The sequence below is a fragment of the Paenibacillus harenae DSM 16969 genome (assembly GCF_000422465.1).
Classification (GTDB): Bacteria; Bacillota; Bacilli; order Paenibacillales; family Paenibacillaceae; genus Pristimantibacillus; species Pristimantibacillus harenae.
In genome coordinates, this window is the sequence record NZ_KE383844.1 from 1 (window position 1) to 230686 (window position 230686).

Sequence of the window (230686 nt, forward strand, 5' to 3'; positions counted from 1 at the left end):
ATGCGACCGACTCGCGTATCCGGTATTAGCATTCGTTTCCGAATGTTATCCCGGTCTTACAGGCAGGTTACCTACGTGTTACTCACCCGTCCGCCGCTAAGTTACTCCCGAAGGAATAACTCCGCTCGACTTGCATGTATTAGGCACGCCGCCAGCGTTCGTCCTGAGCCAGGATCAAACTCTCCAAATTGGTTAGTTGTCCGCGAAACCTCTCTCTAGCCAAAGGTCAGATTGAAGTTTCTCGTTGACTCATTACTTTTTTATCGCTTTTCCATTAATCCGTGAGGATTAACGGGGCAGTTTCACTCGTTGTTCAGTTTTCAAAGAACAATCTTTTCTTTCTCGCCGTCCGCCTGTTTCTCTCGGCCGGACTTATAATGTATCATGTATCCGCCTATGAAGTCAACCATTTCGCAAAACTTTTTTAGAGTTTATCCATTATTCGCACTGCGGCTGTTAAGCCGCACTACATTCATATAATAGAAGAAAGCTGGTTCACGTCCTGTTTATCTATCATGGCGTGCAGAGTTGTCTAAGCTTGCGGACAGCAGGATATGCCAAGATTTGTCTATTTACAAATAGACTTTTCATAATAAATCAGCTATATTTTACTGGGATATCGGAGGAACTAGTGAACTAGGCATTACTTCCCACAGATAGAGGAGGAAGATGCATTGCAGAAAGGCATTAAGACGAAATTGATGATCATTATGGGCGTTTTCAGTATATTATTAACGTTCATTATTTCGCTGGCGAATCAGCATCGATTGAAAGAGCATTTAATAGCGGGCTATAAGCGGGAATCCTCCCTGGTGGAGGATGTTATCGTAACGGCCGTATCGGACGCCGATAAAGCGTTTCAAATGTCGGATGATAAATTGGAAGAACAGATGCGCGTCTACTCGGACCGTCTGCTGGAACTCTACCGCGTGAATCCGGACGTCGCTACGTGGGATTATGAAGCGCTTAAGAACGAATTCGGCGGGATGGACGTGTACATTATCGACGATTCCCAAACGATCGTGCATAGCAGCTTCGCTCCGGATATCGGGCTCGATTTCAGAAAGGATAACGAAACCATGAAGCGGTTTGCCGATTTGCTGGCCGAAAGGCTTAAGGGCAATTCGTTCATAGCGGACGGTTTGGACCAGGAGACGAACACGGGAAAGCTCCGGAAGTACAGCTACGTTCCGACGCCCGATCATAAATATTTGATCGAGCTCGGATTATATCAGGAAAGCAATCCGGTCTTCCAAAGCTTCAATTTCCTGGATATTGGTCGCAAGCTGGCTGACAAATACAGTTATATCCATGAAATTACCGTCTTTACGACCTCGGGCAAAGCAATCGGCAAAAGCGGTGAAGACGGCAAATCGGCAGTCGTATCTCCCGAAAACCGGCCTTTCTTAGACGAAGCCTTCCGTGAAAAAAAGGTTCAGCAGGTAGAAAGGATCGTGAACGGCAAATCGGTCGTTTACCGCTATGTCCCTTATATCATGCAATTCAACCAGGACGCGGTCCGCTATACGGATCACCGTATTATTGAAATCAAATATAATGAACAGGAGCTCCTGGACAAGCTGAAGCAAAATAATCACGTTTTCCTGCTTCAACTGCTCGCAACCTTAGCAATCGTGCTTATTATTTCCTATATCATTACCCGGTTAGTCGCCAAACCGCTGTATTTGGCTTCCCACGACTGGCTTACCGGGCTATTCAATCGTGCCGCATTCGTGCATTCGCTTGCGGTAAGTATGGAGAAAAACAATAAACGGGGTCATACAATGGGCTTGCTGCACATTGACCTCGATAACTTCAAGCAGATCAACGACGCGCTCGGCCATGACGCAGGCGATGCCTTCCTCGTCGAGGTTAGCAAACGAATACGCTTGGCCGTCTACCATCCCGGCGCCTTTATCGCCCGACTTGGCGGCGACGAGTTCGTCGTTATTCTTAACCAAATCGATGATGAGTATGCCGCAACGGAGGTTGCTCGTACCATTATCGAGATGCTTCGGTCTCCGATTGAGATTAAGGGAGTAGACGTCGTGCAGGAATACCAGACGACCGCATCGATTGGTATCGCTCTCGCACCCGCTCACGCGCAGGACTCCGCAGAGCTGTACAACTGCGCCGACAAGGCACTTTATTATGCCAAACGAACCAATAAAAATACGTATTGCACGTACAGCGACGCCGCAAAGTTCGATTCAGCCGGTTAAATAAAGCTTGCACGCAAAAAGCGTCAGCCGCTCTTGCTTAATGAGCGGCTGATGTTTTTTTATTCAACTCCGTATAATACGGGAATGAAGCCGTAATGTGTCTGTCCCCCGAAGACGGCATAAGAAGCACACGGAGCAAACCAGTCTCCTCGTGCTTTGCTTATTTCTCCGCAACTACCGCGAAATAAACGGGAAGCCCGCCGAATACCGTCCATTGCGGCTCCGTATATACCCTTACCTCCCTAAAGCCCGCGGCTAGAAGGCTCGATGTTAACCCGCTTTTCGTTAAAAATCGGGATTGCGACGGGTAAGAAGGATTAATCCTACTCCCTCTGCGGCTAAACCCTAAAACCTTTTGCAGCACATATCCGGCGCTTTTCTTCATGAAAATCCCTTTTCGTTTAAACAGGTAATGCCACGGATATCCCGAACCATGAACTAGCAGAAATACTTTTCCTCGCGGGCTGAGCACGCGGTTCATTTCCTCCAGCGCGCGGTCTGCGTCCAAGTATTGCAAAGCCGCCCTGCAGACGACAAAATCCACGGCATCGTTGCCGAGCGGCAATTGATGGGCATCCGCCGCCTTGACCACAACCCCGCCGCCACCGTCTTGCAACGTACGAAGCAGCGCTTCCAGCAGCTCAAGCTGCTTTACATTCCGATCCAAAGCGTAAACAAGCTCCGGCTCATTCCGGAGCAGCGACCAGACCGTCGCCCCTCCCCCGCAGCATAAGTCCAGTATTTGACGGCGATTCTCCGCTTCCTTTATAAGCAGCCGGTCAAACCGGTCTGGAGCATAGATCTGCCGGTAATATTCGTAGCAAGCATAGCCAAATTCTTTGTCGAGCAGCTTGTCCTTTTCAGATATAATCCCTTTTGATTGAAGAAGCTTCTTCTCTTCTTCATCCGGCCCTTCGAGATCAGCCATATTCACGCCATAATCTTCTCCGAATAAATAAGCGACACACGCCAACAATCTTCTATGAAGAACGATTTCAACTTTTTCACGCACTCAATGGCATCCCCTTAAGTGAGGATAAGAATGATGGATGGAAACGCAGGTGTAATCGGACAATAAGTGTTTGATTTTAGCGGACGATTTCCTTAAACCGTAGTACCTTCTAAATCCGTTAAGCCAGCTTGTATTAAAAATTCGCGGCTGACCGCCGTCCAGATCGGAAGGATGAATATAAAACACAAATGAGCCGTTATTTTTCAAAATCCTCCTTGCTCCCGCCTGAAACACAGGGTAGGGATACAGACGGAAATAACCCCCGCCGCCCCAAGGAACTGCAATTCCGCCCATACGGCATACGGGCAAAGGAATCTCCCAGAGACGCTCCGTTATTTTGAAGGAAGACTGCCCTGCTTGCGTCGCTTCTCTGAATTTCGAATAGAGAGCATTAGAGCTGCTCGGCATCAAGCTGGAATCATAGACGAATCCTTCCTCCGCCAAGAGATCAAGCCCCCAGTCCACCATGGAAAAACACGGCGCGCGGTAGCCATACACTTTTTCCCCTATTATATGTTCCAAAATCGCTTTCGACGTCCTGATGTCATGTTGAAATTGTTTTGGAGACTGGTCGCTGACCAGACGGTGGGCGTACCCATGCGAGGCGATCTCGTGCCCTCTTCGATGTATTTCTTTAATCAAATCCGGCTTTCTCTCCGCGATCCAGCCCAGCACAAAGAAAGTGCCGGTCGCCTCATTCCCGTCAAGCAGCTCCAGGATTTGCCGGATAGGCTGCTCCAGCCTTAACTCCTTGCCTTCCCAGTCTGAGAGAGGGAGCTGCGGGCTGCAAAACCAATCCTCCACATCAACCGTAAATACCATCTTCAACATGTCACCCCCTGCAGTTGTTATCCATCTTAAGCCCTCCATTTGTAAATGATGTATTTAGTATAAAGCAGCTTTTGGATGGAAAGGAAGGAAAAATTCGGATTTTACTTGCTTGAATGATTTTCAGGCTTATTGGTTAAATTATCATTCGTGATTTATTCCGAAGGAAGGATGGTGAGTTTCCATTTATTTCTCGCCAAGGCTGTATCATTCGTTTGTCCGTCCGAAATGGTTTACAAAAAAATACATTCACGATCATGTACATTCCCATTTCACATTTGACGGCCAAACCGTGTTGGATTTCGGTGCCGGTACCGGTGCGAATTGCTCCATGTTCCATCCGTTAAATTATGTAGGGATTGACCCTGATGCCAAACGGATTGAGTTTGCAAGGCGGCTATATCCCGACCATGCATTTAAGGTTTTGGAAAGTGAGACATTCCCGTTTGAAGACGCGTCGTTCGATTACATCCTTATTATCGCAGTGCTGCATCATGTATCTTCGAACGAAATATCAAGATACATCAAGGAAATTCAAAGGATTCTCAAGCCTGATGGAACGATAATCATTATGGAACCATGTTTATGCAAGAATAAACCGTTGTCAAACGGTTTTATGAAATGGTACGACAACGGAGAATATATTCGACATGAAGAAGAATATATTCAATTGTTTACAGATCATAATTTGGAATGTCAGGTCATCAAACGTTTTCGAAAATGCTTTTTATATAACGAGTTATTTTTTTCAGTAAATTCAAAATCACGATTGCAGCCCGTCACGAATAACTGAACGGCCGGTTGTTCACAAAAAACAGCACTCTCCTGTTGGAAAGCGCTGTTTTTTATTAGTAAATGATGCGGAACCCGGCAAACCCCGTTCATCCCATCTTCTTCACGGGAAACTCTTGCTCCAGGCCCTTCTGCCGGGTCTCATCCAGATAAAGCGTAAACTTGGAATCGCCGCTATAGGAAATATGCAGCCATTCGATTGCGCGAGTCATCGCGATATAAAACAGCGATACCTCGTGCTCCTCCGCCTCTTCCAGCGAAAACGGCATATTCTCGGCGTTGACGATAAAGACCGCCTGGAAGTCGAGCCCCTTCACGCTGTCGATTGCCGCTATATTCACCCCATCGCCGGATGGGACCGGCTCCTGATTCTCATCGGCATCTCCGGTCAGCCAATGATGCGGAAGCCCTTGCCCCTTCAGCTCCCTGCGAATCATATCGATATAGGAGGAGTAATAATTGTCCTTCACCCGATACAAAATGACCATCTCGGGATAAGGAACCTGATGCTCCCTATGCAAATAGCGAATTTGCTCAGCGGCAGCACGCACCTCTTCCCTGAAGCTTCCGCACCGTCTTATCGAAGGCTCCGTCCCGTTTCTGCGCGCACTCTGAGGCGGAATAATCTCCACCCCTTTAGATGAGCCGTGCCGCAACCCGTTCCCGAGGACCGAATACCGCTGATAAAAGTCCCACGCAAACTGCGCAATCTGCGACGTATTCCGGTAATTGACGGAAAGAACGCGCGACCGGCCGCGGAAATCCAGCCCCGTGTCTTTGAGCAGGCTTGACTTTCGCCTAACGGCCGACTGCGTCCGGTCCTCTACGAGAAGCAGGTTCTGCGTAGCCGGGTTAAGCAAGCTGCTAAGCAGCTTTAACCACTCCGGCTGAAAATCCTGTCCCTCATCGATAAGGATGGCCTCATACATCGGAAGAATCGCTTCCTTCTTCTGCACCTTGCCGATGAGCGCTGTCACATCGGTATCTTTGGCTCGCAGCGCTTTGGTCAACCACTCGTGAAAGTTATAGACTTCTATATTCGATTGACTCTGCTTGCCGTTCCTTTGCTCCGCCAGCCGGATCCAGTCCAGCAGATCCTCCGGCTCGTCCATCTTCCGGTCAATCATCTGCCGAAGGCTTTGGGACAGGGCAATACTGTTGCAGAGAACAAGAATCTTCCAATCGGGATAATAGTTCGCGAGCATCTTGGCGCGGTTTGCAAGCACGATCGTTTTGCCGCTGCCCGCCCCGCCCCGGATCAACCGGTGGCGGTCACCCAGCAGTCTCGCCATATTTTCCTGATGCAGGTCCATCGTCTTCGGATGATGCATCGACAGCACGTACTGCTCGCGCTCGTTCGCGGGCTGCCGGAATTCCGCGCTGATCCGCGCCTCGGGCATGAAGGATTGCCGGATCGCCCCGATATCTTCCTTCGACAAAATGATCCGGGACCGGCTCCAATCCATAAACATGCCGTGAATCTTCTCAATCAGCGCATCGGCCGAAAACTCGCCGTCATCGGGATCGATCTCATCCCGGCAAAGCACGAACGACTGCGGGATGACCTCATCCAGCTTATACTCAATAAACTCTTTACGCCTCATGCGCGTAAAAACCGTTCCGAACCCGTGCTGAAACTTCAGCCGCCCTTTTAATTTGCCATCCGCAAAGACGAGGCTATCAACCTTCTTAAGCTCACTAGCGACATGCCTTGCCATTTCCTTCGCCTGCCGATAGGGATTCTGAACGGTTTCCAGCTGACCGCCGGCCGTAAATACCTGCCATTCCTCGCGGTTCGCTTCCACGAGCGACGACTTCGTATATTCCTTCACCTCGAGAACGACCAGCCCCAGATCCGGCCCTATAACGACAATCTCAGGCCAGCTTCCTTCGATTTCCGGCTCGAAATAGACCACATAATCGCTCGGAAGATGATCCTTCAGCGAACGGTACAATAGCCGAACACCTGCGGTCGCGCTCGTTCGCAAAACTTTCGGGACCATGTAAGCCATCCGATCTCACCCCGCGTTCCATTATTCTATCATTATATCACGCCTGAATGAGGGATATCGATCACTTACACGCAATTAATCGAACGTATCTGGAAAGCGAGGCCTAACCCTACCATAGGCAAGGGCTCCCTTGATATATGTAAGTTCCTATAGCCGCAAGTCATCCGGTTTCATTCAGATCCGGCGGATTACCTGCTTTTACCCGGCTCCGGCTTGGCATTGTCTCCTTTATCAGTACCTGCCGCCGCTCCGTCCGGTTTTTTGGTGCCTTTGCTCGTATAAGGCTTGGGAGCGTTTTTCGCTCTATTGGCGCTGGCCTGCCATCTGTTCCACCCTTTTTTGTCCGTGCCTCTGCCCGTTCCGCCCTTGCCTTTTGCTTTGCTCATATCCTCGCTCCTTTATAATCCGTATCTTAAGAGTAGTCGTTAGAGTTAAGATACACAAGTTAACAGATTTCTTTGCAAACACGGTCTCCCTGCCGATAACTTATTGTATATACTTTTTATTAGATGAAACACAAGAAGGAGGTGGATCCAATGAGCCCATTCGCTAAAACGCCCAAACCGCCCTATTATGCCGTTATCTTCACAAGCAAGCGTACCGAAGGGGATAAGGGGTACGAAAAATTAGCCGAGGAGATGGCGATGCTGGCAGCCAATCAGCCAGGCTTCCTAGGAGCCGAAAGCGTCCGGAATGCCGAAGGCTTCGGGGTCACCGTTTCTTACTGGGATTCTTTAGACGCCATAAGGAATTGGAAAGCAAACGACGCCCACTTGATCGCACAGGAAAAAGGAAAAACCGTCTATTACGACAATTACGTCACAAGAATTTGTAAAGTAGAGAGAGAGTACTCGCTTCGGGAGTTATAAACTATCCCCCTCCTTTTTAATAGGTAATGCCTATAAGTTTATAGTTTTCGTATTGAAATTATAGGCGGTATGAACTATATTAAATAGTAATTATGTAGCATTTCATCACATCAGAAGAAGGAACCTAACATGAAACTAACAATTAGTAGAAAGCTGTTCGCAGGATTTATGTCCGTACTACTCGTATTGATTGCCATGGTTGCGATGAGTTATACCCAAATTGCCAAAGTTGAACGCTCTTTTACCGGGCTGATCGAAGACGAAGCTAATCATCTGATATTGATCCAGCAATTAAACGTAAGCGTGAAGAAGGAACAAGCGGGACTCCGCGGTTATCTGCTCCTCGGCGATAAAGCCGCCTTGCAAAGCTTCACAGATGCCCACTCTGAATTCCAGAAGCTTAGCCTTAGCCTGGAAGAACTCATGTTAGACCCCGAAGCAAAAGCATTGCATCAGGAACTGGACCAGCTCGAGAGCGAGTATTATCACGTCTCCAACAAGTCCATAAAACTATATGTGCAAAATAAAACGACGGAAGCCGCCGAATTAATCGCCACGGACGGCCAGGAGATTATCGGCAAATTCGATGATAAGGCCGAGCAGTTCACCGCTTTGCAGCAAGGCATCCTGGATAAAGGCAAGAAGGAAACGGCACTTGGCGTTCAATCGGTTAAAATGTTGATTCTAGGGCTGGGTATTGCCGCCGTTCTGATCAGCATCGTCATCTCGTGGTTCATAGGAAGGCTCATTTCCCGTCCGGTCGTCGCCATCGCGAAGGCTGCCGAACAAATCGCATCGGGAGACCTGACCTCCAAGGAGGTTAACGTTACAAATAAAGACGAAATCGGAGATCTAGCGGCCTCGTTTAACCGGATGTCGCAAAATCTCCGGCAGCTGATTGACCATGTCGGCTCTAATGCCGTACAGGTGGCGGCTTCCGCAGAGCAGTTGACGGCAACCAGCGCGCAGGCCTCGCTTGCATCCGAGCAGATTACGACCACGATGCAGGAAGTAGCGGCGGGCGCAACCAATCAAAATCTGCAGCTGGAAGAAGCCTCCAGGACGATGAATGAAATGTCCGCGGGCATTCAGCAGATTGCCGTCCATGCCAACGGCGTATCGGCAACTTCGATTGCAGCCTATGAGACGGCCGGCGAGGGCGGACGCGCCATTCACACGGCTTCCGAACAAATGAAATCCATCCATGATACCGTCGCGGAGCTTGCCGGCGTCATCCAAGGATTGGATAGACGCTCTGCCGAAATCGGCAGCATTCTGAACGTGATTGCCGGGATTGCGTCGCAGACGAATATTTTGTCCTTGAATGCCGCCATTGAGGCGGTGCGGGCAGGCGAGCACGGCCGCGGATTCGCCGTCGTAGCCGGCGAGGTTCGTAAGCTGGCGGAGCAATCGACGGTGTCAGCCCGTCAAATCTCGCTTCTGATCGAAGACATTCAGGAGGAAACGAAGCGTGCCGTTCAATCCATGGTCGCGACTACTCATGAGGTAGCTTCAGGCATGTCTGCCGTTCGCACGGCCGGGGAATCGTTTGCGCACATTCAAGGCTCGGTGAACACGGTTAACGATCAAATCCAAGAGGTGTCTTCCTCCATTCAGCAAATGGCTTCCGGCGCCGAACAAATCGTTCATGCCATGCAATTCATAACCGGCGTATCGGAGACGACCGTCTCAGGCGCGCAGGAGGTATCCGCCTCAACCGAGGAGCAACTCGCTTCCATGGAGGAGGTATCGGCATCCGCGAGATCGTTATCTCAATTGGCGGAACAGCTTCAGACGCAGATTGAAAAGTTTAAAGTGTAGGCACGGTACCCGTCTAATGTACAATGTACACACAGGAACGTGTCGTATCGATCAAAGATAGAAATCAGCGAATCGCAAAAAACCTGGCCTACCGGATGTACCGGAGGTCAGGTTTTTTCTGTTTATTTCGCGAATATATGATTGCCGATCGTTACGGTAACTTCTCTGCTGCGCACCCACTTGTTATCCGTTTTGTCCGGATTATAGAAGACAACGGCGCCTTGACTCGGATCTTCCCCGTTCAAGGCTGCTTGAGCGGCTTTTTTCGTCTCGTCGCTTGGCGTCACACTGAAAATTCGCTTATCGAGCACCGGCGAGTATTGATGATAGGATACGCCGTTGTACTCCGTTACTTGAAAAATCGTCGCTTTTATCGTATTAGGCCAATCCGGGCTGTTGACCCGGTTAAGGATGGATGCGGCAACGGCCGTTTTGCCTGTATAGCTTTCACCGCCCGCTTCCGCTTCAGTGATCCGGTACAGCCATTTCAAATCCTCTTGCGAAGCCGATACGAGACGCGCCTGATCCTTTGCAACACTATGTATCCCGCTCCGGCCGGTTGTGCTGACCGATGTTCTCTTCAACCTTGCGTCATAATGAACGTCCATCCCCAGCTTTCTAGCCGCGTAGGCAAGCGGAACATAGATCCTGCCTCCGTTATTGACGGTCGTCGTCGTCAAATCATCCCGCTTCCATTGGCCTGACGGATGCAAATAATCCGTAAAGCGTTGACCGGACGGGAATCCGATCGTCGTGCCGCCGCCGCTGATCACTGCCGAGCGGTATTTCCCGCTCCAGCCCACGTTTGCCTTCATCGACCTGAAGAACGCGGCCGGCACCATCTGATAATTATTTTGCATAATCACGGATGTCTTAACCGGCGAACCGTCTACATAAATCACGGTACCGGATGCGCCGGCTGCAGATAGCCCGCCGGGCATCAGCAATACTCCCGCCGCACAGGCTGCAAGCAATCTCCTGAATAATTTTCCCATTAATGCTGTCGCCTCCTTACCGTCCTACTCTACTACAAATAGATTAGTAGATTCTATGGTAAAAACAGGAGTCGAAGACGGGATAAACCTGCTGCGCTCAAGCAGATGCGCTTAGAATTTAAAGAAAGACCCGGGACTGGTCTCCTTGAACGATGAATTCGGTGGGAGACATGCCGCTGTGTTTTTTGAAAATCCGAAAAAAATAAGACGTGTCATAGTAGCCCAGATATTGAGCGATGCCTGAAACCGTCATATCGGAGTTGAGCAGCAGGTTGCAAGCCTCCAGAACACGAAGCTGGTGCATATAACGAATCGGCGAATGGCCGTATACTTCCTTGAACAAAGCCGTCGTGTAATTCGGAGACCGATGGATAAGCTTCGCCAGCTGCTCGATTTCGACCGGTTCGCGGTAATGCTCCAGAAGATACGTCTTGACGATCTGCGCATATTTTTGCTTCATCGGCGCAAGCTCCGGCTTCTCCATTTCGCGGGCCAGCATGCCGATCAGCTCTTGCATGATGCCTAAGCAGATGAAGGAACGGAAGCGTTTGCTCCCTCTCATCTCTTCATACAGCCGTTCGCAGCGGTGAGAAGCGTATTGGAAATTGGCGATCTTGGCCTTGATGAATTGCCCCTCGTCCAGGAACGGAATTCCCGTCCTTAGACCGCTATCCAAGGTAAACAAAATCGTATGCTTCTGATGCGTGCCGTTCCTGTCATTTTCGCCGCTTCTTCTTGTTGACTTCGGTATGAACAGAAAATCTCCTTTCTCTGCCACGACCTCTTCCCCATTGATTTCATATTTGACCTTCCCCTCACGGACCAGCACAAGCACGTTGTGACCGATCGTTTCCAGATGCGTCCGCCAGTTGGGAATGGAATGATCGAAATGTACACTCATGATTTGAATCACGCCCAGCACCTCTTCATTCGAATGTAGATAGAATCCTATCATATCGCCCTTTTCTCGTAAATGACTTCTCCCGCATCTCCCGCAAGAAAAAAATATGACAATTGAAATGTACATTGAAAACATGAAATGTACGTGGACGCACAAGAAAATCATCACCTATAATTCAGCTAAAGCCATACGCAAGAAAGGGATGAATAAAAATGAGAGTATTATTGCTGGATTTGGATTCTACAAGACCGGATCATCTGGGGTGCTACGGCTATCATCGGAACACTTCACCGAACATTGACAAAATCGCCTCGGAAGGCGTTCGGTTCGAAAATTATTACACCTCCGACGCGCCTTGCTTCCCGTCGCGCACCGCTCTAATGACCGGCCGGTTCGGCATTCATAACGGCGTCGTCGGCCATGGCGGGACGGCGGCCGACGTGCGGCACGAAGGGGCCGAGCGGGAGTTCCGCGACAGGCTCGCATCGGAGAGCTTCCCCGCGCTCTTCCGGAAAGCCGGCCTGAAGACTTCGCTTATCAGCCCGTTCGGCGAGCGGCATTCCGCCTGGACCTTCTATGCCGGATTCAATGAAATCCACAATACGGGCAAGGGCGGCATGGAGTCCGCCGAGGAGGTCACGCCCGTCGTTCTGGACTGGATCGAGCGCAACGCCGAGCAGGATAACTGGATGCTGTACGTGAACTATTGGGATCCCCATACCCCGTACCGGGCACCCGAAGACTTCGGCAATCCGTTCCGGGAGAACCCGCTTCCCGGCTGGATTACGGAGGACGTGCTGGAAGGCCATAAGCGCAAAGTAGGCCCGCATAGCGCGAGCGAAATCAATATGTACGACAGCGGCACATCGGCGAATTTCCCGCGCCATCCCGGCGAGATTACATCCATGGACGAGCTGCGGACCATGATCGACGGCTATGACTGCGGCATCCGGCATATGGACGACAATATCGGAACCCTGTTCAAGCTGCTGGAGAGCAAGGGCGTCATGGACGATCTGGTCGTCATTATTACGGCGGACCATGGCGAGAATATGGGCGAGCTCGGCATCTACGGCGAACACGGCACGGCCGACCAAGGCACCTGCCGCATCCCGATGATCATCCGTTGGCCGGGCATGCAGGGCGGCACCACCGATCGAGGGCTTCATTATCATCTGGATCTGCTGCCGACGATGGCGGAGCTGATGAACCAGCCGAAGGCGCCAAGCTGGGACGGCAGCAGCTACGCGAGCGTCCTGAGAACCGGCCAGAGCGACGGCAGAGATTATCTGGTCGTATCGCAGTGCGCCCACGTGTGCCAGCGCAGCGTGCGCTTCGGGGACTGGCTGTACGTCCGAACCTATCATGACGGCTATCATCTTTTTGACAAGGAAATGCTGTTCAATCTATCGGAGGACATCCATGAGCAGCATAATCTGGCTAAGGATCGGCCGGATCTGTGCAGGGAAGCCGTCTATCTATTGAACGAGTGGCACGACGGCATGATGGCTACGATGCCGCATGACGTCGATCCGTTGTGGACGGTAATTAAGGAAGGCGGCCCTTATCATGCGAAAGGCCATCTGCCGAAGTACATCGAGCGGTTAAAGGCGACGGGACGAGGCGATGCGGTGCCGGAACTGATCAGGAGACATCCCCGGGAATTGGCATAACGGTTAGTATGTGCTTTGGATGTAATAAATAATTTGGATGCAATAAGCGATTTGTGCTACTAATAATCGATTCCCCCTCTAAGAATCGTGCCGGATGTGTTTTATGCTTATTCAGGAAGGGACATCCATAATGTATCGGAGGGGTTTCGATGATTACCAAAGGACAGCCGTTTTCAATCGAGCAATACCGGGAGGAAGGCTACAGCGGTCCCGTTCAAGGACTGAGCCTGCAAGAAGCGGATATGTACAACGATCATTTCTTTGAAGTGCTGGGGCAGTCCAAATATTCGCCCGGTCCTGCGAACGTTAATTTATCCGCTTGTCATCAGCGCCATCGCTGGGCCTATGAGCTGGCGACGCATCCCGGCATCGTGGACGCGATGAAGCAAATATTAGGCGAGGATATCGTGTTATGGGCGATGCACTTCTGGTACAAGGAGCCGGGCAACGGGAAATACATCCCCTGGCATCAGGATATTAATTACTGGCCGATGGAGCCGGCGATCAACGCGACCGCATGGGTGAGCCTCGGCTACTCGCTCCGGGAGAACGGATGTCTCCGCGTCATTCCCGGCACTCATAAGCAGCTGGTGGAGCACACGATTAACGTCGACAGCCAAAGCGCATTCGGCCAAGGCATTGCAGCCGATCGGATTGACGAATCGAAGGCGGTCGATCTGGAGATGACCCCGGGACAGATCGCTTTCTTCAACGAAGCGACGTTCCATGGTTCGGAAATCAATCATTCCGCCATTCCGAGAGTCGCCTTCTCCGTCCGGTATACGACCCCGGAAGTGAAGTTCAAGACGGAAGAATGGACCGGCGATGTCAGCCGGATCAAGACCTACCTGGTGAGCGGTCAGGACCGCTGCCGGTATAACGATGCCATCATTGGCGAAATTCCGCAGCGTTAATCGCTTGTACAAATCGAAAGGCCCATATTACACTGAATGTGTAATAGGGCCTTTTCACTTTTCCCGGAGAAAGGAATATTCCCTCTAATGAACCATCCGGTACAGCTGTTCATCGACTCGTTAAACATTGAATTCCATCACCTCAAGAACTATGAATTAGACGGTAATTGGCGGATTACAGGGACGAAGCTGCAGCAATCCGTATTCTGGTACGTGACGGAGGGCCGGGTCCATGTTACCTTGGACGGAACCGGCTATGCGGCCTCGGCGGGAGAGCTCCTTCATCTGCCCGCCGGCTGCCTGTTAACCGCGCGTCCCGCCGCGGCCGGGATCAAGCTGCTTAGCTTAAACTTCGCCGCGGCGGTCTCGTTTCTGCCGAACCGGCCTTGGCATGAACTGCTGCGGTTTCCGGTTTATTGGGGGCCAGCGGATCCTGCATGGGCCGGCTTGCTCCGCGAGATGAATGCGACGGCAGGGCAAACCGGCATGGCGCGTTCCATGCTTCTCCAAGCAGGTATCATTCGAATGGTCGGGCTGATGATAGACCGGTATATGGCGAGTGGTTACGCAGATTCCGAAGCCGCGATGTCCGCGGATATTCGTATCCATAACGTTATTGCTTATATGATGCAGAACCCGTCGCGGATGCCATCCGTGTCCGGCTTGGCCGAGCTTGTTCAATTAAGCGAATCCCATCTTCGCAAGCTGTTCATGCTGCATATCGGCATGCCGCCGCAGCCGTTCATCCACCGGATGAAAGTCGAACAGGCGAAGCGAATGCTGGCCCAAGGTAGCGAACGGATATCCGGCATCGCCGCCTTGCTGGGGTTTCAGGATCCGAACTATTTTGCCAGACTGTTCAAGCAGCATACCGCCCTATCCCCCAAGCAATTTAGAGACAAACACCGCAACTGGATGACCGGCGCGACCGAGAGCTGACGAAGCCATCACATACCTGTCCGGCCATGAATGTCATACATCGCCCCACTTATCGAATAACCGGTCCACCCGCGAGCTGATTTCTTGCTCGGTAACGGTCAGCAGGCATCCGTGACGAAATACGTGGCGCCCGCCGACCACGACGTGAGCGATCGCGCCGGGCTGCATGGCATAGACCATATTCGCGAACAATTCGCGTTTCGGCGCCAGAGACAAATCCTGAATGTCCAACGCGGCGAAGTCCGCCGCTTTGCCGGCTTCGATCGATCCGATCGGCAGTCTTAACACTTCGGCGCCGCTCGCGGTCCCCATCCGAAAAACATCCTTCGCGGTGAGGCAGGTGCCATCCAACCGGGTCACCTTCTGCAGCAAAGCGCACATCCGCATTTCTTCGAACACGCTGATCCGGTTGTTGCTGCAGCCCCCGTCCGTCCCCAATGAAACCTTTACGCCGGCTCTCATCAGGTCCGGAATCCGGGTGACGCCGTCCGCCAGGAACATATTGCTGGAGGGACAGTATGCCAGCGAGCCGCCGCGCCGGCCGATCAGTCCGACCTCCGAATCCTCTAACCACACCAAATGGATGGCGATCATTCGTTCATCCAGCACGCCTAACGAATCCAAATAATGAATCGGCCTGAGTCCGTAGTCCCTTAACGTCTCCTCGACCTCGAACATCTCTTCCGCCACATGAATATGGAAAGGAGTGTCCAGCTCCATCGCAAGCCGATGGCCGGCCTTAATCATTTCCGGTGAAGCCGCGTGAGGGCTGTGAGGCGCCGGATGGACCGCAACCATCGAATCTCCCTGGTATTTGACGGCAAGAGAACGGGTTCGTTCCACGGCCTCCGCCACCGTTTCCCTATAGGCTGCGGGGGCCCCGCTCCAATCGTACATCGTCCGGGCAAACACAAGCCGGATGCCTACGTCCTTCGCAGCCTGAATAACCGCTTCGTCATAGGCCGTGCCGCCGTTATGCACATAAAAGAAGTCGCTGACGGTCGTAACGCCATACCTGATCATTTCCCCGAAGGCCAGCAGCGCTCCCGCATAGATCGCTTCTTCATCGAGCAGCGGCGTGTACCGGTACAGCGACTGCTCTCTCCATTCCAGAAAAGGTTTATCGGCGGCGATGCCGCGCAGCAAGCTTTGAAAGGAATGGTTATGCGCGTTGACCGTGCCCGGCACGATCGCTTTCCCTTCCCAGTCGAGGCGCTCGGCGTCGGGAAACGCAGCGGATACCCGATCCGCGGGCCCCACATCTACGATGACGCCGTTCTCCTCCACGAGCGCATAATCTTTCTGAAACGCTCCATTGGCATAGACATAATCCGCTGTATATCGCTTCCGCCTGCTCACGGCTAACCCTCCTCAAGCATCTAGTTTCTCATCCAGATCCAAAATGGCATGAAGCAGAACGTTGCCCGCCTTCTCCATATCATCGATTCGGCTCTCCTCTTCCGGACAATGGCTTCTTCCATCCAGGCTGGGGACGAAGAGCATGCCCGTCCGGGTGAGCGACGCCATATGCGCCGCGTCATGTCCGGCCATGCTGCCAAGCGCGGCATACGGATAACCCAGCTTCTCCGCTTGCAATGCGCAAGTCTCAATAATGAGCCGATCCATGGCGACCGGATGCTGGTCCAGCAGCAGGCGGCGCTCGATTCGCACGCCTCTTCTGGAGCAAATAAGCGCCGCATGCACTTCCCATTTATCGACGGCTTCCTGTATGTCGTCTCTTGTTCTCCCGCGGATCTCCATGTGAAACCGTACCTTGCCCGGAATGATATTGGCCGCATTCGGGTCATTCGCGATCCTGCCGACCGTCCCTACGGTTTCGTCGGATTGATGCGCAAGACATACCCGCTCCAGCGCGAGCATCGCTTCGGCCGCTCCCGTTAACGCATCTTTCCGGTCCTGCATAAGCGTCGTCCCCGCGTGATTCGGGACGCCGACAACCGTCACTTCCTCCCGGTAAATGCCCGTAACCGCCGTGACGATACCGACCGGAATGCCGCGCCGCAGCAGCCTCTTGCCCTGCTCGATATGAACCTCGAGAAACGCGGCGAACTCTTCCGGCTTCCGGCGTACCTGCTCGAAGCGCTCCGGATTGCCACCCGCTTCGCGCAGCGCATCGATTAGAAGCGTTCCGTTATCATCCCGTACGCCTTCCAAGTCCCTCTTGGTCAGCTTGCCTGCTATGGACCGGCTGCCAAATGTCGATAGACCGAACGGATTCGGTTCTTCCGCGCTGAAGGAAACAAGCTCGAGCGGATGCCGGGTCCGAATGCCCTGCTCCTTCAGCACAAGCATAATCTCGAGCGCTAATAAAACGCCGAGCGCGCCGTCGTACTTCCCCCCGTTCGGCACCGTATCGACGTGGGAACCGAACGCAATCGCCGGAAGCCCGCCGCTCTTTCCGCGCCGGGCAGCCCAAATATTAGCCGCTTCGTCAACGCGAACGTCCAGTCCGAGGGCGGCCGCCTTCTCTTTCACCCAGTTCCTCGCGGTTAACTCCGCGGGCGTAAACGTCGTCCGGTCCAAGCCTCCCTCCCCGTTCACGCCGATTCGGCCGAGCTCGAGGATGGCTTGCTCTAATCTGGCCGCATGAATCGTGAGCCGCTTCATGCATAATTCCTCTTTCCCTGCACAATGACGGGAACGCCCCTCTTGATGACGGTCTCCGTCAAATTAACGGCATAATGGTACTGCATGTACTCGATATTCGGGGCATCGAAAATAACCAGATCGGCCTGTTTCCCTTCCTCGATGCTGCCGATTCGGTCCGCGCGTCCAATGGCATGCGCCGCATTAATCGTGCAGGCGGTCAGCGCTTCGGCAGGTGTCATCCGCATCGTCAAGCATGCCAGGTTCATCATGAAAGGAAGCGACTCCGTCGGGCTGGAGCCCGGATTTCGGTCGGTTGACAGGGCTACCGGCACGCCCGCTTCGATCATTTTCCGGGCATCGGCCGGTTTCGTCATGAGGAAGAAGGCCGTGCCTGGAAGCAGCACCGCAATGACACCCTTCTCCGCCATTGCCCGAATGCCGGCGTCCGACGCCCGCAGCAAATGCTCGGCCGATATAGCTCCGATCTCGGCAGCCAGCTCCGCCCCCCCGTAAGGGACGATTTCATCGGCATGAATCTTCGGCTTCAGCCCCCATTTCAGGCCGGCTTCCAGAATCGCCCTCGATTGTTCCGGGGTGAACACGCCCTCCTCGCAGAAGACGTCGCAATACTCGGCCAATCCTTCCTTGGCGACGGCCGGTATCATTTCCTCCGTCACGATCCGTACGAAAGCATCCGGATCCGACTTGTACTCGGGAGGAACAGCATGGGCACCCATGAAGGTCGAGACGAGATCGACGGGATGCTCGCCATGAAGGAAACGCGCCGCCCTCAGCTGCTTCAATTCATCCGCAAGCCGCAGCCCGTAGCCGCTCTTCGCCTCGATCGTCGTCACGCCGTGGGCAAGGAAACGGTCAAGCCGCTTCCGGGTCTCCCCGATTAAATGCGCTTCCGATGCGGCGCGGGTTTTATTCATGGAATGCAGAATCCCGCCGCCGGCTCGCAGGATTTCCATATAGGCGGCGCCGCGTAGCCGGAGCGTCAGCTCATGCTCCCGCGACCCGGCGAACACCGCATGCGTATGCGGGTCGATCAGCCCCGGGGTGACGGTCTTTCCTTCCGCCGAAATGACGGTGACGTCTTCCCCTCCATGGCGCGAGACATATTCAGCCGCCTCACGGTCGGTTCCGGCGAAAGCAATAAGTTCGCCATCCACGACGACGCCGCCGTTCTCGATGATGTTTACCCGTTCCATCTCTATCCCAACCTTTGGCGCCTGACTGCCCCCGCTTACGGTGGCGACTTGCGCCGCGTTCTTGATATACAGCATACGGTTACTCCTCTCCGGTCTCCTGGCTGATCTGGCTGCCTTGGCTGTCCTGGTTATCCTGACTGTCCTGGCTGTACTGGTTATCCTGGCTGTCTTGGCTGTCCTGCCCGCCCGCCATCGGCATCCGAATCCCCATCTTCTTGGCGGTATCGATCGCCAGCTCATAACCCGCATCCGCATGGCGCGCGACGCCCATGCCCGGGTCGGTCGTCAAGACGCGCTCCAATCGAGCCTCCGCCTCCTTCGTGCCGTCCGCGACGACGACCATGCCGGCATGGATGGAATAACCCATGCCTACGCCTCCGCCGTGATGCAGCGACACCCAGCTGGCGCCAGCCGCCGTGTTGAGGAGCGCGTTAAGGATCGGCCAATCGGCGACCGCGTCGCTGCCGTCAAGCATCGCCTCCGTCTCGCGGTTCGGCGACGCGACGGACCCCGCGTCAAGATGGTCGCGCCCGATCACGATCGGAGCCGACAGCTCCCCGGAAGCGACCATATCGTTAATGATGCGGCCGAACAACGCCCTCTCTCCATAGCCAAGCCAGCAGATCCGGGACGGCAGGCCTTGGAAGGCGATTCTCGCCTGCGCCATCCGGATCCATTTGCATAAATGCTCATTTTGGGCGAATGTCTTCAAGATCACTTCATCGGTCTTGTAAATGTCTTCGGGATCGCCGGACAACGCCGTCCAGCGGAACGGTCCTCTCCCTTCGCAAAACTGCGGGCGGATGTAAGCCGGGACGAAACCCGGAAAAGCGAAGGCGTCCTCTACGCCTTCGTCATAAGCGACCTGACGAATGTTATTGCCATAGTCGAAGGCGATCGCGCCGAGCCGCTTCATCTCGAGCATCGCGTTCACATGCGCGGCCATGCTCGCTTTGGCCTTCCTGACATAAGCCGCCGGATCTTCCGCGCGCTGCTTGCCGCCCTCCTCCAGCGATAATCCCGCAGGCAAATAACCGTTCAGCGGATCGTGAGCCGAGGTTTGATCCGTAATGATATCCGGGATGAAGCCGCGGCGGAGCATCTCCGGCAATACCTCGGCCGCATTGCCGACCAGGCCGATAGATAACGCCCTCCCCTCCTTCATCGCTTCGACCGCAAGCGCGATCGCGTCATCGAGGCTCTCCAGCATGCAATCGCAATAACGCGAATGAATGCGCTTCTCGATGCGGGTCTTGTCGACGTCGATTCCGATCAATACGCCTTCGTTCATAGTGACGGCCAGCGGCTGCGCCCCTCCCATTCCGCCGAGGCCGGCCGTTACGGTAATCGTTCCTTTCAGCGTGCCGCCGAAATGCTGCCTCGCGCATTCCGCGAACGTCTCGTAGGTGCCCTGAACGATGCCTTGGCTCCCGATATAGATCCAGCTGCCCGCCGTCATCTGCCCATACATCATAAGGCCCTTCCGATCCAGCTCGTGGAAGGTATCCCAGTTCGCCCATGCCGGAACCAGGTTCGAGTTGGCAAGCAGCACGCGCGGCGCATCCCGGTGGGTCCGGAAGACCGCGACAGGCTTGCCCGATTGGACCAGCATCGTCTCATTGTCCTCGAGCTGCTTCAGCGCAGCGACGATGGCGTCGAAGCTCTCCCAATTTCGCGCGGCCTTGCCGATCCCGCCGTACACGACCAGCTTGTTCGGATATTCGGCCACCTCCGGATCCAGATTGTTCATCAGCATGCGAAGCGCCGCTTCCTGGACCCAGCCCTTCGTATTCAACTTGGTTCCGCGCGGCGCGCGAACGACTCGTTCCTTCATAGCGTTCACCCTCCAATCCCATTATTCGATCGGAACGACCGTCGCGATGGCTTCCCGCACATTCGTTCTTCTCATCCATTCCGCTACGACGCGAATATCGCCTGATAATACGCGGTCTTCGTCCATGATGCTCACATGCTCGCGGCACCGGTCGTACACCCATTTCGTTCCCTTCCCCAACTGCTCCGGACCGCGATAATCGGCAGCCTGCGCGGCGCACAGAAGCTCGATGGCCAGCACCGAGTAGGAGCCCGACACGATCTGATTCGCTTTGCGGGCCGCGATCGTTCCCATGCTGACGTGATCCTCCTGATTCCCCGACGACGGGATCGAGTCTACGCTCGCCGGATGAGCAAGCGACTTGTTCTCGGATACGACCGCGGCGGCCGTATATTGGGCGATCATAAAGCCGGACTGGACGCCTCCGTCCTTCGCCAGGAAAGGAGGAAGCTTCTCATTCAGAGACGGATTGACGAGTCTCTCGGTCCGGCGCTCCGAGATGCTTGCGAGCTCAGCCGCGCTGACGGCAAGATGATCCATCGCCAAAGCGACAGGCTGGCCGTGGAAATTGCCCCCGGAAATAACGCGGTCCTCGGCAGCGAAAATAAGCGGATTATCCGTCGCGGCGTTCATTTCGATTTCCAGCTTCTCTTGGATATATCGCAGCGCGTCCCTGCTTGCGCCATGAACCTGCGGCGCGCAGCGGATCGAATACGCGTCCTGCACGCGCAGCTCTCCTTGGCCGGTCATCAGCCGGCTGCCCTCTGTCAATCGCCGGATATTCGCGGCGGATTGACCCTGCCCGGGATGCGGACGAAGCGCGTGGGTGAGCGGCTCGAATGCGTCGCGAATGCCGCGGAGCGCCTCCGCCGTCAACGCGGCCGCGCAATCCGCCCATCCGGCTAAGTTGAGGGCATCATAGCATGCAAGCGCCCCTATGCCCGTCATCACCTGCGTTCCGTTAATCAACGCGAGACCTTCTTTCGCTTCAAGCGCGATAGGTTGCAAGCCGGCTCTGGCCATCGCCTCGCTGCCTGGCAATCGGTCGCCGAGATAGCAGGCTTCTCCTTCGCCGATCAGCACGAGCGCCAGATGCGACAAAGGCGCCAAGTCCCCGCTTGCGCCAAGCGAGCCTTGCTCCGGGATAACCGGCGTCACTCCCGCATTCAGCATATCGGCCAGCAGCTGGACGACACCCGGACGGATGCCGGAGTATCCCAGCGATAAGGCATTGATGCGCAGCAGCATGGTCGCTCTTACCGCTTCCTCCGGCAGCGGCGGTCCAATCCCGCAGGCATGGCTGCGGATCAGATTCAGCTGCATGCGTTTCGTATCCTCCGCCGAGATGTAGGTATCGCTGAATTTGCCGAAGCCGGTCGTCAGCCCGTACACCACCCGTTTCTCGCGAAGCAGCTTCTCGACGTACGCCCGGCTAAGCGCCATCTGATCGAGGCTGCCCCGGCTGATCTGTACCCGCTCCCTTTGGCGGGCCACCCGGATCACCTGCTTAAGCGTCATTGTTCCGCCGTTAACGAGCACTGCCTTTTCGTCTATGGGCATCCTGCTTTCACCTGCCTTTCAAGCCTTTAAGCGGAAGCGGCTAGGAAGCTTACAGAATTTTAAAAAGCCAATACCCTGGTTGAGGTATCGGCTTCTAATTACTGGACACGATATGGCTGCCTTGGTTTCTGCATTGGCGTATTCCTATCATTGCTAAAATATATGAGACGAATGCTGCCTTAAAACCTGAAAATAAGAAAAACTTTATGTCATAAGCCGCCGGCACGGTGTTCCGTTGCTTCGCCGAATGCGGTCCGTCATGCTTCCGCGTACTTCTTCAACATTTTTTCCAGCATTTCTTTTAATTCGCGCCTCAGATGGGCCGGCTCCACGACTTCCGCTTCGTCGCCAAAGCTCAATAGAATGGAAAGGAGCTTCTTCTCCCTTACGTCATTGTCAAGCTTCAGCTTGACGGTCAAGGAACCATCCGGATTAAAGCTTTTTTCGGCATCGTAAAAATAATCCAATGCCCTTGCTAATGATTCTTTGGAAAAATGAAGGATGACATCAACATGATCGGTCCACCTGTAATTCTCATACGACATCCGCTGCGGCGTTGATTGATGAACCCGCTGATACTGCTCCGGCAAGGCGAGCAAATGCGCCATTCTCGATATTTTAAATTCCCGATAATCATTTCTCTCTCTGCAATAACCGTATAAATACCAAGCATTATATTGGAAGTGCAAGCTGACCGGTTCCACTCGCCTGGTTACCCTTTCGTTCCTGCCGTTGACGTACTCGAATTGGATCACATGACGATCCATGATAGCGGATCTAAGTGCCCGAAGCGATTCGTTATAAACCTGCACGCTCCCTATATCCATAGACAGGTTTGGCGGATGATCGTCTTTCTGAATCGTTTGTAATTTGCGGACGGTCTCCATGGCTCTCTCGTCATCGAAGACGGTCGACATGCTGTGAAGAACGGTGATGAGCGAGCCTGCGTCATACGAACCGAGCAAGCTTTTATCCATTTTATAGGTATCGATGATCCCGTAGCCGCCGTTCACTCCCTGATACGATACGACGGGAATCCCGGCCGCGCAAATCACATCAATATCCCGATAGATCGTTCTCTGGGATACCCCGTATTTTTCCGCAAGCTCGGAAGCGGATATCACCTCGTTATTCAGCAGCATGTAGATCATGGATATCAGGCGATCCAGCTTCATTCCTTCCAAGCCCCCCTTCAAATAGATCCTTCTATTCTATCATATTTAAAAAAGGCATAAACCGTCGTCAAACACCGACAACCTGCTGTCATACTTTCCTCCGTATCCTATCGGTATAAGATATGAAATGATGATTAGGAGGCTATTCGATATGAACCATAAGATCGTGATCTGTTCGGGTAAAATGTGCGTCAAACAAAACGGCGAAAATACGCTTGAGGCCCTTGCCGCATCCATGCGCAATGAAGTTGAGCAGTTAGGCTTGGGAGAACGCGTAGCGGTTGAGTTCGGCAAATGCATGAGGGCCTGCAGAAAAGGCTGCGTCGTTACAGCCCAACCGGAGATGGATAAATACTTCAAGGTGACCCCCGAGACCGGGCGGGAGATTGTGAATGCCCTATCTCAATCATCGGCTGTAAGCGCATGTTAAAACGGTCCCCGGGCATGCAAAAAAGCCCGTCTATTCGACCGGCATTTTCATTCGGATCTCCTTTCACGGATAAAGAAAGAGAAATAGACCGCCCAAAGGGAAGGCTTGGTCTATTTCAGGGCCATTGGAATCGTTAAAATGGCTGAATCCGCTTGGCTGTCGCTTTCGTCTGTTAGCAAATACTCAATTCATTGCCCGTTTTCCCCCGATATTCATGCGAATGCGGAGTTAAGCCGTTAACCGTCGTGCAGCCTTCGAAACAATGGTAATGTCCGCCCCCGGGGCGCGGTATGGCCGGTCCGGTCGTTCCTTGCAGAAGATGCTTATGCCCGCTGTCTACGGACGTAAACGAGCAGTATCGATGGACATGCTGGACACCCGAAGGCGCCGGCTCCGTCTTGCCTGCGTAACGGTGATCGTGACCGACGTCGAAGGACGTGATTCCCCTAAGATCGTGGATATGAAGCGGTCTTCCGCTCCAGCTTGTCAGATAGAGGATGTGGGAGTGCTCGTCGCTTGAGCCGTCGCCGTGAACGACAAAGCCTGTTACCGGAATTTCCATCGTGTAATGCCTCCTTTCCGTCTATGATTCTATTAATATATGACCGATTCTATCAATCGCTTTAGGGCGATCGCGGAAATCGCCGAAGCGGCCGATTGGACAACGAACGGGAAACATTAGCTCCTGCTTTGAATTCCTCCTACCATCCTTCATCAAACCTTATCATAAGGCTGCATTTGTCTATGCTAGAATGATCTTGCATACCGAGATGTGCAAAAATTACCAGATAGGAGATGAGTTTAATGAAAGCTAGCTATGCCCTGCTTCGTCTGTTCTTAGCTTCCGCTTTAAGCTTCAGCGTTCTATTCTCCGGTTTCAATCACGCACCGCAAGCTCATGCGGAGGGCCCGGCTGACCCGGCGCCTCAAATCCTGCACGTCGGCACGGCAAACGGAAAGAAAGTGCTCTTCGATAATACGCATGGCCAAACGGCCGGCGCGGCGGATTGGGTCATTGACGGGGCGTTCTCCGATTTCGGGAATGCTTTGGCCAATCAGGGTTATGATGTCAAAGAATTACGCAAAACAACGCCGATCGTCCTTAGCGACCTGTCCGGCTATGACGTCTTCGTTATCGGGGAAGCGAACGTTCCTTACAAAACGTCGGAGCAAACGGCGATGGTCCAGTATGTGCAAAACGGCGGCAGTATTTTCTTTATAGCGGATCATTATAATGCGGACCGGAACAAAAACCGCTGGGATTCCTCCGAGATATTTAACGGCTACCGCCGCGGAGCCTGGGCGAATCCCGCGCAAGGGATGTCCGCGGAAGAAAGCAATTCCGCAGCGATGAGCGGCGTGGCCAGCTCCGATTGGCTGGGTACAAATTTTGGCGTCCGCTTCCGGTACAACGCTATCGGCAACGTAACCGCTAATCAAATCGTTGCTCCGTCGCAAGCCTTCAATATAACGTCCGGCGTATCTACGGTAGCCATGCATGCCGGTTCGACGCTAGCCATTATCGATCCGAATAAGGCCAAAGGGATTGTATACCTGCCTCCTACTACGGCAAAATGGGGCAACGCAGTCGATCAAGGCGTGTATGCCGGAGGCGGCACAGCCGAAGGTCCTTACGCTGCCATAGCCAAGGTGGGCGCCGGCAAAGCTGCTTTCATCGGCGATTCTTCTCCGGTAGAGGACGCGACGCCTAAGTACAAACGGGAAGAAACAGGCGGCACCAAAACAACCTACGCGGGCTTTCAAGAACAAAACGACGCTACGCTTCTCGTCAATATCGTAAACTGGCTTTCAGCGAAAGAAAGCTATACGAGCCTGAATCAAGTCAGCGGCTTGACGCTTGACCAGCCTACGCCGTTATTGGCGATGGAAAATCCGCAGACATCAACCGAACCGCAGAGCGAGCCATGGGCCGCTCCGGCGGCAGGCTACAAATGGTATGATTCTTCAACGTTCAAATCGGGTTCGTACGGCTACGGCACAACTGGCGGAGATCCTGGAGGAGGAGGCGTTTCGGGAATCTTCTTCTCGGAATATATCGAAGGCAGCAGCAACAACAAAGCGGTTGAAATATACAACGGCACGGGTGCCGGCATTAGCTTGGCCGGATATTCCGTTAGCTCGTCGAATACCGGAACGGCGATTAACTTAAGCGGAACATTGGCGCATGGCGATGTTTATGTCGTCGCGAATTCAAGTGCGGACGCAGGTATTTTGTCGCAGGCAGACTTGCTGACCGGTAACCTAAGCTTTAACGGCGACGATTCCGTCACGCTGAGCAACAACGGAACGGTTCTCGACGTTATCGGTACCGCGGGCAACTCATTTGGTACGGATAAGACGCTTGTACGAAAAGGAACGGTCAGCGCCGGCTTAACCGCTTACGATGCCGCACAATGGACGGCTTATGCGAGCAATACCTTTTCTTACCTCGGCAGCCATACGGGCACGGCGCCTGCTGCCGCCATGATTCTGAATGAAGCCTTCGAGAATGGCAGCAAAGGTTCTTACACGGCGGGCAACGTCACTCTAGCGACAGGCTCATGGAACATGGATAACGCATTGATCGGCAACCTGAGTACGGATAAGAAGAACGGGCTGCAGGCTGCCCGCATCCGGTCGGCGGGTTCCATCACCATGAACTTCAATGTGGCGGGTGCGAAAACCGTGAAGATCAGTCATGCAAACTTCTCTACGGATACCGGCGCAGCGTGGAAACTGCAGAAATCAATAAACGGCGGCTCGAGCTGGACCGATGTGACGGGAACCGTCACAAGCTCTTCTTCCCTAGCCGTCCAAAGCATCACCGTAAACGAGACTGCCGGCGTTCGCTTCCGCATACTCGTATCCGGCACAGCCGGCAGCCGGATCAATATCGACGATGTTCAAATATTCAACTAAGGCTGCAATAGTAAAGTTCAGGCATGTTTATGCCTGAGCTTTACTTTTTATAAGCCCGGTATTCCTCCTATACAGCCAGAATCCGGCCAGCGCGGTTAGCGCAATAGGAATTAAGCCCGAAGTCGGCATTACCAAATATTCATTCGCTTCGGGTACGGCCAGGTAATTTTCCAAAAATAAAGTGTCCAGAAAGGAGTTTCCTACCGTGTGCATGATCAAAGCGGGCCATACGCTTCTCGTCATCACCCATATTTCCCCGAATACGACGGACAAAGCAACAACCCCGATTAACATTCGCGGAACAAACGTGATCATGCTTTCGCTCGTATGCATAATGGCCGCCGTATAAGGGATATGCCACGCGCCCCAAATCAATCCGACGCCAATATGAACGAAGATCCTGCGGGATCCGGTCGAGAACAGTTTCGGAGCCAGGTAGCCTCTCCAAGCAAATTCTTCAAACATATTTTTTATAATGCCAGGCAGGAGAGCCATCCCAAACGCGGCGAGAAAAGACGAAGACAAATTCGCTGCATCCAGCCACTTCAGGTTATGACCGATCAAGGCAATTGCCGCAGCCAATATAGGGAAGAACAACAAGCTCGCCGCGTAGGGGAAGAAATTCCGCTTTATATTCGGCTTGATCCCGAAATCCTTCCAGCCGTCTCCCCTGAACGAACGGAGAATGATCACCGTAAGAAGCGGCGACGCAATCCAGATCAGCATGCCAAGACTGCCGTTGTCATCCGTTCCGGCTTTCAAATCGACAAGACGGCCTATCCATCCGCAGCTTAATGCAATAAGTGAAAAAATAGCGATATGCCTCAGCGTTTTCTTATCGTTCGTTCTTTCGTTCATGAGCACCATCCTGTCCCGCTTCTTTTTTGACTTGCATGAAATAGTTCTCGTACCACTCATTCAAAAAAACATAATAATCCAAGCCAAATTGCAAGGTGGCCATTCGGCTTGCTATTTTGCCGGCATCCATCGATTCCTGAATCTTCTCCAACTGTTCGAGCGACATTCGTTTCATCATCGTCATTGTTGCGATCACGGACTTAATCTCTTGCAGGTACTGCCCGATCAATTCAATCTTCCGCTCCGGTTCCACATAATGAAAGAAAAACATCTTCACCAGAGCCGGATCTCTCGGTTTCTCCAATTCGATCGCTTGAGAAGCCCATTGAAAGAACGCCTCCTTCCCTTCCTCCGTTATTTGATAGACCTTCTTTGCTCTTTCCCCCTGATAGGTTTCGGAAAAGGTGACATGCCTGTTGTTCATCAGCTTCTTCAGAGCGGGCTGAATACTGCCTTGGCTCGCATTATAAAAATACCCCGTGCTTTTCTCCATCGTTTTCTGCAGCTCGTACGAGGATTTATCCCCGTCCATGAGCAGCCCTAAAATGATTTTATCCTGCATAGCTCCTCCATTTGTTTCTTGTAGATATGTCTTGTAGATATATAATGCGTCATTTATCTATAGATGTCAATAGTTGGATATGGGTTAGATTTGATTTGATCCCTTAAGTACAGTTAAAGCTGCAGAAACAAGCAGAAACGCCTGTCGGCGTCCTTGTCAGAGGACGAAAACCGTTTTGTGGAGAATTCTAAGCGCATATAAGTAAATCTTAAAAAATCTTAGAATTGAACAAAGTCGCCTCTCGGCAGCCCTGGATTGTTGAGATAAAGCGAAGAAAGTCAGCCTAGTTTAAAATTTTGAAACAAAATGATATTATTTAAGCTGAAATGTGGAATTAATTTCAAACTTTGAGCCTAAACAACGGAAGACGGTGATACGATTTACGAATTGCTGGTATAGTTTCAATATTCGAAACTAAACGGCTGCGAAATCGATTGTCATCGAAATTTATTTCAGTTTTTGACACTAACTTTAGGTTCTTGCTACTCATGCGCTTATCCCCGACTATAAACCCAGCTTCAGCTTATTTACATTCGATGCAACTCCATAAATTCCTAAAGACTCAAAAAACAGGACCGGTCCCTCAACGGGCCCGGTCCTGTTCTTTACCTGTTTGATTATTTGAAATACAACGCCAAATGCTCCGCCGCCTTCACGACTCCCTGGCGCTCCGCTTCGATGGACCCCCAATAGCGGTGATCCTCCAGCTCAATGCTGACGGCTCCGCGGTAGCCCATACGTTCCAACCGGACGGCCACCTGATCCCATTTCACCTGACCGTGGCCGGGAATCGTGTACCTCCACGACCCTTCGGAGAAGCCGTATTTCGCGCCGAACGTTGCGGACAGAACGCCGCACTCGTACAGCTCGTCATGCAGGATCTCCGTGTCCTTGCCATGGCAGTGATTAATCCGTTCGCCAAACTCCGTTAACGCCCGTAAATAATCGATGCCGAGCCGCACCAGATGGGACGGATCGTAATTCAAGCCGAAATGCTTGGACGGAATCGCTTCGAACATCGCGCGCCACATTTCCGGCGTACACCCGATCGTCGGGTAGTGAGGCTCCGGTCCCGGCCAGCCTTCGATGGCGATATAGATGCCCTCACGCTCCGCATGCCTGACCAGCTCCGGGAACGTATCCTTCCAGATGGCGAAGGTTTCTCGGCGGGGGACGCTGTGGTCTTCCGGCACGAGACACATGAACAACACCTTGCCGCCCAGCGAAGCAGTCTCCGTCATATGTTTCTTGGCCGCCTCCAGCGCAGCCGCCCGGCGCGAATCGTCCTTGCTCAGCAGCTGCCCCGTCTGTACGGCATCGACGGAACCGATCCCGATTCCGGCTGTTTCGCAGATCCGTTTCACTTCCGGCGTAAGCTTCGGCACGTCCAGTACGTCCAGCTTCACGCCGGCCGCCCATTGCGCTGCCTTCTCTATACCTTCGGATCCGATCTTCGGCGGAATCCGCATACCTAATTTGAAATTCATATGGATGATATCCTCCTAAAGGTTTACGTAGTAAACCAACTTCGAAAGCATAGGCTTAAGTTTACGAAGTAAACTTGCATCGTAAGCATGAGCTTAGGTTTACGTAGTAAACCAACTTCGAAAGCATAGGCTTAAGTTTACGAAGTTTGCTAACTTTTAATAAGGCTTATAGCCTGCGGCCTGATAGATCATCTCCGTGAGACCAACTACTTTTTTTGCGAAAATGCCTGGAACGAGTACTTCATGGCGACCCATAATCGCGTCGATGAAGCTCTTGTCCTGATTCGTCGTCTGCTTCGGCAGCTCCGGAATAATCGGCTCCTGCTTCAAACGACGCAGCGTAATTTTGCCGTTATCGTAAAAAATACCGCCGTCCTCGCCGCAAAAAATAAACGTTTCATGCCAGCACGGCGCGTATCCGATTACGTTTAACCCGGCTACGGCGCCTTCGGCAAAGCGGATCGACGTGAAGGAGTCGATCTCTACGGGCGCCCCCTGCTGATGAAGCTGCGGCTTCACCTCGACCGGCGTGAGGCCCGTCGTCCACAGCAGCACGTCCACGATATGGCTGCCGGAATCCATGAGCATTCCCCCGCCCGACAGGCTTGGGTTCTGCCTCCAGGAGCCGACCGTGCCCTGCTTCCATTCCTGATAGAGCGTAGCGTTAACCGAGGTCAGCTTGCCGATGACTCCATCGGCTATAGCCTGGCGAATATAGAGAAATTCCGGCTGGAAATGCCGCTGGTACGACACCTGCAGCAGCTTGCCCGCTTTTTCGGCGGAAGCAATCAATATGTCCGCTTCTTCGGAGGAGCAGGTCATCGGCTTCTCGATTAGAACATGGCACCCGCTTTCCAGAACGTCCATCGCTTGCTGAAAATGAAGCGTGTGCGGGGAGCAGATAACGACCGCATCCAGACCGCCTTGCTCCAGCATGGCTTTGTAATCGTCAAATTGCTTTACGCCCTGCAGCTCAAACTTCGAAACAAAATTGTCCCGGACGGCGGGATTCGTATCCGAGATCGCAACGATCTCGGCCTCATCCAATTCCAACAATTGCCTTGCGTGCCACTGGGAGATGCCCCCGGTTCCTATGAACCCTATTCGAACTTTACTCAATATTCTTACCTCCTTTAAACTACATCCCTATTACTTATTTAATAGTGAAAACAGATATTCCTAATTTTACCTCTATCGGGCCCGACTGTATTTGTAGAAATAAGACCTGTTTTTGTATTATCCGGACATGCGTTATACCGTAAGTTAAGCGGTTCCATTTCTCCCGCAGCGCAATAAGAGCCAGTCTATTCGACTGACCCTAACTTTGGTATACTATTCCTGCACAATGGAACGGCTATATGGGCGGTCGGCTAATCCTCCGGGAAAGGAGGATGATGCCATGTCGGTATTCGAAGCACTTACGCTTATGATTGCGTTCGCGACTCTCGTCTTACTGATTAAGAAAGAAAAATAGACCGCCCCCAGGAAAGGTCCGGTCTATTCGTTGGACTTGCTTATCCGATAGCCACCGCCCTTAGAGCGGCTGTTGTGCGGGAGCCGTGTTACAGCACGGCTCCTTCATTTATCCTAATCATAACATGGCGATTTTATTCGCGCAATTGCGGATTGCGCCCGGCCTAGGGATCGGGAATTTATCTGCTTGTTTTACGCCCCTGTTGTCCCCACTCGGACCTCGGCTTTCGCGCAGGGTTTGGCTTGGATGAGGCAGCTTTGGCAGATTGAGCGGATTTGGCGGGTTTAGCCGTTTTAGCAGCCTTGGCAGCTTCTGCCGATGATCGTCCGGCCTCTGTCGGCATACCCGCAATGAGCATCGGATAAGGGTGGTCTTCAACCACGGGAATCTTCTTTCCGATCAGCTTCTCAATCACCTTCAGGTACGGAAGCTCCTCCTCTTCGCAGAAGGAGATCGCGGTCCCGCTAAGCCCCGCCCTGCCTGTCCGGCCAATCCGATGCACGTACGTTTCCGGAATATTGGGCAGGTTGAAGTTGATCACATGGGAAAGCTCATCGATATCAATCCCTCTTGCCGCGATATCCGTCGCTACCAGCACGCGCGTTACGCCGCTCTTGAAATTGCTGAGTGCGCGCTGGCGGGTATTCTGGGACTTGTTGCCATGAATGGCCTCGGCGGATATATCCGCTTTCGTTAATTCCTTCACGACACGGTCGGCCCCATGCTTGGTTCGGGTGAACACCAATACCGAAGCAATGGATTTGTCCTGCAAAATAAGATTTAATTGCTTCTGCTTGTTCTCCTTCGCGATCTTATAAATCGATTGCTTGATTCTGTCTACGGATGCAGCCGCCGGCACGATATTGACTTTCACCGGATTAACCAGTAACGATTTCACCAAATTGGCGATTTCCGGCGGCATCGTTGCCGAGAAGAACAGCGTTTGTCTTTTCTTCGGCATTTTCGCGATGATCCGCTTCACATCATGAATAAAGCCCATATCCAGCATTCTGTCGGCTTCATCCAGCACGAGAATTTGGATATGCTGCAAATCGATTTGTTTCTGATTCACCAGATCGTTGAGCCGGCCCGGCGTTGCAATCACAATATCCGTGCCTTGATGGAGCGCCCGCTCCTGCGCCTTCTGCGAAACGCCGCCAATAATGACCGAACAGCGCAACCGCGTAAATTGGCTATAGGCCACCATGTTCTCATAAATTTGAATAGCCAGCTCTCTTGTTGGCGTTAATATCAAGGAGCGAACTCGGCGCCCTGAAGGAGAACTGCTCTGATGTTTACTTAACAGCTGGACAATCGGCACCGAAAATGCCGCTGTCTTCCCCGTTCCCGTCTGGGCGCATCCAAGCAAATCCCGGCCTTCTAAGATGGCTGGAATCGACTGCTCCTGGATCGGCGTCGGTGTCGTATAGTTTTCTTTCGTTAAAGCTTTTAAAATTTCAGGCATTAGGTTCAATGTATGGAATGTCATTTTTTCTCCTTTATCTAAACAGCACTTTATATCATAACAAGTAATAATAACACAATATCCCGATGAAACGGAGCTTTATTTGAAAATAGGGCTGTTTTACTTCTCTGTCCGCTAAAATGTATACTAATGTCATAACGGATTAGGAGGTACTGCCCTGTGAGCTATGAGACCTATTTTCAGAACAAAAGAGAACGGCATCTGGAAGAGCTGAATGAGTTTCTTACGATACCGAGCATCTCGGCTTTGTCCGAACATAAGCAGGATATGATCAAGGCTGCGGAATGGGTAGCTGCCAAATTGGAGACGGCCGGTCTGGAGAAAATCGAGATCATCCCCACCGATGGACATCCGATCGTCTATGCCGAGCATATCCATGCTCCAGGCAAACCGACGGTGCTTATCTACGGCCATTATGACGTGCAGCCCGTTGATCCGCTGCACCTCTGGAAGACGCCTCCGTTCGAGCCGGCCATCCGCGACGGCAAGCTGTACGCGCGCGGCGCAACGGATGATAAAGGGCAGCTTTTCCTGCATGTGAAGGCGATTGAAGCGTTATTGGCAGAAGAAAACAAGCTGCCGGTCAACGTGAAGTTTTGCATAGAAGGAGAAGAGGAGATTTCAAGCCCTCATCTGCCGGCCTTCATGAAGGCCCATGCGGACAAGCTGGCGACGGATGTTGTCCTGATCTCGGACACCTCGCTTCTTGCCAAAGGAAAACCGGCGATTTCCACGGGCTTGCGCGGATTATGTTCTCTGGAAGTAACGGTAACGACCGCCAATACGGACCTTCATTCGGGCAGTTTCGGCGGCGGCGTTCCGAACGCGCTGCACGCGCTGGCGGCCCTGCTCGCATCCCTGCATGATGACCAAGGACGAGTCGCGATTGACGGCTTCTACGAAGGCGTGCCCGAGCTGTCCGCGGACATGCGCGAAGAATTCCTGAAGCAAAATCATAACGATGAACAATTAAGAGCCGCTCTCGGTCTCGAAGCTTTGTACGGAGAAGAAGGCTACTCCTTTGTCGAGCGGACCGGCGCAAGGCCGACGCTTGAGCTGAACGGCGTGTGGGGCGGATTTCAAGGCGAAGGCACGAAGACCGTCATTCCGAAGGAAGCGCATGCCAAAATCACCTGCCGCCTCGTCGGCGACCAGGACCCGGCTAAGACTTTGGATCGGATCTCGGCTCATCTGGAGTCCCATGTCATGCCTGGGGCAAAGCTTGCCATTAAGCGCGGCGAACAAGCCCGTGCGTTCAACATGGACCCGTCTCATCCCATGCTTCAGAAGGCGGCGGATGCCTATGAGCAGGTATACGGCACTCGCGCTCTATTCACGAAGGACGGCGGATCGATTCCGATTGTCGAGACGTTCTCCCGTATCTTGAAGGCTCCCGTCGTCATGATGGGCTTCGGCCTGCCGGACGAAAACCTGCATGCGCCGAACGAGCATTTCAATCTGGAAAACTTCGACAAAGGCTTGCTTACGATCGTTACATACTTGAAGCAGCTTTAAACACCGGCCCCAAAAATACAGCGGCAGCCCAGGACTTGATCAGTCCTTAAGCTGCCGCTGTTTGCGTTGCCTTCCTGTGTGAAGGGAAGCGGATACAGCGATAATAGCTTTGTATCTTATTTAGCAGGAAAAGCTCCCGCTATTTTCTCGGATTGACGGCTGCTTCACCATATTAGCCGGAAAAACTCCCGTTATTTCGACGCATTCTGATTGATGTGCGATGAAGTGGCCGAATTAGAAGGAGATATTCCCGTTAGAATCCTTCCAAAACAGATTCCAGGTATTTTAACGGGAGGATTTCCCTCTGATGCGGATGCGGATACGTATACAAACCGGAATAAGGACGAATGCGATCGGGCCTCTGGTACTGAGGCACATGCGGTGTCCAGCCAATGGAACCGAGGCACATGCGGTGTCTAATTGAAGGTAAGGCATCATTCGCAAACCAAAAGGCAGGTGGGCTTCGCAACCGCGACGCTCACCTGCCTTTTTGAATGGATATGAATTATTTATTAAATAGGAAAAGACAGACTTTCCTGTCTCGATATTTTCCTATAAACTTGAAAAGCCAAAATAAATTAAATAGGAGAATAGCCATGAATCGACAAAAAAAAATTGTCATCATTGAGGATGAAAAAGATATTTCACGCATTCTAAGAGACTATTTAACTAAGAACAATTATGAAGCTGCCATTGCCGGAACCGGGCAGGACGGCTTGAAAATAATAGATCTGCTGCAGCCTGATTTCATCATTCTCGATATCATGCTTCCGGACATGGACGGGATCGATCTCTGCCGCGAAATTCGCGAACGGAGTAATGTGCCTATCCTGATCCTGAGCGCGCGGGGCAGCGATACGGATAAGGTGCTGGGGCTTGGCTTCGGTGCCGACGATTATATGACGAAGCCGTTCTCGCTAAGTGAATTACTAGCCCGCATCAACGCTCACTTCCGCAGATACGATAGCATGGCATCCGCTCCATCCCTGGACCCGGATACCTTACGCTTTGGAAGGCTGGCAATTGATAAAAAAGCTTATAAAGTCACAGTAGACGGCGAAGAGGTTTCTTTGTCCGCCAAGGAATTTGAGCTGCTCTATCATTTAGCTAGCCACAAAAACCAGGTATTCACGAAAGCACAGCTGCTGGATGCGATATGGGGATATGCCAACTACGGAGATGAAAATACAGTAACCGTTTATATCCGGCGGCTGCGAGAAAAGCTGGAAGCGGACCCGTCAAGTCCCGTTTATCTTAAAACCGTGTGGGGCGTTGGATATAAATTTAGCGTAAACTAAAGAATGCGATCGGAGATGACACATGTCTTTAAACAACTGGTCAACCAAATGGCTGACAGCCGTCCTGCTTCTTCTTGTTTTACTGACAGGCAGCAGCACGTATTTGCTCTTATACAGCTTATCCAACGATAATGAACCCTCCTCCAGCTATGTCATTAATCAAGTTCGGCTAATCGTCAACCCTCTTATGCTCTATCTGGAGCAAAATAGCGGTCGTATCGGAACGGATGAGGTACAAGCCGAGCTCAAGAGATTGACAAACGATAACGGGATTCATCTGGTATATGCGCAATTGGACGGAACAGTTCCCTTCCGTTCAACATCTTCTTTCCTGCCTAGGGAAATAAACGCCAACCGCTCGCTCCATTATGATCTTTATTCGGCCAAGCAAGAAGACGGGTTATTCAAAATCGCTTTTCCCGTCATAGACAAGGATTCACAAATGCAAGTAGGAAATGCTATATACCTCCTGCCCGAAAGCAAGGTCTTTCTGCCTAAATCCTATAATCGCCCGATCCTCTCCTTCCTTGTAATCGTTTTTTCCTCCCTTTTAGCAGTCATTTTGCTTATTTCCATGAGATATAAAATCAAACATCATTTTATATCGCCTATTCATCAGCTCAAGCATCATGCGGAAGCGATACTTAAAGGAAAATATGAGGAGAAGACCATGTATGCAGGCATGAATGAAATGGGCGATTTATTTGCGATGTTTGATCAGATGAGGATAGAAATCATGTATTTGAGTATCCAAAGAATGAAGCAGGAGAAGGCGCAAAAGGAGCTCATCACCAATATCTCGCATGAAATCAAAACGCCGATCACGACCGTCAAAGCCTACATCGACGCTATACTCGAGGGCGTCTGCTCCGATACGGAGGGAATATTGGAGTATGTCGAAATCATGCGGACCCATACCGACAAAATGGCCAGGCTGGTGGAGGATCTCATCCTTCATGCCCTGCAGGATCTGGGTCAAATTACCGTCGAGCCTCGTGAGCAGTATAGTCAGGAAGTACTCCAGAGGATCTTAAAGCCAATTGGCCATTATGTGCGCACGAACGGTTTGTCCTACATAGAACCAAAGGAAATTCCCAATGTGCTGATCCCGATCGATGCCGTTCGCATCGAGCAGGTCATCTCCAATTTGGTGTCCAATGCGCTGAAGCACTCCTCTCCCGGCGACTCCATCCGGATTGAAGCAGAACTTGATTCAGGAAAGCTGAGGATCACCATCGCAGACACAGGCAGAGGCATTCTGCCTCAGGATATGCCGTTTATATTCGATCGTTATTTTAGAGGCCACGCCGATGAAGGCAGCAAGGCATTCGTACAGGCAGGCACCGGACTCGGCCTTTCCATCTGCAAGACGATTATCGAAGCGCACGGCGGAACGATTTCCTTCGCCAGTAAGCAGGACCTGGGAACGACCTTTCACTTTACTCTGCCTTTATGTTAGTTCCGTCAGTAATAGTTTATTAATAACTTGATAAGCCTTTTTAAAGATCGGGGGGGTACACTTTTACTCATATAAAAATCGGGAGTGAAGAAGTATGGCCAAGAAAACGATTATCCGCGCCAAAAATCTTAGCAAAACCTACAACACCGGAAGCGAGCAATATCATGCGATTCGAAATCTTGATCTGGAAATCTACGAAGGGGATTTCACGGTCATCATGGGAAATTCGGGTTCGGGCAAATCCACCCTGCTTTATCTTCTCAGCGGACTGGATAACGTGACGGCCGGAGAGGTTTACTTTCGTGACCAGCGCATTGACAATTATAACGAGAACGAGCTTTCCGACTTTCGCACGAGAAAAATAGGCTACATCTATCAGAGCATCAACCTGGTTCCAGACCTGTCTATCTTGGATAACATCTCTTTGCCCGCCTATATTGCGGGTCAGAAGAAAAACAATGTGAAAGCAAAAGCGATCGGACTGATGAAGGCAATGGGAATCGAAGGGCAGAACACCCGCCTACCCTCGCAAACCTCCGGAGGCCAGCAGCAGCGTGCAGCGATTGCCAGAGCTTTGATCAACTCGCCGGACATCGTCTTCGCAGACGAACCGACAGGCAGCCTGAACTTTGAGCACGGCAACGCCGTCCTCGATATCCTGACCAAGATGAACCGCGATGGACAATCCGTCGTCATGGTTACTCATGATTTGAAAGCCGCGTGCAGAGCGGATCGGCTGATTTTTATTCGAGACGGCAAAATCGGCGGAATTCTCGAGTTTGACAAATACGATGGCCGCCACACGAAAGACAGAGAATCCATGATCTTTGCTTTTGTTTCAGGGAAGGAGTGATCCGCATGGCTGCCATATGGACACTTTGCTCGTCCTATCTCAAGAAAAGCAAAATACAAAACCTGTTCATCACTTTGCTCATCCTATTGTCTACCTTGCTGGTCGCAACAGCGACCATTATTATTGCCAACACAGGCAATTTGTTCTCCGATATGCACAACCGGACCAATGGATCGCACCAGATTCTGACGCTGGAGAAGGAGCTGCATGATCCGCAGTCTGTTCATCAATGGTGGGAGTCACAGCACGGGGTCGATGTATCAAAGCTGCTGCGCTATCGCACATTATCCGGAATTACCTATAAAAACAATGACATCCCTAATCTTTATCTGTATATGATGAATACGCCCGAACCGCCATTTGTGGTCGATGAACTTGTTTTTGCAAAGGGCGTCCAAAGCGCAACGCCTGCGAGCGGAACGGTATGGATTCCTACCTCCATGGCAAATTCCATAGGGATAGCGGTTGGAGATACGGTTGGCTTTAATACTGGCTCCGAGCACCTGCAGCTGCAGGTGTCCGCCATCGTTGTCGACGTCCCTTATGGCGCACCGTTCACAAATACGGCCCGTATCTGGATGAACAACCAGGACTATCAGGAAAAAATAACGCCGCTGCCCGGAAAAGATTATTACCTGATCGGACTCCGATTTGATGACTACAGCAGCAATCCGAGCTATTGGGAGCGCTTCGCAATAGAGCTTGGCAGCCCATTCCTTGAAACCAAAATGGAGTTTGAGGGCATGTCCTCCTTCTACCTGATTATTAACAAGATTATTGGCTTCATTATGATTTTCCTCGGACTGGTTATGATGCTGATCGCTCTGATTACCATTGGCTTCACCATTTCCGATGCCATTCTCGCCAATTATAAAACGATAGGCGTACTCAAATCATTGGGTCTGACCTCGCGCAGCATGATCGGCACCTATGTCATTCAATATACTTTTCTGTCCTTCATTGCCATAATTCCCGGCCTTGCTCTAAGCACCATTCTTTCCAAGATCATTATTAACCTTTCGGTCTCGTCTCTGAAGACGGAGAATGCGGAGCTTGCCATAAAGGGATTAAGCGCGGCTATGCTTGTCGGACTTCTGCTATTCGGATTAGTTATTCTGTTCGTCGTTTTTTATGCGAGAAGAGCCCGCTCCGTACAGCCCGTGCAAGCGATCCGTTACGGCATGTCCGAGATGGAAAGCAGCAAGATAACGAAAAGATTGAATGCTGCAGGCACAAGCAAAATCGGGTTTGGAAGCCTGCCCGTCATCGCCGTCATCGGCCTGAGAAACCTGATCAAAAACAGGAAAGGCTCAGCACTCATGCTGGTATTGACGATGATGGCTTCCTCCGTGCTCGTACTCGGGTTCGTCGTACTGAACAGTATTATCGGCATTCAGCAAACCGCTGCCAAGTGGGGCTACGATTCCGCCAACATAGCAGCTATGGTCATCAATAAAACAACCTTCTCCCGCGCTGATTTCGAGCGCACCCTGTCTGCCGATTCAAGAATAAAGGACAAGGGATGGCAGAGTAATCTGACCGGGATCGTGAGCACCGAGCCGCTGCCCGGCAATGATTCAGCAAGCAGACAGCCTTTAAGCATTTATTTAAGCGTCTTAGATGGGGACTATGAGCAGATGGGCTTCGAGACCGTGACCGGCTACAATCCGCGTTACAAGAACGAAATCGCCTTGGGCGTGAACGTGGCGAACACCTTGAATAAGGAACTGGGCGATATCGTCGACGTGTATATCGCTGGCAAGAAGCAATCCCTACTCGTCACGGGTATTTACCAGGCCATCGCCAATTCTTCTTATTCCGCACGGGTTACGATTGATGCCGTAAGAACCGTAAATCCGTCTTTTAACGACATGGATGTGTCCTTTATTAACGTGCAGGATATCTCGCAGGCCGATGCCGTTGTGAGCGATCTGAATGCAAGATTCAAGGATTCCGCTTCCGTCGTGACCCAGAAGACACTGCTGGATTCCGTCTTCAAGGAGGCCTCAAACATGCTCATCTACCCATTGAGCTTGATGGGACTGCTGTTTATCATCGTCACCTTCATTATTATTTACAGCACCTGCCGCATTAACATTCGAAAGGAGAGCAGAACCTATGGCATTTATAAGTCAATCGGGATGACCTCCAATCGAATCCGATTCTCCATTGCGCTTGGCATAGCGGCTTTATCGGCTCTGGGAGCGCTGCTTGGTATCCTCATCGGCGTATATTTGCTGCCTGTCCTCCTCGAGAGCGTTCTTGTCAGCTACGGCATTGTGAAATTGCCGGTCATCCTTAATTGGGGCGGAATTCTGGCTATTGCATCCGTAAGTGTCTTCTCTGCCGCTCTTGGTTCGTGGGCATCATCCAAAGTGATTCAGAAAGCTTCACCACGCATTCTGGTGGTCGAATAACGGCTGTTTCACCCATGCCTAAAATTTGCGTTCCTTCACTGAACAAAAGGCAGGCAAGCTTCGCAACCTAATGCGACGCTTGCCTGCCTTTTTCATTATTTTATCCCCGAGAAGGTGATGCCTTGAATAAACGATTTTTGAACCAGGAAGTAAAGAATGATGATCGGGAAGGTGATCAGGACGGAGGCGGCCATTAGCATCTGCCACTCCGCTCCATGCTGCGTCTTAAAGGCCTGAAGCCCCAGCATGATCGTATATTTGCTCTCATCCGACAAATAAATTAACGGCCCCTGGTAATCCGTCCAGCTTCCCATGAATTGAAACAAAGCAATCGTTAGCAGAGCAGGCCTGCATAACGGAAGCATAATTCCCCAGTAAATGCGCAGCTCCGACGCCCCGTCGATCCGCGCCGCATCCTCCAATTCCTTCGGAAGCCCCATAAAGAACTGCCGCAGCAGGAAGATATAGAACGGAGCGCCGAAGAATGCAGGCAGCCACAGCGGGATGGACGTTCCTACCCAACCGAAATTTTTGAATAAAATAAAGATCGGAATCATCGTTACCTGATAAGGCACCATCATGACGACCAAGGTCAACGCGAAGAGCGGCTTCGCCCCTTTCCAGGGGATGCGGGCGATCCCGTAGGCAACCAGCGGACAGGCGAACAGGACGCCGAGCGTCGCAAGTCCGGAGATGGTCAGCGTGTTCCCCAAGTACTGGAAGAACGGCACATAGTTGACCGAATCGGGATAGTTGCTCCATACGAACATGCCTGGAATCCATTTGGGCGGCCACAGGAACAGTTCGTTATCCGGCTTCAATGAAGTAGAGACCATCCATACAAACGGCATCAAGAAGAACAACCCGACGATAATAAGAAAGGCATGCGTGCCTGCGTGCTGGATTCGCTTAATAGATGGTTGAGATTTCATCGTTGCCGCCTCCTAATCTTTCCCTTGATAATAGACCCAGCGTTTCTGAGAAATAAAGATCAACGCAGTCAGTATCACTACGATCAAGAAAAGAATCCACGCCATGGCGGACGCATAGCCCATCTTCAAATAGCCGAATCCGTTCGTATAGAGATACATGACATAGAACATCATCGAGTTGGCCGGCGTCCCTTGACCGTTCGATAAGGTATAGGGGAGTACGAAGTTTTGCAAGGCGCCGATCGTTCCCATAATGAGGTTGAAGAAGATGACCGGCGTCAGCAGCGGCAGCGTAATATGCTTCAAACGCTGAATCAGGCTCGCACCGTCAACCTCTGCCGCATCGTAATAATCCTGCGGAATGTCCTGCAAGCCCGCAAGATAAATAACAATCGACTGCCCGACTCCCCATAGACTCATCAGAATGAGCGACGGCTTCGACCAATATTCGCTTCCCAGCCATGCCGGGCCCGGAATCCCGATCTGCTCCAGCCAATGATTGACCAGCCCGAACTGCGGATTGAGCAGCCATAGCCAAATAATCGTCGTCGCGATGGGCGGCACCAGGCTCGGAACAAAAAACAACGTTCGATAAAAGCCTTGCCCGCGGATTTTCACATTCAGAATGAGAGCAAGCCCAATCCCGAAGATCATGCTGATCGGAACGAAGAACACCGTATAAAAAAGCGTATTATAAATGCTTATCCAGAAGACATTGTCCTTGAACAAGGTCTGATAGTTCTCCAAACCAACCCATTCCCCGGGGTTAAGGATGCTGTAAGAGGTAAAGCTGTAATAAATCGACATGATGAGCGGATAGGCATGGAATAACAATAACCCCAGTATCCAAGGCGCTGTAAAAATAAGGCCGTACAGGACCATTTTTCGCTCGAATCTCGTTTTCTTGGCTTTGATCAATCGCCTCTCCTCCTCCTCCTCCTTTCCGCCGGCTATTTCTTGACCTTGGCCAATTCGGCGTCCACGTTCTTCTTGACTTCATCCAGCAGCTGCTGCGCCTCGCCTTTGCCGTTTATGGCCAGATCCTGCACCCGCATCGTTTCATTCCATAAGAACGAGCCTACCGGCGTAACCGGTCTTGTAAAAGCATTCGGCATCATATCCAGAAAGATTTTGAGATTCGGGTTATCCGCCAACTTCAGCTCATCGTTCACCGAAGGCAGCACGGTGATGTCGTTGCCTGCCGTCGGACGTTTGCTCCACATCAGCGTGCCTTCCTTGTGGGCGACGAACTTCACGAATTCCCATGCCTCCTTCTCATGCTTGGCGCCCTTCGGAATCACGTACGACCAGCCGCCGGCCCAGGTAATCGACGGATAGCCGTCCGCCGCCGGCATCGGCGCCACGCCCCATTCGAATTCCGGCTTGTATTTGCTCAGATCGTTCAATACCCAGTTGCCGTCGAAGACAAAGGCGACTTTCCCCGTCCAGAAGGCGTTCATTCCCGTCTGGCCGACCGCGGTCGAGAAGCTGGTCAGATTCTCAATATTGTATTTCTTCGCGTAGCCGGCCATCCAATCCAAGGCCTTCACGTTCTGAGGATTATTCGGCGTCAGCTCGCCGTCCTGCTCCCAAGCGCCGCCCCAGTTCCATGCTTGCGTATAGAGGAAGCCCTGATTCATCCAGGGGATAAATCCGATCTCGTCATATTTGCCGTTCTTGCCTTCGACGAACAAGGCTTCCGCCATTTCATCCAATTCGGCCATCGTCTTCGGTGGGGCATTGGGGTCAAGACCCGCTTTTTCCATTAGCGTTTTATTGTAATACATTGCCCGGTTATCGGTGTTCCAAGGCAAGGCATAGACCTTATCCTCATACACGACTTCTTTCCATACGCTCTCATAGTAATCATCCGGCGAAACCTCGCTGCTTTCTACATAGGGAGTCAAGTCGGTCAGAGAGTCTTTGGCAGCCCAGGAGCCAATCAGGAAGCGGTCGAACAGCGCCACATCCGGCGGATTTCCCCCGGCAATCGCGGTCAGCAGCTTGTCTGACGATTGCGTCTGTCCCGACGATTCCACGAATGTCATCTTCACTTTAATGTTCGGGTGTTTCTTCTCGAACTCATCGACGACGTACTGTTTGAATTCCTTCTGATAATCCCCGCCCCAAGGAAACCAGAAGTCAATGGTCACCTGTTCGCCGGGAGCGGCGGCGTCCGGCCCCTCGTTATCTTCGCCCCCGGTTGCAGCTCCATTGCTGCTGCAGCCCGCCAGCACGAGAATAATCGCCAAGGCAATTCCAAGTAGAGCAGACGTCCGTTTCTTTTCCTTCCAACCGGTCAGGCGCGTGTTTCTTTCCATCGTTTAGCCTCCCTATTTATTAAATAAGTACGTATGCCGTTTTCTTGTGGTGACTAAATTGTATCCGCTTTCACGACTGCGGCATAAGGCGTATACTTTTGTTTTTGGTGTGTTATTTTGGTTCATTCCGGAGAGGCTCTCTTCTTAACGATACGGAAAAATCAAGGTGACCTTCGTGCCGCCTGCCAAGCGACTTTCCAGCTCCAAGCCGTACGGTTCGCCGTACGCAAGCTTGATCTGGCTATTAATATTTTTGAGCGCAAAATGCTCCTCCTGCGTAAAATCATTATCCTCCAGCGCCTCTTTGATCTGCTTCAGCTTCTCCGGCGTAATCCCGACGCCATCGTCCAGGACCTCAAAGTAAAGAAGCTCGTCCTTCCGGACCCAGCGGATATCGAGGCGGCCCTTACCCCTCTTGTTCTCGATCCCATGGTATATCGCATTCTCAACCAGCGGCTGATAGACAAATTTCAATACCTGCTTGTCCAGCAAATCGTTATCCACCTCCACATTCACTTCGAACTTGTCCTGGTAGCGCACCTTCTGAACCGATAGATAACTCTCTACCAGCGATACCGCCTCTCTTACCGAAACCATATCCCTTCCATCGCTTAAGCTGATCCGCAAATAATTAGACAGCCCGAATATCATCGTACTGATGTCATCCACCTTGTAAATGCGGGAAATCCAATGAATCGAATCTAGCGTGTTATAAATAAAATGGGCGTTGATTTGGGAAGCCAGCATTTTCAATTGATTTTCCTTTTTCAGCAGCCGCTGGATGTAGAGCTCGTTAATCAGGCTTTTGATCCGGGATACCATGAGATTGAAGCTGTCGAACAAAATGCCGAATTCATCCTTGCGATGATGACCGATCTGCGATTCGAAGTCCCCTTCCTTCGCTTTGCGCATCGATTGAAGCAGAATCTGCACGGGCTGATGCATCAGCCGGGAGATGATCCAGGACAGGAGCACCGCTACGAGCGTAAATCCGAGAGCCAGATAGAAGGTATATAGCCGGATTTCATTGGAATCCTTCACCAGCTCCCGTGCCGGAGCCATTCCGATCAGCTTCCAGCCGCTCGTCGCCATTCGATCATGCACAACGACCATTTTCTCGCCGTCTATGACCTGGTTTATGATCCCGCTTCTCTCCTCCTCTGCCGGTTCCAGATGAAAGGGATGCTCTGCGCTTTCGCCGTCAGCGTCCGCTACGACGTTGTTCGCCCGGTCCACAATGATCGCCTTGCCGCGCGCTTTAAAATCAATTTCGGATAAAATTTGCCGAATTTCGTTTGGGTTGATCTCGATCAGCAGGATGCCGATAATTTCGCCATTGCCCCAAATATCCTTCAATGCCCGGCCGTAACAGAACACCGGCTGATCCTCATCCGTAACATGCTTCTCCGGCATAAACGAAGGACGGATGCCGAACCAGACCATACGGCCGTCCGCTTCTTTTATCTGCTTATACCAATCCTGCTCCCGCTGGCTGCTAAGGGCGGGGGACATCATGGTGAACGTGGGATTGCTCGTCAAAGAATAGGTGTAAGAGGCCGTATTTTCCCCAAAAACAAATACATTCGCCGTATCGTTCTTCAAATTGGCAAAGCTGGATAAAAACTTGTTAATTTGATCGGTATTCTGTATGCGCTCGTAATTGTCCCCAAATCCCCCCAGAATTCCTCTCTGCAGCTCCCTGTAGCTGAACACGAAGTAAGACCGGTTCTCGTATTCCTCAAAAATCATTTCCAGCCGCTTATTCGCCTGCTGAACCGTTTGAAGGGCGACACCGCCCACATTCAGCTGAATAATTTCCTGCGCTTTGTGGTAAGACAGATAACCCATGACCATAATGGATATCGTCATGCTGACAAAATAAATAATGAACATTTTAAAGCCGACGAACCGCCGCTTCGATGTTATATTCATTCCGGTTCCCCCCCTCCCAGGTTGATTGCCGCTCCGTCAGATACCAAGATCACGGTATTGACCAGGCGTCATGCCTTCGATTTCTTTAAACGTTTTGGAGAAATGGCGGAAATCCGCATATCCGACCTGCCCGGCGATTTCATAGATTCGAAGCGTGGAGGTCTTCAGCAGCTGCTTCGCCTTGTTCATGCGCAGGCGGATCAAATATTTACTGTACGTCTCCCCCGCCTCCTCATGAAACACTTTGCTGAAATAGGAGGGATTCAAGTACAGATGCTCGGCTGCATCGTTCATCGTGATGCCTTTCATATAATGCTGGTGGGAAAACTGCATTCCCAGCTCAACAATTCTCTTGCGCTGACCGGATCCTCGCGATTCGGAAGCGCAGTGCAGGAGAACATCCCGCAATTCGTCGCCAAGCCGCTCTAAAGGTAAGTTCCTGCTTACGATTCTTTCGTTAAACCTGTCGATTCCCGGCGCTGTCCGGTACGGATGCGCCGCTTCCCACTTCTTCCCTATGCTCTGAAGCAGCAGCCGTAACCCGCGGATCGTATGGAGCGGCGGCATTTGGTCGCGCACGGATTGCAGATGCAAGGTCAATTGGCCGACCAATTCTTGAATCGCCCCGTCGTCCCCCAGCTTCATGGCGTGATGCAGCCTGGTTTCCCACGAGCCGTCTGGTCCGATATAGGCTTGGGACTTGTTGGTCTGCCTAGGAAGCTGCGCCGAATCGTAGACCTTCCCGAAGCCGTCATAGAAGGCATACGCACAGGCGCTCAGCGCATCGTCGAAGCATGGGGCCAGTCTGGAGATGGTCCCCAGCCCGCTGACGCCGATGCTTATGGTGAGGCCTAAATACTGCTGCGCCGCCTCGATCAATGCTGCGATTCCATTGGAGAAGACCTCCTTGTTTCCTTTACGGGAGCTGTCTTGCGAGAACAACACAACCAAATCCGTATCGGCGTGATTGTCGAGCGGACAGGCTGCGGCTTGTCCGTAGGCCGTGACGATTTCCTCGGCAATATTGCCGAGGGCAAGGCGAAGCCGCGAACGATCCTTGTCGCTTGATGCCTTAAGCCCCCAATGATGGATTTTAACCGTAAGAACGGTTAGCTGATGCGGGTTTAACGGCAGCTTCAATGCCTGCCATTTGGCTTCAAGCTCGCTTAGCGAATCCACGTGGCTGCCGAGCAGCAGCGTCTCCAGGAAGTGCTGCCGGGCAAGCGGCAGGCTCTCGCGGATACGGCCCGACATCTCCGACAGATGATGCCGGCGCTCATTCTCTTGATCCAGGTCGCTCACGCATCTCCGCACGACCTCCAGGAGCGCCGTCTCTTCGATCGGCTTCAATACGTAATCGTAGGCGCCGTATTTCAGCGCTTTCTGCGCATATTCAAAATCGCTGTAGCCGCTGATAATAATGACATAGGCTTTCTTCCGCTGCTTTCTCAGCGCTTCCATCAAATCCAAACCGTCCATCCTTGGCATCTTGATATCCGTAATAATAATGTCCGGCGAACCGGTTCGAATCCGCGCCAGCGCTTCTTCCCCATCCTCCGCTTCCCCAATCAGCTCAATGCCTTCCGCCTGCCAATCAATCGTTGACGTAAGGCCCTGGCGAACCCATCTCTCGTCGTCCACGACAAGCAGCTTATACATGCCATCACTCCTTCTGTCTAATTGGAATATTCCGCCTCAACACTTAACTATATTTCGTTTCCGCACTTGGTTATCCTGTTCAATGAACAAACGAAAGCCGCCCTGAGCATGACACTCGGAGCGGCTTTCTATTAAAATCTTTCTTGCTATTCTATGAATTTGACCTCCATGATGAACAAGATTATCCGGACTTCTCGAGCTTTGACCGCCGCCTACACGGTTTTCGGTTTCGCCAAGAGAGTTTTCGGAATCATTAAGATTCATCCCTTCTGCGAAATTTGCTCAAGTATATGCAGTGGTCGAGTATATATTTCAATGACGCTTTTCCCTGCCCCTTCAATGCGGGATGCTTGAAGATCGATCTTCCGGGTTTGGCATTGGCCTCGAACATCCAGACCCCGCCATCCCGGTCGATGCCGATATCAAGACCGAGCTCGCCAAGCGCATGTGTATAATTGCGTTCGATGGCTTTCGCTAACTTGATGGCGACCGATTTGGCTTCTTTAAGCACGTCATCCGATTTATCGCCGAAAGTCCGGCTAAGCGCCCGCTCCGGCGTCATCAGCGATCCGCCGTTCTTGATATGCGTCGTAACGCTCCCTCTGCCGGCTTTTTTGGCGCCAATTCCGGCAACGACCCATTGATTTTGTCCGTTCTTATGCATATGAAAACGGAAGTCGATCGGGCAATTGTCGATTTCGGCCAGTCGGATTCCTTGTTGCACGACGTAACTGCTTAAATTTCCGCGATGGCGGGCTCGCAGCATCTTCATGAGGCTATTGAAATTGCTGAACCTGAGCAGAATGTTTCCGCCGCTGCGGCGATAGCGGATAAAGTAACCTTTACGAGGAGTGTAGGTGAGCCGATAAATCCCGTTGCCAAGGCTGCCGGCGCTCGGTTTATAATATAGAAATTGATGCTTCTCCAGAAGCTCTTTCATTTTCTCAGAAGTCGGGTTATTGATGGATTCGGGCAAATGCCGAAGAGCTTCCGGGTCATTGTCCAACATGGTGTAAACGTCCGACTTATTAAAGAAGCCCCAGTTAAAGAACGGGATTCTCTTCTTGATAAACCGCTCCCGCAGAGTCGTAATGGCAGAGCCGACTTCGGCCCGGCGGCTTGGAAGCCGGTTGTATACGACGTCCGGCAGCGGAACGACACGCCTCGTCCAGCCTCCGCCGCCATTAAGGAACCAACCGTGAATCGTTTCCTGCCGCCAGTTGATATCACGAGGCGTGAAGGCAAAGAAGTAGGCTTTCTTCCGACCGAGATGAAGAAGCTGCCTTACGAATTCAGTCCGTTCTCCGAAAGGAGACGAGATGCGTGTGCCGCCGTCGGTCAATACTCCGATTAAAGGTCCGAGCTTAATTTCCTTATCCTCGTCATTGGCTATATACACGTGTCCGGATTTGGGGATCCGGACAGAACGCCTAAGCCCTGCCGACATATAGACATGATGACCTTTGCGTTTGATGGTCCGCACCGTGGCGGGTACGATGTCTTTGCCGAGCTTGACGTTAACCGATTTACGTCCGCCCAGCTTGAGCAGCTTCGCAAGTGAGCTGGAAAACCATACGATACGTTCCGGCTGCTTTGTGAAATGGACGTTACAGATGGTCAAACTCATGAATTACCCTCCTAGACCGATTTCGGCGAATCGTCCCAATGTTTCTTCCAGCCGAGCGACGATCAGGAAGGATACTTCATTGATTTCCTGAAGCAGCTCGTTTCCAAGTTGATCACGAATAGGAGAGCCCCGTGTTCGCAATTCGAACGGTTCACCCTTGCGTCCCCTTAAATCCAGCATAGTTGTATGGAGTATACCTAACCCTGCTGCTGTAGAATGGTTGCTTCTGTTCTTTAGAATCCGGATATATAACAGGCATATTGGATCATCTTCCTCACCGAGGGACGGATTTTTCCTTCTTTGAGCGGCGTATTATCGTTCTTGGACGGTTTGGAATTAACCTCGAGCAGCCAAATACGGCCCGAAGTGTCAAGGGCTAAATCGATTCCAAGCTCCCCGAAATGTGCAGGGATTTGGGTGTCAACGCCACGGGCAATGTCCAGAGCCGCCCTCTGCAGGCGCGAGGAAGCATCCCCCCGGAATTTGGCGGGAAGATTGGATCTGGCGACGGATTCCCTGACCGTTGAAAGCGTTCCTCCTCTGGCGAGATTGGACACAAAATGACGTGGTCCCGCCGTTCGGCTTACGATCGAGGTAACTGCCCATTTCCCACTTGCATTTTTTTGCGTTAATGCGCGGAAATCTACTGGACGACCGCCGATTTCAATCAGGTTAAGGCCTTGCTGGATGAGATAACGCACTCGTTTCATTTTGCCGGAAATCGTAGAGAACAACTTCGCAAGGCTGCTGAAAGACTGTTTTTTGGTCCCATTGACGGTGGCGTAAGAAGCCTGCCAGTTTTCCGAGCCGATACGAGATACACGAATGATTCCTTTGCCCAAGCTGCCTCTTCCCGGCTTCAGAAATACGGCGCTGTATCTGGAGCACATGCTTTTTAGCATCGTATAGTTCTGGAGAGAGTGGGATTCGGGTAAATACTTTCGTAAGGAAGCGTCTTTCTTGAGGGCATTAAACACTTCGGATTTCTCAAGAAACTTCTCATTAAACACATGAGCGCCAAAGCGATGTTTGATTTCTCTCATGAACTGCTGTACGGCGGGGCGATTTTCAAGCGTCCGGGAAGTTAAGCGATTGTTCATTACATCGGGTGCGGGAATCATCAGTCTTTGCCATTCTTTGGCGTACACCCAACCTTCCACAGAAGACAGACTTGACCCGATCCCGTTTGGAGTGAAAAAATACACATAGGCTCCTTGGCTTCGGCAAGATTCGGTCAATTCACGGCAGAACATCGTAATGTTTCCGAACGGTTTATCTGATTGTTCTGGATTATCTCGGCTAATAAGTACGCCTATTAGCGGACCTAGCGATAGCGTTCTGGTCGTTGCTTTGTACTTCATGCGAAGTGAAGTTCCGGAAAAGATGCCCATTCTGCGAGCGAGTGTCTGGCTGATCCGCAGTCCTTCATAACGGGGCACAGGGACGACGGTGACGGAGTGGCGGAACGAACCAAATTTTAAGGCAAGTTGCTGCTGGGCAGGTATTTTCCACTGCTTTACCAGGGATTCCCCCAGCATAAGGACATCATCGGACAAATTGCCCGAACTGATGACCTGGACGTCAATTTTCATTTTCGGGGTGGACATGTTTCTTGCTCCTTCCACCTTTGCGTATGTCGTGGCGAGGCTCATAGGCTTCCTTCCCGGGGGCTAGCGAGAATACACCATCATATGAGGACATCTATCTGTCGGTGATGGCCTTTAATGGATTTGGGCTTTAGTGTAGAGCAGTATTTCTTCTCGAGACCAAAACTCTTGTCGGAGCTCAACCCAAATTCGTTACCATCGGACATCGTTTAAGCCGGGACTGCCGTTTTCTTGAGCAGATTATCGGCAAGCAAAAAGCCGCCCGACCTCTAGTCTCGCCTTCGGCAAGACTCGAAGCAGGAAGCGTTTAAATTACTATTATACCTTGGGTGCGACAGCTTCAATAAACTTACGGAACCGTTACCGGGCGTTTCGTCTGCTTCTAAACGCTAGGCTCTTCATCAAGTTCTCTCTACTTTTTAGCGTTTTTTATTAGATACATGGCGTACTGTATCGGTCTTTGAACCGTTTTTCTGTACAGCTGCATTTTTCCCATTTTCTTGAAAACATCACGACCCGGTTTCGGGTTTACTTCGATTAACCAAATTCGTCCTTTCACATCCACGCCGACATCCAAACCCAGCTCCATCATCCGGCCAAAGTGTTTTTCGACAGTGGTTACGACCGCGTGAGCCAGACGGTGACTCTCCTCTATAATAGCGTTTCCTTTCGTTTCACCGAACCGCTTGAAGAGAACGGATTCCGCGGTTACCGCCTTGCCCCCGCCGTGAAGGTTGGAAGTCGGACTATTTTTACCGCCGACCCGAATCCCCTGACCGGTGACTTCCCATATCCCATGTTCGTTCTTCTGAATAAGCAGTCTCATGTCTACCACCCGGTTAGGCAGCAGCTCCAAATCCAATCCATGTTGAATCATGAAGATACCGTTTCGTATTTTCTCTTTCTCCACCCAACGGCTAATATATTGATATAAGGAGTTAAATGTTTTGAAATGCTCATGCCTTTTCTGCTGCCTGTTGGTACGTCCGAGCAGTTCGTAGCCATCGGATTTGGTTGTAAGCTTCAGAACGCTCCGTCCGCCCGTGCCGTTGCCGGGTTTAATGTACAGCATAGAATAATCTTCAATCATTTTGGATAAATTCTGGCGGGAATAACTTCTGGTTTCCGGAATCCACTGCTTCAGCGATTCTTCCTTGGCAAAAAGCTGGGTCATGGTCCACTTATTCGTAATCTTGCTATTCGCGAATAAAAAGTTGTGGCGCTTCCGAAATCCGCGGGCTTCCGGCGCCGGCCTTCGGCATCGATCGATCACCGCTTCCGGCCGGGGATAGATCGCGCTCTTCCAACCGCTCCCGTCTGCCGAGGGAGTGAATCCTTTGACCGAATTTCTATTTATTACGTCACGGTGCGCAAAAATAAATACCGTTGCACCCAGTTTCTGACCTTCGCGGACAAGAGCTTTAAAGTATTGGTTTTCGTGAAACTTCATGCCAACCCGGTAAGCTAAAATTCCAATGATTGGTTTTTTCATTCACTTTTACTCCTTATCTCTTTTTGGTGGAGATTTAATCGGTAATGCATCTTATGATTAGAAACGATAAATGTGCTAATGGATCCATTGAAATCGTCTACAGCAAAATGCACGCATAAAAAAAAGCCGAACATCCCTTAGGGAAGTTCGGCTCCGTTTGAATATCTATCCATCTACTTAATGACACGAGCAGAAGCGACGTAATGATTTTTCCACCACGAAGAATTCAGATCGCTAATCGTCACATCGGACTTCGGATTCAAGGCATGAATGATCTTATTATTGCCCATGTAAATGGCAACGTGGCCAATTTCGTTCACACCGGATAATTTAGCCGTTTTGGATGTGGAAAGAAAAACAAGGTCGCCTTTTCTGAGTTGACTCTTTGAAATCGGCGTACCCATCTTGTACTGAATACGAGCACCCCAACGAAGGGAAATTCCTTGTTTCGCAAACAGATATTTCGTAAACGAAGAGCAATCGAACTCCAAGTTTCTCGGATCGTTCTCGCCATACTTGTATTCAACTTTCCCTATTAAACGCTTGGCATCCGCGATAATCCGATCCGCTTTTTTCTCCCAGCCCGCATTGCTAGTGTTATCGGCAGGAGTCGTGCCGGATGGTACGTTATCTACATATTTCGTTGAAATATATCCGGTTTGGCCATCGTACCTCACTTTAATGTAGTACTTATTCGTGTTTTCCAAAACCTCAAGTTTCGTTCCTTTAGGTACGTCTCCGTAAATATCGCCTTGTCCTGAATAAGGCAGTTCCTTTAAGTAAGGATATCCGGTAGTCACTACCGAACTGGCGGATGCTAGTCCAGAGAACAACATGACTCCAACGCAAGTGCAGACGGCGGATTTAAACATGGTTTTCATTTTCAAATCAGTTCCTCCTCAGATGATCATATTTCCGATTTTTGGTCGGATGGGCTCATCGCTTCGTCTGCTTTATACTAAAATACCTTCCAGCATAATAATAGTAGTAATATTTAACAACATAAAAAAAACCGCGTGGTTATGCGGTTTTTTTGGCATCCGATTCTATGAAAGGAATGAAGAATTGGAATCTCCTTCCTAGCAGCCCGTGATTTGCATTAAAATTTTCTAATGGGAATCTGGAAATTATTCGGCTTTCATTAAAAATATTTAACATAAGTTGCACCCGTGATGGATACCTTTTTTCATGAGCTTTGTTTTCAAAACACCATTTGTCGTGAAATATAAAATCATATTAATGAACTTCTCTAAGGAAAAATCACTATAGCCGGCCAAATCCGTTGTTTCATGCGTTTTATAAATGGACTCAATAATTTGTTCATCTTAGTTCCCTACTATATAAGTTGAACAAATGATTCACACCAGCAGTTATCACTGCGAGAGCAAAATCATTCTTACGATCGCTGTTGCAGCCAAATGGTTTGAATAGGCAAGTCCCTGTTAAGGTAACTGTTTGGTCTGCAAAAAGCGAGCACTTCGTTTCTCCGGTTTGAAACAGCTATAAACGGAAAAAGGCAGGTAAGGTTCGCAACCCTTTGCGAACGCTCCCCTGCCTTAGAGTATTCCGCAGCTCTGGCGGTGTCAGACCCTCTCGAGAGGGCGAAACGGTTCCGCCGGCAGAATGACGCGGACGGGGTCCCCGGTTCGGACTTCTCCCCCGGTTAACACGATACCCATGACGCCAGCCTTTCGGACGAGGTTTCCGTTTTCATCGCGATCCACAACCTCGCGCAATAGCCCTGACTGGAAATGATCGATTTGCGTGCAAGGATTGCGGAGTCCCGTCATTTCAACGACTGCCGTCTCACCGATATACAGCTTTGTTCCTGTCGGCAGCCCGAGCAAATCGATCCCGCGGGTTGTAATGTTCTCGCCTAACTGCCCGGGCTCGACGTGAAAACCTGCATCCCGCAGTTCGTCGAACAGCTCCGAGTGAATGAAGTGAACCTGGCGGAGATTCGGCTGATTCGGATTTTGTGCCACGCGGGAGCGATGCTTTACGGTCTTTCCCATATGCGCATCGCCTTCCACTCCCAGACCGGCGAGGAGCCTAATCGCCTCGAAAGTCTGTTTACTAAAGGTATGAGCTGCATTTCGGCTAACCGAAAGAACCTCTCCGATTTGGGACTCAAGGTTGTTGATCATTCAACTCATCCTCTCCGAATTGAAAACTCATTGCAATCAAATCATTTCATCAGTCAAGGCAGCTCCATCCACGATTCCAGAAGCGCATCAAGCCTGGATTGCCCTTCTTCCCGCTCACGCCACCTTGCTTCTAGCAAGGCAGCGTCGCCGATACGATCGAGGCGGTGCAGTTCTCCATCGGCACGAGCCAGCTCCGCTTCAAGTACGGCTATCTCATGCTCCAGCTGCTCCCGCCTCCGCTCGTTTTGGCGTGCCTGGCCGGTGCCGCTGCTTTGGGCCGCTTTCGCTTCCGGCTGACGCCGGTCGGACACCGGCGACGGATCTTCTCCGCGCTTCTCCTTAAAATGATCATAATTGCCGAGATACGCGGCAATCCTGCCTTCCTTCAGCTCCCATACGCGCTTCGCCAGGCGGTTAATAAAATACCGGTCATGGGAAATCGCCAGTATCGTTCCCGGAAAATCCTCCAGCGCCTCCTCCAGCGCTTCGCGTGAAGCCATATCGAGATGATTCGTCGGCTCATCCAGCAGAAGCAGATTCGGCTTGCGCCTCACGAGCAAGGCCAGCCGCAGACGCGACCATTCGCCGCCGGAGAGCATGTGCAGCGGCTTGAAAACGTCGGCGCCGTAGAACAAATATTTGGCTAGTAAGCTCCGCGCCTCGCCTTCCTCCAAGCCTCCCTCGGTGCGGAAATAATCCAGCACCGTCAGCTTATGATCGCTCACCGGCTCCTGCTGAGCCAAATAACCGATTTCCACGCGCGCGCCCCGCTCCAATTTACCTTCATCGGGCTCGATTACGCCCAGAAGCAGCTTGAAGAGCGTCGTTTTCCCCGATCCGTTATCCCCGAGCAGCACGACCTTCTCGCCATACAGCAGATTTCCCTCTGCTCCGTTTAAAATCGCGCGTCCCCCGTATTGCTTCTTCACGCCTTCGAAGGCGATGACCTTGCGGCCCGAACGATCAAGAGGCGACAGCTCGAATTCCGCCGTTCTCCGCTCCAGGACGGGACGTTTCACCGCCTCCATCCTCTCCAATGCTTTTCGAATCGAGGCTGCCCGTTTGAAAAACTTCTCGTTCCCTCCGATGCGCCCCCATTCCTCCAGCTGGCGAATCGTTTCTTTCATTTTTTTTATCGCCTTCTGCTGCTCCTGGTACTGGGCGAACTGCTGCAAAAGCCGCTCTTCCTTCTCCTTCATATATCCGCTGTAGTTGGTGTGATACGTATAAGCCTCACCGTCCTCCAGCTCGATCATTTTCACGGCTGCGGCATCGAGAAAATAACGGTCATGCGACACGATCACGCATGCGCCTTCATAACGCTGAAGAAACTGCTCCAGCCACTCTATGCCTTTGAGATCCAGGTGATTCGTCGGCTCATCCAGCAGCAGCAAAGCCGGACGGGCAACCAACTGGGACGCCAGCGCAATACGCGTCTTCTCTCCGCCGGACAAGCTGCCGAAATTCCGCTCATCGTGGCGCCGGTCAATTTGCAAGCCGCTCGCCACTTGGGCAATCGCCGTATCCATCTCATAGCCGCCGCCTCGTTCAAACCGTTCTTGCGCAAGGGCATACGTTCCCAGCAGCCGCTCCATCCGTTCAGGATCGGCGGCCGCTTCAGGGCTGGACATCCGCTGCTCGATGTCCGACATTTCCCGCTTGATGACCATCAGTTCCCGATAACCGTAGGCGAGCACCTCATGTACGGTAAGCTCCTCGAACTCTGCGGGAATTTGCGGCAAATAGCCGATTGTCAAATCCTTCTTGACGGTCAGCATCCCCTCGTCGATCTGCTCATGGCCTGAAATTAACCGGAGCAGCGTCGATTTTCCGCTGCCGTTGCGGCCGATCAGGCCAACCTTTTCACTCTCTTGCAGCTGAAGCGTAACCCCGTCCAAAACAAGGTTCGCCGCGTGGTATTTTTTGATCTGCTGCACGTTGACTATTATCATATTAAGAGCCTCCTGTTGGATGAAGACCCTACTTGATTGCACAAAAAGAGCCGCGGCAACAAGCCCGCGACCCTCAGGATGATAAAGCGATCCGTTGTGGTTAAGGTAGGCGTCTTCTCGCGAATGGTTCAAACGTATTCTCGTTATTGGACAGACTGATCCCGTTCGCGGAAAATGCATGAACAATGCCAGCCATAGCAATCGGCAGCCGGCTAATACGGTTGTTGACCATTTCGTGATTCACCTACCTCACCCCCCTTCACATTCGTATTTCTACATTAACATAAACCAGGGTATCCTGGCAATACGATAAGCGGCGTAGCGCAATAGACACCGGGTCTACGTTCTTTTGTATACTCTCTCCGGCCTTCCGACGGTGCCGTAGGAGATGTCAGCGACCAATTCGCCCTTGGCCACGAAATACTCCAGATACCGCCGGGCGGTCGTGCGGCTGAAGCCGGCCATCCTCCCAAGCTCCTCCGCAGTCAGCACTTCCGGTCCGCCAAGGATGAAGGCGAGGATTTTCTCGCTCGTGATCTTATCGATGCCTTTCGGGAGATAGGCATCCCTGTCCGCCCGATCGCCCGTTCCCCATAACAATTGATCGATTCCCTCTTGATCCACCTGCTTATTCGATCCGCCGAGCAGCGTCATTTGCTGATGGTACTTTTGATAAGATTTCAGCTTCTCCTGAAAGCGTTCGAATACGACCGGTTTGATCATAAAATCATATACGCCGCCGCGGATGGCTTCCCGCACCGTATCGAATTCCTTGGCCGCCGTAATGACGATGACATCCGTGAACGGGTTGTTTCTCTGAATATAATGCAGAAGATCAAGGCCGTTCATATCGGGAAAATATAAATCGAGCAGCACGAGATCCGGGGCCAGAATGTCCAAATGCTCGTGCGCTTGCTGCTCGTCCGTGGCAATGCCAACCACTTCGAATCCCTCCAGCTTCTCCACAAACCGGCGGTTAATCTGCGCAATTCGAAGATCGTCCTCCACAATGACCACCCGGATCATAGCTCTCTCCCCTTTTCTTTAGGAATCTTAACGGTAACAACCGTCCCTCCCGCCGAACGGGAATCGAAGCGGATCGTTCCCCTTAACTGCTGAACGGCCTGATTCACGATCGCAAGGCCGAACCCCCGATTGCCCTCCCCCTTCGTGGAGAAGCCAACCTCAAACAAGCGATCAACCGCTTCTTCCGCGATGCCGATTCCGGTGTCTTCGATTTCGATGCGCAAGTCATCGCCCGCATCAGACAAGAAAGCCTTTACCGTTCTAGGGCCATGGTCCGCGGCAAGCACGGCCTCCAGCGCATTATCCATTAAGTTGCCGATAATGGTTACGAGATGATTCCGGCTGATATCGCCCGGAATGTCTTTGAACGTGCTTTTCTTATCGATTTCCAAGCTTACCTTAAGCTCGTTCGCGCGGTTGAACTTCCCGATTAATATCCCCCCAAGCATCGGATCCGGAATCTCCCGCAGCAGGAAATGAATCAGGCTTTGATGCACGTCCGTTTCGTGCGTAATGAGATCCATCGCTTCCTGATACGATTCCAGCTGAATGAGCCCGTAGATCGTATACAGCTTATTGGAATATTCATGCGTCTGCGAACGCAGCGCTTCGGTATAGCGTTTCACTTGCGTAAGCTCCTCCGTTAACCGAAGCAGCTCGGATTTGTTGCGGAAGCTGGACACGGCCCCGACCACCTGGTGCTGATGATCGAATATCGGCAGACGATTGACCACAACCAAACTTTCGTTAATGACCAACTCCTGATCGAACTGGGCGTCTCCGGATTTGATCACCTCGAGCAGCCGGGATTCCGGTATGACGTCCCTTATATGCTTTCCGGTAATCTCTTCTCTCTCAATTGGATCGATTAGTCTGATAGCCGTTTGATTGGCGAGCGTAATGATTCCTTCCGTATTAATAGCGATAATCCCTTCGTGGATCGTTTCCAGAATAGCTCTTTTCTCCTGGTACAACAAGCCGATTTCCTTAGGCTCGAGGCCGTGAATGGACCGTTTCACCCCGTTCGCGATCGCGATCGCCCCGCCGCAGCCGATCATGAGCGCAATGCCCGCAAAAAAAATCATCGCGTTTCGGTAAGTCGCAGCCGATTCCTGAATGTCTTTCAATAAAATGCCTACCGACACAATGCCGATGATTTGATTATGTTCGTCGTAGATGGGCGTCTTCCCCCGCAGGGAAGGCCCCATGGAGCCGACCGCTTCCGATATGATCGATTCGCCGCCCAGTACGGGCCCGTTATCCCCGCCGACCATTTCTTTCCCGATTCGATCCGGCAAGGGATGGGCATAGCGGATGCCTTCCCGGTTGCCGATGACAATGAACTCGGCATCCGTCTCCAATCGGATCTTTTCTACGATCGGCTGAATGACGGCTGCCGGATTCTCCTCGTCGAAGGCATCCTTTATTACGTCCATCAGCGCTACCGTCTTCGCTATTTTAAGGGCGGAGGCGCCCACATTCTTCTGCAGCGTAGTGACCAGCATTCTCTCGAAACTAAACGTTAACGCGATAATGACAACGAATAAGAGCGTCCCGATCAACAAAATAAGCCTCGTCTGTAATCGCATTCAATTCCCTCCTTGCGGACGGCTGTCCGACTGTCGGCATTGCCTCTATTGTATGCTACATGTTTCCCCGAACATAGCCCCTTGAGCCGATTCCGCCGTAAATTTTATGAACAAAATGCGCAAAATGATTATTTTTCAACTTATGTCGTTATTCTGTTCAACCCCTATAAGCCATGTTAGTGTAAGGGATATATTTCGAGTAAGCGCTTTCAGTATGATTGTATACGCTTACTTGATTGATCCAAAGGGGGAATTATGGAATGAAACCTAAAATGAATCATTGGAAAACGATAGCAGCGGCAGCTTTGGTTTCGGTTAGTCTTACGGCATGCGGTACGGCAACGAACGGCGGGAGCTCGAAAGCGGCCGAATATCCAGAGAAGCCGTTCATCATTACGGCCCCGTCGGGAGCCGGCGGCGGTTGGGATAAGACGGCAAGATCCTTGGCCAAGGTGCTCGGAGAAACCAAGCTGGTCGATCAGACGATGACCGTCGAGAATAAACCCGGCGGCGGCGGCACCGTATTTATGGCGGAATACGTGACGAAGGACAAGGATGATCCTTACAAGCTGTTTGTCAGCTCGCCGCCTATTCTTATCAACAACCTCAAGAAAGAAGGAAACAGCCCGTATGGGTACAAGGACGTTACCCCTCTTGCCCAATTAACGAAGGATTACGGCGCAATCGCGGTTTCAGCCGATTCCAAATACAACGATCTTCAAGCCTTAATCGACGATATCAAGGCGGATGCTTCTAAAGTCACGCTTGCGGGCGGTTCCGCTCCCGGTTCCATGGATCATTTGATCAGCGTGCTGCCGGCCTTCAAGCTCGGCGTCGATCCCAAAGCGGTCAAATACTTGTCCTATGACGGCGGAGGCGAAGCCATTGCCGCTCTGCTCGGCAATAACGCGGATGCGATCGGAACCGACATCTCTTCCCTCGGCAGTTATTTGAAGGCAGGTAAAATCAAAATTCTCGCGGTAACTTCGAATGAACGTCTCGGCGGCGACTTCAAGGATGTGCCTACTTTAAAAGAGCAGGGCATCGATGCGGAATTTACGATCTGGCGCGGCGTATTGGGGCCGAAAGGCATGACTGCGGACCAAATCGCGTTTTGGGACAAAACGTTAAAGGCGCTGTCCGAGAACGAAGCGTGGACGAAAGAATTGCAAGCGAATGATTGGGCGAGCGAATACCGGAATTCCACCGATTTCGCAGCCTTCCTCGGCGAGCAGGAAGCCGTCGTGCAAGAGATGTTAACGGCGCTCGGCATGCAGAAGTAAACGTAAGACCCAGGGAGGGAGCACAAGTCTCTCTTCCTTTCTTTATTCTTTCATTGGAGGTGCATAGCATTGAACAACACATTCGACCGATACGCCAGCCTTGTCTTTTTGCTGCTTGGCATCGGATTCATGTGGCAGAGCACGACAATCAGTTCCTCGGCTTACGGCAGCACCGTAGGCCCCAATATTGCCCCTTTCGGTCTCGGGGCGCTGCTCATTATTTTAAGCCTGCGTTTGTTCTATGAAGCCTTGAAAGCGAGAGGCCAAAGCGGCAAGGCGGATAAGCTCGATTACAAAAGATTTCTCATCATCTTCGCCGCAGCGTTTCTCTATGCGTTCTTCCTGGAAACGATCGGTTATATCATCGGGACCTTCCTCTTCCTCCTCGTCGGCTTTCAAGTATTGGAGAGAGGAAAATGGCTGAAGTCGATCGTAATCTCCGCGTTGTTCGCGGCAGGCGTTTACGTCATCTTCGTCGTCCTGTTGGAAGGCTCGATGCCGGGCTTCCCGTCCTGGCTATCGTGATTAGAAGGAGGTACATGAATGGACACCTTGCAATTTCTCGCAGACGGTTTTGCAACCGCCTTCCAATGGCATAATCTGCTGTTCGCCTTCATCGGCGTGTTAATCGGCACCGCCGTAGGCGTGCTGCCCGGCATTGGCCCCATGAGCGGCGTCGCGCTGCTTATCCCGATAACGGCTTCCATGACCGGCGGATTGCCGCCGGAAGCGGCGGCCACAAGCTCCATTATTCTGCTGGCCGGCGTGTATTACGGAGCCATGTACGGCGGGTCCACGACATCCATCCTGCTCAATACGCCGGGAGAATCCTCTTCCGTCGTAACCACCTTGGACGGCTATCAGATGGCCAAGCAAGGAAGAGCCGGGGCTGCTTTATCGATATCCGCGATCGGCTCTTTTGCCGCAGGATTATTTGCCGTCATCGCGCTCATCGCATTAGCCGAGCCGTTATCGGAAGTCGCGATTAAATTCGGGCCCGCGGACTACTTTTCCTTGATGCTGCTTGGACTATGCGCCGTCAGCGGCTTGGCCGGAAAATCCATCACGAAGGCGCTTATTATGACGGTGCTCGGCTTGCTTCTGGCTACCATCGGCATGGATACGGTGTCGGGCGTCGCGCGGTTTACGTTCGGCGTCCCGCTGCTCTATTCCGGACTCGAGTTTTTGACCGTTGCGGTCGGCCTGTTTGCATTGGGCGAAGTATTCAAAACGATATTGGAGAAGGATTACTCCGCCGGCAAAACCGCGAAGATCGAACGCATCCTTCCGACCAAACAAGATTTAAAGGATAGCGCGGGGCCGATTGCCCGCGGCTCGGTCTTAGGCTTTTTCGTCGGCATTCTGCCCGGCGCAGGCGCTACACTGGCTTCCTTCTTCAGTTATATTTTGGAGAAAAAAATGAGCAAAAATCCCGAAACGTTCGGCAAAGGAAATATCGCCGGCGTAGCCGCGCCCGAATCCGCGAACAATGCGGCATCCGGCGGAGCCATGATCCCGCTGCTTACGCTCGGCATTCCGGGATCGGGCACAACGGCGATCTTAATGGGCGCTTTAATCATGTATAACATCCAGCCGGGTCCATTGTTATTCGAGGAGCATCCTCAGGTGGCCTGGGGGCTGATTGCCAGCATGCTGATCGGAAATCTCATGTTGCTTATTCTCAATATGCCGCTGGTGAAGGTGTTTGCCAAGATCATTCAAACGCCGCCGAAATACTTGATCCCGATCATTATCGCGATTTCGATCTTTGGCGTATACGCCGTTCAGGTGCAAATATTTGATTTAATGCTGCTGCTTGCCTGCGGGGTTATCGGGTTCCTGCTTGCGCGGAACGATTACCCGCTGGCTCCCCTCGTGCTTGGCTTGGTGCTGGGGCCGATGATCGAAAACAACATGCGCAGAGCGTTAACGACATCCAACGGCGATTTTATGATTTTCCTGCAAAAGCCGCTGTCGCTTGTATTCTTGATCATCGCCGCAATCTGGATTATTGTTCCTTTCCTGTTGAAGAAGAGAGGGAAAGAGGTTGTCGTCAACGAGGAAGGTTAAGGAAGGGCCCTAATTAACGATCAGACGGAGGCAGCCATGGATAATAATAAACTAGGCGGAAAAAGCGTTATTCTCAGACTTGAAATGAATACGAACGAAGTGCATTTCGGCCAGGTCGCATCCTCCATCTTCGAGGCCGGAGGCGATATCGTCGCTATCGACGTCATTCAGACGAGCCAGGACAAGACGGTGCGGGATATTACGATTACCGTGACCGATACGGTCGACATCGGCATTATTACGGAAGCGGTTAAGAGCCTGAACGGCGTCCGGCTGGTCAATATTTCGGACAGAACGTTCCTGCTGCATCTCGGCGGGAAAATCGAAACGAAGCTGAAAGCGCCGATTCAGAACCGCGACGATCTCTCGCGCGTCTATACGCCCGATGTCGCACGCGTGTGCATGGCCATTCACGAAGAGCCGAGAAAAGCATTTACGTTAACGATCAAGAGAAACACCGTTGCCGTCATATCGGACGGAAGCGCCGTCTTGGGGCTTGGCAATATAGGTCCATACGCGGCGATGCCCGTCATGGAAGGCAAATCGATGCTGTTCAAGCAGCTGGCGGACGTCGACTCCTTCCCGATCTGCTTGAACACGCAGGACACGGAGCTCATCATTGCCGCGATCAAAGCGATCGCCCCCGGCTTCGGCGGGATCAATCTGGAGGATATTTCTTCTCCAAGATGCTTTGAAATCGAGCAAAGGCTGCGCGAGGAATTGGATATTCCCGTATTCCACGATGACCAGCACGGCACGGCGGTCGTCTTGTATGCGGCTTTAATCAACGCTTTGAAAATCGTCAACAAACCGATTCATGAGATCAAAGTGGTTGTTTGCGGGATAGGAGCGGCGGGCGTTGCCTGCAGTAAAATTCTTTTGTCCGCGGGGGTGACCAACCTGATCGGCGTGGATCGGCATGGCGCGCTTGCTGCCGGAACCGCTTATGACAATGCCATGTGGCGGTGGTATGCGGAGCATACCAATCCGAACCGCGAGCAGGGATCTTTGCGTGACGTGATTCGAGGGGCCGATGTATTCATCGGACTATCCGCGGGGGGACTGCTGCGCCGGGAAGACGTCATGACCATGGCGGACAACCCGATCGTATTTGCAATGGCCAACCCCACGCCGGAGATCAGGCCCGAGGAAGCGGAGGATATCGTCGGCGTCATGGCTACCGGCCGTTCGGATTATCCGAACCAAATTAACAATGTCTTATGTTTTCCCGGCATATTCCGCGCCGCATTGGATTGCAGGGCTTCGACCATTAACGAGGAAATGAAGCTTGCGGCCGCAGAGGCCATTGCCTCCGCCATCTCCGATGAAGAGAGAAGCCGGCATTATATAATTCCGAGCGTATTCAACCAAACCGTCGTGAAAGCCATTCGCGATCTCGTCATCAAAGCCGCCATAAGGACGGGCGTTGCCCGCCGGATACCTCGGGAGTACAGATGACGCGAATCCACTAATAATGAACGGGGGGTTGTCCGATGAAAGCGGAAATTCGAAGCATCGTCGACATTAACCAAACGGCGGCCGATTTCAAATCAAGCATCGTCCTGCGCGTCAGCGACACGAAGTTCGTCGACGTCAAGAGCATCCTGGGCCTAAGTATTTCCCTCTACAAAAACCTTGCGTATAAGCTTGAAATTCACGGTCCCGACGAGGAGGAAGCCAAGTCCGCCATGATCGGGGTTTTCAACAAATATCATATTCATGTCGAGGTCAACCGTTAGTCGTCAGGAGGTGAGCGAATTCCAGCTCGCCTCTTTCTTTTTTCTTTATAGACTTCTTCTCCGCCGTTATACAGCAGCCGGGAAACGCAGAATAATAGCCAAGCTGTCCGAATAAATTCAAGTTAGATTGAATCCAAAGTCTGACATCTTTGTTTACTTAGGGGGAACCCAGCATGCATCAAGCAAAATTATATGCCGCAACCGCCGATCCTCGTACCGTTGCAACGTTCAAGGCGCTTGTCGAAGCGATCGTCCCGAATACGCCGGCGCTTGCCGTATTCGGAGCGGAGCAAGCTGCAGGAGCGGTAGAGCTGTACGTTTACGAGTATATGATTTGGGAATTGGATCACAGCCTGGCGCTTTTCCTGGGCACGCATTTGACCATTGTTCCGCTATCCGCTTCTACAGCCGGGTTGCTTAATTCAGGCGCCTTTCAATTCGTCGCCTCGGGCCAGGCGCAGCATGCGCCGAACCACGCGCTTTGGGGAAGCAGCCCGTACGCCGCGCTTTCGCCGGCCGACAGAATCCGGGTGCTCGCCATGCTGGAGGAGCTCCGGGTTGATCTCGGCTTGCTTCCCCCGCCCTATAAGGACGACGGCGGGTTGATTACCTTTATCGTCGATTATTTGAATCGCGGCACGATGTTCGGCTTTTACTCGGAGTGGCCGGCTTACGGGTCCACGCGGCTGGCGACCCCGACCGTACGGCGGCTTGAATATTTCCCGATCGGCTGGAGGCAGGCGGGATACCCTGGCGTTTCTTTAGGTTACCGCGCTCTTGGCGGTTATTTATTGACCATCGTGCGTGAAGGAGGAGAATCCACCATTGTATGATGCAGACGTAATCGTGATCGGGTCCGGCGGCGGCGGCGCCGTTGCGGCCAAGGAGCTTGGAGAAAAAGGGCTGAAAGTTTTGGTGCTTGAGGCAGGTCCCTTCTACGGGAACAAGAAGTGGCAGAACCCGAACAGCGAACGAGGCGGGGAGTGGAGCTCCAGCTACAACGATCTGGATGTAGGCATTTATAAGAAGATCTACAATTCGTATGAAAACAATATGAACGATGTCGTTTCAGGCGCCTTCCGCTTCGGGCCGGCCGATCGGAGGCGCGCGCCCTGGCACCGGGTTATGCGGCAGAAGGGCGATATTTGGCAGGTGTCCGGAGTAGGAGGCACGACGCAGCATTACTGGTCTCAGTCGCCGCGCGCTTTTCCGCAGGCGATCGATCATGTTTGGCCGATCAGTTACCGGGAGCTCGTTCCGTATTACGAGAAAGCCGAAGCCACATTGCCCGTTCAATTCTCACCGACGACTCCCAAAGAAGAGCTGTTTTACTACGGTGCCAAAAAAGCCGGCTGGTCGCTGATCCCGACGCTTGACGTCGTGACCCCGGGTTATCGCCCGAACCCCAACGCGATTCTTCGCACGAACGAGCATCTGATGGACCCTAATTATTCCATGGAACAATTGACCCATATGGAGGGCTGCACCCTGAGGGGGCATTGCGTCAACGGATGCACGAGCGGTCCCTCCATGGATAAAATCGCCAAACGGAGCACGCTTGTCAGTTATATTCCGCTTGCTCTCAAAACCGGAAACGTCTCGATCCGGCCTAATTCCTTCACGATCAAAATATTGACCGAGCAGGATCCGAAAGAAGGGCTTCGCGCAACCGGCGTGCAGTTTCGGGACACATGGACGGGAGAAATCGGCGAGCTAACGGCCAAGACGGTCGTGATGGCGGCCGGCTGCATCGAGTCGCCGCGTCTTTGGCTGAATTCCGGGCTTCCTTTCAACCCATGGGTGGGGAGAGGACTGACCAATCATTATTTCGATTGGGTTGGCGGCGTGTTTGACGAGAAGGATTTGATGAGCATACTGGGAACGCCGTCCGTCTATCCGTATGTCGGACATACGTCGGGGGCCAGAGTAGATATTCCGGGCATCGGGATCTTTCAGGTTTCCTGCCTGAGCCCCGGATTGATGTCATTCTTAACCTACGGCTTCAGTGAAGCGGGGTATGATGCCCTAAATCCGCCGGAACCGGGAGAGCCCTGGGATATCCGAGGCAGAGTCGTCGGTCCGGAGCTGAAAGAATTAATGCACAATTACAGCAGAACGATGACCATGCTCCTCCTCACCGATGATGAAGTGCGCTTCAGCAACAGAGTCGAGGTTGATCCGCTGCTGAAAGACGAGAACGGGCCGATTCCGATCGTTTACTATACCCCCAGCCCAAAAACACTGCAAAGGCGCGATCAATTGGCCAGATATGCGTGCGAGACCCTGCAGCAGGCCGGCGCCAAAAAAATCATCCGGTCCGATTTGCCGACCGGGTTCCTGCTCCATCTGGAAAGCACGATGCGCATGGGATTCGTGACGGATACGAACTGCGAGGCCTTTCAAGTCAAGCGGCTCTATATCGCCGATAACAGCGTGCACTTTGACGGGATCGGAGGACCTAATCCGACCCTCACAACCCAAGCGCTCGCAACGCGTACGGCTGATAAGCTGGCCAATAAGTATTTTGATCACTCCATCGAAACGGATAAATAAAGAACCGCCCCTGATAAAGCAATAATAAATAGAAAAGCGACAGCCTTTCCAACATTTTTCATCCCTTCGCCCTTCCCTCTGTTTACTCCCCGCCGGATATGCATTTAGCATGCTCGGCAGAAGGAAAACTATTCCTATCCATGATGAAACCGACCACTGCATGCAGGCCTCAAAGAGGCTTCCCTCCAGTGGTCTTTTTCCTTATTCCGAATAAATGGGAAAAATATAGGGGAAGTTAGGGAACGTACGCTTAACTAGAAATTCCCTCCGATCGGATCTGACAAGAACCAACCTAACAGGGAGAACCCATATGAAAAGAAATAAAGGCTTTCCGGAACAATTAAATCAGCAGCTGAAGGATTATGAACATACAATCGCAGAAGAGCTGTCCGATAAATTAGCCGACAATGAAACGGCCTTGCGGCAAGCCTTTGCCAACTGCAGCGATCTTGTCGTACGAAAACTTCATGCCTTCGGATCGATTCCCTGTATGGCGGTCTATCTCGATGTATTGGTCGACGATACGATGTGGGAATCCGGTTTCTTAGGACCCTTATTGAATCTTGAATTAAAGGACCCCGATAATCCTGCCCGGATGACCGAACAAATAAGAACCGAAATGGCTTCCGTCGCAAAGCCCGTTATGACACCGAGTCTGAAAGAAACCGTTCAGCTTATCGTCAGGGGGGAAGTCGTCTTATTCCTCGAATCCTCCAAGCAGGCGCTCTCTTTCAGCATCAAAGACCAATTGCAGCGTCCAATGGAGGAGCCCAGCACGGAGGCGGTGATCCGCGGCCCGCGGATCGGGTTTATCGAGAAGCTCCATATCAATATGGCCTTGGTCCGCCATCGGATCCGGACGCCGCTGCTGAAGATGGAGAAGATCACCGTAGGGGCGGTATCCCGTACGGAAATGACCGTTGTGTATCTGGAAAACAAAGCGCCGCAGAACGTAGTGGAGGAAGTAAAACAGCGTCTGGCAACCATCGACATGGACAGCATCTTGGAGTCCGGTTACATCGAAGAATTGATCAGCGACCACCCCTCCTCGCCGTTCCCGGTCATGCAGACGACCCAGAGACCCGATTCGGTATCGGCATCCCTCATTGAAGGAAAAGTGGCGCTCCTCGTTGACGGGTCTCCGATCGCGCTGATCATGCCCGTCACACTCTGGTACGGACTCCAGACGGTCGAGGACTACTATATGAATTTCATCTTCGCTACGCTGCTGCGATGGCTGCGGTTTTTGTTTGCCTTTTTGGCCTTGACCCTTCCATCCGCCTATGTAGCGATTACGACCTTTCACCAGGAAATGATTCCGACAAGCCTGGCTTTGAGCCTCGCGGCAGCGCGGGAAATCGTGCCGTTTCCGGCGATGGTGGAAACCTTGATTATGGAGATAACCTTCGAAGCTCTCCGGGAAGCGGGAGTCCGTCTGCCCCGTCCGGTAGGCCAGACGATCAGTATCGTAGGCGCGCTTGTCATCGGACAAGCCTCGGTTCAGGCAGGCATCATATCCGCTCCCATCATCATCATCGTATCCTTAACGGGAATCGCATCCTTTCTCATTCCCCATCCGGGCATGAGCCAGGCGATCAGCATTTTGCGTTTCCCGATGGTGCTTTGTGCCGGAACCTTCGGCCTTTACGGGGTTGGCGCAGCCATGATCGCCATCTTGATCCATCTGACCAACCTGAATTCCTTCGGCGTTCCTTATTTATCGCCGCTTGCGCCGCTGAGCCCGTCCGGGCTATTGGATGTATTTATCAGAGCCCCCTGGAAGGTCATGCATAAGAGGCAGAAGCACATTCAACAAAAACTGGAGTTGGAGAAGAAATGACCCTGAGCCGTATTTGGGTTGGCTGCTTGACGCTTATCGCCTGCCTTGGTTTTCTCACAGGCTGCTGGGACCGTACGGAGATGGATGATCTTGCGCTCGTCATGGCCAGCGGTCTCGATCTTTCGGAGGACGGCCGGGTTGAAATTACGCTGCAAATTGCGCTTCCAACCGGAATTCCGAGCGCTTTGCAGTCCGGAGGGAAAGCGGCAAAACCCGTCCTGGTTGTTTCAGCCAAAGGGAAGGACTCGATAGACGCTTTAGACCGGCTGCAGCAGCAATTGTCGCGGCGAATCAATCTGGGCCACCGGGGGATCATCGTGGTCGGTGAAAAATATGCCAGACGCGGCTTCGATCAGGTTCTGGATACTTTGCTGCGTTCACCGGAAAGCCGTTATAACAGCTATATAGTAACCGCATACGGAACGACGGCAAAAAAGATTTTAGAAGCACCGTACCTCATGGAAATCATACCGTCTATCGGCATCAACAAATTACAATATAGCGACTTCAGCCTTTCCGTCAAAACGGACAAATTTATAGACGCTCTCGCTTCATTCGGAAAATCGCCGGTTACCGGAGCCATAAAGATCATGAAGCAAGGCGCCGGTCAACAAACCTATATCATCGATAAAGCCGCGGTTTATAAAAGAAATAAACTGGTCGGATTTCTATCCGGCAAGGAATTGAAAGCATTTCGCTTAGTGGCAGGGAGAAGCCGCGATATGAAGCTCACCACGCAAATGGAGCCTCCAAAGAAGGAATATAAAGGAACCGTCACGATACGATTATTGAAGGCTACGCCGAAAATACGCACCGAAATAAAGAATGGAAATCCGGAAGTTTCGGTCTCTTTGAACGCTCTAGGCAGTATCTTATCCAACGATACGAGTATGGATATGAGCAAGGTCATCCCTCTCGTCGAGAAGAAATTCGCGGCGGATTTGCAAGAAGAAATCACGAAGACGATCTCGCATACACAGAAAAAATTCAAATCGGATATCTTCGGCTTCGGAAATCGAATCCATATCGAACACCCTTATGCCTGGAAGAAAATGAAGGAGGATTGGGATGAGCTTTATCCAAAAGCTTCCGTTCAGGTAAAGACTGTAATGGTGCTCGAACGGGTCGGCAGAACGCAAGCCCCCGCACACCAGCAGAAGAAATAAACGAACGAATAGAGAGGGTTCAAGATGAAAGTGACCGGCATGCAAGTATTCTGGATGATCTTCATTATGGATGTGGGAATGACGTTAATCATGACGCTCACGCCAAGCCTGCAGGCCGCGAAACAAGATGTATGGATTTCTATTCTTGTTGCCGGGTGTATCATCTTGTTTGCCACGCTTCTGGTGACGAACGCGGCGCTTCTCCATCCTGACCAGACTTTAATTCAGCTCAGTCAAACGGTTCTGGGGAAGTGGATCGGCAAGGTCGTCGTTGTCGTCTATCTTGTCCAATGGTATACGATCCTCCCGATCGTGCTCCGCCAATTTATCGATGTCGTCCATATCCTGATCCTTCCGGCGACGCCGAAAGCGGCGATCATGCTCATTATGCTCCTCTTGATCGGGTATGCAACCTATTCGGGAGGGATCGTATCCATCGCCCGCTGCAGCGAGGTTCTCGGGCCGATTATTATCTTAATGGTTATCCTTGTTGTGGTCGCAAGCATCAACCATGCGGATTTAAAGTATCTGCTGCCGGTATACGCGGACAGCGGGATGATGAATATCGTCAAGGGCGCGCTGCCCCCTGCTTCTTATCTCGGACATTCCGTCGAATACCTCATGCTTGCGTCGTTCTTGTATCAGCCCCGCAAAGGAGCGCCATACGCATTCTGGGGAGTCATTGCCGCCACTTTCTTTGTGTTGATCGCCATGCTGATGGCTACCGTCTCGATAGGGACCAATCTCGCCCCTAAAATGTGGTATCCCTTTTTCGAAATGTCCCGGAAAATATCCCTTTTCGGATTCATTGAAAATTTCGACCCGCTTACGATCGTGATCTGGGTAGCCAGCGTATTTATTAAATTGGCTATTTATTTATTCATTACCAGCTATGGAACGGCCCAATTTCTCAATATCAAAAATTGGAAGACTTTGATCTTTTTTATCGCTCCGGTTGTGATGGCGTTTGCGTATTTTCCGCAAAACGTATCGGAGGCGACTGCCAATTATTTGCTTAATTACTGGGTGCCGTATGCGCTTCCCATCAATATGATCGGTCTGCCTTTGCTCCTGCTTATCGTGGGAAAAATAAGAATGGCGAAGAATTAGGCAGCCGATCAACCGTATCGATAAGCGCTGGATGCTGCTTGAGCGTTTATCCCCAATTTTATGCACAATTTATCCACATTCGTCGCGTCACAGCAGAAAGTCTTCCTCCCGCAGGCTGTAGCCGCGGATCTGTCCCTTGGGCGCGTCATCAACGATATATTGAACGACGTAGATCTCTCCGTCGTCGAACTGCACCCATCCGGAGTAGCCGAGGTCGGCAGCCGGGCTCCGGTCGTAGTCAACCGGCATGATCCGCGTCCATTGCTCCTTGCGCGCCGATGCCTTGGCCGATGCTTGATCCGTCAGGGCGGCGAAGAAGTTTTGCGTCCAATAGCCGAGCCACCCTTTCCCCCCTTGCATGAAGCGGTAGGTGATCAAGACGTTCCCGCTCTGCAGCAGTCCGGCTACCGGGCGGTGACAGCCCGGCAGAGGCATCCGGTAGACGCCGCTCCACGTTTCGCCTTGGTCATGAGAGATCGCTTTGTAGCAATCCCAGCCTTCACCGGAATTTTCCCGCAGGAACGCGACAAGCGTGCCGTCCTCCAGCGGCAGAATGCTCCCTTCGCAGAGCTTCAGCCCTTCCTGCCGCGCGACAAGCACCGGCTCGGACCAGTCTTGGCCCTGATTATCCGAATACCGGAGCCACTGTCCGTTCACGTGGGCGGACAATAACCACCTGCCGGAAGGCAGCTCGCACAGCTTGTCGGGGACAATGCCCTCAAGCGGCGTTTCGATCGGCTCCGACCAATGGCTGCCTTCGGCATCGCCGATCCATAGATAATTGCGTCCGCCTCCTTCCTTCTCCTTCGTAATCTGATCGGCGACAATAACGAGCCTTCCGTCGCGAAGCCGCGTAATGCGCGCGCAATTCCAATAGGGGCGGCCATTCGTTATTTCCGTAAGCGGCCGTTTGTTGACCCAGCTTCTTCCGCGGTCTACACTCTCGATCATCATTATCCTCGTGGCCGAGCGATCCCCGTGATGCGTGCATTGCGAGAACACGCAGACCAGCTTGCCGCTTCGCGTAAGCGCCACGTCCGGCCATGCCTCGTACCAATCGTCGTCGCGGCTCACCGCATATTTTTGTATCATCGAATCTACTCCCTCCCGAAATTAACCTTTGATCGATCCCACCATCATGCCCCTCACGAAATACTTCTGAATGAACGGATAAACGAACATAATCGGCAGCGTGCTGATCACGATGACCGCAGACTTCAAGGTTGCTGCCGGAGGCGGGTCCCGGACCAGCTCGACCTGCGTCTCATCCTGCAGAAGGCCGCTTAGCAAAATATTGCGCATCACGACCTGGATCGGCATCTTGCTCTGATCGTTAATATAAATCGAAGCGCTGAACCAATCATTCCAATGATGCACCGCGTAGAACAGGCCGATCGTGGCGAAAGCGGGCATCGACAGCGGCACGACGATTTTCCATAAAATAAGCGGAGGGGACGCGCCGTCAATAATGGCGGACTCCTCCAGCTCCTCCGGCAGCGTCAGGAAGAAGTTGCGCATAATGAATAAGTTCCAGGCGCTGATGAGCCCGGGAAAAATCAGCACCCATAGCGTATCCTTCAGCCCCAGCTTGTCGATCAGCATATAGTTCGGAATGAGTCCGCCGTGGAAGATCATCGTCAGAAAAATGATCAGCACGAGCACGTTGCGGCCCGGCAGCGTTCTGCGCGCCAAGCCGTAAGCGAGCGTAGCGGTAAGCAGCAAATTAAGAAAGGTGCCGGCCGTCACCCGAAATAACGTCACCTTATAGGCGTTATAAATGATCATGCCGCGATTAAGCAGCATGTCGTAAGCGCTAAGATCGAGCTTCTCCGGGATGAGGACGAACGCTCCCCTTCTCATCGACTCCTCCGCGCTGATGAAGGAGGTGGCGATGACCGCCAGAAAAGGAATCAGAAACAGCAGCGATAATACGATCAGTAGAACGATATTGACGGCGTCGAAGGCGCGCTCCGACGCGGCAGGCTTTAATGCGCTCATCGAAGACCTCCTTACCAGATTCCGGTCTGGTTCATTTTTTTCGCGACGTAATTGGCTCCCAGAATGAGGATCATCGCCAGGATGTTCTTAAAGACGCCGACCGCCGTCGCAAACGAATAGTTCAGCTTGTTCAAGCCTTCCCGGTACACGTACGTGTCGATGATGTCCGCGACGGAATAGACCGAAGGGGAATAGAGCAGCAGCACCTTCTCGAACCCGGCATTGAGCAGGCCGCCGATGGACAGGATGAGCAGAATCGCGATGATCGGCGTAATGCCCGGCAGCGTAATATGCCACGCTTGGCGCAGCCGGCTCGCGCCGTCTATCCTCGCCGCTTCGTACAAGCCGGGATCGATCCCCGTCATTGCGGCCAAATACAAAATCGTGCCCCAGCCGATCGTCTGCCACACATGCGACAGAACGAGGATGCTCCGGAAGTACTTGGGATCGCCCAGGAAATGAATCGGCTCCCCGCCGAAAGCAACGACAATCGCATTAATCATGCCGCTATCGGTTGACAGCACCATCATGACAAGGCCCGCTACGACGACGGTGGAAATAAAATGCGGCAGGTACGAAATCGTCTGAACGATTCGCTTAAAGCCGGTATGCTTGACCTCGTTCAGCAGCAGAGCCAGCAGGAGCGAGGCGGGAAAGCCGAACAGCAGCTTGTAGCCGCTGATCAACAGCGTATTTCGCATGACGTTCCAGAAGTAGTACGAGTTCCAGAAGCGGACAAAATGCTTGAAGCCGACCCATTCGCTCGTGAAGATCGCGCGAACCCCCTCGAAGGGGGAAATATCCTTAAAGGCAATGATGACGCCAAACATCGGAATGTAATCGAAGATAATAAAGTACAGCATGCCGGGAATGATCAAGTAGTAATAGAACCGGTGCAGCTTGATGGCTGACCACAATCTCCGTCTGGCAGCGCCGGTGCCGGCTGCGGTTTCCGGTCTTGCCGTATGCACCGTATGCGTCGTCGGTGTCAAAAGCATTCCTCCTTCCACGAGCCGGAGAGCGGCCGCGCGCGAAGCCGATTCGCCGCAAGCTGCCGCCCGCCCGTCGATCCCTTATGCCCGCTACTGCTTCTTCTCGTTATATTGCTTCGTATATTCGGCGATCCACTGATCCAGCCCCGCCTTATACAATTGATCGATGTACGCGTCGAAGTCGCTGAGCGGCCTGGCTCCCGTTACGAATTTGACCAGCTCCTCGCTGCGCAGCCGGTCGATATCCCCAAGCGTCGGAATGTTCTCCTGCAGCTGCACCTTGTCGTACATAATGGTCGCATCGACGGGCATTTTCGCCGTATCCAGCTGCAGCAGCTCCTTGTTCAAATATTCGGCGTGCATTTCTTTGATCGGATCCTTGAAGGCGTACGCCGTCTCAGTCGCGGTGCCCAGCGACAGCAAATATTCTCCGGCGTAGGTGAGTTCCGGATTCGTCAGCTCGACCTCGTATTTGCTGTCCCCGATATAGCTCCAGTTCGTGCCGAATGCGGCCGTGAGCGAATTCGTCGGGATATCCTTGTATTGATCGTTAATAAACTGAATGACCGCTGCGGCGTTCTTGGATTTCTTCGTAATGACCTGTGCTGTCGTGGACCCCGGCGAAGCGGTCATCGGCTTGCCCTTCGGCCCTTGAATGCCGCGGATGATCTCATAATTGGCCTCTTCCGGCAAATTCGCTTTTATTTGCGGGAACAGCAGGGTAATGCGCGAATACCACATCGAGGAGCTGCCGACGCGGTTCGTCTTCAGCAGCTCAAGCGCATCGAACTTGGCGAAGGACTCCTTGTAGAGGTAACCCTTCTGATACCAGTCGGCCATCTTGGCTACAAAATCCTTAAAGCCAGGAGCCAGCTCGGCAGGCTTCAGCATTTGGTCGGAAGAGTCGAACCAGTTGCTGTTGCCGTGCTCGGTGTACCCGCCAAGAATGGCGTTTTTGATGCCGTTCAGGTCGGTCATCATCGGAATCGTATCGTCCTTGCCGTTGCCGTCCGGATCTCCTTCCTTAAATGCTTTCAAGACCGCTTCCAGTTCATCGAGCGTTTGCGGCATCTTCAAATCAAGCTTCTTCAGCCAATCGGTGCGGATCCAGATCGGATAGTGGGTAGCCGGCATCCCCCGCGGGATGCCCCAGATCGTCCCCTCCTTATCCGTCATATAATCCCAAGCCTCCTGGGGCCATGCCTTCTTGATGTCCTGCCCGTATTCGTCCAGCAGGTCATTCAGCGGAATGATGGCGCCCTTCGGCGCGTAATCGTCCCAATTGCCCATGAAGGTGTCGAGCTCGTCGCTGGAGCCAAGCAGCAGGTTCAGCTTCTCCTTGGCGGCGTCGCCGCCCTGGGGCGGGATGATGGCATTCGGCTCGATGTTCAGCTTCTCCATGTAATGCTGCTTCATCTTCTCGAGCTCAGCGGGCACGCTGCCCTCCGGCTTCGCGTTCAAGGCGCCCGTATTCTGATAAATATAGATCGGCGTCGGCCCCTTCTCTCCGCCTTCCTTATCCGCCGCGTTCCCTCCGCCTTCTCCGGAGCATGACGCCAGCAAGGCGGCGCTTAACGCAGCGGTCAGCAGCAGGCTGACAAATCTCTGTTTCATGGCAGTTCCTCCCTTTTTTTAATTGGGTTGCGCAAGGCTGACTGCCCTGCCTGAACCGAAGCATAGCCGAATTTGTAAGCGCTTTAAATCATAAAAATTCTACTTTCGTATGACTTCTTTTACTTGTCATAATCGTCATACTTTGGGGGGCTGCATCGCCTGACGACTTAGAGCCTGTAGCCTTGGGGGCGAAGCATGGCGCCATGCAGCTTTCTATATTCGCCGGGGGTGAGCCCCGTCCGTTCCTTGAACACTTTGATAAAATAATACGAATTGCTGTAGCCGACGAGCCGGCCGACCTCGCCGATCTTCGTGCCGCCGCCGAGCAGCAGCTCCTTGCTACGCTCAAGCCTGACCTCCTTCAAGTAATCGACGAACGTATCGCCCGTAATCTGCTTGAACAGCCGGCTAATATAAGCGGGATTGAGCTTAAGCTGCTCCGCTACCGAATGAAGCGACAGATCCTTGGCATAGTCTTGTTCGATCATCTCGACCGCTCTTGCAATATGCTGGTTGCCCTTGGCGCTCAGCTCGCGCTCGATATAGGCGGAGGAGGCGAGAATGACATGCTCGAACCAGCGGACAATGTCACTCATGGACGCCTGGCCCAGCAGCTCCCGGTAAGGATCTGCATCTTCCCCGAGCACGCTGCTCATATCCGCGCCGAGCTGGCCGAACGCGCCCATGATGCCCGTCAGCAGCTGGACGAAGGGAGGCTTGAGCTGGTTGTAATGCATGCGGCTCTTATGCGCTTCGATCTCCGCGACGAACTCCCCGAACGCGCGAAGCGCTTCCTCCCCTCTGGCCGTCTTCAGACAGGCGAGCAGCTGCTCCTCCTTCTGCTTCGGATAGCGGAAGCAGACAGCGCCGTCGAGCTGGATATCCTCGATCGAGATGACGTCGCCGCTGCCGTACAGGATGCGATATTTTAACGCTTCCACCGCCTCCTCGTACGATTGCGGGAGATCCAGGACCGATTCGTAAGCCCTGCCTACTCCGATTGTGAAGCGGCCGTGAAGCTCAAGGTTCGCTTCATGAAGCAGCTGCTGCCCCAGCAAGAATACTTGCTGACGGTCCATTCCGCCGCACGACAGGACGAGGGCCATGACGTCCTTCTCCGTCTCCACCAGAAAATGCTTCATGGCAAGCAGCGGGCTCTGGCTAATGCGATCCATGATGCGCAGCTTCCGAAGATCCTCGGACATGCTCACGCTCATACCCGGCTCCGGCTCCTGTCGGTCAGGCTCATCCAAGGCGATGGCCATGACGACCAAATTCGTCTGATCCAGATCCACCTTCAAATCCTGCTGCTTCGCGGAAATCTCGTCCCGGGTCATGCGGTGTCTCCTCAGTAAACCGGCCTTGAACTGCTCCCGCTGAATCGGCAGACTCTCGTCCAGCTTCTCCTTGAAGTAGTCCCGTTCATCGATCGCGGTCTGCATGAATCGGCCGATGCCGCCAAGCTCGTCCGTGCGATCCAGCTTGCTGCGGTCCGGGTTCCATCCTGCCATCGCTTTGAGACGCTTGATCGGTTTGTATAAACGCTTGGAAGACAAATAGGCGAGCATGAGCGATAGGAGGAACAGCAGCACGGCCGAAATAAAGATGGTTTGCTTAATGGAGTCCGTCCCTTGTGATAGCGCTTTCATATCCGAAGCGTTCAAGAAAGTCCAACCCAGCAAGGACGATTCCGCGTAGCAGATCAGCTTGGGGCTGCCGCCGATTTTTTCCAGGAAATAACCGGCTTTACCGGCGAACCCGGCATAGGACGGCAGAACCTGCCGAATGCTTTGGTGCAGATGCGCGGGATTTTTGTGAAATAAGACGTTCCCTTCCGGTGAAACCACGTAGATGTCATCCTGTTGATTCAGCCTGCTGAAAATTCTCGTATACATCATTTCGGCATCCAGATTAATAATGAAGGCACTGTTTCCTTTGCCGGTCTTGTAGAGGAGGGTTAGTACGTTTTTGTCCGGGGAGCGGTACTGGCTGGCCATTCTGGTGTCGGTAAAAGCGATGGTTTCCGCTGCTTGCAGCAGCTTATCGTACCAGCCCTTGTCATAAAATTCGTCCCAGCCGAACTGGCGGTTCGAGCCGTCGTTATCCAAGGTAATGACAGACCGGCTGCGGTCGTCATAGTAGTAGACGGAATCGACGAACGCATTGGACATGCGGAACGTATTGATCGTCTCGATGGAATTTTTCTTCGCTTCCAGGTACGAATACAGCGCCGGCAGATCCTCCTTCCGGAGCTCCCCCTGCAGGCCCTCGTAATAGCTGGCTCCAGGGAAACCCTCAAATTTCTGAAAGGACCGGTTCAGCGCAAGCTGATTGGAATTTTCCTTGATCCGGTTCAAGACGATTTCAATCGCATTGATCGTTTGGTTCAAATACTGCTGCTTGTTCGCCGCCGTTTCCTTCCGGTACGTCTCGGATACCTTAAAGTAAGTCACGATGTTGGAGACGAGACTCGGAACGATAGCGAGCAGCGCCATCGTCAAAATCAGCTTCACAAAAAAATTTCTCCGCATCATCCTGCCCCCTTTTCCATGCCATGGAATAACAAGAAGGCTGACCGGGATCAGCCTCATGCTTCTTTATGAAGTCGATGCATACAATTGGGTCACTTGCTCATCGATTAACGAATAGTCGTCCCATTCGGCTCATACCGATAGCGCTGAAGCGTGCCGCTTTGCGCGTAGTACGCCTCGATCGAAGCCCGTTCCTCCGCCGTGAACTGCTTAAGCGGTCTTCTTACGGTTGGCGTGGCAATCACGCCTTGCAAATACAGCACATGCTTCTCATAAGGGATTGCGTCATACTGGATCATATGGGCAATGACCTCGTTCGCCTCCGCTTGCCTTGCTTGCAGCAGCCGCATAGCCGGGCGTTCTTCTGAGGAGACGACTTCATAGATTTGCGCGAATAGGCCGGGCATCATATTGTAGGTGCTTCCAACGGCACCGTCGGCCCCGGCATAAGCGCCGCCAAGATACACCTCGTCGTGGCCGTTATAGATAAGGAAATGCTCGCCGCACTTGGCGCGGATTTGCTGCATTTCGAACAGATTGAGCGAAGTGAACTTGACGCCGATGCACTGCGGATGCCGGCTGAGTTGCTCATAGAAGTCCATCGACAAGCTGACGCCGGTTGCGCCGGGATAATGATAGACGATCATCGGCAGCGAGGTGGCCGCCATAATCGCTTCGTAATGCTCCCGGATCTCCTTCATCGATACCTTGTAATAGAACGGGACGACGGCGGATACGGCATCCACGTTCTGAGCCTCGGCATGCTTCGCCAACCGGATCGATTCCCTGGTGCTGATACAGCCGATATGGGCAATGATCGTTACGCGGCCCGCAGCTGCCCGGACAACCGACTCCAGAATTTGCTCACGTTCCTCGGCTGTCAGAATAAAGCCCTCGCCGGTGCTTCCGCCCACGTAGAAGCCGCTGATGCCTTGCTTGATCTGATGCTCGACCAGCCGGGTGAGCGACTCGAAATCAATATCGCCATTCTCGTACATCGGCGTCAGCAGAGCCGTAAATATGCCGCGGAATCGATTCTCGTGTTCCAACGTTTTGTTCATTATGCCAATCCCTCTCCTTCGGCCGTCCTATCGAACGGTAACTATAGAGGGATTATAGCGCGAAGCCGCGGGAAGCATTTCTCATAATTTTATAATACCTTTCATTTCTTTGGAAGCGCTTCACAAGTATAATAGAGCTACCACGACCGAGAGGAGGCGGATAAACGCGATGTATCCTCAATACTTGTTTGAATATCCGAACGTCGACTCGGATTTCCCTTTTTACATGAAAAAAAAGAGGTATACGTCCGTATCCTCTCATCGGCATGATTTTATCGAGTTCTCGTTGGTATTGGAAGGAAGAGGTAAGGAGTGGATCAACGGCTCGGAGCATGACCTGCTGCCTGGCACGTTAGTGCTGCTACTCCCTTATCAAATCCACGAATACCGCTCCATCGCGGATGACCAGTTAACCATGTATATTTGCAACTTCGATATGCAGCTGCTTACGTCGGGGCCAGAAGCCGCGTGGGGGCTTCACGAGCTGCTGCTTGGCCGGGATTCCGTACAGCCTGCCTACGTCCACTTGCCGGAGGAAGCGCTGGGCGAGGCGGTTCGGCTGTGGGACAATCTTTATGAGGAGTACCAATCAACGCTGGCCTGGAGGCCGATCGTGCTCCGCTCCTTGCTGCTGCAAGCCTTGTCGCAAATCATTAGGCACGGAAGCAAGACGCCGGATACAACTAAAAAAGAAAGGCAAGCGCCTTCCTCCAAAACGATATGGCCGGTCGTCCAGTACGTGTACGAGCATTTCCTGGAGCCCTTATCGCTGCAGGCGTTGTCCGAACGGTTCCACGTCCATCCGACGCAGCTCAGCTCCCAATTCGGGGAGCATTTCGGCCTGCATTTCGTCGATTTCCTTCACGAGCTCCGGATCCGGCATGCTTGCAGTCTGCTCATTTCCTCAAGCTTGCCGATTTCTCAAATAGCATTCGAATCCGGATTTTCTTCATACCCTACCTTTTCCCGGGTTTTTCTTCGGTTGAAAGGGATGACTCCCCGGCAGTATCGGGAGCGGCGGGAGGGGAAGGGATGACGAGCTGCATGCATGAAAAAGGATGACGGACGGCATAGCGTTGTGACCGCTCGCGTACCGACAGGCGATTTCGGTTTGCAGGATTCGCTCAGCGTGTACGACTTCATGCAGGCTGGTGAAAGTGAAATTAGGCTTGACGGGCTAGCGCTTTCTCGCCAATGAAGATCGTCTACACTCCCGCGGGCTGACCATGAAGCTATCGGACAACCCCGTTTCATTAAGAGTCCGCACGGCTTCGGGCACGCCCGGCAGCAACACCAGATCCGCGGCTCGATTCAAGTTATGGCTTTGATCACGCCATCGCGATCTGGGAAAAGGCTTTCAACTGAACCTTCGGAATCGTCTCCCTCAAGAGGAGTGGGGTAAATTCAATTTAATTTTGTTTACCTCTAGTATTCGAGAAGTTCTGTCCGTACGCGGCATCTTTTCTACCGAAACCCTCCATAGTCTAAACCTTATATTGATTTTGTTTGCCTGCATTTCGGAAAACTAGAACAGCCGTAGAACGTGTTACCATCCTTGCTTTTTCGGAGAACCATTGTTGCTCCGCAAGAACAGATGATCTGTTTAGCCGCTCCAGTTTGTGCCTTGGCAGATTGCATTTCGAAATTTGCTAAATTAGTCGTTGGCGATTTGTGTTTAACTGGCTTTGCGCCAGGCTGCCATTTGCCCCAAGCTTTAAGCTTTTGTTCAACGATAGCGCCGTGCCAATAATCAACTCTTAATTTTTCTGCTTCTTTTCTGGCTGAAGCCGTCAGATCGGATGTCGTAATGAGCAAGCTAAGAATACAGTCATGATTGCGCTTCGCTCCAACCAGCTCTCTCACAACTGAGACACCTACCGTATTATGATCGGCATAACATTTCGCTTGCACGGCCGTCTTCTCGCCACGTTGGTCAATGATGACCAGATCCACTCCACCGTCATTTCCACCAATACCTACCTCACGCACTTGATAACCGTTGTCGCGAAAATAGAGTGCTAGAAGCCGCTCAAATTCAGCACCGGACAAATCGGTGAGTGGACTTATCAGGATTTCATTGTCACTTCTGTCTTGATACCGCTGGTTACTGGAGGGTTGTGATTTCTTAGGTTTCGATCTTCTGTTACTTTTTGTTGATCTTGCTGACTTTTTATTTGGAATGACCAGTGCACTTATAACAGCAATGATTACAAACAACAATGCTAAACCGATAAACATTTGAGTTATACTGAATCTGTCGACTAGACTCTTAATTTCTTTATAGCGGCTTGAACAAAGGAATATGATATAGAACAATCCTATCCCTCCAGCAAGTCTAACAATGACTTCCGGTAGCCATTTCAAAAAGAAGTAGTACAACAACAAACCAACGAAACAATATACGAGCATGCACATCAACATAAAGATTATTGGTGCTACAAGTGATTCATTTACTAACAGAGTCAATTCAGTATTCATGATACGGCCCCTTCTGAGTCAAAAGTATTGGTTCTATATGCATATAGGTTTATTCGATGTTTGGAGTGAGCCTTCCTCCTTGATCTTGGGAATTCGACAATTTTTGATGTAAATGAAAGAATACATTGTTATGAGTAACAATGCCTTTAGATATGATGTATTAACAAAAGTACAGATGGGTTGTCGATTAAACAGAACAATAATAATGAGGGTACTTTTCTGGCATGTGCAAATTAGCTGACACCGGATGCCTTCAAAAAATCGATTTGCAAATCCATGGATTGGTCGAAAGTCGAAGTACGTTCACATCAATTTTATCCATTTCACAATCTCCTTTGTCTATTAAACCATCGATTGCAATATTTTATATACTTTGAATTTTAGACGGTTTAATAGACTGAAACAATCCTCATTTTGAAAGATTTTGTGCTGATGTTTATAAAGTCTAAAAAACGATCGTTAAATAAACCGCCGGCGAAATTCATATCAATACAAAATACGAAAAAACCCAACACCATGATGATTTGATGTTGGTTTTTTTCATAAAGTTCAGAATGTTATAATTAAGATTAACTAACTAATTACACATTAGTTGCCATCTATCTCGAAGTGAAAGCTTCGTCCCTATTTTGAATTTAATTCTTATTTTTAAAATCCCTAGTAGCTGTCATTTACCTCATGCCGCCCAATAAGGTCGCAGGCTGGAACATTGTTAACAACAGTTCACGGGGGCGCAGAGATCCAGCGTTAAAGTGGTTTGTCGGGGTAACATTATTAACGGGAGATAACGGTTTTTTACGTACTTACGTTACTCTTTTGTTACCCAATTTATTAAAATCCTACCTGCGTGTACCGTATTGTAAGGTTACGGTCATTATTTGAGCTCATCGCTGCCAGTGTGGTATGCGCGAAATCCTCCTGTGAACCGAAATGTCCGAAAGCCTGCTGTAGTGCGGGTTTTCGGACTTCGGTCTGTCTTTCCGTCTTCTCGGATTTCCGTCTATATTCTAGGGTTCGTGATCATGGATGTGATCACAATACACAATCTTGGCACTCTTACTTGGGTTCCATTACTGTGGTAACACTACTTCTTTTAGCAATTCCAATGCACTTTCTTCACTTGGATCGTTGGTACCAAGTTCACCGCGAAAGGCGCAGGCAAGGATAGATTTTTTCATCAGATCTATTTGATCGAGTAGCGGTTCCAGTTTATATTTTGCGGATTGCTCCTTTTCTATTAGGGTGTCAAGAATACGCACGATTTCTTGCTGTTCTATGATACTGGGACAAAACACTGGGAACGCTTTTAATTGTGTAGAATTAATTGAAGCCAGATTGGTTGTCTGCTTTGAGCAACTTAAAAAGTAGGTTTTTCCGTATCGACTGCTTGCTAAATAAGCCAAATAGAAAGAGCTTAAAACTGTTGGCTCAGGACGAACGGCAAAAACATGATTTTGATGCAAGCAAATATCTATTTCTGCTCTCCAAACAGTACCTCGTCCGAGCTTGTCATAATCACCACCCTCAGTAAATAGTACATCACCTTCTTTTAAACGATAGCGTTCAATCTTATCTTTTTCCACAGTAATTAGTTTAATTTCAGAAAGATCCAAATAGCCATCTTGGACATTCGCAACCCGTAGATAAGGCATGGTGGTTGTAACTGAATTGATTTGTTTTCCTTTTGCTAAGCCTGTTTGAATGTATGCTAGTTTGGATAACGACATAGTCTTCCAACTATCCATACTCAGACCATGACCTTCACGCCACTTCGCAGTGAGCTCCCCTGTAAAAGCTTTGTGTAGGATAGCAGCTTTACGTGTTTCAAAGCTATCTAAAGCATTCTGTGCCAGTTCCTTTGCCTGATCAAGCTTAGCAAACAGGCTTTCAATACGGTCAATAATTCGTTGTTGTTCAGTGATTGGCGGAAGAGGTAATGCAATGGCTTTGATCTTCTTAACAGATAGATGCTTTACAGTAACACTCGATGTAGCATCTTGTATTTCTTTCAACTGCCGAGGCAAATAGTAAAACATATACTTATCTAGTAATACTCTGTCGTTTGCCGATTTAATTTTACACACACGTTGGTTAAGTAAACTTACTTCACTCTTCCATAAAGCAATATTAAAATCTCCATCCATACCAATTAAAATATCACCAGTATTAACGTGATATAACTCAGAGCATTCCTGCGATGTATACGTCTCAGTAAATCCTCGAACAATGTCCCGAATACGAATTAATGGAAATCCATCCGAGGGTTTGTTGGAGAACAAGCCTGAGTTAAATGAAAAGCCACTTAATGTATCGATAAAATTCTCTAATTTCGTCCAAACCCAATTCGCAGGCACTTCATACGGTTGCTCATCCTCTGCCAAAATCGCCTGTTCTAATAATTCTTCTGCAGATAGATTCTGCTTCTTCCCCTTAGCCATTAGCGACTAACCTCCAATGACTTCAGTTCCTTTACAACGCTCATGATCAAGTCGACTGCTTCCTCAAGCTGCGCTACGACTTCTTCTCCACTCTCAATCGGGTCTGGGAGGTCATCATAGTCCAGAACACTATCATCACGAATAAGCCCAAGATCAAGGTTGTTGCTTTTCTCACGAATTTGCTCACGAGTGAATACATTCCAACGCTCATCCTGCACCTTGTGACGGTCATCCGCAATATATGCCTCTATAAATGCATTAAAATGTTCAGCCTTGAGCGGGTTCGTTTTTCCGAAAGAAGGCATATTGGTGCGCAAATCATAGAACCATACTTCTTTCGTATTGTCCTTATCGGACTTGCCGCGCGTAAAGAAGAGCACATTAGTCTTAACGCCCTGTGCATAGAAGATCCCCTTAGGCAGACGCAGAATCGTATGCAAGTTACACTTCTCCATCAAGTCGTTACGGATAGAAGCACCATCACCGTCTGCAAATAGCACGTTATCTGGAAGAACAACAGCTGCACGTGCTTCGTTGTTTGCTTTCAAGCTGCGGTAAATATGCTGCAAGAAGTTTAACTGTTTATTGGATGTCAGGTAAGTGAGATCGTCACGAGTCGCACGCTCGCCGCCTTTTTTCGTTCCGAATGGCGGATTCGTAAGTACAACATCAAAGTCTTTCATTGTCTTCCCTTGATTAGACAATGTATCGCCCAGCTTGATTGGTCCTTCAATATCATGCAACATCGCATTCATCAAGGCTAAACGATGGGTTTCATGCACAAGCTCAGAACCAGAGAATGCATGTTTTCGCTGGAATTCCTGTAATTCAGGCGATAGAGCAAACAGGTCATCGGTCTGATCCTTTACATAACGGTCTGCGGCGATCATGAAACCGAATGTACCACATGCTGGGTCATTGCACCGTTCCCCTGGTTGCGGATCAACAAGCTTATTCATCACGTCAATCAAGACGCGTGGGGTAAAGTACTGGCCAGCACCAGACTTCTTCTCGTTTGCATTTTTCTCAAGCAAGCCCTCATACAGGTTGCCTAATCCTTCTTCTTTGGCCGAATACCAATCGAGTGCGTCAATCGAAGTAATGAGCTTCTCCAAGTTCTTTGGCTCCTCGATATTCGAGGAAGCACCTGCATAAATCTCACGTACTCGACCCTTGGTATCCTCACCTAAGTGGTTGAGCAATTCCTTATAGAACTTCTTAAGCTCAATGCCTTTTGGCTTTAGTAAGTGATCCCATCGATACTTCTCTGGGATTTGTGCCTCCGTATCGGTTTCTTTCGCCATCTTCAAAAACAGGATATAAGTAAGCTCCGTTACATACTGATGATACGTAATGCCGTCATCTCGTAGAACATTACATAGGTTCCATAGTTTAGATACGATCTCTTGGTTGTTCACGCTGATTGTCCCCTGTCTTCAAATAAATACTGATTCAAGTCTGTAATAATGGTACCGAGTTGTTCGCGAAAAATCTTATTAATGCGATTATATCCGCCCTGATTCTTAAATGCACCCGTGTTAAATACATCACGGTCCAGAATCGGTTCGTGCAACAATACCATTTCAATTCTCTGAAGCCAATCCAGTTCCATCTTATTAAAGGAGTGCTTCTCCTTCAGCTTGGTAATCGCATGTTTCGTGCGTTCTGCTCGACTGACGAGTGCAGATCCAAGTGCTTCCTTGCGAATAAAGCTAATGATATCCGCTGTAATGTCCTCATTGGACAGCTGCTTCCATGCGGTATTCAGCTGTTGTTCTGTAAACCCTTCGCGATCTAGCTCCAATCGCAGGCTCTTCAAGCTTTCCCGCGTAAGATCGCTAGGCCTTGTACAAACCACTTGGAGCGCGGCGATTTTATTCATGTTGTTCGTAATAAATGCTTTGAACTCATCCAAGTAATCTTTCGGCTTTAAGCCTTTGCCATAGCCGCGTTCATGAGAGACAAGCTCATCCTCTTTATCCGAAATCACCACTGCTCTTGGCTTACCTCTGCCGCCTTCATTCATGATATCAAAGACTTTCCGATATTCAAGTACATAGGCTTTTGCTTCTTCTGCAGGCATGTGTTTGACTTTCTCGATGAACTGGTCTGGTGTGTCACCTTGCGCAATGTCTCGGAAGTGGACCATGGCATCTTTGGTCATGTTCCTCTTCTTACGCTGCAGCTTCGCCACAATAAGATCAATTTGATTTTGCAGCTGCTTCTCGGTCAGCAACGCTTCAAGTCCATCCAGTAAATCATCAAAAGATGTAGAAGGCTGAATCACTACTTGTTTCATCGTATTAACATCCTCAAGCGATTCATACACGCCAACTGGATCATAGATTTCAAAATGCGTCTTGCCGATCTCAGGGCAGAGACGTGTAGCCCGACCCATCATCTGTTCAAAGAGGATACGTGACTTGACCCGTCGCATAAAGACAAGAGTAGTAATTTTAGGCACATCAATACCTGTCGTTAAGAGATCAACCGTAACGACGATATTGGGATAGCGTTCATTCTTGAAGCGTTTGATCGCTTCCATGACTTTCTTAGGATTCCCACCGCCGATGCTGCCTGTGATCTTCATGGCCGCATCGTTGTCTACACCGTAAGGCTCGTAAATTTCTTTGAGCAGTTTTACGATGACATCGGCATGGCTATCATCAACGGCAAAGATCAGCGTCTTCGCGTCGCCCTCTGGATTGATGTCCTGAGCAACTTCAGTCAATATGGTACGATTGAAGTTCTCCGTGATGACCTGGCGGTTAAACTTCTCCACATCGAATTTTAACTCATCATCCAGCTCGCCACTATTTGTAATTTCTCCCGTTACAGGATCGTAAATCGGGACAACTTCACCTTTCTGATAGGTGATACCTTCTTTGCTTAGCTTGGTAACAATCGTATGCGGTGCATCATGATCGACAAGATAGCCTTCGACTACAGCACGACGATACGTGTAATTGAACACAGGTTGACCAAAAATCTGCGTCGTTTGAATGGCTGGCGTAGCCGTCAAGCCAATTTTGACCGCATTAAAGTAATCGATGACCGCGCTATACTTGCTCATGTATTCTTCCTGGTTTCGATATAGCAGCTCGTCGTCGCTCATGTCCTTGTCCAAGATATAGCCGCGGTGCGCTTCATCTACAATAATAAGGTCGTAGTCGGAAACAGCAGGAATGGTTTCACCCTCGTTGTAGAGTACACGCTTGACCAAGCTTTGTACGGTGGCGACATGCACCTTGGTCTCTCTGTCGATGTCTTTGTCGCTGAGCTCCTTGATGTTGTAGATGTTATCCAGCGTCATGAGCTCTTCGATTTTGACTTCCTTGAACACATCCTGTGCCTGTTCGCCAAGTGAAGTGCGGTCAACTAGGAACAAGATGCGCTGGAAACGGCCAGATTTCAAGAAACGATACAACATCCCCAAAATCGTTCGCGTCTTACCTGTTCCCGTAGCCATCGATAGAAGTACTTTGTCCTGTCCATTGATAATGGCTTGTTCAGCGGCTTCAATCGCTTCAATCTGGTATTCGCGAAGGTTGAGGCCATCTGGGTCACGCAGCAAATCATAAGGTGTTGCACCCAGGGCTTGATTAGCTGTATCCGTATCATTATTCAACAACTCTGTAATGCCATCTGGACTCATCCAGCCTTGAAGGGCTTTGGAGATATTCGATTGTTTACGCACATCGAGGAACCAGATCCCCGATTTTGTCTCAAGCTGCTTCAAGTACTTTCGACCATTCGTTGCAAATACAAAAGGTACTTTATACTGACTCCAATTACCCACCTGATAAGCCGCATGTTCTTCACTTACGGATTGTGCATACTCCTTGCACTGGTTATCGATTACGGATGGAATATCGGTGTACTGACGCTTCGCTTCAATAATACCGACCAATTGAAGCCCAACAAATAAAGCGTAATCGGCATAACCAGGTTTACCGCTGGAATTGCGTGTCGGCCATTCAGCAATCGCAAGGTTACGGCCTTTTTGTGGTCGAGTGCCTTTCGAATATCGCAAATGAACCGTATCTGCATCCCATCCAACCTTGCGTAGCTGCTCGTCGATAATATACCTCGTTTGCGCCTCGGAAAGTTGAAGCTGCTGAGCTGCGCGACTTCCTCTCGAGGTACGTTCCTCAATCGTCATCGTTTGGGCTACTTTAGCTTGTTCAGCAAGCCTCGTCAGTTCTTCAATCCTAGCTTCTTTATCACGAAGGATCGCTTCGTAATCAATCTTAGCTTGAGACTTTTCAAGAGGCAAAACAAACCGCTCAGGCTTATACTGCCAATCTCCATAAGTTTGCATAAACCATATGCTTAGTTCGTGGGCCATACCCATAAGAACTTTAGATTGTTCTAGCGAATCGTAGTTCTTATGTACGGCTTTATTCCGAGCCATACGCAAGCTATATAAGATATCATCAATTTCGCGTGGCAGCAGTCCTTGCCCCTTCAACAGCTTAATGCGATTTGCATGCGTGTTGTCGTAGCTTGGAGGTTGAATGCTATCAAGTTGCATCATGAGGTTGACGATCGTTTCGCCCATTAACCCTAACTTGATCAAGCATGAATTAGAATCCGAATAAAGATATTCTTCAGCGGTTGCGCCTATTTGAGCAAGTACAGGAAAGTTGTTGTCTAAGAACGTAAAATTAGACTCCATTCTTCTCCTCCTCTATTGACCATGTCAGATGTTATTTATTGTTCAGATCATTGATAAGCACGATTATCTGTATCCGAATAAAACACAAAGCAGTTATTAAGTCTCAAGCACTATTCCTAATTCGTCATATAAAGGTTGAATTCCTTCATCCGACAATAATAGGGGGACCGCCAACAAAACGCGGATTTCGTACGTTAAACCGGCAATGCCTGTAAAATAAGCATTTTGCCGAATGCTAAGAATGCAGCACAAGATCAATTGTGTTGTATTCTTTGAGATAGGATTTCAAAAATTGAATAAATAAAAAATAACAGCACTTAGTTCCAATGCTGTTATTTCTTATTTCAATTTTTTATTTTTATCAATAGGTACAAACGTAGCATATCCATTACCCATATCTTGAATGATTATATTATCCTTCATATCAACCGCACCACTTTTAATAAGTCTTTCGTGTCGAGTTTTACTTGAAAAGGGGTTAGCTAGTTGATGTCTGGACTGTAATTTGTTTTTCATCACAATTTTAGCCATTCAACTCAGCCTCCTTATGAATTACATCGACATCAAAAGTATTATTTTTTAAGGTTTTCGTAATCGTATATTAACTTAGCTACTTTTTTAAAGGCTTCTTCTTGATTTTTATATCCGTCAGAATCCCATTTCGTTATTTTAGAGGTTTTAGTAGTGGACTTGCTATATTGTTTTCCAACGATGGTCCATTTACCCTTTTCCTCAGTAGCTATTATATATTTTATGGTCTTATCCTCATTAAGATCCCAAACAAATGTTCTGGTTTGATTATCTTGAGTGTATAACCAATCTAAATTTTTGTCAATTTTACTTAGATCATTTAACATTTCAAGAACAGTGTTGTATCTACCCACAGGATTTACAGACAAAGCCTTTTTTATAACATTCTGCAATGATTTAGGTATATGCGGAAGGAACTTATTTCTATTCGGAAAAGATCCATTTTCGATATCGGCTATTGTTGCAACTTTACGCTGGTTATTGAAATCCTCATTACCATTACACATCCTGTATAATGTTAAACCACAATGAAAGATATCAAAATAAACGTCAAACTTGTTGACACTAAATCTTTCTGGTGCCATGTGAGGAGGATATAATTGGTCAGGTGTAGCGAACCCATTTGCATCAGTATATTTTGCTAAACCAAAATCGGTTAACAATGCTGTATTGGAATCACTAATTAGTATATTAGTCGGCTTAATATCGAAATGAAGAAGTGCTTTGCTATGTACATAATGAAGACCACTTAAGAATTCTAATGAGTATGTAAGAATTTCTCTTACCGATAAAAATCTTTTGTTGATTAGTGAGTTAATTGAACCATTTTTATATAACGGCATTGAGAGATAGATATTATCATCATCTTCACAAGAATAATTAAGTTCAACAATATTAGGATGTTGGCTCGCATAAAGTATCTTTGATTCGGCAAAGTAATCAGAGATTCTAAGCCTGTCTAAATCTTTTTTCTTAATGTTTTTTACCACGATATCCGTTCCTAACTGAATATCCTCCGCGATAAATACATCAGAATTTCTACCTTCTGCACCAATGTTCCCTTTTTGTATAAATGTTAGTTTAGTTTCTACTCTCATTTAGCTTCCCCTTTAAGAATTGATGGCTGCATATGCAGTTAGAGTACTTTCCCTTGATTCAGTTTTCATTGTTTCCCAACCTTCAATTTCAAGGTCTTCTGATTTTCCTTTTTCATCAATCCACTTGGTTATATCAGTGACCCTCACTTCAAGGAGTTTAGCTAATGTCCCTTTTGTTCCAAGGAAGTATTTTTCAACCGATGAATTTGCAAACAACTCTTGGACAACACCTTCAATATAGATACGGTCAGTACTTATATTCATTGAGGAGCCTTCGAATATTCGGATTCCAGCTTTTTTAACCTTATATTCAGCGATAATTGAGATTAGGGTTGTACGAATATAAGTTAATCTTTTAGGAACGTCCATTGCTTTTGGAACAATTATCGTATCAACCGTTTTGATTTCTACTGTTCTATCATCTTGCTGCTCCAATATTGAGTAATATATAGTTTGGGGAGAAACCCTTATGCCTATTGCTATCACAAGTTAACCACCTTTATATGAATATCATGTTTATTATCTTAACATTATACTTTACAAATATATAGGAGATTCCGTGTAGTTTCTTATTTTCATTATTCATCTAAATGGAAGCCATAGAAGTTCTTATTTATTGAAACCGTACCATTTTTATTACGCATAGTAGAGTAAAGAGCTGGGGATCCTAGCCTCTCCCCATCAAACCGTACGTCAGTCTGTCTAACAACTGATTGCTGAGTACACTTCTGACGGATCTTCTCCCGGTCACGGATTGACTGAGCGGTATTTGCTCCTTGAGTTGGTCGCAGGGGTAACCCTCCTCCCCGACGAAATGTTTAGCTAAATTAAACAATAGAATCAAAATGTTAAGTACAAGTTTTAATGTGACCGAAAAAACAAAAAACGCATTGCTAGAAGCGCTTTTCAGCTACCAGTGCGCGTTTTCCATGAACTTAACAGATTGGTCATCTTGTAAATTTCGTTATCGTTTCAACCAACTAAAAACCGCCTAGTCAAAAGCGGTTAATACTTCAATAAAAGAAATTGCTTTTTTTTACCGCCCATGACTGATGTTCATGAAAAAATAAATTATCAACTTCATCCAAGTCCACCTTATATCATGGTTATCGTCCATTGATTCTTGTATTTTTAAAATTATCCCCTATTTTAAACTAGGTATTTCATTTAGGAAAACTGCTCCAAAATAGATACAAATATCAATATTAAGAGAACTTGTATTAAATTTACTGATATTGTTGGAGACCTCTACTACAACTTTATCCATAAATTAAAAATGCCGTCAATTACTCGGCAATTTATGCGATAATGTTCTAGTCAACACGACAATGTTGATACGACGATCCACACTTTAGGTTATGAAGCTCGAAGGTATATTTAAAGTCTAGGAGATCAACTGTTCACTTAAACATCAGGCTCTCGAGCGCTCTGCTTCTATATGTAAATCAATCACGGGCTGTAGTCAGGGTAAACAGCTTTTTACGCACGCACTTAGGATCATATCCTCCCCTTATCCTTCCGTACACGTAGGCTGACCCCTAGAGCCTTCCAAACATGAGATGCTGATTAACATATACAAGATGGTCACATCGTGGGTATTCCGTCACCCAAATAGCAAGTACATTGTAATTTAAGGAGGTGGCTAGTCTGAGCCGCTTGCACTCAATCTCCGGCTGTGAGAACATGGCTCGAAAAGCTGACGTGATCTTCGTCCATGGTCTTGGCGGAGATGCGTTCTATACGTGGACCCAGGGTAAAAGTCCCGAAAACTCCTGGCCCAACTGGGTCGGTCAGGAATTTCCCGAAGTCGGTGTCTGGTCCCTCGGTTACGCGGCGTCCCCGACAAAATTGACACGCATACGAGGATGGTTCTTCAAAAGCACACGTGACTCCGGACATTCGATGTCTCTACCAGATCGTTCACGACAGGTCCTGGACTTGCTAGTGCAGCATGGCCTTGGGAATCGGCCGATCATGTTCATTTGCCATAGTCTAGGCGGTCTCCTAGTTAAGCAGGTTCTTAGGATGTCGTCTGACGCTGCTGAAACATCTGCAGAGCGAGCCGTGTTCGAGAATACTCGGTCTGTCTTCTTCCTTGCTACGCCTCACCAGGGAGCTGAACTCGCCTCACTCCTTGGAAATTTTCGGGTTGCGTTCCCTACCTTGGCAATCAAAGATCTGAAAGCGCACGATGCGCATTTGCGAGATCTTTTCGAATGGTATCGTGATCATTCGCAGGTAGGAATCCAAACACGCACTTACTATGAGTCGCGTCGTGTCAATGGTGCGCTTCTCATTGTCAATCCTACCTCCGCACATCCAGGAGTGGGTACCAGACCCGTCCCACTTGATGAAGATCACATCTCCATCGCCAAGCCGATAGATCGCAACGCACAGGTGTATGTTGCTGCAAGTGCCCTGCTTCGGGACCACTTGCTAAATCCAACGTATGTTTGGAGTTACAGCAAGGACGTCGAGGTGCTCTCCAGACAGACTATGGTGACTGAAGCGGATCTGAGAGCGTTATCCAGGCTTCGAGTAGGTGTGTCAGAGATTAAGATTACTCGGCGATGCGTTCAAGAACTAAGACGTCAGGTCGAGGATCAATCCCTGGTCGTCGTTGGTGAGCCTGGCGCCGGCAAGTCGGGAGCGTTGCATGATTTAGTCACTACCCTTCTACAAGAAGGAAGAGATACTGTATTCCTAGCAGTTGATCGCATTGATGCTGAAACGCAGCCCCAACTCAGAGAACAACTCGGGCTGGAACACGACTTTGAAGAGGTCCTCGAAGACTGGAATGGCGACCAACCTGCATTTCTGGTGATTGACGCCTTAGATGCGGCCCGATCCAATCGGACAGCGCAGATGCTCTCGCAACTCTTGGCGCGGATTGTCCGAACCAAGGGACGGTGGCGGGTAGTTGCGTCGATTCGAAAGTTTGACCTGCGGCACAGTCGAGACCTACGCAATCTGTTTTACGGGCGACCGCCCCTTGATGATTACAGAGATCCCGAATTGTCGGGAGTCTGCCACGTACAGATTCCTGGTTTCTCAGAGGATGAACTGTCAGAGGTTGCAGTAAGGTCCGCTGAACTGCGAACCCTGGTTGATGCTGCAGATGGTACGCTGAAGCAACTTCTGCGGGTACCGTTTAACCTGCGTCTCATGGGTGAACTACTTGGCGATGGTGTCTCAGTTGCGGAACTTACCCCGATCAGAACTCAACTTGAGCTCCTTGACCGATATTGGGAGGAACGAGTAATTCAACCGCGCGATGGTCAGCGTGACGCACGGGAAGATGTGCTTCAGCGGGCTACATCCCAAATGGTAGAGAATCGAGCGTTGCGCGTTGCGCGCGCTCTAGTTGTAACCCCGGCGACAAGCCGTGCGCTCGATCAGATTCTCAGCGAGCATGTGCTGATTGAATGGCAACCCTCGCCCACTTCACGTCCCGATGACTCGAATTTGACGTTCGCACATCATGTGTTGTTTGACTATGCGGTAGAGCGGCTGTTACTCCGAAGCGAAGTTGATTTGACACAGAGATTAGCTTCTGATCCCGAACTGGTCTTAGTCATTCGCCCTAGCTTGAACATGCACTTCCAACACATCTGGTCCATTGACAACTCCCGCTCGCCTTTTTGGAATCTGGTTATGCGAGTCATGGAGGATACTGGTATTCCCGAAGTCGGCAAGCTGATTGGCCCTGTCATTGCTGCTGAATCCAGTGCGAATCTTTCTGATCTTCTGCCGGTGCTCCAAGGCATCGAGGACCCTGCACTAACTACCCGTGCTGAGGCAGCACTACGGCACGTAATCAGTGGGCTATTGGCGATGACACCAGCGGACATGGATCGTCGGATAGCTGGCCAGGCAGCCGGCCCCTGGGCCAAACTTGTTGAGCATTTGAGCCAACAAATCTCCCTTAACGGGGCCTACATCGTTCGCATGCTACTTACACAGATGTGTGAGCGATCAATGGCTTTAACTGATGAGCAGCAGATAGATGCCGGAATTGCTGCAAGGAATCTCCTAATGTTTTCCTGGTCACAGAACCCAACGGATGAATGGCTAGTCAAAACCGCCATTACCTGCGTGTGTCAGACTTATCGAAGCAATCGGGATGAGTCGAGCATATTGTTGAGGCTTGTACTCCGAAAAGAGCATCTACAAAAACACGGTTATCAGGATATGCCCTGGCTTGCTAGGGAATCCCGGAATATTATGAACGACGACCCTGCCTTCGTTCGAGACCTATACATCGCTGCGTTTGGATATGTCGAAAGAAGCGAGGATGTGACTTCAATCGGCGGAAGTAGAATTCTCCCTTTGAGTTCAAACCGCCGGCAAGACTACAATAGCGGCTTGTACCAACTCGGAGAGGACTTCGGGCATTTCGTTGAACGGGCCCCTGTTGAAGCTGTCGAAGCGCTAATCTCTGTTGTTGAGCACCATGTTCTTACTAAACATACTCATCACAATGAAAACGTCATTGAAGAGGTTTTTCTAGTTAATGGGGTAGAAGCGGCGATCCGCGTGGACTATAGCTCGATTTGGGATGCTGGTCGCCATCATCGCCACGATAAAACTCTCAAAATGATGGACACCTTCCAAGCCTATTTTACTGGCCTTGGCACGGATCCGAGCCAAACCGAATTACGCCAGGAACTCACCAACTTATTGTTCATTCGCAATCGGATGGCTACCTTGTGGCGGCGTGTGCTCATTTGCGGAGTTGCGGCCCCTGCCCTTCTAGGTCTAGAGATACGATCACTGTGCTGGTCCCTACCAGTCTTAAAGGGCTACGATACCAGCACCGTAGCGGGGGATTTACTTCGGGCTGTATACAGTTACTTGTCCTCCGAAGACCGAGAAAAGATCGAGCGTACCATCCTTTCAATTCCCTCGACCTTTGATCCTGATCACATAGAACGAGGCGAGAGGATGCGTGATCGCTTACTGGGGTGCCTCCCAACACAGCATATCTACACTACAGAGGCCGGCCAACGCATTTCAGAATTGGCTGCAGCCGGAGGCCCCCCAGAAAATAAGCCTCCCTTTCAAATGGGTGCAATTGAATCAAGTGAGTACAGTGAAAGAGACTATTTGGCTGATGAGGGAGTTCCAATTGATAACGCTGCAAACCATAGAATCCAGGAGCTCGAGCGACCCGTTACTTTGTTCGCCAGGGAGACCCAAAACGCTCACCCATCCCTAGAAGTAGTTAGAGATGTGCTGCCTTCTCTACGTAAGCTTCGGGATGCCCTCTCGATCGCGGAAGCTGATGGTGTCCACCCTAAACAAAAGGATTACGCGTTGGGAAACCTGGCGGAGGCGTGCGCCCACGCTGCAAGATGTGCTGACCTCACTTGCGATGAGGAACCCGGCGCGTTTCTGCTATCTGTCTTGCGAGAGGCAGCGCAGCATCCCGAGCCTAGGAGTACCCCTGAGTATGACGCTCAATTTGACGAATCTCCATGCTGGTCCCCAGCCGCACGCATTAATGCTGCGGAAGGTCTGATAGAACTTGCTCGCTTCCCGTCAGGTGCAACTCCTGAGTTGCTGGCGATTCTGGAGAGTTTCGTCAGTGATCCCGTGCCATCAGTACGATATCAAGTGGCGGTTCGGCTACTACGACTCAACCATACTGCCAACCCCGTCATGTGGAGGCTGATTGATCGCATAGTGACGGAGGAACCGAATCGCGGGGTGCTTCATGGTCTTGTACATGATGTCCTTGCTCCGTTGGCAGGAAAATATCCCGATAAGGTTACTGAAACTGTGCGGCATATCTACAACCGGACAACCCCGGGCATGCCCCTCCGGGAGGCATGTGTGGAGATCTTCAGGGGATTGTTTCTATGGCAGGACCATGCGGGTGCTGGGGAGATGATTCAAACTATCATCACGAATCCTTTGATTCACTCTGCCGAATGCGACCACTTCGTAGCCGGCTTACGTGACACGTTGACGATCGGATTGATGGAGCCCACCAATGCCGACCACGTGTCTGTTCGGATGAGATCGTGGACGGTTCTGCTACAGGTGTTACAGGTAGCCAAGGAACAGTGGCGGCCCCTCGTGGCACTGGCACAAGAACAAGGCGGGTGGTCGAAGGAGCTACAGCAACAAGCCCATGGCCTAGGCCAAATCGTTGATTCCGCATGCATCGAAGTCTACTTTTCCTCTGGTGCCTTCGATAACAAGCGGGCTTCGGAGGATTCAGATGTGACTTCGCTCAGTCCGGATAGTCTAAGACTCTTCTTTGCAGAAGCCAGCAAGGTGCTTGAAGTACTGGCGGGTTTCTCATTTGCTAGCGTCACCCACCATCTACTGGAAACACTTGAGTACCTGGTGCCAGTGGACCCGGTTGGAGTGTTCCTCCGTATTGGGTGCACCGTATGTGCCGGCCAAGAAGGCGGCTATCAGTTTGAATCCATGGCTGCTAAATTGGTTGTCAAGCTCGTGGAGCGTTACCTAGCGGAGTATCGAGGAATCTTCCGTGATAACCCAGATTGTCGGCGTACCCTTCTGGATCTGCTTGACGTGTTTGTACAGGCTGGTTGGCCTAGCGCGCATAGGTTGACCTACCGAATGGATGAGATTTTCCGATAAAACTAATGTTTGCACCAGTAAATTCCTGCTTTTAACAAACCATGCGTCGGTATGAAAAAGAGAGGTGCCACGTACTTAGCAGGACGACTCTCGGTCTGTTAAACAAAACATGATGAAATAATTTCAGCCGAGGGAACACTCGCAACTCGGGCCTTCTCGGGATGAGTCCAGTTGCAGCATCCCTCGATTAACGCCCCACGACCAAAAAGTCGGTATCGCCCGTCTGCTTATTAATGACAGCTATGATTGTAGACAGCCAGGACTTCTAGACCACTTTTCTGCCATGGGGTGATGGTACACATATGCTGCCTCTCAGAATAGTGCCAGTTCCTTAACCGGTTTGCGCGTTCCAAAAACGCTAACAGATTCAGGCCAAATGACGCAAGTCCAGCCGCTTTTTCAATGGTCGCTGTGAAAGTAGGGTTGTTTTCAGTCGGCAAAAAACAGCAAAAATATAGCTCCGGTAGCCATTTTTTCGACTGCCGGAGCACATTCTTTCAATTTAACACTTTGTGCATTTTGTTAAAGTTCGTAATCGTTTCAATCCTTTTAGTTGGTGTAGGGGGGGAACTCCCTCCCGCGCTTCCCTCGACTTAGCTCGGCTAACAAAAAAATTCTATCGGCCAAGCTGCTACGTTTCGAGGCTTCAAACCTTCTATAGTAGTGAGCGGCACATTTTCACCGCTCGCTCGAATCGAACAGCCCGGCCATCGACAACATGATCGACAAAAATTCTTTCGGCCAAGCTGCTACGTTTCGAGGCTTCAAACCTTCTATAGTAGTGAGCGGCACATTTTCACCGCTCGCTCGAATCGAACAGCCCGGCCATCGACAACATGATCGACAAAAATTCTTTCGGCCAAGCAGCTACGTTTCGAGGCTTCAAACCTTCTATAGTAGTGAGCGGAACAATTTCCCCGCTCGCTCGAATCGAGCAGCTCGGCCAACGACAACACGATCGACAAAAATTCTTTCGGCCAGGCTGCTACGCTTCGGGGCTTTAAGCCTTCTATAGTAGTGAGCGGAACTTTTTCGCCACTCGTTCGTATCGAATAGCTCGGCCGTTGACAACATGTTCCAAATTTTCGGCCAGGCTGCTACACTTTGGGGAGTAAGATCCTCAATAGTAAGTGAGACCACAAATGGAGGTACAGCAAAATGTATGAATCCAACAACTAGCACAAGGGGCGGGGAGAAAAATGGCATACCAGCAACACAAGAAGCACAAGACGCACAAGAAGCAGCACAAGGACCGATTCACCGATATCCGGGATTTTTTAATCGGTGTAGGCCCACCTGTACCAAACAATCGCATCCTAGAATTTAGGGACGCCGTTCAGTTGTTAGTCTTCGACAATCTGAAAGGGCGTTATCCAAAAGCGGTAACCGATGATATGGTGCAAGATGCCATGGCTAGAATCGTAGGAGCCGCCAAAAAAGGTAAAATTAAAAAGGACCTTCTCGGCTATTCTTACTACAAGGTTCTTGATGCCATCAAGGCATATTTCAAAACCCATGTGCGAGCGAAAGAACAGCTTTCGGCTGAAGAATATCAGTTCAATCCCGTAGCCGACTTCGCCACAAGCGCATCAATCAGTGCAGAACGCCGAGAAAACATAATGTCTGTACGGGCTGCAATCAACAAGCTAAGTGAGCGTGAACGAGTCGTCATCTATCGTCACTATTACTTAGAAGAAACGCTTGAAGCCATTGGACAAGACCTCGGCTACAAAAAGGGCAGTGTCCGTTCCGTTCACAAGCGGGCGCTCGAGCGCCTGCAAAAAATACTCGAATCCGAATGGAAGCTCAGCGGAGATACATACCGCGACCATACCATTGCGGCTCCAACAAAATCCGAGCGAGTAACTACACCGTGGCTGAGCTTGAACAACAAAGACAGCATTTCAACAACAACTTGGATGAGCGAGAACTATGCAGACAGCACTCTTATTTCCATCGAGCAAGGCATCTAGAACATCACAAAACAAAAATCCTTTGTGGGGCTTAGAAATAAGCCTCCACAAAAGGGACTACGGTCTGAGGAGAGCCAATATGACTAAAAAAACTTCTAAACTTATAACAATTAAAAAAATGCAAAACTTTATTAGGGAAAATCGCAATGAGTTATTTCAAAAGGAAATTGAAGATACAAACTTTTTAATCTTCTTCCACTCTTTAAATGACATGCCCATAGAAGATCTAGAAAGGAGGATTAGGAAATCACCAGATGAATTAAGGGAAGATGAAGAGGATATAACTCTCACTGATCTCTTGGATAGAAACTTAGAAAACATGAAAGTCGATCAAGAAATTAAAAAAGTTATTGAATCTAAGCTTTATATTTGGGATGTAAGTCCAAATAAAGCAGCGCATGTTTTTCATCAAATTGGATTGGAATTAGAACATGCTGTAGAGAAAATACAAAATCATTGTATTTCAGAGAGATATTCTGCACTTCCAGCAATAGAACGATCGACCGGAAGAATTAATTCTAGAGAACATTCTATCGATGTATACCAATTTAATAAGGAAATTAATAAACGTGATCTTTTTTTACAAGAACTCAGAAAAGAATTTGAAAAACTAAAATAACCTCCCCCCCAATTAGGTTATGCCATTTGCTATGTTGTTGTTGTCTATATAAACATAATTAGAGATTAAAAATTCATTGTACGTGGAGATAAAACATAGTTTCAAACTTGGACGAATTGATTATTGAGTTGATAGCTTTTCACACTAAAGTAAAAGGATTTACTACTCTTTTTTTATCATTCATTTTAAAAACTTTTAAAAACTGATGTACTTACTTTTAAAACATTTGTCCTACTCTACTCACTTGAAGATAATAACTAATGTTTAACTATCATTCATACCATTATGCCAAGATGTGTAAGGAAAAACCTATTCATGCGCTAATGAAACAACCGAGCTGCGCGTGCTAACCGAGTTATTTTCCCTATGATCCAAAAGATCATAATTAACCATGAAAACAATCGTAAGCACCGGTATAAGAATGGATAGGTTTTATATGGTAACTAATAGGTAACTTTCAGGTTACTAAAATTACCTATCCAAACTTATAACTGAGAGTGCGTCCAATCCTTTTTAAGGAGGTGAGAACTCTCATCCACTAATTAACTTATCTATCGCCCTGTCGTTTATGCCCACAAAAAAAGGCCGTCGCATCTCGCAAATGCAACGACCTTGCTTGACTCCTGTAAGGAGCCGGTGGAACGTATGTAATGCTAGTATAGCATGTGCCTCCGGTTAAAAAAAACACTAACTTTTGGAGGTAATTATATAATGACTAATCATATCACTACCCTTACTGTTGCTACTCCCATCGACATGTCGTGGAGCCATGTGAACTGCACCGTTCTCTCCAGCTCCAAATACGGCCTTCCATACGACCGTGTAAAGGTCTTGCATGAAATCGGGCTAGCCTCTCCTCTCGCCCAAGACGAAAGTTTCTACGCGCCGCCTGTAGGCCGTCCAATCGACGTTCGGACCGTCTTCCCTGACGGCAACATCGTGAGCTTCGTCGGCCAACGTTACGCCGATCTCCAGGACGAGCTTGCCAAGTACGGACAGGCTGTAGCTGCCGGTAATGTTGATGAACTGAACCGCCTACACCAGCTGTTCCTATCAACGGCCTCCCTCGCCCCTGTTCTCTTCAAACAAGGTACACAAGTGCTGACGTTTGAATACGAGCTGGCGCTGCATCCGGTCGCTGAAGGCACTACTGACTTCGAGCTAACGCTACTTGCGCCAATGCCGAGCTTCCGTCCTGTTGGCCAAGCCCAGATCACGGTCCTCATTAACCTACCTAGCTCGAACAATGTAGCATTCAATGCGACTGTACTGGAGAAGAACGGCTACGTATTCGATCCAGCGACAGGTCAGGTGAGCGGTGAAGTACCACTTCAGGTTGAAGGCGACTACGGTTTGCGTAAAGTGCTCGTATGGAACTGGCAGCAAGATCCGTACTTCCGTGTCCTGTACCGTTACAACTAATACTTAATACAGTACCTCCTAGTCCCCGATCCCCCGCCCTTCGGGGGCTAGTTTTCATATAGAATGACACCACAATCATTTGATTAATACATCCATGGATAATTCTAGAGCAAAATGATTCTACTCCAAGATGACTATCGCAAATATTGGAATTAGAAATGAAAGATCATAATCAATGAATAAGGAGGAAACATTGATGCAAAAGAATTCTTGGCCACGCGATCGATACACTGGCCCTGGCGGTGGTTTATATACTGGTCCTGGTGGTGGAATGTATACAGGTCCTGGCGGCGGTGCCTATACAGGTCCTGGTGGCGGTTTATATACGGGGCCTGGCGGTGGAATGTATACAGGGCCTGGTGGCGGCCTCTACACAGGTCCTGGCGGCGGTCTATACACGGGGCCTGGTGGTGGAATGTATACGGGGCCTGGTGGCGGTCTCTACACAGGCCCTGGCGGCGGTCTTTATACTGGTCCTGGTGGCGGAAAATACACCGGTCCGTGCGAAAACCCCTACCGTAGCGATTTACCCCCTCTCAACGCACTTTTAGATTATCTAACTCGAACAAACAATCGTCATTTACTCCGGCAGATAGAACGACATTTGGCGTAACTGTCCTATTACCGGAATAGTAGATCCAAACCAAAAGGGACGCGGCATATAGCCACGTCCCTTGGTTTATTGATATACAAGAAAAATAAAGTGTTAGACTGGAGTGCTTAATATAGCTTAATATTACGGGCTTTGTGGAATGTATTATCGTCAGCCCTCAAAAATTAAGTATTAGACTCGCTCTAAAAATTGAAACAGCGGCAGCCGCGATAATAGCAGCTGAAGTGTTGTATGCGGGAACTACCCTTATGGCAGCGCCTGCGTAGCCCGTAAAAATGTTCATTAACGGTTTGTATCATAGCCACGCGGGTTGAGAACATTTCCCCGAATGATACAAAACTGACTTATGTATCATTCATAAATTAATCGGACGTGAATGTTATTATCCTGATAGAATAGAAGGAAAATCCTCGAAAAAATGTATTGTTGAAGAAACAAGTTATCTTTTAAAAAAAAAGAAGAGGCAAATGGATTACTCCTCTGCCCCTCCTGTTTCTCAATCTCCCCCGATGTAGCCTAACTGTCGCCGCTCTCTCCGCATGCACCGTATTAGGAATCATAACTCACAAAAATTTCGCCCTACTTATGATACGGTTCAGCGTATCATAAGTAGGGCGAAACATTTCACAAAATTTTCAAGGCAGATACAGAAAAGATACCTTCCATGGTGTCTTTTTCTGACGTAAAATTTTAATCTTCATATTTCTCGATTTGCTGTTGCTGAGTTATCTTTGGGTCATTAAGAAATTGGATCAATTCACTTAAGACAATTAAATCCATTTCCTTTTGTCCAGAGGTTAAGTTCGTCATAATGTGTGTTAACCCATGGTATTGCCTCAAGGATAAGTTATTTTCATCTAATAGAGAAGTGATTTTATAATTTCCGACGTAACTTTCTCCTGTTTCCCAAACGACTACTAATCCAATATCGTTTGAATTTTTCGAACCATCTTGTATATTTTCAATTAAACCATCAAGTGAGAATTTATATTCTAATATTTTTGGTTTACTTATGAACGGATAAGTATTTATTGATTCAACATTTTCTTGCAACACTCCAAGTGGATTAGTCTTTTCATTATACATATGATTTTCAACGGGTTGTTCGATTACAATTTTATATAAACCATCATAAGTTAATCTTTCGTTTGTTGACATTATCCTAATACCCCTAATTACACCGCCAGCTACCATTTGATTAAACAATGCAATTACATCTTGTTCTCTTGTTGGTATTGAAGTTATTGATATTTTTCTTAACGGCAAAAAGAAGTGATCACTTATTAACTGTAATGGATACTCTTTTTCATAATTGGCCATTTCTTCTTTCCAGTCTTCTATCTCTTTTTCCCTCATTAAATCCGGTGGCGTCCCAGTATTAGTTTTCAAGCAATACTTCAACTTTTGTAATGGTCCATCAATTAATCTTTTTGAAATTTCTTTTGTAAATTCGACAATCTCACTTTGGAACCCTTTTCTCCCCAAATCTGCACTACAGTTATCAAAATGAAAAACCATATGTACTTGGTTTTGTCTTCCGATGTTTTTGTTTAAGGGTATTTGGATTAACTCCCCTTGAGGCATATTATTTGCAGCTATTTGTATTCCACCATACAATATTTTGGAATTACTCCTAACATTTAACGACTCATTAAAGCTATTCCAGACTTTTAAAGAGTAAGTATACCCAAAATATACTATTGGTGTATATGAACTACAAATTTCTAATTCATCCTCGTCTTTAATTTTAAGCAAATCAATAAGTTCTTTCGAATTCCACTTTTCATAAAAGATGTCTAAATCCTTTAATGTCGAAGGCAATTTGTTGGGGTCCTTATCTTTGTCGAAAAGCTCCTGCCTTTTTTGCGTAATCTTCTTATATGATGCTACCTTCCTAACAATCTTATGTGGCCATAGATATTCGATGCCCTTTTGTTTGATAACATCCATCTTTCCACTCTTATTGATTACGTGGATTCTCATCCCCTAACCATTTTCGAGCATCCACCATTTTTCCTACAGCTGTAAAATCCTCTGCTTTTGAACAAACTTGCATAAAATTGAATCCGTATGCTAAATATGTAGCCCCAACACCCTTGTGTCCTCGAGTTTTACCAGATTTAAAAGAAAAATCAGGTGCTAAAAACGATTTGAATTTCTGTTCATCAAGACCTACACCATTATCTGTAACAATTAAGAAATTATCTTTAATATTAACAGTTATCCAGATTGAGGGTGCATAACTGTTCTTTTCTTGTAAAGCTCTTTCTTCAATTGAGTCTAATGAATTTTGTATTAGTTCAGCAAAAGGGTCATACCATCCAACATATGAATTCAATATGTTGCTTATTTCTCTCTTCAAGGATCTAGTCGCAACATCAGAGGTAGCTGCTTGTTTGGCATGCAAAGGATCAAATGATTCAAACTTATTCAAAGTTTATTCCCCCATTATCAAAACTTCAAATTGCCAATTACTGAATTAGGTTTAGAAGATTATTTTGAAACAATTTCCAAATTAAATGATATCATCTTACTTCCGAATTGTCTCGCTTTCCTGACAACAACATCTCTTCAGTTATTAATCATTGTAACCCTTCTGATAATAACTTAATACAAATCCCATAATAACTGGAACCCTAATGGGTCCATTTATTTATGGACAAGGGTTCGTTGAGGCAAGCCGTTATTTGCGAAAAACACAATTCGCAACCACGCGATTACTCCTGTGTTTGGGGAGCGGAGCTCAATAGCTTTTAATGTTATAATCTATCTAGGAGTCTGTCCGACGAAATTCACTAATTTCCAATCCGTCGGACAGACTCCTAGCCTTTTTCTTGATCGCATTTGTAACGCTCGGATGGCTTGAATTAATTGCTGCTTTTAGCATCTCCATTTCCCATTTGTTTGCGAAAATGATGCTAGTGTAGTTTATTCTCGTGCCCTGTGCACCAATCGAAGTCGCTTTTGGATTCAAAACCAGCAACTTTTGAGCAAGCTGCTTTTTGTTCGATACAGAAGGTTGCTCAAAGTATTGACAGTAATCCTCGTAATATTCTACAAAGTTTGATAAACCCACCGAGGCTCTAGCTCGATCAAAACTTACCATGTTCCATCATCCTTCAACTCTTTTACACTAACATTATCACAAAAATATGAAGTCGGATTATGAATCTTATTGACTTAAGATGGTGTTTGACTATTGCATTAATGAATGGTATTTTGCACCTTGAGATGGTCGCAGGGGTAACACTCCTCTCACCCGAAATGTTTAGCAAATGATACAATAGAATCAAAATGTTAAGTACAAGTTTTTGATGGAACTGAAACTAAACAAAAACGTATTGCTAGAAGCCGTTTTTCAGCTTAGTAGTCTAACAACTTCGGATAAATTAATTATACACTAAATGCTAATTGGTATCGTGGTGATCCCATGACAAAAAATTAATCCATACCGCCCTAAATTTATGGGCGGTCTTGCTAAAAATAAAATCAAGATTAATCTTTATGTATCTTAACGTTTGTTCCAGATAAAAAACCGACTATCAAAAGTCAGCAACAATCATTTTCTCGTATATTCGAAATAAATAAAAAGTACTTACTGGAAGCCATCTTTACGGCTACTCGTAAGAAAAATAACACTTTGTGCATTTTGTTAATTTCATTCCTCAAATGTTATATGAAATATTGCCTAGTTTTGTATACGATTTAATAGTTTTTCAAAAAATATAAACTTTATTACAGTTTTGACACCCCCTTTATAGTAACTTGAATAATAGTTTTCACTAACTGATTTTTAGAGTAGTCTTTGATTGACTCATCTTGTTCACCCCCCCAACATCCCCACAAACCCAACATCCGCCGGAGCAAACGTATACTCCCCAAGCTCCTCCCGACTAACCCACCGATACTCATCATGATCCACCAACTCGATCTTCCCGCTCACGAACCTCGCCCTATAAGCAATCAGACGAATCGTCACAGTCCCATAATCATGCTCATTCACGCCAAAATACGCATAAGGATCGATCTTAATGCCCATCTCCTCTAGCAGCTCTCTCCGTAGACACTCCTCCGGCGATTCGCCGGGCTCAAGCTTCCCACCCGGAAACTCCCACATGCCTGCTTGAGATTTCCCAGGGGCACGTCGCGCAATCAGGATACACCCTGTCCCGTCCTCAATTATGGCAGCAGCCACTTCAATCATTGCCATTCATCTCCTAGACAATCACTTTATTAGCCGCCGGCACGAGCGCTGGAGGTATGTCCTCCTTCAAGCGCCATACGATGCTCATCGGCTTGCTTCCTTCGTGCCTGACATACTCGGCCTCACCTAAGAACACAAACGGAGAAGTGTAGTTGTTCTCCTCTTTATATTCCCGCACAAACAGCGCGATCCGGTTTCCCGTCTTTTTGTGGTTAATATATCGTTGAGCCGTGCTTGTTTGCTCTGATATCCGACTCTGCGTCTGCCAGTGGAATAGGCGCTCATTCATTGCATAGTCTTCATAAAGCGTCGAAGGGGAGAAATCCTTATCCGATTTGTTCAGCGTAATAAAGAAAATATCCGTCCTCTTGTCTTCAAAATACTTCACGCCTTCCCGGAAGCTCGGCGCTTTCTCCTCATTCCAGTAGCCGAATGCAGCTAGCACCTGGTCGGTTGAATATTTGCAATGCAGATCCAGTGGGCAAGCATAAGGAAGCTCGTTTCTTTTATCCACGAAATCGATATGCCTGCTGTTATACCTCAGGATGTCCAAAATCTCGTCCATAAAAGCCTTGCAAGTGACAACCGACCGGATGCCATGCTCAATATCTTCAAAGCCCTGATTCACAGGAGCAGAGCGATAGAAGGTGTAATAGAACAGGTTCAGCATTAGACGTTCTTCTTCTGACTCCGCCTTCGAATCCTCTTCCAAGTAGGCGATCATAAATTTCAGCAGCCTACGCGAATTCAGGCTTAGCAAGGCTGGAATCCGTTTGGTCAGCTCTTCTTCTTTTTCAAATGCAAAGTCATCAAGGAGTCCCGCTTCCACCATCAGTCTGCGAAATGTCCGATTACCAGTACGCCCGCCATAAAACTCGGACAAGGTCATGCCGTGGTACTGAACGAAGTTCGCCAGCGTCAGCTTCAAGCCAGTATCCTCTTCAAAATATTTCATCTTCATCGTTAACCGCTTACGATTCGTCGTTGCCTGCTTCAGATTACTGAGAATATAGTCCTTCGTCTGTTTCTCAAGCTGGATGAAGCTGCCCCGCGGCAGACTGGAGAAGCCATGCTCTAGATAATGCTGAACCGAATGCTTGGTTTTGCCCAGCAGGGCACGGAACTTGTCTTGGAAGTTATAGTCCTTATGAGCCTGTCCGATAAAATCAAGGACGGTTAAGCATTCCTTCCCATCAGCCAAACGCAAACCTCGACCGAGCTGCTGCAGGAAGACGGTTAAGCTGTCCGTAGGCCGAAGGAACAGAATCGTATTAACCTCCGGAATATCAACGCCTTCATTATAGAGATCAACGACAAAAATCATTTTGATCTCGCCGCTCACCAGCTTACCCTTCACGAACTGACGATCCTCGTCGCTTGAACCGCCATGCAAAGCAATGGCAGGTATGCCGGCATCTTCAAACACCTTGGCCATGTATAGCGCATGGTCAACGCTGACACAGAAGCCGAGTCCTTTGACATCGTCCAGGTCGGTCACGTATTTTTTCAAGCTGTTCAAGATCTGGGTTGCGCGAAATTTATTATGCGTGTACAGATTCTCCAGCTCTTGAAGATCGTAGCCGCGTCTTGACCATTTCACTTGCGATAGGTCTACGCTATCCGTCACGCCAAAATACTGAAAAGGCGCAAGCAACTTACGATCGATGGCATCCGTCAACCGAATTTCTGCAGCAATCGTATCGTCAAAGTATCGCAAAATATCTTTGCCATCCATCCGCTCCGGCGTAGCCGTCAGGCCAAGCAAAATCTGAGGCTGATAGTGCACAAGCAGCTTCTGATAGGACGGAGCCGCCGCATGGTGAAACTCGTCCACAACCATATAATCGTAGAAATCCGACGTTGTAAGCTCAGCGAGCTTAAGAGAGTTAAAGCTTTGAATACTAATAAAAAGATGATCGATCGATTCCGCTTGATTGCTCCCGACATGCAGCTCGCCGAAGTTCAAATCCTTCATGATAAAGCGAAACGTGTCCATACTTTGCTTCAGGATTTCCTCTCGATGCGCAACGAACAACAGCCGTGCTCTGGGATTACGCTGAGCGAATCGTCTGTAGTCAAAGGCGGAGATAACCGTTTTGCCGACGCCAGTCGCCGCGACGAGGAGATTTTTCATCCTGCCATACAAGGTCCTCTGTGCTTCCAGCTTCTCGAGAATATCCTTCTGATAATCATAAGGCGTAATGTCAAAATGAAACGTCAATTCGTTCTGTCCCTGCTCCTTCTTCCTCCCGAGCGCTTGTTTAAGCAGCTGTTCATGCTCCTCGTCGGAGGCGTGGAAGGCTTTGAATTCGCGGTCATTCCAGTAGCTCTCGAAGGTGGCTTCGATCTTCTTCAGCACGTCATAGGAATCCTTCTCGGTTACCTTCAAATTCCACTCCAAGCCGCTCGTAAGCGCGGGATTGGACAGATTCGATGAGCCTACATAGGCAGTTGTAAAGCCGGTATCCCTTTTGAACATGTAAGCCTTGGCATGAAGTCGAGTACGCTCCGTATCGTAGGAGATTTTAACCTCCGTGTTAGGAAGCTGGCTTAGCTCTATAATCGCTTTGTAATCGGTCGCTTCCATATAGGTTGTCGTGATGACACGTAGATGACCGCCATTTGAAGTGAACTGCTCGAGCTGTTCCATTAGAACGCGAAGCCCGCTCCACTTTATGAAAGAAACGAGCAAATCGATCTGATCAGACGTTACAATCTCATGTTTTAACTCGCTCATCATATTCGGCTCCGAATGCGCCCCCGTGAATAGCGAACTTTGCGATAGCGGGGTTGTAGGACGAAGCACCTTCTCCGCTCTGACACCTCGAATATGGTTTAGCTTCAAATAGACGTAGGTTAACACCTCGCCCTGTTCATCCAGTTGCAGCTCCTCGTATTCCGATTGACCGAGGCTGTCCTTTAGAACGGCAATAATTTCATTGCATGTTCGAACCTGCGCGAATATCGCTTCGTCATCATTGCTGTTTTGCTCCCGTACCGCCTTCAGCGCTCTGCGAGTGACCATGGCCAAATAGTTTGAAAGCAGCTTCCTCGCTTCCTCGGCATCCAGCGATTCCTTCCCGATTTCATATAGAGCAGGGTCGAGCGCAGCGAGCTGTTTCATCGTCACGTTGTTGATAATTTGTTCGTAGAGACCTTGTTTCATGCTTCACCTACCTGCATACGAGCAAGGCTCGGCATGTAATTCCGATATAGCTTCATGTACGGTTTCGGTCCAGTAATAACGGCCATTTTTCTCTTTCCCATCGATAACCTTCTTAGCATAATGTGCACTATTCACATGTGGACAAGATGCCGCATGGACCTTTACTGATTTGGTAGGCGTATCTACTATTGTAATAAATCCAGAGCTAGCTTTTAACTCCTCGAACTCTGGAAGTGAGTTAATTTTTATCATACTGATTCCCCCACCTATTCGGATTGTTTAACGTACTCCTAGCCATTTCATAAAGAATGGCCTATCGTTATTCTGTGGTACCTCATACCATTCCGAGCATATAAAATACTGTTCTCCATACGCTTCAACGGCTCTAGCCCAATAACGCAACACTTTTTCCCCGTTACTAAGTGATGCTTTTCGAAGAAGAGGGTACTGAATATCGAAGGTTTCCTTCGAATAATGTGATGTTTGCATTAGCTCTATTTCGTCTTCGGTTATCTCATGATTTTGAAGCATTTTAGTCAATACACTCCGGACAAATTCCCCGATTTTCATTTCGGCTTTTCCTTCAACACTCTTTGGCTTGTCTTTGATATCATTGCTCAGACGACTAACCTGTGATAGCTCACTAGCCTTCCTCTTGGGCTTGGTAAACATATTGTACATCTGCATACTACGCATGAATAATTCGGACGTATCTGCTACAGATGACGTTGCTCCAAGTACAGGTTGCATGATCTTCTCATCAAAACCCTCGTTACAAATGATTCTCACATCGTAATGAAGACCAGCACTATGTAATAGCTCATTAATAAGTGGAACACTTTCCATTATTCCGTTTACAATAGGCAGATTGATTTTCGGTGAAGCAAATATTATTTCACCTTTCTTTAAGTTGAAGTATCCATATAAACACATGGCGGTACGCAAAATTTTCTTAGCTACCCTCATAATCGTTTCATCTTTACTGCCGTAATTCAAACCACCTTCGTGAAACGCCACATCTACCGCGTACAAATATTGGTCACTTTCCTCGATACATATGCCCAGCACATCAATCTCTGCCTGCTGTAACAGCTGCGAAAGCGAGGCTGTGCCTTTATACAACTCCATACCATACTTTGAACGGAATAACTCTATTGAATCTACCATTAGCTTCCGCAATGCTTCCTCATTTTTCATTTCCCAAGTACTTGCAGAGATTTTCCAATTCATCTGTACGAGTTGACAGCCTTTTGAATGTCTTAGCCATGAATAGATTAAGGATTCGCCAATTTCTATTTTCATCGTTTTCTATCTATCCCCCTAATTCTCCGCCTTCTTCTCAAAATACCCATGTAACCGATATGCCATCACGAATGACGTTAATTATGTAAATGCCCGATGCCTTCTGAATGCTGGGAATGAGTTCATCTGCCAGATTTTCCGTGATGAGCTTGATATCAGGCATCTTCTACCACAATGAGGTAGATTCGCTCTTTAAAACCGCCTCGTTTATCCGCTTTCTTCGCACGGATTTGCTCCAGCTCCTGGACAGTGACTCCGCTTGCTTCAGCTAGGGCGTAAATGACTTCCAGCATGTCGGCCAGCTCCTCGACGGCTTCACTGCCCGGCTTTGCCTCCAGGAACTCGTTTGTTTCCTCTTGCAGCTTCGTTCGAAGCTCCGATAGATACTCGTCAGATTCGAGGATTCTAGTCGACATAGATAGGCCTTGCTTCGATATTATTTCCGGTATCCGATCACGAATGAGCTTGTAGTAGGTAGGCATTTAGAGGCGGGTCTCCTTTACTGTGAACTAGATATAGGTCATGCAAGCAGCTTTACAAACATTTGATTCTATCGAAATATGGACAAGTTAAAACTATCATGTTACATTATTGTTTGATATTACCATATTTGTTTATTGGCGGTGGTTAAGAGTCGGAATGGCGGTCATTCTAGTAGTGGTTCGAAAAGAGATCAGGAGGCGGAAATTAATGAAAGTATTGAGATTGCTCCTTTGTTTAACTGTTTTCTTTGGTCTATTAAATTCGTTCGGATTTGCTCCGAAAGCTTCTGCGGCAACTTGTTCGGAATTACGTTTCTATTATTCTCAAGAACTGAGCAAAATTCAAAATGGCGATTACGATTATTGTTATGATTCCAAAATTCGAAGTGAAATAAATCATCTCTCAAATTTATGGTATGATCTCACCATTACCAACAATGTTGGTACAAGCGATGGTAATACGGCGATGCAAAGTCAGATCCGTGATGTGGCAAACCAATTACGGTACATTGCCATCCATAATAATGATTATTCCGTTATTCGAGTACGTACCTTTATCCCGTTTAAAGAACTTTCATCCCCATATAGCTATAATGGTTCTCTTGGGACGCTGAGAGCGATATTCGATGATCGGACCTATTATGATCAAGATACGTTAAAAATCAGAACCGAGCAATATATAGTCGTTTGGCAGCCCACCGGCGATTTCAGCAACTTTCAAATGAAAGTCGCTAATTTCAACGGGAAATCACAAGGTTATTTTACTCCTTATGGTTCACAAAGCTCAGCCCTTTTAACAGGTAGACATTCCAATTCGGGATTCAATGCGTCCAAAAACTTTGCAATTCCATCTCAGATTAATGCATCCGTTTCGGCAGGAAATGGTTTGATTCCCGGTTCACCGAAAATCGATTACTACCTTACTTTCAATTTTTCAAAGGATAGTTTTTCATTCTCCGGTAAAACGCATGGATTCCCGGCATATGAAATCTGGGCAACCGCAAAGGCTAAATCAGGATATACTAGACTTTGGGAATCACAACCAAGTTCTCCATATGAGATAGTTAAACTTGCAGACTTTGTCGGGTGGGCTGGAACCGATATTTGGATCCCCCAGAAATCGTATTCTTTGCACTAAACCAACTGTGCATAAATATTGATCGGAGAGCTGCCACCAGGGCAGCTCTTTTTTATTCGGAAGAACTGACTATAAAATCAGACTAACCCAACCCTCCCAAAGCTTCCAATCTCCTCAACTTTAACGATTATTGTGTTTGGCACTTGGTATAATTCGACAAATTGGGTAAGAAGTCCTGCACATGCGAAGAACACCTCTTTAATGACTAGAACAAGTCCATTAGAAATTAAATAAGCTCAAGGGTCAGCTAGGGAAGCTAGACGCTTGAGCTTTTATGATAGTTGCCAACCGCCACGTCGTCCGCATCGACATCGTCAAATACGGAAAAATCCCGCCGCTGTCTCCGTCGTCGCCTTAGCGACTTCTTCCGCTGGTTTCCCGATACATCGGGCCACAGCTTGCAGGATGTGCAGCAGGAATGCAGGCTCGTTACGGCCATCCGCCGGCTTTTCCTTCAAATCCCGCGGAGTCAAGAACGGCGCATCCGTCTCGATCATAAGCCGATCCAGAGGGATCATACGGACAAGGTCCCTCAGATGCTTGCCTCTTCGTTCATCGCAAATCCAGCCGGTGATTCCGATATGGAAGCCCATCTCAAGATATGCCTTAAGCTCTGGTAAGGTCCCGGTAAAGCAATGGACCACCGCCTTTTGTACGGCATGTTCCTTAAGAATTGCAATAAAGTCCTTAAAGGCTTCCCGTTCATGCAGAAACAGCGGCATGTCTAGCTCGAGCGCCAATCGAACTTGCTCGGTGAACCATTTGCGCTGTACATCGCGCGGCGAGAAGTCCCGATTATAATCCAAGCCGCATTCCCCGATGGCGACCACCTGCGGCAGCGCCGCCAATTCTTTTAGTTTCGTGATCGTCTCTTCGTTGCAGCTTTTCGCATCATGAGGATGAACTCCCGCTGTAGCGTACAGCTTCCCGGAGTAACGGCCGGCATAACGTGCTGCTTCTAGGCTGTTCCTCAGGCTCGTTCCTGTAAGGATAAGAGGCGTAACCTGGTTCGCAGCAGCCCTAGCCACGACCTGCTCACGATCTTGGTGAAACGAACGATGCATTAAATTTACGCCAATATCAATAATCTGATTATTCATGGTTTGAAATCTCCTTTTCCTGGGGGCTCCATATCGAACAGCTTACCGGTGGTACTCGGTCGGCTAACCATACTTCGTTACCGGCATAATAGAAGGTGACGCCTAGCCGCTTCGCGACTAACGTATCCACTTTGAGAATCACGAGCTCTCCCCTGCGGCTTCCCGCCAACGTTGCGAAATGGGGGCCTTCCGACAAATGAACATACTGCCGGCTCATCGGACTTAGCCCTTCCTTCAAGATCGATGGGAGAGCTTTCTTGTTCGTGCCGTGATAGAGAATGGCCGGGGGCTCGCCCGGGGCATATTGGACTTTGTCATGGCTGTGACCGTACCTTGCTCTTATGCGGCCGTCTTCGATTTCAAAACGCTGCTTATCCGAGTTGCGGACCACCTGCTCGATATCTTCCTGCTTAATCCGCGACCACTTGGGCTGTGCTTGAATGGCTTCCAATAAGGCGGTTACCGAGCATGATCCGTCCTCAGGGCTCAGTACTACGTTAAACTCCTCAGGAGCATGCCGGAGCAGCTTGGTCATCATTTTGCTTAAGCTTTTTTCCATTGCTTGATCTATCATCGCTTCCACTTCGCTTCCTGTTGCTTATACCTAAATTTCATTAATTGAATTATAACCGTTTCGAATACTAGAGGGACGGGAATATTTGATTTGAATCAAACGTTCCCATCATTCATATAAAAAAGGTGCCTGAATCCAAAGTAAGATTCAGACACCGTTACGGCAGCGATCCGGATGATTATATGATTTCAGCGGAAGTCTTCAACATGATCTGCGACCCACTGCGCATAGGTGCGGGCGGAGCGGCCGAGTGCCTGTTTAATAGTCGGATCTGCATTTTCGGCTGTCCACTGGGCATAAAACGCCGGGTGAGCGCCAAACTCAGACAGCGCGTACAGTGTGACTTCAATCGTCTCCTCAGGCCATCCCTGGCTCCGCCAAAGCTCGCGAGCCTGATTCGGCGTTATCTCCTGAAGCCGAATCTCCCGTCCGAGCGTTTCGCCGATTATGCGAACCCGCTCCACTGCGCTAATATTCGCTCCTCCTGCTTCCACTATTTGTCCGGTGTACCCGTCTTCAAGCAGAGCGGCGGCCGCTACACCGGCGAGGTCTCCCTCGTCAATAAACGGGTAGGCAGCTTGAATATAGGGCTCCCGGATGACTCCTTCCGTCCGGATGGACGCCACCCAAGCCGATCCGGTTGCCGGATAACAGCCTGTAAGCGTGCTCGCCATCACGGCGGAAGGCCGGATGTGTGCCCACTCCGCGCCGGATTCCTCAACTGCCCTCTCTATTGCCAACCAATGCCACGTTTCTGGAGGATAGTGAATTTCGTACTCGGGTCCATGCGAAGATAGTACGACAATACGGCGTACCCCGCCTTTCTGTGCCTGGTCCAGGAACTCCCGTACGGTCTTTGGGGATGCACCGGCTAAGAACACCCGTTTGATGCCTCGAAATGCGTCCAAAGATTCTGAGGGACGTGTGATGCTTCCTTCAACAACCTCGACGCCGTCTGGCCAACCCGTGGTTTGCGGCCTTTCGGCAAGTACGCGCACTTGTTCGCCCGCTTTTATCAATCGATCGACAAGACAACGACCGATGGGTTCGGTCGGGCTGGCTCCGGGATGCTTGCCTGCAGGTACGACAGTCACTAATATCATGAAAGCGCCTCCTTGAAACTATTTTTACTGACTTAACTACAATTCTATAACATTCGTGCAAATGCTAAAGTTAAATGAATTTACGCCTGTCATGACTGCTTTGTACAGAAATAATCCGGCAAATAGCTTTAAACTTAAACCATCATGTTTGATAAGGTGAAGGCATGAAATGAAAACCTATCGATACGGCCAGAAATCAATCCGCAACCTCCGATCGCCCCGTATAAACATGAAATAACTGAATATATAACAAAATACTGATGAACGAAAATACTAAAATGATACTGAATATGCCCATAGGCGGCACCCAGCTAGACAGGAAGACCGTCAACGGCGCCAGAAATTTCCCGATCGTGGATTGCAAGCTATTGGCTCCCATGTACTGTCCTCTTGCATGCTCAGGGGCGTAGCTGCTGATAAAGCTCTGGGTCACCGGGGAGCGTACCATCTCACCGAAGGTAAAGATGATCGTAACGATAAACAAGAACCATATATTGGCGTTAAGTCCAACGGCGAAGGTGCCTACTCCGGACAACAGCGACGACAGTATGAATACATTACGCTCTTTCCAATTGCGGAGCCACTTCGTAACGGGAAGGATAAACAGGACAAACAATAGGCCGTTGAGCCCCAATACCCATCCAAAGATCTCCGTACTGGATAGCATAAGGGAATTACCATTCCAACTGAATAGAGTTTGGGCAGGGACTTCATTGATCACATATACAGGTAAATAGAGATCCAGCTGCATGATGGGGACCAGAGCAAAGATGCCTGCCAAGATATAGATCAGGAACGTTTTATCCCGAAAAATAATGCCATATCCCTTCCACTGTTCCTTGAATATACGGGAGGTCAAAGTTGAAGCTTCCGGGCTTTTCGCCGAATTCGGCAATGTTTCATGAACCATGTTATAAATCGCGATAGAATACAGCAGCAAGACCGATGCACATGTCCACAACAGTTCTTGCCGGTACTGGAAGAAGAAGATGGCCCCAAGTGCAGGCCCAAGCACTGCGCCAATGTTATTGGCCGTCGTAAACGTTGCGAATATCTGGCGGCGGTGTTGGGCGGGAACCAGGTCGGCAACCATTGCCGTGCTTGCGGGACCATAGACGGCTCCCCCCATCCCAATGCCGATGAATGCGATATAATCCAGCCAATGGGACGGCGACACCGCAAATAAGGCAAACATCACCGTCTGAAGCGAAGCGCCGAGCAGCATGACCGGCCGCCGTCCTAACCGGTCCGCTAAAGCTCCGCCGAGCAGAGTTCCTATCATACTGAATATCGGAGGGACGATCATCAGAAGGCCTGCAATATGATAACCTAAGGCCGCACCAAAATATACGGTTATAAACGGGAAGTACATCCAGAACAGCATGTTAAACAGCGCTTCTCCGATTAACCGCACTTTCAAGTTATTATTCCATAAACGTATTTGCACAACACCCATCCTCTTCTGAGCACATTACCCGGCCGGTATACACACTATAGAACTTTACCCGGGAAAAATATAGACTTATAATAACGGCTGGTTTATACTAATAATAAGAAAATTAAATATACCCCGATTTAATTTAACTGCTCCAAAAAACGAACATTTGTTCTGAAATGGTAAAGACGCTCCCATCGGAAGCGTCTTTTTTTGATGCGGGTCGATATCATAAGCATCTTCCGCGTTTCAATTTTGATGTAAATTCGGATGGAATTTTTTCATTAATTCGCCGGCGATGCGCATACCTTCATCATAGCTTTGCGCTGGAGCGGCCATGACGATTCCATTCCCGCCTTCCCAGCCTTTGCTGATTCCGTTTTCATGTTCAAAAGGAGCTATCGCCACTTTATCTTCATTCATAAAAATCAGACCGTAAGGGGATATACCTTGGTTTTCCCAATCAGCATCTCGTATTAGCATCCCGTATCCTTTGTCATCAAATGTAATACTGACCTCATTACCATCGTTGTTGAAAGGCAGCTTTTCATTTTCAATTACGATAATTCCTTGAAAAGCTTTCTCGCGCGTCCAGCTTTTTTTAATCGAGCCTTTGATATGGATTGTAACATCCTCAACCAAATCACGGTGCTCGGTCCCTAATCGGTATATAACACCGTTCAGCGTTTTGTCATAAGATTTGGCCCACGTGATGTTCGCAATTGTCCATCCGACGAGCAATAGCAATACGAGAAGAGAAAACCATAATACAAGCTTAGCTTTCATAAGTCTCAACCCCCTTTACCTTGCACTACATTATTATGTTGTTATGATTTAGTACGGAAGAACATTCACCTCCGCGTTATTTAGTTCATCACAGAGACATAATCTTCCTGCTTTTCCTGCTTAGCGCGCCCTGCCAGAAGGCTGAACGTCAGGCTGCAGGCCGCGACTATCTTCACGTGATCAAGACTTTTCCTTGATTGAAAAAAACCACCATCCCAAAATTTCGGGAAGGCGGTTTAGGTTTAACCATTTTGAATCTAAGGAACTTGAAAAAGTCATTAATAATGATAGGGTACTGAGAATCGAAACGGATGAGATCCTCAGCATTCCCCTTTACCCCTTCAATGCCCCAATCATAACGCCCTTAACAAAATACTTTTGCACAAAAGGATAAACGGCCAGGATCGGCAGCGTAGCGACCATGATGGTTGCGTATTTCACGGTTTCCCCGATCTGAACCTGTTCTCCTACGGCTGCGCTTGATGTGATGAAATCCGTAGAATTTAGAATCAGGATTTCACGCAGCATGATCTGCAGCGGGTACAAGTCCCGGTCCTGCAGGAAGATCGAAGCGTAGAACCAGCCGTTCCACTTCTCGACCGCATAGAACATGCCCATGACAGCCATGACCGGCAGAGACAGCGGAATAATGATTCGGAACAAGATGACGAAGTGATTGGCGCCGTCGATCTTGGCCGATTCCTCCAGACTGTCGGGTACCGATTGGAAGGCGGTCCGCATGACGATCAAATTAAACGTGTTGACGACAAACGGAATAATCGTCGACCATAGCGAGTTGTACAGCCCTACTCCCTTGACGACCAGATAGAGCGGGATCAGCCCCCCGCCGAAAAACATCGTGAATACGATAACCGCCAGGAAAGCCTTATTCCACATGACGTTTTTTCTGGACAGGACGTAGGCGCCGAGCGCCGTTACGGCCAAGTTCAATGAAACCCCGACAACGACGATAAACAATGTGTTGCGATACCCTCTTAGCATCTCGCCGTTCGCGAATACCGTTTTATACGCTTCGAAGCTGAGGCCTAACGGCTTCCACATCACGCCTCTATGGGCGATGAGTTCATTCGCGTTGCTGACGGATGCGAACGCCACATGCAGCAGAGGATACAGGGTTACGACCATGAGCAGCGTCAGAACGATATAGATCGCCCCGTCGAACCATGTTTCGGATAAGCTCTTACTCAACGTCATCCCTCCAGTGCATCCCGATCCTTACCATAAGCTGTGGCTGTTCACTCTCCGGCTGATCCAGTTCGCGGCTATAAGCAGCATCAGGTTGACGACCGAATTAAACAAGCCAACCGCCGCGCTGTAGCTCCAGCCGAACTCTAGCAGACCTTTGCGGTATACAAAAGAAGATATGACGTCAGCCGTTTCGTAAATCATCGGGTTATACAGCAAAATAATTTTTTCGAATCCGACATTCAGCATGTTGCCCATTCGCAGAATAAACAAAATGGTAATGGTAGGCAGTATGCCCGGCAGCGTCACATACCAGATTTGTTTAAACCGTCCGGCTCCATCCATCCGCGCCGCTTCATACTGCTCCTGATCGATCCCCATCAGCGCGGCTAAGTAGATGATCGATTCCCAACCGATCTTCTGCCAGATCTCCGATACGATATAAATGGGTCTGAACAGCTGCGGATGCTGAAGCATCGCCGTATTTTCCCCGCCGAAATAGGTAAGCAGCATCGTGATAATGCCGTCGCTCTTCGTAAAATCCTTGATCATGCCGGCAATAACGATCATTGAGATAAAGTAAGGCATATAGGTGATCAGCTGCACCGTTTTTTTGAATACTTTATTGCGAACCTCATTAATAATGATCGCCAGTATTATCGGTGCGGGGAATTCGAATAACAGCGAATACAGGCTTATAATGAGCGTGTTCTTCAATATTCTCCAGAAATAGTAGGAGCCGAAGAACGATGAGAAATGCTCCAAGCCGACCCATTTGCTGTCCAGCACCCCTTTAATCGGGGTATAGTCCTTGAAAGCGATAATCGCTCCGTACATCGGCGCATAATGAAAGACGGCATAATAGGCGATGACCGGAATCATCATGATGTACAAATATTTATTCGTCAGAAAATCCTTGACGAATCTCCTCCGAACGGCGACCGCTCTCGTATCCGGCATTCCGCCGGCTGCCGCAACCTTCTCCATATCGTTCTCCCTTCCTGCTGTAGGAGGGGATAGAAACCGCTAACCGGGCCCTATCCCCTGCAGCCGACAGTTATCGATTATTGAACCGGTCGGAAGCGGCCTGCTGAATTTCAATGGCGCGATCGATTTTCAAGCTTTTCAGCTTTTCCATATACTTGTCGTAAGCGTCTATCTTTTCCGTGCCCAAAATAATTTTCAGCGTCATTTCGTCGATGAGCGTATTGACGTCATTCATAATTTTCGCCATTTCCGAGGATTCCTCGGATGTAGGCGTAATGAGACCCAGCGTATATTTATCGACATCCGTATTCGCCCAGATTTTGATCGCCTCCTGCTGTTCGGGAAGCGCTAGATATTGCTCGATATAGCGTTTGTCCTGGACGAACGGTCCGCCGGAGTTGCCGCGAATATAGAGCTTCATGGCTTGGGCCGGGGGAAGCTGTTCCGGATTGTTCATGAGCAGATCGGTATATTTCGGATAGCCGTCGACCATTTCGTAGCTAAGTCCCTCTTGCCCGAAGTTATGGAACATATGACCTTCTTCGCTGTAGCCCCAATCCAGCAATCTGACGGCCAATTCAATATTTTTGGATGTCGCGGAGATCGCAACGTTATCGTAGGTCGTATAGACAAAATCCTTCTGTCCGAACATCGGCGTTTCGCCCTTGTTCAGCACCGGATACGGAGCCGGCGCAAGCACCGCGTTCGGATTCGATTCTCTCAGAACCGGCAGCCATTTCCCGATGCCGCCGCCTGCGTTGCCGATCGTTACGCCGGTCGCTCCCGACGTGATGTTCGCGTCGAGCGCTTTGCCGTCGATGGTAGCCATGTTCTTATCGATCAAGCCTTCGGCATACCATTTGCTCATTGTCTCCAGGAAATCCTTGTAGCCGGGCTGCATCGGTCCGAACATGACTTTACCGTCCTGCTGGTACCACCCTCTGTTCGTGCCGTACGCTCCTACGAAAGCGCCGTAACTAAATCCGCTCAAGCCTGTAATCGACAGCGGCGAAGCCAGGCCTTTCCCCTTAAGCGCTTTCAATACGTTGTAATAATCGTCCATCGTTTCCGGAATGGCCAGGCCAAGCTCGTCCAACATATCCTTGCGGACGATAGGTCCTTGATAAACCTGCAGCAGCGGATCTCCTCTAAGGAACGGGAAGGTATAGTAGCTTCCGTTATCGGTTTTGACCAGCTTATCGACTTCCGGGTGCTCTTGCAGATACTTCTTGTAATTAGGCGCATATTTGTCGATGTAATCGTTCAAACGCAAAATGTAGCCGTCGCTGATCGCTTTCTCCGGTCCGCCCGGGAAGCTGAACCAATCGTATTCGATCAAATCGGGCAAGTCGCCCGAAGCGAGCAGCACATTCAGCCCTTCCTTCTCCTGCCCTGCGGGGGGACTAATGAATTCGACCGGCACGCCCGTGCGTTTCTGCCATTCCTGGAAGAAAGGAACTTCGCCGATGGTCGGCTTCACCGTAATGTACTCCGCCCAATAGGTCAGCTTCTTGTCTGTCTTCATGGGATAGGACGACATATCCGTCCCGGCCGCTTCCGTCGTTTCCGGCGAGGCTTGCAAATTTCCGGCGCCCTCCTTGTTCGTGTTCGAATTGGACGCACAGCCCAACATCGCGATGCTTAGAATAAGAATGGATACAACGGTTGTAATCATACGTCTTCTCTGCTTCATCTTTTTTTTCGACCTCCGATGGATTGGAATAACGTTACGTCTTAAGTATCCGGGAAAATCTCACCGGTGAATATCGCCGATAATCAAAACGAAGTAGGCAATATCGGGCCGAACGATCGACGAAACCGAAAAACGCATCGGCAAAAAGCGAAATTACGCCGATTCAAACCATTTTCTGATATTGTCCGGGGGTTATGCCTTCCACCTTCTTGAACGTCCGGATAAACGTATTCACGTCATGGAAGCCTACCGATCCCGCTACTGATTTGATGCTGTTTGATCCGTCCTTGAGCAAAGCTTTGGCATGCTCCATGCGCACTTGGTTAATGGTGTTTAATATACCGTCTCCCGTCTGCTCCTTAAAGAGCTTCGACAAATACGTCTGGGTCATGCCAAAATGCTCGCCGATCATCGTAATATTTAAATTGGCATCCGTGTAGTTTTTTTCAATATAAGCGATGATCTCGGCGCTTCTCTCCTGAAGCACGGCGCCTCTGGCGGTTTGCTGCTGCTGCTTCCGTTTGAAGGCCGTGTATTCGCAGACCTCCTTCAATATCTCGATGAATCGCTGCTCCATATCTCTTATATTCTCACAGGCGAGCAGCTCGTCGATTTTTCCCGACGTATCCATTACGACGCTATCCTGCATGTCGCCGATCTCGTTAAGCGTGTTAATGAGCGTTCCGATCAGGTTGAACATAAGACATTTCACAAGGCCGACGGAAACCATCGGATGCGTCACGTTTCTCTCAATAATCTCGCGCACAATCGTCTCCGCTTTCTCGTCGTCTCCCGCTCGCACATAGTTCATGAGCTGCTGCTCGGTCTGGATGGGATAGTAATAGCTCGATTGCTCGGAATCGAGCTCCGAGGGCAGCAGGTCGTCATAAGAAATAATGTCGCGCTCGCCGACGATAAACTGATATTCCATGCCGTCCAGCGCTTCCTTGTAGGCATCGGCGATGGCGTGCTCCGACTGCTTGACGCCGCTGATGGATATCGTCGCGTCGATTCGGAACTTGTCCAGCATGAAGGCCCGCGTCTGCTTCGCCAGCTGCAGCAGCTCGTTCTTGGCGGCCGCCTCATCCATCGGATCCAGATTGATGAGACAGGCCATGCAGTCCTCCACTTCCGCCATGACGCCTCGATGCTTATGATTGATATGCTCCTCCACAATATTAATCATGATGAAATGCATAAGCTTCAGCTTGTCTGAGCTGTTCTCCCCTTGAACATGCTTGAAGAAGGCTTCATAATCTTGAACGTAAAACAGCATAACCGCAAACTGATCCGACTTAAAATCGATATGGAATGCGGCAAGCGAGTCCTCAAGCGGCAGCTGATGGCGGCCTTGTCCCTTCAAGAGCCTTCCCAGCATGTTCGACCGCAGCATGTTCGTCTGCTGCTTCATCTTGTACTGAGCCTGCTCCTTCTCGCTGAGCACATTCGAGATCGCGGCATGAATATAGGAGAACTCATTATCGTCGTTATGGCTTGCGCCCTTCATCTGATTGTTCAGCACGCGCATAATCCGGCTAACCGGATTGTAATTTTTGCGGAGCAAATAGATCGTCAGCAGAACGCCGCAGGCTAAACTGATCAGCAGGGCCGCATACGTCATATTATTGACGTACCGGGCTTTCTCCCAATACAATCTGCTGGGCACGACGGTAACGTACGTGATGTTCGCGTGCTTGGATTTGATATAGAAAAATTCGGATTCCTCTCCGCGGAATTCATCAAGAAACGTCCCTTTGTTCCCGCCGAACCGCTTGGACAGCAGCATCGAATCCGTATGGGCTCCCGAGCTTGAGAGCAGCACCCGATTCATTTCGTCTAATATCATCACTTCGCCGCCGCTGAATTCCGTCAAGTTTCGGATGACATCAAGCAGCTTGACCGTATCGAGCAGCACGACCGCGGTACCGGGAGGCTCCGCAAGCGGATCGCCTTGGAAAGAATGGATATAGGCCAGCGTGCTCTCATCGGCCATTTTCCCTTGAATTTTCAAAAACCGCTTCTCATAATGAGAGTTCAACAAATCCATCCATAAGTCGTATGAAATGCGGTCATTCCCGTGAATGTCGCTGTGCGCCAGCTTACTGTCCCGATAAACGCCGGGCAGCAGTACGACATCTCCTTTCTTCCAGTACACGTAATAATTTTTGATAAAAGGATATAAGGTCTGATACAAGCCAAGATCCTTGGCGGTCATATACAAATCGTACAGGAATTCGGAATTTTGATAGTAGTTGGAATACATGAAGGCTCTGATTCGGGGATTCCACATTAATTCCGTCGTCAGCCTCATGATGTTATCGAATTCATTGTCAATCACTTGCCTCACTTGCTCCAATAGCGCGTCATTCGCCCGATGGATTTCGCTTTCCAGCATCTTCTGCGACTGTTGGCTAACGACGACGCTAATGACGATGGGGATCAATAGAATGCCCAAGTAAGAAAACAGCCACGTCAGAATGACGCTGCGGCGCTTCAACCAACGCTTTGGCCAAGCCATAAAGAGAACCTCCCTAGCAACAGCAATATTCCGATGATTACAATCATCTTTCTTATTTTACTATAGGTCGGAACCTGTACGCTTGGTTTTATAGCCAATTTTTCGGGTCTTCCGAATTATGGCTTCGGCTGCGCGATTTGCATAAAATTAAGTTTACACTTAATTAAGTGTGTGCTACATTATAGTCGTGGTACAGGAAACATTACTTTTGCAATGCCAATCACCAATTCTGAGGAGGAATGAAGTTGAAATTCATTATGTTGACCTACGAATCAAAGGAAGACTTCGCTGCGAGGACCGACGATGCGCGGAAGGAGCAGTATTGGTCAGGTTGGTTGTCCTTTATCCAATCGATGAAGGATGCGGGTGTTCTCTTCTATACGGGAAACGTGCTTCAGCCTAATCACACAGCCGTAACGGTGAGTGCGGTCGATGGAATGGTCCAAACGAGTGAAGGCGCTTATGCGTCGGATAGGCTGCATCAGCTTAGCGGCTATTTCATCCTTGAGGTTCCGGACGCCGATGAAGCGGTACGCTGGGCATCCCTCGCTCCGGCAGTCGCGGGAGGCGTGGTTGAAGTACGGCCGTTACTGTAAGCGATGAGCGGATCGACAAGATACGAGGAGATCGTGCAGATCCTATGCGAAGATCCCGAGGTTCGTTCTACGATTGCGGGCGGAATGAAGCGGTTCGGCGCTTCAGGGGAATTGAGGATTGGAGGCAAGATGTTCGCCTTTTCCTCCAAAGGAAGGTTGATCGTCAAGCTGCCTCAACGGAAGGTGGCCGCTCTGATTGCCGATGGCCGGGGACAACCTTGCGTGATGGGACGGGGCCGCACGATGCGCGAGTGGGTAGTAATCGGACCGGAGTGGCAGTCGGAGTGGCTTTCAATCGTTATGGAGTCCAGGGATTTCGTCTCAGGCGATGGCATAAAATAATAGGAACTGTCAGCGAGTGTTCCGCTAGCGGGTACGATAGTGAAGGAGCTTGACCTTGGAATAAGGCCGTAATTTGTTGAATGGAAGGAGGACTGGATTCCAAGTGTACGGCTCAACAGACAAATCCATGCCGCAAAGATGGCTCATTTTCATATTGCAATGTGTGTTCCTTCTATTTGTATATTGGTTTTTGTTCCTGAACGGCAATGAGTTTTTTCAGTTGTCTATAGGAGACTCGACTAGAAGAGTCTTGTTGTTCGTTTTTTGCATCGTCACATTTTTGAGAATGAGCTATATGGTATTTTTCCTGTTGAGACGTGGAGTAACATGGGGTGAAGCATTAAACGTGCCATTTGCTTTCGCTCTGTATTATATCGGTTTTTCCATGTTAGGCGGAATCATAAACATTCCTGTTGATGGGATTGACTACTTTGCAATGTTTATTTTCCTTGCGGGTTCAGTTATAAATTCTTGGTCGGAAATGCTAAGGGATTCATACCGCTTGCTTTATTCTGCCTGTTCGCCTTTTATAACATTCCGGTTCATGACCGGTATATGCGGGAAAAGTATGGAAAGCCATTCGAAGATTACGAGAGAAAGACGAAGAAGTTTATTCCTTTCATTTATTAACTTGTAAATACTTAGAATTCGATAAAAGGCGCTCGCCCCCATCAGAGGAACGAGCGCTTTTTATGCGCCGCCGGTCTTTCCCATTCGATACGCTTTCCAGTCCGAAAATCGCAAAAGGTGCCGCCCCTCGCAATTGCGGTTATAGAAATAGGTCCATGCTTTTACGCTGCCTCGGTCGGTGCATACGTCAACTTCCACGCGATTATACAGATTCCCGGGATCATCCGGTCCGAAATAATCCTCCAGCTCATCCAGTTTCCCGAGCTCCGCGTCCGAAACCTCGTACAGCTCGCCAATAACTTCGCCGTCCTCCTCCAGCAACCCCGGATAACCGTCGCCGGTATCGATGAGACATCCCTTCATTCTCGCCGTCATGGCTAAGCAGGTTGCGGGAGCAAGGAGGCTATGATTGCTTTCGCCCCTTCTCAGCGTTCCGTATACGAATACTTTTTCCATAAGCGTACCCCTTTCGGCTTCCGGTTTCTCTTAGTCTCCAAATCTTCTAATACCAATATTGTAACGTAAAAAAAGCGCCAAACAAGGCGCGAATCATTAGCCAAATAAAAAACAGCCTGCTCCTCTATGAGGGGCTGGCTGCTTATTCTATAAGGAGACGAAATCGATTAAGCCGTTTCTTCGACTTCCGCATGCACCGTTTTGATCTGAATCATGACCGTGTTCGGATCCGTTAACACTTCAATGCCATCCTTGAAGATCAGGTCGGACACCAGAAGCTGGGCACCGGCAGCAAGGCCGCTTATATCCACTTCCATGGAAGACGGCAAATCTCCCGGCATGCAGCGGACTTCCACTTCATACATTTCCACCTGCAGGATTCCGCCGGATTTCACGCCGACCGCTTCTCCGGAAAATTGGATGGTTACTTTGCTGTCCATGCTTTCCGTCATGTTCACGTGATGAAAGTCGATATGCAGCAATTTGCCCGACATGATTTCCTTTTGGACATTCTGAACAACGATCGGCACTACAACCTCATCGGAGGTTTTGCCCTGCAGAATAGCCCGCGGATTTTTTCTCAAAATGTCCAGCATGTCTTTCTCGCTCACTTCTAATGACATCGTATCTTTACCAATTCCATACAGCACTGCCGGAATGCGTCCCTGTTTTCTTGCTTGATTCAGATGAGACTTGGTTTCGCCAGCGCGCTTGTTCAATTGAATAAATTTACTCATTGTCAATTTTCCCACTCTCTTTTGACCATAAATTCTTGTCAAAAGCATTATACCATGACCATAAAATCTAGTCAAATAAACGTTCTCTCATGATTCATACGCCATGAACGGATCGGGGATCTCAATCTGATAGGCTTCGGCATCACTTACGCCAACGGAGAGAACGGCCCGGCCGTTCCCGGACCGTATAAGACCGCCGCTAAAAATAACATCCTCCAGGTCCGGCCGCTTGCCGGGGCCTCTTGGAAAATCGCTTCTTGCGGCTATGATTTTAATCGGCGTCTTCTCGCAGGTTTCGGGGTTTATCGAGAAGACCATCGAATAATAATGTTTGTTCCCTGCTTCATCAAAGCAAGCGATATGACCCAGCACGCCCAGATGGCCATTCTTCAACAAATGCGCTTCGTTCGCGCCTCCCCATTCTTCGGGAACAAATTGGTCTTGAAACATCTCGGCGTTCATGAAGGTCTGCTCATTGAGCTCCTCCAGCGAATCGATGATCGTAAATCCGATTTGCCCTCTTCCGCCCCTGGCTCCCTGCGGCCTTGTAAAGATGCCGATCCTGCCGTCCGCAAGCTCAATGAGTCGGATATCCTTCATCGTTCCGGGTCCGGATGAGAAGTGACATAACGAATCAATATGGAACCCGCGATAAAATTGAGTGACCCATGACACGATCCTGCCCGGATCATCCTCCGCGGTAATGACTTCAACTCCGCCAATGATTAATTCACCCTTAATGACGGTTTTGCACGGGTCTTGCAAATTATAGGTGTGTGTATGTACACGGGGACTCCATACCTGATTGACGCGTGTAAAAAAGAAGACTTGAGAGAACTCGCTGTCCCGTTCCTCAACTCTTCCCAAGATGACTTCCTCCCCGTCATAACGAAACGGAGCCGTTATATTATATACATCCCGATTGCCAACCCCGGAAAAGGCCAGCTTCTCCACTTTGGTCAGGCGGGGCTCGGCATAAAAGGTTTCCAGGAGCTGTTTACAGGTTTGCGTCTTTATCGTCTTCATTGTCATTGCCGTCCTCCTGATGATCCATCGATTCATCTGTCGTGCTCATGCTATCTTCATCCTCTGCGATTCCAATAAGCTGCCCCGGCTGGACATTGAAATATAGACAAAGCTTCAGTAACAAATCCCTTGGATACTGTACCATTTCATCCTTATACATGCGACGGACGGAATCAAAGTGGTAATTGATATCTTTTGCAAGCTTGCGTATCGATAATTTGGGATCGTGATTTTCCATAACCTCTTTTAAATTGCTGCGTATGACTGTCACACATTCACCTCCTAAATCACTATATCCGGAATAAAGAAGCGAGTCAATAAATTGACAAGAAAAAATGGTCATGTTATAGTGTGAAAGAAGGAAAAATTTTTCAATTTTCAGAAAATAAAATATACCGCTTCTCCCGAAGAAATAAAGATCAAAGATCGCTTTATTTCTTTTTTTGTTCAAAAAAATCCATATAGGGGCTGTTCAAATGAAAAAAATCAGAAACCGGAACATCGTTTTTCTAGGAACCAGCCTGCCGAGAGAATGCGGAATTGCGACATTTACGCAGGATTTGTTAGATGAATTCAAACACATCCAGGGCTTCAATCCGCCTCGTATTATTGCCGTTAACAACAACGAAACCTACCTCTATCAGGAGCAAGTACTCCGGGAAATGGACCAGCACAAGCTGTCGGATTATATAGAAACAGCCGAATATCTTAACCTGTCGGACGTTGATCTTCTCGTTATCCAGCATGAGTTCGGCATCTATGGCGGAGAGAGCGGAGAATATCTGCTTCCGTTCGTCGAAGCCCTCCGTGTTCCATATATCGTCATCTTCCACACCGTGTTAACGGAGCCTTCCCCCAAGCAGCGGCACATCATGAACCGGGTTGCGGAGCTAAGCGTGAAGGCCGTCACGATGGCGCAGTCTACCATAAAGGATTTAAGCTCCATTTATGGCATTGATGCCGCAAAAGTCGAATTTATCCATCATGGGGTGCCTGAAGTCAAAACCGAATCAAGATCGGAGCTGAAAGAACGATTTGGCTATGCGGACCGGAAAATTTTATCCACCTTCGGCTTCCTAAGTCCCGGCAAAGGGATTGAATACGGTATAGAGGCCATGCGCGGAGTAGTCAGACAGCATCCGGATTCACTCTACATCGTTTTCGGAAAAACGCATCCTGTCGTCAAACAGGAAACAGGCGAGGTTTACAGGCAAAAGCTGATGGATCTGGTGGAGCAATTTGATTTAAAGCATAACGTTCTCTTCGTCGACAAGCTGTTGACTCAGGAGGAAGTCATTCAATCGCTTGTCCTGTCAGACATCTATCTCACTCCTTATCTTGGCAAGGACCAAGCCGTCAGCGGCACGCTGGCGTACGGAGTCGGTTATGGCAGGGTCATTGTTTCCACCCCTTACCGGTATGCCGAGGAAATGCTGGCAGACGGCCGGGGCCTGCTGGCCAGCTTCCGCGATCCCGCCTCACTGGAAGCCTGCATCCTCCAATTGCTCGATCATCCTGCTCTGGTGGAAGTCATGGAGAAACGAACGCTCGATCTTGGCCGAACGATGCGGTGGAGCGAAATCGCCAAAGCCTATGCCGCCGTCTTTCAAAAGCAAATAACGGTATCCAAGTTAGCTAAAGCCAGTGCCCGCGCTGCCAGATCCGCTAAAGCAAAAATTTTAGGAGTGTGATGGAATGGAAGTACAAACGATCCTGCAGTTTAAATCCAGTTACATGCGCAGCATAACGGATGATACCGGGATTTTTCAGCATACCAAGTTTGGCGTCCCCGATCGTTCGAAGGGCTATACGACGGATGATAACGCTCGGGCGTTAATCGCGGCGGTTTTATTGTACGGGAGCAAAAAAGATCCGGATGCGCTCTCCCTCATTCATACGTATATTTCCTTCCTTCATCATGCCCAGAACGCAGATGGCAACTTTAGAAACTTTATGGATTATAACCGTACCTTCGTTGAGGACCGCGGCTCTGAGGATTGTCAGGGACGCACGGTATGGGCGCTTGGATTCGCGCTCGCCCATTCTTCTTCCCTGCCGGATAATTTACTGAATACATGCCGTTATTTAATCAATCAGGCATTGCCGCATATCGGTACGCTCGGCTCGCCCCGTGCAGCGGCCTATGCCATAATCGGTTTAAGCTATCTGATCGAAACCCCGAGAGCTTTAGCCTACTCCTTCCCGTATCCCCACACGCCGAGCTCCGCGGAAGAATTGGCCTTTTTGCCCCGAGCACGGATCATCGGGCTTATCGATCAAATGTCGTTCAGGCTGCACCATCAATATATCCGCAATAAAGGGAACGGCTGGAATTGGTTCGAAGACAGCCTGACCTACGGAAACTCGATGCTTCCATGGGCGCTGTTAATCGCATCCCGTTTGACAGGTAACCTTGATTTGAAGCAAGCGGCCAAGGAAAGCCTGGATTTTCTCGTTTCCAAAACCTTCTCGGAAGAAGGATACTATAAACCAGTTGGCAGCCATGGCTGGCTGCTGCGGGGCGGAACGGCCGCACCCTACGATGAACAGCCGATAGAAGCCTGTGAAATGCTTCTTGCTTGCAAGGAAGCCGCGATCGTGCTCCAAGAGCCCGCTTATTTGAAATATGCAGCCATATGCTATGAATGGTATTTGGGACATAATTCATTAAATATTCCTTTAATCGACCCTCAAACCGGAGCTTGCTTTGACGGCATTCACGGGTCGGGGCTGAATCTTAATCAAGGCTCCGAGAGCATTATTTCCTTCTCCATTGCCCAATCGGTGATGCACCATGAATAAATTCGCGACGATCCTTGCAGGCGGGGGCGGAACCCGTTTTTGGCCGCTTTCCAGACAAGAGATCCCGAAGCAGCTGTTAAATATTAGCGGAAACGACATTATGTTAAACGATACGATCGAACGGTTCAAAGGCATTATCCCACAGGAAAATACAGTCATCGTGACGAATCGTTCCCAAGCGGTACTGCTGGAGAGCATCATGCACAGCAGCGTGCTGAGCCGGAATATTCTGATCGAGCCTGTTGCCCGCAACACGGCTGCCAGTATCCTGTTGGCGGCTTTGTCTATCGAAAAATCCCACGGCGATTCCTTAATGGTCGTATTGCCTTCCGATCATTATATAACGGATGAAGCCCAGTTCCGGCTTACGCTGGACGAAGCCTGCACGGTCGCGATGGAAACGGACAAGATCGTAACCATCGGAATTAAGCCGACCTTCGCTTCAACCGGCTACGGCTATATTGCCTTTGATAAAGAGCCCCTGTCTTCGAAGCCGGTTGCCGTATACGAAGTAGCGGAATTTGTAGAAAAACCGAATTTCCAGAAAGCGCAGGGCTATCTGGCGGCAGGCAATTATTTATGGAATAGCGGGATGTTTATTTGGAAAACTTCCGTTATTATGGATCATTTCAAGCGTTTCCTGCCCCGGCTGTACAAAACGATGCTTCCGGTCGCCGATTGTCTCGGTACGGAACAGGAAGAAGAAATCATGAACCAGATTTATCCGGCGCTTCAAAACATTTCGATTGATTACGGCATCCTGGAGCGCTCCGATGAGGTCGTCGTGCTGTCCGGCCAATTCGGCTGGAATGATATCGGCAGCTGGGATGCGCTTGGCGCAATCTTCCCTCCGGATGAATCGGGCAATATTATAAAAGCGAACCACGTGGGCCTAGATACGCGCAACTCGATCATTTACGGAAACGGCAGACTCGTCACGACCATAGGCGTAGACGGCTTCATCATAGCCGACACCGGGGATGCGCTCTTAATCTGTCCCAAGGACAAAGCGCAGTCCGTCAAGGAAATCGTCGAGCTGCTGAAGGAAAATGGAATGACCGAATACATTTAAACTCTATAGGGCACAATGGAACTCGAATCAATAAGGAGGAGGATGAGAGGATGTCGCGAGAAAATAATCCCCAGCAAAAACCGAGTCCGGGCAATAACAAGGATTCCGAAGTAGCTGAATCGAAAAAGAAGAAGTAACACGCTTATATGCGGGATGATCCCCTCATGATCGACAGTGACAAAAGTTCAGTTAGGATGAACTTCACCCAGTTGACCGGAGGGGATTTTTTCTATGCTTAAGTAAATTTATCCGGCAGCGATTTAATGATTTCCTCATACTGTAGAGCAACGGCAACTTCAAGGATATGTATAGGGTTCTGGTGAGCGTAGGCGACCAGCAATTCTTTCGTAAACTCATCTTCATTCAGCTTCAGGCTTCTTTTTATCAATTCCATCATGGCCCTTTGATTGCGGAAATTGAGCTGCTCGATCTTTTCCATTGCTAATTCGATATCATTCTGCATGGGACACTCCTACTATCACGGTATTGTAAAGAAACACATGGGTTGCCTTATAATCATTCGATGTGTTTCCTTTTTTTCAGGGGATGCGAGGCTATCGAATTCAGCGTGCGGAGACCTGCTGGAGCCGATTCTTCAAATAAAAAGACACCGATTCTCAGAAAATGAGAGTCAGTGTCTCTTTATTATTTCCGGCGCTTCCGGACGATATTGGTATAGAATACAAGTGCGGTAATGATCATGGCAATAAAACCAATATTGCCTGCCGGCTCCGGCGCCATTCCCAATACGATGCAGAGATTGGTAACAATGCTCCTCACAAGGAGCGCCATCACAATCAGCAACAGCGGGCGGATAAAATTATATTTTCTCATCGATTGCAACACACCTGCCTGCGGTAGAATCAGCCGGCCCCCGTCTGCGTTCAACAAATGAAATCGCTTTTACGGAAGCAGTCCCGGCAAGTATACCAGTTTCCTTTCCGTTCGTCCATTCCGCCTGGCCGGTTGTCTTCTATTTCGAATCAACCGCAATAGATCCAACGCTTGTATTCGCTTCGATCCGGTATCCTTTCGACCCAATCGAACCTGCCTTCTCGTTCTTCTCGTCCACTTCGTAGTCGACATTCGCCAAGTCAACCGTCACATCGCCAATGTCGCTTTTCAGTTTCAATTCGGCCGCCTCCGGCGCTTCTTTCAGATGAATTTTTATTTCGCCTACGTCTGCCTTCGCCGACAAATGGTTGTTCAAGCTGAAGCCGTCCACTTCAATTGCGCCCGCATTCGTTTCGAGGCTCATTTCCCCTGTAACCTCATTTAACCGGATTTCTCCCGCATCAAGCTTAATTGTCACTTTATCCGATTTGATATCCGCAGCATCTACCCGTCCAAAATTATTATCGACCGACACTTCCTCATAGCTCTTATCCGGCAGCGCGATCAGCAGCTTTCGTTCACCCTGCCGCCCTTTTCCCGAGCGATCGGACTTTCCTTCTTCTTCTACATCCAGAACCAATACGCCGGCTCGGACGGAAGCATCAAGAGTGAACCGGTTCTTGATTTTGTCGTCGATAAGCAGCTCCACCTCCGCCGTATCCGTCGCGCTTCGGGTCATGTAGATTTCCATGGCATCCGTGTTGACCTGAACGCTGTCGAACTTGTCTGCGTCGAACGATTCTTTCTCCTTGATAACGAGATCGCCCAATCCCGAGCCCTCGCCGATGACGGCATTTTCAACTTTCCCCGTTAACGGGATTACCGGGCTGGAGCATGCTGTCAATCCGATGGCCACCATGGCCAGCAGCATGAATTTTCCCATTTTTATATAATTACCGCTCATTCTCTCTTCCTCCTGTTATCAATACCTGTATTTCTAACACTTCCTCTCTAGTATAGACTCAGCTTCTCATGGCCAAAACCGACCAGCGACCATGCTGCTACAGGACCTTGGTCGGGGAACGTTGCCGCGCACGGCATGCGGAAAATAAGTATAACCATTCTTCCCATTTGCACTATAAAAAAGGAGTTGCCGCAGCAACCCCCATTCTTAAACTCAAGCACCTGTTAGCGAAACATGTCCCCTGATGCCGAGAAATATCATCTTAAGTTTATCGCCACTCAACAATCTCATCGAGATGTTGTCTTGTTTTTGGACGTTTGGGATCCTCTTGACGATATCCGAAAGCGACCATACAGGATACACCGAAATCGTCGCCGTTAATGATACCCTCATTTTGTAAAATAGCGGTCACCTGCTTTTTGTCAAAACCTTCGATCGGACAGGAATCAATACCGATTTGAGCCGCGGCTGTCATCATGTTTCCCAATGCTATATATGTTTGTTTACTTGCCCATTCAAAAATGAGACGGCCATTATCTTCGAGTTCGGTTTCAACGAAGGATTTGTAGAAACTGGAAAGACCTTGAACAACTTCTTCAGGCATATGATGAATGTCTTTCATCATATTGATTACGTGAACCGAATCATGCCTTAGGCCTTCTGTTCTTCTGGCCAATATAACTACAAAATGGCTGGCAGTGGGCAGTTGTCCCTGGGCACCGCCAGATACAGGTTTTAATTTTTCTCGAAGCGATGCATCCTGGATCACGACAAACTTCCACGGTTCGAAGCCAAATGAACTTGGAGACAATCTTCCTGTTTCCAAAATAAAGCGAAAATCTTCATCCGAAATCTTTTTGTTGGTATCAAATGCCTTGCAAGCATGTCTGAACTGGTAAGCTTCTAAAATTTCTTGTTTTTTACTCTCCGTTCCTATCATGTGGAATCACCCTTCCATTCTTTTTTTTGTAAACAGATTTTCGGATCTTTGATAACCGATCCGCTGTAATCATAACCAATTTTGGGATTGATGTCCATTCTGGATGAGTCTGACGCGGCTTTCCAAGTCTAGTTGGACTGTTCTATTTTAAATAAGATTGAAATCTTAATTAATAGTTAGAAATCTCTATCAGATTGTCATCAGGATTCCTTATATACACAGACGTAATAGGTGCTAATGCTCCTGTTCTTTTTACAGGACCTTCTTCAATAGGTACTCCGCAACTACCTAAATGATGAATCACATCTGAAATTTGGACATTTGTTATAAAACACAGATCGGCGGATCCAGACATTGGGATTTTTGCTTTTGGTTCAAACTCTTTACCTACTTCATGCAGGTTTATTTTCTGTTGTCCAAAATGCAGTGCCTTTCTTCCATCCCCAAAAGTGATAACCTTCATTCCTAATACTCGGTTATAGAAGTCACATGTTTTATCAATTTTATTCACAGTCAAAACCAAATGATCCAATCGAGAGATATTCATTAAGGTCAGCTCCTTGACGGCTGTTCGCATAGCGAATACACGAATCTCGCGCATCCGATGGTTTTACGAATGAGCGCAGCTTGTTCTTTGGTGGGATACAATCGATAGCGATAGGCTTTGTGCACAATGCCCAAGACGAGCGCCTCCTTTCCAAAAAAGAGATATGCTCATTATGCCGGAACAAACGTTCTTATTTCATGAGAAATCGATTCATCCCCTACCTAAAACGCTGTTCGTTTTGGAGGGAGGGGTCTTCTCGCCAAAAATGATAAAAAAAGAACTGCCCCATAAGTAGATTAATCTACCTTGGAGCAGTTCATCTTCCTTTTATCCGCTCATCTTACGCCCGCCCTCACCAATCCCCGCGAACGATCCGGAACGCCTTCACGTACATCTCGTAATCCCATGCCGCCAGAAACCTCTTCGCGGTATCCCTGCCGGACTGATACAAGAAATCCCGGTCCTCCGCGGTCAGATCGAACTGCGTCGTCGTCACTTTGCCCGTCGGGATAAATATCGTCCTTGCTCTCGAATGCTTATCCACATGCCGCTGGTCATGAGCTCTGAGCATCGTCTGGAACATGGCGCGGAACATCGAGAAGGGACCGTTAATGTCGTAGAATGGCGTCTCCGGCTGTTCGCCTAACAGACGGAAGCCGAAGGTTGGCCACCTCGGTATGCCCTCGACGTCAAAGATCCAGACCGGATAATTACTAAGCAGCCCGCCGTCCAGAATGTAATACGGCTTTCTTCTCAGCTTTGTTCTCAAACGGTACGGCTGAAAAAAATAAGGGATCGTCGTGCTCATCCTGACGGCGGCGGCGATCGGAAACTTGCTGGGAGAAATATGATAACGCGGCAGGTCGTCCGGCAGGATGAGCATCTTGCCGCTGCTAATATCGGAAGCGATGATCTTGAGCTTGCCATCCGGCAGATCACCGAAGGTCGACACCCCCTTCCGCTTCAGCCAGTACGTTAATTGATCCTCCAGGGGCGTGTTTAAGTAAATCCCCGAGTGCAAAAGAAGCGGTATCGCCTTGCCGAGAAGCGGCAGGGAATGCACCCACGTCTTTCCGAGAAGCCGGGAGTAATCCAGCGTTTTCATAATTTGCACCAATTCCCGGGCGCTGTAGCCGCAAGCGAGAAGCGCAGCCACAACCGAACCGGCCGAGGTTCCGGCTATGCGTTCCCATCTGTAGCCGCTTCTCTCCATTTCCTGAACGGCCCCGATAAAGGCAATCCCTCTGACTCCTCCGCCTTCAAACACGGCATCCGCTTTCATCGCCGTCCTCCCTTCAGCCCTTCTAGAGAGAAACGTTGCCCGCTACTCCCCCTTGAAACGGGGAGGCCTCTTCTCACGAAATGCTTCCAGCGCCTCCAGCCGGTCTTTCGTCGCCAAGGTCGCTTCATAGGCTTTCCATTCGATAGCCATGCCCGCAGCCAGATCGGAATCCATGCCTTTGTCGATCGCATGCTTCGCTTGATAGACCGCCAGCGGAGCATTGGCCAGCAGCTCGGCTGCGAGCGCTTCGCTCATTCCCTTCAGCTGCTCCGGATCCTCCGCGACGCCGTTCAGCAGGCCCAACGCCAGCGCTTGATCCGCTCCTATTTTTCGGGCAGTAAGGATGAGCTCCTTCGCTTTGGCCGTTCCAAGGAGACGCGGTAATCGCTGCGTGCCTCCCGCGCCAGGGATGATACCAAGACCGACCTCCGTAAGCCCCATCTGAGCCTTACGGATCGAATAACGGAAGTCGCAACATAACGCAAGCTCCATCCCTCCTCCAAGTGCATAGCCGTTCATCACCGCAATCGTAGGCTGCGGCAGCCCTTCAATGGCCGCGAACACCTCTCTGATCTTGCCGAGGTTTCGCCGGACTTGCTGTTCGCTCAGCGTTCGCCGTTCCTTCAAATCCGCTCCTGCGCAGAATGCCCGGCCTTCGCCGCTGATGAGCACGACGCGAATGTCACGCGGGTTTTGCCCGATTCTGCCGACGAGCCCGCCAAGCGCGTCTAGCATCTCGCCATTCAGCGCATTTAACTGCTCCGGGCGGTTAAGCCGGATATAGCCGGCGGATCCGCGCTGTTCCCAGAGCACCGGATTGCCCATGCCGCCCACCTCCTTCATTGTCCTCTGGCTCCTCCAGCACCTCTCCCCGCGTCATTTCCCCGGCAATGCCGGAGCCGGAGGCCCTTCAGACCGGATAGACGGGATGCTTGCGCGCCCCTGGCGAAGCGCTATTCGAGCAATAGGCATCGAATCGTTTCATCAGCTCGCCGCGCAGCTCGTTAGCCGGAATAATGCCGTCGACGACCATCTCGGAGGCTAAGCCGTAGATGTCTATATCTTTATTATACTCCTCCCGCTTGCCGGCAATGAAGCCGTTTCTTTCCGATTCCGGCAGACCGGCGATTTTGTTCGCATACACCGCGTTTATCGCCGCTTCGGCCCCCATCACGGCGATTTGGGCGGAAGGCAGCGCCAGGCAACAATCCGGCTCGAACGCCGGCCCGGCCATCGCATACAGGCCAGCGCCGTACGCTTTGCGGACGATAACGGAGATTTTGGGCACCGACGCTTCCGCCACGGCGGTAATCATCTTCGCGCCATGGCGGATAATGCCAGCCTGCTCCACCCGGGTGCCGACCATAAAGCCGGGTACGTCCGCCAGAAACAGAAGCGGAATGTGGAAGGCGTCGCATAAGCAGATGAATTTGGCGGCTTTATCGGCAGAATCATGGAACAGGATCCCGCCCTTCACCCGCGGCTGATTGGCGACGATGCCGACCGTCCTTCCGCCGAGCCGGGCGATTCCGGTGATGAGCTCTCTCGCGAACAGCTGCTTGATTTCGAAAAAAGAATCCTCATCGACGATCCGTTCAACGAAGTCGTACATATCGAAAGCCGTATACTGGTCGCCCGGAATAATGTCCTCCAGCGATTTTTCCAGCTGGACAGCGGGCTTCGGCTCCCGGACGGGAGGCTTCTCCGAGCAATTAGCGGGAAAATACGCCAAATAATCTCTGGCGAGCGCAATCGCTTCTTCTTCGCTCTGAGCGAGCACATCGCCGCAGCCTGAGACGGAGCAGTGCATTTTGGCGCCGCCCAGCTGCTCCAGCGCGGCCTTCTCCCCCGTTACGATTTCCACGATCCGCGGGGAGCCGAGATACATCGAGGAGTTGCCCTCGACCATAATGACGATGTCGCAGAACGCAGGGATGTAGGCTCCTCCCGCCGCGGACGGGCCGAATAAAATGCAAACCTGCGGGATTTTGCCCGATAGCTTCACCTGATTGTAAAATAATCGTCCCGCTCCGCGCCGCCCCGGATACATCTCGACCTGATCCGTAATCCGCGCGCCCGCCGAATCGACGAGATAGAGAAGCGGCACCCGCATTTTATCCGCTGTTTCCTGCATGCGGATCATTTTCTCAACCGTCCGGGCTCCCCATGAGCCGGCTTTCACCGTCGAATCGTTCGCAATGACGCAGACGGCCTGACCGTGGATTTTGCCGATCGCCGTTACGACGCCGTCGGCCGGAAGCCCCTGCTCCCTGCAGTTGGCGAAGAGGCCGTCCTCCAGTTCGAAGCCGGGATCAAGCAGCAGCCGCAGCCGCTCGCGGACGAACAGCTTGCCCTGCTCCGCGTTCTTCTCATGATAGCCGGAGGCGCCTCCCTGCTTGATTCGTTCGATCCGCTCCTGCAGGGTCGCTTTCCCCGCATCGCATGGTTCCGACATGCTCTCCTCCTCCCTAACATCCGATTTGAGCCGCTATGACCATCCGCTGAATTTCCGAGGTTCCCTCGCCGATCTCCAGCAGCTTCGCATCGCGCAGGCAGCGCTCCACCTCGTACTCCCTCATGTAGCCGTAGCCGCCATGAATTTGCACCGCCTGATCGCATACCTTCATGCACATCTCCGAAGCGAACAACTTGGCCATGGCCGCCTCCTTCTTAAAGGCCCTCCCTTGATCCTTCAGCCACGCCGCCTTATACACCATGTTGCGGGCCAGCTCAATGTTCATCGCCATATCGGCCAGCTTGAACCGGATGGCCTGAAACGCCGTCAGCGCGCTCCCGAACTGCTTCCTTTGCTTGGCGTACCGCAGCGATTTCTCGTATGCGCCCTGCGCAATGCCGACGGCCATCGCGCCGATTCCGATTCGCCCTCCGTCCAGGATGGCCAGAAACTGCTTATAGCCGCTGCCTTCCACGCCTAGTAGATTCTCTCCCGGCACCGCTACCCGATCCAGCACAAGCTCGGTCGTATTGGAGGCGTGCAGTCCCATCTTCTCGTATTTATTCAGCACGGTGAAGCCGGGCGCATCCGTCGGCACGATAAAAGCGCTGATGCCGCCCGTCCCTTTGGAGCGGTCCGTTACGGCGGTCAGAACGAGGTTGCGGGCATAGCCGGCATTGGTAATGAAGCATTTCGAGCCGGTAATGACCCAGCCGTCCCCGTCCGGGTCGGCTGTCGTCCTGGTACCGCCCGCATCGGATCCGGCATCCGGCTCCGTCAGCCCGAAGGCGCCCAAATATTGGCCTTGGCACAGCGGGGTTAGATAGGCAAGCTTCTGCTCCTCCGTCCCGAACCGGTCGATAGGCGCTCCCCCTAATGAAATATGCGCGGAATAGGTGATCCCCGTGGAAGCGCAGGCCCGGCTTAATTCCTCTACGACGATGGCGAAGCTGATCGTATCCGCCCCCGCTCCCCCGTATTTCTCGGGAAAGGGAAGCCCCATAAGCCCGAGCTTAGCCATTTTCTCGAATATGCCGGTTGGAAAAGCGCCCGTCCGGTCACGTTCAACCGCCCCCGGCGCAACCTCCGACTGCGCGAATTCACGGATCACATCTCGAATCATCGTTTGTTCTTCCGTCAGATCGAATTGCATAGCCCACAACCTCTCTGCTTAGGACTGGGAGAGATTCGTATTCGTTTCTCCGACTTCGATTTCAAGCCGCATCAGGTTCGCCGCATAACACTTGCCCAGATTATCCATCCGCATCGACGCCGAGCCTCCTCCGCCTAATGCCCCCCTGCAGACAAAATTCATCGCCAGCAGCTTCGGCACGGGATACCGGGTCACTTCTCCAATGACCATTCCGCCAAAATGCTCCTTCACCCGCTCAGCGGTCAATTCCCGCAGCAGCAGCTCGTAAAGCGCTTCATTCCGGGCAAAAACGGCAATGTTCACCGTGTTGCCTTTATCGCCGGACCGGGCCTGCACAAGGCTCCGAAGCTGTACTTGAGGCATCGCTACACCTCCAGAACGCTGATTTGAATGACATTCTCCACGATCGCGCGCGGAACGAGGCAGGACCACATGCCGAGCAGCTCTCGGGGCTTCATCATCCCGAGGAAGCCGGCCATTGCGGGAGGCCCGCTAAGCATAAGCGGAGGGACAAGCCTGCCGAGCTTTGCCGCGTCTTCCCTGCTGCCTGTGCGTACCGCTATACGCAGGTACACTTCGTTTAATTGTTCCGCCGGCTCCCGCGCCAGCGGCCCGTGCAAGGAATTATAGCCGAGATAATCCGTATGAATCTCGTCATAGCGCAGGTTCATCCGCCGGATCCGGCTCCGGACGATACGGTCCGCCTCCTTCGCCTTCGCCAGCGCGTCCGGCCAGGAATACCCCCAGATCGCCTGCCCCAGCCAGCCGTCCGAATAACCCATCACAACCTTCAGCGTTTCCGGACGTTTCGTTCCGCGGGCACCCGTTACCCGCACCCGGTTCGGCCCATCGTCCTGCAGCCGCACATTCGTGACGTCAAGCACGGCATCCGGCGTCATATAGGCGGACGGGTCGTGAATTTCATATAAGAGCTGTTCCTTGACGGTATCCGCGGATACCAGCCCGCCCGTTCCTTCCGTCTTGGTCAAGACGAACTCTCCGTCCTCCCGAACCTCCGCCACGGGAAAGCCGATGCGGTCCAGCGCTTCAACCGACTGCCAATCGCCGCTGAAATTGCCTCCCGCCGCCTGCCCCGAGCACTCCATGAGATGACCCATCAACAAGCCTTGCGCGAGCCGGTCCCACTCCTTCGGTCCCCATCCGAATTCGTAAATAAGCGGCGCGAGGAACAATGCGGAATCCGTTATCCGACCGGTTACGATGACATCGGCTCCCTGCCGAAGCGCCTCCACGACAGGCCCCGCTCCCAGATAGGCGTTAGCGAACACGATCCGGCTCCTGATCCCAGACGCATCGCCTCCGTCTTCCATATGAGCGAGAGAAATCCCCTGCGATTCCCATACCTGCAACCGGTCCAGCACATCGTCGCCCGTGACGACCGCCACCTTCAGCCCTTGCAAGCCTAACTCGCCTGCAATCCGCGCGACCTCCCGCTGGGCGCCCAGCGGATTCATTCCCCCGGCGTTCGTTAACAGCTTTATTCCTTTCTCTCGGATAAAAGGAAGCAGCTCCCTCATCGTAACCGCAATATCCCTCGCAAATCCCTTGGACGCATCCCTCTGACGGTCTTTCTGCAGGATGGCCAGCGTTAATTCGGCAAGGCTGTCAAAGCACAAATAACCGACATTTCCGCGCTTCGCCGTCTCGATAGCAGGGAGCAGGGAATCCCCGTAAAATCCTTGGCCTGCCCCAATCCGGATCGTTCTCACATCATCCCCCCTTCGATATGGAGCTGCTCATGCAGAACGGACCGCATCATTTTCCAGCAAGGATGGCTCTGATTCGACTTGATCCTTCTTTATTTATTGTATGGTCCTGTTAAAAACCTCAGCACAAAAAAAGGATATCGCGATGGATATCCCTAACTGTTCTCATTTCGTATATAATGATAATCTGATACGCCGAGTCTCTGAAGAGAGGCAATCCAACCGGAAATCATCCCTCATAGCTCGCAATCGACAATCGACTAACGACTATTCCTCATGACTATTCCAATTGACTATTCCTCATACGAAGCGGAATATCTCCCTCTAATATGAACCTGAAACAGCAAATCTTCGTTCTATCGGGAAACTCTCCCGCTAATTCCTTCCAAAAGGACTCGTTTGGATAAAATCGGCTGAATTAACGGGAGAAAACCCCGTAAGACATCTCTTCCCATTATATAATGAGAAGGAGAAATTCCGGTTAGCTGTTGCTCCTTGGATGAGGAGCTCCTACGGCTCAGCCGCCCCTATTCTCAATAGCCACGTCTACGGGAACTTTGAACAGCCATACCCAGAAGACGCATAATATTACGGAAATGCCATAAGCAAGCAGCGGCCTTCTGTAATGAAGGCGGAGCATAGGAAACATGGTGAAGTCGAAAATAACCGACCACAGCAAGCCCCATCCGTGCTGATACACGATACGTCCGTTTGTGCTGAAGAACCATTCAATCACGACATAAACGGCGATCCACTGCAGGTAATGAAATATCTTTTTATTCATCTGCTCCGGATAATTCGACAAGAACAGCAGGGCGGTTGCCGGAAACGTAATAAACGTATATACCATTTCCGTCATGCTGTGATCTTGCATGAAATCCGGATTCAGCTTCCATAAGAAATGATTTGCCGTCAGGAAATTATAAAGCAGGTTTCCCAGCGCAAAGTACATCATTGTAGAATGGTACTGCTTCCAGTTCCTCCAATCCCCCCATCGCCATGCACATATTAAGGTTAGGATGCCAAGTGCAAAGTGCATGATGAATTCTCCCCTAATTTTATCTTCTTTTTTATTCATTCTCTCCCAATATTACCCAAGTTAATACTTGCCGGTCCGCCCGAAAATAAAACTAATTTCTTCACGCATGCTGTGAATAGAACGACCGGATATAAGCCTCCGCCAGCTTCAAATCTTCGAGCGCCTCGCGGGCGCCGCACGGCGCCGGGCGCTCTCTTCTTACCGCCGCAATTCCGCTTATCCCGCCTTTATCTTCTTTACGCACAGACAATCCATTTCCGATATGGCGCTTACGGTTTTATTTATTCATATAAATTTGTTATATACAATATAACTTTAATGTCTATTTTACACTTGGATGCCTTCCGAGGGATATAGGCTCGAAGCAGCACGAAGCATGCATTCCTCCCTAAAACATTAGCCCTATAACCGCCTCGTTTTCTGCTATAAATTGATAACCTTTGTCGAAAGTATTGCAATTGTTATGATTATATATATTTTATATATTTAGAGATGTTATTTTGATCTCAGCCGATCCATCAGGAAAGGGGGAGGGGCTTTCAACCGTCTATACTTGGGATGGCAAGCAAGCGTACAAGTCAGCAAGGCCTGTGTACACCGCAATGATCATTATTCTAATCTATGAAAATGAGGTGCTTTATGAAGTTACGGAAACTTGGCACGGCAGCAGTCGCTGTGCTGTGCACGATGTCGCTTTCTTTCGGAGTGGCCGCAGATACAGCAGCTAAACCGCCCGCGAAATCCGCCATATCCTGGCCTGCCGAGCAGGAGCTCCCTTCGTTCGCGAAGGCCAAGCGGCTTGAAGTAGCGGATATTTATGACGCGCCGGGCGATATGAAGATTTTGCTCGCCACGCTTCAGGGCATCGTGAACCGTCAAGAACCGCGGATCTACCTGCTCGAGAGCGCTGAGGAAGGCAAGTTCAAATGGTTGAATGACCTCGACGTCCCGTATAAGGTGCGTGACAATTACTGGGATATTATTCGTTCCTTCAAGGATGAAGTGAAGGGCGTGATCATTTACGATCCGATGGTTCCGGACTCCATAAACGTAGCGACAACGCTCGCCGGCTTGAAGGACGCTGTCGTAGCGAGTCCCGAACTGGCAGAGAAGCTGGCAGCCGCTCCTTACAACCTGCAAGCGCTTGATGATCTGCGGGGCAAATTCAAGGACCGGATCGATGCTTATACCTGGCAGTACGAGAATCTGTGGAGTCAGACCTCTCACCGGATGCTGATCGGCCTAAGCCCCGACACCTCCGTCCGATTGCCGGATGGCAATTTCAATTCGTTTAAAACAATCGCCCAAGAGACGACGCAGGAGCGCGACGCCAATAACCGGAAGGTATATGATCTGGATCTGAGCCCTTATTTGGGAGGCGAAGCCGTCTACCTCCGGTTTGCCGACGCCTTTACGCAGGACGGCTGGGGCCCGGCTGTCCACGAAGTAACGGTGAAGGCCGACGGACAAGTGATCGCCCAGTTCATTCCGGGCACGCCGGAAGAGGCGCAATTCCTGTATGACGCCCAGAGCTCGCAGCTGTCCGAGGGCAGCGGCGGCCACCGTTTTGCCGATAACGGCCGTTATTTCATCTACAGCTTCCATGCGCCGGAAGGCACGAAGCAGCTGACGGCGTCGGTTGAAATGTGGAACCAATTTGCCGTATCCGCAAGCAATGAGAAGCCGGTCTCCTCAGGTCAGAAAGAGCCGTACGGCTTCCTGCGCGATTACGCCGTAGCGAACAAGGCCAGCGTCTTCTGGCTGGACGCGAACGTGCCGGAGCAGAAGGAGCTCTTCGAGAAAATGCTGGCGGATGTCGGACCGGGAACGCCGTACCTCGGCTGGTTCAGCAATGACGTCGAAGGCGAATTCAGCGGCGTTGAAATCACGTCCAAATACGGCGTCTATGTTCTCGCAGCCGACTGGTTCAGCAATCTGACCGTATTCTCCGGCACGCAAGCGAATCCGGCGAAGCAGCAGAAGGTTGAAACGCCGAAGCTGGAGAATAAAATTTACGTCACTTATACGTTCAGCGAAGGCGACAATTTCCAATACAATCAGCACAAAATGCGCAATTTGTGGGATGACCCGAACCGCGGCAAGGTGCCGATCAACTGGACCTCGAGCCCGCTGCTCTATGACGGCGCGCCGGCCATACTGAACTATTACCAATCGACGGCTACGGACAACGATCTGTTGATCGCCGGTCCGTCCGGTGCGGGTTACTTCTACCCGAACGCTTGGCCGGAGCAAGCTCTCCGCGACTTCTTGAAGCAATCCTATTCGTATCTCAACAAATCCGGCATGAACATTCCGTATGTGCTCAACCGGATCGACGGGCAGAATGTTCCGCTTAGCCCGGCAACCGCCTCCTCTTACCTGGAGGAATATAAAGTGCCGGGCTTATTCCTAAGCTGGGAAGACCGCCACGGCGTCGAGATCTTGGACGGCAAGCTTCCGGTATCGACCATCCAGGGCATCAGCACCGTCGATGACGGCAAAAGAATCCTGGACGAGGCCAAAGCCGGCTGGGACGGCAAGTCGCCTCAATTCGTATCGCTCGGACTGCTCGCTTGGAGCTTGACGCCGACCGATGTCGTCAAACTCACTGAGTCGCTTGGCGCGGAGTACGAGATCGTTCGCGCAGACCAATACTTCTCGCTTATCCGGGAAGCGAACGGCCTGAAATAAGCCAGGAACAAAGAGCGCCCCGAAAGCAAAGCCATTTGCTTTTCGGGGCGCTTTTTTTGGCGTGGCTTCCAAGAAGAAAAGCAAGCCTGCGTTGACGGCTGGAGCCGTAATAACCGAAACGAGATACAGAGTTGGAAGCAGCCGTCCGCTATCGTCTCTGAACACAGGCACCTTGGACGAGTGAATCATGTAATCCGAGTACAGTCATGTCTTGACCACTTGAACCCTACCATCCGGTCTTCTTCCTTTCATGGATTGAATTCGCCTGCGCGGAATAAAGAATACTCCCCCGGGAGCTGAAAATTTCAGTCGCCCCGGGGCAGGTTGTTGACACATGCGCAGTTACTTTGCGCCGGAGGGTGGCGACCACACATACGTAGCCGCCGCACCGGCCGGCAGCGTCGCTCGGAACGATTCGCCTTTCCAACGTACGACGAACGTCTTCTCCGCGTCCGCGGAATTGAATGCCACCAATACGATGGAGCCGTCGGGATTTTGAAAGGCGACATTTTCGATGCTCCCCGGCTCAAGACCGGTCGATTCGATACGGCGGGCGCCGGGTGCTACGAACTTGCTCGCATGCCCGAACGCATAGTACTCCTCATTTAATGTGTACGCCCCAGTGGCACTGTCGATCGTGACGACGCCGCGGCAGTCCTGGCAGCCGCCCGTACGGGGTCCCCCTTTCTCGTCCAATGCCAGGTTCCATTTCAGCACCGTTCTCGCAAAGTGCCGGGTTGCCCCGATGATCAGGTTTTGCATATCCCATTTCAGGTTATCGCCGAAGTTCGGCGCCCACGCGCCGCCGGAGCTCTCCGTGAAGTAAATGTCCTTATCGGGGTAAGCTTCCTTGACCTTCGATTGGCTGGACACTTCGCCCGCATACCCGTGGAACGCCGTTCCCGCGATGTACCGGCTCGCCTCCGGGTCGTTCAAGACTGTCATCGGGTAATAGGCTTCGTCCCAATTGTGGTCCCAGATGACGATCTTCGTATCAAGTCCCGCATTGCTCAAAGCCGGTCCCAGATCATGCTTGATCCACTCGGCCTGCTGCACGGCCTCCATCCGCATGCCCGGATAGTCGGCCGGCACGTGATGCGGCTCGTTCTGAGGCGTGACAGCGTCGACCGGGAGACCGGCCGCCTCATACGTCTGAATAAATTTCACGAAATAATTGGCATATGTTCCGGAATACTCATTCTTCAAGCTGCCTCCGATGAGCGAGTCCGAGGTCTTCATCCACCCCGGGGCGCTCCACGGCGACCCCATCAGCTTCAAATCCGGGTTCATTTTTCGCGCCTGCAAGAGCGTTGGAATGATATACGCTTCATCGTGTTTGATGGAAAAGCGTTTCAGCTCCGGATCGCTCTCTCCTGCCGGGAGATCGTCGTACGAGTAATGGCTTAACGAAAAGTCGGAAGCCCCCATAGGAACCCGCAAGTAGCTGATCCCTATCCCCTCTGTGCGATCGAACAGCTTCGCCATTAATTCGTCCCGTCGCTCCGGTGCAAGCCGGTTCGCAATCAACCAAGCGGATGCATCCGTCATGGAGGCGCCGAAGCCGTCCATCGTCTGGTACGCTTGCGCTTCATCAATGTCGACAGCCGTCTCGTTGTCGGAGCCGCCCGGCCCGAAGGAAAGATCGGCCTGGCGCTCCAGCAGTCGGCTTTTGTCCGGGGTCGTCAGCCATACCCTTACGGAAACGTATTTTTCCTCCGTCCCGCATGCGGCAAGGCCAACGATCAGGCAAATTATAAGGATGAATTTGGCGAAATTCCTCATGAAATCGGGCCACCCTTCAATCCCGGAACCGCCGATCCTTGCAGCTGTCCCATAATAGCTCCGTAGTCGCGGCGAATGAATTCCGCGATTCGCTTCGGTGTTTTCCGATTCATGCGGTAGACACCGAATGTATCGATCCACTGATTGTGGTTGACGTACCAGTCGTACATAATCCAAAAATCGATTCCCGCCACGAAGCCGTCCGAACGCAAGCCGCCATCCATGGAGACCGTCGCTTTCTCCATCAGCGCGCGCAGCGTGTCTTCGTAGGTGGCCAATTGTTTGTTCTCTTCCGCTTCTTCCTCTCCCGTCCAATGGCCGAATTCCGTGTTGAGAATGGGCTTATCCGGGTAAGCGGCATGAGCAGCTTCTAAAAAGGAGCGCGTGCCTTCGTAGTACGTTCCCCCATGGAAAATGCCGAAGTACGTCGTCCAGCCTGCAACGTCCAAAGGTTCCATTGACGGATCGTGCGCACCGGGCTGGTCGGCGGCGGCGCTTTGCGTCACGAGCCTTCCATCGTCATAGCGTTCTCGCAAATCCCGGACCATCCGCCGGTTATATGCGAGACGCAGCTCGACATCCTTTGATTCGTTTTGCGTACTCCACAAGATGACGGAAGGCCGATTGTATTGCGAAAAAATCATCTCACGCCACATCTGATCCGCCAGTCTCTTCGTTTCTTGGGCTTCATAATGCCCGGTTTCGAACTGCCAGAGCGGAATTTCGCTTGCCGCGAGCAGCCCCATACGGTCAAGAAGCAAATAAGTGTAAATGTGATTCGGATAATGTCCGGTCCTCACGAAGTTCGCATGAATTCCTTTTATCTCGCGCAAGTCGTCCAAAATCCGTTCCCACGATGCCGTCCGTCCGGTATCCGGCCATTCTTCGTGCCGTGCCATACCCGCCAGAAACACGGGGCTTCCATTTAATAAAATCATCGTCTCTTTCGTTGTTATCGTTCGAATCCCGAACTGCGTATGAAACCGGTCGAACGCCTCCGCCGAAGCATCGAAGGCATCCTGCAGTCTGAACTCCGCCACATACAGGTTCGGGTCCCCCACGGACCACAGCTTCGGCTGCTCCACCACAATCTCGAAGCGAACGGCCTTCGTTTCTTCCGCCTCTAGGGTGATCTCGGTCCGAACCTGTCGATCCGTTGCGGCTTTGGGACCTTTGATGCTTGATGCGAGGGGACTATCCAGGAAGTTCGGGCTTACCGCGTCCGCCTCGTATATCGTCCCCTCGAGCCATACCTGACAAGGTTTCGAGCCCCGATTGTCGATGACGACGGTGCAGCGCAGCCTGCCGTCTGTATCGAGCGGTACGATATCGGCCCGAACGACTTGAACTTTCGAAGCAACCTCGATATATAAGTCCTGAATGATGCCCGTGTAATTGAAGAAATCAGTCTCGGCGAGAGCGGGAATCGTGTCGTTCCGGCTGCCCCACGGCGGATTGTCGATCCGAACCCGAAGGTCGTTTTCCCCGGCCCGGAGAAACGGAGTGACGTCGAAGGCGAAGGGCGTAAAGCCGCCTTCGTGATAGCCGATCCAGCGGCCGTTCAACCATATATCCGCAATGTAGCTCATGCCAAGCGATTTCAACGTATACGAGGAGTCCGCATGGATTGCCTCCAACGTAATTGTCCTTCTATACCAAACGCCGTCTTCGTATGTTTCGGCCGCATTCGCCCGTTCCTCGCCGCTTAATTCGTTCTCTGGCGACGGAATCCGGTGTGCCTTCCGCACGTCCGACTCTCCCCCATGCAAATACAGTCCTTCACGCCGCTCCAGTTCCTTATGCCAAGCGGCGTCTCTCGGCATCATCGATGCCTCGTGATCCGCTTGAAACCGCTGCTTTTGCCAATCGCCATGCAGCGAGACGATCGTTCTCTCCTGCGGCTCGAAAGAAGGGACCGGAATACCGTTTTGAAAAGGGATGTCGATCCCGTCGACGGTCCGGAATGATAACGTTGTGTGCAGCACGATTCTTATTCCCTCCTATTAGAAAGGGGGATGATCGTTGATTCATCCCCCTTTTTACTCTGTTATGAATTACTTCATTCCTTTTTCATCGTAGTAGGCATATGCCTGCTCTTTTACGTACGCCAGGACATCATTTACGCCCGCCGCTTCCAACTGCTTGCGGTACGTCTCGATCGCTTTATCTACGTCCGGCACCAAACCCATCATCAGCGGCAGGCCATACTGCTGGATGACGGCGTTCACGGCCGCTTGCTGCGATTTGACCGGGGCGTAATCCAACAAGACCGGCGCGAAAATGTTCGGCTTGCTCTCCGACTTGAACTCCTGAAGCAGCGCGTCAAATCCAGACCAGCCGGATGCCTGCTTCACGCGCTCCATCGATTCGAGGCGGAATCCCCACGATGCGATGCCATAAGGAACGAAATTCTTCGTATCTTTAAGATTAGCCGGAGGGGTTACGATATACTTTCCGTCCTCCGCGATTGAATAGTGCTTGCCTTCAATGCCATAGCTAAGCAAATCGTAATATTTCGGATCGTTGCGCAGCTTGTCGAGCACCATCAAGGAGCGCTCCGGGTTCGCGGCGTTTTTCGGAATCGCCATCGCGTTGTTGACGGACAGGTTCGGCATCACATAGTTATGAAAGCGGGTGAACGGGAAGTAGCCAAGCTTAATCTCCGGATTGTTCTTTTCCATATCGACGATGTATCCGCCGGCGCCCGGAGCATTGCGCCAGTACACGGCCCCGGTTCCTACCTTGATCGCATCGCCCGCCTCGACCTGGGAAGACAACGTATCGGAGTTCCAGAATCCCTTATCGGCCCAAGTTTTCATCCGCTTCACCCACGCTTCGAACTCCGGCGTGAACGGATAGGCGATAATATCACGCGGGTTGTCGTAAGAAGAAGCTGCGATCACGCCGCTGTCGCCGCCGATCTGCTGATAATCGTTGTACGCTTTGAACAGGGTGAAAACTTCGTTGTAAGCCTTGCCGTTGATCGGCGTAACGTTTTTCGCTTTCTTGACGCCATCGAGATACGCCTCGATCGAATCCAAATCCTTTATTTCCGGCAGCCCTAACTCATTCCTCCAGTCTTCGCGGTAGACAAGACCGTCCGGCGTATATTCCGGATACGTCGCCGGTACGGCGAGAATATTACCCTTGACCGTCGCCTCGTCCCAGTCCTGCTTCGGCACGTTCTTCCACGTCTCCGGTGCATATGTGGGAAGCAGGTCGCCCAGCGGCAGGAACGCCCCCTGATTCGCAAATTTGTAATAATCAGACCAGGTGGACGCGAAGATCATATCGATCTTTTCGCCGGATGCCAGAAGAAGGTTGTATTTCGTTTGCCAGTCCGTCCACGTTGTGAAGTTTAGCTTCACCGTCGTATTCAGATCCTTCTCAAGCATCTTGTTCAATTCCGCCATGACTTCTTTTTGATCTTTATTCGCGTCTCCAAGCAAGTACCAAACCAGTTCCACCTTCTTTGACGTATCGAGTTTGCCTTCGCTTCCTTCTGCGGAATCTGAGCTCGTAGTCGTCGGACTTTCTTCTAGCGGCTCGTTCGAACTCTTCGCGCAGCCTGACAGCAGCGCTGCCACCATTAAAATTGCAACGAACCACGAGAAGTACTTCATTTTGTCTTGTCTCACCTATCTGACTCCTCCTTTGTAATGACGAAACGATATATGTTAGCCGGAAACCGGTGCTAACCTTTCACCGCGCCGATCGTAAGTCCTTTTACGAAGAACCGCTGCACGAACGGATACAATAGAATGATCGGTCCAGTTGCGATGACCGCGACGGCCATCTTCAACGTCTCGGCCGGCGGCCGGAAATCCGGCGACAGGTTGCCCGCAACATTCGTGTTCAGCACGGCCGCGCTCGCAAGAATTTTGTACAATAAGAACTGCAGCGGGTATTTGCTTTCCGTCGTGACGAACAAGTTCGCCAGAAACCAATCGTTCCAATAACCAAGCGCCATAAACAGCCCGATTGTAGCGAGCCCCGGTGTCGACAAGGGCAGGATTAATTTCCAATAAATCGTGAAGTCTGCCGCACCGTCGATCTTGGCGGATTCCGTAATCGCATCCGGTATCGACTTCATGAAATTTTTCATCAAAATGATATTCCAGGCGCTCAAGAGCGGCGGAAGAAGCAGCGCCATATAACTGTCCTTCATATTCAGCTGGTTCACGATAAGGATGTACCAAGGAATTAATCCCCCGCTGAAGAGCGTTGTGAAGTAAATAAAGAATGCAAGCGAATTGCGGTATTTAAAATCATTCCGCGACAGCACGTAACCGGCCATCGAGGTCAAGAACAGCCCCAGCGCCGTGCCGCCGAGCGTCAAGAAGATGGTCACCCGATACGCGGATACGATTTGCCCGGTATTGCTGAATGCCGCAGTATAAGCATCCAACGAAAATTGGTTCGGAATGAACTTAAATCCTTCGGCGATAATCTCCTTCTCCGGCGTAACGGAGCCGGATACAATCAACAGGAACGGAAGTAAACAAAGCAGCGTTAAGATCGTTATAATCGTGTAGCCGATGACGTTGAAAACAATCGTCGCTTTTTCCGTTTTTATTTTCACAGCTGTTTCCCCCTAGAACAACGCATAGTCTTCGCGGACTTTTTTGATGATGTAATTGACCGTCAAAACGAGTACGAAGCCGAATAACGATTGATACAGTCCAGCAGCCGTTCCCATGCCGATGTCGAAGTTCACGGCGAGAGAGCGATAGACGTACGTATCGATAATGTCCGTCGCCTCGAACAGCATGCCGTTATTTCCGACGATCTGATAAAACAAATCAAACTGGCCTTTCAAAATGCCGCCCAAGCTGAGAAGAATGAGCAGGATGAACGTCGGGACGAGCATCGGCACGATGATGTAGCGCACGCGCTGGAAGATGTTCGCACCGTCGATCTTCGCCGCTTCGTGGTATTCGTCGCTGATTCCCATGATGGCCGCCAAGTAAATAACCGTCCCATAACCTAAACCTTTCCACACGGCGAAGAACGTAATGATGTATTTCCACGGCTCGGTATGGAGGTAAAAATCGTATTCGGGAAGTCCAAGCTGTGCCAATACCGTATTTACGACTCCGTTGTTCGAATTGAAAAGATTGAAGACGAACGCGCCTACCAGGACGAACGATACGAAAAACGGAAGGAACATGACGGACTGCGTCGTTTTGCGGAACCACTTACCCGGAAGCTCGCTCAAGAGGATCGCGCACACGAGCTGGAGGGCGTTCCCGATTAAGATAAACGCAAGGTTATACAGCACTGTATTTTTCGTCAAATTCCAGAGCGCGCCGGATTTAAAAAGAAATTCGAAGTTTTTCATTCCGATGAACTCGCTTCCAAATAACCCGCCATCGAAGCTAAACCGGGTGAAGGCGTAATAGACCCCTACCATCGGGAAATAAGAGAATACGATGAAAAACAGAAGGACCGGAGCGATCATAAGAAACATCGCTTTATTGCGGTTCAGCTCTCGAAAGAAGCTTCCCAAGGAAAACACACCCCTTTTATTGTAATCGATTACATTTTGCATTAAAGAAAAGGGAACTTTGGCCCTTTGCTTCGTCCCGCGTTGCCTTTATTGCTTTCTGCTGAATGACGATGATTCACGGATCAGCAGCTTCGACTCCACACAGAAGACGCGTTGGTCATGATAGACGTCCTCGTTCATCCGATCGATCAATTTCTCGGCAAGCAGCGCACCCATCGTATATTTCGGCTGCTCGACCGTGCTTAGTCTCGGCGTCACATATTTGGTAATCCGAATGTTGTCGACGCCGACGACGGCGAGCTGCTCGGGAATGCTTATCGAAAGCTCCTTACACGCCAGGTACACACCGAGTGCCATCTCGTCGTTTGCCGCAAAGATGGCAGTGAACGACGCCTTCTTGCCGAGCAGGCGGAGGAACGCCTGGTACCCGCCGTCTTCGTTAAAGTCTCCGTTCTCGATTAAGTCCGGGATGAACGGCAGATTCGCTCCGCGCAGCGCCTTCATGTACCCTTCCAACCGCTCGTAGCTGTCGATCGCGTCCGCGTATCCGCTTAAGAACGCGATCCGTTCATGCCCTTGTTCGATCAAGTGGCTCACTACGTCTATTGCAATCTTCACGTTGTCCGTATGAATGCAAGGAATGTCGGAATGCTCGATCAGCCGGCCGACAACGGCAACATTGAATCCATCCTCGACTAACGCAACGAGTTCTTGATTGCTCAGAAAAGGCGTGACGAAGATCATTCCGTCAACCGTCCGGTTCTGCAGCAATGAGACGTAGCCGGCTTCCTTCTCTTTTTGATTTTGCGCGTCGCAGATAATGACGTTGTAATGCAAGGAATTCGCCATGTTTTCGATTCCCTTGATGATCTCGGCGTAGTAAGAAACTTCAATATCGGACACGACGACACCGATCGTCATTGACCGCTTGGAACGAAGGTTCTTGGCTGCCGCATTCGGCGTGTAATTCAACTCTTCAATCACTTGCATGACGCGGGATTTGGTCTTCCCGCTTACAAGATTGCTTCCATTCAGCACTCTGGACACAGTGGCGACGGACACGCCCGCCCTGTTCGCAACATCGATGATTCGACTGTCGTTCATAGCACCACTTTCTTTTATCTTGTATTGGATGTTTAGATAATAACACGAAATGATATCGATTACAATTCATAATTTACTCGATAGTTCCAAAAACGGCTGTTTCGCTTATAACCCCAACTAAAATTGATGTATTATTTTTTTGAAATCGATATCATTTTGTTTGTCCCAATCCGGATTTACAGGTCGCGAACTCTTCGCCATTTGTAAAGGAATTGTAATCTTATTTTAATCCGGTCATAAACCGGGTTTCAGCTTCCTTTAAGGTACGGGGCCTATACTGAAGTCCAACAACTCCCTTTCCTATATAGCTTGACTTTGGCCCGCAGCTTTGCGGGTTATTTTTTTGTAAGCGCTCGAAACAAGCAGAACCGCCTATCGGCGTCCTTGTCAAAAGGCGCAACGGTTTCGCGATGTAATAGAAGACCATTTATAAGCGTTAAACTTAAAATTGAACAAAGCCGCCTCTCGGAAGCCCTTGAATAGATGAGATAAGGCGAACGAAAGCCAGCTTAGTTTAACTTTTTGAAACTAAAAAATCGTACATCTCCTAAATGAGGTAGTTAATTTCAAATTTCGAACTTAACAACGGAAGTCGAAGGTGCAAATGGCGGAATGAGAGATATAGTTTCAATTCTCGAGACTAAACGGCTGCGAAATCGAATGTCATCGAAATTAATTTCAGTTTCTGACACTAACTTTACGTCGTTACTTGCCACTTACCCAAGAAAGTCTTCTTACAAGCGAGAGTTACTTAATTACTTACCCAAGAAAGTCTTCTCACAAGCGAGAGTTACTTATTACTTAAACAAGGAAGTCTTCTTGCAAACAATAGCTTGGCTGGTCAGTGTCTTCCTATCCGCTTAACGGGACAGCTCGTCAAAAATCCGGTTGACGAACCGCTTATGCCGTTCCCTCATCCTCTTCTCGGTTTCAGCGTCCAAACCCCACTCGGACAGCTTGGAAGCAGGCCGCAATGCCGCGCAGAGCTCCCAATAAGGAAGATTGGCGTAATCCAAAGCCGTCATCCTGGACATATACCGACGCCTGAAGGTAGTCATCGCGTCCTCTCCGAAAGCGAACAGAATTTCCAATCCGGCATTTGCAAAATCCGCCAACGGATCACCGAGAGCCGCATCCTCCCAGTCGATGACGGCCGCTAACCGGCCGTCCTTCCACAAGATATTCCCCGGCCAATAATCCCCATGCAGCAGTCCGATTCGATTCACGCGCGGCAACGGCCACACCCGCTCCAGCGAATCCCTGATCCGTCCCTCATCCAGCGATTTGTCCAGGCGAACCGGTCTTCTCGCAACTAGCCCGGCATAGATTTCATCCTGCTTGGGAAGAAATTGCAGCTGATAGGCATCGATGTCTACCTGGTGAATACCGGCCAGATGGTCGGCTAACTGCATGCTGCAGCCTTCCGGATCCGAAGGGGCAAAGTCCTCCCGGCCTTCAATGAACGCAATTACCACGTAAGGCGAAGGCAGAATGCCTCCGGATTCGTCCGCAGCATACGGTTCCGGAACAGGCAAGCCTGCGGCATGAAGCCGCTTCAGAAGATGAAACTCATCCGCCGCGACATGCGGATTTCGTGCGAGATCCGCAGCGCCGTGGCGGCGCACGATTAATTTTTTCAGCTGACCGTCCGGTTTCTCTATTTCCAGTCCCGTTACCTGTGCCGAAACCCCGCCTTCCAGCTCCCAGATGCGCAGCAGTCTGGATCCGGGAACGACCTTGCCGGCAATCTGCTCATAAGCCTCCCTCGTCATGGTTTATTCACCCGCAAACCGTTCAGAGCCTCTTCATTAAAAGGAAATTCAGCTCTTCGTACTTTCTCTTTCAGACGGGTTAAGGCGGCAACGGCATTCTCCATAAGCTCGGGAGGGTACCGATACTTTATGCTGTTCGATTCGAACTCTTCCTCGTCGACGACCTTCCAATCCTCGTTGCGTCCTTTCAACAAATCCAGGTCCAAATCTACGAAAGTGATGTCACGATTGTTCATGACAGACGGCATGGCTACATTACAATAATAGGAAGCAGCCTGGCCATGCTCTATTTCTATAGCGACCGTACACCATTCTTTTAGAAAGAAAAATTCAAGAGAGGTGTTATTAATCGTAAACACTTTATTCTTCGTATGGTGAACGAGCTGCCGGCCCGGTTTACAGAGAACCGCGACATAGTCGTCTGTCTGCTCCAGCAATTCGCCTTCCCATTCATAATGGCTGTGATCGGGATATTTTAACGCTCTCAACTTGATCCGGTTCTCCACCCTGTATCCTCCTAACTGAGTTCATCCTTCTTCATTCCGGGCTGCGATGAACCAGCTTCTCATATTTACTGAATTCCCCCATCGCATTGGAGACTGAACCTATGTATTCATAACCGCAGCTCCGGTAAAAATCGTTCAGCTTCGCGTTATTCGCGATACAATCAAGCCGAATGCGGTCCTTCCCGGCAAAATGAATACCGGAAGCGGCCCAGCGAACAATGGCCTCGCCCAGCTTTTTGCCCGAAGCCTCGCGGTTAATGTTCAGACGATGCAGGTAGACGGAGGATTCATGCCCTTCATCTCCCCATAGCTCCCGGTCCCAAGCGCTCGCTTCCTGCATCAGCATGACCATGCCGGCCAATACGCTGCCTTGTATGAATATGTAAACTTCGCCCCGTTTGACGGCCTCCGGCGTCCGATGGGAATCCTCGCCGCGCAGCAAGCCGTTCCACTGCGTGGATCCTTTGCTCTGTAACCATTCCGCCGTGCGGACAAGCAGCTGCAGGACGGCAGGCGTATCTTCTTCATTCGCTTGGAAAATTTTAACATCCGGTTGGATAATCCCTATAGAATTCGTTCGAGTGTAGGATGACATGCTGCTTGACCTCCATATCGATATTAGCTCCTAATAGTATACCTTTTTCTCCGCAGTCCGGCGAGAAGAGGTAATTATATTCTTAATACAACTGTTGTATAATACACTCATTTTGCAAAAAAATAAGTTATTTCTCGATGACTATATAGTAATGTTCGAATAATTGCTTATTGCTTGAGATTACAGTAAAACCGATATTCTTTACTATTTCCAATAGATATTCATCCCCCAAACGTTTATCTAATGGTGGACCAAATTTTCCTTTCGACGTTGGATCGAACTCGGAAATTAACACACGCGTATTCTTTTGGGGGATGTTTTCATAGATATTTTTCAATAATTTGGTTGGTGAATCCGTATGGTGCAGGATATCGGTCAGCATAATAATATGGAATGGACTTAGCCCTGTTAAATCTGTTTTTTCAGCGTCACCTATCAATACTCGAATCTGAAAGTTTAATAGGGAAACATACTTCACCAGATACTCAATTGCCTCCCGCGATTTCTCAAGTACGGTTATCCTCCCCGTGTCCCCAACCGCTTCCGCATACCGTATGGTAAATACCCCGGGACCTGGTCCTATGTCTAATACCGAATGGCCCGGTTTCATTTGAACGATATCAATCCATTCGTCTGCAAGCGGCAGCCGATGCAATTGTCGTTTTTTCACTTCTTCCCAACCTAAATGAGATAAGTTTTTATCAAAGGGTAATGTCATCTTTTTTCACCTCCTTACCAGCCAAAACGATAAAGCGTATAGATACTAAAACCAAGAGAGGTTAAAACCGATACGTAAGTCATCCCTTTCATCCAAGCAGGCATATGTTTATGCTTAATTAGGCGATAGATAGAATAAAGCGCGGTAATGAAGGTTGCTAATATCATAGCTTTTCTAAGCCAATTCATTTCCGGCATGCCGACCATTATATTTGTTGAACTTCCAAGTACAAGTAAGATCAGCATATGAAGCCAGTGATGAGAAGCAGCTATAATAGAGAAAATAATTGAAGAAACGGAAGCTGCAACCGTTGTTGCTGCTTCTTTTTTATGAACGTGCTTCATTTCTTCCTCTCCTCATTTCGATTAAGGATTCGGTAAACGTTTTAAAGCTTTCGAAAAATTGCACTTGATCTGATTCAGACATCTTCTCAAGGATGTTATTATAAAACTCGACCGATTGTTCGCGTAGTTTCCGAATGGAGCTTAGTCCCTTATCGGTTAAAGATAATATAACTTCCCTGCGATTGTTTTCGTTTAATTCCCTTGAAACAAAACCTCCTTTCACAAGTCCGTCAACCAACCTGCTCACCGAGCTTCTTTCCAACTGAAGCTTCTCGGCTAGTTCCGAGACCGTGAGCGTTTCTTTCTCCAACTCTTGAAGCGCAAAAACTTGGGATAGCGACATCGAAAAGCCGCAAGGTGTTTCCGTTTGCTCCAGCAGTCCAAATGACCGAATGAATTGTTGCATAATTCCTCTTAATTCAAGTACGTTATCCCGTTGCATAATACCATCTCCATTCATGTGCATTAAACATTTGTTGTATGATACACGTATAACTTATCATTCAGCTATGAAATTGTCAACGTTATAGTCAGTCTCTTATAAAAGGAATTCCTGCCTCTCGAGCGAATAATAAGCATAGAGAGAAACAAGAGGAATTCGAACAATATCGTCCGGGAGGTCATTATGGTCTATGTCGCACTACTCCGCGGGATCAATGTCGGCGGAAAAAATAAAATTGACATGAAGCTGCTTAAACAATCTTTCGAGCAAGCCGGTATGAACAACGTAGTCACATATATCAATTCAGGCAATATTATTTTCACGTACAACAGCCGGTCAAAAGCAAAAATAGCATCCATTCTGGAAATGTCTATTCAGGAAACCTTCGGATTACAAATCAAAGTGCTGGTTCTTGATTTAAATGATATGAAAAGAATCATGTCTTCGCTTCCGGAGTCATGGACTAACGACGATAAGATGAAAAGCGACGTGCTATTTTTGTGGGACGATATCAATAATGAATCCGTGCTGGACAAGCTGGTCATCAAACCGGATATGGATACGGTGATATACGTTTCAGGAGCCATTCTATGGTCGGTTTGCAAGCAGCATGTTACCAGGAGCGGCATGACAAATATTATCAAATCAGATATTTATCGACAAACGACTGTAAGAAACGTAAATACAACCCGCAAAATATATGAGCTTATGCTGGCCTCGGAAAAGTAAGCACTGGAGATGTGCTCGGATGGTTCAACTTTTAATCCGGGCCGTTTACAGGTATCCAACCTGTCAGCAGAGCTCCGCCCTCCGAATGGTTGCCTGCGGCAAGCTCGCCTCCGTGACGCTTAATGATTCGTTGTGAAATCGTCATCCCTAATCCGCTGCCTCCGGTTGAACGGTTCCTGGATATTTCACCGCGATATAAAGGTTCGAAAACCCGCTGCAATTCTTCCGGTGAGAAGCCCGGCCCCGTATCCTGAACCGTAAAAGCGACTTTATGACCAACCTTACGGCATTGAACGAATATTTTCCCATGAGAGGGCGTGTGCCTGGCGGCATTGTCCAGCAAATTGTTCATGGCGCGCTCCAATAAATGCGAATCGCCAACTATAGTCAAATCGTCTGCGGCATAATTCGCGATCACGGAGATGTGCTTTCGCCCGGCTATCGGACGCAGGCTGTCTATCGCTTTCTGCAGGATGAGTTTAAGGTCAACCGTGTTTTGGTCGAGCCCCGCTTCCAGGTACTCCATCTTTGTAAAGGTGAACAGGTCCTCAACCAGCCTGTCCAACTGCGCTGATTTTTCCTTGCAGACCGCCAAATATTGGGCCAATTTATCCGGCGTCCTGGCGATGCCTTGTTCCATTCCGTCCAAATAGCCGCGTAATGCGAATAACGGTGTCCGCAAATCATGAGCGACGGCAGCAATGACGAATCGGCGTTCTTCCTCCAATTCCGCTTGTTTACGATTGGATTCCTGCAGTCCCTTCACCATCGCTTTGAATCCGTCGCGCACCTCGGCGATTTCTTTGATCCGGGACAAGGGCAGCTGAACGTCCCAATCTCCTGCGGCAATCTGTCTGGCTGCCAAACTCATCTTCTCGAGAGGCTTAAGAAGGAATCTGCGCATTTCAACCCCGACAATAAATACAGCGAGCAGAAATCCTGCAATCGCCGCAATCGTTTGAACCGTATTCGAATCCGGCAGGTAAACGACAACCCTTCCAATCAAGCGCCCGTCCTCTATGATCGAGAACCTCTCTGCCGATTTCAAAGCGCCGTCACGCTCCGGATTGGACCGAAAAATTTCCTGATCTGACGCAGTCAGAAATAACCATGTCCATCTCCTCTGCCCGCAGCCGGTCATGCAGCCGACTCTGCCAAGCCGGCTCCGTCCAATGGCCGGAGCCCGATTCGATCATCTGCATGATCTCGGCCACATGGCTTTGCCGGAGGCGATCATCCTGCATACCCTCTCCGAATCTTAGCGCACCGGTCTCCATAAAGTGCGCCGCCAAATAAAATAACCACGGAATCATGAAGATCAGATACAAGCCAAACAGAGTAAACGTACGAATGCGTACTGTTCTCATGTTAACCTCCCTCGAAGCGGTACCCTACGCCCCATACGTTAATCAGGTATTGCGGCCGATTCGGATCGGACTCGATTTTCTCGCGAAGCCGGCTGAGATGGACCCGGATGGTATGCTTATCGCCCACTCCGTCCCAAAATTTATGAAGCAACCGGTCATACGAAAAAACATGTCTCGGATGCTCGGCAAACAATCGCAACAGCTCAAACTCCCTTGGCGTGAGCGAAATATTTTTCCCATCTATGAATACTTCGTGTGTGGACAGATTAATCTTGAGTCGACCGTCATCCCAAACGCTTATATGGCTTTCCTGCGAACCGGATCGCCGTAAGACCGCCTTCACCCGGGCTACAATCTCTCCCGGAGACGCGGTTTTAACAATATAATCATCCCCGCCGAGCGTCAGCCCTCGAATCTTGTCCACATCATCGCTGCGCGCGCTTAAGAAAAGGATGGGAACGTTGCTCTCCGCCCGGATCCGGCGACATAACTCAAATCCGTTTTGTCCCGGCATCATGATGTCAAGAACAATACAATGAATGGAGCTTTGCTCTAACACGGCCCACGCTTGCGCGGTATCGCATGCGGTTATCACTTGAAAATTTTCGAACTCTAAAAAGTCCCTCAATAGTTCGACGATGCTCTGGTCGTCGTCTACAACCAGTATCGTATTTCCTTCGCTCATGAATATCCCACCTTTGAATTCCAGTTTATCATTTTTTCCTCATGATCTAGCGTAACCGCCTGATTTATGATGATTTGTTTATGATTTTGTGACTATTTTACAACTTCGTTCGAGATATTCGTTTGTTATCATTCTTCTTGCGAACTGACTTGGATACAAGGAGGATTTACGGATGTTAACGGTTCAAATCGTGCTTTTTGACGGCTTCGACCTTCTGGACGCTATTGCGCCTTATGAGGTTTTTTGCGCCGCTGCCATGTATGCCGACAACGCGTTAAGCGTCGAACTCGTCACCGCCGAAGGGCCAAGGTCCGTGGCTAGCGGCATCAACGGGTTAACTATTGAAGCGAGCGGCAGATTGAACCCGGAACGTGCGGGCATCATTCTCGTGCCTGGCGCGTCCGGTGAAATCGAGGGAGTTGGCCCCCATTCGATCCCGGCTATTCTGGGACAGGCATTGCATACAGAATTGACCGGTATGATTGGTCAGGCACTCGGGCACAAAGACATCGTAATCGCCACGGTATGCGGCGGCTCCCTGTTATTGGCCATGGGAGGGCTCTTGGAAGGCAGGCCGGCTGTAACCAATCATCTGGGCATGAATTTGCTTGGAGCAACCGGGGCCGTCCCCGTCTCGGCACGCGTCGTGGACGATGGCAACCTGGTTACCGGCGGCGGCGTAACGTCGGGACTCGATGTAGCGCTGTATCTGGTGGAACGCGAGCTTGGGCCGCGTATCGCGCACGCGGTAGAGCAGTTGTTCGAATTTGAACGGAGGGGGACGGTTTGGAGAGAAGCAGGAATGGCGCCCGGCAGTCAAAAAGCATTGACAAGCGACGAACCGAATCTCGCGGCGGACAAAGCGTCAATGGCCTATGGCACGCAGGATCACGAAATTACACAATCATCTGTCTTCGATGGGGATTGGGATACGACAATCGCGACGCCGGTTGGGAAACTGCAGGTCAAGCTCTCCATTTCAACAAGTAATGGGATTCAAGGCAAGGCAACGCAAGGGAATGAGACGGTAGCGTTTTTGAACCCCGTATTGCAGGACAACAAGCTTACCTGGCTGCTGCGAATCACGAAACCCATGCGCTTAAATCTGAAATTCGAAGTTGCCGCCGATGGAGATCGCCTGACCGGAACCGCCAAGGCCGGCATGCTGCCGGCATCCAAATTATCGGGCATGCGGGTTTCCTAACCCGGCATTGTGCGTGGCTAATACATATGGGGCCGAGGAGGGATCGCATGAAGAAACGGAAAACATTATTCGGTCTATTGACCTGTATCAGTATTCTAATTATCCTCTACGCCTTGGCGGACAATTATGTGATCGATCCTGGAGCCGAGGAATTTCTAAGCCATAAAACCGGACTTAAGCGCGAGCTTAATCTCCCGGTCTGGTTGAACGTGATGCACGTTCATGTCGCGTTCGCCTGCATTGCCATGGCGGCGGGGCTGCTCAACTTTTCGAATCGATTCTTTGAAAAAAGCCGCAAGCTCCATCGTATAAACGGCTACGTGTATATCGTATCCGTGCTTCTTGTCGTGCTGACTTCCGGCTACATGGCGCCTTACGCCACCGGAGGAAAAATAAGCAGTATGGGGTTCAATGCGCTAAATATCATATGGCTGCTTATAACTATCGCGGCGCTCGTTCAAATCAAAAAGAAGCGGATCATCCGGCACCGGAACTGGATGATCCGAAGTTACGCCTTTTGTTTCACAAACATGCTGATTCATCTCGTCACCTCCCTTCTTCATCAGGGATTCGGTCTCGTTTACGTTGCCAGCTATACCATTGGCGTCTACGGCTCCATCGTGCTGCTGCTGGTCATACCCGAGGTCATGATTAGAAAGATATTGGTAAAATGAAAAAAATTCAGATTACTTCTATCGTTTGCACTCGTTCTAAGCCTGGATATAGGGATATAATACAAAAAAGCTTGATTTCTCAAGCTTTTTTGTATTATATCCCCGTTTTTTCGTTTGACATCGATTTCATAAATTTTCTCATTACATATCCCTATCATCCATTCCCTTTCCGCTCAGAATATGCGGCAAATATTTTTCAACCCTCGACTCTCGGGTTTTGGATTGTTTCGGTGCAGAAAAATGAAGAATGTACGCTCGTTGCCGTCCCGGCGTCAATGCTTCAAAAGCCGTTTTCAAGTCAGGGATTTCAACGAATTTATTTTGTAATTCCTCAGGAATGACGTATTCCGTATTCTTTTTATAGTCCACTTGCAAACCGGCTTTTTCAACTTCAATGGCTTCATCGATATAAGCTTTCACGATAAGCTGCATCTCGTCTATTTCCTGAACATTGGTGAACCGAATCTGGCGCGCCGCCTGCACATTCTCCGTTTGTTGGATTAGGATACCATGGGGATCCTTCAACAAGGCGCCTTTGTGAAACAGAAGCGCGCAGTATTCTTTAAATCCATGTATTAAAACAATGTTTTTATCCTGAAACGTGTAACAAGGATGCATCCACTTAAACTCTTCGGTCAACTCGCAGTCAAGAACGATATTTCTCAACAGCTCGAATTCTTCGTTCCACTTTTTAGCCTTCCTAAAAAATGGATCAATCTTAGAATTCCTTTCACCTTTTGTCATCAAGGAACACCCCTTTTTAATTTTTCGGTCCGCACAGCGAGGAACGATCATCCTCAATTATATCAAGTATTTTCCCGTGATCAACTGCTCCGCAAAGGCTCTCCTTCCTTTTATAATTAAGCGAATGGACAGCCGTTAATTTCACCGCCTCCCTAAAGTTTGCGGCTCTTCGGACGCAGCGCCCGTCATTAAAAAGAAAATACCGCGTATCGCATTTATGCTTCGGGAATGCCAGCTAATATTCTTTCCTGCATATTCCGATACAATAGTACAAACGGAGGGGGAGCATGGCGAACCGAATGGCATTCATCTTATTAACTATATTTTTTGGGATCGGCGCGTTTTGGCAAGGATATTTCACCGAAACGGCATTTTTAGTTTCAAATCTTTGTCTCTTTATCGGGCTTATCGTCATTCTTTGCCTGAAACGAGAGTGGGTATTTTCCATCACCCATCTGTTCATTCTGTTATTTGTGGCCGGCTATTGGATCGCGGTTCTTTATGCGGCAGATGTTGAACAAGCGGTGCTTGAAGCGGAACGGGTGACCGGTTTACTTCCTTTGTCATTGCTAGTCGCTATGATTCCGCAAGCTCAATTAACCCGGTTATATCAAATGTGGCCCAAGATCGGAGCATTACTGACGATAGCGGGCATTTTATTCGGAATGGAACGGAATGGACGGCTTGAATCGACACTGGAATATGCAAATGCGCTGGCAATCTTTTTGCTAGTCAATATATTGGTATGTCTATTCTCATTTCTGGAGGAGCGCCGCCTTGTCCATGTGGTGCTGATGAGCATAAATGCGGTCGGACTGCTGTTAACTTTCTCGCGGTCAGTATGGGTATTATGGCTGGTCATGATTTGCTTGGCGGCTATCTGGTTTGCAGAGCTGCGTAAGCGGTCGTTATGGGTGCCCATTGGACTTGCCCATCTATCCGGTCTTGGAATCGCCCTGTTGATTAAAGGGGACGGACTCTTCTTCTGGCAGCGCGTTTCGTCGATTCAGAGCAAAACCTCGGAGTTTCAAATCAGGCTGGTCTACTGGAAAGACAGCATCGGCATGATCCGCGATTATTGGCGTGGAGGGACGGGCGGCGGCGGTTGGAGCCTGCTCGTTCATCAATACCAGTCGCAAGATTATTTTGTCCGGTTCTTGCATAACCACTTCGTTCAGGTAGCGGTAGATCTCGGAGTGTTCGGTCTCCTCCTATTCGCAGGATGGCTTGGAATATACTATTGGACAGCGATCAGGCGGGTAAGAAAATCGATAGACGAAACCGCCCTATGGACCAAAGGCGCCATACTGCTTGTTACCGCTATGCTTCTTCATGCCGGATTTGACTTTGATCTGACCTTCCCGTTTTTATTCGGAGTGCTGGCGTGCCTGACGGTACCATGGGGCGGCAAAATGTACACGGCACGCCTTCCTGGGCGTATTCTCGGCCTTGTTCTGCCGGCAGCGGCCGCGGTTGTTTGTTTATCGGGTTGGCTTGCCGTTGGCTATGGCGGTTACTGGACGGCTAATTCCTATGTGAAAGAAGAACGATTTGTTGAAGCCCAGGCGACGTTCGCAAAGGCGGAACGTTTGCTTCCCTGGTCATCTACAGTCCTCTATGGCTCGGCTAAAGGATATGTGAAACAAGGCAATGAGACCGGTGAGTCCTTCTACTATCGGTTGGCCGAGAAAAAACTCCGGCAAGCGCATGAAATGCTGCCCGACCAGGTTCTTTATATGAATCTTTTGAACCAGATAAATGCTATTTCGACAAATAAGGATTGAGATCGCCCCGGATACATGGTACGATGGTCGCGAAGTGATAGAATTTCCATTACAATATTACCGATAAAAGGCAACCGCGCCGCAAGGCGTGTACGCAAAGTCATGGGTCCCTAGTCGGATCGCCAGACTGCCGAAGTGATGCATAAGCTCGTTTACGCATCCTTTATTGGGATGCGTTTTTTTGTTTTTATCGGCCAAAGGAGGAGTTTATGGAGAAATGACAAGGAAATGGAAGACATACTAGAGCAACCATAAAGCACTTAGTGGAGGGTTATGAGAAAAATGAGGCAAAAATTGATGAGAAAAGTTAGCATTATACTGCTATTTTCGGTAATGGCTTCGATGCTTATGCCGATCATTTCATATGCTGCTAGCGTCATGTATTTCGTTTATCGCCCCGTATCCGGAGATGTCTATTTCAAGGATCCGGAACTAACCGGATATGTGTATACGAGAGATCCCGATTCGGCTAAGGTTAATTTGAATACCGGGTCGGGCACACAGGCAGCCACTGGTAAGATAGGCGGTGTACTGTATGACGACAACAATACGCCGTATTACATAGTTGAATATACGGCTTATGCGGGACAAGCACCCTCAAGCATATCCGTTGATGTGGAAGGCTCGACATACAGCTTAACCGGGGTTCCGCATTCAAAATATCCTGACGTGTACCGCTATATGTCAAGTTTGACGGCTGATTTAACGACTTACCGCATGCCAGGCCAGCTCCATATCCCTACGGTCACAGGGGCAACCTACTTGCCTGCAGGTTCCGATATTGTCAGTTTTACTCCTGATTATAACGGCAATACTTCCGGGGAAGGAATTATCATTAGACTCCCTTATAACAGTACAACGAACACGACCTTCAATTCCGAGGCAATGGACATTACCGGCGGAGATTTTGAAATTATCGACCAGACGGTAAGCTCGTCCGTATATTATAGCGGATATACGTATGATTCCAGAGGAGAACTTACCTTTAACCTGAATACGGATCTAATTGAGGGGCATCAATACCTGGTGAAGCTGTCATCAACCAGTTCCGGTAACGAAATCTTTCTCCCTGTAGACGGGGTTTATACGGCAAGCGTAAAGATAGGTTATTGGGGCAGCGGTTACCCGCCGTACCCGGGTCAATACTTCGATGAAGCAAACAGCCTTTATTTCCGCAACTTGGTCATCGGGAATTCGGGTACCCTGCCGCCAACCGATCCGGTTAATCCGCCTACCGATCCGGGAACCGGTCCATCCCCTTCTCTTCCAACAGAGCCTGGCAAACAGCCCAATAAGGATCGTGTGGTTGTGAACGAGGAAAGCTTGCGGAATGGAACGAAGGATAAAGTAGCCGTTGATATCGCAAATGGGACAAAGCAAGTGCTGCTCCCTGTCAACGCTGCAAAAGTTATTGGCGATCGCCAATTGGAATTGAGTAATGATCAGCTGTCCGTGAGCATTCCTTCCGAGGTGCTGACAGAGCTGCGAAGTTTCATGACCGACCAGCAATTGGACGGAGCCCAAATCAAGTTCACGCTGGATACCGTAAACCCGGAGGAAACAACAGCGCTCTTGAATAAGGCCAAAAGCAAATCCAAATCGGAGCTGAAAGCGGCTGGCGAAATCTATGATTTCAAGCTCTCTGTCGTTAGCGCCGACGGCAAAGAAAAAGTGCTTGATCAGTTCAAGAAAGCGATCACGCTTCGGCTGAAGGTTCGCGAAGACGCAAAACCTGCACTGCTCGGCGTCTATTATATAGCCGACGATGGCAGTCTGGAGTATGTTGGCGGGCAGTTAACCGACGGGGTAATCGCAGCTGATGTCACCCATTTCAGCAAGTATGCCGTATTGGAATACGATAAAACCTTTACTGATGTATCGGATCAATTCTGGGCTTTCAACGCCATTAAAGAGCTTTCAGCGAAGCATATTATAAATGGCGTAAACGAAAGCGAATTTGCACCTAAGAAACAAATGACGCGTGCTGAATTAACCTCGCTGATCGCACGTACGCTTAACCTGAAAGCAAGCCAGGCAGCTTCATTTGCCGATGTAAATAGCAGCAGCGTTCATGCCGATGAAATAGCTGCGGCAAGCGAAGCAGGTATTGTACGCGGACAGAGCGCGGAAAACTTTGCGCCGGATCAATTTGTAACTCGTGAAGAAATGGTCATCATGATCACCAGAGCATACGAGTACAAAAGCGGTAAAAAAGTGGTTTCAGAAACGGAATCTTCCTATACTGACCGCATCCTTGCAGCAGAATGGGCGCGTCCGTCTATCGATGCCGCTTCCAGTATCGGTATTGTAGTAGGTTACGACAACGAGACGTTCGCGCCGAAGAATCTCATGACTCGTGCTGAAGGCGCGCTATTGGCTTATCGTTTGTTGAAAAGCGAGTAAACGTAAATTATCCCTTCAAGGTGACGGCAATCTCGTCCCTCGAAGGGATTTTTTTATAAATAATTCATGCTACTATTGCGGTATTCCTACGGGGTGCAGCGGTAACCGATCGTTAAGCTATAGAGTAAACCGCTATTCGTCGGAGAACGCTGAGTAGATTATTCGAGACTTTGCAAATAAAGCTCGTACTCGACTGTAAACTCAAGCGCTTGGGCAAATTCTGGAGAGAGAGCGGTCAATGCTTCAACCACAGCTTCCTTGCCCACTTCTTTTAATGCCAGGATTTCTGGCTGCCGAGGCACTTGAAACTGTGTGTGATCATGAAAGACAACAGTGACAATAGTGCCGATCGGCTCTTGGTGCGGACCATAAATTGTGCTCCACATCCAGCGTTGCTGGTTATCCTGCTGCTCATTGCCCCATTCTCGTGAGATGTCAAAATTTCCTGGGAACCGGGGCTCCGGATTAAGGCCGGCCTCTTTAAACTGACGGTGTATGGGAAGAAACAATAGGTTCAAATACGTTCCGTAGGCCACGTCTCCTGCTTCCTCGTAAGCCTTTAGCAGTTTATCCCGATGGTTCACTAGAACTGTCTCCCAGTTATAAGAAATATGCTCTTCGATGTAGCGGGCAATGCTCTTGATGCGAGCTTCGCCGCTCCCATCCAATACAATTTGTTGCAAGTTTGTTGATCCCACCTCTAAACCCATCCTTTCACTTGAGATTCTACTTTCCCCTCCATTTTATAACATTCATGCAAATCTCAAGGTTATAAAGAAAAAAACACCGCTGGTGCTTATAAACAAACGAACAACCTTAGATATGAAGTTTAAACTATTACGGAAGTGACCACCCAATACCAATTACCTGATCGGTTTCTTTACTCGCTATCATGCAAAGGCATATCTGAACAACCCGTAATACAAAGGTCCAACCATGACAACAAATGTTATCAACATCCAGACTCTCCTCGCCACAATCGGCAGCTCCTCCAGGATTTCTTCCCCTTCATACCCTTTTAGAAGCATCGTGAATGATAAATCCCACAGAAACGCTGCCACGGAGACAAATTTCCAGACAGTAGGATTTAGAATAGCTGTTTCCGTAACGTACCCGAACAATCCAATCCATGTCATGATGGATACGACGAAATCTATTTTGCTTAGTTTCGTCTTATATTTTCCTTTTATTAAAAAAGTGAGGGATGCTGTTGCGAGCAACCCTAAATAAATCGTCCATAAAACGTCAACCATACGTACTCCTCATTCTCTTTCTTTGAATTTGATGACCCTTCGCCATCCTATTGCTATTATAGCCAATCAAGTCCATAACAAATATAATAAATCCCTTACAAAAAACCGGCTAGTACACTAGCCCCGTATAACAATAGTAGAAACCTGGAAAAAAAAGCTTGTAACGAACACATCACTATGATATTTTAAAACAGACCGGTCGGTACTTTAATGATTAGGAGTTGTTACCCATGCCTATTTCTATCCAACATATCCGAAATGCTACATCCGTCTTAACCGTGAACGGCAAACGTATACTCGTCGATCCCATGTTAAGCGATGTAGGCGAGCTTCCGCCCGTTCCTTTCACACGTTCGTTTCGCAGAAATCCGCTAACCCCCCTGCCTGTTCCTCTGCAATTGTTTGATAACATGGATGCGGTTCTATTGACCCATCGGCATTTTGACCATCTGGATAAGAAAGCCATCTCCGTTCTGAACAAGAGAATACCTGTCTTCTGCCAACCGGAGGATCAAGCCTTCTTACAAACTGCCGGTTTCCTCAACGTATATGCGATTCATGATTCGTTTGAATGGTGCGCCATCCGGATGAAACGGTTTAAAGGGCAGCATGCACAAGGTATCGCCGCCAAGCTGCTCGGCCCCGTGTCCGGATTTCTATTAAGCACGCCAGTGGACGGGTCCATATACATCGTCGGTGACTGCATTTACACTCCTGCCATTGGGGATGTATTCCGGGAAACGAAACCGGATATTGCGATTTTGAATACGCCGCGCGCGCAGATGCTGTTAGGAACCATTATCACCATGACCGCCGAAGATATCGTTCATATTGCGCAATTGTCCCCAACTACGAAAATCGTCGCCGTTCATATGGATGCCATAAGCCACTGCACCTTCAAACGCCGGCATCTCAGAGCATTTCTGAAGGAGCGCAGATTAGAGAATGTTGCGTATGTTCCTGACGATGGCGAGGTTATTTCTTTCTAGTATAATTATGTTATGACCAAACGGTATTTTTTTGAAATGGGGGTTTTATCATGCGGAAGGGTCAGATTACGAAAGAGCATATCATTCGCGAGTCTGCCGGTTTATTTAATACAAAGGGATATACAGGGGCTTCCCTTTCTGACATTATTAACCGCTGCGGTATACGCAAGGGCGGAATCTATAATCATTTTGAAAACAAGGATGAGATTGCCCTTGCCGCTTTCGATTATTCGTTTTCACAAATTTTATCACTGCTTTCCAAAGAACAGGAAAACGCCGTTAATTCGAAACAGAAACTGCTGGCTATATGTAAAGTATATATCGAGTTAATTGAAAGCAATGTATTGGAGGGCGGTTGTCCGATATTAAATACAGCGGTTGAAAGCGACGACGGTCACCCTCAGCTTAAAGATAGAGCTCAACGTGCAATGAACCTTTTATTTGAAAAGTTAACCCGAATCATTAACGAAGGCATTCAGAATAAAGAATTCAGAAGCGATATCGATCCTGAAGAGGTCTGCAGCTATATGATTGCTGTGATTGAAGGAGGACTTATGCTGAGCAAGCTATTGGATGACAGCAAATACATTCGGCATTGCTCGAGTAATGTAATGAAATATATAGATCATGAAATGATGAATGGATAAGCTTCTCGGAACAACAAAAATGACGCTTAGAATGAACTCGTCCAGGCGTCATTTTTATGTTTTCTCATCCATCCAACGCTCACCGCAACGTTCCTCTACGTTTGGTTTCAAGAACCGCTGTGAATCTCCGCTTTTTCATAATATACGATACAGAAAAGAAGCGAGACAACAAAGGTAATGGCAAGTATGGCCGCTCCAGAAGCTGCATAAGGGTTGGGTCCGCTTTGTGCCAAACCTTGAGCTAAATCCCGAACCGGCCAATACGGCATCAGCCATGGAAACAGGACCCCATCCATGCCATGTCCCATTTCTCCGATAAGGGTAACGATTGTGGCAAGCACCCCCAACACCGTCGAAGGGATTACGCTCTTGCCAACCATGCTTAGCGCTGCTGCCACAGGTATTGTGCCAAACGAAAGGAGACAAGCAAGTAAGTTCATTCGGATTCCCGACCAAACGACTGCAAAATCGATTTGTTGATTGAAAGACATGATAAGGCCTGCCGCAGTAACTGAAACGCAGGAGAGGGCTGAGGTGATAGCGATCAGCAAAAACACAGCGGCCAGTTTGGCAAAGAGAATCCGTACGCGCGGAATAGGGTATGAAAACAGTTGGTTAATCGTACGTTCCTGATATTCGCGCGAGATGATGTAGCCTGTCATCAAGGCGAACATAAACGGCGCCAGAATAGTAAGCGTCATTCCTTGTCGATAGAACATATCCTGCAGGTCAATCCCTGCAGGAGTTCCATCGGGCGCAATTTTCGGCATGAACGCAAACAGAGTAACGAGGTTCGCCGGTAGTATGCCGAGAAGAACCAGCCAATGCATCTTTGTATGCTTCAGCTTCATAATTTCTGCCAAGAAAACACTAGCCAAACCCTTCACCCCCTGTCAGCTTCAGAAAATAATCCTCAAGGCTGTCTCCCGATAACGCCATTTCTTTCACGCCGACCCCGTTGCTTGCAAGCAGCGAACTGACCTGATCCGGCTGCTCAAGATGCTCGTAAAGGCGCAGGACGCCTGGACCGGCTGCGACATAGTCCGTCGTCCCCAGCATATGCTCCAAAATATAGGCGGCCTTCTTCTCGTCCGTCACCTTCAAATTGAGATAGTGCCGGGTCTTCTTCTGCAAGGTTTCGCAGTCGATTTCCTCAAGTAATTGCCCTTTATGGATGATGCCGATTTTATTGGCCAACTGTTCGACTTCACTTAACAAATGACTGGATATTAAAACCGTAATGCCGCGCTTCCTGGCAAGTTTCAGGAAGAGCTGCCGCATTTCTTTTATTCCCCCGGGGTCCAATCCGTTTGTAGGCTCGTCTAATAGGAGAAGCTCGGGGTGATGAAGCAGGGCGCGGGCAATGCCAAGCCGCTGCTTCATGCCAAGCGAATAGTTTTTTACGGCTTGGTTTTTGGCATCAAGCAGTCCGACAGTCGCTAAAGCATCGTCTATGCTTTCTTTGTTGCCCATGCCCATAAGACGACGATGGATTTCCAGATTATCCGCCGCGTTCAGATTGAGATAGAACCCTGGATATTCGATAATGGCGCCGATGCGCTCCATCGTTTTCCTTTTGTCCCCATGCCGTGCATGGCCGAATAATTCGATTTCTCCTGCCGACGGACGGATCAGCCCCATAATCATCCGCAAAGTTGTCGTTTTCCCTGCGCCGTTTTGCCCCAAGAAACCGTAAATATCGCCGGTTCCGATCGTCATATTCACGTCGTGCACAACCGTTTTTGCGCCATAACGTTTTGTCAGTTGGCGGGTCCGCAATATAATGCTCACCAGCAACCCTCCTTTCAGATACTGTACCGGCTTTACATCCACTTCGCTTTTTGCAGCTTCGGATATGAACGAAGCACGGATTCCAGCGAGTCCCGGGTTTCGTTGTTCAAATGCCGGTTGAAAAATGCCAACGTCACGGACTTGGCGATAGCCAGACATTCTTTGGACGAGGTGTCCCCATGGATACCGATGAAGCGGTTGAAACCGGGACCCATGAAAAGTCCGATATCGGCGAATTTCATATGGGCGCTGCCTTCGATCACCCATAAGCTGTCGGATGCTTTCAGGATATTGGCAAGACCGGCAGCCGCTTGTTTCTGCTTCCTGTAAATGTCCGTATAAGCTTCTTGGCCTCCATAAGCCGACGCAACCGCTTCCCGTTGTTCAGCCGGTATCTCTTCCAATTTGAGCATGAAAGGCTCGCTTTGAATAATCGACTGGATCCCATACTCATCATTGGCCAGCATGAGCAATGGAGCGATCGGCTTCTCGCCGTCAGCAGCGGCATAGACCGCGCCGTCCAAATTGATTGCGGCCTTGACCCGGCTTTCGTTGATAGCCAGATTGTACGCCGCCGCACCGCCAAGGGAATGACCGACGGCACCGATTCGGTCCAGATCTAACTTGCCTTCGAAGATCGAATCCGTCTTCCCTGCGTTCATTTCGGCGAGCTTGTCGATCACAAAGCTAACGTCATCCGCCATAATTTGGGTTATGCTCGCTAGCGGGTCGCCCTCAAAGTTTACAGTCGCCTCCCGATCCGTGACGATTCTGCCGGGAAGCTCGGTTGCCGACGAGACGTAGGTATGGTTGACGGCCACAACAATATATCCGTGACTTGCCAAGTCCTCGCTTTGAGCGGCGTGCACTTCCATGTTAGTGCCGCCACCGTGGGAAAATAGAATGACGGGATAGTTCGCTTGTTTCCCGGACAGCGACACCCCTTCCCGCGAATGCGTCTTGACCAGCTGCAAGTGGCTGAACATGAAATCCGGCAGTTGATTGCCTTTCGAGAATGTCTTTATAAGTTCGGATGAATTGTGGAAATAAGCGGCAGTGGGCTTGGTCTGATCCTGGGTGGCAGGATAGTAGATTTTCACCGCCAATTCCCTCTTGTCTGTCGATCCGTCCAGAAAAGGCTCATTGCGCTTTTCATCCGTCAGGTAGACATATTGAACGCCCACATCATAATCGCCCGTTGGTGCCGGGAGTTGAAACACGGGAAGAGCATATGCCGCAAGAGCCGTTACCGCGAGGAATAGGCAGGACAAGCCGATAGCGGTTCCCTTCAGGATTTTGGTGATTTTCGTTTCCGTGAATCGGATCGTTGCCTTTACTGCCGCGTAAATGACAAACAGAAAAACAAAAATGTAGGCGAAACCCATTTGATAACGGAATCCTTCGATTACGCCGTGCAGACCCAGTATGACCCCATTTACGCCTGCGATTCCTAACCAAACAGCTCTGGATAACCTTTTACTTGTGCCCGCAAACAGCGCGAGCAAATTCACGACTAGCAATGCGACTTCAAATTCTCTCACTTGACCTCCTCCTTCTAAAGCCAAGTATACCGTCGCACTTTAACATCCCATTTTCATATTTCTAACAAAGTTCTTAACTTTTCAAGCAGCCCGTTTCTGCAGACGCTCAACCTTTGATCAGGCTGAATGAAAAAACGGTTTCCTCGCCCGGCTTGCTGGACAAGGTAATCCGGCCTCCTTGTTTTTCGACCAAATTCTTCACAATCGTAAGTCCCAATCCCGTGCCTCGAAGAGATGCGTTTCTTGAAACCTCCCCCGTATAGAAGCGCTCGAACACTCGGGGCACATCTTGTGGCGGAATTCCAATGCCGCGATCCCATATATCCACCCACACCTCATCCGTCTCCTCCCGAACGGCAACGCCGATCTCTTTGCCATCCTGGCCGTAACGCAAAGCGTTCGATATCAGGTTTTCTAATACACGCCGCAAAGAAACGCTATCGCTCATGACATACAGAGGAGAATCCGGAATATGGACTGTAGGCGTAAGCGCGATTTTCTGAAACGCCGGGTAAAACCCGAGCATCACTTCCTGCACGATGTCCGTTAAGTTGACTCTTCGAAGCTCGGCTATCGTATCATCGGCTTCCGATTTTGCCAGCTCGAAAAATTCCTGAAGCCGTTCAAGCAAAGCGTTTCCTTTGCCTGAGGCTATTCGGATAAAGTCGTTTCTTTCTTCGGCAGTCAGTGTCGCATCATTCCGCAAGGCTTCCAGATATCCCAGCAAGGAGGTTAGCGGCGTGCGCAGATCATGCGAAATGTTGGCGATCATTCGCTTGCGCTCTTCCTCCAGAAATTGGGTTCGTTCTACCTTTTTTTGAAAATGATCCATGAGCCGGTTTAATTCTCCGCCCAATCTCTCGACAGGCTTTTGCGACATACGCGTGCGATACCGCAAGTTAAGATTGCCTGCTCGGATTTCTTCCGTCGTCTCCGTTATCCTTTTTATTTCATGAAGCAGCTGACGGCGTTGGGATAGGAGAAAGATGCAAAGTAGAATGAGCAAGATCACGAGAATCTGTATTAACATATGTTCCCGCTCTCTCCAAGCTTATAACCAAATCCCCACACCGTTTGGATATATACAGGATTTGACGGATCCTTCTCGATCTTGGCCCGCAGCCTGTTGATGTGAACCATAACGGTATTATCGTCGGATATGCTTTCTTCCCGCCACACGAATTCGAATATTTGCGACTTCGAGAAAACGCGGGTGGGATGGGTTAAGAATAGCTTCAATATCGCAAATTCCTTTGCCGTCAAAGACTTTCTCCTGCCGTCGGCAATGACCTCGAATGTGTTCGTATGAAGCTCCAAATCTCCATGCTTGATCACCTCGGCTTCAAAACCGGCGGTTTCCGAATTAAAATCCATGTAGCGGCGAAGCTGCGCTTTAACCCTTGCAAGAAGCTCCCCGATGGTAAACGGCTTGGTCATATAATCGTCGGCGCCAAGTTCTAATCCCCGTATTTTGTCCATTTCTCTATCTTTAGCCGATAAAATGATAACGGGGATCGTTCCCTTTGCTCGAATTTTGCGTAAAACCTCCTGGCCGTCTACTTGCGGGAGCATTAAATCTAATATGGCAAGCTGGTATTCATGATTGGCGATATACGTGAGCGCTTCCTTGCCGTCATAAGCCGAGTGGATTGCGAAGCCTTCTTTTTCCAAGTATTTGGTAACGAGTTGATTGATTTCAATATCGTCTTCAACGACGAGAATCTTCTTCATGCAGGATGCTCCCTTCTTTCAGAAAAATCAGAACCGTACAGCTTAATATTAAATAGGAAAACCTCAAGTCCGCAATAACTTGAGGTCATTCTTCCTATTCTCGTTCCCATCCGGAATTCCTGATGCAGTCTGAATGGCTTGAATGCCCAAGTCATTTCTTGTGGCGAAACAATCGTTTAACACCTTACATGTTTGCGTTTGAAACCAAGCTCCCCTTTGTCCACTGCCTTTTGAATACGTTCGGAAGCGAGCAGGAAGCTGCTTTTCTTCTTGTCCTTTTTGACTTCTACCGGGCCTACTGCCTTTGCGGTCTCGACCGCCTTATCATGGAGCGGCAAATAGGATACTCCTACTGTGTAAATAAAATTATTCATCGCGTATTTCGCTCGTTCGGGAGCATCGTGAATCGTATTTTTCACCATTTCAAGCATATGGGCTATTTTTTCTTCGGAAAATTCTCCGTCCGGACGATTTCCCAAAAGCCAGCAGTAACAGCTCCAGCCCGCTGACATTCTCAGCTCTTCGCCGCTTGCGATCCATTTATCGGCTACTTCCTGTGCGATATCCGCTTCTGCCAAGGTTACGGCAACCACGAAATCGGACAGCATATAGAAATAAGCCGCATCGATCCAACGATCAAAATCCGCTTCCGTCATCGCTTTTGGATCTGCAATGATGCCGGCAAAGTACATGGCGTCGTAGTTCCCTGTAGCGTAAAGCTGCTCAGCCAAAGGCTGATTTATTTTTGTTTTTCTGAAAATGGGCTTCATTTGGCCTGTAGCCACGCCAAAAAGCGGTTCATGCGCGCCATTGGATACGTACATTTTCTTAAGCCGCTCCTTGCCGAGAGCTTCAAGCTCCTGCATAACCATTTCAAAATTCATGGTTTAACGCTCCTTCTTTTAGGAAATTTTGCCCTTAAGGTTATGTGCCGACTCCACCGGAAGCGTACTCTCCGGTCAATTGAACCGGTACGTCCAGAACCGTTCCGTGCCGTACCGCTCTTGAAGTTCCTTGTCCGTCAACGCCTTGCTGCCCAACAGCTCCGCAGCTTGAAACTGGGAACGGTGCGCGCTGATGGCAGCCAATTTCTGTTTCAGGAAGCCTCTGACATCGTTAATAACATCCGGACGTCCGATGGCCTGTTCATGATTCCTCGCGAAGGCTATGCAGAGCACGCGGGGCCGTTTGTTCGCCGGCAGTTTCGCTACGGCCCGCACAACGGCAGCCCCGCAGGCGTCATGGTCGGGGTGGACCGCATAACCCGGATAGAAGGTGAGGACCAGCGATGGCTTCACCTCTTCCAGCAAAGCCGAGATGCTGCCGTCCAGCAGCTCCGGCTCTTCGAATTCGATTGTTTTATCATGGAAGCCAAGCATTCTCAGATCCTGAATGCCGATCGCGCGGCAAGCTTCTTCCAGCTCCCGCTTGCGGATTTGCGGCAGTCCGACCCGGTTGGTAAACGGAGGAATCCCCATATTACGGCCCATTTCGCCAAGCGTCAGACAGGCATAGGTGACCGTCGTTCCAGCCTGGATATGTTTCGCCAGCGTTCCCGACAAGCCGAAGGCCTCGTCGTCGGGATGCGGCAGCACAACAAGTATGTGACGTTCCATTGCGTTCTTCATCTCCTCTTCTATCAGAAAGGCTCCCGGCTCAGCTGCAGAGCGACGACCAGCTTGCCCCGGCTGTCATGCCCTGCCATGATCAATCGCTCCGTGTCACTTTCCTCATAATGCGTCAGTCCCTCGGAATAAACCCAGCCCTGCGGCATTTTCAGACCGACCCGGTACGGTCCGTCGCCCTCGGAAATCGATCCGTGCGTATAACGAATGACAGCATTGCTGACGAATGTGGCTGCCGGATGCTTCGAGCTGTCCAGATGGGCAGCGTACGCGCCTGTCGTCAATTCAAGATGAAGGTACAAATCCTGGTCTTTCATCCGGTCGATCCGCTGCTGAATCGCCTTCGTATTGATTGGCTGCATGTGATGTCTCCCTTCCCAACGCTGCAGCGTTGCTTGTATGCGATTATAGCCGAAAATGGCAAAACTTCCAATAATGCCGCGAATTCCTTCGTCTGACAAAAAGCCCCCAAGTCTGCTTCGACTTGGGGACGCTGCCCCGAAGGGCTTGCTGTTAATCTGCTTTGGTGGTTGTAATCATCAATTTGACGATTCCGTTTCCATTAGGATTGAATCAGCTGTTTTCGATTTGTTGTAAGAGGCGGTTGTTCAAGCCATTTCCGTTCCACCACAATATTATATGTATCTTTGGCATACGACATCACCTCAGCAATGATTTTGGTATAGTGAACTGTGAGATCGGCTCGCATAGATAGAGACAGGGCATGTGAAATCAAGAGAATGTCTACCGAATTCAATATATTGATCATCGACATGATAAGCTTATCTGAAAACGGGGATACAGTAGAAGCGGTTACTTCCATGCTTACCGTTACCGTTCCGAGCAAATCCTCCTGCATAAGCAAATTATTAAACAGCTCAATTTGTTGTTCACTAATTTTTTTACCTCTGATGACTACATCTTTTAATTTTTTATCTTCCATTACTTGTGCAAATCCTAGCATGATAATAATTGAAAAGTAATTTCGCTCAATATTGAAGAATATTTCGGATAACTCAATCGCATTGAGAGGCCGCTTCATACCAAATATCCCGTCCAGGAATGAGACTTTCTCAACGTACTCAATTTTATTAGGGTAGTTCATTTTCGGCGGGCGGTCATAAATGCCTTTCTCCAACATCATTCGCACCGCTTTACCGAACATCTCGGTAGACGTATGTATGCATTCATTGAAAAAATCCAACACATCGAGCCGGACGTTATTAGAGGCAGTAAAAGCGAAGTTAATCATTCCCAGCCGATTCATCATGTAGATGAAACTTAGTGCAAACGTATCGTGAAAAAGCGGAGGAGCAGCTAAATTCACATCGCCTTCCGAAAACCCTGCGGGTATCGGGAAATTTTCTGCAAGAAAGAACTTTTTAATTTTATCTATTCGTTCTTGCGATATTTTCAATGCCTCTTTAGCCACCGGAACTATCTGCCCATCTTGAAGATGATGCAGTATGTAGGTAAGGAAACATACCGTCATGCTTTCTTGCATATAAACGCCCCAAAGTCCCCCGATTTCAGTACAGCTTAACTCGATATTCGTTGATTTTACTTGAGGTTTCTGAGATGACATGTACTCCCTCCACTAAACAATGTTTTTATCTAGAAGTAGTATCCTAAATTGTTTCGCAATTTATTCCATACGGCTTTGTTTACTTTCTCAAATTGCTATCTGCTGATTGTGTCGCTACCTCGTAACTTAAGCTTAATAAGGACTTTAGTCAGATTTTGTTAGCATGTTCAACCGTGATGACTACATTCCCCTTTTTGTGGCCTTTATCCACATAACGATGAGCCTCTGGAATTTGTTCCAGCGGATAGCGCCTATCTATGACCGATTTAAGCTTCCCCGTCTCAATGAGCTCTTTGAGAAAGATTAAATCTTCCGTACGTTCCTTTGCCATCCCATGTCCTTCAACTGAGACGTATGTCCCGTTCGGCGTTAGTGCTTTCTTGCAAATAGATTTGGAGGTTTTCCCAACTGCATCGAAGATGATATCATACTGCTCTCCTCTTCTCATGAAATCCTCTTTTGTGTAATCTATTACCTTATCGGCTCCCAGAGATCTTACCAATTCTAAATTCGTAGTACTGCATACCCCGGTAACTTCTGCCCCAAAGTACTTGGCAAGCTGTACCGCAGATGTCCCTACCGCTCCAGACGCTCCATAGATAAGAACTTTCTGACCGTTCTGAATATTTCCCTTTTTTAGAAAATGCATTGCTGTAGTTCCCCCAAAAGGAACGGCAGCTGCTTCCTCATAGGTCACATTCGCCGGTTTAAGTGCCACTACTCCGTCTTCAGGCATACATGTGTACTCGGCATGAGCACCAAAACGCATCCCCGTTAATCCATAAACCCGGTCACCTTTCTTAAATCGTTTCACATCTTTCCCTATTGCTTCAATTTCTCCGGCTAACTCTACCCCCAGTATAGACTGTCTTGGTTTTCTGAGGCCTAAAAAGATTCGCATTGGGATCCAGAACAGGATAGGACTGTTGAAACTTCGACATCTGCAGTCCCCTGATGTTACCGTTGTCGCATGTATCTGAACCAAAACTTCATTGTCCTTGGGAGCAGGTTTTGCTACCTCTTTTAATTCAAGAATATCGGGAGGTCCATACTTCTGACATACGATTGCTTTCAAATGCGTATCCTCCTTTAATGGATTGGTAATTATACTGTGCAGCTATTGCGTCCGTTTTGCCATTCCGCCTTTAAACAATAGCCACAAGCAAAGTTTCGGATTTACGGTTTGTCATTTTATTATCCCTGATTATTTTTATACCTCTGATATTCCAGCTAATACCTTAGTTGCTTCACTCGCCGGATGTAACGCGATTGACCGAGAGCAGCGGCATTCCTAAAACACGCACTTTTTTTGAGCAATCCATGCAGCGCAGCCTGATCGGCCACCAGTCCGGTTAGTAACGTGTCGCCGTTATCTTCCAGCGTGATGGTCAGACCCCCGAACCAGTCTGTCCATTGAGGCCCGAGATGGCCTTTGATCCTGATTTGATACACCGTGGGTTCATTTGGATCCGTTTTTGGGTGTGCTTTTTTTTGACATTATCCTGTACCTGTGGTGGCCAGCCATAACAGTCTATGCCACTTGCTCAATTTACAAGAAGCATAGCTGCAATACGGTATTTACGTATAGATACTTAAGTATTGTTTTAGGTTTTTTGGGGGTATTGCTGGGGGGTTACTAAGAAGGTAGACTACAACAGACCCAATTCACGGGCCCGTGCTACGGCTTCGGTGCGCCTCCGGACTTGTAGTTTGCCAAAAATATTCTGATTATGCCCTTTAACCGAACTCAAGGCCAGGAAAAGCCGCTCGCTAATCTCACGATTCGAGAGTCCTTGGGCAATGAGTTGCAGTACGTTTAACTCGCGTTCACTCAATGGCTCGATAAGGGTCTTGGCAGGTGCGGCAGGGTGCTGGCCAGATTCGAATACAGCCAGGAGCTTACCTATATAGCCCGGCATAATCCCATGAGCAGCTGCTTCGGTCAATAGTCCCGCCATCGGAATACCTTCATCGACAAATATACGGATGAAGCCGCCCGGCTCAGCCAACAACAGCGCGTCACCCAGCAGTTGAACAGCCATGTCCATATCGCCATGCTCATGTAAAGCAACCGCCTGTAGAACCATAACCTTGAGCCGTTCATTCTTCCAGCCCTTAGCCTCCGCTTGCCGGCGCATCGGCTCCAGCGCCGCCAATGCTGCGGCTGCCTCTCCTTGGGCCAGGTGTACCCGGGCCAGGCTGCTCAGGAGCTCATGCGTCTGAGCCAGATGAGCGGCGGCCGCCGGATTGCCCTGGCGAAGCAACACAAGCACTTGCGCGGCAGCAACCTCACGCATCTGATGCATGAAGTTATGCTGGCGCACGAGCTGATCGGCCTTAGCCAGAATAGCGTCCGCGGCGGCCACATCTCCCTGGGCAAGCTTCAGACGAGCGAGAAACACCTCACAGGAAATGAATCTGTCGGTGTTCTCTATCTGGCGCGCCATTTGGACGCTCTGTTGCCCGTGCCGTAAAGCGGCATCCATGTCGTTCCATTCGCAGCTTATACGAGCCAGGCCAAGATGCGCTTCACAGGCAACCGGCAGCGGCGGATCGCCTGCCAGCTGCAGGACGCGCCGGTATGTATCGGCCGCCAGATCGAGCTCGTTGTCTGCTTCCTGTAAGTTGCCCAGACCGATAGTAGCCATTATGGTGATGATGAAATGCCCAATCGTCTGGCTGATATATATAGCTTCGGTATAGGCCTGTCTTGCTGCGGCACGGTCACCTTGAAGATGATAGGCATACCCCTGCGTCCAGATCATGGCAGTGCGGACAGGCAGGTTGCCTTGGTCCAGATACTCCAGGGCGCGGTGCGACTGGGTAATGATGGTTTCTACCTGATGCTGACTAACCGCTACTGAGGCCCGTATGGCGGCAATATGTCCTATAAGGTCTCGTGTCTTGTCGTTCAACCCGGCGCCTTGAAGGGCTGCTTCGGCAGCCCGCAGTTTCTGTTCGACGCCGGTCGGTCGACTGGCAAACAGTAACGCCGAGGCATACGTCACCCACAACGAGGGTCTAGCATCCAGCACCGCCGCCTGCAGCGACTCCAGCCAGTTCAGTACAGGGCCCGCCGCGCCACGAAAGTGCAGAGGCATCCCCTCTCCTTCAACCAACCGCGCGGCGCGCTCAACATCATTGGCAGCAGCAGCATGGTGAAAAGCTTCAATCTCCAGGCCATTGTCTTCGTACCATATGCTGGCACGTTTGTGTAATTCGGCCGCTCCTCTCCCCTCATCCCCTGTAGACGAAGCGGCGCTCTGGTGCAGTCGCTGCCGCAGCAAATCAGCAAAGAGATGGTGATAGCGGTACCAACGCCGATCGTTGTCAAGGGGGACAATAAACAGGTTGGCGCGTTCGAGATAGTTAAGGGTTTCTTGCCCGGAAGCGGAAGAGTCGAGTAGAACGGCATCACAAAGGGGCCCGCACATGCGGTCGAGGATAGATGTGCACAGCAAAAATGCCTGTACGCTTTCGGATTGTTGTTGCAGGACTTCTTCAACCAGATAGTCCAGCACGTAACGGTGACTGCCGTTGAAAGATTTGATAAAGCTGGCGGCGTCTTTATGTCCCTGCAATGAAATCGCGGCTAATTGCAGGCCGGCAATCCAGCCTTCGGTGCGGGTTTCAAGTAGGGCGATGTTTGCCGATGAGAGGTTTAGGCCCATCACCTGGCCCAGAAATCCGGCGGCTTCGGAGGGGGTAAACCGCAAGTCTGTGCTGCGCAGTTCGGTCAATTGGCCCCGTACGCGTAACCGGGCCAAGGGCAGAGGCGGATCCTCGCGGGTGGCGATGACCAGGTGCATCTGTGGCGGTAGGTGCTTGAGCAGAAAGGTGAGGGCATCTTCAATCGGTTTGGCCTCAATAACGTGGTAATCGTCAAGGACGAGAACGAAATTGTCCGGGATGGCAGTGATTTCATTGAGCAAGGCCGTCAGAATCGTTTCGGCTGGCGGTGGCTGAGGAGATTGGAGCACAGCAAACACACCTTCTCCAATTTTCGCCGCAATCGTCTGCAAAGCAGCAACGAGGTAAATCAGAAAACGTATCGGGTCGTTATCCCCTTCCTCCAGCGACAGCCAGGCGGCCTGTTGTTCGCAACCGGCGAGCCATTCGCTGACCAGCGTGGTTTTACCAAAGCCGGCTGAGGCGGAGATGAGGGTCAGTTTGCGGTGCAGACCCTCGTTCAGCCGCTCGATCAGGCGAGGCCGGATAACAACGTTCGACCGGGGCAGGGGCATATATAATTTAGTGGATATAATTGGAATAGTCATAGACTCATTATACAAACCGCGGTTCTCCGCAGTCAACAGATGATAAAGCGACTGTTCAGGACGAAAGTAAACTCATATCATACACGAAGTGCGCATGAAAATGCCTCCCTCTTGGTGTGGGAGGCGTTAATTACTTTTGCTTCGATTTATGATTCAGGTCTTTAGTAGATAACGACGCCCAGGTGTTTTCAAGCCACTGATCAAAGTCAGCGCCCTTCTCACCTTCGTAGGTATCATACACATCTATTCGAGTCCTTTGCAGCTTCTCTTTGAACTCTTCTACCGTATGACCTTCCGGCAAGCTCTTCTTGATCCGCAATAAAATTTTTGTTACTCCTTTAATCAGGTCCCCCTTTTTCCTTGATGGTGATGGAGTATCTGCACCGATTTTTTTGAGTTTTCTGTAAGCAGCCTCTTGAACCTTATAGACCGCATCCTCAGCCGCTACCCGCTGCAGTATGTCAATGGTTTGCTGATTCTCCCATTGACCTAACTCTTCAACGGCCTTTAAGCGTTCCCGCCAATTCGCCGTACGATTTGCCGCTTTTTTTAACTCCTCATAATTGGGAGGCAGCTCGCCTTTTATATGCTCATTACCCAGTCGATCCAATCCCCTTCTATTTTCAACTTTTGCACTTTCGCTAATTGCAATACGATGTGCTTCGATATCTGCTTACCCTCGGCGGGCATTTGTTATAACCTAGTATAAAGTAAACATTAATGAAATGACATCCATACCGTATTCCCTACAACCTCAAAACCTTGCTTAAACCAAAAGTTCCGTGATTTATCTAATGTATATACATACATTTTTTTATTCGGGTATTTCACTTTAAGCCAGTTAATAAAGAAAGCGGCATAGCCCTTGCCTTCATATTCCTTCAAAACATCCAACGCTTCTATAAATACAAAATCTGTTTTGTTTTTAATTTCAATATAGAAGTCCTTTTCAAGGTACTTTTCATCATGGCTAAAATAATCTGATTCCGCCTTATGAATTAACTGTTTCCCGTTATTGTATTCCCAAATCACTCCGTACCCGACCATATTATTATCATTTTCAATGATATAGATCTCTTCCGGTAATTCCGATTTTTCCTTTTTGCTCATTTCCCCTGCATGATAACCTGATTTTAATTCACTTAATAGGGTCTGCATTTCTTGATCAAATGGTTTTGTAATTACTGTAGGCATTTTCAGTCTCCTTTTGCTCTTTAAGAAGCAAGGTGTTATTTCGTTCCCTGCTTCTTCTTTTATAATTTGCTCTCTGCTTTTTCAATATTCTTATTCAACTCTAAACTTAACGATTTCTTAATTCACAAATCCTAAAGTGTCATAGCATGCCCATGCCTTGCCAAATACTCTTCCTTTTCTTTATAATCCGGCATTATGCTTCCTACACGTCTCCAAAATGACCGATCATGATTCATATGGGTAAGATGGCATAGTTCATGGATGATTACATAATCAATAACTTCAACCGGTGCCATGGCTAAACGATAATTAAAGGTGACTCTTTTATCCGAGCTGCAGCTTCCCCACTTGGTTTTAGATTCTACTACCTCAATCGTTTTGGGTTTAACTTTCAGCTCAGTTTGATATATTTTGATTCGTTCCCCCACAATCTTCTTGCAGCTTGAGAAATAAAACTTTTTAAGACTATTTTTCAGTTCTTCTTCATTCAGCTCTTTTGTCTCGATTAACTCATGGAGAAAATAATATCTCCCAAGATGAAGGAACTTTCCTTTATCTTGATACTCCCTTGTCTTAGGAATTTCTCGTGCTTCCGTAATCGTATGTAATTTGTCCAAAATCCTTTCCCCATGATGTTTTACGGCGCTTATAACCATTTCATTACTTGTACCATTAGGAGCTTTTACGGTTATGAGACCTGTAGAATCGATATGAATCGAAATCCTTTTTCTAATGCCATATTGAACATTAAATTCAATCGTATTATTTTTAAATTCTATTTTCATCATCATCGTTCCTATATGTTTATTTCTAAAGCTCCTCTACTCCTCATTCCCTTACTCGTATTTATCATGATTTAATTTGATTTTAACGAGAATGACCTGATAGAGCCCCAGCCTTTCCCATTGTCCTTTCAGTTTGCCCTCAGAATAGGTTTGGCGGTAAGAGTGGTGTAAATAGCAATGAATCACATCTGCAATATGCATCAATAAATGCTGATCGTCTTCATTATATTCAATTTAGCGATAACAGGGTCTATAGGAATAGCACACGAGTATGCGATCTATAATCCCTTCATCTAGACGCAAGCATATCATTCTTGGATAATAATCAAAAGATTTTCTTAGTCGTTTCCAGATGAACTGTACCCTCCACACACAAGTGACCATAGTTAAGGTACAGAGTTTAATTAGCTTTTCCAACAAACTTCCTTCTTAAGAAAATAAGAAAGCACCCGTCAGTTCAAACAGGCGCTTTCTTAAAATAATATGGATCCGGATTTTTGGCTCACCAGCAACACACAGCACTCTACATGAACCGTATGCGTGAACATTAAAGGCTTCCGCAACAATTCTCGGGCTTATAAACTTGGTCTTAACAACCCTTGAAGGAGGATGCCGTCGGGTGGTCTCCCCTTTCATCCGGAATCCTATCGACTTATGTGTTAGAAGCAACTCCTAATCGATATGGTTTCTTAGTTTCGCGGTCTGCGATACTTACCATCACCGATTCAGGTTTCACCCGTGCGACCAGACCCATTGCTTCTATACGACCGACCATTTCAGAGAGATACGCTGCAGTCTTGTTCTTGATTCCTGATCCACCGTCGATGTCCACTATGAAACGGATGTCAGCACCTTGATCGATATAAGGAACAATGATGTCTTCGAGGCGAGCTCGTTCCGTGTAACCAAACTGACCTGCGATCTCTTGGCTATAGCTGGTTTCCAGAGACAATTTTTCTTGAACAGAAAATATCTCCCTTGGGAGGATGATTTGGCGTCCGCACAACCACGCGCCGCGTCCCACCCTGTAAACGACAATGCAGCTTACGAATTTCGTGTGGCCGGAGTGTGTTTGGGCGTCGGTAGTAATCACCAGATCGTATACGGCTCTTGGATCTTGAGCGATGAACCGTTCGATTCGATTCATCACATCACGAAATGCAAGGTTCTGTTCAGACATATTGCGGAATGTCGTTTCGTGAATCAATGGGTATTGCCGTCTTTTTGTTTTCATGGGGTTCACCTGTAATGCAAGGTTGGCTTCTTCCTTTCATGTTGAATTTGCACGCCTTGATGGTATCGAACCATCGTATGGCCGGTTATGAGCCGGCAGCTCCGCCTTCAAGCTAAAGGCGCGCATAAGGCTGAACTGGGGAGATTTAAACTCCAAGGAGCATGGACCCCTGTATGGTTTGTGGAGCCGGGAGGATTTGAACCTCTGGCCTTCTGCTTGCAAAGCAGTTGCTCTACCATCTGAGCTATGACTCCATGGCAGGGATAACAGGACTCGAACCTGCATTACACGCATTAACAGTGCGCTGCCTTACCAAATCGGCTATATCCCTAAATTGGTGCTGTCGAATGGACTTGAACCACCGACCTCCCGGTTATCAGCCGAGTGCTCTAACAAAACTGAGCTACGACAGCAAATATGACAGTTCCAAGGGGAATTGAACCCCTGACCTCTGCACTGACAATGCAGCGTTCTAACCAGCTGAACTATGGAACCATATTGGAGACGTAGACGGGATTCGAACCCGCGAATGCCTGTTCGAAAGACAGGTGTGTTATGCCGCTTCACCACTACGCCAAGAAAGAATGAAACTGATTATAAGGAATCGTAACGTAAGTCAGTTGCTCTACCGATTAAGTTACGCCAGCATGGTCACGGTAAATCCTTGCTTGGAACGGGTTAGGCTCCCACAGATTTTTTACAGCTTGTGTTTCGTTCCCCCATCCACCAACCCGACTGATGAGAGACTCACACTTTGCGAACCGATCGTTATGTATTTAGTGCGGCCAGCGGGACTTGAACCCACAGGTAAGCTTTCGCTGCACGAAGCTTCTGAAGCCCGTATGTCTGCCATTCCATCACAGCCGCATGGCTGCCCCTCCAGGGCTCGAACCTGGGATCGCGGCTTCAAAGACCGCTGCCTTACCGACTTGGCTAAGAGGCAATTTGGGGAGACCGACCGGAATCGAACCGGCGCAGTATCAGGGCCACAACCTGACGTGATTTCCACTTCACCACGATCTCCATGGTGGTTGGGGCCGGAATCGAACCGACGACGCATGGCTTTTCAGGCCATCGCTCTACCAACTGAGCTACCCAACCTTGGATCGGAATACGGGAATCGAACCCGTGCCGTATGCTTGGAAGGCATTCGTTCTGCCATTGAACTAATTCCGCAATTTATTAGTGACGCATGCCGGATTCGAACCGGGCGAATGCAGGATTGAAAGCCCTGTGGCTTAAACCGCTTGCCTAATGCGCTATGATTATTGGAGGACTGAACAGGATTTGAACCTGCGAATAGCGGTTTTGCAGACCGCCGCGTTAGCCAGGCTTCGCCATCAGTCCGGATGGAGGAAAGAAAGAGACTCGAGCCCGTAGGGAGACAACACCTCTCGATTTCAAGACGAGCGCGTTAAATCGGACTCCGCGACCTCCTCTAACTCGAACATATGTTCCGTTTCAGGGTGCAAAAAAGCTACTCTCACCCTCGGGCCCTATCAGCAGTCAGCCTAAATCTCAAAGGATTTAGAGAATGCCGAATTGGACCGCTTGCTTGGGTGCAAGTAGCCTAACGTACATTTCTATGGATCAACGGATTAGATTCGGAACGGTCCGTGATTCATGATCACACTAGCGCCGTTCCTCCTCCCTTTGCAGGAATGAAACGGACTAGACGTGGTACGTATAAGCTACCGGGTTTCGGTTGAGGAATAAGCGATAAGAGGCTAATAAAAAACTCGCTTACGCTATTCTCGCGACATTGATTATCCAACTTAAACGGATGCTGAAATGGATGTTCATTCCCGAACTGCTCGGCCGCATGACCGCAATAGGATTTAAATAACTTCTTCATGCTGATCCCTTCCTTTCCAAAGTAGTGTTAGTCATTGTCCAGGCGCTTTTACACTTTAACGCTGTGTCGCTGCACTCTTTAACTGAGTCCGATCTTATCATGCCAGTTTTATCCTTGTCAACACATTTTTTTCAAATTATTTTCGGAACGTTCACAAAAATAGAAAAGACCACTGCTTCAGCAGTAGTCTTGGTTATATCCCGAAAGGGGTTTGGCAACTCCAGTAAACGCTATATGCGCATAAAACCGGAGTCGTCTATAACAAGAGTATGCTGGGAATGAGTATTTTGGGGATCAGCAAATAAATGGCGTCCTTCAAATAGACCCCACTGTTGATTCTGCTCACAACCAAATGGATAAATAGCCGTTTTCATTCCCAGTCACGCTCCTTTCTTTGATCCGTAATTTTCCTAATAGTAATCGAGTAAGGCAAAAGAAGTCAATAGCTTTTTTTATTTGCTTAACTCCAATGTGAGGCAGACGTACCGCGCAGCGTGCACTTAGTACGTCTTAAAAGGCACGGTTACCCTTGCGCGGATGGAACTCTTACATGTCATCTGACGTGCTTAGGTACGGCATGATTCTTCTTGCTGCGCTAATAAGCAGAAAAGTTGAATATATCTAAATTTTACCTAGCGTTTAAATCATCTGAGAGATTATAGTTGAGAAATATAGGGAAATCTCGGGAGGAAGTAAAAATGGTACAAGAACGGGATATTAACGGCATTATTAAAGACCTTCTTGAAATAGGTGTGATTGATTCCACTACCACGGTTACTAATAAGATGAATGGAACCACGGATGGACTCGTGTATACTCTTACAGTCAATGAAGAACCGAAATATGTATTGAAACTGGATAGCCCTGAAAATATATCCTTGGTAGAACAATTGCATCTGACTTATAGAGACAGCCCTCTATTACCTAAACTTCACTACACCGAACCTGCTAAGACATTCATTGTGTATTCCTACATTACAGGTACAACTCATTATAATCGTGGTTCAAAAATAAGTTGGCTGACACTTTTGGTTAATGAACTTTTGAATCATTATGAAATTTATGAACAAACGGAAAAATGGGGAAGGTTGGCAGCACAGCGTGATTCTTGGCGTGAGTTTAATGAGCGAAGCGTGGAAGGTGCTCGAAATAATTTGGGGGATCTGTTACCTATTGAGGATTACTATAAAGTAAAATCTCTAATTGAGAGCACTTCAAAGGTTAATGAGAAATACTTATTGCATGGTGATACTGGCGTCCATAATTTTGTGTTTCATGAGTCTGCACTAACTGGTGTTATCGACCCATCACCAATGGTTGGACCTGTTATTTATGATTTTACTTATGCATTTTGTTCCTCTCCTGACGACCTGAACCTAGAAACGTTATTTGCTGCTTTCGATTTACTCAATCATGAGGAAATGGATAGATCAAGGCTTATTGAGGAAGTCATTCTTCAACTTTATTGCAGAATTGGAATCTGCGTAAAAGTCCATCCACATGATTTAGACGGTTACTTAAAGGCATGGGGTTACTGGAAAGTTCTTATCCCTTAATAAAACGAGTAAGGAAAAAGGTACAGCCTCCATTTTTGAGGGCTGTACCTTTTTAGATCATAGGGGCTTTTTCAGTGATCTCGGTTAATCCAGAGTCTTTCCCGATTTACTAATTGATAAATTCAACGAATTCGAGCAAACGCTTCAGCATGACTGTCGCTTCCGCTCTAGACGCAAAGCTTGCAGGCTCGAACGTATTCGCAGGCGTCCCTTTAATAATACCCGCCGCAACGTTGATTGCAACAGCGTCTGCCGCCCAATCTTTGATCTTGCTGCCATCTTCAAAATTCGCATTACCATCAAGCGCCGCTGCATCCATTTCTTTACCGGCTGTTGCCATCGCTCTGCTGATCATTACCGCCATTTGCTCGCGGGTAATTTTCGCATCCGGACGGAACGTACCGTCCTCGAAGCCCTCCATCAAGCCCGCCTTCACCGCTGCCCCGAGCGGTCCGAAGAACCATTCGCTGCCGTTTACGTCCTTAATGTTGGCAGCTGCCGCAATGTTCTCCTTAAGTCCTAGCGCACGAACCAGAAGTGCTGCAAATTCAGCGCGAGTGATGTCGCTGTTCGGAGCAAATTGCGTTTCGGTTTGTCCTTTCACGACAAGCTTGGAAGCAAGAAGCTCTACATCTTCCTTCGACCAATGACCGTTAAGGTCTGCGAACGTTTTATCGGACTTTACAACCGTATAGATACTGTTCGAGTTACGTTTAATTTTTACAACCGTTTTGCCGTCTACTACTTCGAATGTTGCAGGAACGAACGTCATTTCGCCGGCTTCAGGATCGAAAGCTACTGCTGTCGCTCTACCCGACTCAACCTCGACATGAATCGTGATCGTTCTTGTTACATACGTCGTACCGAAGTCGTTCACTTCCGTCGATTTGCCGTTTGCTTCCGCTGTGATCGTGAAGCTTACCGCTTCGCCGAGCAGCGATACGCCGGCTTGCGACGCCGATTTGTTGATTTGCTGCGCATCGTTGCCTGTTACAGGTTCGATCGTCACTCTGATGGTAACGCTGCCTGCTGTAGTACCGAGTGCTGCAGCAACCGAATCAACGTTCATGATGCTTAACGGAAGCTCATAGGTGTTGTCTCCGGCTTTAATTTCGATTACCGCATCTTTCGCATCTTGCAATGCTGAAGCCGGAAGTCCTACTATCGTTGTGCCTTCAACCTTCGACAAGTCGATTATAGCTTTCTTCGAGTCTTGACCCGCTGCCATTTCAAGCGCCTTGCTGAGCGAATCTTTGCTGATTTCAAGTGTTGTTACTGTTTTGCCGTCTGCTGTCGTTACTTTCTTGAGATCTTTCTTATCAACTACCAATTCAATGCCTTCCTTGGTACTTACCGGTGTAACGTCTGCAGGCGCATCCGGGTTTTTCGGTGTTTCCGGCGTTGGCGTTGTTGGTGGTGTCGGCGTTACCGCAGCAGGCGCCGCTACTTCTTTAATACGACCTTCTTCAACATAGTTAAGCGGTGCTGTAAAGCTGTTTACGAAGTTTACTGTTGCTTCAAGATCTTCCGGACCTGTTACCGCGTTTTTGCCAAGATCACCGATTGGTTTGTTCTTTGCGGCTGTCGACGTATGCATAAAGTTGTTTACAACGACTGTATACGTTTTGGTCTTATCCATTGCCGAACCGTTCGGCAAGATAATGTCTAGCACTTTTCGATTGTTGCTGCTGTCTCTGTACCAAGTGTACTTAAAGCCGGAAACGTGGAAGTCTGGACCAAACGATGTTCCGGAACCAAGCTGCGCATTGAGAATCGCCTCAAGATCCGCACCCGTCACTTCAAGTTTTACAAGAACGTTTCCGAACGGCTGAATGCTGAACAACTCACCCCAAGTGATGTCACCGACGTTAAGGTTCTCACGAACGCCACCGCCGTTCATCAATGCGAAATCGGCACTCATTTCATGCTTCATGCCGTCAGCGATCATGTTGCCAAGAGCTTTATCGCCATTCGCGCCGATTCCCATGCCAGGGTAGTTTTTGCTCATTTCTACTTCAGCTTTGCCGATTACTCGATTCAATAAAGGCGCCGCTTGCCTATTGTAATTGTCGATGATTGCTTTTACCGCCGGGTCTGCAGTTGTCTGAACGTTAGCAACGATTTCTGCGGTCTTCGCTACGATATCGCCTGTTGTGCGATCAATTTCAAGCTCCACATCCGCGAACGCCTTGCCGTACTCCCATGCTTGAACAACCAGCTTGCCGTCGACTAAGCCACTTACTCTTCTATGGTTATGGCCTGCAAAAACAACGTCGACCTCATCGTCCAATTCGTTTGCAAGTGCCGCTGCATCACCTGTAACAACAGATGCGCCGGTTGTTGCTTGATCTGCAGGAATGTGAGCAAGAACGATGATGGACTTAACGCCTTGCGCCTTAAGCTCTGCTACCGCTTCATTAGCAGCATCGGCCGCATCCGTAAACTCGATATCTTGAATGCCCGCCGGTATTACGATTTGCGGTGTTTCTTCCGTAATGACACCGACAAAACCAACTTTAACGCCTTCTACCTCATTAATAATGTAAGGAGGCAATACGTGAGCTCCCGTGTCTTTATAAACAACGTTTGCTACTGTTAGCGGAAAGTTTTGACCGTCATAATCCACAGTTCCTTTTGGATGTGTTCCTCCATGAAGAAGACGGAGCATTTCTTGCGTACCTTCGTCAAACTCATGATTACCTGCCGTACCGACATCAAATCCTATTTCTTCCATAATTTCAACTGCCGGTTCGTCTTGGAACAATGCGGAGATCGGCGGGCTTCCTCCCACCATGTCGCCGGCATGGATGATCCATGTGTTCGGGTTCGAGGCTTCGCGTTGCTTCAGCCAGTGAGCCATGTAGTCCATTCCGCCGACATATGTAGACGACGAAACGGTGCCATCCCCATTCAAATCTTCATTCAATGAAACTTCGGAATACTTGTCGTTAATTTTGCCGTGCAAGTCGTTAACGCTTAGCAATTGAAGCTTGATGGTATCAGCCGGCACCGCACCCGCTTGAGAAGCAGGCAAGATAGCGCTAAGCGTTATTAGCAACACAAGTGTAAAGCTTACCCACTTTGTGTTGTTTGCAAGAAGTTTCATAGACATAGTTGCAAGATTCCTCCTCTTACTCTTGTAGTTTGACACTCTACTGATTCTACTAACGATATGTAAAATGGATAGTCGGTTATTATGAAGATTTTATTAATATAAAATACAAGTGCGGCCACTATTGTAAAGGTCAAGCAGTTTGATCTACTTTACAATGTTTCAAAACGCTGGGGGATTTTGTCGAAGTAGCATCTTTCGGATATATGAAGCCAGCAACTCGCAAATCTTTGATATTTTCGTACTCTTCGTCATTTCCACTTATTTTGGATACAAAAAAAAGCACCGCTAGGGTGCTTTTGACTTTTACATGAATAATATTTTGGGTACATGTGGCTCATGAAATACTATACTCTCACCAGGAACACACAGCACTCCACATGAACCGTATGAGGAAACATATCCACCGGCGTCACCTCAACCGTTCTATACCCGCCGTCCTCCAGCACGCGCAAGTCCCTCGCCAGCGTCGACGGGTTGCAGCTGACATAGACGACGCGCTCCGGCTGCATCGCAAGAATCGTCTCCAGCAGCGCGGGATCGCAGCCCTTGCGAGGCGGGTCGACGACGATGACGTCGGCCGTAATCCCTTCCTCGCGCCAGCGCGGAATCACAACCTCCGCCGGCCCCGCTTCGAACGAAGTGTTCGTAATGCCGTTCAAAGCGGCATTTTTTGCAGCATCCTCGATCGCCTCCGGCACGATCTCGACGCCGTATACGCGGCCCGCTTGCCGGGCCAGGAATAGCGAGATCGTTCCGATGCCGCAATACGCGTCAATAACCGTCTCGGAGCCGGTCAATCCCGCGTACTCCACCGCCTTGCGGTAAAGCTCGACGGTCTGCGCCGGGTTCACCTGATAGAACGACCTTGCCGAGATTGCGAAGCGGATGCCGTCGAGCTCGTCATAAATCACGTCGCTGCCCCACAGCACGTGAGTCTCATCACCGAAAATCGCATTCGTGCTCCGGTCGTTCACATTCTGCACGATACTCTTCACATCTGTGAGCTCCTCGCGAATGCGCTGGACCATACGGTCCGACTGCGGCAGCTTCCTGCCGTTCGTCACCAGCACGACCATGATCTCGCCCGTCACCACGCCCGTCCGCACGATTACATGCCGCAGCACGCCGTGGCCCGTCTCCTCGTCGTAAGGCGCAACGCCCAGCTCGCGCCCGATCCGCTTCACTGCGCGGATGACCCTATCGTTCTGTTCATGCTGAATCAGGCAATCGTCCATATCGACGATCCGGTGGCTGCCGCGGGCATAGAAGCCTGCCACCAGGCCTCCTTCTACAGCGCCGACGCCGACAGGAACCGCCGCCTTATTCCGGTACCGCCAAGGCTCGTCCATGCCGATGGCCCTGCGGACGACAACGCCGTCCGAGCCCGGTTCCTGCGCTACGTTCAGCTTCCCGATCCGTGCCAGATTGTCGATGACATGCTGCCGTTTCCATTCCAGCTGCGCGGGATAATCGAGATGCTGCAGCTGGCAGCCGCCGCACTCTTTATGAATCGGGCAGGCCGGCTGCACGCGGTTCGGACTAGCCTCGAGCAGCTCCTCCATCCTGGCGTAGCCATACTGCTTCTTCACCTTCATAACCTTTGCGCGCACGCGTTCGCCGGGCAGCGCTCCCTGTATGAAAAGGGTGAAGCCGTCAGCGCGGCCCACCCCTTCTCCGTCATGCGTCAAGCCGATGATATCGACGGTGACTTGTTCGTTTTTCTGAAAAGGCGCATCCGCCGAAGCCGAAGCCGCCGCTCCCGAATGAGCCCGGCCGCCCGGTCTTCCTCTGCCGCCTTTATTTTTTCCATTCTGCATATACGCTCTCCGCTCTTTACGTAAGTCCGTATTTCCTATTACCCGTTATTCCCTCAATGCGGCTTGCTTAGCCGCCTGTCCGCAGGCGATCTACCTGTAGGTCGAGGAACCCGTCTCATCCGCAAAAATATGCAAATGCGACGGCAGCACCGAGAACGTGCACGGCAGCACGCCCCCATACTCGCCGTCGAGATTGATTTGAACGTAATCCGGCGTTGTGACCTTCAGCTCGTTCGTCCGGAAATGAATGACATGCGGATCGTTCAAGTGCTCCCCGCGCAGCGCCAGCGTCACCAGTCTGATGAACTCCGGCAGATTGCATTTGCGAATGAGCAGCACATCGAGCAGACCGTCATCCAGCTTGGAGTCCGGCGCGAGCCGTTCAAAGCCGCCCACCGAGTTGCTGTTGCAAATCAGGAACATCATGAATTCATCATGGAACTCCCCGGCGCCGGCCGCCTGAAAGTGAAGCTCGGTCGGACGGAGGCGGGTCATCTTCTCCATCCCCTTCATATAATAAGCCAGCTGCCCGATCATCGTCTTCAGCTTGCTCGGTACGTCATAAGTGAGCTCCGTCAAGGAGCCGCCACCGGCAATGTTAATAAAATAACGTTCATTCGCCTTCCCGACATCAATCGGTCTCGCGTACTGCTGAATGATCAGATCGATCGCATACTCCCAATGCTTCGGTATCCCCATCGCCCGGGCAAAATCATTCGTCGTGCCCACCGGCAAAATACCGAGCGGAGGTCGGTCCGGCTTCCCCGTTAAGCCGTTGATTACTTCATACAGCGTGCCGTCGCCGCCCGCCGCAATGATCATGTCATAGCCGCGGTCCGCCGCCTCGGAGGCTGCGAGCGAAGCATCGCCTTCTCCGATCGTCGCATGGCAGCTCGTTTCGATGCCGCCCTTCTCGAGCCGCTGCAGAATATCCGGCAAACGCCGTTTCATCTCTTCTCGTCCCGAGGTCGGGTTATAAATAAGTCTCGCGCGCTTGATGGTCATTTTGATTCACCCCCAACAATCCATTCATCCTATATATATGCATGTTCAAATAGCTGACGTTTCCTTGGCAGTAAAAGTTCGTCTTGCGGCTTTCAAAAAATCGTTTTCTACGCTTCACGCACCAATTCCAGCCATTCCGACATTTGCCTGACGAGCCATCGTTCAATCGCCGGATGAGGCAGCATCGCCTTGCCGTTATACCGGTAATCCAGACCTTCAAGCCGGGACGGAACGACCTTATTCGTAAAATAGCCCTGACTCAAAAAAAGCGGCACCGCAATGACCGCTTCCTCCGGTTGTGCCGCTTGCATCGCCTTCAGCTTCCCGGCAGCCTGATCGGGCAGCAGCATGGCGTATTCCGCCCGCGCATAACCGCCAAGCCCGCGAAGCCGCTCGCCGAGAAGGCTTAGTCCCCGCTCCCAGCGCTCATGGAACACCTTTTCCTTGCTCCCGTGACCGATAAGCAGCAAGGCCTCCTTAGCGGGGTTCTTCGTCAGCTCCGCTATATTCGCCAGCAGAAGCTCCGCGATCTCCGGGTCATCGTCGATCGGCTTGCCGTAGCGCAGCCTTGCGTTATAACGGAACATGCCGAGGTCCCCCTCCAGATCCGAGACCCAGGGGAGACCAAAAGCTTGGCCAATCTCATCCACATGCGTGCTGCCCGACGAAATAAACAGCGGCACCGCAAGCATATCCGTGACGCCCTGCCGTTCCAGCTCATCAATGCCGTCTTGAATAAGCCGTCCCTCGACGATCTCGAGGAAGGACGACACGACCGGAATGCCGGCGAACGGCTGAGATGCAGCCGTTACCGCGGCATCCACAAGACGCACCCACTCCGTTTCCCTGGAGCCGTGACTAATGACAAGAATACCGGGCTTCACCTTGCATTCCTACCTTCCGAGACGTTCTAGCGCCATTTTATAGCCGTCATTGCCGTAATTCAAACATCGCTTAACCCGCGAGATCGTCGCCGTGCTGGCGCCAGTCTCCGCTTCGATCTGATTATATGTACTGCCCTTGCCCAGCATGCGAGCCACCTCGAGCCGCTGCGACAACGACTGAATTTCATTTACCGTGCACAAATCGTCAAAAAAAACATAACATTCCTCAACCGACTTTAACGTAAGTATCGCTTCGAATAATTGATCTATCGCCTTATCGTTCAGCTTCTTCAGCTGCATCGTTATCCACTCCCAGTTTAGAACTAACTAATGTTTTTATTGTAACTTTTTTATACGTTTTATTCAAACATTGCCGTATTCACGCTTTACAGGATGGAAGAGTCTGTCTGCTGCCTGCTCCGTACGCAAGAATATCCAAGCATAGGGCAGCAACTCATGCAGCAAATTCACCCAAACAACGGTATCTCAGAGAATTCTATTCACATATAAGTGTAACACTAATAAATTCTTAGAATGCCAGAAAAAAATCCGCACTCGGGACATTCGTCCATACGGAATGTTCGCCTATCCCATAGACTAATAAAAAAAAAGGGTTGTGATCCGTGTGAATTATCGCAATAACCCCGGCCCGGGCAACCACCAATACGATAGGCATGGCGCACACCGTCAAGGTATAAACCCGCCGAACAAATCGTTTGGCGCCAAGTCGGGCGGCTTCAACTTTGGCGGGGATTTGCCGGTCATGCCGCCGACAGCGCCGCATGCGCAGAATATGCTGCCTTCCGTCATGTCCGATCCAACAGCGGGAGTGTCCGAACTGACGACCGTTCCTGCAAAAGCTGGCGGCTTCTCCCTTGCCAATCTAAGTGAAATCAAAGGTTATATCGACCGGATGGGCGGCATCGACGGGATCCTCTCCACCGTGACGAAGGTGCAGAAGGTGATGTCCAGCGTCTCCCAGATGGCGCCGCTCGTCAAAGTGCTCATGGGCTCCTTCGGCAAAAAATCCGCCGCCGCATCCGGCGATGATTCCGGCAGCGGCGAATGGAGACCGAAACGGCGGAAACGCACCAAAACCTCGCCGAGCACCGGAGGCGGCCGCCGCCGCACGACGAAACGCAAGCGGTAGCAGCGGCAATGCCGCTGCCTAGTAAGACGGCTTAACGCAGAAGAGCGCAACGATGCTCGCTGAAGTCGATGGCGGTAGTTACCCCTAAGCCATCTTTTCGTTATGATGATGCTATAACTGCCCGAGTGTAGGCACCCCGATTGCAGCGATTTCGCTTGCGGTCGGGGTGTTTTCGTTTCCATAGCATGAAGGAGGAATCGATTTGCATCCGAATTTGCTGAGCTGTATTACTGCTTGACCGCGAAGCCGCTATAAGCGGAACATACAGAAACAAATTGGATAAGTCTGCTCTCGCGTTTCTGAGCCAGGTATGGGGACCGGTATTTGACCATAATGATGAGGGACTGCGAGCAGAATATCCTTTCATCGACCATAAGGGAGGCGCTCACAAACGACAGATAATATACAACTCCGATCGACAACTTTTGCACAATCGCACACCATTCATCCAATCTTTATCCCGCTGTGGATCATTCAAAAAGCGTTTTATCCACAGCCGCTCAAGGGTTTAACACATTTCAGCCACGTACTCCCCCGTTCACCTGTGCACAAGTGCAACCTTCGACACTCTTCGCCATTTGCTCAATTGTGCACAACTTATCGGAAGAATGCTCATCGTAAAAGAACGTCGAGTTCATGCACATCTGTGTGTAAAATTGTGAACATTCGCATAATTCACCGATGGTTATCCACAGGCTCATGTCTAAGGTCCGATATATTGCTGCAATAAGCTCCGCCGATCGTGTACTCATTAGGGATTACCATTATTGTCTGCTTAAGCATCATTATACGGTTACAGTGAAGTAAAACTCACAATTATTGAGGCAAACCTCATACCCCGTCCGGCTTGATTCCAGGAAACACAAAAAAATAGTGAGGTAAATCTCATTCCCCATGAACCTAGGCTCATGGCGAGTGAGGTTTTCCTCACTATTACATTAAAAAGCATCTATTATCCTTGTATTAGTGAGATTTTCCTCACTATTTAATGAATCCGCCTCACTTGTGTAAGAGATGCGACTTCTTCGCGAACCGCCTCCTACAAGAAGAACAAGCGGATCAGCCAGAAGAAGAACATCGCCATCAGCACGGTAATCGGAATGGTGATGATCCAAGCGATCAAGATCCGGCCCGCGACGCCCCATTTCACCGCGGAGAAGCGCTTCGCGCTGCCGACGCCGAGAATCGAGGATGTGATGACATGCGTCGTGCTTACCGGCAGATGGATCATCGTTGCCGTCAGGATAACCGCTGCGGAACCGATATCCGCGGCGAAGCCGTTAATGGGTTCGATTTTGAAAATCTTCGTCCCCATCGTCTTAATGATCTTCCAGCCGCCGACCGAGGTGCCAAGCGCCATCGCGGTCGCCGCGGAAATCTTAACCCATAGCGGAACGTCCATCGTTTCCTGCATGCCGGCCGCTACCAGCGCGAATACGATGATCCCCATCGCCTTCTGCGCGTCATTCGTGCCGTGCGAGAACGATTGGAACGCCGCCGTAATGATTTGTCCGAACCGGAAGCCTTTGTTCACCTGATGCGGACTTGATTTGGCAAAGATGAGCTTCAATATCCACATAATAATGAAGCCGGCGGAGAACGCAATGAGCGGCGAGAAGATAAGCGCCTTGATAATCTTCATGATGCCGCTGGAGTTAATATCGCTCCAGCCTGCTCCCGCAATAACCGCACCGGCCAAAGAACCGATCAGAGCGTGCGACGAGGAGGACGGTATGCCGAACCACCATGTAATCAGATTCCATGCTATAGCGGATAGCAGCGCCGCGATAACGATTTCGACGCCGTGCTCCAGCTTCGCCGGGTCGGCGACGCCGCTTCCGATCGTCTTTGCGACGCCGGTAAACGTAATCGCGCCGACAAAGTTCATAACCGCAGCCAAGATGATTGCCACCCGTGGCTTCAACGCACGAGTCGATACCGAAGTTGCGATCGCATTGGCCGTGTCGTGAAAACCATTTATAAAATCAAACGAAAGCGCCAGAAACACAACGATCCATAGAACGATTAAATCCATTTCGAAGAACTCCTACCTCTCCAGATTAGCTGTTACGCATAATGATCGATTCCAGCGTATTGGCAACATCCTCGCAGAAGTCGGTCGTTTCTTCTAACATCTCATAAATTTCCTTGCGCTTCATCAACTCGATTGGATCCTTTACATTCGTGAACAAGCTCTTAATGCCGACGCGAAGCAGGTCATCCGCCTGGTTCTCCAGCTCATTAAGCGCAATGTTCGGCTCGCGGATAGCAAGCAGCTTTTTCTCCGTCAGCAGATAGATGGCCTTCTTGATCTGATGGGCGGATCGAACAAGAATGTCGCCGAACAGTGTTATGTACTCGTCCTTTTCTTGTACGTTGTACATCTCAAAACGCGATGCGCATGCTTCAATGCCGTCCAGCACGTCGTCGAGAGAAGTCGTCAGCGCCATGATGTCCTCACGCTCGATCGGCGTAATGAACGTTTTATTCAGTTCCTTCAGAATCGTATGAACGAATAGATCGCATTTGCTTTCATACTCCTTCATCGATTTGGCGAAAGCAGCGACATCCGATAGGTCCGATATGCCATTAGCGAAATACTCAACCGCATCAACCAGCGTATCTGCCATCTCTTCGAACGTCTTAAAGAAAATATCTTTTTTCTTGAACATCGTAATCCCCTTTACCGACTTGGATGTTTAGGCGTCTTGCCGAGCCCACAATATCTTAACACAGTTTAGCTGCGAATTGTTAAGAGAATGTAAAGGATTTATGAAAACTTTTATTTTTTTCATAAATAAATTAAAAAAAGACGCGATCCCGTCACAGGATTGCGCCTTCTTCTTCTCTGGAAGCTCATCCGTTAACGTCTGTTAACAGTGTTTCCAATAAATTACGATTGTACCCATGTTACATGCTCGGCAAAGGTAGGATTGTTCGGAACGATATGAAAAAAGGTTTTACCGGGGACAAATGGAAGGTCCTTCCCGTCCTTCACGATCCGGATCATGCCGTCCGGACTGCGTACCCACTCCGCTTCAATGGCTTTGCCCTTCTGGAACAAAACCGCCGAACCGCCTGACTTTAAATCGACGGAAAGCCGGCCCTCGTTGTCCAGCGTTTTATGCCTGGCTCCAAGTACGACCAGGTTCGTGCCGGACAGCTGCTCGTTATTGTTTAAATCGATATGCGGCTTATCGCCGATGGAACGCTTGTAAAGCCCTGTAACCGCATCGTACGCATACCCTACCTTATAGCTTTGCATAAGAAATGTAATGGATATTTCCGTCGCGGGCTCGCCTGCATCTGCCGCTCCGTCTTCCGAGAAGGAGTAGGCCGGAACCGTAACGTCCTTCTTATACTTTTTCATATCCGCGCCCTCGCGCAGCTTCTCCAGGCTCGAATATAGGTTATGCGGCGCCTTCCGTTCCTTGCTCCTCCAGAAGTAGCTGCCCGCGTTCGAGATTTCGTCCAAATAAGGCTTGCCCTGATGCTGCAAAATATCATACCCGTCGTTGCTGGCTCCCGCGTGGGCCAATACGGCGCTGTAGCTGTCTCCGATATCGATTAAATAAGGCCGGATGCTGCGAATCGGTCCGATGGTGTCCGTTACGGCATTCGTGCTTTGGAAGACCGCGATTAACCGCGTAATGCCGCCCTCGGCAAGCACTTCCCATATAACGTCTGCGTTCGTAAGTCCGGACTGCGGACGAGCCGCCGCATAATTGTTGATCATCACGACAATCGGTCTCGCCTTCGCTTCGGTTTCCAGCTTCACCCCGGAGAGCGGCGCATCATAAGGAAGCGGAGTCGGTTCGGGGACCGGAGTCGTATTCACTACGATATCGTTCGTACTGCCAGTCTCTTCCGGCTTCGTATTGTCTCCGCCGCTGCCGCCGTTACATGCCGATACCAGAAGGGAGAGTGACAATAGCAACGTTCCTGCCGATACCTGCAATCGTTTGTTCATGCGCAACCCTGCCTTTTTCCGCTACGTATAGCTTGTATTCGTTTTCACCTTCCTTCCATTTAACCACATTTTGGGACGGATGTCTCGGCAAAAGGCGGCTTTTTTTCCATTTGAACCTACAAAAACAGCGCCGGAACGGCCAAGCGTAAACGCCTGCCGCTTCGACGAACCGTTAGCCGCATCTTCATGCTGCCGGTTCTGCGCTGCTTTCGGGATTCCTCTTTAAATGCTCCAATCATGCCATTCCGCCTGCCGTTTATCGAGACCGCTCAGCCAATCCGAGGTAATCCGGATCGCCGCCTCCTGATGTGTCCGGTTCGAGTACGTATGATTCGCTTGAAAAATAATTTCTTTATCGCATAGGCCTTCATTCCGTGTCCAAAACACTTTCTGATATAGGAAGCTGTAGTCGACCGGAATCAACTCATCGCTTGTGCCGTGCACGAGCAGCACTTCTCCGCTGAACTTCGCAGCCGATTGAAACGGCTGATGCTGCTGCAGCGATTCGAAGAAAACCGGCTGCAGCGTGTAGCCTTGATGATCCGAGCTGCCGCTTGTCACCGCTTCGTCATAGCTGTTTCTGCCGACGATGCGCACAATATCGTTGAAAGGGTAGCCGACCGGCGACCAGAGAACGAGGCGCTTCACTCTTCTGTCCTTCACGGCAGTCATGATCGCGACCGCTCCGCCCAGGCTGTGGCCGAGCAAGACCATCCGCAGAGGATCCACGCATTCCATAGCCGCTAAATAGTCGATTGCGGTTCGGGTCTGATCCACCATCGAATCGAAGCCTAACGCGCCGTAGTCGCCGCTGCTTTCCCCGCAGCCGCCGTAATCAAAGCGCAGCACGTAGGAGCCTTGGGCCGCGAGGGCACGCGCGGTCTTGACGAATAACCGGTCTACCCCGACGCGGGAGCCGATAAAACCGTGGCAGATGATAATCGCCTGCTTCTTCTCCGATTCGTTTCCGCTTACGTCCGACGGGTAATGGAGCGTAGCCGCCAGCTCCAGCCCGTCATGCCGCAGCGTCAATTGTTTTTCCATCCCGATGCCCTCCTTATTAATATAATAATTCCTACCCGTATACTGTGAATTATAGTAAGATCATAATATCAAGTGCCTCGCTGCCTGTCAATGCTCTCATCAGCCGTATCCGTCCAACAAGCAGAAATGCCCGTCGGCATCCTTCCGAGGAAGCAACCGTTTCGCGGTGAAATATAAGCCTTATTATAAGTGCTAAACTACATTCCTATATTTTAGAAAACGGCTATCCGCCGAAGTTACAACACTCCTTAAGATAACCGTTTTATTTATAATTCTTCCCTCAGGAAACGTGCTGCGTCCAATCCGTAGGGAGCTTGGGCAGCCTTTGGATAATTTCCTCCAACGCTTGATCCAGATCAGCGGCAGCGATCGTAATTCTTTCTTGCTTATACTGCTCCGTCGCATGCTGGTAACGAGGGTCATAGTAATGAAGCAGCAGCAGCCTGGCCGCCTCGCCGAAATCGTCTTTCTCCAACGCGCTTCGAATCTCGGCCGCAACAGGCGTATGAATTCGTTTCTCGATCCGTTCGAAGGAACGAATAAAGTCTTCCTTATGCTCCTCGGGCTTATAATCGTTTAAAATATTCATTACTCTCGTCTCGACCGGCATTTCGAGAAATAACGCCGTTCCCGCTTCCTTCGCTTTCACAAGAAATTCGGGAAGCACGATCTTCCCCACCCGTTTGCTCTCGGCTTCAAGGATGAGATAAGGCGCATTTTGCAGGCGGATCAGCTCATGAACCAAACGCGAATCAAACGTCTTCTGGTTGCTGGGCGCTTTGCCGATATGGCCAAAGATCGATCCGCGATGCTCCGCCATCCACTCCAGGTTAAGGACGGGATACCCCCGCTCCTGCAGCCTCGCCAGCAGCTCTGTTTTTCCCGTGCCGGTGAACCCGTTAAGCACGTAACAGGGCGGCAGCTTCGTATAGCTGTCCAGCGTCTCGACAACCCACTTGCGGTAAGCGCGGAATCCGCCGGACAAACGAAACATTTTCAGGCCCATCAGCGATGCAAGGGTTGCCGATGTGCGGCTTCGCATTCCTCCGCGCCAGCAGAATACAATCTTGTTCTTCGGTCCGTCTCCGCCGATGTCCCGGATAAACGCCGGCAGCTTGGCCGATACGATCTCCAGGCCCCTGTCCTTGGCCGCATCCACGCTTTCCTGCTTATAGAGCGTACCGACTGCCGCCCTTTCCGCATCGTTAAAGATCGGGATATTGATGCTTCCCGGAATGGTGGATTCCGCATATTCGGACTCGGAGCGGACGTCGATCAGCTGCGCTTCCCCTTTGCGGTAAAGCTCGAGGAGCTCCTCTACGGTAATATCCTGAAACATGCTGCATGCAGCTCCTTTAATGCGGCCTTACGCCGTAATCATAATTTGTCCGGGATGCTCGGCGGTCACTTCTCCAATGAGATGCGCGTCTACCGACGCGTCCTGCAGCTTGCCGAGCAGAGCTTCCGCCTGTCCCGGATCAACCGCGATCAGCAAGCCTCCCGAAGTAACCGCATCGCATAGGATCCATTGATCGATTTGATCCAACTCTTCCGCAAACGTCACCGAACCTTCGAGATGGGCAAAATTGTTTTTCGTGCCGCCCGGCACGAAGCCCGCTTCCGCCAATTCGCGGACGCGCGGCAGAACCGGAACGTTGGATTTCGAGATACGGATGCCGGCGCCGCTGCCTTTCGCCATTTCCGACGCATGCCCAAGCAATCCGAACCCGGTAACATCCGTACAGGCGTGAACGTCATAGGGCTCCATCGTCTCCGCTGCCGCCTTGTTAAGGGTCGCCATTACCTTTACAACCCGTGCGATTTCCTCATCCGTCAGCTGGTCCTTCTTAATGGACGTCGTCAGAATGCCGACTCCGATCGGCTTGGTTAGAATCAGCTTATCGCCCGGCTTCGCTCCGGCGTTGGTTCGCACCTTGCCGGGATGAACCAGGCCCGTAACCGCCAGCCCGAATTTCGGTTCTTTGTCATCAATGGAATGCCCGCCGACCAGCGTTGCGCCGGCTTCCTTCACCTTGTCCGCCGCTCCCCGCAATATATCGGTCAATATCTGCTTGTCCAGCGTATGAATCGGAAAGGCTACAATGTTCAGCACCGTAAGCGGCTTCCCGCCCATGGCATAGATGTCGCTGATCGCGTTAGCCGCCGCAACCTGCCCGAAGTCGTATGGATCGTCTACAATCGGCGTAAAAAAATCAAGCGTCTGTACAAGCGCCAGCTCATCGCTCAGCTTATAGACGCCGGCATCGTCGCTCGTATCCAGTCCGACCAGCAGATTCGGATTCGGAACCGGCACCGGAAGGCTGCGAAGCACGGCCGAAAGATCGGCCGGTCCGATTTTGCAGCCGCAGCCGCCCTTGCTGGACAGGCTTGTTAATTTTATTTTTTCATTAGAAGTCATTCAACTCTCCCCTTCCCTATTTGCAATCGTTCTGTCATCCTCTTCATCCGGCGGATAGATGACGCGCAGTTCTTCATCCGTAAGCTGCTCCGGCGTCCCGTCGAATGTAATGCGTCCTGCCGTCAGCCCGATAATTCGGGTAGCATAAGCGCGTGCCGCCGAGACATCATGGAGATTCAGCACGACGGTTACCCCTCTCTTGCGATGGAGCTCCTGAATAAAGGCCATTACGCGCTCCGCGGTTACCGCATCCAGGCTCGAGATGGGCTCATCGCCCAGCAGGAGCTTAGGCTTCTGCATCAATACCCGGGCAATCGCGACCCGCTGCTTCTGCCCGCCGCTAAGCTCCTCTACCCTGCGCTTCGCCAGCTCCGCGAGTCCAACTTCCCTCAGCGCCGTCAGCGCGCGCTTCCGGTCCTTGGCCGAGAACGCGCCGAGCAGGCTGCGCCAGTAAGGCATGTCCGCAAAGCCTCCCGCAAGCACGTTCGTCCATACCGACAGGCGGGGCAGCAGGTGAAAATGCTGGAATACCATGCCGATCTCGCCGCGGATGAGGCGCAGCTGTCCCGGATTCATTCCCGTAATCGACTGGCCGTTCCAAAAAACCGTGCCTTCATCCGCCTCAACAAGCCGGTTGATACAGCGGATCAGCGTCGATTTGCCTGCTCCGCTTCGTCCTAACACAGCTACGAATTCGCCGGGCATAATCGTCAAATCGATTTCACCTAGGGCAAATGCTTCTCTATCGCCGTATCTTTTCCTTATCCCGCTTAGCTCCAGCAACTTACTTCACCCGCTTTCGGATCAGCGCGCCGAGATAATCTACGCCCGTAACCAGGACCATGATGAGAACAACCTCGAACGTAACTTTTTGATACATAAATTGCTTAAAATCGTTATACAGCATCTGGCCCAATCCGCCGGCGCCGACAATGCCCAGAATGAGCGTCGTGCGAATCGCCACCTCTAACCGGTAAAAATAATGGGAAAGCACCAGCGGGAGAATCTGCGGAACGATACCGTATACCGCAACGAGCAGCCGGGTGCCGCCGAGCGCTTTGACCGCCTCCTGCGGCCCGTCGTCCGATGCTTCGATCGTTTCGGATATTAATTTGCCAAACACGCCGATATTATGAATGATCAGTGCCATTACCGCCGGCATCGGGCCAAGACCGAGCGTCGGAATGAACACTAACGCCAGTACGAGCTCAGGAATCGATCGGAACAGATTAATCAAGAAACGAATAGAGTCGTATATCCAGCGGGATGGCGTCCAGTTCCGCGCCGCAAGGAAGCTCAGGGGAAACGCGAGCGCCGCGGCGGCAAGCGTACTGAATACGGCAATTTCAAGCGTGTCGACCATCGCTCTCAGCGCTGTTTGCCAATCCGACAGATCCATCGGGAACCAATGCTCGGCGATAAAGCGTGCCGTATTCCCGAGATCGCCGAAAGCGCCGGCTGTGAAGCTGACGCCGGACCCAGACCAGAGCAGCAGGATAATGACCGCCGCGACAGCAATTAATTTTCTCACGGTTACGGACGCGGTTTGATGCGGCCGTCAGCGATTGCCGCTTCCCTGATCGACGCATAATCCTCATTGCCGGCTTTGGTAAAGCCGCTTGCTCCGCCGAAAGCGTTTAGAACGTCAGCATCCGTAATGGTCAGCATGGTCTCCTGAATAATCGCGATATCTTCGGCCGGCATGGTGTTAACTACAGCCCAAGGGTATTGGAACAGCTCTTCCGACTTCCAGATGATTTTATATTGATCGCCGTCGATTTTCCCCTGCTTCACGAGGTTGTTGAAATAAGCGCTGTCGATCGCTCCAACATCCTGCATGTTGTTCTGAATGGCAAGCGCGGTGGCCGTATGATCCCCCGTATAGGTGACGCTTTTAAAATCATGCTCCTGCTGAGATTTGAACACCCCGGCGTCCTTAAGCGCAATACCGGGAATAAGGCTGCCGGAAGTCGAGCTTATGTCGCCGAATGCAAATCTGATATCGCCCGCGTGCTTCACGACATCCTCAAGCGACGCATACGCAGAATCAGCTGGCGCGATCAGATAGGAATAATAATAAGGCTTCCCCTCGATCAGCTGCGTAACAATGGCCTTAACGTCGTACCTCTCATGCGCTTCCACGTAGGTGAGCGGTCCCAGGTAAGACATCTGCACCTTTCCCGCGCCCATGGCCTCTACGACGCCGTTATAATCCGGATAGACCTCCGCCCGCACGCCGTAGCCGAGCTTCTCCGATAGAATAGCGGCAAGCTTGTCCGCTCCTACCTCCATCCGGTTGCTGCCTTGGGCCGGAATGACCCCGATAAGCAGCTCTTCTTTCTTGCTGACGTCCTTCCCGGTTTCGTCCGCCGGCCTTCCGCAGGAAGCCAGTAGCAGACATGAGATCAGGAGACATGTTAATACCAAAAACGATTTTCTTTTTCGGAACATTTCCCTTTTCTCCTCCTCTTCTAAGTTTGTATCTAATAATTGAGATTAACACAATTTTTGTCGAAAAAGAACATCATGGCCACGTAAATACAAGAGCGGCATCCTCCGATTGATGCGCCTTTAACATTTTATCTCCTTGGCGGGACATAATAACAACAGAATGATTTCGATATTGGAGGTGCTGAAAGATGCCTTTATGGATCGAATGGCTGCAGGAGCATTGGCTTTCCTTCTTGATTGTCGTCGGTGTCGTGATTGCGATTATTTACGTGGCGGCAAGGCGGAAATTGTTGTTTTACAAAGAATGACGGCTCAAGCGCCGCTTCGCCTATGCTTCGTGCATAAGCGGCACCCGAACCGTCACGATCGTACCGGCTCCGCGTTCGCTGTCAACGTTAAGCTGACCGCCGTGGAGCTCAATGATTTCCTTGCAGATGGCAAGCCCCAGGCCAGAGCCGCCTTGAGCCGTGTTCGCCTTGTAAAACTTCTCGGTCACATTCGGCAAATGCTCCGCTTCAATGCCGCAGCCGGTATCCGCGACTGTCAGGAGCGCTTCGTTCTGCGCCGCTGCGGTAGCAACCCGAATGGTGCCGCCCGCCGGCGTAAATTTAAACGCGTTATCGATCAAATTGATTAAGACCTGCTTGAGCCGGTTCGCATCGCCCCGAACGACGATAGGCCCTTTGCCGTATGCGGCGATCAGGCGCACCTTCGTCTGCTCCTCCCGCACCGCGAGCTGATTGACCGTCTCCCGCACGGGACTGTTAAAGTCCAGCAGCTCGGTATTCAAATCCATCGACCGCGCCGACAGCTTGGAGAAATCGAGCAAATCCTCGACAAGTCCCGAGAGACGCTCCGTCTCCTTGCTGATGATCGAGAGCCCGAGCTTCACTTCTTCATCGTCCTCCGTCGGTTCGCTTTCCTTCAGCGTCTCGCTCCAGCCCTTGATCGAAGTCAGAGGCGTGCGGAGCTCATGCGAGATCGACGATATAAAATCATTTTTCAGCTTCTCCCGCTTGCTTAACTCCATGGCAAGCGTATTAAACGTTTCCGCAAGCTGGCCGATCTCGTCGTCGTTGCGCTGCAAGGCGCGCCTTGTCCAATCCCCGTCCGCCATATATCGAGCTGCGCGCGTCAGCTCCCGGATCGGCTTCACGATCCGCTGCGCGAGAAACAGGCTGAGACCAAGGAACAAGAGCACGACGCCGATGCCGACGGCCGCGGCCATTCGGATGAGCAAACTGACCATTTCGTCCACCTGCGCAAGCGAAGCCGAATACCGCAGCATCGATACGACCCTCGTTTCATTCCATATCGGGATGGTTACCGATACGACCCGCTCTTGAAAGTAAGGATCAACGCCGCGCCAGCTCCCGGTGCTGCCGGCAATAGCCGTCTTCACATCGGACGTCACATACCGGATATCGGCTGCGAAGCCGTCCGAATCAATCCGGATTTGCCCGGTGCTGTCGAGCAGCTGCAGGCGCGTTCCGCCATCCACCATGTACTGAAGCATATAATCCGCCTGATCCTCGACCGTCAGCGAGGACAGCGACCGGGCATGCTGATTAAGCGCCGACTCCGCCCGCTGCTTGACCGAGCTTTGCGCGCTTCCGTAATAATAGTTCCACATCAAGGCTCCAAATACGCCGCCCAGCACGCTGACGACAAGAACGATGAGCAGAAGATAGCTCCACACCATTCTTGTTTGCACGCTTCTCATTCGCTGCCACCCCGCTTCCAGCGGTAACCGTACCCCCATACGGTTTCGATATATTCCGGATCGGAAGCATTTTTCTCGATTTTCTGCCGGATCCGGCGAATATTCACATCGACGACCTTCAAATCCCCGACGTAATAGCGCCCCCATACCTCCGTCAAAATATGATCGCGGCTGACGCTTTCGCCGACGCGCTCCATCAGCAGCCGGACAAGCGTCCATTCCGTCGGCGTCAGGATGACCTCGCGCTCATCCTTCCACAGCTTGCGCTCGCCGGTCGATAACCGGAACGGCTCTACGGTCAGCACATCCGACTTGGCGGCCGACAAAGACGCCGATACCTGCTCGGATTGAGCCTTAAGCTGGGCCCTGACGAACGATTCCGCTTCTTCCCCGCCCGAATCGGATTGGCTGCTCTGGACAGGCTTAGGCTGAGCGGAAGGATCCGGCTGCATCCGCCGGTAAAGCGATTTGATGCGCGCAATAAGCTCTCCCGGACTGAACGGCTTCTGCACATAATCGTCTGCGCCCAGCTCCAGCCCGTATATTTTATCCTCCTCCTGCGATTTCGCCGTGAGCATAATGATGCCCATCCGCGGATATCGCTCGCGCAGCTGCTCGCATACCTCGAAGCCGCTGATCGTCGGCAGCATCACATCAAGCAGCGCGATATCGAACGGGCCTTGCGTATCGGCATAGGCTAACGCGTCTTCGCCGTTCTCGGCTTCTATGACGTCCATTCCGTTCCGCTTCAGATTGATGCGGACGAAGCCGCGGATGGACTCCTCATCCTCTAACAATAATATTCGCATAAGTCACCGCCGATTTTTGATCTAGAATTTCAAAGAAGAGGCGAACTGCACCTCCACGCCCGTCATCTCGCCGAATGCTTGCTTGTCCGAGTCGGACCAGCTTGCCGGGGGATTCTTCACGAAAGAAATCGCGAAGATGTTGCCGCTGTCGGTAAATAACTGCCGATAGGAACGCGAGCTCTGCTTCCAATCGGCCTGGACGCTTTCCCACTTCCTCTCGGGTACGGCGACTAATGTAGCCAGCTCGGCTTTAGCGCCCGACCTCTCGTTCCAATAATCAATAGCCGCGATAGCGAATGTCTCGGTGCCTATCTTACGCAGCATGTAGCGCCCCACCCATTGGTCGGGGATGCGAAGCTGCACGCCGTAGCGGTAATCGCTGAACTCTTCGACTATTTTGATAAAACCGTCCTTACCGTCCCATTGCATCCAGTCATTAATCCAGATGGAATTCGAATAAGGGACGTCCGGATTTCCCGAAGCCTCCCTTGTCCACTGCATTTCCAGAATACCGTCTTGATTCATATCCCCGCTCATCGTCGGCACGCCGCTTACGCGATATAAGCCAGCCGCTTCATTCGGATAAACCAGCCTCAGCTTGCCCTGCTCCCAAGCATACATCGCCGTGTAGGTGCCATGCGCGCCGGTCGAAGCCTCCAGGATCATTCCATAATGCCGCGGCGAGATTCTACCCATTAACAGTCGTTCATAGGTGTTGACTCCGTTAAAAACGCGCTGCGCAATCAGCTTCTGCAAGCCGCCTTTCTGCCAGTTGTATAGAGACAGCTCAAATTCCGGAGCAGCCAGCTCCTGACTCGTCCCGATTTCGGTAATAACGGCAAGCTCCGCGCTGCCGTCATCGTTCAGGTCGCCCGTCTCCGCATAGGAATAAGGCAGCGACTCGGTTGGCGGCAGCGTAAGCTTGCCTGCCTCGTTGCGCAGAAGTTTCGATTGGAAGGAATAGATCTCCAGCATGTTCGGACTGTCGAAGCCGCCTATCCATCCAATGATGAGCTCCAAGTGCCCATCCCGGTCCAGATCCTCCATCTTCAGCCAAGCGATCTGCCTCGCCAGCGGCTGCTGAACGAGCACCCATGAACGCCAAGCGGAAGCTGTATATTTGAACACCATGATCTCAGGCGTACTATATTCATTGTAATAAGACACGATCGCTTCCTTCGCTCCGTCTCCGTCCACATCCGCAAGGCGAATCGCCTCCATATGCTCCTCCCGGAGCGGAAGCGTAAGCTTGCTGTAGGCGGGCAGCGTTCTCTCGATCGCCTGCACGATCGCTTGCTTATCCGGCGCGATCGCCGGCTTCCGCAGCAGGTCCGCGGGTGCGGCCGTATACCGGCAGCCTGTGGCAAGGATAAGGATCGTAAGAATGACGGCGGGAACGATGCCCGAACGAAATCTTTTCCCCCTTATTCCCTTGCCGGCAGCCTTTCTTGCTTCGTCCAACTTTTGAGCCTCCCCATGCTTGCGTATGACTTATGCTTGATCGGCGGCGACGAATGAATAACCCATTTCTTCCAGGTCGTCGATGATTCCAGGAAGCGCTTCTACCGTATTCTTAATATGCTTGCCGCCGAAAGAATGCATCAATATTATACCACCCGGCTTCGTTTCTGTTCGAATCATTTCGCGCATATCGCTTGGCGGCGTCCCCGCCCAGTCGCGCGTATCGACATTCCAGCCGATAAGCTTGCGGTTATTCGCCTTCAGCACGTTTTTGAGCGTATCGGACACTGCCCCGTAGGGAGCGCGGAACATAGTCGGCGTGAAGCCTACCGCGTCCTTAATGATCGCATCGTTTGTCGACATTTCCTCGAGAATTTGCTGCTTGTTCAGCTTGGACAGGTCCTTGTGATTATAGCTATGATTGCCAATCGCGTGCCCTTCATCCACGATTCTCTTCAGTACTTCGGGATTTTTCTTCACCTGCTGACCCACTACAAAGAAAGTGGCTTTAACACCTTTCTCTTTCAAAATATCCAATATATCCGTCGTATAGCGAATGTCCGGCCCATCGTCGAACGTGAGCGCGACGAGTTTCTCGTCCTTGCCGGGTTTCGTGTCGGCGGCTCCCGGCGGTACGCGCGGGTCGTCAGCGTTAGACGGGTCCGGTACGCGCGGGCCTTCAGCTTCGGACGTATCCGCTGCGCCCCGCCCCGGTTCATCCGAGACGGCCGAGCCCGATTCATCCGCTGCGGAAAGATCCGGCATGTCCGTTACGGCTCCATCAGATGGTTCAGACATATCCGGTCCGGTTGATCCATCCGGCATGGTCTGCCCATCCGGCCGATCTGCCGCTATTGCGTCATCCGGATCGTTTCCATGATCGCGCGGCGGTCTTCCAACCGCAGCGCCGCTATCCTGCTCCGGCTCCCAGCTGCCGTGGGTCACTCCGCCATCCGATGCCGATCCGCCATCGCCGATAACGACAAGTTCGCCGACATCCTTGGTTCCCCCTGCCGTCAGCGGTCCTTCGCCTGCAATCGGGCTGCTTCCTGCGGGCACGAGCGCGGATAAGCCAAGCGACTGACTCATCGCACAACCGCCGATCCATACCATTACCGCTGCCAAAATGATCAAAACCAACAACCTGCGACGACGCTTTTTTGCTTTCTCCATTTCGCTCACCTTCTATTCCTCGCTGATAGTTTTATCATAGAAGAATAGGAGAGTAAGAGAGTTACAAATTAGTAACATGGTTCGAGCCCTATCGAGCGGAAGGGACTGCTTCTCTCTTTACGCGACAATATCTAATAAAAAAGCTCAACCCCGCTGCCTGAAATCGGCAACGGAATTTGAGCTTTTATACGAAGTCGTTTCTAGGCCGCCCCGGATGAATTAACGAAGCGCCTTAGCCGCGATATCCGTACGGTTCTGCTTGCCTTCAAAATCAATCACGCTGACCGCTTCATACGCTCGGGCGCGGGCCTCCGCGATATCGCGGCCGCGGCCGACAACGCCGAGAACGCGCCCGCCGTTCGTGACGAATTGGCCTTCCTTCTCGGCCGTCCCGGCGTGGAACACCAGCGCGCCCTGCGCCTCGGCTTCTGCCAGGCCCGTTATGACGCGGCCCTTCGGATACGAAGCCGGGTAACCCTCAGATGCGACAACGACGCAAACCGCCGCTTCGTCGCTCCACCGGATATCCAGCTGATCCAGTCTGCCGTTAAGCGATGCGATAACAATATCGAGCAGATCGGTCTGCAGCCGCGGCAATACAACCTGCGTCTCCGGGTCGCCCATGCGCGCGTTGAATTCGATCGTCTTCGGGCCGTCCTTCGTGATCATGAGGCCTGCGAACAATACGCCGCGGAAAGGACGACCTTCGCTAACCATCGCTTTAGCGGTAGGGATAATGATGTTCGCGATAGACTCGTCAATAATGGCCTGATCGATATGCGGAAGCGGTGTGTAAGTTCCCATCCCGCCCGTATTCGGACCCTTGTCACCGTCGAAAATCGGCTTATGATCCTGAGCCGGCACCATCGCCCGCACCGTCTCGCCGTCCACGAAGGCAAGAATGGACATCTCCTGCCCTTCCAGAAATTCTTCGATGACGATTTGGTTGCCCGCTTCGCCGAACACCTTATCGACCATCGCTTCGCGCAGCGCTTGCTCCGCTTCCTCAAGCGTTGCCGCTACCGTAACGCCTTTGCCGGCTGCAAGGCCGTCCGCTTTTATGACGATCGGAGCCGTCTGCTCTCGCAGGTAAGCGGAAGCCGATTCATAATCGGTGAACGTCTCGTATTTCGCTGTCGGGATGTTGTATTTCTTCAGCAGGTTTTTCATGAAGATTTTGCTGCCTTCGATCTCGGCTGCGTTTTTGCGCGGACCGTAGGTCTGGATGCCCTCTGCTTCGAAGGCATCCACGATGCCGTCCGCAAGCGGGTCATCCGGTCCGACGAATACGAGGTCGACCGACGCGTCCTTCGCGAAACGGATCAGCTCGTCGAACTGGCTTACCGCGATCGGCACGCACTCGGCAAGCTGCGCGATGCCGGCGTTCCCCGGCGCGCAGAAAACTTCCTTCACCTTCTCGCTCTTCTTCAGCGCCCAGACAATCGCATGCTCCCGTCCGCCGCCGCCAACTACTAAAATGCGCATATAAATTCAACCTCCCAAGTTACTCGGTCATTCTCCGCCTTCATCGATAAGCTCTGTGCCGTGCCGTGTGGAATTAGTGGGGCAAGGCTCTAGTGTTTAAAGTGGCGAACGCCCGTGAATACCATCGCGATGTTATTCGCGTTCGCGGCAGCGATCGACTCTTCGTCCTTAATCGAGCCGCCCGGCTGGATGATTGCCGTAATGCCTGCTTTTGCCGCCAGCTCTACCGTATCTCCCATCGGGAAGAATGCATCGGAAGCGAGAGCTGCGCCCTGTGCTTTCTCTGCCGCTTGCTCGATAGCGATACGGGCAGCGCCCACGCGGTTCATTTGACCGGCGCCAACGCCTACCGTCATATCATCCTTAGCCAGCAGGATTGCATTCGACTTCACGTGCTTAACGACCTTCCATCCGAACAGAAGCTGCTTCAGCTCTTCCGCGGTCGGTTTACGGTCCGTCACAAACTGCAGATCCGATTCCGTCAAGCTGTGAACATCGCTCTCTTGTACAAGCATGCCGCCGTCAACCGATGTCACGACCCACTCCGGCTTGCGCTCGCCGGCTGCGGACAATGCGCCCAGCTTGAGCAGGCGGATGTTTTTCTTTTTCGTCAAAATATCCAAAGCTTCCGGCGCAAAGTCCGGCGCAATAATAATTTCCAGGAAGATACTACCGAGCAGCTCGGCCGTATCCGCGCCGATTGTGCGGTTAGCCGCCACAATACCGCCGAAGATCGAGGTCGGGTCGGCTTCGTACGCTTTTTGATACGCCTCGTGAATGGAAGCGCCGATCCCTACACCGCATGGATTCATGTGCTTAACCGCAACCACTGCCGGCTCGTCAAATTCCTTCAGAATCGCAAGCGCAGCGTTCGCGTCATTGATATTGTTGTACGAAAGCTCCTTGCCGTGCAGCTGCTCTGCCGTTGTGACATTGCCCGGCGCCGCAAGCGGCTTGCTGTAGAAAGCGGCCTTCTGGTGCGGGTTCTCGCCATAGCGCAGATCCTGTACCTTCTCATAAGTGACCGTGTAAGACTCAGGAAGCGGCTCGCCCATTTGCTTCGAGAGGTAATCGGAGATCAGGGAGTCGTACGCCGCTGTGTGACGGAAAACTTTTGCCGCAAGACGCTTACGCGTTTCGAGCGAAGTATCACCGCCGGCCTTCACTTCCGCTAGAATCGTTTCGTAATCGCCGGCGTCGACGACAACCGTTACGAAAGCGTGGTTTTTGGCAGCGGAGCGGAGCATGGTCGGACCGCCGATATCGATATTCTCGATGGCGTCCTCATAGGAAACATCCGGTTTCGCGATCGTTTCCTTGAACGGGTACAGGTTAACGATAACAAGATCGATGTAGTCCAAGCCAAGCTCTTTCATCGCTTTCTGGTGCTCTTCGTCATCGCGAACCGCAAGCAGGCCGCTATGTACAGCCGGGTGCAGCGTCTTCACGCGTCCGTCCAGAATCTCAGGGAACCCCGTCACTTCGGAAATGCCGATGACCGGAACCCCTTCCTTCTGCAGCAGGCTGAACGTCCCGCCCGTTGAAATAATTTGCACGCCTTGGCTTGCCAACTCTCTGGAGAACTCCACGATTCCCGTCTTATCGGAAACACTGATTAACGCTCTGCGAATTGCCACGCAATACAACCTCCTCGTCGTTTTGACCAACCTTTATTTTAACCAAGCTGAAACGCCTATCGGCGTCCTTATTTGAGGACGCAACAGATCTAATTTCCAGATCTAATCGACCAGACTTCCGCCTCATGAGCTCATAACCGCCGCATCCGGCGCCATTAGATCTAACTTTTAGATCTAATGAGCCTAAGCCAGCTCATATTAGCGGATTAGATCTCATTTCCAGATCTAATCGACCAGACTTCCGCCTCATGAGCTCATAACCGCCGCATCCGGGCGCCATTAGATCTAACTTTTAGATCTAATGAGCCTAAACCAGCTCATATTAGCGGATTAGATCTCATTTCCAGATCTAATCGATCAGCCAACTACCGGCGCACCGTTACGCGCCGTCCATCCAGCGAGACGCGGCCCTGCGCGATCTTCTGGATGACGGTAGGCAGCAGCGCTTGCTCCGCCGCGTGAATGCGCTCGGCGAGCGAGGCCTCCGTGTCCTCGTCCGCCACCTCCACCGCGGCCTGCGCGATGATCGGCCCGCTGTCCATGCCGCCGTCCACGTAATGGACGGTAACGCCGGTCAGCTTAACGCCGTACGCCAGCGCTTGGCCGATGCCGTTCACCCCGGGGAAAGCCGGCAGCAGAGCCGGATGGATATTGATCATCCGGCCGTAATACGGCTCCACAAGCACGGACGTGATGATGCGCATATAACCCGCCAGCACGATCAGCTCGACGCCGCGCCGTTCCAGCTCGGCGGCAATTTCCGTCTCGTAAGCCTCGCGGGACGGGTATTCCTTCGGCGTGAACAGGAACGTGTCCACGCCGGCTTCGCGCGCCCGCTCTACGACGGGAGCGGCGGGCCTGTCACAAACAAGAAGCTCGATGGTTACATCGAGCTTCCCCTCCCGCACCGCTTCCGCGATCGCTTGGAAGTTCGAGCCTTGTCCCGAGGCGAAAACGGCGATGCGAAGCGATCCCATTATACGTCCGCTCCCGTAAACGTCACGATGCGGCTTCCTTCCGTAACCGTTCCGATACGGTAAGCCTGCTCGCCAAGCTCAGCCGCGATGCGAAGCGCCTCGGCAGCTTGATCGGCCGGAACGACAACCACCAATCCGATGCCCATATTGAACGTTGTGAACATATCGCGGTTCGAGATGCCGCCCTTCTGCTGCATCAGCTCAAAAATCGGGAGGATCGGCCACGATCCGTACGCGATATCTACGTTAACGCCATCCGGCAGCACGCGCGGAATATTTTCGATAAAGCCGCCGCCCGTAATATGCGCCATGCCTTTCACTTCCACCTGCTCAATCAGCTTCAGCGCCGATTTCACATAGATGCGAGTCGGCTCGAGCAGAACGCCGCCAAGCTTCGCGCCGCCAAGCTCGTCAAGCTGCTGATCCAGCGTGTAACCCGCTTCTTCGAGCAGCAAGCGGCGTACAAGCGAGAAGCCGTTGCTGTGAATGCCGCTGGAGGCAACACCGATGACCGCGTCGCCGGCCGCAATCGTGGAACCGTCGATCATTTTTTTCTTATCGACGATACCGACCGTGAAGCCCGCGATATCATACTCGCCGGCTGCGTACATCCCCGGCATCTCTGCCGTCTCGCCGCCGATCAGGGAACAGCCCGCCTGCACGCAGCCCTCCGAAATACCGGCGACGATCGCTTCGATTTTCTCCGGCACAACCTTGTCGCATGCCAGGTAATCGAGGAAGAACAACGGCTCCGCGCCCTGTACGATAATATCGTTCACGCACATCGCAACGGCATCAATGCCGATCGTGTCATGCTTGTCCATGGCAAAAGCAAGCTTCAGCTTCGTGCCGACGCCGTCCGTACCGGATACAAGCACAGGCTCCTCGTACTTGTCCTTGTTCAGGCTGAATAGTCCGCCGAAGCCGCCCAGCTCCGCCAGCACCTCGGGGCGGTAAGTCCGCTTCACGTGTTTTTTCATCCGTTCAACCGCTTCGTTACCAGCCGCAATATCGACGCCGGCTTTTTTGTACGCTTCTGACACTCTCGGTCAACTCCTTAAAATTTTCTGCGGGCCGAAACGCCGTGCGCCGTCCCGTCCATACGGAGGCGTATATTCGTTTCGCTGTGCCCGCTTATGATTAACAGCTGCAGCTCTTATCCGACTCTTCGTTAACCGGCGTTGGATAATCGTTATTGAAACAAGCCAGACACATGCCGCGATTATACGCGCCGTCATTGCCGCCAACTGCTTCAATAAAGCCCTCGTCGCTCAAAAAGGATAATGAATCCGCATTAATCTGCTTCCGGATTTCTTCAACCGTCCGGGAGGAAGCAATCAGCTCCTTGCGGTCGGGCGTGTCGATGCCGTAATAGCAAGGGTTCTTGAACGGCGGCGACGTAATCCGCACATGCACCTCGGTCGCGCCAGCTTCGCGAAGCAGAGTGACGATACGAAGCGAGGTCGTGCCGCGAACGATCGAGTCGTCAATCATCACGACGCGTTTGCCTTCCACCACCTTGCGGACGGCGGACAGCTTCATCTTCACGCCTTTCTCGCGCAGCTCCTGGGAAGGCTGAATAAAGGTCCGGCCGGTATATTTATTCTTGATAAGTCCAAGCTCATACGGAATGCCGGTCTGCTCCGCATAACCGATCGCCGCCGAGATGCTCGAATCGGGCACGCCCGTTACGATATCCGCGTCGACGAACGATTCCTGCGCCAGCTGGCGACCCATCCGTTTGCGGGCCGAATGAATGTTAATGCCGTTAATATCACTGTCGGGCCGGGCAAAATAAATGTATTCCATCGCGCATGTCGCGCGGCGCTCCACCTCGGCATAACGATCCTGGCGCATGCCGTCCGCGTCGAAAATAAGCAGCTCGCCCGGCTGTACGTCACGCTCATACTCCGCGCCGATCGTCTCAAAAGCGCAGGACTCCGACGAGAAAACGTAGCCCTCGCCGATACGGCCCATCACGAGCGGACGAAGGCCGTTCGGATCGGACGCGACAAGCAGCTTGTCGTTCGTCATGATCAGGAAAGCGAATCCCCCGATAATACGCTGCAGCGCTTCCTTCGCAGCCGTCTCGAAATCCTTCGACGAGCGGGCGATCAAATGCGCGATAACCTCCGTGTCGCTTGATGTTTGGAAGATCGAGCCCGACATTTCCAGCTCTTTGCGAATTTCGGGCGCATTCACGATGTTGCCGTTCGTCGCGACCGCAAGGTCGCCGTCTCTATAGCGGAAAATAAGCGGCTGCGCGTTGGCGAGCTTGCTTTCTCCCGCCGTCGAATAGCGGACATGGCCGATTGCGCGGTCTCCCGCCAGCATGTCCAGCTTCTCCTTGTCGAACACTTCCTTCACAAGGCCCATGCCGCGGTGATACGCGAACTTTTTGTCGTTCTTCGTATCGACCGTGCAGATGCCCGCGCTTTCCTCGCCGCGGTGCTGCAGCGCATGAAGGCCGTAATAGGAGAGATTCGACGCCTCGGGGAGATTGAACACCCCGAATACGCCGCATTCCTCGCGCAATTTATCAAAAATATCGTCACGGCCGATGCCTTCGTTATAGTGGTCTCCCGTCCACAGCACAGGCTCCTGTCTTATTTCATCAGACATGGAATCGCATCCTTCCAGACCTTCTCCAGTTGTTGTACCGGCGCCTGAATGCCGGCTTTTCCATTGACGCTGATGGTCAGGCTTCTGCCTTTAACCGATCCGATCGCCGCATTGGCCACGCCTTGCCCGGTGAGCCATGCTTGCAGCTCCGCCGCTTGCTCCGGCTTAGCCGACAGCAGGATGCGGGACTGCGATTCGCTGAATAACAGATGGTCCGCCCGCAGATCGGACGTCAGCGAGACTTCCGCCCCGAGGCGCCCGCTGATGCAGGACTCGGCAACCGCTGCCGCGATTCCGCCTTCGGACAAGTCATGCGCCGAAGCGACGAGACCCTTCTGGATCGCGCCAAGCACCGCGCCTTGTACTTTTTTCTCCGTTGCCAGATCGATGACCGGCGGACGGCCGCTTGCCGCGCCTTCCAGCACGTATTGCAGCTCGCTGCCGCCAAGCTCCGCTTTCGTCTCGCCGACGAGAATGATAACGTCGCCTTCCGCTTTGAAGCCTTGCGTCGTAATGTGATCAATATCATGCACGAGACCGACCATGCCGATAACCGGCGTCGGGTAGATCGCGCCCTTCGCGTTCTCGTTGTACAAGCTCACGTTGCCGCCGATAACCGGCGTATTCAGCGTCACGCAAGCTTCGGACATGCCGTCCGCCGCTTTCTCGAGCTGCCAGAATACTTCCGGCTTCTCCGGATTGCCGAAGTTCAGGTTATCCGTAACGGCGAGAGGCTCGGCGCCGGAGCAGATAATGTTGCGCGCAGCCTCGGCCACCGCGATGCGTCCGCCTACTTCCGGATCCAAATAGACGTAACGGCCGTTACAGTCCGTCGTCATCGCAAGCGCCTTGCGCGTGCCGCGGATCGTCACAACTGCCGCATCGGAGCCTGGTTGAACGGCCGTCGATGTGCGAACCATGTAGTCATATTGATTGTAGACCCACTCTTTGCTAGCGACCGTAGGGGAAGCAAGCACTTTCTCGAGAGCGCCGGTCAGGTCGGTTACTTCCGCAAAAGCCGCCGTGTCGACCGCAGCGTTTTCGCTGTAGTATGCAGGCTCCTTCGAAGGCTTCTCGTATACCGGACACTCGTCTACGAGCGCTTTAACCGGCATATCGGCTACCTGTTCCCCTTTGTGGAACAAGCGGAGACGTCCGTCATCGGTTACTTTGCCTACTTTGGCGCAAATAATGCCCCAACGCTCAAAAATTTCCTTCGCCTGCTCCTCATGGTGCGGCTCCACGACGAAGAGCATGCGCTCTTGCGACTCGGAAAGCATCATTTCGTAAGGCGTCATATCCGTCTCGCGCTGCGGCACCTCGTCAAGGTACAGCTCAAGGCCGTTGCCCGCCTTGGATGCCATCTCCGCGCTGGAGCAGGTAAGGCCCGCCGCACCCATATCCTGAATGCCAAGCACGATGCCGGAATCGATCAGCTCAAGCGTCGCTTCCATAACCAGCTTCTCCATGAACGGGTCGCCGACTTGCACCGCGGTGCGTTTCTCTTCGGATTCTTCCGACAATTCGACGGAAGCGAAGGTCGCGCCGTGAATGCCGTCGCGGCCGGTTGCGGGGCCAACGTAAAATACCGGGTTGCCTACCCCTTTCGCCACGCCGCGCTGAATTTTATCGTGATCGATGAGGCCGACGCACATCGCGTTAACGAGCGGATTGCCCTCATAGCTTTCGTCGAACATCACCTCGCCCGCAACCGTCGGGATCCCGATGCAGTTGCCGTAACCCGCGATGCCGCTGACGACATGCTCGAACAAATATTTGACGCGTTCATTCTCAAGGTTGCCAAAGCGCAAGCTGTTCAGCAGAGCGATCGGACGCGCGCCCATGGAGAAAATATCGCGGATAATGCCGCCGACGCCGGTCGCCGCTCCTTGATAAGGCTCAACCGCCGAAGGATGGTTATGCGATTCGATTTTGAAAACGACCGCCTGGTTGTCGCCAATATCGACGATGCCCGCGCCTTCGCCGGGACCCATCAGGACGCGAGGGCCCGTGACGGGGAACTTTTTCAGAATCGGCTTGGAGTTCTTATAGGAGCAGTGCTCCGACCACATGACGCTGAAAACGCCAATCTCCGTATAGTTCGGCTTACGGCCCAGAAACCCGCAAATAAGCTCATATTCATAATCGGATACGCCAAATTGGCTGTAAATCTTCTGATCGGCAATTTGCTCCGCCGTCGGTTCCTTAGCCGTTAACTGCTGCGCCATGTTGTTCCCTCCATGCATTCAAAATCGATGTAAACATCCGTTTGCCGTCTTCCGAGCCCAGCAGTTGATCGATCGCGCGCTCCGGATGAGGCATCATGCCGACGACGTTGCCCGCTTTGTTGCTGATGCCGGCGATATTTTCAACCGAACCGTTCGGATTCGTGTCGCCCGCGTAGCGGAATACGATCTGATTGTTCGCTTTAAGCTCGGCAAGCGTTGTGTCGTCGCAGAAGTAATTGCCCTCGCCGTGCGCGATCGGAATGTTGATCATTTCGCCTTTCGAATACTGATTCGTGAAGGCGGTTGTGTTGTTCGCCACTTCAAGCTGCTCCTGCTGGCATACGAATTTCAGTCCGTTGTTGCGGATCAATGCGCCGGGCAGAAGGCCCGCTTCCGTCAAAATCTGAAAACCGTTGCAAATGCCAAGAATATACTTACCGGCTTCCGCCGCCTTTTTCACTTCGTTCATAACCGATGCGAATTGGGCGATCGCGCCGCAGCGCAAGTAATCGCCGTAAGAGAAGCCGCCCGGAACGAGAATGGCGTCATACGCGGACAGGTCCGTTGCCGTATGCCATACATAGTCGACGGATTGCCCGATCGTGTCTTCAACGGCTTTGAAGCAGTCTATATCGCAGTTAGAGCCGGGAAATACGAGTACCGCAAACTTCATCGCCTTATCCCTCCAGTTCAAATCGGAAGTCTTCTACAACCGTGTTCGCGAACAGCTTCTCGCACATCGCTTTGACGCGTGTCTCCGCTTCCGCGCGATCGTTCGTATCCAGCTCGACTTCCAGATATTTGCCGATGCGCACTTTTTCGACTTCGTTGAAGCCGAGCGAGTGCAGCGCACCTTGTACAGCTGTTCCTTGCGGATCTAAAACGTTTTGCTTGATAGTGACGTAGACGGTTGCCTTCATAGTAGCCTCCTGGAAAATGGGTTTTTCTCGGTAGTTAGTTTGCTGAAAATGCATGGTCGCGCGGGCGCGGGAGTGTATGCCTGCGTCGCATTCGAAGCCGGGAAAATTTGATTGCGCGCGCTGCGGTAATTTCCCGGACTTCAAGATGCGATCGCTGCCGCTCTCCGGCAGACACTTCCCGCTCTCCGCGCTCTCGCATTTTCACAAAATAACTCGCGAGGTTGGTCGGTGAAGCAAAGGTACAGCCGCGCTTGGCAGCTGGCTGCGATTTTTTTGGATGCAGCGGCTTTGCCGCCTTCCGTCTGCTTTTGGAACGAGCGCTGGGCGGCTCGTCTGTTCGTTATGCAATAACGGTAATTTCTGGCGTTATTTCTGCTGAAGCGCAAGGTTACTGGCGAATAGCGGTAATTTCTAATGTTATTATGCCTATTTCGGCGTCTGGCGGAAATATTCTATAGTTCGGCGCCAGTCAAGCGGCGGTAGATGTCGCGGTAGCGGGCCGTTGTTTCAGCAACTACGGAATCGGGCAACGGAGCCGGCTTGCTGTCGCGGTCCCAATCGGAGCCGAGCAGATAGGTGCGCACCGGTTCTTTGTCCATGCTGTCGATTTCGATGTCATAAGCATAGTTCGCCTCCGCCCAGAAACGGGAAGAGTCCGGCGTAAATATTTCATCGATGAGAATCACTTTGCCGTCGATAAGTCCGAATTCGAATTTGCAATCGGCGAGAATAATGCCATGCTCCGCGCAATAACCGTGCGCGAATTCGTAAAGCTTGATGCTCCGGTCGCGAAGTTCCTCAGCGAGCTCTGCGCCGACCATTTCGGCCATCTTCCCGAACGGAATGTCCTCGTCATGGCCGATGTCATTCTTCGCCGCCGGCGTGAAGATCGGCGATGGGAAACGTTCGTTTTTGCGCATGCCTGCCGGAAGCCCGATGCCGTTAATCGCCGACGTCTGCTGGTATTGTCTCCAGCCGCCGCCCGTGATATAGCCCCGGACGACGCATTCGATGTCGATGCGTTCCGCTTTGCGCGTCACCATGATGCGGTTCTTGAGCAGCTCGGGCTCCGTTACAAGGCCGCCCAGCTTCTCCACGTCGGTATGAACCACGTGATTCGGTTGAATATCGGCCGTTTGCTCGAACCAGTACGCCGACAGGCGGTTCAGTACGTTTCCTTTGTCCGGCACCGCCGGGTCCAGCACATAGTCGAATGCCGAGATCCGGTCGGTCACGACGATCAGGAAATGCTCGCCCAGATCGTAAAGCTCGCGTACCTTGCCCTTATAAATCAGCGGAGCCTTAATATAATCGACGGCCGTCGATAAAGCTTGCGGTTGTGCGCTCATCCGGCTTTCCTCCCCTTAGTACAATCCCAAACGCGTGAAGATCGTATCGACATGCTTCAAATGCCATGCCGGGTTAAAGCAATCCTCGATTTCCTCTGCGGAGAGCACCTCGGTAATTTCCGGTGTCGACTCGACGATCGAGCGGAATTGGCGCTGCTCCTCCCAAGCCTGCATCGCGCGCGGCTGAACCGTATCGTACGCCTGCTCGCGGCTGAAGCCTTTGTCAATCAGCTTCGTCATGACGCGGCCGGAGAACGGCACGCCGTACGTCGCCTGCATGTTGCGCTTCATATTTTCCGGGAACACGGTCAGGTTGTTGATGATGTTACCCAGTCGGTTCAGCATGTAGTTCAGCAGCATCGTCGCATCCGGCAGGATGACGCGCTCCGCCGACGAATGGCTGATGTCGCGCTCATGCCAGAGCGGCACGTTCTCGTAGGCTGTCAGCATATGGCCGCGAATGACGCGGGAGAGGCCGGACATGTTCTCGCAGCCGATCGGGTTGCGCTTATGCGGCATCGCCGACGAACCCTTCTGCCCCTTCGCGAACGGCTCTTCCACCTCGCGGAATTCGCTCTTCTGCAAGGCGCGAATCTCGGTTGCGAACTTGTCGAGCGAAGTAGCGATCAAAGCGATCGAAGCCATATATTCGGCGTGACGGTCGCGCTGCAGCGTTTGCGTCGAGATTGGAGCTGCCGTTATGCCGAGCTTCTTGCAGACGAACTCCTCAACGAAAGGATCGATGTTCGCGTACGTGCCGACGGCGCCGGACATTTTGCCGAATTGAACGCCGTTAGCCGCATGGTTGAAGCGCTCCAGGTTCCGTTTCATTTCCTCGTACCAAAGCGCCATTTTCAAACCGAACGTGGTAGGCTCCGCATGAACGCCATGCGTACGGCCCATCATCGGCGTATCTTTATATTGAATCGCTTTGTTGCGGAGAATCTCGACAAAACGTTCAATATCCTTTCTCAAAATCTCATTCGCCTGCAGCAGCAGATAACCAAGCGCGGTATCTACGACGTCCGTAGACGTTAAGCCGTAATGCACCCATTTGCGCTCCGGCCCGACCGTTTCCGATACGGCGCGGGTGAACGCGATGACGTCGTGGCGCGTGTCCTGCTCGATTTCATAAATGCGGTCGATATTGAAGCTTGCACTGCGGCGAAGCGCCTCAACGTCCTCCTTCGGAATGACGCCAAGCTCGGACCAAGCCTCGCATGCGCAAAGCTCAACCTCCAGCCACGCTTTGAATTTGTTCTCCTCCGTCCAGATCGCTCTCATTTCCGGTCTGCTGTAACGCTCCAACATGATTGCTTCACACCTTCCAAATAGTCGTTTCTTCAATCCAGCCCAGCGCGGCGTCTATGTGAGAAGCCAGCACGTTCACGTGGCCCATCTTCCGCTTCTCGACCGCATCCTTCTTCCCGTACAAATGCACCTTCGGCGCGGCTCCGAACCGCTCCGCCGCCTCATCCCTGCCGGCCATCCGCGCAAGCAGCGGCTCTAGATGCTGGCCGAGCACATTTACCATGACGACCGGGCTCATGAGCGCCGTATCTCCGAGCGGCAAACCGCATACCGCGCGCACATGCTGCTCGAATTGCGACGTCCGGCAAGCCTCCATCGTGTAATGTCCGCTGTTATGCGGCCGCGGCGCAAGCTCGTTCACGAACAGCTCGCCGCTCGCCGTATAGAACAGCTCCACGGCAATGAGTCCGACAACGCCCAAGCCCTCCGCGATCCGGATCGCGAGGCGCTCGGCTTCGCGCTGCACCGTTTCGCCGATCCGTGCCGGCACGATGGATAAATGCAATATATTATCGACGTGTATATTTTCCGCAACGGGGAAAGCTTTTATTTCACCCTGCGGATTTCGCGCCGCTATAACCGATAATTCCTTCTCGAAGCGGATGAACTGCTCCAGCACGAGCTGAACGCCCGCCCGCGCCAGCGTCTCATACGCTTCCGGGATTTCTTCCTCGCCTCGGATGACCCACTGGCCCTTGCCGTCGTAACCGCCCGTCGCCGTCTTCAGCACGCAGGGCGTTCCGAAGCGCTTCACCGCCTCGCGAAGCTCGTCTACGCTGCGGATTTCGCTGTACGGCGCAACCCGTACGCCCGCCGCTTCAATCGCCCGCTTCTCGCGCAGCCGGTGCTGCGTCGCGTAGAGCAGCTCGCTGCCCTGCGGCACGTAGGATTCCGCCATCAGCATCGCCGCTACGCTGGCATCGACATTTTCGAATTCGTATGTGATGACATCCGAACGTTTAGCGAGCTCGCGGGCCGCTTCGCGATCGTCATACGCCGCTGTGATTTGTTCCGCGACCTGTCCGGCCGGCGCGTCCGGCGTCGGATCCATTGCGACGAAGCGATACCCCATCGCGCTGCCCGCATTCGCCATCATCCGCCCGAGCTGGCCCCCGCCGAGAATGCCGATCGTGCTTCCCGGCAGCACGGTCTTCGGCTGCTGCTTCAACACTCCGCCGCTCATAACGTCTCGCTGCTCTCGAGCACTTCCCGCTTCACGCGCTCGCGTCTGGCTTGCACGCGCGCCTGAACCTCGGGATCGAACGCTCCGAGCATTTGCGCAGCCAGCAGGCCGGCGTTCGTACCGCCCGCGTTGCCGATCGCTACGGTAGCGACCGGAATGCCGCCGGGCATCTGTACGATCGACAGCAGCGAATCGAGCCCGCTCAAATTCGACGACTTCACGGGAACGCCAATAACCGGCAAAATCGTCTTCGCAGCGACCATGCCGGGCAAATGCGCAGCTCCGCCGGCTCCGGCGATAATCACCTTCAGCCCGCGTTCAACCGCGGTCTCCGCATATTCAAACATTAAATCCGGCGTCCGATGCGCCGAAACGACCTTTTTCTCATAAGGAATTTGCAATTCCTCCAGAACTTCGCAGGCTAATTTCATTGTGTCCCAATCCGATTTGCTGCCCATGATGACGCCCACCTTCGCCGACATGCGATCAAACCTACCTTCATATGAGATGATAAAAACGTAAAAAGGCCCGTCAGCAACCTATATAATAAGAGGATTGCCGCTGGACCCGAGCTTAAAGCGATAGGGATCTATCACTTCGGTATGAAACGAATGCAGCGGTTCAACGAGCCCCAAAGAGACAACAGAAGGCTGCCCCGTTAGAGAGGCAACCTGAACCCGCGAAAGGTCGTCGATCCGCTGCGATTATTCGTTTCAATAGCTCGTAGTCCGAAAATTAAGGTTTCCGGGTAGAAACATTCAGGCCATATCCCAAATATATACGAGATTTCTTGGGCGGTATACTCCGCCTCAAACCTATTCTAGTTTATCGAATCCCCCTGCTACTGTCAACAAAATACGAACATTAAAATGGGGTTCTTTTGGAAAGGTTCGCTTTTCCGGTCTATCTATCCAAAAACTCCCTCGTTAAGAGGACCCTATTGCCAGAAGATGGTTTTTCATTCGAATAGGAACGCCTTTTCTTGTGCAGCGGTTAACCGGCCTTTAATGCGAAAAGGGACCCCTGGATCAAGCAGGCAGTCCCTCTTTCTTTAATTTTCTATAAGACTGTTCAGCGGAACCTCTTGCTCCTGCTCCGGCTGGTCAAGCGGGTAGATTCGAGCCGTTTCGTTATTTTCATCCACATGCTGGATATAAACAGGTGTCCCTTCATAGGACACATTAGCCATGACGGACGATTCGGCAATCTCCATTGCACGTTGTTTGTTCATTAGCAGCCGCCTCCATTCCTGTGCGAATGGTTTTAATGTTTCTCAAACTTGCCGATTTATTCTGCCCTCTCATGAATTGCTTTTCTTTATGGCTTTAAATCGAATGGCCTGTTCGATATCGGTGACCAACGTTTCCAATCCGCACGCGGCCAGCCGTACTTTTTATTCACCGATCGTTTGCCGGTCCGGCGCCGAGTAGGCGATGATCATACGGCATGGCTCCCAGCCGACCGCCGTCGCGTTATGCGCGACGTTCCGCGGAATGCGCAGCATCATGCCGGTCTCCAGCCGGAACACCTCGTCCCCCAGCGTATGATCGCATTGACCGGACAGGACGAAGATAATTTCCTCGCAATTCGGGTGCGCGTGTCTCGGGTTCGATTGTCCGGCGTTAATATAGACCATGCCGAACGTCATTTCGCTGTCCGGATCGATCTCCTGGCTGCAAAGCCAGCGGATTTTACCCCAATCCTGTTCAAACAATTGCCCCAAGTCCTCGCTTCTAATGTCCGTTACAGTTGCCATTGCGTCATTCTCCTTTTGCATGTGGATTACTTACCGGTTCGGGCATCGGAATCGCGGCTAATTCGGATTTCCCCTTCATGACGGATTATAATTCCGCGTTACGCATCGATCGGGCCGACTCTTCCTTGCAGCTCATAAGCCGAAATGCGCGAAGAACGCCTTCCAGTGCCTCTTTCGGCAAAATGCGTTTCATTTAAGGAAACCTTGTTGAATTAGACTCATTATAGTGTACCTATTTATTACCCGCAACCGTTTTCTCATTATTTGGGCGCTGCCAGGCGCGTAAAGAACAAAATCACGGGCGACAATTTGAGATCGGGGCTCTATTCCAGCGTAACGGGAGAGATAAACAAACATTAAAAAAAGCGCTGCGATCGCGAGCGCTTCCAGGCATGGATAAGCATGATGTCAAAATGATAAACAAACGAAACGATTATTCCGAATCCGGCTCGTCCGCCTGCTTCGACTGCGTAAATACGGCCAAATACTTCACTTCCTCCGATACCGGAAATATAGTGTGTTTGTCCAGCGAATCGAAATAAAGGCTGTCCCCGGGTCTGAGCGTGTATTCGACGTTCCCGACCTTATACCGCATTTCGCCTTCCAGGATAAAAATAAACTCCTCGCCCTTGTGGCTAAACACTTTGCGTTTGTCGTCCTCGCCCTTTCGGCATACGAACAGGAACGGCTGCATCCATTTATCGCCCCGCTCGACGGCGAAGGCGTGGAACGAATATCCTTTATCCGTCTTGACCAGCCGGGATTGCGTGATTTCTTTCGGCGTGTAGACGGTACCCGATACTTGCTGGTCGTCAAGCAGGATCGATACCTTCGTGCCGAGGGCGTCCGCGATTTTCATCAGCGTTGCGATGGGCGGAATCGTCTTGCCGTTTTCGATTTTGGAAAGCAGGCTTTTGGAGAAGCCGCAAATGTCGGCGATTTCCGTCAAATTGCGATTTTGCTCCAGCCGCATTTTTTTGATTTTATTACCCAGATCCATCGCTATCCGTCCCTTAAACTATATTGTTCAACATTGTAATTCAACTTTGTTTAGTATAATTACACCAGATGGATTTGGCAATGTAGTACGGCTCGCCTCTAATTCGGTGTCACTAGCCTCCGCTTCATATCAGACTAGGAACGCCTTTCGTTGAATACAGTTATATAAAAGAAGCCTTCCCGGCATACGCCGCACAAAGCCGGCCAACCGAACTGCTTCAGGCAAGGATTTAAAAAGGAGGTTAGGTAAAGGGTGCAAATTCATGTCGTACGAAGAGGCGATTCCTTGTATCAGCTGTCCCAAAGGTATGGCGTTACTGTCAATGAAATTGCCGCAGCGAACGGGCTGGACGATTCAAACGTGCTCGTCGTCGGTCAATCCCTCATCATTCCGACCGAAGCAGGGAGCCACCGGGTAGCCCCTGGCGAAACGCTGTGGTCGATAGCCCAGCGGTATGGCGTTACCATTCAGGAGCTGGCCAGCGCGAATCGATTGACCAATCCCGCCCTTATTAATCCCGGTCAAACGCTCATTATCCCGCAAGCGGCAAAACCTGTTATCGAGGTCAATGCTTATACGGAAAGATTCGGCTCTGAGGGCGTAGCGATCGTCGAGGATATCGGCGAATACTTAACGTACTTAAGTCCGTTCAGCTACCGTGTCCGGGCAGACGGAACCTTCACGGATTTGGACGATTCCGCGGTAATCAACGCCGCTTACTCGCAGCGGGTTGCTCCCATGATGGTCATTACGAATTTCGAGAACGGTACGTTCAGCTCGGATATCGCGCACGCGGTGCTGGCGGACCCCTCCGCCCAGGAAAGGCTGATCGCTAACATTGTAGCGACGATGCGGCAGAAGGGCTATCAAGCGCTGAATGTCGACTTCGAGTATATCCGGCCGGCCGACCGCGAGCTGTATAACGTTTTCCTGCAAAGACTCGTAGACGGTCTTCATCCGCAGAATTACCTGGTTTCGACCTGTCTGGCGCCAAAGATCAGCGCCGCTCAGACAGGCACGCTCTATGAGGCGCATGATTATCCGGCACACGGCCGCATCGTCGACTTCGTCGTCCTCATGACCTATGAGTGGGGGTGGTCCGGCGGTCCTCCGCGAGCCGTAGCTCCGCTGAACGAGGTCGTAAAGGTGCTGAATTATGCGGTGTCCGTCATTCCAACGGAAAAAATCGTGATGGGCATGCCTTTATACGGTTACGATTGGACGCTCCCTTACGTGCAGGGCGCCAAGTGGGCGCCGACCGTCGGGCCGAAGGCAGCCGTTGAGCGGGCGAACCGATTCGGGGCGACGATCCGATACGATGAGGAGGGACAATCGCCTTACTACAACTATTACGATCAGGAGGGCCGCGAGCATATTGTCTGGTTCGAGGATGCGCGGAGCGTGCAGGCGAAATTCAACATCGTCAAATCGTACAATTTGCGCGGCGTCAGCTATTGGGTGCTTGGCGTAGAGTTTCCGCAGAACTGGTATGTGTTAAATGCTAATTTTACCATCAAGAAGCTGGTGTAGCGGCTGACCGGCCTGCAATGCGAAGAGGGACTCCCTTATCAGGCAGTCCTTCTTCTATATAAGTTGAACTACAGAATCGTAAGCGCGAGCGGAGAGAGTAAATCGTTCTGGAGAAACAAAGTGCTCATTCCGATTATTCGATTACGATTTTCCCGCTTTCATCATCTTCGCCATGAATTCGATCACGGAGTAGGATACGACTTGCCGGTCCCGATAAACGGCGCTAATGGCATCCGGTTTCATGCTTAATATGCCCTTCTGCAAAATGGCTGCCTTAAACCCTCTCTCCGTCGCGCCGTTAGCCGTGAACGTGATGCAATGCTCTGCGGCAAGGCCGCAAATCACGACGAATTCAACGCCTTGTTCGCGCAGAATCCGTTCCAGATCCGTTTTCCAGAACGCATTCGAATACTCTTTCTCCACCCGAAGGTCATTCGGTCCTATGGTCACTTGAGGGATAATCGATCTTGCATCGCGATCTTCGTCTCCGTTAGCCCCTTCCATGTCCTGGATGTGGATAACGGTTTGCTCCGCTGCCCGCAACAGTCCGGATACATGATTAATATACACGCAAGCTTCTTCCACCTGCTGCATGTCAAAGCCTTCATCTATGAATGATTGCTGCATATCCACAATTAACAATCCGATTTTCATGGTTATCCCCTAACCTCTCGCCCTCGTTATTTTGAAAAAAAGAGCAGACAAGCTGCTCTGTTCCCTGCTTACAGCTATTCCAGCCAAACCGTCTTCGCCGTCACCGGTACCCGCCGCGCGGCCGGGGCCTGCATATCCGGCTTCCCGAGATAAACGAATCCGACGATCTCCTGTTCCGCATGCAGTCCGAACGTCTCTTTCATTAGCGGGTGATACATCGGATCGCCCGAACGCCATATTGCGCCTAATCCGTTCGCATGCGCGGCGAGCAGCAGATTCTGCACCGCGGCATGGGCGGCGGCCAGCTCTTCCGCCGGCACAGCCTTCGGGTCGGCGGACGGCGAGCATACGGCCGCGATAACGACCGGTGCCCGAAACGCCTTCAGCTTCTCCTTCGCCAGCCGCTCCTCCAGCTCCTGTCCGCTCAGCTCCGGCAAGGCGGATGCAGCCACACGGGCATAGCCTTCGCCCAGCTTCGCTCTTCCGTCTCCGGTCATTACGATAAAGGTCCACGGCTGCGTATGATGATGGCATGGCGCCCAGGCTGCCGCCTCAAGCAGCTTCTCGATAACGCCCCGGTCAATCGGATCGGGCTTCACCCGTCCGATCGACCTCCGCGTGCGAATCGCTTCCTCTACATTCATATCCGATTCCTCCACATGACCATTTATAAGCGTTAAACTTATAAAGTCTTATTGTTCAAATAAAGACAGGTACTCCCCGTATCCTTCCTTGACCAGATCCTCCTTGGCGACAAACCGCAGCGA

At 50.4% G+C, this 230686-nt stretch carries 196 protein-coding genes, 12 tRNA genes, 1 rRNA gene, 2 pseudogenes and 2 riboswitches (1 of these 213 cut by a window edge); of the genes and pseudogenes, 49 read left to right on the top strand and 162 right to left on the bottom strand.

The genetic code is table 11. The features are described 5' to 3' along the window. Positions 1 to 190 (bottom strand): 16S ribosomal RNA (locus H581_RS0124035); the annotation flags it as partial. A gap of 484 nt (positions 191 to 674) precedes the next feature. On the opposite strand from H581_RS0124035, the gene H581_RS0124040 reads away from it, so the two are divergent. Continuing rightward, on the top strand, positions 675 to 2222 hold the full coding sequence (locus tag H581_RS0124040) for a GGDEF domain-containing protein (protein ID WP_028612229.1): 1548 nt from the start codon (positions 675 to 677) through the stop codon (positions 2220 to 2222). A 160-nt stretch (positions 2223 to 2382) separates the two neighbouring features. Here H581_RS0124040 and H581_RS0124045 read toward each other — a convergent pair whose 3' ends face one another. Together H581_RS0124045 and H581_RS35215 are read right to left on the bottom strand one after the other, a co-directional pair. Then, the gene (locus H581_RS0124045; RefSeq protein WP_028612230.1) at positions 2383 to 3234 is read right to left on the bottom strand and encodes a class I SAM-dependent methyltransferase; all 852 of its coding nucleotides are present in this window, start codon (positions 3232 to 3234) and stop codon (positions 2383 to 2385) included. After that, positions 3235 to 4065: a polysaccharide deacetylase family protein gene (locus H581_RS35215; protein WP_051251323.1), complete on the bottom strand. Its 831-nt coding sequence runs from the start codon at positions 4063 to 4065 to the stop codon at positions 3235 to 3237. Between the two features lie 199 nt (positions 4066 to 4264). Between H581_RS35215 and H581_RS35220 the strand changes: the two genes are divergently transcribed. Then, positions 4265 to 4855 (top strand): class I SAM-dependent methyltransferase, encoded by a 591-nt coding sequence (locus tag H581_RS35220; RefSeq protein ID WP_084134764.1) that lies wholly within the window; start codon positions 4265 to 4267, stop codon positions 4853 to 4855. 88 nt (positions 4856 to 4943) lie between these two features. Here H581_RS35220 and H581_RS0124060 read toward each other — a convergent pair whose 3' ends face one another. Continuing rightward, positions 4944 to 6866, bottom strand: coding sequence for a 3'-5' exonuclease (locus H581_RS0124060; protein WP_028612231.1), 1923 nt, complete (start codon positions 6864 to 6866; stop codon positions 4944 to 4946). A gap of 188 nt (positions 6867 to 7054) precedes the next feature. Beyond that, positions 7055 to 7252 (bottom strand): DUF3934 family protein, encoded by a 198-nt coding sequence (locus tag H581_RS0124065; protein WP_028612232.1) that lies wholly within the window; start codon positions 7250 to 7252, stop codon positions 7055 to 7057. 150 nt (positions 7253 to 7402) lie between these two features. Here H581_RS0124065 and H581_RS0124070 point away from each other — a divergent pair, with 150 nt between their 5' ends. Together H581_RS0124070 and H581_RS0124075 are read left to right on the top strand one after the other, a co-directional pair. Next, positions 7403 to 7735 (top strand): antibiotic biosynthesis monooxygenase family protein, encoded by a 333-nt coding sequence (locus tag H581_RS0124070; RefSeq protein ID WP_028612233.1) that lies wholly within the window; start codon positions 7403 to 7405, stop codon positions 7733 to 7735. Positions 7736 to 7864: 129 nt separating this feature from the next. Further along, positions 7865 to 9556: a methyl-accepting chemotaxis protein gene (locus H581_RS0124075; RefSeq protein ID WP_028612234.1), complete on the top strand. Its 1692-nt coding sequence runs from the start codon at positions 7865 to 7867 to the stop codon at positions 9554 to 9556. A gap of 122 nt (positions 9557 to 9678) precedes the next feature. On the opposite strand, the gene H581_RS36670 is transcribed toward H581_RS0124075, so the two are convergent. Both H581_RS36670 and H581_RS0124085 read right to left on the bottom strand, forming a co-directional pair. Continuing rightward, positions 9679 to 10551 (bottom strand): cell wall hydrolase, encoded by an 873-nt coding sequence (locus tag H581_RS36670; RefSeq protein WP_051251327.1) that lies wholly within the window; start codon positions 10549 to 10551, stop codon positions 9679 to 9681. Between the two features lie 118 nt (positions 10552 to 10669). Then, positions 10670 to 11506: a helix-turn-helix domain-containing protein gene (locus tag H581_RS0124085; RefSeq protein WP_245600142.1), complete on the bottom strand. Its 837-nt coding sequence runs from the start codon at positions 11504 to 11506 to the stop codon at positions 10670 to 10672. 158 nt (positions 11507 to 11664) lie between these two features. On the opposite strand from H581_RS0124085, the gene H581_RS0124090 reads away from it, so the two are divergent. The 3 genes from H581_RS0124090 (at position 11665) to H581_RS0124100 (ending at position 14978) form a co-directional block, all read left to right on the top strand. After that, complete coding sequence (locus H581_RS0124090) at positions 11665 to 13125, top strand: sulfatase family protein (RefSeq protein ID WP_028612236.1); 1461 nt, start codon at positions 11665 to 11667, stop codon at positions 13123 to 13125. 149 nt (positions 13126 to 13274) lie between these two features. Then, positions 13275 to 14039, top strand: coding sequence for a phytanoyl-CoA dioxygenase family protein (locus H581_RS36675; RefSeq protein ID WP_051251329.1), 765 nt, complete (start codon positions 13275 to 13277; stop codon positions 14037 to 14039). 87 nt (positions 14040 to 14126) lie between these two features. Further along, a complete protein-coding gene (locus tag H581_RS0124100) occupies positions 14127 to 14978 on the top strand; it encodes an AraC family transcriptional regulator (RefSeq protein WP_028612237.1) in 852 nt (283 codons plus the stop codon). A gap of 33 nt (positions 14979 to 15011) precedes the next feature. On the opposite strand, the gene H581_RS0124105 is transcribed toward H581_RS0124100, so the two are convergent. From H581_RS0124105 to H581_RS0124130, 6 genes are all read right to left on the bottom strand, one after another. Beyond that, entirely contained in the window at positions 15012 to 16337 is a 1326-nt protein-coding gene (locus tag H581_RS0124105; RefSeq protein WP_028612238.1) for an amidohydrolase family protein, read from the bottom strand. A 12-nt stretch (positions 16338 to 16349) separates the two neighbouring features. After that, a complete protein-coding gene (locus H581_RS0124110) occupies positions 16350 to 17606 on the bottom strand; it encodes a Zn-dependent hydrolase (RefSeq protein WP_028612239.1) in 1257 nt (418 codons plus the stop codon). After that, positions 17603 to 18877, bottom strand: a complete 1275-nt coding sequence (hutI, locus tag H581_RS0124115; RefSeq protein WP_028612240.1) for an imidazolonepropionase — start codon at positions 18875 to 18877, stop codon at positions 17603 to 17605. Before hutI ends, H581_RS0124110 begins: the two co-directional genes overlap by 4 nt. A gap of 4 nt (positions 18878 to 18881) precedes the next feature. Beyond that, complete coding sequence (gene hutU, locus H581_RS35235) at positions 18882 to 20636, bottom strand: urocanate hydratase (protein WP_084134766.1); 1755 nt, start codon at positions 20634 to 20636, stop codon at positions 18882 to 18884. 21 nt (positions 20637 to 20657) lie between these two features. Next, a complete protein-coding gene (gene hutH / locus H581_RS0124125) occupies positions 20658 to 22196 on the bottom strand; it encodes a histidine ammonia-lyase (RefSeq protein ID WP_084134767.1) in 1539 nt (512 codons plus the stop codon). A 257-nt stretch (positions 22197 to 22453) separates the two neighbouring features. After that, entirely contained in the window at positions 22454 to 23371 is a 918-nt protein-coding gene (locus H581_RS0124130; protein ID WP_028612242.1) for a helix-turn-helix transcriptional regulator, read from the bottom strand. Between the two features lie 151 nt (positions 23372 to 23522). On the opposite strand from H581_RS0124130, the gene H581_RS0124135 reads away from it, so the two are divergent. Then, complete coding sequence (locus H581_RS0124135; RefSeq protein ID WP_028612243.1) at positions 23523 to 23801, top strand: (2Fe-2S) ferredoxin domain-containing protein; 279 nt, start codon at positions 23523 to 23525, stop codon at positions 23799 to 23801. Between the two features lie 172 nt (positions 23802 to 23973). Here the strand turns inward: H581_RS0124135 and H581_RS0124140 are convergent, their stop codons facing one another. Further along, positions 23974 to 24363 carry a YmaF family protein gene (locus H581_RS0124140; protein WP_028612244.1) on the bottom strand — a complete coding sequence of 130 codons (390 nt, stop codon included), beginning with the start codon at positions 24361 to 24363 and terminating at the stop codon, positions 23974 to 23976. A 242-nt stretch (positions 24364 to 24605) separates the two neighbouring features. On the opposite strand from H581_RS0124140, the gene H581_RS37410 reads away from it, so the two are divergent. After that, positions 24606 to 26720, top strand: a complete 2115-nt coding sequence (locus tag H581_RS37410) for a lamin tail domain-containing protein (RefSeq protein ID WP_084134768.1) — start codon at positions 24606 to 24608, stop codon at positions 26718 to 26720. Between the two features lie 27 nt (positions 26721 to 26747). Here H581_RS37410 and H581_RS35245 read toward each other — a convergent pair whose 3' ends face one another. The 4 genes from H581_RS35245 to H581_RS0124165 form a co-directional block, all read right to left on the bottom strand. Beyond that, on the bottom strand, positions 26748 to 27578 hold the full coding sequence (locus H581_RS35245) for a CPBP family intramembrane glutamic endopeptidase (protein ID WP_051251331.1): 831 nt from the start codon (positions 27576 to 27578) through the stop codon (positions 26748 to 26750). Continuing rightward, complete coding sequence (locus H581_RS0124155) at positions 27556 to 28140, bottom strand: helix-turn-helix transcriptional regulator (RefSeq protein ID WP_028612245.1); 585 nt, start codon at positions 28138 to 28140, stop codon at positions 27556 to 27558. The genes H581_RS35245 and H581_RS0124155 overlap by 23 nt, the downstream gene beginning before the upstream one ends. 617 nt (positions 28141 to 28757) lie before the next feature. Next, on the bottom strand, positions 28758 to 29627 hold the full coding sequence (locus H581_RS0124160; protein ID WP_028612246.1) for a sugar phosphate isomerase/epimerase family protein: 870 nt from the start codon (positions 29625 to 29627) through the stop codon (positions 28758 to 28760). Positions 29628 to 29783: 156 nt separating this feature from the next. After that, the gene (locus H581_RS0124165; protein ID WP_028612247.1) at positions 29784 to 30746 is read right to left on the bottom strand and encodes a Gfo/Idh/MocA family protein; all 963 of its coding nucleotides are present in this window, start codon (positions 30744 to 30746) and stop codon (positions 29784 to 29786) included. A 280-nt stretch (positions 30747 to 31026) separates the two neighbouring features. On the opposite strand from H581_RS0124165, the gene H581_RS39760 reads away from it, so the two are divergent. Then, positions 31027 to 31101, top strand: coding sequence for a putative holin-like toxin (locus H581_RS39760; RefSeq protein ID WP_220271120.1), 75 nt, complete (start codon positions 31027 to 31029; stop codon positions 31099 to 31101). A gap of 178 nt (positions 31102 to 31279) precedes the next feature. On the opposite strand, the gene H581_RS0124170 is transcribed toward H581_RS39760, so the two are convergent. Further along, positions 31280 to 32590, bottom strand: a complete 1311-nt coding sequence (locus H581_RS0124170) for a DEAD/DEAH box helicase (protein ID WP_028612248.1) — start codon at positions 32588 to 32590, stop codon at positions 31280 to 31282. Between the two features lie 156 nt (positions 32591 to 32746). Between H581_RS0124170 and H581_RS0124175 the strand changes: the two genes are divergently transcribed. From H581_RS0124175 to H581_RS0124195, 5 genes are all read left to right on the top strand, one after another. Continuing rightward, positions 32747 to 34102 carry a dipeptidase gene (locus tag H581_RS0124175; protein ID WP_028612249.1) on the top strand — a complete coding sequence of 452 codons (1356 nt, stop codon included), beginning with the start codon at positions 32747 to 32749 and terminating at the stop codon, positions 34100 to 34102. A 596-nt stretch (positions 34103 to 34698) separates the two neighbouring features. After that, positions 34699 to 35400, top strand: coding sequence for a response regulator transcription factor (locus H581_RS0124180; RefSeq protein WP_028612250.1), 702 nt, complete (start codon positions 34699 to 34701; stop codon positions 35398 to 35400). A gap of 22 nt (positions 35401 to 35422) precedes the next feature. Next, complete coding sequence (locus H581_RS0124185) at positions 35423 to 36859, top strand: sensor histidine kinase (RefSeq protein WP_028612251.1); 1437 nt, start codon at positions 35423 to 35425, stop codon at positions 36857 to 36859. Between the two features lie 94 nt (positions 36860 to 36953). Continuing rightward, entirely contained in the window at positions 36954 to 37712 is a 759-nt protein-coding gene (locus tag H581_RS0124190; protein WP_028612252.1) for an ABC transporter ATP-binding protein, read from the top strand. Between the two features lie 5 nt (positions 37713 to 37717). After that, complete coding sequence (locus H581_RS0124195) at positions 37718 to 40129, top strand: FtsX-like permease family protein (RefSeq protein ID WP_028612253.1); 2412 nt, start codon at positions 37718 to 37720, stop codon at positions 40127 to 40129. A gap of 95 nt (positions 40130 to 40224) precedes the next feature. Here H581_RS0124195 and H581_RS0124200 read toward each other — a convergent pair whose 3' ends face one another. From H581_RS0124200 to H581_RS0124265, 14 genes are all read right to left on the bottom strand, one after another. Next, a complete protein-coding gene (locus H581_RS0124200; protein WP_036720020.1) occupies positions 40225 to 41061 on the bottom strand; it encodes a carbohydrate ABC transporter permease in 837 nt (278 codons plus the stop codon). A gap of 12 nt (positions 41062 to 41073) precedes the next feature. Beyond that, on the bottom strand, positions 41074 to 41979 hold the full coding sequence (locus H581_RS35250) for an ABC transporter permease subunit (protein WP_036720022.1): 906 nt from the start codon (positions 41977 to 41979) through the stop codon (positions 41074 to 41076). A 32-nt stretch (positions 41980 to 42011) separates the two neighbouring features. Continuing rightward, positions 42012 to 43382 carry an ABC transporter substrate-binding protein gene (locus tag H581_RS0124210; RefSeq protein WP_051251333.1) on the bottom strand — a complete coding sequence of 457 codons (1371 nt, stop codon included), beginning with the start codon at positions 43380 to 43382 and terminating at the stop codon, positions 42012 to 42014. 144 nt (positions 43383 to 43526) lie between these two features. Further along, a complete protein-coding gene (locus H581_RS0124215) occupies positions 43527 to 45314 on the bottom strand; it encodes a cache domain-containing sensor histidine kinase (protein ID WP_028612256.1) in 1788 nt (595 codons plus the stop codon). 36 nt (positions 45315 to 45350) lie between these two features. Further along, positions 45351 to 46973 carry a response regulator gene (locus H581_RS0124220; protein WP_028612257.1) on the bottom strand — a complete coding sequence of 541 codons (1623 nt, stop codon included), beginning with the start codon at positions 46971 to 46973 and terminating at the stop codon, positions 45351 to 45353. 253 nt (positions 46974 to 47226) lie between these two features. Continuing rightward, entirely contained in the window at positions 47227 to 48600 is a 1374-nt protein-coding gene (locus H581_RS0124225) for a YheC/YheD family protein (protein ID WP_028612258.1), read from the bottom strand. Between the two features lie 233 nt (positions 48601 to 48833). After that, entirely contained in the window at positions 48834 to 50207 is a 1374-nt protein-coding gene (locus H581_RS0124230; protein WP_028612259.1) for a YheC/YheD family endospore coat-associated protein, read from the bottom strand. Between the two features lie 412 nt (positions 50208 to 50619). Then, the gene (locus tag H581_RS0124235; protein ID WP_028612260.1) at positions 50620 to 51699 is read right to left on the bottom strand and encodes a YheC/YheD family endospore coat-associated protein; all 1080 of its coding nucleotides are present in this window, start codon (positions 51697 to 51699) and stop codon (positions 50620 to 50622) included. Positions 51700 to 51872: 173 nt separating this feature from the next. Next, positions 51873 to 52580, bottom strand: a complete 708-nt coding sequence (locus H581_RS35255; RefSeq protein ID WP_084134814.1) for a C40 family peptidase — start codon at positions 52578 to 52580, stop codon at positions 51873 to 51875. 702 nt (positions 52581 to 53282) lie between these two features. Continuing rightward, complete coding sequence (locus H581_RS0124245) at positions 53283 to 53846, bottom strand: MOSC domain-containing protein (protein WP_028612261.1); 564 nt, start codon at positions 53844 to 53846, stop codon at positions 53283 to 53285. Between the two features lie 53 nt (positions 53847 to 53899). Next, a complete protein-coding gene (abc-f, locus tag H581_RS0124250; RefSeq protein ID WP_028612262.1) occupies positions 53900 to 55798 on the bottom strand; it encodes a ribosomal protection-like ABC-F family protein in 1899 nt (632 codons plus the stop codon). Positions 55799 to 55898: 100 nt separating this feature from the next. Beyond that, the gene (locus H581_RS38485) at positions 55899 to 56042 is read right to left on the bottom strand and encodes a hypothetical protein (protein WP_169507543.1); all 144 of its coding nucleotides are present in this window, start codon (positions 56040 to 56042) and stop codon (positions 55899 to 55901) included. Positions 56043 to 56137: 95 nt separating this feature from the next. Then, positions 56138 to 56824, bottom strand: a complete 687-nt coding sequence (locus H581_RS0124260) for a response regulator (RefSeq protein ID WP_028612263.1) — start codon at positions 56822 to 56824, stop codon at positions 56138 to 56140. Next, positions 56821 to 58413, bottom strand: a complete 1593-nt coding sequence (locus H581_RS0124265; protein WP_028612264.1) for an ATP-binding protein — start codon at positions 58411 to 58413, stop codon at positions 56821 to 56823. The genes H581_RS0124260 and H581_RS0124265 overlap by 4 nt, the downstream gene beginning before the upstream one ends. A 260-nt stretch (positions 58414 to 58673) precedes the next feature. Between H581_RS0124265 and H581_RS0124270 the strand changes: the two genes are divergently transcribed. The 10 genes from H581_RS0124270 to H581_RS0124315 all read left to right on the top strand — a co-directional run bounded on the left by H581_RS0124270 (position 58674) and on the right by H581_RS0124315 (position 70174). Then, a complete protein-coding gene (locus H581_RS0124270) occupies positions 58674 to 59696 on the top strand; it encodes a Bug family tripartite tricarboxylate transporter substrate binding protein (protein WP_028612265.1) in 1023 nt (340 codons plus the stop codon). A gap of 69 nt (positions 59697 to 59765) precedes the next feature. Then, positions 59766 to 60221, top strand: coding sequence for a tripartite tricarboxylate transporter TctB family protein (locus H581_RS0124275; protein WP_028612266.1), 456 nt, complete (start codon positions 59766 to 59768; stop codon positions 60219 to 60221). Between the two features lie 18 nt (positions 60222 to 60239). Further along, complete coding sequence (locus H581_RS0124280) at positions 60240 to 61766, top strand: tripartite tricarboxylate transporter permease (protein ID WP_028612267.1); 1527 nt, start codon at positions 60240 to 60242, stop codon at positions 61764 to 61766. A 36-nt stretch (positions 61767 to 61802) separates the two neighbouring features. Beyond that, on the top strand, positions 61803 to 63224 hold the full coding sequence (locus H581_RS0124285; RefSeq protein ID WP_028612268.1) for an NAD-dependent malic enzyme: 1422 nt from the start codon (positions 61803 to 61805) through the stop codon (positions 63222 to 63224). A gap of 35 nt (positions 63225 to 63259) precedes the next feature. After that, positions 63260 to 63505, top strand: a complete 246-nt coding sequence (locus tag H581_RS0124290; RefSeq protein WP_028612269.1) for an HPr family phosphocarrier protein — start codon at positions 63260 to 63262, stop codon at positions 63503 to 63505. A 173-nt stretch (positions 63506 to 63678) separates the two neighbouring features. Next, positions 63679 to 64338, top strand: coding sequence for a hypothetical protein (locus H581_RS0124295; RefSeq protein WP_028612270.1), 660 nt, complete (start codon positions 63679 to 63681; stop codon positions 64336 to 64338). Then, a complete protein-coding gene (locus H581_RS0124300) occupies positions 64331 to 66058 on the top strand; it encodes a GMC family oxidoreductase N-terminal domain-containing protein (protein ID WP_028612271.1) in 1728 nt (575 codons plus the stop codon). The genes H581_RS0124295 and H581_RS0124300 overlap by 8 nt, the downstream gene beginning before the upstream one ends. A 310-nt stretch (positions 66059 to 66368) precedes the next feature. After that, on the top strand, positions 66369 to 67898 hold the full coding sequence (locus tag H581_RS0124305) for a spore germination protein (protein WP_028612272.1): 1530 nt from the start codon (positions 66369 to 66371) through the stop codon (positions 67896 to 67898). Continuing rightward, positions 67895 to 69064: a Ger(x)C family spore germination protein gene (locus tag H581_RS0124310; RefSeq protein WP_028612273.1), complete on the top strand. Its 1170-nt coding sequence runs from the start codon at positions 67895 to 67897 to the stop codon at positions 69062 to 69064. The genes H581_RS0124305 and H581_RS0124310 overlap by 4 nt, the downstream gene beginning before the upstream one ends. A gap of 24 nt (positions 69065 to 69088) precedes the next feature. Further along, positions 69089 to 70174: a GerAB/ArcD/ProY family transporter gene (locus H581_RS0124315; RefSeq protein WP_028612274.1), complete on the top strand. Its 1086-nt coding sequence runs from the start codon at positions 69089 to 69091 to the stop codon at positions 70172 to 70174. Positions 70175 to 70261: 87 nt separating this feature from the next. On the opposite strand, the gene H581_RS0124320 is transcribed toward H581_RS0124315, so the two are convergent. The 6 genes from H581_RS0124320 to H581_RS0124345 form a co-directional block, all read right to left on the bottom strand. Beyond that, positions 70262 to 71266 carry a sialidase family protein gene (locus tag H581_RS0124320; RefSeq protein WP_028612275.1) on the bottom strand — a complete coding sequence of 335 codons (1005 nt, stop codon included), beginning with the start codon at positions 71264 to 71266 and terminating at the stop codon, positions 70262 to 70264. A 21-nt stretch (positions 71267 to 71287) separates the two neighbouring features. Next, complete coding sequence (locus H581_RS0124325) at positions 71288 to 72172, bottom strand: carbohydrate ABC transporter permease (RefSeq protein WP_028612276.1); 885 nt, start codon at positions 72170 to 72172, stop codon at positions 71288 to 71290. 11 nt (positions 72173 to 72183) lie between these two features. Then, positions 72184 to 73164 (bottom strand): ABC transporter permease, encoded by a 981-nt coding sequence (locus H581_RS35260; RefSeq protein WP_245600143.1) that lies wholly within the window; start codon positions 73162 to 73164, stop codon positions 72184 to 72186. Positions 73165 to 73254: 90 nt separating this feature from the next. After that, the gene (locus H581_RS35265; RefSeq protein ID WP_036720025.1) at positions 73255 to 74778 is read right to left on the bottom strand and encodes a type 2 periplasmic-binding domain-containing protein; all 1524 of its coding nucleotides are present in this window, start codon (positions 74776 to 74778) and stop codon (positions 73255 to 73257) included. 167 nt (positions 74779 to 74945) lie between these two features. Next, positions 74946 to 77312 carry a helix-turn-helix domain-containing protein gene (locus H581_RS35270; protein ID WP_245600144.1) on the bottom strand — a complete coding sequence of 789 codons (2367 nt, stop codon included), beginning with the start codon at positions 77310 to 77312 and terminating at the stop codon, positions 74946 to 74948. 104 nt (positions 77313 to 77416) lie between these two features. Further along, positions 77417 to 78370, bottom strand: coding sequence for an N-acetylneuraminate lyase (locus H581_RS0124345; RefSeq protein ID WP_028612277.1), 954 nt, complete (start codon positions 78368 to 78370; stop codon positions 77417 to 77419). Between the two features lie 169 nt (positions 78371 to 78539). On the opposite strand from H581_RS0124345, the gene H581_RS36680 reads away from it, so the two are divergent. Together H581_RS36680 and H581_RS38060 are read left to right on the top strand one after the other, a co-directional pair. Next, complete coding sequence (locus H581_RS36680; RefSeq protein WP_028612278.1) at positions 78540 to 79406, top strand: AraC family transcriptional regulator; 867 nt, start codon at positions 78540 to 78542, stop codon at positions 79404 to 79406. A 12-nt stretch (positions 79407 to 79418) separates the two neighbouring features. Beyond that, positions 79419 to 79568: a hypothetical protein gene (locus H581_RS38060; RefSeq protein WP_156889686.1), complete on the top strand. Its 150-nt coding sequence runs from the start codon at positions 79419 to 79421 to the stop codon at positions 79566 to 79568. Between the two features lie 293 nt (positions 79569 to 79861). Here H581_RS38060 and H581_RS0124360 read toward each other — a convergent pair whose 3' ends face one another. The 7 genes from H581_RS0124360 to H581_RS0124390 all read right to left on the bottom strand — a co-directional run bounded on the left by H581_RS0124360 (position 79862) and on the right by H581_RS0124390 (position 90078). Continuing rightward, a complete protein-coding gene (locus H581_RS0124360) occupies positions 79862 to 80848 on the bottom strand; it encodes a restriction endonuclease (RefSeq protein ID WP_245600145.1) in 987 nt (328 codons plus the stop codon). 1070 nt (positions 80849 to 81918) lie between these two features. After that, positions 81919 to 83286: a restriction endonuclease subunit S gene (locus H581_RS0124365; RefSeq protein WP_028612280.1), complete on the bottom strand. Its 1368-nt coding sequence runs from the start codon at positions 83284 to 83286 to the stop codon at positions 81919 to 81921. Then, entirely contained in the window at positions 83286 to 84704 is a 1419-nt protein-coding gene (locus H581_RS0124370; RefSeq protein WP_028612281.1) for a type I restriction-modification system subunit M, read from the bottom strand. Before H581_RS0124370 ends, H581_RS0124365 begins: the two co-directional genes overlap by 1 nt. Beyond that, the gene (gene hsdR, locus H581_RS0124375) at positions 84701 to 87964 is read right to left on the bottom strand and encodes a type I restriction-modification system endonuclease (protein WP_028612282.1); all 3264 of its coding nucleotides are present in this window, start codon (positions 87962 to 87964) and stop codon (positions 84701 to 84703) included. The genes H581_RS0124370 and hsdR overlap by 4 nt, the downstream gene beginning before the upstream one ends. Positions 87965 to 88303: 339 nt before the next feature. Beyond that, the gene (locus H581_RS0124380; protein WP_051251339.1) at positions 88304 to 88495 is read right to left on the bottom strand and encodes a hypothetical protein; all 192 of its coding nucleotides are present in this window, start codon (positions 88493 to 88495) and stop codon (positions 88304 to 88306) included. A gap of 41 nt (positions 88496 to 88536) precedes the next feature. Next, positions 88537 to 89592: a serine/threonine-protein kinase gene (locus H581_RS0124385; RefSeq protein ID WP_028612284.1), complete on the bottom strand. Its 1056-nt coding sequence runs from the start codon at positions 89590 to 89592 to the stop codon at positions 88537 to 88539. A gap of 12 nt (positions 89593 to 89604) precedes the next feature. Next, positions 89605 to 90078 carry a hypothetical protein gene (locus tag H581_RS0124390; RefSeq protein ID WP_028612285.1) on the bottom strand — a complete coding sequence of 158 codons (474 nt, stop codon included), beginning with the start codon at positions 90076 to 90078 and terminating at the stop codon, positions 89605 to 89607. A gap of 1539 nt (positions 90079 to 91617) precedes the next feature. On the opposite strand from H581_RS0124390, the gene H581_RS35280 reads away from it, so the two are divergent. From H581_RS35280 to H581_RS0124410, 4 genes are all read left to right on the top strand, one after another. Beyond that, a complete protein-coding gene (locus H581_RS35280) occupies positions 91618 to 96207 on the top strand; it encodes an NACHT domain-containing protein (protein ID WP_156889687.1) in 4590 nt (1529 codons plus the stop codon). Between the two features lie 1199 nt (positions 96208 to 97406). Further along, on the top strand, positions 97407 to 98180 hold the full coding sequence (locus H581_RS0124400) for a sigma-70 family RNA polymerase sigma factor (protein ID WP_028612286.1): 774 nt from the start codon (positions 97407 to 97409) through the stop codon (positions 98178 to 98180). 79 nt (positions 98181 to 98259) lie between these two features. Next, positions 98260 to 98799: a hypothetical protein gene (locus H581_RS0124405; RefSeq protein WP_028612287.1), complete on the top strand. Its 540-nt coding sequence runs from the start codon at positions 98260 to 98262 to the stop codon at positions 98797 to 98799. A gap of 711 nt (positions 98800 to 99510) precedes the next feature. Continuing rightward, entirely contained in the window at positions 99511 to 100221 is a 711-nt protein-coding gene (locus tag H581_RS0124410) for a hypothetical protein (protein ID WP_028612288.1), read from the top strand. A 1303-nt stretch (positions 100222 to 101524) separates the two neighbouring features. Here H581_RS0124410 and H581_RS0124420 read toward each other — a convergent pair. From H581_RS0124420 to H581_RS0124460, 8 genes are all read right to left on the bottom strand, one after another. Continuing rightward, positions 101525 to 102784, bottom strand: coding sequence for a hypothetical protein (locus tag H581_RS0124420; RefSeq protein ID WP_028612290.1), 1260 nt, complete (start codon positions 102782 to 102784; stop codon positions 101525 to 101527). A gap of 10 nt (positions 102785 to 102794) precedes the next feature. Next, entirely contained in the window at positions 102795 to 103268 is a 474-nt protein-coding gene (locus tag H581_RS0124425; protein ID WP_028612291.1) for an ATP-binding protein, read from the bottom strand. A 336-nt stretch (positions 103269 to 103604) separates the two neighbouring features. Continuing rightward, entirely contained in the window at positions 103605 to 103940 is a 336-nt protein-coding gene (locus H581_RS0124430) for a hypothetical protein (protein ID WP_028612292.1), read from the bottom strand. 717 nt (positions 103941 to 104657) lie between these two features. Further along, positions 104658 to 105038, bottom strand: a complete 381-nt coding sequence (locus H581_RS0124435) for a (deoxy)nucleoside triphosphate pyrophosphohydrolase (protein ID WP_028612293.1) — start codon at positions 105036 to 105038, stop codon at positions 104658 to 104660. A 13-nt stretch (positions 105039 to 105051) separates the two neighbouring features. Continuing rightward, positions 105052 to 108204: a DEAD/DEAH box helicase gene (locus H581_RS0124440; RefSeq protein ID WP_028612294.1), complete on the bottom strand. Its 3153-nt coding sequence runs from the start codon at positions 108202 to 108204 to the stop codon at positions 105052 to 105054. A 3-nt stretch (positions 108205 to 108207) separates the two neighbouring features. Next, positions 108208 to 108456: a hypothetical protein gene (locus H581_RS38065; RefSeq protein ID WP_028612295.1), complete on the bottom strand. Its 249-nt coding sequence runs from the start codon at positions 108454 to 108456 to the stop codon at positions 108208 to 108210. Positions 108457 to 108483: 27 nt separating this feature from the next. Next, the gene (locus H581_RS0124450) at positions 108484 to 109506 is read right to left on the bottom strand and encodes a hypothetical protein (protein WP_028612296.1); all 1023 of its coding nucleotides are present in this window, start codon (positions 109504 to 109506) and stop codon (positions 108484 to 108486) included. Between the two features lie 155 nt (positions 109507 to 109661). After that, the gene (locus H581_RS0124460) at positions 109662 to 109988 is read right to left on the bottom strand and encodes a nucleoside triphosphate pyrophosphohydrolase (protein ID WP_028612297.1); all 327 of its coding nucleotides are present in this window, start codon (positions 109986 to 109988) and stop codon (positions 109662 to 109664) included. A gap of 208 nt (positions 109989 to 110196) precedes the next feature. Between H581_RS0124460 and H581_RS0124465 the strand changes: the two genes are divergently transcribed. Beyond that, entirely contained in the window at positions 110197 to 111126 is a 930-nt protein-coding gene (locus H581_RS0124465) for a hypothetical protein (RefSeq protein ID WP_028612298.1), read from the top strand. Between the two features lie 314 nt (positions 111127 to 111440). On the opposite strand, the gene H581_RS0124470 is transcribed toward H581_RS0124465, so the two are convergent. From H581_RS0124470 to H581_RS0124510, 9 genes are all read right to left on the bottom strand, one after another. Next, complete coding sequence (locus tag H581_RS0124470) at positions 111441 to 112226, bottom strand: TatD family hydrolase (RefSeq protein ID WP_028612299.1); 786 nt, start codon at positions 112224 to 112226, stop codon at positions 111441 to 111443. Then, positions 112219 to 112800, bottom strand: coding sequence for an RNA 2'-phosphotransferase (locus H581_RS0124475; protein ID WP_028612300.1), 582 nt, complete (start codon positions 112798 to 112800; stop codon positions 112219 to 112221). The genes H581_RS0124470 and H581_RS0124475 overlap by 8 nt, the downstream gene beginning before the upstream one ends. Positions 112801 to 112988: 188 nt before the next feature. Continuing rightward, a complete protein-coding gene (locus H581_RS0124480; RefSeq protein WP_036720030.1) occupies positions 112989 to 113903 on the bottom strand; it encodes an NAD(P)H-binding protein in 915 nt (304 codons plus the stop codon). A 196-nt stretch (positions 113904 to 114099) separates the two neighbouring features. Continuing rightward, the gene (locus H581_RS0124485; RefSeq protein WP_028612302.1) at positions 114100 to 115350 is read right to left on the bottom strand and encodes an MDR family MFS transporter; all 1251 of its coding nucleotides are present in this window, start codon (positions 115348 to 115350) and stop codon (positions 114100 to 114102) included. A 237-nt stretch (positions 115351 to 115587) separates the two neighbouring features. Beyond that, on the bottom strand, positions 115588 to 116124 hold the full coding sequence (locus tag H581_RS0124490) for a hypothetical protein (RefSeq protein WP_028612303.1): 537 nt from the start codon (positions 116122 to 116124) through the stop codon (positions 115588 to 115590). Between the two features lie 333 nt (positions 116125 to 116457). Continuing rightward, the gene (locus H581_RS0124495; protein WP_028612304.1) at positions 116458 to 117339 is read right to left on the bottom strand and encodes a carbohydrate ABC transporter permease; all 882 of its coding nucleotides are present in this window, start codon (positions 117337 to 117339) and stop codon (positions 116458 to 116460) included. Positions 117340 to 117360: 21 nt separating this feature from the next. Continuing rightward, positions 117361 to 118290 carry an ABC transporter permease gene (locus H581_RS0124500; RefSeq protein ID WP_028612305.1) on the bottom strand — a complete coding sequence of 310 codons (930 nt, stop codon included), beginning with the start codon at positions 118288 to 118290 and terminating at the stop codon, positions 117361 to 117363. A gap of 97 nt (positions 118291 to 118387) precedes the next feature. After that, positions 118388 to 120010 (bottom strand): extracellular solute-binding protein, encoded by a 1623-nt coding sequence (locus tag H581_RS0124505; RefSeq protein WP_028612306.1) that lies wholly within the window; start codon positions 120008 to 120010, stop codon positions 118388 to 118390. A 163-nt stretch (positions 120011 to 120173) separates the two neighbouring features. Then, entirely contained in the window at positions 120174 to 122528 is a 2355-nt protein-coding gene (locus tag H581_RS0124510) for an AraC family transcriptional regulator (protein WP_028612307.1), read from the bottom strand. A 245-nt stretch (positions 122529 to 122773) separates the two neighbouring features. Between H581_RS0124510 and H581_RS0124515 the strand changes: the two genes are divergently transcribed. Together H581_RS0124515 and H581_RS35285 are read left to right on the top strand one after the other, a co-directional pair. Further along, the gene (locus H581_RS0124515) at positions 122774 to 123124 is read left to right on the top strand and encodes a YciI family protein (RefSeq protein WP_028612308.1); all 351 of its coding nucleotides are present in this window, start codon (positions 122774 to 122776) and stop codon (positions 123122 to 123124) included. Positions 123125 to 123127: 3 nt separating this feature from the next. Continuing rightward, the gene (locus tag H581_RS35285; RefSeq protein WP_051251341.1) at positions 123128 to 123466 is read left to right on the top strand and encodes a hypothetical protein; all 339 of its coding nucleotides are present in this window, start codon (positions 123128 to 123130) and stop codon (positions 123464 to 123466) included. Positions 123467 to 124156: 690 nt separating this feature from the next. On the opposite strand, the gene H581_RS0124530 is transcribed toward H581_RS35285, so the two are convergent. From H581_RS0124530 to H581_RS37415, 4 genes are all read right to left on the bottom strand, one after another. Next, positions 124157 to 124552 (bottom strand): gamma-glutamylcyclotransferase family protein, encoded by a 396-nt coding sequence (locus H581_RS0124530; protein ID WP_028612310.1) that lies wholly within the window; start codon positions 124550 to 124552, stop codon positions 124157 to 124159. A 167-nt stretch (positions 124553 to 124719) separates the two neighbouring features. Then, positions 124720 to 125289, bottom strand: coding sequence for a 50S ribosomal protein L25 (locus H581_RS0124535; RefSeq protein ID WP_028612311.1), 570 nt, complete (start codon positions 125287 to 125289; stop codon positions 124720 to 124722). Positions 125290 to 125376: 87 nt separating this feature from the next. Then, positions 125377 to 126321: a DUF1861 family protein gene (locus tag H581_RS0124540; protein WP_028612312.1), complete on the bottom strand. Its 945-nt coding sequence runs from the start codon at positions 126319 to 126321 to the stop codon at positions 125377 to 125379. Further along, positions 126287 to 126586, bottom strand: a complete 300-nt coding sequence (locus H581_RS37415; protein ID WP_245600146.1) for a helix-turn-helix domain-containing protein — start codon at positions 126584 to 126586, stop codon at positions 126287 to 126289. The genes H581_RS0124540 and H581_RS37415 overlap by 35 nt, the downstream gene beginning before the upstream one ends. A gap of 205 nt (positions 126587 to 126791) precedes the next feature. On the opposite strand from H581_RS37415, the gene H581_RS35295 reads away from it, so the two are divergent. The 3 genes from H581_RS35295 to H581_RS0124560 are packed head-to-tail and all read left to right on the top strand — an operon-like array spanning position 126792 to position 130189. Next, a complete protein-coding gene (locus H581_RS35295) occupies positions 126792 to 128006 on the top strand; it encodes a glycosyltransferase family 4 protein (protein ID WP_051251343.1) in 1215 nt (404 codons plus the stop codon). 4 nt (positions 128007 to 128010) lie between these two features. Continuing rightward, positions 128011 to 129117, top strand: a complete 1107-nt coding sequence (locus tag H581_RS0124555) for a glycosyl transferase (RefSeq protein WP_036720036.1) — start codon at positions 128011 to 128013, stop codon at positions 129115 to 129117. Further along, positions 129110 to 130189, top strand: a complete 1080-nt coding sequence (locus H581_RS0124560) for a mannose-1-phosphate guanylyltransferase (RefSeq protein ID WP_028612314.1) — start codon at positions 129110 to 129112, stop codon at positions 130187 to 130189. The genes H581_RS0124555 and H581_RS0124560 overlap by 8 nt, the downstream gene beginning before the upstream one ends. A gap of 235 nt (positions 130190 to 130424) precedes the next feature. Here H581_RS0124560 and H581_RS0124570 read toward each other — a convergent pair whose 3' ends face one another. The 14 genes and pseudogenes from H581_RS0124570 to H581_RS38070 all read right to left on the bottom strand — a co-directional run bounded on the left by H581_RS0124570 (position 130425) and on the right by H581_RS38070 (position 141374). Continuing rightward, positions 130425 to 130652 carry a hypothetical protein gene (locus H581_RS0124570; RefSeq protein ID WP_028612315.1) on the bottom strand — a complete coding sequence of 76 codons (228 nt, stop codon included), beginning with the start codon at positions 130650 to 130652 and terminating at the stop codon, positions 130425 to 130427. 182 nt (positions 130653 to 130834) lie between these two features. After that, positions 130835 to 131023, bottom strand: coding sequence for a hypothetical protein (locus H581_RS0124575; protein WP_028612316.1), 189 nt, complete (start codon positions 131021 to 131023; stop codon positions 130835 to 130837). A 139-nt stretch (positions 131024 to 131162) separates the two neighbouring features. Continuing rightward, the gene (locus tag H581_RS0124580) at positions 131163 to 131987 is read right to left on the bottom strand and encodes a DUF4097 family beta strand repeat-containing protein (RefSeq protein ID WP_028612317.1); all 825 of its coding nucleotides are present in this window, start codon (positions 131985 to 131987) and stop codon (positions 131163 to 131165) included. Between the two features lie 268 nt (positions 131988 to 132255). Then, on the bottom strand, positions 132256 to 132927 hold the full coding sequence (locus H581_RS0124585) for an NAD(P)H-dependent oxidoreductase (protein ID WP_028612318.1): 672 nt from the start codon (positions 132925 to 132927) through the stop codon (positions 132256 to 132258). 169 nt (positions 132928 to 133096) lie between these two features. After that, positions 133097 to 133474 (bottom strand): VOC family protein, encoded by a 378-nt coding sequence (locus H581_RS0124590; protein ID WP_028612319.1) that lies wholly within the window; start codon positions 133472 to 133474, stop codon positions 133097 to 133099. A gap of 32 nt (positions 133475 to 133506) precedes the next feature. Then, a pseudogene (locus tag H581_RS37420) lies at positions 133507 to 133599 on the bottom strand (helix-turn-helix domain-containing protein); the annotation flags it as partial. 227 nt (positions 133600 to 133826) lie between these two features. Then, positions 133827 to 134756 carry a patatin-like phospholipase family protein gene (locus H581_RS0124595; RefSeq protein WP_028612320.1) on the bottom strand — a complete coding sequence of 310 codons (930 nt, stop codon included), beginning with the start codon at positions 134754 to 134756 and terminating at the stop codon, positions 133827 to 133829. A 42-nt stretch (positions 134757 to 134798) separates the two neighbouring features. Beyond that, complete coding sequence (locus H581_RS0124600) at positions 134799 to 135599, bottom strand: enoyl-CoA hydratase-related protein (RefSeq protein ID WP_245600147.1); 801 nt, start codon at positions 135597 to 135599, stop codon at positions 134799 to 134801. A gap of 67 nt (positions 135600 to 135666) precedes the next feature. Next, a complete protein-coding gene (locus H581_RS0124605) occupies positions 135667 to 137211 on the bottom strand; it encodes an acyl-CoA carboxylase subunit beta (RefSeq protein ID WP_028612322.1) in 1545 nt (514 codons plus the stop codon). A 13-nt stretch (positions 137212 to 137224) separates the two neighbouring features. Next, positions 137225 to 138364, bottom strand: coding sequence for an acyl-CoA dehydrogenase family protein (locus H581_RS0124610; protein ID WP_028612323.1), 1140 nt, complete (start codon positions 138362 to 138364; stop codon positions 137225 to 137227). Between the two features lie 18 nt (positions 138365 to 138382). Further along, positions 138383 to 138727, bottom strand: coding sequence for an AtuA-related protein (locus tag H581_RS0124615; RefSeq protein WP_028612324.1), 345 nt, complete (start codon positions 138725 to 138727; stop codon positions 138383 to 138385). 2 nt (positions 138728 to 138729) lie between these two features. Beyond that, entirely contained in the window at positions 138730 to 140094 is a 1365-nt protein-coding gene (locus H581_RS0124620; protein ID WP_028612325.1) for an acyclic terpene utilization AtuA family protein, read from the bottom strand. Positions 140095 to 140608: 514 nt separating this feature from the next. After that, a complete protein-coding gene (locus tag H581_RS0124625) occupies positions 140609 to 141130 on the bottom strand; it encodes a CBO0543 family protein (protein WP_028612326.1) in 522 nt (173 codons plus the stop codon). 100 nt (positions 141131 to 141230) lie between these two features. Next, entirely contained in the window at positions 141231 to 141374 is a 144-nt protein-coding gene (locus H581_RS38070; RefSeq protein ID WP_156889689.1) for a hypothetical protein, read from the bottom strand. 395 nt (positions 141375 to 141769) lie between these two features. Here H581_RS38070 and H581_RS0124635 point away from each other — a divergent pair, with 395 nt between their 5' ends. Continuing rightward, a complete protein-coding gene (locus H581_RS0124635; protein ID WP_028612327.1) occupies positions 141770 to 143821 on the top strand; it encodes a GxGYxYP domain-containing protein in 2052 nt (683 codons plus the stop codon). Between the two features lie 342 nt (positions 143822 to 144163). Here H581_RS0124635 and H581_RS0124640 read toward each other — a convergent pair whose 3' ends face one another. From H581_RS0124640 to H581_RS0124695, 12 genes are all read right to left on the bottom strand, one after another. Next, a complete protein-coding gene (locus tag H581_RS0124640; RefSeq protein ID WP_028612328.1) occupies positions 144164 to 145603 on the bottom strand; it encodes a glycoside hydrolase family 30 protein in 1440 nt (479 codons plus the stop codon). Further along, positions 145600 to 147588, bottom strand: a complete 1989-nt coding sequence (locus tag H581_RS0124645; protein WP_028612329.1) for a glycoside hydrolase family 2 protein — start codon at positions 147586 to 147588, stop codon at positions 145600 to 145602. Before H581_RS0124645 ends, H581_RS0124640 begins: the two co-directional genes overlap by 4 nt. A gap of 69 nt (positions 147589 to 147657) precedes the next feature. After that, a complete protein-coding gene (locus tag H581_RS0124650; RefSeq protein ID WP_028612330.1) occupies positions 147658 to 149226 on the bottom strand; it encodes an extracellular solute-binding protein in 1569 nt (522 codons plus the stop codon). Positions 149227 to 149297: 71 nt separating this feature from the next. Then, positions 149298 to 150185 (bottom strand): carbohydrate ABC transporter permease, encoded by an 888-nt coding sequence (locus H581_RS0124655; protein WP_028612331.1) that lies wholly within the window; start codon positions 150183 to 150185, stop codon positions 149298 to 149300. Positions 150186 to 150197: 12 nt separating this feature from the next. After that, positions 150198 to 151073: an ABC transporter permease gene (locus H581_RS0124660; RefSeq protein WP_425414654.1), complete on the bottom strand. Its 876-nt coding sequence runs from the start codon at positions 151071 to 151073 to the stop codon at positions 150198 to 150200. 126 nt (positions 151074 to 151199) lie between these two features. Then, positions 151200 to 152216, bottom strand: coding sequence for a LacI family DNA-binding transcriptional regulator (locus H581_RS0124665; RefSeq protein ID WP_028612333.1), 1017 nt, complete (start codon positions 152214 to 152216; stop codon positions 151200 to 151202). A gap of 860 nt (positions 152217 to 153076) precedes the next feature. Continuing rightward, the gene (locus H581_RS0124670) at positions 153077 to 153988 is read right to left on the bottom strand and encodes a phosphotransferase family protein (RefSeq protein ID WP_028612334.1); all 912 of its coding nucleotides are present in this window, start codon (positions 153986 to 153988) and stop codon (positions 153077 to 153079) included. Next, positions 153985 to 154494, bottom strand: coding sequence for a DUF402 domain-containing protein (locus H581_RS0124675; RefSeq protein ID WP_028612335.1), 510 nt, complete (start codon positions 154492 to 154494; stop codon positions 153985 to 153987). Before H581_RS0124675 ends, H581_RS0124670 begins: the two co-directional genes overlap by 4 nt. A 31-nt stretch (positions 154495 to 154525) precedes the next feature. After that, the gene (locus H581_RS0124680; RefSeq protein ID WP_028612336.1) at positions 154526 to 155089 is read right to left on the bottom strand and encodes a GNAT family N-acetyltransferase; all 564 of its coding nucleotides are present in this window, start codon (positions 155087 to 155089) and stop codon (positions 154526 to 154528) included. Positions 155090 to 155216: 127 nt separating this feature from the next. Next, entirely contained in the window at positions 155217 to 155807 is a 591-nt protein-coding gene (locus H581_RS0124685) for a class I SAM-dependent methyltransferase (protein WP_028612337.1), read from the bottom strand. 14 nt (positions 155808 to 155821) lie between these two features. Next, the gene (locus H581_RS35300; RefSeq protein WP_051251347.1) at positions 155822 to 156151 is read right to left on the bottom strand and encodes a hypothetical protein; all 330 of its coding nucleotides are present in this window, start codon (positions 156149 to 156151) and stop codon (positions 155822 to 155824) included. Further along, positions 156135 to 156593, bottom strand: a complete 459-nt coding sequence (locus tag H581_RS0124695; RefSeq protein WP_028612338.1) for a MarR family winged helix-turn-helix transcriptional regulator — start codon at positions 156591 to 156593, stop codon at positions 156135 to 156137. The genes H581_RS35300 and H581_RS0124695 overlap by 17 nt, the downstream gene beginning before the upstream one ends. Positions 156594 to 156776: 183 nt before the next feature. Here H581_RS0124695 and H581_RS0124700 point away from each other — a divergent pair, with 183 nt between their 5' ends. Next, positions 156777 to 157322 carry a DUF1697 domain-containing protein gene (locus tag H581_RS0124700; RefSeq protein ID WP_028612339.1) on the top strand — a complete coding sequence of 182 codons (546 nt, stop codon included), beginning with the start codon at positions 156777 to 156779 and terminating at the stop codon, positions 157320 to 157322. A 31-nt stretch (positions 157323 to 157353) separates the two neighbouring features. Here the strand turns inward: H581_RS0124700 and H581_RS35305 are convergent. Together H581_RS35305 and H581_RS0124710 are read right to left on the bottom strand one after the other, a co-directional pair. Then, positions 157354 to 158689 (bottom strand): annotated as a pseudogene (locus H581_RS35305) (sensor histidine kinase). A gap of 1 nt (position 158690) precedes the next feature. Then, complete coding sequence (locus H581_RS0124710; RefSeq protein ID WP_028612340.1) at positions 158691 to 159374, bottom strand: response regulator transcription factor; 684 nt, start codon at positions 159372 to 159374, stop codon at positions 158691 to 158693. A 172-nt stretch (positions 159375 to 159546) separates the two neighbouring features. Here H581_RS0124710 and H581_RS0124715 point away from each other — a divergent pair, with 172 nt between their 5' ends. Together H581_RS0124715 and H581_RS0124720 are read left to right on the top strand one after the other, a co-directional pair. Continuing rightward, entirely contained in the window at positions 159547 to 160578 is a 1032-nt protein-coding gene (locus H581_RS0124715) for a DJ-1/PfpI family protein (RefSeq protein WP_028612341.1), read from the top strand. A gap of 47 nt (positions 160579 to 160625) precedes the next feature. After that, positions 160626 to 161252 (top strand): DUF2306 domain-containing protein, encoded by a 627-nt coding sequence (locus H581_RS0124720; RefSeq protein ID WP_028612342.1) that lies wholly within the window; start codon positions 160626 to 160628, stop codon positions 161250 to 161252. Between the two features lie 141 nt (positions 161253 to 161393). On the opposite strand, the gene H581_RS0124725 is transcribed toward H581_RS0124720, so the two are convergent. Then, a complete protein-coding gene (locus H581_RS0124725; protein ID WP_028612343.1) occupies positions 161394 to 161996 on the bottom strand; it encodes a YdeI/OmpD-associated family protein in 603 nt (200 codons plus the stop codon). A 287-nt stretch (positions 161997 to 162283) separates the two neighbouring features. On the opposite strand from H581_RS0124725, the gene H581_RS0124730 reads away from it, so the two are divergent. Together H581_RS0124730 and H581_RS0124735 are read left to right on the top strand one after the other, a co-directional pair. After that, entirely contained in the window at positions 162284 to 163780 is a 1497-nt protein-coding gene (locus H581_RS0124730) for an O-antigen ligase family protein (protein WP_028612344.1), read from the top strand. Positions 163781 to 163839: 59 nt separating this feature from the next. Next, positions 163840 to 163915: riboswitch (cyclic di-GMP riboswitch) on the top strand. Between the two features lie 162 nt (positions 163916 to 164077). Beyond that, on the top strand, positions 164078 to 166183 hold the full coding sequence (locus H581_RS0124735; RefSeq protein WP_169507544.1) for an S-layer homology domain-containing protein: 2106 nt from the start codon (positions 164078 to 164080) through the stop codon (positions 166181 to 166183). Positions 166184 to 166341: 158 nt separating this feature from the next. Here H581_RS0124735 and H581_RS0124740 read toward each other — a convergent pair whose 3' ends face one another. Then, complete coding sequence (locus H581_RS0124740) at positions 166342 to 166866, bottom strand: DUF6022 family protein (protein ID WP_028612346.1); 525 nt, start codon at positions 166864 to 166866, stop codon at positions 166342 to 166344. A 207-nt stretch (positions 166867 to 167073) separates the two neighbouring features. Further along, entirely contained in the window at positions 167074 to 167436 is a 363-nt protein-coding gene (locus H581_RS0124745; protein ID WP_028612347.1) for a hypothetical protein, read from the bottom strand. A gap of 230 nt (positions 167437 to 167666) precedes the next feature. Between H581_RS0124745 and H581_RS0124750 the strand changes: the two genes are divergently transcribed. Together H581_RS0124750 and H581_RS0124755 are read left to right on the top strand one after the other, a co-directional pair. Further along, on the top strand, positions 167667 to 168425 hold the full coding sequence (locus H581_RS0124750) for an MBL fold metallo-hydrolase (protein ID WP_028612348.1): 759 nt from the start codon (positions 167667 to 167669) through the stop codon (positions 168423 to 168425). A 50-nt stretch (positions 168426 to 168475) separates the two neighbouring features. Further along, positions 168476 to 169072 (top strand): TetR/AcrR family transcriptional regulator, encoded by a 597-nt coding sequence (locus tag H581_RS0124755; protein WP_028612349.1) that lies wholly within the window; start codon positions 168476 to 168478, stop codon positions 169070 to 169072. A 107-nt stretch (positions 169073 to 169179) separates the two neighbouring features. On the opposite strand, the gene H581_RS0124760 is transcribed toward H581_RS0124755, so the two are convergent. The 27 genes from H581_RS0124760 to H581_RS0124895 all read right to left on the bottom strand — a co-directional run bounded on the left by H581_RS0124760 (position 169180) and on the right by H581_RS0124895 (position 186182). Beyond that, positions 169180 to 169950: an ABC transporter permease gene (locus tag H581_RS0124760; protein ID WP_028612350.1), complete on the bottom strand. Its 771-nt coding sequence runs from the start codon at positions 169948 to 169950 to the stop codon at positions 169180 to 169182. Next, positions 169943 to 170863: an ATP-binding cassette domain-containing protein gene (locus tag H581_RS0124765; RefSeq protein ID WP_028612351.1), complete on the bottom strand. Its 921-nt coding sequence runs from the start codon at positions 170861 to 170863 to the stop codon at positions 169943 to 169945. The genes H581_RS0124760 and H581_RS0124765 overlap by 8 nt, the downstream gene beginning before the upstream one ends. A gap of 32 nt (positions 170864 to 170895) precedes the next feature. Beyond that, the gene (locus H581_RS0124770; protein WP_028612352.1) at positions 170896 to 172404 is read right to left on the bottom strand and encodes an alpha/beta hydrolase family protein; all 1509 of its coding nucleotides are present in this window, start codon (positions 172402 to 172404) and stop codon (positions 170896 to 170898) included. A gap of 106 nt (positions 172405 to 172510) precedes the next feature. Then, positions 172511 to 173434 (bottom strand): sensor histidine kinase, encoded by a 924-nt coding sequence (locus H581_RS0124775; protein ID WP_028612353.1) that lies wholly within the window; start codon positions 173432 to 173434, stop codon positions 172511 to 172513. Beyond that, the gene (locus H581_RS0124780) at positions 173428 to 174135 is read right to left on the bottom strand and encodes a response regulator transcription factor (RefSeq protein ID WP_028612354.1); all 708 of its coding nucleotides are present in this window, start codon (positions 174133 to 174135) and stop codon (positions 173428 to 173430) included. The genes H581_RS0124775 and H581_RS0124780 overlap by 7 nt, the downstream gene beginning before the upstream one ends. A gap of 176 nt (positions 174136 to 174311) precedes the next feature. Then, complete coding sequence (locus tag H581_RS0124785; RefSeq protein WP_028612355.1) at positions 174312 to 175019, bottom strand: DNA alkylation repair protein; 708 nt, start codon at positions 175017 to 175019, stop codon at positions 174312 to 174314. 75 nt (positions 175020 to 175094) lie between these two features. Continuing rightward, positions 175095 to 175751 (bottom strand): bacillithiol biosynthesis deacetylase BshB2, encoded by a 657-nt coding sequence (gene bshB2 / locus H581_RS0124790; protein ID WP_028612356.1) that lies wholly within the window; start codon positions 175749 to 175751, stop codon positions 175095 to 175097. Between the two features lie 23 nt (positions 175752 to 175774). Continuing rightward, positions 175775 to 176122, bottom strand: coding sequence for a YojF family protein (locus tag H581_RS0124795; RefSeq protein ID WP_028612357.1), 348 nt, complete (start codon positions 176120 to 176122; stop codon positions 175775 to 175777). Positions 176123 to 176322: 200 nt separating this feature from the next. Further along, on the bottom strand, positions 176323 to 177345 hold the full coding sequence (locus H581_RS0124800; RefSeq protein WP_036720042.1) for a DUF3231 family protein: 1023 nt from the start codon (positions 177343 to 177345) through the stop codon (positions 176323 to 176325). Between the two features lie 148 nt (positions 177346 to 177493). Beyond that, positions 177494 to 178420: an NAD(P)-dependent alcohol dehydrogenase gene (locus H581_RS0124805; protein WP_028612359.1), complete on the bottom strand. Its 927-nt coding sequence runs from the start codon at positions 178418 to 178420 to the stop codon at positions 177494 to 177496. Positions 178421 to 178994: 574 nt separating this feature from the next. Continuing rightward, positions 178995 to 181622, bottom strand: a complete 2628-nt coding sequence (locus H581_RS0124810; RefSeq protein WP_028612360.1) for a winged helix-turn-helix domain-containing protein — start codon at positions 181620 to 181622, stop codon at positions 178995 to 178997. 130 nt (positions 181623 to 181752) lie between these two features. Then, positions 181753 to 182223: a HEAT repeat domain-containing protein gene (locus tag H581_RS0124815; RefSeq protein ID WP_028612361.1), complete on the bottom strand. Its 471-nt coding sequence runs from the start codon at positions 182221 to 182223 to the stop codon at positions 181753 to 181755. Positions 182224 to 182339: 116 nt separating this feature from the next. Then, the gene (locus H581_RS0124820; protein ID WP_028612362.1) at positions 182340 to 182816 is read right to left on the bottom strand and encodes a GNAT family N-acetyltransferase; all 477 of its coding nucleotides are present in this window, start codon (positions 182814 to 182816) and stop codon (positions 182340 to 182342) included. Positions 182817 to 182947: 131 nt separating this feature from the next. Further along, a complete protein-coding gene (locus tag H581_RS0124825; protein WP_028612363.1) occupies positions 182948 to 183601 on the bottom strand; it encodes a M48 family metallopeptidase in 654 nt (217 codons plus the stop codon). Between the two features lie 652 nt (positions 183602 to 184253). Further along, positions 184254 to 184835 (bottom strand): ribonuclease H-like YkuK family protein, encoded by a 582-nt coding sequence (locus tag H581_RS0124830; protein WP_028612364.1) that lies wholly within the window; start codon positions 184833 to 184835, stop codon positions 184254 to 184256. 50 nt (positions 184836 to 184885) lie between these two features. Then, positions 184886 to 184957 (bottom strand) — tRNA-Met (locus H581_RS0124835). Between the two features lie 59 nt (positions 184958 to 185016). Further along, a tRNA-Ala gene (locus H581_RS0124840) sits at positions 185017 to 185089 on the bottom strand. Position 185090: 1 nt separating this feature from the next. Beyond that, positions 185091 to 185166 (bottom strand) — tRNA-Asn (locus H581_RS0124845). A gap of 4 nt (positions 185167 to 185170) precedes the next feature. Beyond that, a tRNA-Ile gene (locus H581_RS0124850) sits at positions 185171 to 185248 on the bottom strand. Between the two features lie 8 nt (positions 185249 to 185256). Further along, positions 185257 to 185330 (bottom strand) — tRNA-Asp (locus H581_RS0124855). 4 nt (positions 185331 to 185334) lie between these two features. After that, positions 185335 to 185411 (bottom strand) — tRNA-Glu (locus tag H581_RS0124860). A 204-nt stretch (positions 185412 to 185615) separates the two neighbouring features. Further along, positions 185616 to 185702 (bottom strand) — tRNA-Leu (locus H581_RS0124865). 1 nt (position 185703) lies between these two features. Then, positions 185704 to 185778 (bottom strand) — tRNA-Gln (locus H581_RS0124870). A 3-nt stretch (positions 185779 to 185781) separates the two neighbouring features. Then, positions 185782 to 185858: transfer RNA gene (locus H581_RS0124875), tRNA-His, on the bottom strand. Between the two features lie 2 nt (positions 185859 to 185860). Beyond that, a tRNA-Phe gene (locus H581_RS0124880) sits at positions 185861 to 185936 on the bottom strand. 85 nt (positions 185937 to 186021) lie between these two features. Continuing rightward, positions 186022 to 186095: transfer RNA gene (locus H581_RS0124890), tRNA-Glu, on the bottom strand. 9 nt (positions 186096 to 186104) lie between these two features. Further along, positions 186105 to 186182, bottom strand: a tRNA-Cys gene (locus H581_RS0124895). A 1206-nt stretch (positions 186183 to 187388) separates the two neighbouring features. Here H581_RS0124895 and H581_RS0124905 point away from each other — a divergent pair. Continuing rightward, positions 187389 to 188246: a phosphotransferase gene (locus tag H581_RS0124905; protein WP_028612366.1), complete on the top strand. Its 858-nt coding sequence runs from the start codon at positions 187389 to 187391 to the stop codon at positions 188244 to 188246. 109 nt (positions 188247 to 188355) lie between these two features. Here the strand turns inward: H581_RS0124905 and H581_RS36685 are convergent, their stop codons facing one another. The 5 genes from H581_RS36685 to H581_RS0124930 all read right to left on the bottom strand — a co-directional run bounded on the left by H581_RS36685 (position 188356) and on the right by H581_RS0124930 (position 195367). After that, positions 188356 to 191358: an S-layer homology domain-containing protein gene (locus H581_RS36685; protein ID WP_051251351.1), complete on the bottom strand. Its 3003-nt coding sequence runs from the start codon at positions 191356 to 191358 to the stop codon at positions 188356 to 188358. A 347-nt stretch (positions 191359 to 191705) separates the two neighbouring features. Further along, a complete protein-coding gene (gene rlmD, locus H581_RS35315) occupies positions 191706 to 193178 on the bottom strand; it encodes a 23S rRNA (uracil(1939)-C(5))-methyltransferase RlmD (protein WP_051251353.1) in 1473 nt (490 codons plus the stop codon). Positions 193179 to 193268: 90 nt separating this feature from the next. Further along, complete coding sequence (locus tag H581_RS0124920; RefSeq protein WP_036720046.1) at positions 193269 to 194183, bottom strand: diacylglycerol kinase; 915 nt, start codon at positions 194181 to 194183, stop codon at positions 193269 to 193271. A 107-nt stretch (positions 194184 to 194290) separates the two neighbouring features. Next, positions 194291 to 195067 (bottom strand): sirohydrochlorin chelatase, encoded by a 777-nt coding sequence (locus H581_RS0124925; RefSeq protein ID WP_028612368.1) that lies wholly within the window; start codon positions 195065 to 195067, stop codon positions 194291 to 194293. Positions 195068 to 195076: 9 nt separating this feature from the next. After that, positions 195077 to 195367: a YerC/YecD family TrpR-related protein gene (locus H581_RS0124930; RefSeq protein ID WP_028612369.1), complete on the bottom strand. Its 291-nt coding sequence runs from the start codon at positions 195365 to 195367 to the stop codon at positions 195077 to 195079. Between the two features lie 325 nt (positions 195368 to 195692). Here H581_RS0124930 and H581_RS39085 point away from each other — a divergent pair, with 325 nt between their 5' ends. Further along, a complete protein-coding gene (locus tag H581_RS39085) occupies positions 195693 to 196217 on the top strand; it encodes a hypothetical protein (protein ID WP_051251355.1) in 525 nt (174 codons plus the stop codon). Between the two features lie 1039 nt (positions 196218 to 197256). Here the strand turns inward: H581_RS39085 and H581_RS0124940 are convergent. From H581_RS0124940 to purS, 22 genes are all read right to left on the bottom strand, one after another. Further along, on the bottom strand, positions 197257 to 198252 hold the full coding sequence (locus H581_RS0124940; RefSeq protein ID WP_028612370.1) for an inorganic phosphate transporter: 996 nt from the start codon (positions 198250 to 198252) through the stop codon (positions 197257 to 197259). A 25-nt stretch (positions 198253 to 198277) separates the two neighbouring features. After that, positions 198278 to 198889: a DUF47 domain-containing protein gene (locus H581_RS0124945; protein WP_028612371.1), complete on the bottom strand. Its 612-nt coding sequence runs from the start codon at positions 198887 to 198889 to the stop codon at positions 198278 to 198280. Positions 198890 to 199110: 221 nt separating this feature from the next. Then, positions 199111 to 200187 (bottom strand): DUF3048 domain-containing protein, encoded by a 1077-nt coding sequence (locus H581_RS0124950; RefSeq protein ID WP_036720049.1) that lies wholly within the window; start codon positions 200185 to 200187, stop codon positions 199111 to 199113. Positions 200188 to 200303: 116 nt separating this feature from the next. Continuing rightward, on the bottom strand, positions 200304 to 200426 hold the full coding sequence (locus H581_RS39375; RefSeq protein ID WP_281169568.1) for a hypothetical protein: 123 nt from the start codon (positions 200424 to 200426) through the stop codon (positions 200304 to 200306). Then, positions 200410 to 201231, bottom strand: a complete 822-nt coding sequence (locus H581_RS0124960) for an alpha/beta hydrolase (protein ID WP_028612373.1) — start codon at positions 201229 to 201231, stop codon at positions 200410 to 200412. The genes H581_RS39375 and H581_RS0124960 overlap by 17 nt, the downstream gene beginning before the upstream one ends. A 280-nt stretch (positions 201232 to 201511) precedes the next feature. Further along, positions 201512 to 202570 carry a tRNA 2-selenouridine(34) synthase MnmH gene (mnmH, locus tag H581_RS0124965; RefSeq protein ID WP_028612374.1) on the bottom strand — a complete coding sequence of 353 codons (1059 nt, stop codon included), beginning with the start codon at positions 202568 to 202570 and terminating at the stop codon, positions 201512 to 201514. A 27-nt stretch (positions 202571 to 202597) separates the two neighbouring features. After that, positions 202598 to 203650 (bottom strand): selenide, water dikinase SelD, encoded by a 1053-nt coding sequence (gene selD / locus H581_RS0124970; RefSeq protein ID WP_028612375.1) that lies wholly within the window; start codon positions 203648 to 203650, stop codon positions 202598 to 202600. Then, positions 203651 to 204433 (bottom strand): phosphonate ABC transporter ATP-binding protein, encoded by a 783-nt coding sequence (gene phnC, locus H581_RS35325; protein WP_051251357.1) that lies wholly within the window; start codon positions 204431 to 204433, stop codon positions 203651 to 203653. 1 nt (position 204434) lies between these two features. Continuing rightward, entirely contained in the window at positions 204435 to 205181 is a 747-nt protein-coding gene (phnE, locus tag H581_RS0124980; protein ID WP_028612376.1) for a phosphonate ABC transporter, permease protein PhnE, read from the bottom strand. 2 nt (positions 205182 to 205183) lie between these two features. Beyond that, entirely contained in the window at positions 205184 to 206101 is a 918-nt protein-coding gene (gene phnD, locus H581_RS0124985; protein ID WP_028612377.1) for a phosphate/phosphite/phosphonate ABC transporter substrate-binding protein, read from the bottom strand. A gap of 328 nt (positions 206102 to 206429) precedes the next feature. Then, entirely contained in the window at positions 206430 to 207824 is a 1395-nt protein-coding gene (locus tag H581_RS0124995; RefSeq protein WP_028612378.1) for a sensor histidine kinase, read from the bottom strand. Then, on the bottom strand, positions 207821 to 208633 hold the full coding sequence (locus H581_RS0125000) for a response regulator transcription factor (RefSeq protein ID WP_028612379.1): 813 nt from the start codon (positions 208631 to 208633) through the stop codon (positions 207821 to 207823). The genes H581_RS0124995 and H581_RS0125000 overlap by 4 nt, the downstream gene beginning before the upstream one ends. Before the next feature lie 21 nt (positions 208634 to 208654). After that, positions 208655 to 210094, bottom strand: coding sequence for an FG-GAP repeat domain-containing protein (locus tag H581_RS0125005; RefSeq protein ID WP_028612380.1), 1440 nt, complete (start codon positions 210092 to 210094; stop codon positions 208655 to 208657). 30 nt (positions 210095 to 210124) lie between these two features. Next, entirely contained in the window at positions 210125 to 211267 is a 1143-nt protein-coding gene (locus tag H581_RS39090; protein WP_245600148.1) for a polysaccharide deacetylase family protein, read from the bottom strand. Positions 211268 to 211486: 219 nt separating this feature from the next. Continuing rightward, positions 211487 to 212752 carry a phosphoribosylamine--glycine ligase gene (purD, locus tag H581_RS0125015; RefSeq protein WP_028612381.1) on the bottom strand — a complete coding sequence of 422 codons (1266 nt, stop codon included), beginning with the start codon at positions 212750 to 212752 and terminating at the stop codon, positions 211487 to 211489. Between the two features lie 89 nt (positions 212753 to 212841). Next, positions 212842 to 214389: a bifunctional phosphoribosylaminoimidazolecarboxamide formyltransferase/IMP cyclohydrolase gene (gene purH / locus H581_RS0125020; protein WP_028612382.1), complete on the bottom strand. Its 1548-nt coding sequence runs from the start codon at positions 214387 to 214389 to the stop codon at positions 212842 to 212844. A 365-nt stretch (positions 214390 to 214754) separates the two neighbouring features. After that, positions 214755 to 215366: a phosphoribosylglycinamide formyltransferase gene (purN, locus tag H581_RS0125025; RefSeq protein WP_028612383.1), complete on the bottom strand. Its 612-nt coding sequence runs from the start codon at positions 215364 to 215366 to the stop codon at positions 214755 to 214757. Continuing rightward, positions 215366 to 216409, bottom strand: coding sequence for a phosphoribosylformylglycinamidine cyclo-ligase (purM, locus tag H581_RS0125030; RefSeq protein WP_028612384.1), 1044 nt, complete (start codon positions 216407 to 216409; stop codon positions 215366 to 215368). The genes purN and purM overlap by 1 nt, the downstream gene beginning before the upstream one ends. Positions 216410 to 216506: 97 nt before the next feature. Further along, the gene (gene purF, locus H581_RS0125035; RefSeq protein ID WP_028612385.1) at positions 216507 to 217988 is read right to left on the bottom strand and encodes an amidophosphoribosyltransferase; all 1482 of its coding nucleotides are present in this window, start codon (positions 217986 to 217988) and stop codon (positions 216507 to 216509) included. Then, on the bottom strand, positions 217973 to 220216 hold the full coding sequence (gene purL, locus H581_RS0125040; RefSeq protein ID WP_028612386.1) for a phosphoribosylformylglycinamidine synthase subunit PurL: 2244 nt from the start codon (positions 220214 to 220216) through the stop codon (positions 217973 to 217975). Before purL ends, purF begins: the two co-directional genes overlap by 16 nt. Then, positions 220194 to 220889, bottom strand: a complete 696-nt coding sequence (purQ, locus tag H581_RS0125045) for a phosphoribosylformylglycinamidine synthase subunit PurQ (protein ID WP_028612387.1) — start codon at positions 220887 to 220889, stop codon at positions 220194 to 220196. Before purQ ends, purL begins: the two co-directional genes overlap by 23 nt. Positions 220890 to 220893: 4 nt before the next feature. Beyond that, positions 220894 to 221136 (bottom strand): phosphoribosylformylglycinamidine synthase subunit PurS, encoded by a 243-nt coding sequence (gene purS, locus H581_RS0125050; protein WP_028612388.1) that lies wholly within the window; start codon positions 221134 to 221136, stop codon positions 220894 to 220896. A 228-nt stretch (positions 221137 to 221364) separates the two neighbouring features. Here purS and H581_RS39380 point away from each other — a divergent pair, with 228 nt between their 5' ends. Beyond that, complete coding sequence (locus H581_RS39380) at positions 221365 to 221487, top strand: hypothetical protein (RefSeq protein WP_281169569.1); 123 nt, start codon at positions 221365 to 221367, stop codon at positions 221485 to 221487. Between the two features lie 101 nt (positions 221488 to 221588). Here the strand turns inward: H581_RS39380 and H581_RS0125060 are convergent, their stop codons facing one another. The 7 genes from H581_RS0125060 to H581_RS0125090 form a co-directional block, all read right to left on the bottom strand. Continuing rightward, positions 221589 to 222485, bottom strand: a complete 897-nt coding sequence (locus H581_RS0125060) for a phosphoribosylaminoimidazolesuccinocarboxamide synthase (RefSeq protein ID WP_028612389.1) — start codon at positions 222483 to 222485, stop codon at positions 221589 to 221591. A gap of 15 nt (positions 222486 to 222500) precedes the next feature. Next, positions 222501 to 223796, bottom strand: coding sequence for an adenylosuccinate lyase (gene purB / locus H581_RS0125065; RefSeq protein ID WP_028612390.1), 1296 nt, complete (start codon positions 223794 to 223796; stop codon positions 222501 to 222503). Between the two features lie 7 nt (positions 223797 to 223803). Further along, entirely contained in the window at positions 223804 to 224979 is a 1176-nt protein-coding gene (purK, locus tag H581_RS0125070; protein WP_028612391.1) for a 5-(carboxyamino)imidazole ribonucleotide synthase, read from the bottom strand. Beyond that, on the bottom strand, positions 224976 to 225461 hold the full coding sequence (gene purE / locus H581_RS0125075; RefSeq protein ID WP_028612392.1) for a 5-(carboxyamino)imidazole ribonucleotide mutase: 486 nt from the start codon (positions 225459 to 225461) through the stop codon (positions 224976 to 224978). Before purE ends, purK begins: the two co-directional genes overlap by 4 nt. Positions 225462 to 225683: 222 nt before the next feature. Next, positions 225684 to 225783, bottom strand: a riboswitch (purine riboswitch). Positions 225784 to 226030: 247 nt separating this feature from the next. Then, positions 226031 to 226210: a small acid-soluble spore protein H gene (locus H581_RS0125080; protein WP_028612393.1), complete on the bottom strand. Its 180-nt coding sequence runs from the start codon at positions 226208 to 226210 to the stop codon at positions 226031 to 226033. A gap of 162 nt (positions 226211 to 226372) precedes the next feature. Next, positions 226373 to 226735, bottom strand: a complete 363-nt coding sequence (locus H581_RS0125085; protein WP_028612394.1) for a cupin domain-containing protein — start codon at positions 226733 to 226735, stop codon at positions 226373 to 226375. 433 nt (positions 226736 to 227168) lie between these two features. Then, positions 227169 to 227735 carry a helix-turn-helix domain-containing protein gene (locus H581_RS0125090; protein ID WP_028612395.1) on the bottom strand — a complete coding sequence of 189 codons (567 nt, stop codon included), beginning with the start codon at positions 227733 to 227735 and terminating at the stop codon, positions 227169 to 227171. A 252-nt stretch (positions 227736 to 227987) separates the two neighbouring features. On the opposite strand from H581_RS0125090, the gene H581_RS0125095 reads away from it, so the two are divergent. After that, on the top strand, positions 227988 to 229265 hold the full coding sequence (locus H581_RS0125095; RefSeq protein ID WP_028612396.1) for a glycoside hydrolase family 18 protein: 1278 nt from the start codon (positions 227988 to 227990) through the stop codon (positions 229263 to 229265). Positions 229266 to 229406: 141 nt separating this feature from the next. Here H581_RS0125095 and H581_RS0125100 read toward each other — a convergent pair whose 3' ends face one another. The 3 genes from H581_RS0125100 to msrA form a co-directional block, all read right to left on the bottom strand. Continuing rightward, entirely contained in the window at positions 229407 to 229919 is a 513-nt protein-coding gene (locus H581_RS0125100) for a cysteine hydrolase family protein (protein ID WP_028612397.1), read from the bottom strand. Positions 229920 to 229993: 74 nt separating this feature from the next. Then, complete coding sequence (locus H581_RS0125105; RefSeq protein ID WP_028612398.1) at positions 229994 to 230563, bottom strand: nitroreductase family protein; 570 nt, start codon at positions 230561 to 230563, stop codon at positions 229994 to 229996. Between the two features lie 48 nt (positions 230564 to 230611). Then, positions 230612 to 230686: the final stretch of a peptide-methionine (S)-S-oxide reductase MsrA gene (gene msrA / locus H581_RS0125110; protein WP_051251359.1), read on the bottom strand. Its footprint extends 924 nt past the window's final position; only the last 75 of its 999 coding nucleotides appear in the window; its start codon lies beyond the right edge, outside the window; its stop codon occupies positions 230612 to 230614.

Coding starts and splice junctions, on each gene's coding strand:
- H581_RS35255 (WP_084134814.1), bottom strand. CDS start 52,580: ATGAAAACCATGTTTAAATCCGCCGTCTGCACTTGCGTTGGAGTCATG.
- H581_RS0124590 (WP_028612319.1), bottom strand. CDS start 133,474: ATGAATATCTCTCGATTGGATCATTTGGTTTTGACTGTGAATAAAATT.
- H581_RS0124090 (WP_028612236.1), top strand. CDS start 11,665: ATGAGAGTATTATTGCTGGATTTGGATTCTACAAGACCGGATCATCTG.
- H581_RS0124185 (WP_028612251.1), top strand. CDS start 35,423: ATGTCTTTAAACAACTGGTCAACCAAATGGCTGACAGCCGTCCTGCTT.
- H581_RS0124595 (WP_028612320.1), bottom strand. CDS start 134,756: ATGAAAGCGGATGCCGTGTTTGAAGGCGGAGGAGTCAGAGGGATTGCC.
- purK (WP_028612391.1), bottom strand. CDS start 224,979: ATGAGCGGCGGAGTGTTGAAGCAGCAGCCGAAGACCGTGCTGCCGGGA.
- H581_RS0124950 (WP_036720049.1), bottom strand. CDS start 200,187: ATGAACAAACGATTGCAGGTATCGGCAGGAACGTTGCTATTGTCACTC.
- H581_RS35270 (WP_245600144.1), bottom strand. CDS start 77,312: ATGATGCGGAGAAATTTTTTTGTGAAGCTGATTTTGACGATGGCGCTG.
- H581_RS0124465 (WP_028612298.1), top strand. CDS start 110,197: ATGAAAGTATTGAGATTGCTCCTTTGTTTAACTGTTTTCTTTGGTCTA.
- H581_RS0124830 (WP_028612364.1), bottom strand. CDS start 184,835: ATGAAAACAAAAAGACGGCAATACCCATTGATTCACGAAACGACATTC.
- H581_RS0125085 (WP_028612394.1), bottom strand. CDS start 226,735: ATGGCAACTGTAACGGACATTAGAAGCGAGGACTTGGGGCAATTGTTT.
- purF (WP_028612385.1), bottom strand. CDS start 217,988: ATGTCTGATGAAATAAGACAGGAGCCTGTGCTGTGGACGGGAGACCAC.
- abc-f (WP_028612262.1), bottom strand. CDS start 55,798: ATGATAATAGTCAACGTGCAGCAGATCAAAAAATACCACGCGGCGAAC.
- H581_RS0124345 (WP_028612277.1), bottom strand. CDS start 78,370: ATGAACAAAACGTTGGAACACGAGAATCGATTCCGCGGCATATTTACG.
- H581_RS0124430 (WP_028612292.1), bottom strand. CDS start 103,940: ATGGTAAGTTTTGATCGAGCTAGAGCCTCGGTGGGTTTATCAAACTTT.
- H581_RS0124315 (WP_028612274.1), top strand. CDS start 69,089: ATGAAAGTGACCGGCATGCAAGTATTCTGGATGATCTTCATTATGGAT.
- H581_RS0124780 (WP_028612354.1), bottom strand. CDS start 174,135: ATGAAGAAGATTCTCGTCGTTGAAGACGATATTGAAATCAATCAACTC.
- H581_RS0124440 (WP_028612294.1), bottom strand. CDS start 108,204: ATGAAACAAGGTCTCTACGAACAAATTATCAACAACGTGACGATGAAA.
- H581_RS0124070 (WP_028612233.1), top strand. CDS start 7,403: ATGAGCCCATTCGCTAAAACGCCCAAACCGCCCTATTATGCCGTTATC.
- H581_RS0124265 (WP_028612264.1), bottom strand. CDS start 58,413: ATGCGATTACAGACGAGGCTTATTTTGTTGATCGGGACGCTCTTATTC.
- H581_RS0124555 (WP_036720036.1), top strand. CDS start 128,011: ATGGAAGTACAAACGATCCTGCAGTTTAAATCCAGTTACATGCGCAGC.
- H581_RS35280 (WP_156889687.1), top strand. CDS start 91,618: ATGTCGTCTGACGCTGCTGAAACATCTGCAGAGCGAGCCGTGTTCGAG.
- H581_RS36675 (WP_051251329.1), top strand. CDS start 13,275: ATGATTACCAAAGGACAGCCGTTTTCAATCGAGCAATACCGGGAGGAA.
- H581_RS0124270 (WP_028612265.1), top strand. CDS start 58,674: ATGAAACCTAAAATGAATCATTGGAAAACGATAGCAGCGGCAGCTTTG.
- H581_RS35265 (WP_036720025.1), bottom strand. CDS start 74,778: ATGAAACAGAGATTTGTCAGCCTGCTGCTGACCGCTGCGTTAAGCGCC.
- H581_RS0124745 (WP_028612347.1), bottom strand. CDS start 167,436: ATGGTTGACGTTTTATGGACGATTTATTTAGGGTTGCTCGCAACAGCA.
- H581_RS0124170 (WP_028612248.1), bottom strand. CDS start 32,590: ATGACATTCCATACATTGAACCTAATGCCTGAAATTTTAAAAGCTTTA.
- H581_RS0124195 (WP_028612253.1), top strand. CDS start 37,718: ATGGCTGCCATATGGACACTTTGCTCGTCCTATCTCAAGAAAAGCAAA.
- H581_RS0124435 (WP_028612293.1), bottom strand. CDS start 105,038: ATGATTGAAGTGGCTGCTGCCATAATTGAGGACGGGACAGGGTGTATC.
- H581_RS0124295 (WP_028612270.1), top strand. CDS start 63,679: ATGCATCAAGCAAAATTATATGCCGCAACCGCCGATCCTCGTACCGTT.
- H581_RS0124160 (WP_028612246.1), bottom strand. CDS start 29,627: ATGAATTTCAAATTAGGTATGCGGATTCCGCCGAAGATCGGATCCGAA.
- H581_RS37410 (WP_084134768.1), top strand. CDS start 24,606: ATGAAAGCTAGCTATGCCCTGCTTCGTCTGTTCTTAGCTTCCGCTTTA.
- H581_RS0124155 (WP_028612245.1), bottom strand. CDS start 28,140: ATGCAGGATAAAATCATTTTAGGGCTGCTCATGGACGGGGATAAATCC.
- H581_RS0124575 (WP_028612316.1), bottom strand. CDS start 131,023: ATGAGAAAATATAATTTTATCCGCCCGCTGTTGCTGATTGTGATGGCG.
- mnmH (WP_028612374.1), bottom strand. CDS start 202,570: ATGTTTCAGGATATTACCGTAGAGGAGCTCCTCGAGCTTTACCGCAAA.
- H581_RS0124700 (WP_028612339.1), top strand. CDS start 156,777: ATGGTCTATGTCGCACTACTCCGCGGGATCAATGTCGGCGGAAAAAAT.
- H581_RS0124735 (WP_169507544.1), top strand. CDS start 164,078: ATGAGAAAAGTTAGCATTATACTGCTATTTTCGGTAATGGCTTCGATG.
- H581_RS0124585 (WP_028612318.1), bottom strand. CDS start 132,927: ATGATAGGAACGGAGAGTAAAAAACAAGAAATTTTAGAAGCTTACCAG.
- H581_RS0124945 (WP_028612371.1), bottom strand. CDS start 198,889: ATGTTCAAGAAAAAAGATATTTTCTTTAAGACGTTCGAAGAGATGGCA.
- H581_RS0125080 (WP_028612393.1), bottom strand. CDS start 226,210: ATGAACAAACAACGTGCAATGGAGATTGCCGAATCGTCCGTCATGGCT.
- H581_RS0124710 (WP_028612340.1), bottom strand. CDS start 159,374: ATGAGCGAAGGAAATACGATACTGGTTGTAGACGACGACCAGAGCATC.
- H581_RS0124405 (WP_028612287.1), top strand. CDS start 98,260: ATGACTAAAAAAACTTCTAAACTTATAACAATTAAAAAAATGCAAAAC.
- H581_RS0124410 (WP_028612288.1), top strand. CDS start 99,511: ATGACTAATCATATCACTACCCTTACTGTTGCTACTCCCATCGACATG.
- H581_RS35300 (WP_051251347.1), bottom strand. CDS start 156,151: ATGAAGCACGTTCATAAAAAAGAAGCAGCAACAACGGTTGCAGCTTCC.
- H581_RS0124110 (WP_028612239.1), bottom strand. CDS start 17,606: ATGAAGCGGCTCACGATTCATGCGGCCAGATTAGAGCAAGCCATCCTC.
- H581_RS0125100 (WP_028612397.1), bottom strand. CDS start 229,919: ATGAAAATCGGATTGTTAATTGTGGATATGCAGCAATCATTCATAGAT.
- H581_RS0124570 (WP_028612315.1), bottom strand. CDS start 130,652: ATGCAGAATGATATCGAATTAGCAATGGAAAAGATCGAGCAGCTCAAT.
- H581_RS0124320 (WP_028612275.1), bottom strand. CDS start 71,266: ATGATACAAAAATATGCGGTGAGCCGCGACGACGATTGGTACGAGGCA.
- H581_RS0124920 (WP_036720046.1), bottom strand. CDS start 194,183: ATGACCATCAAGCGCGCGAGACTTATTTATAACCCGACCTCGGGACGA.
- H581_RS0124470 (WP_028612299.1), bottom strand. CDS start 112,226: ATGAATAATCAGATTATTGATATTGGCGTAAATTTAATGCATCGTTCG.
- hutU (WP_084134766.1), bottom strand. CDS start 20,636: ATGAAGGAACGAGTCGTTCGCGCGCCGCGCGGAACCAAGTTGAATACG.
- H581_RS0124360 (WP_245600145.1), bottom strand. CDS start 80,848: ATGAATACTGAATTGACTCTGTTAGTAAATGAATCACTTGTAGCACCA.
- H581_RS0124720 (WP_028612342.1), top strand. CDS start 160,626: ATGAAGAAACGGAAAACATTATTCGGTCTATTGACCTGTATCAGTATT.
- selD (WP_028612375.1), bottom strand. CDS start 203,650: ATGACTTCTAATGAAAAAATAAAATTAACAAGCCTGTCCAGCAAGGGC.
- H581_RS0124285 (WP_028612268.1), top strand. CDS start 61,803: ATGGATAATAATAAACTAGGCGGAAAAAGCGTTATTCTCAGACTTGAA.
- H581_RS0124660 (WP_425414654.1), bottom strand. CDS start 151,073: ATGTTTCTTATGATCGCTCCGGTCCTTCTGTTTTTCATCGTATTCTCT.
- H581_RS0124310 (WP_028612273.1), top strand. CDS start 67,895: ATGACCCTGAGCCGTATTTGGGTTGGCTGCTTGACGCTTATCGCCTGC.
- purQ (WP_028612387.1), bottom strand. CDS start 220,889: ATGAAGTTTGCGGTACTCGTATTTCCCGGCTCTAACTGCGATATAGAC.
- H581_RS36670 (WP_051251327.1), bottom strand. CDS start 10,551: ATGGGAAAATTATTCAGGAGATTGCTTGCAGCCTGTGCGGCGGGAGTA.
- H581_RS0124695 (WP_028612338.1), bottom strand. CDS start 156,593: ATGCAACGGGATAACGTACTTGAATTAAGAGGAATTATGCAACAATTC.
- H581_RS0124960 (WP_028612373.1), bottom strand. CDS start 201,231: ATGGAAAAACAATTGACGCTGCGGCATGACGGGCTGGAGCTGGCGGCT.
- H581_RS0124245 (WP_028612261.1), bottom strand. CDS start 53,846: ATGATCAACAACCTTGAGTCCCAAATCGGAGAGGTTCTTTCGGTTAGC.
- bshB2 (WP_028612356.1), bottom strand. CDS start 175,751: ATGGAACGTCACATACTTGTTGTGCTGCCGCATCCCGACGACGAGGCC.
- H581_RS0124190 (WP_028612252.1), top strand. CDS start 36,954: ATGGCCAAGAAAACGATTATCCGCGCCAAAAATCTTAGCAAAACCTAC.
- H581_RS0124615 (WP_028612324.1), bottom strand. CDS start 138,727: ATGCCTCAAGTACAGCTTCGGAGCCTTGTGCAGGCCCGGTCCGGCGAT.
- H581_RS0124625 (WP_028612326.1), bottom strand. CDS start 141,130: ATGCACTTTGCACTTGGCATCCTAACCTTAATATGTGCATGGCGATGG.
- H581_RS0124130 (WP_028612242.1), bottom strand. CDS start 23,371: ATGAAGCTGGATCGCCTGATATCCATGATCTACATGCTGCTGAATAAC.
- H581_RS0124365 (WP_028612280.1), bottom strand. CDS start 83,286: ATGGCTAAGGGGAAGAAGCAGAATCTATCTGCAGAAGAATTATTAGAA.
- hutI (WP_028612240.1), bottom strand. CDS start 18,877: ATGCTGTATATCAAGAACGCGGCGCAAGTCGCCACCGTAAGCGGGGGC.
- H581_RS36685 (WP_051251351.1), bottom strand. CDS start 191,358: ATGTCTATGAAACTTCTTGCAAACAACACAAAGTGGGTAAGCTTTACA.
- H581_RS0124260 (WP_028612263.1), bottom strand. CDS start 56,824: ATGATCCGGGTGGTCATTGTGGAGGACGATCTTCGAATTGCGCAGATT.
- H581_RS0124230 (WP_028612259.1), bottom strand. CDS start 50,207: ATGTCCACCCCGAAAATGAAAATTGACGTCCAGGTCATCAGTTCGGGC.
- H581_RS0124490 (WP_028612303.1), bottom strand. CDS start 116,124: ATGAAAGCTAAGCTTGTATTATGGTTTTCTCTTCTCGTATTGCTATTG.
- H581_RS0124775 (WP_028612353.1), bottom strand. CDS start 173,434: ATGTTAATACAGATTCTCGTGATCTTGCTCATTCTACTTTGCATCTTT.
- H581_RS0124235 (WP_028612260.1), bottom strand. CDS start 51,699: ATGAAAAAACCAATCATTGGAATTTTAGCTTACCGGGTTGGCATGAAG.
- hutH (WP_084134767.1), bottom strand. CDS start 22,196: ATGCCCATAGACGAAAAGGCAGTGCTCGTTAACGGCGGAACAATGACG.
- H581_RS0124605 (WP_028612322.1), bottom strand. CDS start 137,211: ATGTCGGAACCATGCGATGCGGGGAAAGCGACCCTGCAGGAGCGGATC.
- H581_RS35285 (WP_051251341.1), top strand. CDS start 123,128: ATGAGCGGATCGACAAGATACGAGGAGATCGTGCAGATCCTATGCGAA.
- purD (WP_028612381.1), bottom strand. CDS start 212,752: ATGCGCATTTTAGTAGTTGGCGGCGGCGGACGGGAGCATGCGATTGTC.
- H581_RS36680 (WP_028612278.1), top strand. CDS start 78,540: ATGTATCCTCAATACTTGTTTGAATATCCGAACGTCGACTCGGATTTC.
- H581_RS0124665 (WP_028612333.1), bottom strand. CDS start 152,216: ATGAACGACAGTCGAATCATCGATGTTGCGAACAGGGCGGGCGTGTCC.
- rlmD (WP_051251353.1), bottom strand. CDS start 193,178: ATGCAGAATGGAAAAAATAAAGGCGGCAGAGGAAGACCGGGCGGCCGG.
- purB (WP_028612390.1), bottom strand. CDS start 223,796: ATGTTGGAGCGTTACAGCAGACCGGAAATGAGAGCGATCTGGACGGAG.
- phnD (WP_028612377.1), bottom strand. CDS start 206,101: ATGTTCCGAAAAAGAAAATCGTTTTTGGTATTAACATGTCTCCTGATC.
- H581_RS0124480 (WP_036720030.1), bottom strand. CDS start 113,903: ATGATATTAGTGACTGTCGTACCTGCAGGCAAGCATCCCGGAGCCAGC.
- H581_RS0124385 (WP_028612284.1), bottom strand. CDS start 89,592: ATGAGAGTAGAAACTAAACTAACATTTATACAAAAAGGGAACATTGGT.
- H581_RS0124500 (WP_028612305.1), bottom strand. CDS start 118,290: ATGCCGGATACGAGAGCGGTCGCCGTTCGGAGGAGATTCGTCAAGGAT.
- H581_RS0124305 (WP_028612272.1), top strand. CDS start 66,369: ATGAAAAGAAATAAAGGCTTTCCGGAACAATTAAATCAGCAGCTGAAG.
- H581_RS0124610 (WP_028612323.1), bottom strand. CDS start 138,364: ATGCAATTCGATCTGACGGAAGAACAAACGATGATTCGAGATGTGATC.
- H581_RS0124180 (WP_028612250.1), top strand. CDS start 34,699: ATGAATCGACAAAAAAAAATTGTCATCATTGAGGATGAAAAAGATATT.
- H581_RS0124825 (WP_028612363.1), bottom strand. CDS start 183,601: ATGAAAATAGAATTTAAAAATAATACGATTGAATTTAATGTTCAATAT.
- H581_RS0124085 (WP_245600142.1), bottom strand. CDS start 11,506: ATGATAGGATTCTATCTACATTCGAATGAAGAGGTGCTGGGCGTGATT.
- H581_RS0124450 (WP_028612296.1), bottom strand. CDS start 109,506: ATGAAAATAGAAATTGGCGAATCCTTAATCTATTCATGGCTAAGACAT.
- H581_RS0124560 (WP_028612314.1), top strand. CDS start 129,110: ATGAATAAATTCGCGACGATCCTTGCAGGCGGGGGCGGAACCCGTTTT.
- H581_RS38065 (WP_028612295.1), bottom strand. CDS start 108,456: ATGATAAAAATTAACTCACTTCCAGAGTTCGAGGAGTTAAAAGCTAGC.
- H581_RS0124225 (WP_028612258.1), bottom strand. CDS start 48,600: ATGAGTTTGACCATCTGTAACGTCCATTTCACAAAGCAGCCGGAACGT.
- hsdR (WP_028612282.1), bottom strand. CDS start 87,964: ATGGAGTCTAATTTTACGTTCTTAGACAACAACTTTCCTGTACTTGCT.
- H581_RS0124785 (WP_028612355.1), bottom strand. CDS start 175,019: ATGAATTTTGAAATGGTTATGCAGGAGCTTGAAGCTCTCGGCAAGGAG.
- H581_RS38060 (WP_156889686.1), top strand. CDS start 79,419: ATGAAAAAGGATGACGGACGGCATAGCGTTGTGACCGCTCGCGTACCG.
- H581_RS0124140 (WP_028612244.1), bottom strand. CDS start 24,363: ATGGAAATTCCGGTAACAGGCTTTGTCGTTCACGGCGACGGCTCAAGC.
- H581_RS0124495 (WP_028612304.1), bottom strand. CDS start 117,339: ATGACGTTGAGTAAGAGCTTATCCGAAACATGGTTCGACGGGGCGATC.
- purN (WP_028612383.1), bottom strand. CDS start 215,366: ATGGGATCGCTTCGCATCGCCGTTTTCGCCTCGGGACAAGGCTCGAAC.
- H581_RS0124510 (WP_028612307.1), bottom strand. CDS start 122,528: ATGGCTTGGCCAAAGCGTTGGTTGAAGCGCCGCAGCGTCATTCTGACG.
- H581_RS0124940 (WP_028612370.1), bottom strand. CDS start 198,252: ATGGATTTAATCGTTCTATGGATCGTTGTGTTTCTGGCGCTTTCGTTT.
- H581_RS35215 (WP_051251323.1), bottom strand. CDS start 4,065: ATGTTGAAGATGGTATTTACGGTTGATGTGGAGGATTGGTTTTGCAGC.
- H581_RS39090 (WP_245600148.1), bottom strand. CDS start 211,267: ATGGAGAAAGCAAAAAAGCGTCGTCGCAGGTTGTTGGTTTTGATCATT.
- H581_RS0124290 (WP_028612269.1), top strand. CDS start 63,260: ATGAAAGCGGAAATTCGAAGCATCGTCGACATTAACCAAACGGCGGCC.
- H581_RS0124505 (WP_028612306.1), bottom strand. CDS start 120,010: ATGAAGCAGAGAAGACGTATGATTACAACCGTTGTATCCATTCTTATT.
- H581_RS0124820 (WP_028612362.1), bottom strand. CDS start 182,816: ATGCCTACAGTAATTACAAAACCATTTGATCAAGAAATGCAGACCCTA.
- H581_RS0124400 (WP_028612286.1), top strand. CDS start 97,407: ATGGCATACCAGCAACACAAGAAGCACAAGACGCACAAGAAGCAGCAC.
- H581_RS0124755 (WP_028612349.1), top strand. CDS start 168,476: ATGCGGAAGGGTCAGATTACGAAAGAGCATATCATTCGCGAGTCTGCC.
- H581_RS0124100 (WP_028612237.1), top strand. CDS start 14,127: ATGAACCATCCGGTACAGCTGTTCATCGACTCGTTAAACATTGAATTC.
- purS (WP_028612388.1), bottom strand. CDS start 221,136: ATGAAGGCAACCGTCTACGTCACTATCAAGCAAAACGTTTTAGATCCG.
- H581_RS0124420 (WP_028612290.1), bottom strand. CDS start 102,784: ATGGATGTTATCAAACAAAAGGGCATCGAATATCTATGGCCACATAAG.
- H581_RS0124650 (WP_028612330.1), bottom strand. CDS start 149,226: ATGAAGTACTTCTCGTGGTTCGTTGCAATTTTAATGGTGGCAGCGCTG.
- H581_RS0124810 (WP_028612360.1), bottom strand. CDS start 181,622: ATGACTATTCCAATTATATCCACTAAATTATATATGCCCCTGCCCCGG.
- H581_RS39375 (WP_281169568.1), bottom strand. CDS start 200,426: ATGATTGGAGCATTTAAAGAGGAATCCCGAAAGCAGCGCAGAACCGGC.
- H581_RS0125000 (WP_028612379.1), bottom strand. CDS start 208,633: ATGCGAATATTATTGTTAGAGGATGAGGAGTCCATCCGCGGCTTCGTC.
- H581_RS0124730 (WP_028612344.1), top strand. CDS start 162,284: ATGGCGAACCGAATGGCATTCATCTTATTAACTATATTTTTTGGGATC.
- H581_RS0124670 (WP_028612334.1), bottom strand. CDS start 153,988: ATGACGAGGGAGGCTTATGAGCAGATTGCCGGCAAGGTCGTTCCCGGA.
- H581_RS0124535 (WP_028612311.1), bottom strand. CDS start 125,289: ATGAGTAAATTTATTCAATTGAACAAGCGCGCTGGCGAAACCAAGTCT.
- H581_RS0124060 (WP_028612231.1), bottom strand. CDS start 6,866: ATGGCTTACATGGTCCCGAAAGTTTTGCGAACGAGCGCGACCGCAGGT.
- H581_RS0124905 (WP_028612366.1), top strand. CDS start 187,389: ATGGTACAAGAACGGGATATTAACGGCATTATTAAAGACCTTCTTGAA.
- H581_RS0124200 (WP_036720020.1), bottom strand. CDS start 41,061: ATGAAATCTCAACCATCTATTAAGCGAATCCAGCACGCAGGCACGCAT.
- H581_RS0124215 (WP_028612256.1), bottom strand. CDS start 45,314: ATGAATATAACATCGAAGCGGCGGTTCGTCGGCTTTAAAATGTTCATT.
- H581_RS0124680 (WP_028612336.1), bottom strand. CDS start 155,089: ATGTCATCCTACACTCGAACGAATTCTATAGGGATTATCCAACCGGAT.
- H581_RS35295 (WP_051251343.1), top strand. CDS start 126,792: ATGAAAAAAATCAGAAACCGGAACATCGTTTTTCTAGGAACCAGCCTG.
- H581_RS0124635 (WP_028612327.1), top strand. CDS start 141,770: ATGAAGTTACGGAAACTTGGCACGGCAGCAGTCGCTGTGCTGTGCACG.
- H581_RS0124380 (WP_051251339.1), bottom strand. CDS start 88,495: ATGGCTAAAATTGTGATGAAAAACAAATTACAGTCCAGACATCAACTA.
- H581_RS0125105 (WP_028612398.1), bottom strand. CDS start 230,563: ATGAATGTAGAGGAAGCGATTCGCACGCGGAGGTCGATCGGACGGGTG.
- H581_RS0124210 (WP_051251333.1), bottom strand. CDS start 43,382: ATGGAAAGAAACACGCGCCTGACCGGTTGGAAGGAAAAGAAACGGACG.
- H581_RS0124795 (WP_028612357.1), bottom strand. CDS start 176,122: ATGCAGCCAATCAATACGAAGGCGATTCAGCAGCGGATCGACCGGATG.
- H581_RS0124750 (WP_028612348.1), top strand. CDS start 167,667: ATGCCTATTTCTATCCAACATATCCGAAATGCTACATCCGTCTTAACC.
- H581_RS0124065 (WP_028612232.1), bottom strand. CDS start 7,252: ATGAGCAAAGCAAAAGGCAAGGGCGGAACGGGCAGAGGCACGGACAAA.
- H581_RS0124460 (WP_028612297.1), bottom strand. CDS start 109,988: ATGCCTACCTACTACAAGCTCATTCGTGATCGGATACCGGAAATAATA.
- H581_RS0124075 (WP_028612234.1), top strand. CDS start 7,865: ATGAAACTAACAATTAGTAGAAAGCTGTTCGCAGGATTTATGTCCGTA.
- H581_RS0124930 (WP_028612369.1), bottom strand. CDS start 195,367: ATGCAGCTGAAGAAGCTGAACGATAAGGCGATAGATCAATTATTCGAA.
- H581_RS0124800 (WP_036720042.1), bottom strand. CDS start 177,345: ATGTCATCTCAGAAACCTCAAGTAAAATCAACGAATATCGAGTTAAGC.
- H581_RS0124135 (WP_028612243.1), top strand. CDS start 23,523: ATGAACCATAAGATCGTGATCTGTTCGGGTAAAATGTGCGTCAAACAA.
- purE (WP_028612392.1), bottom strand. CDS start 225,461: ATGTCGGCGAAGGTGGGCGTCATCATGGGCAGCAAATCGGATTGGGAC.
- H581_RS35245 (WP_051251331.1), bottom strand. CDS start 27,578: ATGAACGAAAGAACGAACGATAAGAAAACGCTGAGGCATATCGCTATT.
- H581_RS0124715 (WP_028612341.1), top strand. CDS start 159,547: ATGTTAACGGTTCAAATCGTGCTTTTTGACGGCTTCGACCTTCTGGAC.
- H581_RS0124600 (WP_245600147.1), bottom strand. CDS start 135,599: ATGAAGGAGGTGGGCGGCATGGGCAATCCGGTGCTCTGGGAACAGCGC.
- H581_RS0124725 (WP_028612343.1), bottom strand. CDS start 161,996: ATGACAAAAGGTGAAAGGAATTCTAAGATTGATCCATTTTTTAGGAAG.
- H581_RS0124685 (WP_028612337.1), bottom strand. CDS start 155,807: ATGACATTACCCTTTGATAAAAACTTATCTCATTTAGGTTGGGAAGAA.
- purL (WP_028612386.1), bottom strand. CDS start 220,216: ATGGCGCAGCAGTTAACGGCTAAGGAACCGACGGCGGAGCAAATTGCC.
- H581_RS0124220 (WP_028612257.1), bottom strand. CDS start 46,973: ATGTATAAGCTGCTTGTCGTGGACGACGAGAGATGGGTTCGCCAGGGC.
- H581_RS0124640 (WP_028612328.1), bottom strand. CDS start 145,603: ATGAGGAATTTCGCCAAATTCATCCTTATAATTTGCCTGATCGTTGGC.
- H581_RS0124325 (WP_028612276.1), bottom strand. CDS start 72,172: ATGAGCGCATTAAAGCCTGCCGCGTCGGAGCGCGCCTTCGACGCCGTC.
- H581_RS0124540 (WP_028612312.1), bottom strand. CDS start 126,321: ATGACAATGAAGACGATAAAGACGCAAACCTGTAAACAGCTCCTGGAA.
- H581_RS0124475 (WP_028612300.1), bottom strand. CDS start 112,800: ATGATAGATCAAGCAATGGAAAAAAGCTTAAGCAAAATGATGACCAAG.
- H581_RS0125060 (WP_028612389.1), bottom strand. CDS start 222,485: ATGAGCGCACAACCGCAAGCTTTATCGACGGCCGTCGATTATATTAAG.
- H581_RS0125090 (WP_028612395.1), bottom strand. CDS start 227,735: ATGGATCTGGGTAATAAAATCAAAAAAATGCGGCTGGAGCAAAATCGC.
- H581_RS0124530 (WP_028612310.1), bottom strand. CDS start 124,552: ATGGAAAAAGTATTCGTATACGGAACGCTGAGAAGGGGCGAAAGCAAT.
- H581_RS0124580 (WP_028612317.1), bottom strand. CDS start 131,987: ATGAGCGGTAATTATATAAAAATGGGAAAATTCATGCTGCTGGCCATG.
- H581_RS0124995 (WP_028612378.1), bottom strand. CDS start 207,824: ATGAGAAGCGTGCAAACAAGAATGGTGTGGAGCTATCTTCTGCTCATC.
- H581_RS0124280 (WP_028612267.1), top strand. CDS start 60,240: ATGGACACCTTGCAATTTCTCGCAGACGGTTTTGCAACCGCCTTCCAA.